This window comes from Arthrobacter sp. PvP023 (assembly GCF_017832975.1).
In the GTDB taxonomy this organism is placed as follows: Bacteria; Actinomycetota; Actinomycetes; order Actinomycetales; family Micrococcaceae; genus Arthrobacter.
In genome coordinates this window covers 1-229,508 of the sequence record NZ_JAFIBI010000001.1, presented here as the reverse complement: position 1 = coordinate 229,508, position 229,508 = coordinate 1, and the positions used below count along the sequence as shown (strand labels likewise).

Annotated in this window: 212 protein-coding genes and 1 tRNA gene (1 of these 213 running past the window's edge); 125 read left to right on the top strand and 88 right to left on the bottom strand. The window is 66.7% G+C overall.

Annotated elements, in window-relative coordinates; all coding sequences use genetic code 11:
- The 3 genes in view from JOE31_RS01060 to JOE31_RS01050 are tightly spaced (at most 56 nt apart) and all read left to right on the top strand, a layout consistent with a single transcriptional unit that may run on beyond the window.
- A protein-coding gene (locus tag JOE31_RS01060) for an FAD-dependent oxidoreductase (RefSeq protein WP_209748046.1) crosses the window boundary here: on the top strand, positions 1-398 show its final stretch. Its footprint begins 703 nt before the window's first position; 398 of the gene's 1,101 nt are visible here — the last part of the coding sequence; its start codon lies off the left edge, out of view; it ends in the stop codon at positions 396-398.
- 56 nt (positions 399-454) lie between these two features.
- Positions 455-1,006, top strand: a complete 552-nt coding sequence (locus JOE31_RS01055; protein ID WP_209741744.1) for a hypothetical protein — start codon at positions 455-457, stop codon at positions 1,004-1,006.
- An 18-nt stretch (positions 1,007-1,024) separates the two neighbouring features.
- The gene (locus tag JOE31_RS01050) at positions 1,025-1,678 is read left to right on the top strand and encodes a DedA family protein (protein ID WP_209741743.1); all 654 of its coding nucleotides are present in this window, start codon (positions 1,025-1,027) and stop codon (positions 1,676-1,678) included.
- Positions 1,679-1,688: 10 nt separating this feature from the next.
- On the opposite strand, the gene JOE31_RS01045 is transcribed toward JOE31_RS01050, so the two are convergent.
- Positions 1,689-2,666, bottom strand: a complete 978-nt coding sequence (locus tag JOE31_RS01045; RefSeq protein ID WP_209748044.1) for a LacI family DNA-binding transcriptional regulator — start codon at positions 2,664-2,666, stop codon at positions 1,689-1,691.
- A 252-nt stretch (positions 2,667-2,918) separates the two neighbouring features.
- Between JOE31_RS01045 and JOE31_RS01040 the strand changes: the two genes are divergently transcribed.
- Genes JOE31_RS01040 through JOE31_RS01030 form a run of 3 tightly spaced genes read left to right on the top strand, consistent with a single transcriptional unit; the run spans position 2,919 to position 6,343 of the window.
- Positions 2,919-3,950 (top strand): nucleoside hydrolase, encoded by a 1,032-nt coding sequence (locus tag JOE31_RS01040; RefSeq protein WP_209748042.1) that lies wholly within the window; start codon positions 2,919-2,921, stop codon positions 3,948-3,950.
- Positions 3,951-5,375 carry an MFS transporter gene (locus JOE31_RS01035; RefSeq protein WP_209741742.1) on the top strand — a complete coding sequence of 475 codons (1,425 nt, stop codon included), beginning with the start codon at positions 3,951-3,953 and terminating at the stop codon, positions 5,373-5,375. It abuts the gene before it with no gap.
- Complete coding sequence (locus JOE31_RS01030; RefSeq protein ID WP_209741741.1) at positions 5,372-6,343, top strand: ribokinase; 972 nt, start codon at positions 5,372-5,374, stop codon at positions 6,341-6,343. Before JOE31_RS01035 ends, JOE31_RS01030 begins: the two co-directional genes overlap by 4 nt.
- On the opposite strand, the gene JOE31_RS01025 is transcribed toward JOE31_RS01030, so the two are convergent.
- The 7 genes from JOE31_RS01025 to JOE31_RS00995 are packed head-to-tail and all read right to left on the bottom strand — an operon-like array spanning position 6,344 to position 13,631.
- Positions 6,344-7,456, bottom strand: coding sequence for a Gfo/Idh/MocA family protein (locus tag JOE31_RS01025; RefSeq protein WP_209741740.1), 1,113 nt, complete (start codon positions 7,454-7,456; stop codon positions 6,344-6,346).
- Entirely contained in the window at positions 7,441-8,142 is a 702-nt protein-coding gene (locus JOE31_RS01020; protein ID WP_209741739.1) for a ThuA domain-containing protein, read from the bottom strand. The genes JOE31_RS01025 and JOE31_RS01020 overlap by 16 nt, the downstream gene beginning before the upstream one ends.
- 57 nt (positions 8,143-8,199) lie before the next feature.
- On the bottom strand, positions 8,200-9,204 hold the full coding sequence (locus tag JOE31_RS01015) for a sugar phosphate isomerase/epimerase (protein ID WP_209741738.1): 1,005 nt from the start codon (positions 9,202-9,204) through the stop codon (positions 8,200-8,202).
- Positions 9,201-10,436, bottom strand: a complete 1,236-nt coding sequence (locus JOE31_RS01010; RefSeq protein WP_209741737.1) for a Gfo/Idh/MocA family protein — start codon at positions 10,434-10,436, stop codon at positions 9,201-9,203. The genes JOE31_RS01015 and JOE31_RS01010 overlap by 4 nt, the downstream gene beginning before the upstream one ends.
- Positions 10,437-10,463: 27 nt before the next feature.
- Positions 10,464-11,369, bottom strand: a complete 906-nt coding sequence (locus tag JOE31_RS01005; RefSeq protein WP_209741736.1) for a carbohydrate ABC transporter permease — start codon at positions 11,367-11,369, stop codon at positions 10,464-10,466.
- 1 nt (position 11,370) lies between these two features.
- Entirely contained in the window at positions 11,371-12,309 is a 939-nt protein-coding gene (locus JOE31_RS01000) for a carbohydrate ABC transporter permease (protein ID WP_209741735.1), read from the bottom strand.
- Positions 12,306-13,631 carry an extracellular solute-binding protein gene (locus JOE31_RS00995; RefSeq protein ID WP_209741734.1) on the bottom strand — a complete coding sequence of 442 codons (1,326 nt, stop codon included), beginning with the start codon at positions 13,629-13,631 and terminating at the stop codon, positions 12,306-12,308. The genes JOE31_RS01000 and JOE31_RS00995 overlap by 4 nt, the downstream gene beginning before the upstream one ends.
- Positions 13,632-13,863: 232 nt before the next feature.
- Here JOE31_RS00995 and JOE31_RS00990 point away from each other — a divergent pair, with 232 nt between their 5' ends.
- Positions 13,864-14,904: a LacI family DNA-binding transcriptional regulator gene (locus tag JOE31_RS00990; protein ID WP_209741733.1), complete on the top strand. Its 1,041-nt coding sequence runs from the start codon at positions 13,864-13,866 to the stop codon at positions 14,902-14,904.
- Positions 14,905-14,919: 15 nt separating this feature from the next.
- Here JOE31_RS00990 and JOE31_RS00985 read toward each other — a convergent pair whose 3' ends face one another.
- Entirely contained in the window at positions 14,920-15,630 is a 711-nt protein-coding gene (locus JOE31_RS00985) for a GntR family transcriptional regulator (RefSeq protein WP_209741732.1), read from the bottom strand.
- A gap of 106 nt (positions 15,631-15,736) precedes the next feature.
- Here JOE31_RS00985 and JOE31_RS00980 point away from each other — a divergent pair, with 106 nt between their 5' ends.
- From JOE31_RS00980 to JOE31_RS00960, 5 genes are all read left to right on the top strand, one after another.
- Positions 15,737-16,495, top strand: coding sequence for a LamB/YcsF family protein (locus JOE31_RS00980; RefSeq protein WP_209741731.1), 759 nt, complete (start codon positions 15,737-15,739; stop codon positions 16,493-16,495).
- Between the two features lie 106 nt (positions 16,496-16,601).
- Complete coding sequence (locus tag JOE31_RS00975; protein WP_209741730.1) at positions 16,602-17,933, top strand: MFS transporter; 1,332 nt, start codon at positions 16,602-16,604, stop codon at positions 17,931-17,933.
- A 67-nt stretch (positions 17,934-18,000) separates the two neighbouring features.
- Positions 18,001-19,731 carry a carboxyltransferase domain-containing protein gene (locus tag JOE31_RS00970; RefSeq protein WP_245198891.1) on the top strand — a complete coding sequence of 577 codons (1,731 nt, stop codon included), beginning with the start codon at positions 18,001-18,003 and terminating at the stop codon, positions 19,729-19,731.
- Between the two features lie 8 nt (positions 19,732-19,739).
- Positions 19,740-21,503: a biotin carboxylase N-terminal domain-containing protein gene (locus tag JOE31_RS00965; RefSeq protein WP_209748040.1), complete on the top strand. Its 1,764-nt coding sequence runs from the start codon at positions 19,740-19,742 to the stop codon at positions 21,501-21,503.
- A gap of 84 nt (positions 21,504-21,587) precedes the next feature.
- Positions 21,588-21,773 (top strand): hypothetical protein, encoded by a 186-nt coding sequence (locus tag JOE31_RS00960; RefSeq protein ID WP_245198886.1) that lies wholly within the window; start codon positions 21,588-21,590, stop codon positions 21,771-21,773.
- A 53-nt stretch (positions 21,774-21,826) separates the two neighbouring features.
- Here the strand turns inward: JOE31_RS00960 and JOE31_RS00955 are convergent, their stop codons facing one another.
- Together JOE31_RS00955 and JOE31_RS00950 are read right to left on the bottom strand one after the other, a co-directional pair.
- The gene (locus tag JOE31_RS00955; protein WP_209741729.1) at positions 21,827-22,330 is read right to left on the bottom strand and encodes a hypothetical protein; all 504 of its coding nucleotides are present in this window, start codon (positions 22,328-22,330) and stop codon (positions 21,827-21,829) included.
- 78 nt (positions 22,331-22,408) lie between these two features.
- Positions 22,409-22,774: a helix-turn-helix transcriptional regulator gene (locus JOE31_RS00950; RefSeq protein ID WP_209741728.1), complete on the bottom strand. Its 366-nt coding sequence runs from the start codon at positions 22,772-22,774 to the stop codon at positions 22,409-22,411.
- 332 nt (positions 22,775-23,106) lie between these two features.
- Here JOE31_RS00950 and JOE31_RS21405 point away from each other — a divergent pair, with 332 nt between their 5' ends.
- From JOE31_RS21405 to JOE31_RS00935, 3 genes are read left to right on the top strand one after another with little or no spacing between them, the layout of a single operon-like run.
- On the top strand, positions 23,107-23,421 hold the full coding sequence (locus JOE31_RS21405) for a DUF1508 domain-containing protein (protein ID WP_245198885.1): 315 nt from the start codon (positions 23,107-23,109) through the stop codon (positions 23,419-23,421).
- Positions 23,422-23,426: 5 nt separating this feature from the next.
- A complete protein-coding gene (locus JOE31_RS00940; protein WP_209741727.1) occupies positions 23,427-24,134 on the top strand; it encodes a PAS and ANTAR domain-containing protein in 708 nt (235 codons plus the stop codon).
- A gap of 13 nt (positions 24,135-24,147) precedes the next feature.
- The gene (locus JOE31_RS00935; RefSeq protein WP_245198882.1) at positions 24,148-24,762 is read left to right on the top strand and encodes a TetR/AcrR family transcriptional regulator; all 615 of its coding nucleotides are present in this window, start codon (positions 24,148-24,150) and stop codon (positions 24,760-24,762) included.
- Between the two features lie 4 nt (positions 24,763-24,766).
- On the opposite strand, the gene JOE31_RS00930 is transcribed toward JOE31_RS00935, so the two are convergent.
- From JOE31_RS00930 to JOE31_RS00915, 4 genes are all read right to left on the bottom strand, one after another.
- On the bottom strand, positions 24,767-25,822 hold the full coding sequence (locus tag JOE31_RS00930) for a bile acid:sodium symporter family protein (protein ID WP_209741726.1): 1,056 nt from the start codon (positions 25,820-25,822) through the stop codon (positions 24,767-24,769).
- Positions 25,823-25,937: 115 nt separating this feature from the next.
- On the bottom strand, positions 25,938-26,132 hold the full coding sequence (locus JOE31_RS00925; protein WP_011689974.1) for a YegP family protein: 195 nt from the start codon (positions 26,130-26,132) through the stop codon (positions 25,938-25,940).
- 108 nt (positions 26,133-26,240) lie between these two features.
- Complete coding sequence (locus JOE31_RS00920) at positions 26,241-27,743, bottom strand: SulP family inorganic anion transporter (RefSeq protein WP_209741725.1); 1,503 nt, start codon at positions 27,741-27,743, stop codon at positions 26,241-26,243.
- 6 nt (positions 27,744-27,749) lie between these two features.
- Positions 27,750-28,856, bottom strand: coding sequence for a GTP pyrophosphokinase family protein (locus JOE31_RS00915; protein WP_209741724.1), 1,107 nt, complete (start codon positions 28,854-28,856; stop codon positions 27,750-27,752).
- 255 nt (positions 28,857-29,111) lie between these two features.
- Between JOE31_RS00915 and JOE31_RS00910 the strand changes: the two genes are divergently transcribed.
- From JOE31_RS00910 to JOE31_RS00880, 7 genes are all read left to right on the top strand, one after another.
- Positions 29,112-29,906 (top strand): alpha/beta hydrolase, encoded by a 795-nt coding sequence (locus JOE31_RS00910; RefSeq protein ID WP_209741723.1) that lies wholly within the window; start codon positions 29,112-29,114, stop codon positions 29,904-29,906.
- 134 nt (positions 29,907-30,040) lie between these two features.
- Positions 30,041-31,393: a Na+/H+ antiporter NhaA gene (nhaA, locus tag JOE31_RS00905; RefSeq protein WP_209741722.1), complete on the top strand. Its 1,353-nt coding sequence runs from the start codon at positions 30,041-30,043 to the stop codon at positions 31,391-31,393.
- 108 nt (positions 31,394-31,501) lie between these two features.
- Complete coding sequence (locus JOE31_RS00900; protein ID WP_209741721.1) at positions 31,502-32,866, top strand: rhodanese-like domain-containing protein; 1,365 nt, start codon at positions 31,502-31,504, stop codon at positions 32,864-32,866.
- A 33-nt stretch (positions 32,867-32,899) separates the two neighbouring features.
- Positions 32,900-33,922 (top strand): carbohydrate kinase, encoded by a 1,023-nt coding sequence (locus JOE31_RS00895; protein WP_209741720.1) that lies wholly within the window; start codon positions 32,900-32,902, stop codon positions 33,920-33,922.
- 11 nt (positions 33,923-33,933) lie between these two features.
- The gene (locus JOE31_RS00890; protein ID WP_209741719.1) at positions 33,934-34,443 is read left to right on the top strand and encodes a YbhB/YbcL family Raf kinase inhibitor-like protein; all 510 of its coding nucleotides are present in this window, start codon (positions 33,934-33,936) and stop codon (positions 34,441-34,443) included.
- An 83-nt stretch (positions 34,444-34,526) separates the two neighbouring features.
- Entirely contained in the window at positions 34,527-35,345 is an 819-nt protein-coding gene (locus JOE31_RS00885; RefSeq protein ID WP_209741718.1) for an HAD family hydrolase, read from the top strand.
- A 13-nt stretch (positions 35,346-35,358) separates the two neighbouring features.
- Positions 35,359-36,141 (top strand): glycerophosphodiester phosphodiesterase, encoded by a 783-nt coding sequence (locus tag JOE31_RS00880; protein WP_209741717.1) that lies wholly within the window; start codon positions 35,359-35,361, stop codon positions 36,139-36,141.
- Here JOE31_RS00880 and JOE31_RS00875 read toward each other — a convergent pair.
- The 3 genes from JOE31_RS00875 to JOE31_RS00865 form a co-directional block, all read right to left on the bottom strand.
- Entirely contained in the window at positions 36,138-37,676 is a 1,539-nt protein-coding gene (locus JOE31_RS00875) for a bifunctional diguanylate cyclase/phosphodiesterase (protein ID WP_209741716.1), read from the bottom strand. The genes JOE31_RS00880 and JOE31_RS00875 overlap by 4 nt on opposite strands.
- Positions 37,666-38,004, bottom strand: coding sequence for an STAS/SEC14 domain-containing protein (locus JOE31_RS00870; protein ID WP_209741715.1), 339 nt, complete (start codon positions 38,002-38,004; stop codon positions 37,666-37,668). The genes JOE31_RS00875 and JOE31_RS00870 overlap by 11 nt, the downstream gene beginning before the upstream one ends.
- Before the next feature lie 127 nt (positions 38,005-38,131).
- On the bottom strand, positions 38,132-39,142 hold the full coding sequence (locus JOE31_RS00865; protein ID WP_245198873.1) for a hypothetical protein: 1,011 nt from the start codon (positions 39,140-39,142) through the stop codon (positions 38,132-38,134).
- A 163-nt stretch (positions 39,143-39,305) separates the two neighbouring features.
- Here JOE31_RS00865 and JOE31_RS00860 point away from each other — a divergent pair, with 163 nt between their 5' ends.
- The gene (locus tag JOE31_RS00860; RefSeq protein ID WP_209741713.1) at positions 39,306-39,461 is read left to right on the top strand and encodes a hypothetical protein; all 156 of its coding nucleotides are present in this window, start codon (positions 39,306-39,308) and stop codon (positions 39,459-39,461) included.
- 67 nt (positions 39,462-39,528) lie between these two features.
- On the opposite strand, the gene JOE31_RS00855 is transcribed toward JOE31_RS00860, so the two are convergent.
- A complete protein-coding gene (locus tag JOE31_RS00855) occupies positions 39,529-41,172 on the bottom strand; it encodes an ATP-binding protein (RefSeq protein ID WP_245198872.1) in 1,644 nt (547 codons plus the stop codon).
- A gap of 106 nt (positions 41,173-41,278) precedes the next feature.
- Here JOE31_RS00855 and JOE31_RS00850 point away from each other — a divergent pair, with 106 nt between their 5' ends.
- Together JOE31_RS00850 and JOE31_RS00845 are read left to right on the top strand one after the other, a co-directional pair.
- Positions 41,279-41,650, top strand: coding sequence for an STAS/SEC14 domain-containing protein (locus JOE31_RS00850; RefSeq protein WP_209741711.1), 372 nt, complete (start codon positions 41,279-41,281; stop codon positions 41,648-41,650).
- A 50-nt stretch (positions 41,651-41,700) separates the two neighbouring features.
- Positions 41,701-42,522: a methyltransferase domain-containing protein gene (locus tag JOE31_RS00845; protein WP_209741710.1), complete on the top strand. Its 822-nt coding sequence runs from the start codon at positions 41,701-41,703 to the stop codon at positions 42,520-42,522.
- 59 nt (positions 42,523-42,581) lie between these two features.
- On the opposite strand, the gene JOE31_RS00840 is transcribed toward JOE31_RS00845, so the two are convergent.
- Complete coding sequence (locus JOE31_RS00840) at positions 42,582-43,529, bottom strand: ADP/ATP-dependent (S)-NAD(P)H-hydrate dehydratase (protein ID WP_209741709.1); 948 nt, start codon at positions 43,527-43,529, stop codon at positions 42,582-42,584.
- Positions 43,513-44,301: a histidine phosphatase family protein gene (locus JOE31_RS00835; RefSeq protein WP_209741708.1), complete on the bottom strand. Its 789-nt coding sequence runs from the start codon at positions 44,299-44,301 to the stop codon at positions 43,513-43,515. The genes JOE31_RS00840 and JOE31_RS00835 overlap by 17 nt, the downstream gene beginning before the upstream one ends.
- 193 nt (positions 44,302-44,494) lie before the next feature.
- Between JOE31_RS00835 and JOE31_RS00830 the strand changes: the two genes are divergently transcribed.
- The 3 genes from JOE31_RS00830 to JOE31_RS00820 all read left to right on the top strand — a co-directional run bounded on the left by JOE31_RS00830 (position 44,495) and on the right by JOE31_RS00820 (position 46,803).
- The gene (locus tag JOE31_RS00830; protein WP_209741707.1) at positions 44,495-44,746 is read left to right on the top strand and encodes a DUF6480 family protein; all 252 of its coding nucleotides are present in this window, start codon (positions 44,495-44,497) and stop codon (positions 44,744-44,746) included.
- A gap of 34 nt (positions 44,747-44,780) precedes the next feature.
- Positions 44,781-45,575 (top strand): alpha/beta fold hydrolase, encoded by a 795-nt coding sequence (locus JOE31_RS00825; protein WP_209741706.1) that lies wholly within the window; start codon positions 44,781-44,783, stop codon positions 45,573-45,575.
- Between the two features lie 103 nt (positions 45,576-45,678).
- Positions 45,679-46,803, top strand: a complete 1,125-nt coding sequence (locus tag JOE31_RS00820) for a glycerate kinase (protein ID WP_209741705.1) — start codon at positions 45,679-45,681, stop codon at positions 46,801-46,803.
- A gap of 21 nt (positions 46,804-46,824) precedes the next feature.
- Here the strand turns inward: JOE31_RS00820 and JOE31_RS00815 are convergent, their stop codons facing one another.
- Together JOE31_RS00815 and JOE31_RS00810 are read right to left on the bottom strand one after the other, a co-directional pair.
- Complete coding sequence (locus JOE31_RS00815) at positions 46,825-47,487, bottom strand: DUF6766 family protein (protein ID WP_209741704.1); 663 nt, start codon at positions 47,485-47,487, stop codon at positions 46,825-46,827.
- Between the two features lie 57 nt (positions 47,488-47,544).
- Positions 47,545-48,036 carry a DUF6328 family protein gene (locus JOE31_RS00810; RefSeq protein WP_209741703.1) on the bottom strand — a complete coding sequence of 164 codons (492 nt, stop codon included), beginning with the start codon at positions 48,034-48,036 and terminating at the stop codon, positions 47,545-47,547.
- Positions 48,037-48,250: 214 nt separating this feature from the next.
- On the opposite strand from JOE31_RS00810, the gene JOE31_RS00805 reads away from it, so the two are divergent.
- The gene (locus JOE31_RS00805; RefSeq protein WP_209741702.1) at positions 48,251-49,147 is read left to right on the top strand and encodes an SDR family oxidoreductase; all 897 of its coding nucleotides are present in this window, start codon (positions 48,251-48,253) and stop codon (positions 49,145-49,147) included.
- A 49-nt stretch (positions 49,148-49,196) separates the two neighbouring features.
- Positions 49,197-49,733: a hypothetical protein gene (locus tag JOE31_RS00800; protein ID WP_209741701.1), complete on the top strand. Its 537-nt coding sequence runs from the start codon at positions 49,197-49,199 to the stop codon at positions 49,731-49,733.
- Positions 49,734-49,800: 67 nt separating this feature from the next.
- Here the strand turns inward: JOE31_RS00800 and JOE31_RS00795 are convergent, their stop codons facing one another.
- Positions 49,801-51,156 (bottom strand): uracil-xanthine permease family protein, encoded by a 1,356-nt coding sequence (locus JOE31_RS00795; protein WP_209741700.1) that lies wholly within the window; start codon positions 51,154-51,156, stop codon positions 49,801-49,803.
- 205 nt (positions 51,157-51,361) lie between these two features.
- Between JOE31_RS00795 and JOE31_RS00790 the strand changes: the two genes are divergently transcribed.
- Entirely contained in the window at positions 51,362-51,967 is a 606-nt protein-coding gene (locus tag JOE31_RS00790) for a malonic semialdehyde reductase (protein WP_209741699.1), read from the top strand.
- A 117-nt stretch (positions 51,968-52,084) separates the two neighbouring features.
- Complete coding sequence (locus JOE31_RS00785) at positions 52,085-52,624, top strand: 2'-5' RNA ligase family protein (RefSeq protein WP_209741698.1); 540 nt, start codon at positions 52,085-52,087, stop codon at positions 52,622-52,624.
- Here the strand turns inward: JOE31_RS00785 and pgm are convergent.
- The gene (gene pgm, locus JOE31_RS00780; protein WP_209741697.1) at positions 52,614-54,263 is read right to left on the bottom strand and encodes a phosphoglucomutase (alpha-D-glucose-1,6-bisphosphate-dependent); all 1,650 of its coding nucleotides are present in this window, start codon (positions 54,261-54,263) and stop codon (positions 52,614-52,616) included. The genes JOE31_RS00785 and pgm overlap by 11 nt on opposite strands.
- 264 nt (positions 54,264-54,527) lie before the next feature.
- Between pgm and JOE31_RS00775 the strand changes: the two genes are divergently transcribed.
- Positions 54,528-55,343, top strand: a complete 816-nt coding sequence (locus JOE31_RS00775; RefSeq protein WP_209741696.1) for a nuclease-related domain-containing protein — start codon at positions 54,528-54,530, stop codon at positions 55,341-55,343.
- 97 nt (positions 55,344-55,440) lie between these two features.
- Complete coding sequence (locus JOE31_RS00770) at positions 55,441-55,932, top strand: DUF4190 domain-containing protein (protein WP_209741695.1); 492 nt, start codon at positions 55,441-55,443, stop codon at positions 55,930-55,932.
- A gap of 128 nt (positions 55,933-56,060) precedes the next feature.
- Here JOE31_RS00770 and JOE31_RS00765 read toward each other — a convergent pair whose 3' ends face one another.
- The 4 genes from JOE31_RS00765 to JOE31_RS00750 form a co-directional block, all read right to left on the bottom strand.
- A complete protein-coding gene (locus JOE31_RS00765) occupies positions 56,061-58,265 on the bottom strand; it encodes a polysaccharide deacetylase family protein (RefSeq protein ID WP_209741694.1) in 2,205 nt (734 codons plus the stop codon).
- 482 nt (positions 58,266-58,747) lie between these two features.
- The gene (locus tag JOE31_RS00760; RefSeq protein WP_209741693.1) at positions 58,748-60,217 is read right to left on the bottom strand and encodes a peptide MFS transporter; all 1,470 of its coding nucleotides are present in this window, start codon (positions 60,215-60,217) and stop codon (positions 58,748-58,750) included.
- Between the two features lie 71 nt (positions 60,218-60,288).
- Positions 60,289-61,701, bottom strand: a complete 1,413-nt coding sequence (locus JOE31_RS00755; RefSeq protein WP_209741692.1) for an amidase — start codon at positions 61,699-61,701, stop codon at positions 60,289-60,291.
- The gene (locus JOE31_RS00750) at positions 61,694-62,434 is read right to left on the bottom strand and encodes a peptidase E (protein ID WP_209741691.1); all 741 of its coding nucleotides are present in this window, start codon (positions 62,432-62,434) and stop codon (positions 61,694-61,696) included. Before JOE31_RS00750 ends, JOE31_RS00755 begins: the two co-directional genes overlap by 8 nt.
- Positions 62,435-62,546: 112 nt before the next feature.
- Between JOE31_RS00750 and JOE31_RS00745 the strand changes: the two genes are divergently transcribed.
- The 3 genes from JOE31_RS00745 (at position 62,547) to JOE31_RS00735 (ending at position 64,243) form a co-directional block, all read left to right on the top strand.
- Positions 62,547-62,873: a rhodanese-like domain-containing protein gene (locus JOE31_RS00745; RefSeq protein ID WP_209741690.1), complete on the top strand. Its 327-nt coding sequence runs from the start codon at positions 62,547-62,549 to the stop codon at positions 62,871-62,873.
- Between the two features lie 84 nt (positions 62,874-62,957).
- Positions 62,958-63,941 carry a prephenate dehydratase gene (gene pheA / locus JOE31_RS00740; RefSeq protein WP_209741689.1) on the top strand — a complete coding sequence of 328 codons (984 nt, stop codon included), beginning with the start codon at positions 62,958-62,960 and terminating at the stop codon, positions 63,939-63,941.
- Between the two features lie 92 nt (positions 63,942-64,033).
- On the top strand, positions 64,034-64,243 hold the full coding sequence (locus JOE31_RS00735; protein ID WP_043429215.1) for a hypothetical protein: 210 nt from the start codon (positions 64,034-64,036) through the stop codon (positions 64,241-64,243).
- Between the two features lie 37 nt (positions 64,244-64,280).
- Here JOE31_RS00735 and JOE31_RS00730 read toward each other — a convergent pair whose 3' ends face one another.
- On the bottom strand, positions 64,281-65,375 hold the full coding sequence (locus JOE31_RS00730; protein WP_209741688.1) for a diacylglycerol kinase family protein: 1,095 nt from the start codon (positions 65,373-65,375) through the stop codon (positions 64,281-64,283).
- Positions 65,376-65,464: 89 nt separating this feature from the next.
- On the opposite strand from JOE31_RS00730, the gene serS reads away from it, so the two are divergent.
- The 3 genes from serS (at position 65,465) to JOE31_RS00715 (ending at position 68,995) form a co-directional block, all read left to right on the top strand.
- Positions 65,465-66,745 (top strand): serine--tRNA ligase, encoded by a 1,281-nt coding sequence (gene serS / locus JOE31_RS00725; RefSeq protein WP_209741687.1) that lies wholly within the window; start codon positions 65,465-65,467, stop codon positions 66,743-66,745.
- A gap of 175 nt (positions 66,746-66,920) precedes the next feature.
- Entirely contained in the window at positions 66,921-67,934 is a 1,014-nt protein-coding gene (locus tag JOE31_RS00720) for a hypothetical protein (protein ID WP_209741686.1), read from the top strand.
- 197 nt (positions 67,935-68,131) lie between these two features.
- Positions 68,132-68,995: an HAD family hydrolase gene (locus JOE31_RS00715; RefSeq protein ID WP_209741685.1), complete on the top strand. Its 864-nt coding sequence runs from the start codon at positions 68,132-68,134 to the stop codon at positions 68,993-68,995.
- Positions 68,996-69,036: 41 nt separating this feature from the next.
- On the opposite strand, the gene JOE31_RS00710 is transcribed toward JOE31_RS00715, so the two are convergent.
- From JOE31_RS00710 to JOE31_RS00695, 4 genes are all read right to left on the bottom strand, one after another.
- The gene (locus tag JOE31_RS00710; protein ID WP_209741684.1) at positions 69,037-69,636 is read right to left on the bottom strand and encodes a MarR family transcriptional regulator; all 600 of its coding nucleotides are present in this window, start codon (positions 69,634-69,636) and stop codon (positions 69,037-69,039) included.
- A gap of 117 nt (positions 69,637-69,753) precedes the next feature.
- Positions 69,754-70,326: a hypothetical protein gene (locus JOE31_RS00705; RefSeq protein WP_209741683.1), complete on the bottom strand. Its 573-nt coding sequence runs from the start codon at positions 70,324-70,326 to the stop codon at positions 69,754-69,756.
- On the bottom strand, positions 70,319-70,963 hold the full coding sequence (locus tag JOE31_RS00700; RefSeq protein WP_209741682.1) for an RDD family protein: 645 nt from the start codon (positions 70,961-70,963) through the stop codon (positions 70,319-70,321). The genes JOE31_RS00705 and JOE31_RS00700 overlap by 8 nt, the downstream gene beginning before the upstream one ends.
- Before the next feature lie 7 nt (positions 70,964-70,970).
- The gene (locus JOE31_RS00695) at positions 70,971-71,438 is read right to left on the bottom strand and encodes an RDD family protein (RefSeq protein WP_245199316.1); all 468 of its coding nucleotides are present in this window, start codon (positions 71,436-71,438) and stop codon (positions 70,971-70,973) included.
- Positions 71,439-71,618: 180 nt separating this feature from the next.
- Here JOE31_RS00695 and JOE31_RS00690 point away from each other — a divergent pair, with 180 nt between their 5' ends.
- A complete protein-coding gene (locus tag JOE31_RS00690) occupies positions 71,619-74,054 on the top strand; it encodes a phosphoketolase (protein ID WP_209741680.1) in 2,436 nt (811 codons plus the stop codon).
- A gap of 24 nt (positions 74,055-74,078) precedes the next feature.
- Here the strand turns inward: JOE31_RS00690 and JOE31_RS00685 are convergent, their stop codons facing one another.
- The 3 genes from JOE31_RS00685 to JOE31_RS00675 form a co-directional block, all read right to left on the bottom strand.
- A complete protein-coding gene (locus JOE31_RS00685; RefSeq protein ID WP_209741679.1) occupies positions 74,079-74,837 on the bottom strand; it encodes a DUF429 domain-containing protein in 759 nt (252 codons plus the stop codon).
- Between the two features lie 3 nt (positions 74,838-74,840).
- Positions 74,841-76,178 carry a carboxylesterase family protein gene (locus tag JOE31_RS00680; RefSeq protein WP_209741678.1) on the bottom strand — a complete coding sequence of 446 codons (1,338 nt, stop codon included), beginning with the start codon at positions 76,176-76,178 and terminating at the stop codon, positions 74,841-74,843.
- Between the two features lie 166 nt (positions 76,179-76,344).
- Positions 76,345-76,833: an inorganic diphosphatase gene (locus JOE31_RS00675; protein WP_209741677.1), complete on the bottom strand. Its 489-nt coding sequence runs from the start codon at positions 76,831-76,833 to the stop codon at positions 76,345-76,347.
- Positions 76,834-76,984: 151 nt separating this feature from the next.
- Between JOE31_RS00675 and dacB the strand changes: the two genes are divergently transcribed.
- The 15 genes from dacB to JOE31_RS00600 all read left to right on the top strand — a co-directional run bounded on the left by dacB (position 76,985) and on the right by JOE31_RS00600 (position 92,262).
- Entirely contained in the window at positions 76,985-78,457 is a 1,473-nt protein-coding gene (dacB, locus tag JOE31_RS00670) for a D-alanyl-D-alanine carboxypeptidase/D-alanyl-D-alanine-endopeptidase (protein WP_209741676.1), read from the top strand.
- A gap of 102 nt (positions 78,458-78,559) precedes the next feature.
- Entirely contained in the window at positions 78,560-79,678 is a 1,119-nt protein-coding gene (locus JOE31_RS00665) for a zinc-dependent metalloprotease (RefSeq protein WP_209741675.1), read from the top strand.
- 69 nt (positions 79,679-79,747) lie between these two features.
- On the top strand, positions 79,748-80,809 hold the full coding sequence (gene tilS / locus JOE31_RS00660) for a tRNA lysidine(34) synthetase TilS (protein ID WP_209741674.1): 1,062 nt from the start codon (positions 79,748-79,750) through the stop codon (positions 80,807-80,809).
- Positions 80,810-80,838: 29 nt separating this feature from the next.
- Positions 80,839-81,390: a hypoxanthine phosphoribosyltransferase gene (gene hpt, locus JOE31_RS00655; RefSeq protein ID WP_011690021.1), complete on the top strand. Its 552-nt coding sequence runs from the start codon at positions 80,839-80,841 to the stop codon at positions 81,388-81,390.
- 204 nt (positions 81,391-81,594) lie between these two features.
- Complete coding sequence (gene ftsH / locus JOE31_RS00650) at positions 81,595-83,664, top strand: ATP-dependent zinc metalloprotease FtsH (RefSeq protein WP_209741673.1); 2,070 nt, start codon at positions 81,595-81,597, stop codon at positions 83,662-83,664.
- A 9-nt stretch (positions 83,665-83,673) separates the two neighbouring features.
- The gene (gene folE / locus JOE31_RS00645; protein ID WP_209741672.1) at positions 83,674-84,318 is read left to right on the top strand and encodes a GTP cyclohydrolase I FolE; all 645 of its coding nucleotides are present in this window, start codon (positions 83,674-83,676) and stop codon (positions 84,316-84,318) included.
- Between the two features lie 11 nt (positions 84,319-84,329).
- Positions 84,330-85,265 carry a dihydropteroate synthase gene (gene folP, locus JOE31_RS00640; protein WP_209741671.1) on the top strand — a complete coding sequence of 312 codons (936 nt, stop codon included), beginning with the start codon at positions 84,330-84,332 and terminating at the stop codon, positions 85,263-85,265.
- A gap of 9 nt (positions 85,266-85,274) precedes the next feature.
- On the top strand, positions 85,275-85,634 hold the full coding sequence (folB, locus tag JOE31_RS00635) for a dihydroneopterin aldolase (RefSeq protein ID WP_209741670.1): 360 nt from the start codon (positions 85,275-85,277) through the stop codon (positions 85,632-85,634).
- On the top strand, positions 85,631-86,185 hold the full coding sequence (folK, locus tag JOE31_RS00630) for a 2-amino-4-hydroxy-6-hydroxymethyldihydropteridine diphosphokinase (protein ID WP_209741669.1): 555 nt from the start codon (positions 85,631-85,633) through the stop codon (positions 86,183-86,185). Before folB ends, folK begins: the two co-directional genes overlap by 4 nt.
- A gap of 3 nt (positions 86,186-86,188) precedes the next feature.
- Complete coding sequence (locus tag JOE31_RS00625) at positions 86,189-86,716, top strand: DUF3180 domain-containing protein (protein ID WP_209741668.1); 528 nt, start codon at positions 86,189-86,191, stop codon at positions 86,714-86,716.
- Positions 86,697-87,209, top strand: coding sequence for a PH domain-containing protein (locus tag JOE31_RS00620; protein WP_209741667.1), 513 nt, complete (start codon positions 86,697-86,699; stop codon positions 87,207-87,209). The genes JOE31_RS00625 and JOE31_RS00620 overlap by 20 nt, the downstream gene beginning before the upstream one ends.
- The gene (locus JOE31_RS00615) at positions 87,206-88,831 is read left to right on the top strand and encodes a PH domain-containing protein (protein ID WP_374100789.1); all 1,626 of its coding nucleotides are present in this window, start codon (positions 87,206-87,208) and stop codon (positions 88,829-88,831) included. Before JOE31_RS00620 ends, JOE31_RS00615 begins: the two co-directional genes overlap by 4 nt.
- The gene (locus JOE31_RS00610; protein ID WP_209741666.1) at positions 88,824-89,744 is read left to right on the top strand and encodes a Rossmann-like and DUF2520 domain-containing protein; all 921 of its coding nucleotides are present in this window, start codon (positions 88,824-88,826) and stop codon (positions 89,742-89,744) included. Before JOE31_RS00615 ends, JOE31_RS00610 begins: the two co-directional genes overlap by 8 nt.
- A 1-nt stretch (position 89,745) precedes the next feature.
- The gene (locus JOE31_RS00605; protein WP_209741665.1) at positions 89,746-90,675 is read left to right on the top strand and encodes a pantoate--beta-alanine ligase; all 930 of its coding nucleotides are present in this window, start codon (positions 89,746-89,748) and stop codon (positions 90,673-90,675) included.
- A 102-nt stretch (positions 90,676-90,777) separates the two neighbouring features.
- Complete coding sequence (locus JOE31_RS00600; protein ID WP_209741664.1) at positions 90,778-92,262, top strand: DHA2 family efflux MFS transporter permease subunit; 1,485 nt, start codon at positions 90,778-90,780, stop codon at positions 92,260-92,262.
- 14 nt (positions 92,263-92,276) lie between these two features.
- Here JOE31_RS00600 and JOE31_RS00595 read toward each other — a convergent pair whose 3' ends face one another.
- The 3 genes from JOE31_RS00595 to JOE31_RS00585 all read right to left on the bottom strand — a co-directional run bounded on the left by JOE31_RS00595 (position 92,277) and on the right by JOE31_RS00585 (position 94,968).
- A complete protein-coding gene (locus tag JOE31_RS00595) occupies positions 92,277-93,113 on the bottom strand; it encodes an alpha/beta fold hydrolase (protein ID WP_209741663.1) in 837 nt (278 codons plus the stop codon).
- 62 nt (positions 93,114-93,175) lie between these two features.
- Entirely contained in the window at positions 93,176-94,027 is an 852-nt protein-coding gene (locus JOE31_RS00590; RefSeq protein WP_245199311.1) for an alpha/beta fold hydrolase, read from the bottom strand.
- Positions 94,028-94,056: 29 nt separating this feature from the next.
- Complete coding sequence (locus tag JOE31_RS00585) at positions 94,057-94,968, bottom strand: alpha/beta fold hydrolase (protein WP_209741662.1); 912 nt, start codon at positions 94,966-94,968, stop codon at positions 94,057-94,059.
- Positions 94,969-95,138: 170 nt separating this feature from the next.
- Here JOE31_RS00585 and lysS point away from each other — a divergent pair, with 170 nt between their 5' ends.
- The 9 genes from lysS (at position 95,139) to dhaM (ending at position 106,099) form a co-directional block, all read left to right on the top strand.
- Positions 95,139-96,671, top strand: a complete 1,533-nt coding sequence (lysS, locus tag JOE31_RS00580) for a lysine--tRNA ligase (RefSeq protein ID WP_209741661.1) — start codon at positions 95,139-95,141, stop codon at positions 96,669-96,671.
- A gap of 2 nt (positions 96,672-96,673) precedes the next feature.
- Positions 96,674-96,886: a hypothetical protein gene (locus tag JOE31_RS00575; protein WP_209741660.1), complete on the top strand. Its 213-nt coding sequence runs from the start codon at positions 96,674-96,676 to the stop codon at positions 96,884-96,886.
- A gap of 136 nt (positions 96,887-97,022) precedes the next feature.
- Positions 97,023-97,349 (top strand): Lsr2 family protein, encoded by a 327-nt coding sequence (locus JOE31_RS00570; RefSeq protein WP_137320725.1) that lies wholly within the window; start codon positions 97,023-97,025, stop codon positions 97,347-97,349.
- Between the two features lie 372 nt (positions 97,350-97,721).
- The gene (locus JOE31_RS00565; RefSeq protein ID WP_011690039.1) at positions 97,722-100,214 is read left to right on the top strand and encodes an ATP-dependent Clp protease ATP-binding subunit; all 2,493 of its coding nucleotides are present in this window, start codon (positions 97,722-97,724) and stop codon (positions 100,212-100,214) included.
- Positions 100,215-100,648: 434 nt separating this feature from the next.
- On the top strand, positions 100,649-102,790 hold the full coding sequence (locus JOE31_RS00560) for a prolyl oligopeptidase family serine peptidase (RefSeq protein ID WP_209741659.1): 2,142 nt from the start codon (positions 100,649-100,651) through the stop codon (positions 102,788-102,790).
- A 26-nt stretch (positions 102,791-102,816) separates the two neighbouring features.
- Entirely contained in the window at positions 102,817-103,326 is a 510-nt protein-coding gene (locus JOE31_RS00555) for an amino-acid N-acetyltransferase (protein ID WP_011690041.1), read from the top strand.
- A gap of 465 nt (positions 103,327-103,791) precedes the next feature.
- Complete coding sequence (gene dhaK, locus JOE31_RS00550) at positions 103,792-104,793, top strand: dihydroxyacetone kinase subunit DhaK (RefSeq protein ID WP_011690043.1); 1,002 nt, start codon at positions 103,792-103,794, stop codon at positions 104,791-104,793.
- Between the two features lie 2 nt (positions 104,794-104,795).
- Positions 104,796-105,428, top strand: coding sequence for a dihydroxyacetone kinase subunit DhaL (dhaL, locus tag JOE31_RS00545; RefSeq protein WP_209741658.1), 633 nt, complete (start codon positions 104,796-104,798; stop codon positions 105,426-105,428).
- Positions 105,425-106,099 carry a dihydroxyacetone kinase phosphoryl donor subunit DhaM gene (gene dhaM / locus JOE31_RS00540; RefSeq protein WP_209741657.1) on the top strand — a complete coding sequence of 225 codons (675 nt, stop codon included), beginning with the start codon at positions 105,425-105,427 and terminating at the stop codon, positions 106,097-106,099. The genes dhaL and dhaM overlap by 4 nt, the downstream gene beginning before the upstream one ends.
- Positions 106,100-106,144: 45 nt before the next feature.
- On the opposite strand, the gene JOE31_RS00535 is transcribed toward dhaM, so the two are convergent.
- The 3 genes from JOE31_RS00535 to JOE31_RS00525 form a co-directional block, all read right to left on the bottom strand.
- Positions 106,145-106,642 (bottom strand): hypothetical protein, encoded by a 498-nt coding sequence (locus JOE31_RS00535; protein WP_209741656.1) that lies wholly within the window; start codon positions 106,640-106,642, stop codon positions 106,145-106,147.
- A gap of 69 nt (positions 106,643-106,711) precedes the next feature.
- The gene (locus JOE31_RS00530; protein ID WP_209741655.1) at positions 106,712-107,146 is read right to left on the bottom strand and encodes a DUF3592 domain-containing protein; all 435 of its coding nucleotides are present in this window, start codon (positions 107,144-107,146) and stop codon (positions 106,712-106,714) included.
- Positions 107,147-107,212: 66 nt separating this feature from the next.
- On the bottom strand, positions 107,213-108,031 hold the full coding sequence (locus tag JOE31_RS00525) for an A/G-specific adenine glycosylase (RefSeq protein ID WP_245198866.1): 819 nt from the start codon (positions 108,029-108,031) through the stop codon (positions 107,213-107,215).
- Positions 108,032-108,285: 254 nt separating this feature from the next.
- Here JOE31_RS00525 and JOE31_RS00520 point away from each other — a divergent pair, with 254 nt between their 5' ends.
- From JOE31_RS00520 to JOE31_RS00510, 3 genes are all read left to right on the top strand, one after another.
- Positions 108,286-108,966, top strand: coding sequence for a hypothetical protein (locus tag JOE31_RS00520; RefSeq protein ID WP_209741654.1), 681 nt, complete (start codon positions 108,286-108,288; stop codon positions 108,964-108,966).
- A 167-nt stretch (positions 108,967-109,133) separates the two neighbouring features.
- Positions 109,134-109,859, top strand: coding sequence for a FadR/GntR family transcriptional regulator (locus tag JOE31_RS00515; RefSeq protein ID WP_209741653.1), 726 nt, complete (start codon positions 109,134-109,136; stop codon positions 109,857-109,859).
- A gap of 77 nt (positions 109,860-109,936) precedes the next feature.
- On the top strand, positions 109,937-110,725 hold the full coding sequence (locus tag JOE31_RS00510) for a glucosamine-6-phosphate deaminase (protein WP_209741652.1): 789 nt from the start codon (positions 109,937-109,939) through the stop codon (positions 110,723-110,725).
- A 2-nt stretch (positions 110,726-110,727) separates the two neighbouring features.
- Here JOE31_RS00510 and JOE31_RS00505 read toward each other — a convergent pair whose 3' ends face one another.
- The 8 genes from JOE31_RS00505 to JOE31_RS00470 all read right to left on the bottom strand — a co-directional run bounded on the left by JOE31_RS00505 (position 110,728) and on the right by JOE31_RS00470 (position 120,276).
- Positions 110,728-111,990 (bottom strand): N-acetylglucosamine-6-phosphate deacetylase, encoded by a 1,263-nt coding sequence (locus tag JOE31_RS00505; protein ID WP_209741651.1) that lies wholly within the window; start codon positions 111,988-111,990, stop codon positions 110,728-110,730.
- A gap of 33 nt (positions 111,991-112,023) precedes the next feature.
- The gene (locus JOE31_RS00500; protein ID WP_209741650.1) at positions 112,024-112,710 is read right to left on the bottom strand and encodes an N-acetylmannosamine-6-phosphate 2-epimerase; all 687 of its coding nucleotides are present in this window, start codon (positions 112,708-112,710) and stop codon (positions 112,024-112,026) included.
- Entirely contained in the window at positions 112,707-113,681 is a 975-nt protein-coding gene (locus JOE31_RS00495; RefSeq protein WP_209741649.1) for an ROK family protein, read from the bottom strand. Before JOE31_RS00495 ends, JOE31_RS00500 begins: the two co-directional genes overlap by 4 nt.
- Positions 113,682-113,757: 76 nt before the next feature.
- Positions 113,758-114,675: a dihydrodipicolinate synthase family protein gene (locus tag JOE31_RS00490; RefSeq protein WP_209741648.1), complete on the bottom strand. Its 918-nt coding sequence runs from the start codon at positions 114,673-114,675 to the stop codon at positions 113,758-113,760.
- A gap of 37 nt (positions 114,676-114,712) precedes the next feature.
- Positions 114,713-115,519, bottom strand: a complete 807-nt coding sequence (locus JOE31_RS00485) for an ATP-binding cassette domain-containing protein (RefSeq protein ID WP_209741647.1) — start codon at positions 115,517-115,519, stop codon at positions 114,713-114,715.
- Positions 115,516-117,639, bottom strand: coding sequence for a dipeptide/oligopeptide/nickel ABC transporter permease/ATP-binding protein (locus JOE31_RS00480; RefSeq protein ID WP_209741646.1), 2,124 nt, complete (start codon positions 117,637-117,639; stop codon positions 115,516-115,518). The genes JOE31_RS00485 and JOE31_RS00480 overlap by 4 nt, the downstream gene beginning before the upstream one ends.
- 3 nt (positions 117,640-117,642) lie before the next feature.
- Positions 117,643-118,599 carry an ABC transporter permease gene (locus JOE31_RS00475; protein WP_280872496.1) on the bottom strand — a complete coding sequence of 319 codons (957 nt, stop codon included), beginning with the start codon at positions 118,597-118,599 and terminating at the stop codon, positions 117,643-117,645.
- 33 nt (positions 118,600-118,632) lie between these two features.
- Positions 118,633-120,276 carry an ABC transporter substrate-binding protein gene (locus JOE31_RS00470; RefSeq protein WP_209741645.1) on the bottom strand — a complete coding sequence of 548 codons (1,644 nt, stop codon included), beginning with the start codon at positions 120,274-120,276 and terminating at the stop codon, positions 118,633-118,635.
- A 141-nt stretch (positions 120,277-120,417) separates the two neighbouring features.
- Between JOE31_RS00470 and JOE31_RS00465 the strand changes: the two genes are divergently transcribed.
- Positions 120,418-122,199: an exo-alpha-sialidase gene (locus tag JOE31_RS00465; protein WP_209741644.1), complete on the top strand. Its 1,782-nt coding sequence runs from the start codon at positions 120,418-120,420 to the stop codon at positions 122,197-122,199.
- 30 nt (positions 122,200-122,229) lie between these two features.
- Here JOE31_RS00465 and disA read toward each other — a convergent pair whose 3' ends face one another.
- Entirely contained in the window at positions 122,230-123,306 is a 1,077-nt protein-coding gene (gene disA / locus JOE31_RS00460; RefSeq protein WP_209741643.1) for a DNA integrity scanning diadenylate cyclase DisA, read from the bottom strand.
- 359 nt (positions 123,307-123,665) lie between these two features.
- Between disA and JOE31_RS00455 the strand changes: the two genes are divergently transcribed.
- Together JOE31_RS00455 and JOE31_RS00450 are read left to right on the top strand one after the other, a co-directional pair.
- Complete coding sequence (locus JOE31_RS00455) at positions 123,666-125,279, top strand: peptide chain release factor 3 (protein ID WP_209741642.1); 1,614 nt, start codon at positions 123,666-123,668, stop codon at positions 125,277-125,279.
- A 78-nt stretch (positions 125,280-125,357) separates the two neighbouring features.
- Complete coding sequence (locus JOE31_RS00450) at positions 125,358-126,773, top strand: GAF domain-containing serine/threonine-protein kinase (RefSeq protein ID WP_209741641.1); 1,416 nt, start codon at positions 125,358-125,360, stop codon at positions 126,771-126,773.
- Positions 126,774-126,781: 8 nt separating this feature from the next.
- Here the strand turns inward: JOE31_RS00450 and JOE31_RS00445 are convergent, their stop codons facing one another.
- The gene (locus JOE31_RS00445; RefSeq protein ID WP_209741640.1) at positions 126,782-127,984 is read right to left on the bottom strand and encodes a CdaR family transcriptional regulator; all 1,203 of its coding nucleotides are present in this window, start codon (positions 127,982-127,984) and stop codon (positions 126,782-126,784) included.
- A gap of 99 nt (positions 127,985-128,083) precedes the next feature.
- Here JOE31_RS00445 and JOE31_RS00440 point away from each other — a divergent pair, with 99 nt between their 5' ends.
- Both JOE31_RS00440 and JOE31_RS00435 read left to right on the top strand, forming a co-directional pair.
- On the top strand, positions 128,084-129,205 hold the full coding sequence (locus JOE31_RS00440) for a ferredoxin reductase (protein ID WP_209741639.1): 1,122 nt from the start codon (positions 128,084-128,086) through the stop codon (positions 129,203-129,205).
- A gap of 13 nt (positions 129,206-129,218) precedes the next feature.
- Positions 129,219-130,394 (top strand): acyl-CoA desaturase, encoded by a 1,176-nt coding sequence (locus JOE31_RS00435; protein ID WP_209741638.1) that lies wholly within the window; start codon positions 129,219-129,221, stop codon positions 130,392-130,394.
- Positions 130,395-130,564: 170 nt separating this feature from the next.
- On the opposite strand, the gene JOE31_RS00430 is transcribed toward JOE31_RS00435, so the two are convergent.
- The 4 genes from JOE31_RS00430 to JOE31_RS00415 all read right to left on the bottom strand — a co-directional run bounded on the left by JOE31_RS00430 (position 130,565) and on the right by JOE31_RS00415 (position 135,384).
- Positions 130,565-131,206, bottom strand: a complete 642-nt coding sequence (locus tag JOE31_RS00430; RefSeq protein WP_209741637.1) for a class I SAM-dependent methyltransferase — start codon at positions 131,204-131,206, stop codon at positions 130,565-130,567.
- Between the two features lie 15 nt (positions 131,207-131,221).
- Positions 131,222-133,381 carry a heavy metal translocating P-type ATPase gene (locus tag JOE31_RS00425; protein WP_209741636.1) on the bottom strand — a complete coding sequence of 720 codons (2,160 nt, stop codon included), beginning with the start codon at positions 133,379-133,381 and terminating at the stop codon, positions 131,222-131,224.
- A gap of 87 nt (positions 133,382-133,468) precedes the next feature.
- Entirely contained in the window at positions 133,469-134,959 is a 1,491-nt protein-coding gene (locus tag JOE31_RS00420; RefSeq protein WP_209748029.1) for a multicopper oxidase family protein, read from the bottom strand.
- Between the two features lie 119 nt (positions 134,960-135,078).
- Positions 135,079-135,384, bottom strand: a complete 306-nt coding sequence (locus JOE31_RS00415; RefSeq protein WP_209741635.1) for an SHOCT domain-containing protein — start codon at positions 135,382-135,384, stop codon at positions 135,079-135,081.
- A 159-nt stretch (positions 135,385-135,543) separates the two neighbouring features.
- Between JOE31_RS00415 and JOE31_RS00410 the strand changes: the two genes are divergently transcribed.
- The gene (locus JOE31_RS00410) at positions 135,544-136,305 is read left to right on the top strand and encodes an SDR family NAD(P)-dependent oxidoreductase (RefSeq protein ID WP_209741634.1); all 762 of its coding nucleotides are present in this window, start codon (positions 135,544-135,546) and stop codon (positions 136,303-136,305) included.
- 3 nt (positions 136,306-136,308) lie between these two features.
- Here the strand turns inward: JOE31_RS00410 and radA are convergent, their stop codons facing one another.
- Positions 136,309-137,682 carry a DNA repair protein RadA gene (radA, locus tag JOE31_RS00405; RefSeq protein WP_209741633.1) on the bottom strand — a complete coding sequence of 458 codons (1,374 nt, stop codon included), beginning with the start codon at positions 137,680-137,682 and terminating at the stop codon, positions 136,309-136,311.
- 88 nt (positions 137,683-137,770) lie between these two features.
- Entirely contained in the window at positions 137,771-138,898 is a 1,128-nt protein-coding gene (locus JOE31_RS00400) for an aromatic acid exporter family protein (RefSeq protein WP_209741632.1), read from the bottom strand.
- Between the two features lie 234 nt (positions 138,899-139,132).
- Between JOE31_RS00400 and pstS the strand changes: the two genes are divergently transcribed.
- From pstS to pstB, 4 genes are all read left to right on the top strand, one after another.
- Positions 139,133-140,254, top strand: a complete 1,122-nt coding sequence (pstS, locus tag JOE31_RS00395) for a phosphate ABC transporter substrate-binding protein PstS (protein ID WP_209741631.1) — start codon at positions 139,133-139,135, stop codon at positions 140,252-140,254.
- A 194-nt stretch (positions 140,255-140,448) separates the two neighbouring features.
- Positions 140,449-141,381 carry a phosphate ABC transporter permease subunit PstC gene (gene pstC / locus JOE31_RS00390; RefSeq protein WP_209741630.1) on the top strand — a complete coding sequence of 311 codons (933 nt, stop codon included), beginning with the start codon at positions 140,449-140,451 and terminating at the stop codon, positions 141,379-141,381.
- A complete protein-coding gene (gene pstA / locus JOE31_RS00385) occupies positions 141,382-142,491 on the top strand; it encodes a phosphate ABC transporter permease PstA (protein WP_209741629.1) in 1,110 nt (369 codons plus the stop codon).
- Positions 142,492-142,537: 46 nt separating this feature from the next.
- The gene (pstB, locus tag JOE31_RS00380; protein ID WP_011690076.1) at positions 142,538-143,317 is read left to right on the top strand and encodes a phosphate ABC transporter ATP-binding protein PstB; all 780 of its coding nucleotides are present in this window, start codon (positions 142,538-142,540) and stop codon (positions 143,315-143,317) included.
- Between the two features lie 7 nt (positions 143,318-143,324).
- Here the strand turns inward: pstB and JOE31_RS00375 are convergent, their stop codons facing one another.
- From JOE31_RS00375 to JOE31_RS00365, 3 genes are all read right to left on the bottom strand, one after another.
- Positions 143,325-144,341 carry an inorganic phosphate transporter gene (locus JOE31_RS00375; protein ID WP_209741628.1) on the bottom strand — a complete coding sequence of 339 codons (1,017 nt, stop codon included), beginning with the start codon at positions 144,339-144,341 and terminating at the stop codon, positions 143,325-143,327.
- Between the two features lies 1 nt (position 144,342).
- Positions 144,343-144,960, bottom strand: a complete 618-nt coding sequence (locus tag JOE31_RS00370) for a DUF47 domain-containing protein (protein WP_209741627.1) — start codon at positions 144,958-144,960, stop codon at positions 144,343-144,345.
- 318 nt (positions 144,961-145,278) lie between these two features.
- Positions 145,279-145,938 carry a hypothetical protein gene (locus JOE31_RS00365; RefSeq protein ID WP_209741626.1) on the bottom strand — a complete coding sequence of 220 codons (660 nt, stop codon included), beginning with the start codon at positions 145,936-145,938 and terminating at the stop codon, positions 145,279-145,281.
- Positions 145,939-146,180: 242 nt separating this feature from the next.
- Between JOE31_RS00365 and JOE31_RS00360 the strand changes: the two genes are divergently transcribed.
- Both JOE31_RS00360 and arsA read left to right on the top strand, forming a co-directional pair.
- A tRNA-Lys gene (locus JOE31_RS00360) sits at positions 146,181-146,253 on the top strand.
- Positions 146,254-146,370: 117 nt separating this feature from the next.
- Entirely contained in the window at positions 146,371-148,134 is a 1,764-nt protein-coding gene (arsA, locus tag JOE31_RS00355; RefSeq protein ID WP_209741625.1) for an arsenical pump-driving ATPase, read from the top strand.
- Between the two features lie 53 nt (positions 148,135-148,187).
- Here the strand turns inward: arsA and JOE31_RS00350 are convergent, their stop codons facing one another.
- Positions 148,188-148,538 carry a metalloregulator ArsR/SmtB family transcription factor gene (locus JOE31_RS00350; protein ID WP_209741624.1) on the bottom strand — a complete coding sequence of 117 codons (351 nt, stop codon included), beginning with the start codon at positions 148,536-148,538 and terminating at the stop codon, positions 148,188-148,190.
- Positions 148,539-148,646: 108 nt separating this feature from the next.
- Here JOE31_RS00350 and arsB point away from each other — a divergent pair, with 108 nt between their 5' ends.
- The 6 genes from arsB to JOE31_RS00320 are packed head-to-tail and all read left to right on the top strand — an operon-like array spanning position 148,647 to position 154,328.
- On the top strand, positions 148,647-149,744 hold the full coding sequence (arsB, locus tag JOE31_RS00345; RefSeq protein WP_209741623.1) for an ACR3 family arsenite efflux transporter: 1,098 nt from the start codon (positions 148,647-148,649) through the stop codon (positions 149,742-149,744).
- Positions 149,745-149,767: 23 nt separating this feature from the next.
- Entirely contained in the window at positions 149,768-150,190 is a 423-nt protein-coding gene (locus JOE31_RS00340) for an arsenate reductase ArsC (protein WP_209741622.1), read from the top strand.
- Positions 150,191-150,226: 36 nt separating this feature from the next.
- Entirely contained in the window at positions 150,227-151,204 is a 978-nt protein-coding gene (gene trxB / locus JOE31_RS00335; protein ID WP_209748027.1) for a thioredoxin-disulfide reductase, read from the top strand.
- A 32-nt stretch (positions 151,205-151,236) separates the two neighbouring features.
- Positions 151,237-152,622, top strand: coding sequence for an NAD(P)-binding domain-containing protein (locus JOE31_RS00330; RefSeq protein ID WP_209741621.1), 1,386 nt, complete (start codon positions 151,237-151,239; stop codon positions 152,620-152,622).
- Positions 152,623-152,667: 45 nt separating this feature from the next.
- Positions 152,668-153,114 carry a low molecular weight phosphatase family protein gene (locus tag JOE31_RS00325; RefSeq protein WP_209741620.1) on the top strand — a complete coding sequence of 149 codons (447 nt, stop codon included), beginning with the start codon at positions 152,668-152,670 and terminating at the stop codon, positions 153,112-153,114.
- Entirely contained in the window at positions 153,111-154,328 is a 1,218-nt protein-coding gene (locus tag JOE31_RS00320) for an MFS transporter (protein WP_307864341.1), read from the top strand. Before JOE31_RS00325 ends, JOE31_RS00320 begins: the two co-directional genes overlap by 4 nt.
- Before the next feature lie 20 nt (positions 154,329-154,348).
- Here JOE31_RS00320 and JOE31_RS00315 read toward each other — a convergent pair whose 3' ends face one another.
- Positions 154,349-155,152 carry a dioxygenase gene (locus JOE31_RS00315; protein ID WP_209741619.1) on the bottom strand — a complete coding sequence of 268 codons (804 nt, stop codon included), beginning with the start codon at positions 155,150-155,152 and terminating at the stop codon, positions 154,349-154,351.
- Between the two features lie 60 nt (positions 155,153-155,212).
- On the opposite strand from JOE31_RS00315, the gene JOE31_RS00310 reads away from it, so the two are divergent.
- The 8 genes from JOE31_RS00310 (at position 155,213) to araA (ending at position 162,882) form a co-directional block, all read left to right on the top strand.
- Positions 155,213-155,788 carry a hypothetical protein gene (locus JOE31_RS00310; protein ID WP_209741618.1) on the top strand — a complete coding sequence of 192 codons (576 nt, stop codon included), beginning with the start codon at positions 155,213-155,215 and terminating at the stop codon, positions 155,786-155,788.
- A 20-nt stretch (positions 155,789-155,808) separates the two neighbouring features.
- The gene (locus tag JOE31_RS00305) at positions 155,809-155,964 is read left to right on the top strand and encodes a hypothetical protein (protein WP_209741617.1); all 156 of its coding nucleotides are present in this window, start codon (positions 155,809-155,811) and stop codon (positions 155,962-155,964) included.
- A 4-nt stretch (positions 155,965-155,968) separates the two neighbouring features.
- A complete protein-coding gene (locus tag JOE31_RS00300; RefSeq protein ID WP_209741616.1) occupies positions 155,969-156,994 on the top strand; it encodes a LacI family DNA-binding transcriptional regulator in 1,026 nt (341 codons plus the stop codon).
- 158 nt (positions 156,995-157,152) lie between these two features.
- Positions 157,153-157,986 (top strand): DUF4397 domain-containing protein, encoded by an 834-nt coding sequence (locus JOE31_RS00295; RefSeq protein ID WP_209741615.1) that lies wholly within the window; start codon positions 157,153-157,155, stop codon positions 157,984-157,986.
- A 117-nt stretch (positions 157,987-158,103) separates the two neighbouring features.
- On the top strand, positions 158,104-158,820 hold the full coding sequence (locus JOE31_RS00290) for a class F sortase (protein ID WP_209741614.1): 717 nt from the start codon (positions 158,104-158,106) through the stop codon (positions 158,818-158,820).
- 98 nt (positions 158,821-158,918) lie between these two features.
- Complete coding sequence (gene araB, locus JOE31_RS00285; protein ID WP_209741613.1) at positions 158,919-160,649, top strand: ribulokinase; 1,731 nt, start codon at positions 158,919-158,921, stop codon at positions 160,647-160,649.
- Positions 160,646-161,326 carry an L-ribulose-5-phosphate 4-epimerase gene (locus JOE31_RS00280; protein ID WP_209741612.1) on the top strand — a complete coding sequence of 227 codons (681 nt, stop codon included), beginning with the start codon at positions 160,646-160,648 and terminating at the stop codon, positions 161,324-161,326. The genes araB and JOE31_RS00280 overlap by 4 nt, the downstream gene beginning before the upstream one ends.
- Positions 161,327-161,361: 35 nt before the next feature.
- Entirely contained in the window at positions 161,362-162,882 is a 1,521-nt protein-coding gene (araA, locus tag JOE31_RS00275; RefSeq protein ID WP_209741611.1) for an L-arabinose isomerase, read from the top strand.
- Positions 162,883-162,907: 25 nt separating this feature from the next.
- On the opposite strand, the gene JOE31_RS00270 is transcribed toward araA, so the two are convergent.
- Entirely contained in the window at positions 162,908-164,011 is a 1,104-nt protein-coding gene (locus JOE31_RS00270) for a S1C family serine protease (RefSeq protein ID WP_209741610.1), read from the bottom strand.
- Between the two features lie 181 nt (positions 164,012-164,192).
- Here JOE31_RS00270 and JOE31_RS00265 point away from each other — a divergent pair, with 181 nt between their 5' ends.
- Positions 164,193-165,740: an alpha-N-arabinofuranosidase gene (locus JOE31_RS00265; protein ID WP_209741609.1), complete on the top strand. Its 1,548-nt coding sequence runs from the start codon at positions 164,193-164,195 to the stop codon at positions 165,738-165,740.
- Here the strand turns inward: JOE31_RS00265 and JOE31_RS00260 are convergent.
- Positions 165,737-166,729, bottom strand: a complete 993-nt coding sequence (locus tag JOE31_RS00260; RefSeq protein ID WP_209741608.1) for a family 43 glycosylhydrolase — start codon at positions 166,727-166,729, stop codon at positions 165,737-165,739. The genes JOE31_RS00265 and JOE31_RS00260 overlap by 4 nt on opposite strands.
- Before the next feature lie 149 nt (positions 166,730-166,878).
- Between JOE31_RS00260 and JOE31_RS00255 the strand changes: the two genes are divergently transcribed.
- On the top strand, positions 166,879-167,883 hold the full coding sequence (locus JOE31_RS00255; RefSeq protein ID WP_209741607.1) for a LacI family DNA-binding transcriptional regulator: 1,005 nt from the start codon (positions 166,879-166,881) through the stop codon (positions 167,881-167,883).
- Between the two features lie 106 nt (positions 167,884-167,989).
- Here the strand turns inward: JOE31_RS00255 and JOE31_RS00250 are convergent, their stop codons facing one another.
- The 4 genes from JOE31_RS00250 to JOE31_RS00235 all read right to left on the bottom strand — a co-directional run bounded on the left by JOE31_RS00250 (position 167,990) and on the right by JOE31_RS00235 (position 172,869).
- Positions 167,990-169,192 (bottom strand): fumarylacetoacetate hydrolase family protein, encoded by a 1,203-nt coding sequence (locus tag JOE31_RS00250; RefSeq protein WP_209741606.1) that lies wholly within the window; start codon positions 169,190-169,192, stop codon positions 167,990-167,992.
- The gene (locus tag JOE31_RS00245; protein WP_209741605.1) at positions 169,189-170,661 is read right to left on the bottom strand and encodes an aldehyde dehydrogenase (NADP(+)); all 1,473 of its coding nucleotides are present in this window, start codon (positions 170,659-170,661) and stop codon (positions 169,189-169,191) included. The genes JOE31_RS00250 and JOE31_RS00245 overlap by 4 nt, the downstream gene beginning before the upstream one ends.
- Positions 170,658-172,004 carry an L-fuconate dehydratase gene (locus JOE31_RS00240; RefSeq protein ID WP_209741604.1) on the bottom strand — a complete coding sequence of 449 codons (1,347 nt, stop codon included), beginning with the start codon at positions 172,002-172,004 and terminating at the stop codon, positions 170,658-170,660. Before JOE31_RS00240 ends, JOE31_RS00245 begins: the two co-directional genes overlap by 4 nt.
- A gap of 136 nt (positions 172,005-172,140) precedes the next feature.
- Positions 172,141-172,869: a GntR family transcriptional regulator gene (locus JOE31_RS00235; protein WP_209741603.1), complete on the bottom strand. Its 729-nt coding sequence runs from the start codon at positions 172,867-172,869 to the stop codon at positions 172,141-172,143.
- Between the two features lie 299 nt (positions 172,870-173,168).
- On the opposite strand from JOE31_RS00235, the gene JOE31_RS00230 reads away from it, so the two are divergent.
- Positions 173,169-174,455: an MFS transporter gene (locus tag JOE31_RS00230; RefSeq protein WP_245198863.1), complete on the top strand. Its 1,287-nt coding sequence runs from the start codon at positions 173,169-173,171 to the stop codon at positions 174,453-174,455.
- A 155-nt stretch (positions 174,456-174,610) separates the two neighbouring features.
- Here JOE31_RS00230 and JOE31_RS00225 read toward each other — a convergent pair whose 3' ends face one another.
- The gene (locus JOE31_RS00225) at positions 174,611-175,573 is read right to left on the bottom strand and encodes a 1-phosphofructokinase family hexose kinase (RefSeq protein WP_209741601.1); all 963 of its coding nucleotides are present in this window, start codon (positions 175,571-175,573) and stop codon (positions 174,611-174,613) included.
- A gap of 71 nt (positions 175,574-175,644) precedes the next feature.
- Here JOE31_RS00225 and JOE31_RS00220 point away from each other — a divergent pair, with 71 nt between their 5' ends.
- Positions 175,645-176,280, top strand: coding sequence for a DedA family protein (locus tag JOE31_RS00220; RefSeq protein ID WP_209741600.1), 636 nt, complete (start codon positions 175,645-175,647; stop codon positions 176,278-176,280).
- Positions 176,281-176,338: 58 nt separating this feature from the next.
- On the opposite strand, the gene JOE31_RS00215 is transcribed toward JOE31_RS00220, so the two are convergent.
- Entirely contained in the window at positions 176,339-177,763 is a 1,425-nt protein-coding gene (locus JOE31_RS00215) for an HNH endonuclease signature motif containing protein (protein WP_245198862.1), read from the bottom strand.
- Positions 177,764-178,045: 282 nt separating this feature from the next.
- On the opposite strand from JOE31_RS00215, the gene JOE31_RS00210 reads away from it, so the two are divergent.
- The 11 genes from JOE31_RS00210 to JOE31_RS00160 all read left to right on the top strand — a co-directional run bounded on the left by JOE31_RS00210 (position 178,046) and on the right by JOE31_RS00160 (position 186,819).
- Entirely contained in the window at positions 178,046-178,348 is a 303-nt protein-coding gene (locus JOE31_RS00210; protein WP_028270561.1) for a DUF4193 domain-containing protein, read from the top strand.
- 114 nt (positions 178,349-178,462) lie between these two features.
- Positions 178,463-178,765: an urease subunit gamma gene (locus tag JOE31_RS00205; protein ID WP_011690112.1), complete on the top strand. Its 303-nt coding sequence runs from the start codon at positions 178,463-178,465 to the stop codon at positions 178,763-178,765.
- 8 nt (positions 178,766-178,773) lie between these two features.
- Positions 178,774-179,118, top strand: a complete 345-nt coding sequence (locus JOE31_RS00200) for an urease subunit beta (protein WP_209741599.1) — start codon at positions 178,774-178,776, stop codon at positions 179,116-179,118.
- On the top strand, positions 179,115-180,860 hold the full coding sequence (gene ureC, locus JOE31_RS00195; RefSeq protein ID WP_209741598.1) for an urease subunit alpha: 1,746 nt from the start codon (positions 179,115-179,117) through the stop codon (positions 180,858-180,860). The genes JOE31_RS00200 and ureC overlap by 4 nt, the downstream gene beginning before the upstream one ends.
- Positions 180,861-180,884: 24 nt before the next feature.
- A complete protein-coding gene (ureE, locus tag JOE31_RS00190; protein WP_209741597.1) occupies positions 180,885-181,370 on the top strand; it encodes an urease accessory protein UreE in 486 nt (161 codons plus the stop codon).
- Complete coding sequence (locus JOE31_RS00185) at positions 181,351-182,031, top strand: urease accessory protein UreF (protein WP_209741596.1); 681 nt, start codon at positions 181,351-181,353, stop codon at positions 182,029-182,031. The genes ureE and JOE31_RS00185 overlap by 20 nt, the downstream gene beginning before the upstream one ends.
- A gap of 12 nt (positions 182,032-182,043) precedes the next feature.
- Positions 182,044-182,661 (top strand): urease accessory protein UreG, encoded by a 618-nt coding sequence (gene ureG, locus JOE31_RS00180; RefSeq protein WP_209741595.1) that lies wholly within the window; start codon positions 182,044-182,046, stop codon positions 182,659-182,661.
- Positions 182,658-183,530, top strand: coding sequence for an urease accessory protein UreD (locus tag JOE31_RS00175; protein ID WP_245198861.1), 873 nt, complete (start codon positions 182,658-182,660; stop codon positions 183,528-183,530). The genes ureG and JOE31_RS00175 overlap by 4 nt, the downstream gene beginning before the upstream one ends.
- Positions 183,530-184,582, top strand: a complete 1,053-nt coding sequence (locus JOE31_RS00170) for a HoxN/HupN/NixA family nickel/cobalt transporter (RefSeq protein ID WP_209741594.1) — start codon at positions 183,530-183,532, stop codon at positions 184,580-184,582. The genes JOE31_RS00175 and JOE31_RS00170 overlap by 1 nt, the downstream gene beginning before the upstream one ends.
- 67 nt (positions 184,583-184,649) lie before the next feature.
- Positions 184,650-185,234, top strand: a complete 585-nt coding sequence (locus tag JOE31_RS00165; protein ID WP_209741593.1) for an HhH-GPD-type base excision DNA repair protein — start codon at positions 184,650-184,652, stop codon at positions 185,232-185,234.
- Between the two features lie 76 nt (positions 185,235-185,310).
- The gene (locus tag JOE31_RS00160) at positions 185,311-186,819 is read left to right on the top strand and encodes an FAD-dependent oxidoreductase (protein ID WP_209741592.1); all 1,509 of its coding nucleotides are present in this window, start codon (positions 185,311-185,313) and stop codon (positions 186,817-186,819) included.
- Here the strand turns inward: JOE31_RS00160 and JOE31_RS00155 are convergent.
- The 5 genes from JOE31_RS00155 to JOE31_RS00135 all read right to left on the bottom strand — a co-directional run bounded on the left by JOE31_RS00155 (position 186,749) and on the right by JOE31_RS00135 (position 195,126).
- Positions 186,749-189,412 (bottom strand): non-ribosomal peptide synthetase, encoded by a 2,664-nt coding sequence (locus JOE31_RS00155; RefSeq protein ID WP_209741591.1) that lies wholly within the window; start codon positions 189,410-189,412, stop codon positions 186,749-186,751. The genes JOE31_RS00160 and JOE31_RS00155 overlap by 71 nt on opposite strands.
- A 179-nt stretch (positions 189,413-189,591) precedes the next feature.
- Positions 189,592-191,127 (bottom strand): family 43 glycosylhydrolase, encoded by a 1,536-nt coding sequence (locus tag JOE31_RS00150; protein ID WP_307864337.1) that lies wholly within the window; start codon positions 191,125-191,127, stop codon positions 189,592-189,594.
- 96 nt (positions 191,128-191,223) lie between these two features.
- Positions 191,224-192,870 carry a carboxylesterase/lipase family protein gene (locus tag JOE31_RS00145; RefSeq protein WP_209741590.1) on the bottom strand — a complete coding sequence of 549 codons (1,647 nt, stop codon included), beginning with the start codon at positions 192,868-192,870 and terminating at the stop codon, positions 191,224-191,226.
- Between the two features lie 8 nt (positions 192,871-192,878).
- Positions 192,879-193,733, bottom strand: coding sequence for an IclR family transcriptional regulator (locus JOE31_RS00140; protein ID WP_209741589.1), 855 nt, complete (start codon positions 193,731-193,733; stop codon positions 192,879-192,881).
- A 118-nt stretch (positions 193,734-193,851) separates the two neighbouring features.
- A complete protein-coding gene (locus JOE31_RS00135) occupies positions 193,852-195,126 on the bottom strand; it encodes a glycoside hydrolase family 1 protein (protein ID WP_209741588.1) in 1,275 nt (424 codons plus the stop codon).
- A gap of 290 nt (positions 195,127-195,416) precedes the next feature.
- Here JOE31_RS00135 and JOE31_RS00130 point away from each other — a divergent pair, with 290 nt between their 5' ends.
- From JOE31_RS00130 to JOE31_RS00070, 13 genes are all read left to right on the top strand, one after another.
- Entirely contained in the window at positions 195,417-196,970 is a 1,554-nt protein-coding gene (locus tag JOE31_RS00130) for an ABC transporter substrate-binding protein (RefSeq protein WP_209741587.1), read from the top strand.
- 76 nt (positions 196,971-197,046) lie between these two features.
- On the top strand, positions 197,047-198,000 hold the full coding sequence (locus tag JOE31_RS00125) for an ABC transporter permease (protein WP_209741586.1): 954 nt from the start codon (positions 197,047-197,049) through the stop codon (positions 197,998-198,000).
- Positions 197,997-200,045 (top strand): dipeptide/oligopeptide/nickel ABC transporter permease/ATP-binding protein, encoded by a 2,049-nt coding sequence (locus JOE31_RS00120; RefSeq protein ID WP_209741585.1) that lies wholly within the window; start codon positions 197,997-197,999, stop codon positions 200,043-200,045. The genes JOE31_RS00125 and JOE31_RS00120 overlap by 4 nt, the downstream gene beginning before the upstream one ends.
- On the top strand, positions 200,042-201,049 hold the full coding sequence (locus JOE31_RS00115; RefSeq protein ID WP_209741584.1) for an ABC transporter ATP-binding protein: 1,008 nt from the start codon (positions 200,042-200,044) through the stop codon (positions 201,047-201,049). The genes JOE31_RS00120 and JOE31_RS00115 overlap by 4 nt, the downstream gene beginning before the upstream one ends.
- A gap of 11 nt (positions 201,050-201,060) precedes the next feature.
- Positions 201,061-203,811 (top strand): alpha-L-rhamnosidase, encoded by a 2,751-nt coding sequence (locus tag JOE31_RS00110; protein WP_209741583.1) that lies wholly within the window; start codon positions 201,061-201,063, stop codon positions 203,809-203,811.
- On the top strand, positions 203,808-204,767 hold the full coding sequence (locus JOE31_RS00105) for an alpha/beta hydrolase (RefSeq protein ID WP_209741582.1): 960 nt from the start codon (positions 203,808-203,810) through the stop codon (positions 204,765-204,767). Before JOE31_RS00110 ends, JOE31_RS00105 begins: the two co-directional genes overlap by 4 nt.
- Before the next feature lie 48 nt (positions 204,768-204,815).
- Complete coding sequence (locus JOE31_RS00100; RefSeq protein WP_209741581.1) at positions 204,816-205,175, top strand: VOC family protein; 360 nt, start codon at positions 204,816-204,818, stop codon at positions 205,173-205,175.
- Positions 205,176-205,299: 124 nt separating this feature from the next.
- Positions 205,300-207,927, top strand: coding sequence for a glycoside hydrolase family 78 protein (locus tag JOE31_RS00095; RefSeq protein WP_209741580.1), 2,628 nt, complete (start codon positions 205,300-205,302; stop codon positions 207,925-207,927).
- Positions 207,924-208,913 (top strand): alpha/beta hydrolase fold domain-containing protein, encoded by a 990-nt coding sequence (locus JOE31_RS00090; RefSeq protein WP_209741579.1) that lies wholly within the window; start codon positions 207,924-207,926, stop codon positions 208,911-208,913. The genes JOE31_RS00095 and JOE31_RS00090 overlap by 4 nt, the downstream gene beginning before the upstream one ends.
- Positions 208,914-209,011: 98 nt before the next feature.
- On the top strand, positions 209,012-209,860 hold the full coding sequence (locus tag JOE31_RS00085) for an alpha/beta hydrolase (RefSeq protein WP_209741578.1): 849 nt from the start codon (positions 209,012-209,014) through the stop codon (positions 209,858-209,860).
- Positions 209,861-209,932: 72 nt separating this feature from the next.
- On the top strand, positions 209,933-210,862 hold the full coding sequence (locus tag JOE31_RS00080; protein ID WP_209741577.1) for a fumarylacetoacetate hydrolase family protein: 930 nt from the start codon (positions 209,933-209,935) through the stop codon (positions 210,860-210,862).
- On the top strand, positions 210,862-212,682 hold the full coding sequence (locus JOE31_RS00075; protein ID WP_209741576.1) for an FAD-dependent monooxygenase: 1,821 nt from the start codon (positions 210,862-210,864) through the stop codon (positions 212,680-212,682). The genes JOE31_RS00080 and JOE31_RS00075 overlap by 1 nt, the downstream gene beginning before the upstream one ends.
- Positions 212,660-213,904 carry a DUF3500 domain-containing protein gene (locus JOE31_RS00070; protein ID WP_209741575.1) on the top strand — a complete coding sequence of 415 codons (1,245 nt, stop codon included), beginning with the start codon at positions 212,660-212,662 and terminating at the stop codon, positions 213,902-213,904. Before JOE31_RS00075 ends, JOE31_RS00070 begins: the two co-directional genes overlap by 23 nt.
- Before the next feature lie 118 nt (positions 213,905-214,022).
- Here the strand turns inward: JOE31_RS00070 and JOE31_RS00065 are convergent, their stop codons facing one another.
- From JOE31_RS00065 to JOE31_RS21765, 4 genes are all read right to left on the bottom strand, one after another.
- A complete protein-coding gene (locus JOE31_RS00065) occupies positions 214,023-215,090 on the bottom strand; it encodes a quercetin 2,3-dioxygenase (RefSeq protein WP_209741574.1) in 1,068 nt (355 codons plus the stop codon).
- 126 nt (positions 215,091-215,216) lie between these two features.
- Positions 215,217-216,938 (bottom strand): HNH endonuclease signature motif containing protein, encoded by a 1,722-nt coding sequence (locus tag JOE31_RS00060; protein ID WP_209741573.1) that lies wholly within the window; start codon positions 216,936-216,938, stop codon positions 215,217-215,219.
- Positions 216,939-217,083: 145 nt separating this feature from the next.
- Positions 217,084-217,308: a cupin domain-containing protein gene (locus JOE31_RS21770; protein ID WP_307864461.1), complete on the bottom strand. Its 225-nt coding sequence runs from the start codon at positions 217,306-217,308 to the stop codon at positions 217,084-217,086.
- Complete coding sequence (locus tag JOE31_RS21765; RefSeq protein ID WP_307864476.1) at positions 217,305-217,487, bottom strand: hypothetical protein; 183 nt, start codon at positions 217,485-217,487, stop codon at positions 217,305-217,307. Before JOE31_RS21765 ends, JOE31_RS21770 begins: the two co-directional genes overlap by 4 nt.
- On the opposite strand from JOE31_RS21765, the gene JOE31_RS21665 reads away from it, so the two are divergent.
- A complete protein-coding gene (locus JOE31_RS21665; protein ID WP_209741572.1) occupies positions 217,411-218,040 on the top strand; it encodes a zinc-binding dehydrogenase in 630 nt (209 codons plus the stop codon). The two genes, JOE31_RS21765 and JOE31_RS21665, sit on opposite strands and share 77 nt — an antisense overlap.
- Positions 218,041-218,088: 48 nt before the next feature.
- Positions 218,089-219,132 (top strand): NAD(P)-dependent alcohol dehydrogenase, encoded by a 1,044-nt coding sequence (locus JOE31_RS00045; RefSeq protein ID WP_209741571.1) that lies wholly within the window; start codon positions 218,089-218,091, stop codon positions 219,130-219,132.
- 106 nt (positions 219,133-219,238) lie between these two features.
- On the opposite strand, the gene JOE31_RS00040 is transcribed toward JOE31_RS00045, so the two are convergent.
- Positions 219,239-222,028 (bottom strand): alpha-amylase family glycosyl hydrolase, encoded by a 2,790-nt coding sequence (locus JOE31_RS00040; RefSeq protein WP_245199291.1) that lies wholly within the window; start codon positions 222,026-222,028, stop codon positions 219,239-219,241.
- A 232-nt stretch (positions 222,029-222,260) separates the two neighbouring features.
- Between JOE31_RS00040 and JOE31_RS00035 the strand changes: the two genes are divergently transcribed.
- Complete coding sequence (locus tag JOE31_RS00035; RefSeq protein ID WP_245198854.1) at positions 222,261-223,202, top strand: putative protein N(5)-glutamine methyltransferase; 942 nt, start codon at positions 222,261-222,263, stop codon at positions 223,200-223,202.
- A gap of 74 nt (positions 223,203-223,276) precedes the next feature.
- Here JOE31_RS00035 and JOE31_RS00030 read toward each other — a convergent pair whose 3' ends face one another.
- The 6 genes from JOE31_RS00030 to JOE31_RS00005 form a co-directional block, all read right to left on the bottom strand.
- On the bottom strand, positions 223,277-224,335 hold the full coding sequence (locus tag JOE31_RS00030) for a glycosyltransferase family 4 protein (RefSeq protein WP_209741569.1): 1,059 nt from the start codon (positions 224,333-224,335) through the stop codon (positions 223,277-223,279).
- Positions 224,336-224,348: 13 nt separating this feature from the next.
- Complete coding sequence (locus JOE31_RS00025; protein ID WP_209741568.1) at positions 224,349-226,508, bottom strand: amylo-alpha-1,6-glucosidase; 2,160 nt, start codon at positions 226,506-226,508, stop codon at positions 224,349-224,351.
- A gap of 341 nt (positions 226,509-226,849) precedes the next feature.
- Positions 226,850-227,389, bottom strand: a complete 540-nt coding sequence (locus JOE31_RS00020; protein ID WP_209741567.1) for a hypothetical protein — start codon at positions 227,387-227,389, stop codon at positions 226,850-226,852.
- 105 nt (positions 227,390-227,494) lie between these two features.
- Positions 227,495-227,758, bottom strand: coding sequence for a GlsB/YeaQ/YmgE family stress response membrane protein (locus JOE31_RS00015; protein ID WP_011690132.1), 264 nt, complete (start codon positions 227,756-227,758; stop codon positions 227,495-227,497).
- 133 nt (positions 227,759-227,891) lie between these two features.
- The gene (locus JOE31_RS00010) at positions 227,892-228,722 is read right to left on the bottom strand and encodes an aldo/keto reductase (RefSeq protein ID WP_209741566.1); all 831 of its coding nucleotides are present in this window, start codon (positions 228,720-228,722) and stop codon (positions 227,892-227,894) included.
- Positions 228,723-228,830: 108 nt separating this feature from the next.
- Positions 228,831-229,508, bottom strand: a 678-nt coding sequence (locus JOE31_RS00005; protein WP_209741565.1) for an NAD-dependent epimerase/dehydratase family protein, incomplete at its 5' end; no start/stop codon positions are given.

Below are 229,508 nucleotides of genomic sequence, written 5' to 3'. Positions count from 1 at the left end.
ACAACCCGGACCCGGATGATCCCCGCGACGCGTACTGGTACAGCCCCGTCTACGGAATGCTCACCCCGGGCGAGGGCATCAAAGCCGGCTGGCACGGCGTGGGGCCGGTGACGGACCCGGACGCGCGCAGCTTCACCCCCGAACCTGTCCAGCTTCAGGCGCTGGTGCGCTACGTCCGGGAGTGGCTGCCGGGCGTGGATGCGGAGTCGGCGGTTCCCATCAGTTGCACGTACACCAGCACCGCCAACGAGGACTTCGTGCTGGACCGTTTCGGTCCAGTGGTGGTGGGGGCCGGCTTCTCCGGCCACGGTTTCAAGTTCACACCGGCCATTGGCCGGATACTTGCAGACCTCGCCGACGGCGGGGGCTCACCCGCCCGCTTCACAGCCCTGCGCTAGGGTCGGGCCGCCGGGTGGCAGGACGGATTTCGCCGGAGCGGGTAGCGTAGGGTGACATGCGCAACGGTCGACTGGTTCCCTGCATCCTCGCGGTGCTGTCCGTCGTCGCCTTCTTTTTGCTGGGTATCGCCGCACCGGCAAGTGCCGAACCCTGCCCGGACAAGCAGGTTCCGGCTGCCGCGGGCGGGTTCTGCGTTTCCGGCGGCCCGCCTTCCCCGGCGCCCGCATCGGCGCCGACCGCCCCGGCCGGGCCAGCCAGCCCCGGACCCGCGCAGGGCGGTTCCGGCCCCGCAGACACCCAGCCCGTAGTTCCCGGTTCGGCCGCGGAAAACCTGCCGTCGCAGGAAGGTGTGGCCGGCCAGGGGACAGCGACCGCCCCTTCAGCATCCGCCGGAACGCCGTCAGGTGCAGGCTTTGCCACGCCGGCTAAGGCGTCATCGCCGATGCCGTCCCGCTCAGCCCGGACATTGGCAGCCGCCCTGCCGGATTCCGGCAGGGCCGGGGCAGGGACCGTTCCACTTGCCGGATACCTGGTGGCCATCGGCGGCGGGATGCTCCTGCTCTCCGCCGCCTTCGGTTTCATGCGGTTCCGTCCCGCAGCCCGCTGACACTCAGGAAGGACAGTCATGACTACCGCAAACGCCGTTGACGAGCTCACGGGGATAGCCGGCTTGGCCGCCCGCGGCATCGATACGCTGGGGGAGTGGGGCGTGGGACTGTTCACCTTCGCCGAAACCATCATCCCGCCCATCCCGAGCGAGGTCATCCTGCCGCTGGCGGGCTTCCTCACCAAGCAGGGAAGCATGAGCCTGGCCCTCGTGTTCCTCACCAGCACGCTCGGCGCCTACGCCGGTGCGCTGCTGCTGTACTGGATTGGCGCGAAGCTTGGCCTGGAGCGTGCCATCCGCGGGCTGTCCCGGCTTCCGCTGATGGACCGCGAGGACTTCGAGAAAGCCGCCGACTGGTTCCAGCGCCACGGCAAATCGGCGGTGTTCTTCGGCCGGTTCCTGCCCGGGGTGCGCAGCCTGATTTCCCTGCCCGCCGGCGCGGAGAAAATGAACCTGGCCACGTTCAGCATCTTTACCATTGCCGGGAGCGGGCTCTGGAATGCCCTGTTGATCGGTCTCGGTGTGCTCCTCGGAGCGCAGTACCACCTCATCGAGGAGTACTCCAAATACCTCAATTACGCCGTCTACGCCGCGCTTGCAGCCCTGATTGCCTGGGTTTCGATCAGGGCGTACCGGCGGCAGCGCGAACGCGTGGACCAGAACCAGCGCTGAGGGAGTTTCGTCAGGCTGTGGAGCCGCGAACCACCAAGGAGCTTTCCAGTGTCACCTGGGGCTGCTCCAGCGGGCGGCCCTCCATGAGGGAGCGCAACTGCTCGCCGGCCTTGAGCCCGAGGGGCGTGGCCGGCAGGTGAACGCTTGTCAGGCCCGGATTGCTGGTCGCGGAGTACGGCAGGTCATCGAATCCCGCCACCGCCAGTTCTTCGGGGATCCGCACTCCCGCAACACGGGCTTCCTGCAGCACGCCGTAGGCCTGCGTATCGGTACCGCAGACGACGGCGGTAACCCCGTTCCGCTGCCACTGCGGCCATGCCCGGGCGAACGCCGCGGCCGCGGTCCCGACGTCGATGGTGGTGCTGATGATGCATTCGGGCGGCACTGAAATCCCGCGCTCCGCTGCTTCCTCGAGGAACGCGGTGCGCCGAACGTCGAAGGTGGCCGTGCCCGTCACGCTGTCCACGTAAGCCGCGCATTTGTGCCCCGCAGCGGCCAGGTGCGCCGCCAGCTCCCGGGCGCCGTGCGCCACGTCGAGGTTCACCGACGGGGCGTAGGCTTCCAGACCGGGAGCGTCGAGCAGCACCAGCGGGCCCGCAGCCGACAGTTCCTCCAGGAATTCGGCGTCCGGGGCGTCCACCAGCAGCCCTGCGGGCCGCAGCGCCGTCAGCTTCCGGACGTCATCGGCCTGCGGAAACTCTCCGGCCTCCGTGACGGACAGGAGCAGCTGGTAGTCGGCGCCCAGGGATTCGCGCACACCGGTGATCACCTTGGCGAAGAACGGGTTGGAGATGTCCGGCGCCACAAGGATGACGATCGAGCTCACGCCCTTGGCCAGGGAGCTGCCGATGCCGTCCACCACATAGCCCAGTTCGGAGATGGCGTCCCGCACCCGCGAAATGTTGTCCTCCGACACGCGGCCGCGGGTCTTGCCGTTGGCCACCAGGGAAACGGTGGCCGTGGAAACCCCCGCGCGGGCGGCAACCATGGCCGCCGTGACCCGCGGCGCGGCGGCCTTGGGTCCCGTGCCCGGTGAATGCTGTACGTGGTGCGCGGAATCCATACCCTCGATCGTAGTGGGCCAGGTGCATGCCTGCGCCGTTCCACGTGAGACTGCTTGCCGCGCAAGGCGTCAAGCGCTTAACGCAATTCACGTTAAGCGCTTGACGTAAGTACCGCGGAGCTGTCATGATCTCCCTGTTTGCTTTTGCACCCTGCCTCCGGGCGGGCCCCCAACGACGTGGAGATAGACGTGGACCCCAACCCCGTGACCCCTGCCCGCAAGAAGATCATCCTGGACTGCGACCCCGGGCATGACGACGCCGTGGCCATGCTGCTGGCGCACGGCAACCCCGATATCGAACTGCTTGCCGTCACCACGGTGGTGGGCAACCAGACCCTCGAGAAGGTCACCCGCAACGCCCTGTCCGTCGGCACGATCGCCGGCATCACGGGCGTCCCCTTCGCCGCCGGCTGCGGCCGCCCGCTGGTGCGCACCATCGAAACCGCGCCGGACATCCACGGCGAATCCGGCATGGACGGCCCCGCCCAGCCCGAGTCCGCCATCGAGTTGGACACGCGCCACGCCGTCGACCTCATCATTGACATTGTTATGGAGCACGAGCCCGGCACCGTGACCCTGGTCCCCACCGCCGGCCTCACCAACATCGCCATGGCGGCCCGCAAGGAACCGCGCATCGTTGAACGCGTCAAGGAAGTGGTCCTGATGGGCGGCGGCTACCACGTGGGCAACTGGAGCGCCGTGGCGGAATTCAACATCATCATCGATCCTGAAGCCGCGCACATCGTGTTCAACGAGGCATGGCCCGTAGTGATGGTGGGCCTGGACCTCACCCACCAGGCACTGGCCACCCCCGAAGTGGTGGAGAAGATCGCCGCCGTGGGAACCGGACCCGCCAGGTTCGTCATGGAACTGATGGAGTTCTTCACCAAGACCTACCAGGACGCCCAGGGCTTCGACCACCCGCCGGTCCACGACCCCTGCGCCGTGGCCTACGTGATCGATCCCAGCATTGTCACCACCCGCAAGGTTCCGGTGGACATCGAACTGCACGGCAGGCTGACCCTCGGGATGACCATTGCAGACTTCCGTGCCCCGGCCCCGGCAGACTGCAACACCTCCGTTGCCGTCGACCTGGACCACGAAAGGTTCTGGGACCTCGTCACCGACGCCCTCATCCGGATCGGCGAACCCGCGCTCGCGGCACCGGCCGCCGTCTCAGTCGGCGCGGCAACCGGAGGGGTCAAGTAAATGACCACCCTCACCGAAACCAAGACCGCCCGCGGCAACGTGACCGCCCTGATGGTGGCCCTGCTGGCCTCCTGCGTGGCGTTCCAGCTCAATGCCTCCATGCTCAGCCCGGCCCTGGTGACCATGGGGAAGGAACTCAACACCGACCAGGCCGTCATCGGCCTGTCCCAGACCTGGTTCTTCACTGCGGCCGCGCTGTTTTCCCTCTTCCTGCCGCGCCTGAGCGACATCATCGGACGGAAGAAGATCCTGATCGGCATGATGCTGCTCATGGCCGTCGGCTCGGTCATCGCCGCGCTCGCCCCGGACGTCACGTGGCTCTTCGTGGGCCGCATCATCCAGGGCGTCAGCGGCCCCACCGTGCCGCTGTGCCTGATCATGCTGCGCTCCGCCGTCAGCAATCCTCGCAAATACGGCACGCTCATGGGCCTCATCACGGCGGTCAACGGCGGCGTGGCCGGCGTTGACTCCTTCGTGGGCGGCTACTTTGCCGAGCACTTCGGCTTCCGCAGCATCTTCTGGCTGATGGTGGTCCTGGCACTGGTGGCTACAGCGCTGATCGCGCTCCTGGCCGGCGAAAGCAAGCCCGCGGCCGGCACCACCATGGACTGGCTCGGCGTCTTCTTCATTGTTGTGGCCGTCGGCGCGCTGCTGACCGCCCTCAACGAGGGCTCCAAGCTGGTGGGCGGCTTCTCGGCGGGCACCCTGATGCTGGCCGTAGGGCTGGTGGCCGTCGCCGCGCTCGCCTTTTACGCGTTCTGGACCGTGGAAAAGCGCTCCAAGCAGCCCATGGTGGAAACCGTCCACCTGCGCCAGCGCTCCACTTGGGCGCCCCTGCTGACCACCACGCTCACCATGACCGGAATCTTCGCCGTCATCAATGGCATCGTCCCCGCTTACGTACAGGCGGCGGCTCCGGGCTTCGGAGTGGGTCCCACGGAAATGTCGCTGATCATCCTGACCCCGTATGCCCTGCTTGGCTGGGTGGTGGGCCCGCTCAGCGGCAGGCTGGCGCCGGTCCTTGGCTACACCAGGGTGCTGCGCATCGGGCTGCTGGGCAGTATCGCCGCGCTGGCCCTGATCGCCTTCTTCGGCCTGGGGAGCCTGCCGATGATGATCGCCGGTACGGTCTTGCTGGGCATCATGTACGCCGGTACGGTCAACATCATGCTGAACGGACTCGGAGTGGTGCTCTCGCCCGCCGGAAACCCGGGCTTCCTGCCGGGCATGAACGCAGGTGCCTTCAACCTCGGCGCCGGACTCAGCTTCCTGGTGCTGCCCGCCGTGCTGGTGGCAACCTCGGCCCTCGGCGACGCCAAGGCGTCGTACCTGACCGTCGTGGTGGTCGGCCTGGTCATCACCGTTGCCGCCTTCGGTGCCTCGCTCCTGATCCCCAAGCCGGTTGAAGCCGAGGTGGCCGAATGAGCGCCGGACCCGAAACGCACGGCCGGATCGTCGTCGTCGGCTCCCTGAACGCGGACCTGACCATCTATTGCGAACGGCTTCCGCTGCCGGGTGAGACGGTCCACGGCACCGGATTCGCGGTGAATCCGGGAGGCAAGAGCGCCAACCAGGCCGTGGCGGCAAGCCTGCTGGGCGGGGTAGTCAGCCTCGTCGGCGCCGTGGGGGACGACTCCAACGGCGAGATGCTCCTCTCCTCCACCGCCGGCGCCGGCGTGGACATCTCGCACGTGCGCACCTCGGAGTCCGCCGCCACGGGAGTCGCCGTGATCGCGGTGGACGCGCACGGCGAGAACAACATCATCATTTCCGCCGGTGCCAACGGAACCCTCGCTCCCGCCGACGTTGCGGCGTCAGCGGACGCGTTCGACGGCGCTTCCGTGGTGTGTCTCTGCCTCGAGGTCAGCCTGGACACCGTTGAAGCCGCCGCCCGGACAGGGCACGACGCCGGCGCGACAGTCCTGCTGAACCTCTCGCCTTACGGCGAGATCCCACAGAGCCTGGCGGACCTGGCCGACGTGCTGCTGGTCAACGCGCACGAGGCGTCGCTGTTCCTGGGGTCGGGTGAGATGCCCGGCGCCGAAGCGGACGACGCCGCGTGGGACCAGGTCCGGGAGCGCTTCGCCGAGCGCGGGCTGCGGCGGGTCCTGGTCACGTTGGGGGCCAGCGGCTCGGTGGTCCTGGACTCGCTGGTTTCGGGGACGGACCGTGTCACCCGGATCGCACCGGTCAAGGTCCATGCCGTGGACACCACGGGCGCCGGCGATGCGTTCACCGGCGCCGTGGCCGCACGGCTCGCCGCCGGACAGCCGCTGGCCGAAGCCGCTGCCTTCGCCTCCGTGGCGGCGGCACTCGCCGCCACCCGGAAGGGAACGCAGGCCGCCTACGCCGGCGTCGCGGATGTGGAGCGGATGCGGGGCCGGATGGCTTAGCTAGGAGTTGATTTCTTGGGGCAGTGCGGCCAGATCCGCCAATGCGACGGCCGAGGGCCGCTCGGCTGTGCTGGCAATCCGCATCGGGGCTCCCGTGTGCGCGGCCGCGAGCACGGACTCCATTACTTCGAGCACGTGGAACGCCAGGGCCCCGCCGGCGCGGGGCTCGGCGCCCGCAGGTGTTGCCGCGATGTCCGCGATGCCGTAGCCGCGGCCCGAGTCGATGTATCCGGCGGATACAGGGAGCGTTTCCCAAGATTCGCCGCCGAGCCGGAAGATCTCCACGTCGCCGTCGAAGTGGTTGGGGTCAGGAACGGAGAGCGAACCCTTCTCCCCGTGGATTTCGATATTGGGGGACTTGCTTTGCACGGCGTCGAAGCTCATGACCAGGGTCGAAAGGGCCCCCGACGCGTGGACCAGGACACCGGTGACGTGGGTGTCGATGTTCACCGGAACTACCTGTCCGGCACGCTCGCCGGAGCCGATGGTGCGCTCAGTGCGGGTGTGGCTGGCGGCGCCGATTACCGAGACGACGGGACCCAGTAGCGTCACGAGAGCGCTGACATAGTAGGGGCCCATGTCCAGAAGCGGTCCGCCACCGGGTTGGTAGTAGAAGTCCGGATTCGGGTGCCAGCGCTCGTGGCCGGGGGTGACCATAGTAGCCGTGGCCGCGATCGGGGAACCGATCAGGCCGTCGTCGATGGCCTTCCTTGCCGTCTGGATGCCGGTACCCAGCACTGTGTCCGGGGCGCAGCCGACCACAACGCCGGCTTCGCGGGCGGCGGTTATAACCTCCCGGGCTTCCTCGGTGGTGGCAGCGAGCGGTTTCTCGCCGTAAACGCTCTTGCCGGCAGCGATGGCCTTGAGCGCAACGTCGGCGTGGGCGGCGGGGATAGTGAGGTTTAGGACGAGGTCGATATCGTGGGCCGCAATCAGCTCATCGACCGAGACGGCCCGGACGCCTTCGTAGCTGTCTGCGACCTCCTGTGCGCGGGCAGTGTCAAGGTCTGCAACAGCCACCAGACGCACCTGCTCCAGCCTGCGGAAGCTGGCCAGGTACTGGGCCACGATCTTGCCGCAGCCAATGATTCCTACGTTCAACGGCTTGCCCACAGCAAACCCCTTTCAATGATGGTGCGGACGTTCTTGTCCTGCAGGACTTCGATGCGGTGGCCCGGGGTGCAAACGAAGATTTTGCCGTTGCCCCACTGGCGGGTCCAGATGGCAGGCGAGATGACCTCCCGGTTCCACGGATCCCATTCCCGGACCTTCTGAGTGGTGGTGGCCAGGACGTCGATGTAGTCGTCGCTGAGAACCCAGTACTGCTCCGTGACGAGGTCAAAGTCAGCGATGCCCTGCGTGATGGGGTGCTCGGCGGCAGCTGGCAGCATGTCCACCGTGTAAGGGACGTAGTTGTCCGACTGCTCGCCGGTCCGCTCGTCAGCGTGCTTGCCCGGATGGCAGGCGAACTGGCCGCCAATCAGGTGAAGGTAGTCCGAGTTATTGCGGTACGAATCGGCGATGCCGCCGTGCCAGCCTGCAAGGCCGGTGCCGTTTTCGACGGCGGCGCGGAGCCCCTCAAATTCATCCTTCTCGATGGTGGACATCGTCATGCACTGCACGATCAGGTCAACGCCGGCCATGTATTCCGTATCAGCGTAGATCTTGGGTGATTCCTCCACCCGGACGTCGTAGCCGTTGTCCTTAAGGTAGGGGATGAACAGCTCGGTGGCCTCCACCGGCTGGTGTCCGTCCCAGCCGCCGCGAACCACCAGCGCTGTTTTGTTGTTGCTTGTCATGGTTTCCTTCATTTCGGGGCGTATCAGTGTGAGTCGGTATCTGTTCTGTACTGCAGGTCAGCGGGTCGCAAAGGCGGCATCAAACGCGGCAGCGGGTGGTCGTATGGCGGCCAGGTCACGGACCATGTCCAGCGCCTGGGGAGCGCCCACCAGCCGGTCCATACCGGCGTCCTCCCATTCGATGCTGGTAGGTCCTTCGTAGCCGATGGCGTTGAGTGCCCTGAAGATCGGCTCCCAGCTAACGTCGCCGTGCCCGGCGGTGACGAAGTCCCACCCGCGGCGGGGATCGGCCCACGGCAGGTGGGAGCCCAGCCGCCCGTTGCGGCCATTCAGTTGCCGGACGGATTCCTTCACGTGGACGTGGAAGATCTTGTCTGCGAAGTCCTGCAGGAACATGACCGGATCAAGGTCCTGCCAGATGAAATGGGAAGGATCGAAGTTCAGACCGAAGCCTTCCCTGTGTCCGATCGCGTCCAGTGTGCGCTTGGCGGTCCAGTAGTCGTAAGCAATCTCCGAAGGGTGGACTTCAAGGGCAAACCGGACCCCCTCTTCGTCGAACACGTCCATGATTGGATTCCAGCGGTCGGCAAAGTCCTGGTACCCCCGCTCGATCATGGCGTCCGAGGCCGGCGGGAACATTGCGACGCATTTCCAAATGGAGGAGCCCGTGAATCCCGTGACCGTCTTCACCCCAAGCCTGGCGGCGGCGCGGGCCGTCGTCTTCATCGCCTCGGCCGCCCGCTGCCGCACCCCTTCCGGCTCACCATCGCCCCACACCGCAGGAGCCAGGATGTCCCTGTGGCGCTCATCGATGGGATCATCGCACACGGCCTGACCGGTGAGGTGGTTGGCAATGGCATGGACGCTGAGGTGATGCTTGTCCAGGACATCCAGTTTGGCCTGCAAGTAGGCGTCATCCTCCACAACGCGCTGCGGGTCCAGGTGATCGCCCCAACAGGCGATCTCCAAGCCGTCAAAGCCCCACTCGCCAGCCAGCCGTGCCACTTCTTCGAAGGGCAGGTCAGCCCATTGTCCGGTGAAGAGCGTGATGGGTCGGGTCATGATGGCTCCTTGTCGACGTTCTGCCAACGGCTTGAATTGTCCGCGCTCGCCTCGACGGCGGCCAGCACCTTTTGCACCTGCAAGGCATCAGCGAACGACGGCGAGGGCTGCTCGCCTGCGCCGATGGCAGTAACAAGGTCCACCACTTGGTGGGTGAATCCGTGCTCGTAACCGAGGCCATGCCCGGTGGGCCACCAGTTGGCGGTGTACGGGTGGGAGGGTTCGGTGACCATGATCTTCCGAAATCCGGCGTCCGGCTCCAACGCGGATTCGTAGAACTGCAGGGAGTTCATGTCCTCGAAGTCGAAAGCGATGGATCCTTTGGTGCCGTTCAGCTCCAGGCGCATCGCGTTCTTGCGCCCCAGGGCAAAACGGGTGGCTTCGAAGATGCCGATGGGGCCGGCAGGGCTCCCGGGCACTGAGCCGGCGTCAGCGCCGTCGTCGTGCCTTGCCTCAAAACGTGCAGTGAACAGCGCGGCGTCGTCAACGGTTACTGGACCGCGGGGTCCATCGGAACCGCCGTGGCCGCCCAGCCCCACAAAGTCGCCGCCCACCGGGCGTTCCTTCACGAACGTCTCCAGCAGCGCGGAGACGCCGGTGATGTTGAGCCCGGTGATCCATTGGGCAGCGTCGATGCTGTGGGCGCCGATGTCTCCCAGGGATCCGGATCCGGACTTGGACTTATCCAGTCGCCATGTCAGCGGCGCGTCGGCGTCGCTGAGCCAGTCCTGCAGGTACTGGGCACGGACGTGCCTGATCTCCCCCAAGCGACCGTCATCCACCATCCGCTTGGCGAGGGCCAGCGCAGGGGTGCGGCGGTAGCTGAAGCCGCACATGGACAGCACACCGCGCTCAGCCGCAGCTTGTGCCACGGCGGTCATCTTTTCCGCTTCTTCCACGGAGTTGGCCAATGGCTTTTCGCACAGGACATGCTTGCCTGCTTCGAGCGCTGCGATAGCGATCTCGGCGTGCGTGTTGCCTGGGGTGCAGATGTCGATGAGGTCGATGTCGTCCCGCTCTATCAGGCGACGCCAATCGGTTTCCACTGAGTCCCAGCCGTACTTGCCGGCCGCCGCCCGGACGCTGACCTCATTCCGACCGGCCACGGCAGTGAGTTCCGGGGCAAGCGGAAGGTCGAAGAAGCGCGGTGCGGTGCGCCAGGCGTGGGAGTGGGCGGCACCCATGAAGGCATAGCCCACCATGCCCACGCGCAGGGGTTTGACTCTTGTCATCGGAGGTCCTTTCTTTGCGGATCCGGGCTACTTGCTGAAGCCGGCGGTGAGGCCGCTGAGCAGCTGGCGGCGGCCCACGACGTAGAGCACGAGGATTGGCAGGGTGCTGAGTACAACCGAGGCAAGCACGGCCGGGATGTTGACGCTGTATTCACCCTGGAAGGTCCACAGCGCCAAGGGAAGGACGCGCAGGCCAGGGCTCTGGGTGAGGACCAGCGGCAGCAGGAATCCGTTCCAGACGTGCAGGCCGTTATAGATGGCGACGGTCACGATCGCGGGACGGGTCAGTGGAAGAGCTAGCCGCCACATGGTCTGCCACTCACTGCACCCATCCAGCCGCATCGATTCAAACAGTTCGTTCGGAACGTCGCGGATGAAGTTGGACAGGATTAGCACGGTCAACGGGATGGCGAAGGCAATGGAGGGAAGCATGAGTGCCAGCAGGCTGTCGTACAGGTTGAGGCGGATGATCATCAGGTAGATCGGGATGATGGTTGCCTGCAGGGGGATTGCCAGTCCCATCAGGAACATGCCGTTGACCAGTTTGAGGAACCTGCCCTTGCCCCGGACGATTGCGAACGCGGCCATGAACGAGATCAGTACCGTCGGGATGACGGCACCCAGCGTGACGATGGTGCTGTTCATGAAGTACTTCGCGAAGTCGGCCTCAAGGACCATCTGGTAGTTTTCCAAGGTTGGCTCTGTGGGCAGGGCCAGCGGATTCTGGCCGAAGTAGCCTGCCTGCGTCTTCAGGCTGGTGATCACCACGTAGTAGACCGGAATGATGATGATGGCCAGCCAGATCCAGCCGCCCAGGCCTGCCGGGACGTTTAGCCGCCTCATCCGTGAACCCAGCCCCCGCTTGGGGGCGGCCGGGTTTGTCGGGGCGCCGGCGGAAGTTTCCTCCGCGCTGCTTTTCAGTACGGTGCTCACCCTACATACCTTCCAATTGGCTGCCTTGCTTGTCCTTGCCTCCAAGGCGCTGGAGGAACAAGGCAAGTGCAAGGCCGATGAGTACGAGAATGACGGCGATGACGCTTGCCGGTCCCATAAGGTTGGCCCGGAAGCCCCGCAGGTACATGTCCAGGGCCAGGATCCGCGTGGAGTTCCCCGGTCCGCCGCCGGTGAGGACGAAGATCAGGTCGAAGTAGGTCAGCGACCCCACGACCATCAGGGTGGACGAGGTGATGATGGTGTATTTCAACTGGGGGAGGGTGATGTGGAAGAACTGCTTGATTGTCCCCGCTCCGTCGATTTCGGCTGCTTCATACAGTGATTTGGGAATCTGCCGCACTCCGCCCTGGTAAATGAGCGTGTGGAACGGCACGAACTGCCAGGCAATCACGAAGATGACCAAACCCACGGCCAGGTGCGGGACCCCCAACCAGTCCTGGGCCAGGAACGGCAGTCCGAGGCCCGTGGCCAGGCCGAAGTTCGGGTCCAGCAGGGCTTTGAAGGCGATGGCGACTGCTGCGGACGAGAGCAGCAAAGGCAGGAAATAGAGCACCGCCAGGGCCGCCCGGTAGCGCTGGCTACCGGCGGTGAAGACACCCAGAAGAAGGCTGATGGGTGTCTGGACCAGCCATGAAGCGATCATGATCAGGAAGGTCAGTCCCAGGGCGTTGTACAGTCCGGGGTCCGCAAGCACTGAGAACCAGTTGCCCAGTCCCGCTGATCCGATGGCACCGATGCCGTCCCAACTGGCGAAGCTCAGGATGAGGACACCTGCCAGCGGCACCACGGCGAATGCCACGAAGAAGAACAAGGCGGGCGCTGTCAGCCAGGCGAGGGCTTTGTCACGCTGCCCACCTTTTGCGGTTGCAGTTCTGGCGGCCGCCTCAGTCTTAGGGGCGGTGGAGACGGTGTTACTCATTTTCCGAGGGTGGCATTCATGTTCTCGGCGAACTGCTGCGGCGTGATCGACTTGAGGAACAGCTGGTCGATGTTGTTCAGCAGGGCTTCGGCGGCAGTCGGGCTGAGTGCCTGGTCCCAGGACTGCTGGAAGTTCGGTGCGTTCTTGGCCAGGTCGTAGACGAAGTTCAGGAAGTCCTTGTCCGGCGAGGTGTCCAGCTTGTCTTCGATGCCGTTGACAATGGGAACGGATCCGGAATTGATGTAGGTGTCTATGACCGTGTCGGTCAGAATGCCGTCCTTGAGGAACTTCTTCGCCGTCTCCTTTTCCTTGTCGGTGGCCTTTGAGGAGATCGACATGTACGCGGCGGGGTTGCCCACGGCGTTCTTCGGATCGCCTTTACCGCCGGAAATGGTGGGGAACGGGATGAAGCCAAGCTTCCCGTCCTGGACGAAGTTCTGACCACCCTTCTTCATGGCGCCATAGGTCCAGGAGCCGTGAAGCATCATGGCGGCCTTACCTGTGAACAGCAGTGCCTGATCGGCATTGGAGTCCGCGGCGATGGAGGAAAAGCCTTTGATGAAGCCGTCAGCCGAGACGAGCTCCTGGATCTTGGTGCCGGTCTCAATCACGGCAGGGTCCATCCAGGCATTGGGTTTGCCTTCGAAAATGGCAGTGAATACTTCGGCACCGCCGATGCGGTCGAGCAGGTACTCAAGCCACATCATGGAAGTCCAGCGCGACTGTCCACCAAGGGAGAAGGGCGCCACGCCCATGTCGTTGAAGGTTTTGACGAGGGACATGACGTCGTCCCAGGTCTTTGGCGGCTGGGCGCCGGCTTTTTCGAACAGTTCCTTGTTGTAGAACAGGACGATCGGGGCGACGTACTGGTTGGGCACCGCGTAGATTTTCCCGTTGACGGTGGCGGCACCGAAGGCGGCCGGGAAGAACTTATTTTTCAAGTCCGGGTTCTCTCCGAACCAGCTGGTCAGGTCCTCCACCTGGTTAGCCTCGGCATATGTCTTCAGAGTGCCGCCGCCCCAGCCGTAGATGATGGTGGGAGCCTGCCCTGCGCCGATCGCGGTCTTGATCTTGGTTTTATATGCGTCGTTCTGGAAGTAGGTCGCCGCTATCTTGTTGTCCGGGTTCGCCGAACTGAAGGCGTCAACAGCCTTCTGCATGGTGGTCTGGTTCGGCTCACCTGAGAGGTACCACATGCTGGCGCCCCCTCCGCTGGAGGCGCCCGGCCCCGATGTGCCGCAGGCGCTGGTCACCGCGGCGGCGAAGGGTGCGAGGGCGGCAAGGGCGAGGAAAGAGCGCCGGGATGTCTGGGGTTGCTTCATTGCTTCTCCATCTGTAATCGCTTCTTCTGTGAGCATTCCAAGGCGGAGCCTCCGGAAAAGTCTCGAAATATTTCGCACTCGTGATTTAGGTCACGGTCTAAACTAATGCCGTGAAAGCGGGGCCGTCAATAGTGTCGGATGATATTTTCCGCGTCCGCTTGGGCCTCCTTGACCCTGGAGCGCAGTTTCTGCAGAATGGGATCGTCGCAACTATCGAAAGGTTTCGAAACCTATGGCAGTCACCACCCGTCCGGATAAGCCAACGCTCGCCACCGTGGCGCGGCAGACGGGAGTGTCGGCGCCCACGGTGTCGAAGGTGGTGAACGGCCGTGACGATGTTGCGCCGGAAACGCGCGCCCGCGTTCTGGCCGCACTGGAGCAGGCCGGCTACCAGTCCCCGCTGCAGCGCCGTTCCGCGGCGGAGGCCGGCACCGTCGTCGAGGTGGTCCTGGACGTCCTCGACTCGGCTTACACGGTTGAGGTCCTGAACGGGATACTGCGGTTCGCCGCCGGAGCCGATGTCGAAATCCTGGTAAGCCTCACCGGAACCACCCCCTCAACCCGGCTCAGCCCCGAGCGCCGGGCCCAGCGCATCATCGACGAGGGCAGGGCGGGAATGATCGTCGTGACGTCAGCGTTCAGCGAGGCGCAACTGCATGCGTTCCGGCGCCGGCAAATTCCCGTCGTCGTGATTGACCCCCTCAACCCGCCCTCGGCCGATGTGGTCAGCGTGGGAGCGACAAATTGGGCCGGAGGCAAGGCAGCCACGGAACACTTGCTGGAGCTCGGGCACAGGCGCATAGCCTACATCGGCGGCATCGAAGGGGCTGAATGCAACCAGGCACGCCTGCATGGCTACATGGCGGCTCTTATGGCCCAGGGTGTACCCGTCGACCCTCAGTACATTGTTTCCGGCGGCAAGTTCCGCAGGGACAGCGGAGTGGCCGGCCTCAAAGCCCTCCTCAAGCTCGAGCAGCGCCCCACCGCCGTCTTTGCCGGAAGCGACAGCATCGCATTGGGTGTTCTGAGTGAAGCTGGCCGGCATGGTCTCAGGATCCCCGACGACATCAGCCTTATTGGCTTCGACGGAACAAGCCAGGGCCAGGAAGCCGTCCCGGCGCTGACGTCCGTGGCCCAGCCGCTGGAGGAAATGGGGCGCGCAGCGCTGCGCTCCCTGCTGCGCCAAGCACGCGGCGAAGTCTTGGATTCCCACCGCGTCGAACTGGCCACGCAGGTGATTGTCCGCGACTCCACGGCCCCTCCCGCGGCCTGAAGCGGGCGGTCCGCCTTACTCCCCGTGGACCTCCGCCTGCTTCTCTTCCGAACGGTCCAGGTATGCCAGCAGCAGCTCGGCGGCCCGCTCGAATTCGCCGGCCTCCAGTGCCTCGCAGATTTCCTCGTTGTCCTTGAGGTAGCCGCTGTAGAAGTGCGCATCCATCGTGGCCTTGTGGAAGAACAGCCGCATCTCGGCCAGGACCTGGGACATGATGGTGTTCAGCCGGCGGCTGCCGGCCATGGCCACGATCGCGCCGTGGAAGTGCTGGTTCGCGGTGCCCAGCCCCTCGTCGTCGTTCGCTGCGGCCGCGAGCTTGCCTTCCTCCACTGCGGCCCGGACGGCGGCCACGGCTTCCGGGCTGCCCCCGCCGCGGATGGCGCTGACTTCGATGGTCCGGCGCACGGTGTAGACGTCGTGGATATCGCCGGCTTCCAGGCTCGCCACGAAAACTCCGCGGTTGGGGTGGCGGATCACCAGCCGTTCGCTCGCAAGCTCGGCAAAGGCTTCGCGCACAGTGTTGCGGGAGACCCCAAGGTCCTCGGCGATCGTGGACTCGGTCAGCCGTGCGCCCGGGAGCAGGACCCCTTCAGCCAGCTGCAGGCGCAGTTCATCGGCCACCCTGTCTGCGACCGACGGCACGGCGACGCGCAGCCGTGCTGCTGCCGTTGATGCGCTTGAGAGTGCTGCGGAGGTGCCCCGGGTTGCTGCTGCTGAAGTGGCCATACCCCAGAATTTACACGATCGTCACATCGTTGAATCGAAGGATTGTTGAACAATCGCTAAATTTGGTGCATCCTAGTAGGAGTAAATCAATGAGACGAGGATCACAATGGTGTATATGGATCTGAACAGCGACGTAGGCGAGTCCTTCGGCCGCTGGACCCTGGGCGACGACACGGCGATGTTCCAATCAGTGTCCAGCGCCAACGTGGCCTGCGGTTTCCACGCGGGCGATCCCACGGTCATCCGCCGCACCTGCCGCGAAGCGGTGCAGGCCGGCGTGATGATCGGTGCCCACGTGGGCTACCGCGACCTCTCCGGTTTCGGCCGCCGTTTCGTGGACATCGATCCCAGCGAACTGGCTGACGACATCGTCTACCAGATCGGCGCGCTGCAGGCGCTGGCCGCCACCGAAGGCGCCCGCGTCCGCTACGTCAAGCCGCACGGCGGCCTGTACAACGCGATCGTCTCCCACACCGCCCAGGCACGCGCCGTCGTGGACGCCGTCAAGTCGATCGACGCCTCACTGCCCATCCTCGGCCTTCCCGGCTCGGAGGTGCTGCGCCTCGCAGAAGCAGCCGGACTCCGCGCTGTTTCCGAAGCCTTCGCCGACCGCGCCTACAACCCCGACGGCACGCTCGTCTCCCGCTCGCTCCCCGGAGCCGTCCTGCATGATCCGGCCCAGGTGGCCGAACACGTCCTGCGGATGGCTGCCGACTCCGCCATCCGCACCGTGGACGGCTCCATCCTGAGAATCAATGCAGACAGCATCTGCGTCCATGGCGATTCCCCCGGGGCCGTTGCCATGGCCGTCGCAGTCAGGGCTGCGCTTTCCGACGCCGGCATCGCTATCAAAGCTTTTGCCTAATACCGCATTCGCCGCACCCCGTTACCGCTTCGCGGAGTAAAGAATTCCGCCAAGCAACCGCGCCCCAGCACGCAGGCAGCACCACCGCACCCTTGAAGGACAGATCATGACCACACACCACTCGGCCGCCCGCACCGGCCGGAAGATTCCGCCCGGCGCCCTGAAGGCCTATATCGCCAGCCTCACCGGCACCTCGCTGGAGTACTACGACTTCGCCATATACTCGGTGGCCTCGGCGCTGGTCTTCCCCAAGATCTTCTTCCCGGGCAATGACGAGTTCGTCGGACTCCTGCTCTCCTTCTCGGCTTTCGCCGTGGGCTACCTGGCGCGGCCCATCGGCGGGGTCATCTTCGGCCGCCTGGGTGACAAAATCGGCCGCAAGCACATCCTCGTGGTCACCCTGATGCTGATCGGCGTCGCCACTGTCCTCATCGGCCTGCTCCCCGACTACTCCGTGATCGGCGTGGCAGCCCCCACCATCCTGGTGCTCCTGCGCCTGGCCCAGGGCATCGGCGTCGGCGGCGAATGGGGCGGTGCCGTCCTGCTCTCCAGCGAATTCGGTGATGCGAACAAGCGCGGCTTCTGGTCCTCCGCGGCCCAGATCGGCCCACCCGCCGGCAACCTGATGGCCAATGGCGTCCTGGCCGTGCTCGCAGCCACGCTTAGCACGGAAGCCTTCCTCTCCTGGGGCTGGCGCGTAGCCTTCCTCGCCTCCGCCCTGCTGGTGGTCTTCGGCCTGATCATCCGCCTCAAGCTCGAGGAAACCCCTGTCTTCAAGGCCATCGCGGCCCACGGCGAACAGCCCAAGGCCCCCATCACCGAGGTGTTCACCAGGGAACCCCGCGCGCTTATTGCCGCCGCCCTGTCCCGGGTCTGCCCGGACGTCCTCTACGCCCTGTTCACCGTGTTCGTGGCCGTCTATGCCACGAAGGAACTCGGCCTGACCACCGGCAACGTCCTCACCGCCATCCTGATCGGCTCGGCGTTCCAGCTGTTCCTGATCCCGCTGGCCGGTGCCCTTACGGACCGCTTCAACCGCCGCCTCGTCTACGGCATCGCCGCGGTGGGCACCGCCCTCTACATCCCGCTGTTCTTCCTCATGATCGAGGGCAAGTCCGTGCTGATGCTCATCATCGGCGTGGTGATCGGACTGGCGTTCCACGCCTTTATGTACGGCCCGCAGGCCGCCTACATCACCGAGCAGTTCCCGGCCCGCCTGCGCTACGCCGGCAGCTCGCTGGCCTATACCCTGGCCGGCGTTATCGGCGGAGCCGTGGCACCCTTGATCTTCACCGCCCTCTACGCAGTCTCCGGAGACTGGTTCCTGATTGCGGCCTATCTCCTGGTGGCAGCAGCAGTTACCGTGGTGGGCCTGGCCCTCGGCCGGAACCCGCAGACCGCTGAAGAAGAGCGCCTCCTGGCGGACTCCCACGCCTAGCCGGTGCGGGAAACCTGACCGGCACGAAATCCCGTTCACGCCCCCGGCAACGATGAAAGCAGCAGCTATGGAAACCCTGACCGTCCACAAGGTCCTCTCGGTCCGGCCCGTCGGCACGCGTGCGGTGCTCGCGGAGCTCCCCGGAACGCAGGAGGTCCTCGCCCTCCAGACCCTGCTCCTGGAATCGCCGCTGCCGGGCCAGGTGGACGTGCTGGCGGCAGCGCAGACCGTCATGGTCCGCGCGGACTCGCCGGCGGCTGCCCGCCGCATGGGCGCGCTCCTGCTGGAGCTGGACCTCACCGCCCGGGCCAAACAGGACGGCGGCCTGGTGTTCATCGACACCGTGTACGACGGCGAGGACCTCGCCGAAGTGGGACGGCTCACCGGCCTGGGGGCGGAAGGCGTCATCAAAGCCCACACCGGCCAGGTCTGGACGGTGGCTTTCGCCGGGTTCGCACCCGGTTTCGGCTACATGGTGGGGGAGAACCAGACCCTCGAAGTGCCGCGCCGGAGCTCACCGCGCACTGCCGTGCCCGCCGGATCCGTGGCCCTGGCAGGCAACTATTCGGCGGTGTATCCGCGCAGGTCCCCGGGTGGCTGGCAGCTGATCGGCCGCACCGGCGCCCGCATGTGGGACCTCGACCGGGCCGAACCGGCCCTGGCCAGCCCGGGGCACCGGGTCCAGTTCCGCGCCGTCCGCGAAGTTGTGACCATGGCACCGGAGCCCGCAGCGTCCGAAGCCGCACCGGCCGCAGGAACGCCGGAGGAGCTGCCGGGCCAGGAAACACGTTCCGGGCTGCGGGTCGTTTCACCCGGGCTGCAAAGCCTCATCCAGGATCTTGGCCGGCACGGCCACTCCGCCCTGGGCGTCTCTGCCGCCGGCGCGCTGGACCGTGCTTCGCTACGCCGGGCCAACCGGCTGGTGGGCAACGGTTCGTCCGCCGCAGCCATCGAAAGCGTGGCCGGCGGTCTACGGGTCCAGGCCGTCGGGGACCAGGTCCTGGCCGTCGCCGGGGCGCCGTCGGCACTGACCATTGATTCGCCGCCGGACGCTGAACCGGACGCTGAATCCGGCGAGGGTTACGACGCCGGCAAGCCTGCCCGGCAGCGCATCGTCCCCATGGCCACCCCGTTTGCCCTGCTCGACGGCGAAATCCTTACCCTCGGTGCACCGGAGTCCGGTTTCCGCAGCTACCTGGCCGTCCGCGGCGGGGTGGACACCGCGCCGGTGCTGGGCAGCCGTTCCACCGACACGATGTCCGGCATCGGGCCTGCTCCGCTCGCCGCGGGCCAGCTGCTGGCATCCGGCGACGTCACCGAATCCGGCGTCGTGGGCAGCCCCGAACTCCAGCCGGACTTCCCCGGGGACGGCGTCACCGTCCTGGACATCGTGCTGGGACCGCGGGCCGACTGGTTCGACCAGGCCGCCATCGACTCCCTGTGCGGGCAGGACTGGGTGGTGAAGCCGCAGTCCAACCGGGTGGGCATGAGGCTGGACGGCACCCCGCTGCAACGCAGCCGGCAAGGCGAACTGCCCAGCGAAGGCACCGTGGCCGGGGCCATCCAGCTCCCGCCCGAGGGCCTTCCCGTGCTCTTCCTGGCAGACCACCCGATCACGGGCGGCTACCCGGTGATCGGCGTGGTGGTGGACCACCAACTGGACCTTGCCGCCCAGGTGCCGATCGGCGGCAGCATCCGCTTCCGCGTTGTTCCCGAACAGGCTTCCTCCGCACCGGCCGCCCCGGAGCAGGCTGCCTCTGTACAGACGTCCCCCGAACAGACTTCCCAAGAAAAGTGAGTAACTTGATGCGCAAGGTCCTGATTGCCAACCGTGGTGAGATCGCCGTCCGGATTGCCCGAGCCTGCGACGATGCACAGCTGGAATCCGTCGCCGTGTACGCGGATATCGACGCCGATGCCATGCACGTAGGCGCTGCCAGCGAGGCCTTCAGCCTTGACGGTAACTCCCCGGCGGATACCTACCTGAACATCCCCAAGCTGCTTGGGGTGGCTGCCAGGTCAGGTGCTGACGCCGTCCATCCCGGCTATGGCTTCCTGTCCGAGAACGCCGATTTCGCGCAGGCAGTGCTGGACGCCGGGCTGGCCTGGATCGGGCCCGCGCCGGAAGCCATCCGGCAGCTGGGCAACAAGATCACCGCCCGCGAAATCGCTGTCCGCGCCGGCGCCCCCCTCGTGGCCGGAAGCGACGGTCCCGTGGATTCGGCTGCGGAAGCCCGCGCCTTCGCCGAGCAGCACGGCCTGCCTATCGCCATCAAGGCGGCCTTCGGCGGCGGCGGCCGCGGGCTCAAGGTGGTCCGGAACATGGACGAGATCGAGGAATCCTTCGACTCCGCAGTACGCGAAGCCGTGGCAGCCTTCGGCCGCGGCGAATGCTTCGTGGAACGCTACCTGGACCGTCCGCGGCACGTCGAAGCGCAGGTCCTTGCCGATACCCACGGCAACGTCGTCGTCGTCGGGACCCGCGACTGCTCCCTGCAGCGCCGGCACCAGAAGCTCGTGGAGGAAGCACCCGCACCGTTCCTCAGCGACGATCAGCGGCGGCAGATTTACAGCGCCGCGAAGGCGGTCTGCCGGGAAGCCGGCTACTCCGGCGCCGGCACCGTGGAGTTCCTTGTTGCCGCGGATGGAACTGTCGCGTTCCTGGAAGTGAATACGCGGCTTCAGGTGGAGCACCCCATCACCGAGGAAACCACGGGGATCGACCTGGTCCAGGAGCAGTTCCGGATCGCTGACGGCGAAGCCCTGCGCATCACCGCGGACCCTGAGCCCCGCGGCCACTCCTTCGAGTTCCGACTCAACGCCGAGGACGTGGGGCGCGGCTTCCTGCCCTCGCCCGGAACCATCGCCGAGTTCCACGCCCCCACCGGCCCGGGCATCCGCCTGGACACCGGTGTCCGCTCCGGGTCCTTCGTCGCACCGCAGTTCGACTCGCTCCTTGCCAAGCTGATCGTCACGGGAGCGGACCGGCAGCAGGCCCTACGCCGGGCGCGCCGCGCGCTCGCCGAAATCGAGATCACCGGCGTGGCCACGGTGCTGCCGTTCCACCGCGCCGTGCTCGAATCGCCGGATTTCACCTCTGAGACCGGGCTGGGCATCCACACCCGCTGGATTGAAACGGACTTCGCGGACCGCATCCCGGCCGATCCGGGCTACAGCACAACCGCCCCCGACGGCGAACGCCGCACCATCACCGTCGAACTGGACGGCCGCCGCCTGGCAGTCGGGCTGCCCGCTGACCTGCTGGACGGCTGGGCACGCTCGGGCGGAGCCCTCCCCGCCGGCGTCTCGCTGGAGGGAACGTCCGACGGCGGTGCTGCCGCCGGTTTCGCCGCCGACCCCGGCGAGCTGCGCGCTGACATGGCCGGAACCGTCGTGAAGTGGCTCGTGGAGCCGGGCGCCGAAGTGTCGGCGGGGGACGCCGTCGTCGTTCTTGAAGCCATGAAGATGGAAACGCAGGTGACGGCGCACCGCGACGGAACGGTGACCGGCATCCGCACCGAGGCCGGCGGCGTGGTCAGTGCCGGGGCGGTGCTCGCGCTGATCGGCTAGGTGAATTCCGCGGCTCGCGCGAGGGCCCAAATGCCGTGGTGCGTAAAACTAAACACCAAGCCCTCCAGGAAACAGGTCGGAATCATGGATGAAACCATTGCGAACGAGACTGTCGTCAATCCGCTTATTGCTTGTATCAATGACCGTCACATCGAGGTTATGGACGAGCTGTTTCATGATGATGCGCTGATGCATTGGCCCCATTGCCAAAGAAACGGCCTATTGGAGCGAGGCATTCGAAGCGCCGGTATGGCGCGCCCAGTGGGTTGAAAAGGCGTAGGTCGCCCGCGATTTGAACACCTGCGGGCAGAATGCACCCGGTGTTAGAAGCGCTGGACGTTGACGCCCGCAGCCGCCAGCGCTGCGAGGAACCGTGCCTGGCGGTCCGCTGACCCAAGGCTCAGCAGATATCCCCGCCCGGCGTCGAGCTGGACGGCAGGCCCCGTATCCTGGATGATTCCCAGCCCAAAGGCGCCGAACCGCAGCCCGAATCCGTAACGCAGGCCGTGGACTGTTGTCGGGGCGGCACGCCGGATCGCCGCAATGGGAATCCTGCGGCGGTAGAACGGAAACCAGCGCAACCGCACTTCGTTTTCGAGGACTTGGATCCTGGAGAAGCCGAACGCCAGGAAAGTGATCAGGATGAGCGCGCATGAAATGGAAGTCCATGCCACGGGTTCCGACTGCAGCGCGTCGGTGAGGGCGATTGCCAGCAGGATTCCTACTAACAGTAAGGCGCTGCCGCCGACGATGGCCCGGGGCAGCCGGCCGTAGAACATCCGGCCGGAATCGAACAACAGACCGGCACGCTTGGGAACGGGGCTCACAGCTTCATCCTCACACGGATACCGAAGGGAATCTGCAGAAGACCCTAAGGTGCCGCCCCGTGTGAGTTGCCGGCGAGGCTAGCCGCCCACCGCTTCCTTCGCGGGTACGTCCACGGACTTCAGGGTCAGCCGGGTCGACTGCAGGACGGTGCCCAGCAGTGAGCGCGCCGAGAGGAGGAGGCTGCTCACCTCGGGGCAGGACAGTTCGTAAAACAGCCGGCCGTCCTGGCGCGAAGGGATGACCAGGCGCTGGCGGCGGAGCACGCCAAGGTGCTGGGAGAGGTTCGAAGGTTCCAGCCCGGTGTCGTCGCGCAGGCGGCTGACGGCCACGGGGCCGTCGGCCAGCATCTCCAGGACCTGGATCCGTACAGGGTGTCCCATGGACTTGAAAAGTTCGGCCTTTACATCACTCAGGACCAGACCTGCGGGCAACTCGTCCTTCATCGGGCTTCCCTTCCTCCGTCCACAGCCGGGCGATAACCATAACGCTTGTTCAACGAATACAGCTTATGCCAGACAGAAAAGTCTGTCTCGCCCGCACGGCCAGTTGGCGTGATGTGCATGTATATCGTAGCCCCGGCCGGTTTGGGATGATCGCTGGATTTAGTCCGTGGGCACCCCTTGCGCGGATGCGTTGAGTAGTTCAGAATTTCATGAATTCATCAATTCGAACCGGCTGTTCAGAAGCGGCCGGCTACCCATGGATGGATTCAGGCTGCTTCCGCTGACAACGGCGTCACCGGGAGTGGCGTGACCCCAGGTTCCGGGAGGGCTCAATGGCAGGAATGTTCGAACTATTCGCCGACTCAGACACTTCCTTCAGATTTCAACTGACAGCACCCGACGGCACGGTCATGGCGCTCTCGAGGCCGTTCCCCGACAAGAGGGCCGCAGTAGCCGGGATCGCCGCGGTGCGCGAGTACGCAGGCATGGGCTTTGTCACTGAAGTCCCGGCGCCGAAGCCGGGCCGGGTGTCCGCCGCAGCCCGCGCCGTTCGGGGGCGGGCGGCGGTCCGGAAAGGCCAGATTCTTCTCCGCTGGCGGCAATCGCTCAGGCGCCCGGCCGCCGTCGCCGATTTCCCTGCGTGGTGAGCCCCGTGACCGCGCGGAAGGTCCCGCAGGCGCACTCCAGTCTCCTTGCTGCCGGGGACTGCATCGCCGGGACGTTCCGGTATGACGCGGTGACCGGCAAGCTCGACTGGTCCGAGGAGCTCTTCCACATTCACGGATATCGCCGCGGCGAGATCGTGCCCACCTTGGACCTGCTGCTCTCGCACAAGCATCCCGACGACCGAAGCCGCGGCCTGGAGATCTTGACCCGAATCCGGAACGCCGGGGGAAGCTTCTTCAGCTACGACAGGCTCATTGACGCGCGCCTGCGCGAGCACAGGATCCTGACGACGGGCGAGGGCGTGCTTGACCAGGCGGGCAGGCTGAGCCACATTGACGCCTTCGTGATAGACCTCACCAAGATGCTGCAGCGCGAGACGGAGCAGTTCGCCAGGGCCGCCGTTACAGCGGCCAGCGCGAGCCGCAGCACCATAGAGCAGGCCAAAGGCATCCTGATGGGGGCCCTGCGCATCGGATCGGAGGAGGCGTTCAAGCTGCTCGTCGCCCACAGCCAGCACAGCAACATCAAGCTGGCCAGGACCGCAGCCGACCTCGTGGCCCTGGCCAACAACGCCAAGGACCCCGCACTGCTGGACCGTTTCGTGAAGGCACTCCACCGCGGACCTGCCGGACGCCGGCCCGGAACAATCGGCGTCCACGGACCTGAGGGGAGGCGTCAACAGCGCTCCATGTAAAATTCCTTCTACGATGACTGCCGACGACGCCAACCGTTCCACCCTGCTGCCCGCCCAGGCAATGGCGGGCCGCGATGACCCCGTGGACCGCATTCTTGCCACCGCTTATGAGCTGTTTTCCCGCCGCGGGATCCGCGATGTAGGGACCAACGAACTCATCAGCCGCTCCGGCGTGGCCAAGGCGACGTTCTACCGGCATTTCCCGTCCAAGGATGCCCTGGTCCTGGCCTTCCTGGCGCTCCGTGACCAGGTCTGGACCGTGGACCTCATCGTCTCCGAAGCCCGGCGCCGCGGCGCCACCCCCGAGGAGCGGCTGCTCGCCATCTTCGACGTGTTCGGCGACTGGTTCCACCGGGACGACTTCGAAGCGTGCACTTTCATCAATGTCCTGCTGGAAATGGGTCCCGACCATCCGCTGGGGAAGGCGAGCATCGGCTACCTCACCAGGATCCGCGGCCACATCCAGGCCTTGGCGGAGGAAGCCGGGCTGAATCGCACCGAAGAATTCGCCCGGTCCTGGCACATCCTGATGAAGGGCTCGATCATCTCGGCCACCGAAGGGGACTTCCTGGCATCAAAGCGGGCCCAGCAGATGGCCGGCTGGCTGATCGAGCACCACCGGAACTGAGCGCTTAGGCGTCCCGGGCGGCTGCGCCGTGAAAGAGGGCATCGCGGCCAGGGGCATCGCTCAGCGGGCGCCGGGCCAGCCATGCGGCCACGATCGCGCCCGAGATGTTGTGCCACAGCGAGAACACCGCGGAGGGCAGTGCGGCCAGCGGACTGAAGTGCGCGGTGGCCAAGGTGGCGGCCAGCCCGGAGTTCTGCATGCCGACTTCAAAGGCCAGCGCGCGGCGGGCCTTGTCATCCAGCCTGCCGAGCTTTCCGGCGAGGTATCCAAGGCCCAGGCCAAAGCCGTTGTGCAGCACCACGGCGAGGAACACGATGCCGCCTGCGGCCACAATCTTGCTGGCGCTGCCGGCCACGACGATCGCCACAATCAGGGAAATCACGACGGCGGAGGCCCACGGGAGTGCCGGAAGCACCTTCGCCACGAGCTTCTTGAGGAACAGCCGTGCCAGCAGGCCTGCAATTACCGGCAGGAGGACGGTCTTGACGATGTCCTGGACCATCGCTCCGGCGTCGATCTGCAGGAAGGATCCGGCCAGGAAGAGAACCAGCAGGGGAGTGACGATCGGGGCGATCAGTGTGGAGACGGAGGCGACGGCCACCGAGAGGGCAACGTCGCCCTTGGCCAGGAAGGCCATCACGTTGGAGGCGGTGCCGGACGGTGCGCAGCCCACCAGAATGAGGCCCACGGCCAGTTCGGGCGGGAGGTTGAGTGCCACGGCAATCAGCCATCCGGCACCCGGCATGATCACGTAGTGGGCCACGATGCCCAGCACCACGGCCCAGGGCCGCTTCACCACGGAGGCGAAGTCCGGCGGGGTGAGGGTCAGGCCCATGCAGAACATGATGACGCCCAGCAGGTACGGGACGCCTGGGGCCATCGGCTTGAAGGCGCCGGGCAGCAGGAAGCCGGCAACGCCGGCAGCGACCACCAGCAGCGGGAAGACCGTGACCGCGATTCGCGCGATTTTTGCCTCTGCGGCCAGTGCCGGATTCAGTCCGGCGGCATCAGCTTCAGTGCCGGCCTTGGGGTGTTCGTGGGATTTGGTTGCCTCAAGCATCCAATAATGCTCACACCCCGACCCTTGATCCGGCCAGTTCGTGAACAGACGTCTGACATTTATGTCGCAGGCGCACCGCCGGCTGTCCCGCTACCGGGCGGCCCATGGCGCGGAGCTACTGGGCCGGCGGGCCGCTGTAATCGGCGATGTGCGCAGTGGCCGCGTGCTCGCGAATCTCCGTGACGCCGGAAGCGGCCGCAGCGCTGTCGCGGTAGATTCCTGAGACGGCCAGGATGTTGCCTGCGCCGTTGACGAGCCGGATGCGGACGCCGCCTTGTTCCGCGGCGACGAGTTCGAATTTTCCTGCCATGCTGGACCTCCCCCAAGGTGGTGCGCCTGCCAGGTGGTCGCAGGCTGCTCCCTTACCAGCCTAGATGACAATACTTGTCACATAAACTACACAACGATTTGTGTCCGGTCAGTGCCCGGCGTTGAGCTTCCCGGCGAGCCGTTCACGCATCTGGGTGCTTGCGGAGTTCAGGCCGATCAGCTCCACTTCCCTGCCGTGCCGCCGATACTTCTCGGTGACGGCGTCCAGCACGGCGATGGTGGACGCGTCCCACAGGTGCGAGGCGTGCAGATCGATGATGACGCGGTCCACCGTGGGTGCGGCATCGCGGGCGTATTCGAACTGGGTGTAGAGGTCGTTGGAGGAGGCGAAGAAGAGCTCTCCGTCCACCGTGTACGTTGCCACGGTCTCGCCATTGAGCTCGATCTCGGTCCGTTCGACCGTGGCGAAATGGGCAACGCGCCGGGCGAACATGGCCATGGCCGCCAGGACTCCGACGCCCACCCCAATGGCGAGGTTGTGGGTGGCCACCACGGTGCCCACCGTAATCAGCATGACCGCTGTTTCGGACTTGGGCATCCGCTTGAGAGTCTTCGGGGCGATGGAGTGCCAGTCGAACGTGATGGCGGAGACGAAGATCATCACGGCCACGAGCGCTGCCATGGGGATCAGCCCCACAACATCGCCCAGCGTCACCACCAGGACCAGCAGGAAGACGCCGGCAAGGAACGTAGAGACCCTGCTCCGGGCACCGGACCCTTTGACGTTGATCATGGTTTGGCCGATCACGGCGCAGCCGCCCATGCCGCCCAGGAAGCCGGTGACGATGTTCGCCACGCCCTGGCCCCAGGACTCGCGGGTCTTGTTCGAGCGGGTGTCCGTGATGTCGTCAACAAGCTTGGCCGTCATCAGGGATTCCAGCAGGCCCACCAGCGCCATGGAGAGCGCGAAGGGGGCGAGGATCTGGAGGGTTTCCAGCGTTAGCGGCACGTTGGGAATGAAGAACGTGGGCAGGCTTTCCGGAAGCTGGCCTTTGTCCCGGACAGCGGGTACGTCGATCTTGGCGAACACCGCAAACAGCGTCAGGGCCACGATCGCCACGAGCGGGGAGGGTATCGCTGACGTGAGCCGCGGCAGGGCAATCACGATCACCAAGCCAACCGCCACCAGGGGATAGACGAGCCACGGCACGTTGATCAGCTCGGGCAGCTGCGCCATGAACACGAGGATGGCCAGTGCGTTGACGAACCCCACCATCACTGAGCGCGGAATGAAGCGCATGAGTTTGGTGACGCCCAGGAGTGCCAGGAGGATCTGAAAGACCCCGGCCAGGATCACCGCTGCGATCAGGTAGTCCAGGCCGTGGCTCCGCATCAGCGGGGCGATCACCAGGGCAACCGCACCGGTGGCCGCGGAGATCATGGCAGGCCGGCCGCCCACGAAGGAGATGGTCACCGCCATGGTGAAGGACGCGAACAGCCCGATCCGGGGATCAACGCCTGCAATGACGGAGAATGCAATCGCCTCGGGGATGAGGGCCAGCGCCACCACCAGTCCGGCGAGGGCTTCCGTCTTGAGCCGGCGCGGGGAACGGAGCGTAGCCCGGACGGACTGGAGTTGTTCGGGCTTCATGGTGTCCTAGAGCTTGGTCTGGCGGTAGCGCTCGATCTGTTTCAGCCGCCGCAGGAGGCTGTCGCGCCGGGGGTGCGGAACGGCGTCGGGCGCCTCCGCGGTGAGGTCAATGTGTTTGGTGCCGTACTGCCACAGCAGCAGGTCATCCAGCAGCCGGTCGGGCCCAGGGGAGTACCTGTGGTCCAGGGCCTTGCGGACTTCGGTGATCCGGTTGGCGCTGAGCAGCTCTGCGAGCTGCACGGTCTGGTTGAGGCCGTGGGCGGCCATGAGTTCGGCTGCCCAGCCCCAGTCATCATCCACTTTACGGTCAACGTGCGGAAGAAGTGTCCGCCAGACGTCGCGGATCCGGTTCGGGGTGAGCTGCGCACCGCCTTCGCCGTCCGTGTCCCAGTAGCCGCGGACTTCTTCGTAGCGTTCGTGCAGGTCCGCGAAGGCTGTTTCCACGGTTTCCAGCATGGCCGCCGTGGCCGTGAACTGGCGGTCAAAATGCGGGGTCCAGGCGCGGGGGTCCTCGGCCTTGAAACGGATGTCGTGCTCGATCTCGCTCCAGGCGTGGGCAAAGACGGTGCGGATCTGGCATTCGAAAAAGTAGCTGCCGTTGGGCTGGAGGTCCGGGTTGAACACCTTCTGGTAGTCCTTGACGGCTTCGTTCTGGATGGTCCGCAGGATCAGGTGGCGGCTGGAGTAGCCGTAGGTGCCGGACTCGATGGAGCCGATGTCCTTCTCGCGGTCGCCGCGGCAGTCAAAGAGCTGGCGCTGGCGTTTGATCAGGTTTGCCACCACCGCGTTCTCCGCCGGTAGCTTGGTGATGACCCGGACGCCCACCATGTCGTTCAGGGTCCGGAACGGATCGGGGAACTTCAGCACGGGCGGGCCGCCCGGTTCCAGTGGCTTCTCCGTGCGGGAAATCTTCTCCTTGAAGGACTCCACCGTTTTGGTGCGGCCGGTGACGAACAGGGGCGTCACCTCGGTGTCCTTGAGCATGCTGCGCAGCGTGAGCAGGACTTCCCGGGTGACCAGCTTCAGGGCAGGGCGGACCCGTTCGTAGAGCTCCACGTTTTCCTGCACGGATTCGCGCAGGCCTGCGTCCAGGCGGTCCCAGTTGGTAGCCATGGTTCCAGCTTACGGGCGGCCTGCGACAGCCGCGCGGGTGACACCTTCGCGGCTGTTCGGTCCGTGGCGCCGGCGCGCGGTGCACGACGCCGCCGTCGAACCCCCTGGCGCAAAGCTGTCCGGCACCCAAGGTAGGCTCGGCACATGGCTGATGTGCGGCGTCGGACCCTTCTTTCAACGGGGCTGGGCGCTGCCGCGGCGGTGACACTGGGGGCACTGTCCGCTTCCTGTTCGTCGGGCCCGAAGGAGGACGCAGTGAAGCGGCACAAGTACCAATACGGCGACGACCCCAGCCAATGGGGTGAACTCTTCCTGCCGGACGCCCCTGGAACCCGGGGCGTGGTGGTGGTCATCCACGGCGGGTACTGGCGCTCGCAGTACGGCGCCGAGTTGGGCGAACCGCTGGCCAGGGACCTCGCCATGCACGGGATGCCGGCCTGGAACCTGGAGTACCGGCGCGCCGGCAACGGCGGCGGCTGGCCGCACACCTTCGAGGACGTGCTGGCGGGCATCGACAAGCTCCGGGACGTTGCCGCGATGCACGGGCTGGGCCTCGAAAGAGTGGTGGCGCTGGGCCACTCGGCCGGCGGGCACCTTGCAGTCTGGGCGGCCGGCCGTTCCCGCCTGGGGCAGCTAGGCGCGCCGGACGCTGACCGCCAGTTGCAGCGGAAGAACGACGACGGCGCGGTGCACCTTACCGGGGTGGTCAGCCAGGCCGGGCTCCTGAACCTGGCCGACGCCGAAAAGCTGAACCTCAGCAACGGCGCGGTCAGCAACCTGCTGGGCGGTTCGTCAGCGAAGTACCCGAAACGGCACAAGTTTGTGGACCCCATGAGCGCGCTCCCGCTGGGTGTCCCCGTTTACGCGGTCCACGGGAGCGACGATGACGATGTGCCCGCAAGCCAGTCCCTGTCCTACGCCAGCGCGGCCAAGGCCGCGGGTGCGCCGGTTCAGCTGCTCAACGTGCCCGGCGACCACTTCTCGCTGATTGACCCCAAGACGCCGGCCTACCGGAAGTGCCGGGACCTAGTGCAGGAACTCCTCGGCTGACGCGGCGCTCGCCGGCGGCTTCGTTTCCGCCCGGCACGTTTAACCCGCGGCGGAGTCCGTCGCCTAGACTGGTCCAAGGTGCGCCGGGAAGTCTGGTCGGCATGATTTTGTCGACTCAACGTTTAGGACGCTTCATGAGCCACACACCTACGCCCGCCCCCGACGCCAAACCACGTACCGTCCTTGGCTACGGCAGCTACGCCGAATCGCTGCGCATCGGTGAGATCCTGCGCAAGGAAACTGTCGGCGGCGCCCTCTTGGTGGCCGCGGCTGTCATCGCCCTGATCTGGGCAAACTCGCCGGTCTCCGACAGCTATTTCGCCTTGCGGGACTACAAAATCGGCTATGAGCCCTGGCATCTGGAGCTGAGCCTGGGCGCCTGGGCGGCCGACGGACTGCTGGCCATCTTCTTCTTCCTGGTGGGCCTGGAGCTCAAGCGTGAGTTCGTGGCCGGCGACCTCCGCCAGCTCAACAAATCGATCGTGCCCGTGGCGGCTGCGGCCGGCGGCGTGATTGTTCCCGCGTTGATCTACGCCGCCGTGAACATCTACAGCCCGGAAACCCTACGTGGATGGGCCATCCCCACCGCAACGGACATTGCGTTCGCCGTCGCAGTGCTGGCCATCATCGGCTCGCACCTGCCCAGCGCCCTGCGCATTTTCCTGCTGACCCTGGCAGTGGTGGATGACCTCATTGCCATCAGCATCATCGCGTTCTTCTACTCCAGCGACATCCAGGCGGCCCCGCTGCTGCTCGCCCTCATCCCGCTTGCCCTGTACGCCTTCCTGGCCCAGAAGTACCGCCGCTTCTTCGGTGCCCATTTCATGGCTGCCTGGGCCATCCTGCTGCCGCTCGGCATCGTCACCTGGGCGCTGGTGCACGCCTCCGGCATCCACGCCACGGTGGCGGGCGTTCTGCTCGGGTTCGCCGTGCCGGTGCTCCGGTCCCAGGCCAGCGGGGGTCCCGAAGCGGGCCCCGGCCTCGCGGAGATCTTCGAACACCGCTTCCGTCCCATTTCCGCCGGCGTGGCGGTTCCCATCTTCGCTTTCTTCTCCGCCGGCGTGGCCGTAGGCGGCTGGGAAGGCCTGGGTTCCGCCCTGGCTGACCCCGTGGCCATCGGCATCATCATGGCGCTCGTCCTGGGCAAGCCGATCGGCATCATGGGCACCACGTGGATCCTCACCAAAGCCACCAGGGCGCGGCTGGACGGATCCTTCAAGTGGATCGATGTTTTTGGCGTCTCATTGCTGGCCGGAATCGGTTTCACCGTGTCCCTGCTGGTCGCGGAACTCAGCTTCGGCCACGGCAGCCTGCACGATGACCACGCCAAGGTAGGCATCCTGGCCGCATCGCTCCTTGCCGCCATCCTGGCCACCGTGGTGCTGCGGACCAGGAACCGCCAGTACCGCCGTGCGGAAGAGCTGGAGAAGGTGGACTCGGACCAGGACGGCATTCCGGACGTCTACGAACACGAGAACCAGGCCTGACGGCCCGCAACCCCTTGCTGTGCCATACCCCTCTGGGTATGGTCGAGTTAAGGGCAGACGCGGGGCCGAACCCGCCCGGCGCCGCCGTCACCTCCCGAGGAGGATGCCATGGACGTTGTTGTCATCGAAACCCCGCAGCTGGGGGACCGGAGCTACCTGGTCCACGACGGCACGGTGGGACTCGTCATCGACCCGCAGCGGGACACGGACCGGGTGGAGGCCGCCGCCCGCGAAGCGGGGGTGACCATCACCCACGTCGCCGAAACGCATGTGCACAACGACTACGTCACCGGCGGCCTGGAACTGGCCACATCCCATGGTGCGACGTACCTGGTCAACGCCGCGGACCCGGTCCAGTTCGAGCGCGAAGCCATCACCGACGGCCAGACCGTCCGCGTGGGCGCGCTGACCGTAAGGGCCGTGGCCACTCCGGGCCACACCCACACGCACCTGTCCTTCATCGTGGACGACGGCGACAAGCAGGCTGTCTTCTCCGGCGGCAGCCTGCTCTACGGCTCAGTCGGCCGGACGGATCTCGTGGCTGCGTCCGACACGGTCGGCCTGACCCATGACCAGTATGCTTCCGTGCGCCGTCTCGTGGCCGAGGCCCGGCATGACGCAGCGCTCTTCCCCACCCACGGCTTCGGGTCGTTCTGTTCGTCCGGGCCGGCCACCCGCTCCGGCTCCTCCACTGTCGGTGAGCAGCTCACCGCGAACCATGCCCTGACCGATCCGGACGAGGACCATTTCGTCCAGGAACTCATCGCCAACCTCTCCGCGTACCCGGCGTATTACGCGCACATGGGGGCCATGAACGCCAAGGGTCCGGGTCCCGCGGACCTCGCGGTCCCGGAATCGGTGGACCCGGCCGAGCTCACCCGCCGCCTGGAAGACGGGGAATGGGTGGTCGACCTCCGCCGCCGCGTGGCGTTTGCCAGCAACCACCTCAAGGGCAGTGTCAGCTTCGAATACGGCAGCGGCTCCAACTTCACCACCTACCTGGGCTGGGTCCTGCCCTGGGATGAGAAGCTTACCCTCGTCGGCTCGCGGGACGACGTCGAAAAAGCCATCCGCGATCTGTCCCGCATCGGCATCGATTCGCCGGATGCCGCCGTCGGGACCGAACCGCACGCACTGGCGCCGGACGCCGCGGTCGACTCCTACCCGCGCGTCGGCTGGGACGGCCTGCTGGCCGGCCGGGCAGGCGGTGACACGGTCCTCGATGTACGGCGGACGGACGAGTTTGCCGCCTCCCACGTGGCCGGCGCCGTTAACGTTCCCATCCACCAGCTCCTCACCCGAATGGACGAAGTGCCGGCAGGCAAGCTGTGGGTCCACTGCGGAACCGGCTACCGTGCCGGAGTGGCGGCCAGCCTGCTGCAGCGTGCAGGCAGGGACGTGGTCCACCTGGACGCGAGGTTCGATGATGCCGGTAAAGCCGGCGTCCCCATGGAGAAGGGCCCGTCGGCGTAATCAGGAGCGCCCGCACCCGTTCTCTGGCAGAGTATGACCATGCTCACAGTTATTGGCGAAGGCCTTGTTGACGTTGTCCAGCGATCCTCGGGAGTCGAGGCCCACGTGGGCGGCAGCCCGCTCAACGTGGCAGTGGGACTGGCGCGGCTGGACCATCCCGTGCAGTTCATCGGCAGGTTCGGGCGCGACGCCTACGGCGAGTCCGTGGCCGCCCACCTGAAATCCAGCTCGGTGATGGTCCCGCAGGGTCCGGATGCCCTGCCCACCAGCGTGGCCACCGCGTTGATAGACGACGACGGCGCCGCCAGCTACACGTTCGACCTCGCCTGGGAACTTCCCGGCCTCGCGGACCGGCTGCCGTTCATGCTGCAGGGCACCACCCTGGTGCACACCGGTTCCATTGCCACCATGCTGGCGCCGGGCGCGGCCGAGGTGCTTTCCGCCGTCGAGCACGCCCATCCGTCCGCCACCATCAGCTTCGACCCCAACTGCCGCCCCACCATCATCACCGACGTGGACTACGCCCGCAGGCAGGCGGAAAAGTTCGTCAGCCTCGCGGACGTCGTGAAGGCTTCCGACGAGGACCTGGAGTGGCTGTACCCCGGTGTGGACGCGCTGGATTCGGCCCGGCGCTGGCTCTCCCTGGGCGGTCCCGGGGGGCCCGCCCTGGTGGTGGTGACCCGCGGCGCGGCCGGCCCCTGGGGCATCACCGCCGCCGGCGAAGCCGAGTTCCCTGCGCCCAGGGTGGAGGTGGCGGACACTGTGGGTGCCGGGGATTCCTTTATGGCAGCACTGATTTCCGGCCTGGTGGACCGCGGACTGGACGGTGCGCAGAACCGGAAGGAGCTGCGTGAACTGCCGGCCGAGTCGCTCCGTGAGCTGCTGGCCCATGCGGCGTGGGCTGCGGCAGTCACCGTGTCCCGGCCCGGAGCCAACCCGCCCACCAGGGCGGAGCTCAACCACTTCGAGCTCGAAAGCCTGGAGCGCGAAGGCCTGGCGCGCGACACGGCGCTCGCCGGGGACGACCTGAGGAATGCCGACTCCGCCAGCAACTGAAAGGCCAGCAGATGTCCCGCCACGATTCCCCGAACCTGCACGTCACCAGCGAGTCCTTCCGGGACGGCCAGATCCTGCCGCCCGCCCAGCGCAGCGGCAAGATGCGCGCCGGCGGCAAGGATGAATCGCCGCAGTTGAGCTGGAGCGGTGCGCCGGCCGGAACCAAGGGCTATGCGGTCACGGTGTTTGATCCCGATGCCCCGGGCCGTGGCGGCTTCTGGCACTGGGCCGTGCTGGACCTCCCCGCGGGCGCTACGTCCTTGCCCGCCGGTGCGGGCGGCGAGGGCGGCCGGCTCCTTCCGGCCGGTGCGATGCAGTTGAAGAACGACGGCGGCTTCCACGGCTACCTGGGGGCCGCGCCGCCGCCCGGACACGGTCCGCACCGCTACATCGCCACCGTCTACGCCCTCGACGTGGAGCACCTGGGCCTGGAAGCCGGGTTCAGCCCGGCCAAGCTGGAAGCCAAGCTGGCCGGGCACGTGCTGGCCCGCGGAACGCTCACCGGCATCTTCGAGCGCTGAGCCCGCCGCCGCGCCCGCCGGGCGTCAGGCCCGGGCCTGGATCCTGGGCCGCCGCCACTGGCGGGCCAACGTAGACTGACAGTATGCGGCTGGTAGCAAGTGACATTGACGGAACGATCCTCGGGCATGACGGCAAAATCAGCCACCGGACCATCCGCGCCTTCCACGCGTGCCGTGACGCCGGCGTCGAACTGGTGTTCGTGACCGGACGTCCGCCCCGCTGGCTGCACCCCCTGGAGGACCAGTTGGGGCATGCGGGAACGGTGATCTGCTCGAACGGCGCAGTGGTGTGGGACCTCGAGGCGGGCCGCCTGGTGTCCGCACGTTCGCTTGCCCTGGACGCCGTGTTCGAAGCACGCCGCATCATCAAGCAGCTGCGGCCGTCCGCCCTGTTCGCCGCGGAAACCCTCACCGGCTTCCACCTGGAACCGGGCTTCATCGAAAACGACTCCAGCGAAATCCTGTCCGAGTTCACCCCCGCTCCGCTGGCCAGCACCCTCAGCGCGGACGACGCCGTGGTGAAGTTCCTGGCAATTGTCCGTGAAGGCACCGCAGACGACTTCCTCGCCGAAGTGTCACCCGCGGTGGCGCACCTCGCTTCGGCCACCCACTCGGCACCCACCGTGGCCATGCTGGAGCTCGCTTTGCCGGGCGTCAACAAAGCCGTGACGCTGGCCGAATACGCCGGCGCCCTGGGCATTGAGGCCGCTGATGTGGTGGCCTTCGGGGACATGCCCAACGACATCGAGATGCTGCGCTGGGCCGGCGACGGCTATGCAATGGCCAGCGGCCACCCCGAGGCCATCCGGGCAGCGGGGCAGCAGGCGCCCCATTTCGACGACGACGGCGTGGCCCAGATTCTCGAAGCCAAGCTTGCCGGACTTGGCGTGAAGCCCGTCTAGTCAGGCGCCTGGAATGACGGAGTCCCAGCCCTTCTTCGCCGCCGGAAGCGCCTCCGCGCGGATTGCCATGGCGCACCGCGGTTTTTCTCCGGACGGGCTGGAAAATTCGATGTCGGCGTTCCGCGCCGCCGTCGAACTCGGCTACCGGTACCTGGAAATGGATGTTCACACCACCGCCGACGGCGTGCTCCTGGTGTTTCACGACCCCTCGCTAGACCGCGTCACTGACGGGCAGGGCCGCATCGCCCGGCTCCCTGCCGGGATCGTTGCCCGGGCACGGATCGGCGGCGTGGAGCCCATCCCGCTCTTCGAGGAGATGGTCCGGGCCTTCCCCGACGTGCGGCTAAACCTTGATGTCAAGGATTGGAACTCGGTGCCCGGCCTTGCCGCCGCGATTGAGAGGTACGGCGTTCACGACCAGGTACTGATTGCGAGCTTCTCCGACCGCCGGCGCCGGGCCGTCGTCAAACGGTTGAGCCGGCCGGTCGCGGCGTCGGCCGGTATGGTTTCCAACGCCCTGTTCACAATGTTGGGCCCGGTGCTTCCGGCACCGGTCATCCGTCGGCTCCTGCGCGGCGTCCACGCGCTTCAGGTGCCGGTCAGCTACGGCGGCGTCCGGGTGGTGACGCCGGCCTTTGTCCGCCGCGCCCATCGGCACGGTCTCCAGGTCCATGTCTGGACCATCAACGACCCCGAGGAGATGCACCGGCTCCTGGACCTTGGTGTTGACGGCATCGTCACCGACCGGGCAGATCTCCTCAAACAGGTGCTCCAGGACCGGGGGCAGTGGGACTAGCTGTCGCGGCGTGACGCCCGCTGTGCGTCCAGCACTGCTGCAAACTCGTCCGCAGGGACCGGCCGGCCGAAGTAATATCCCTGCGCGCTGACACAGCCAATGCTGGCAAGATGCTGTGCCTGTTCCGCGTTTTCCACGCCTTCCCAGACCGCCTCGAGGCCGCACGCCCGGATCAGCTGGAGGATTGCCGCTATCAGCGCTGGCTGGGCCGGGTCCGTCCCTAGGTCCTTCAGGAGGGAGCGGTCCACTTTGACCTTGTCCACGGGGAGCTTGCGCAGGTAGCTGATGGAGGAGTAGCCCGTGCCGAAGTCGTCGATTTCCAGCCCCACACCCAGCTTCCGCAGGCTGTTCAGGGAGTACCGGTCCAGTTCATTGCCGCTGACGATGGCACCTTCCGTCAGCTCGAGGACCAGCAGTTCCGGGTTGAGCTCCGCCTCGCTGAGGGCATCCCGGACCTCTTCGATGAACTCCAGGCGCTGCAGGTCCGTGGGGGAGATGTTAATGCGCATGGAGAATTCGTCGCCCGCACGGCCCTCTGCCCGCCAGTCCCTCAACTGCCGTACGGCGGCGCGTAGGACCCACCCGCCCAGCTCGGAAATGAGTCCGGCGTCTTCCGCCAGCGGAATGAATTCGTCCGGCATCACCATCCCCCGGGACGGGTGCTTCCAGCGGACCAAGGCTTCCGCGCCTTCGATCCGCCCTGTTGCCAGGTCCACCACGGGCTGGTAAAAAAGCACCAGCTCCGAGCCGGAAATGGCCGTCCGCAGGTCCTCAATGAGCTGGCTGCGCAGCTGGCGGGCGTGCAGCATTGCCGGTTCGAACACCTTGAGCCGGTTGCGGCCCCCGGCCTTGGACGCGTACATGGCCACATCAGCCTCGATGAGCAGCTGTTCCGCGCTCTGGCCGTTTCCACCAATGCACAGCCCCATGCTGGCACCGCACTGGACGGCGTCGTTCTCGAGCTCCACCTGGCCGTCCAGGGAAGCGAGGATGCGGTTGCCGGCGCCCGCGGCGCGGGCCAGGGTGGTGGCGGGCATCAGAACGGCGAATTCGTCTCCGCCCAGGCGGGCCACTGTGTCTGTTTCGCGGACTGAGCCTTTGATGCGCTCCCCGACGGCGGCCAGGACCTGGTCGCCGGCAGCGTGGCCAAGGGTGTCGTTGATGCCCTTGAAAGCGTCAAGGTCCAGCAGGAGGAGTGCCGGCGGCAGGCCGCCCTGCCCTGCCTCCGCCAGTGCGTCGTTAATGGCGCTGACCAGGGCGGCACGGTTCGCCAGGCCCGTGAGCGAGTCTGTGAGTGCCATCTTCTGCATTTCGAGATGCGCCTCGTTGAGCAGCCGGGTGCGCAGTTCCACCCGCTGTTCCAGCTCCTGGTACATAATCTGCAGATCCTCGGCGAGGAGGTTGGTTCCCATGATGACGGCATCCAGTTCGTCCCTGGCGGGGGACACTTCAATCCTGGAGTGCAGCTCTCCTGCGGCGAGGCGGACGATTCCGTCCAGCAGCTTGCCCAGGCGCGGATCGCCGTCAGTGAACATGGGCGTGTTCCTTCAACCACTTGAGTGCATCAATTTCAGAGGTGAAGTAGCTCGCCGGCCCGGACTTGAAGTCACCGCCAAGGATGAAATGGGCCAGGATACGGTCCACGGGAGTCCGGCCCAGCAGCGCCCACGCGGCCACGGTGCTCACGTTGCTGAAGACGGCCCTCGCTGCCCGGCTTACAGACGCAACGTCCGTCACATCCATCAGTACGGCCAACGGGGAGCCCGACGGGGGCGCCTGGAGGCCGGCAGCCAGCAACTGTGCCGAGTGTTCGTCCAAGTGCTCGTCCCGGGGAAGCACGATCCGGACAATCTGCTCCTGCATCAATCCAAGCGGCTTAGACATCAATCCCCCGAACATATGAGAGGAGCCGTTTGGCCTCCCGCACCCCACCGAAACTCCGGTGAGGCCTTCCGACTAAAATACACCGTCCATCCGGGTCCGGAGAGCGTTAGCGTACATCAGCCGCAAACGCGCGGACCTGGGCGCTCCGTTCCGAGGCGGCGGCATTGTCGAACAGCTCGGCGGCATCCGCCAGCCGCTGCAGCGCCTCGTCGCGCTCACCGTTGGCAAGGAGTGATCTTCCCAGCAGGAAAGAGGCTTCTCCGGCCGTTTGGGTGGCCAAAATTCCGGCTTCGGTGCAGAGCGGCCTGAGCATGTTGATGGCGGTGGCCATGTCGCCGGTCAGGAAATTCCAGTGCGCGCGGGCGAAGGACATTTCGAGGAGGTCGCGATCGCTGCCGCCGACGACTTCAGTTGCGAGTTCAGCCCGTTCGATGCAGCGAAGCGTCGCGGGTCCGGTGAGTTCAGCCTCAAGCCGCATCACCGCTGACGCGCGGTTGAACCGGGCCCAGAGGTCCACGTCCTTCGACGGCGAAAGGCTCTCTGCGGCCATGTCGTGGTACCGCCCGCCGTCCGTGACCCTGCCGGTGAGGAACGCGACGTTTCCGATCACCCAATAGGCCTTGCCTGCGGTGTCCTCGTCCACAAGTTCCGTCAGCAGGCCCTCCAGAAGGAGGCACTGATCCCACGCCTCATCCAGTCGGCGGCTCTCGGCCAGGGCGGCGATGAGTGCGCGCTGTGCTTCCACATGGAGGTACACGTACTCGGCGTTGCCAGCCACAAGGTTGGCGGCTGTTGCGGCGGATGACACGGCGTCAGGGAGCCGGCCAAGTCCTTGCTGTGCCACAGCCAGCAACGTGTAGGCCCGGGCGGCCAGCAGGGCGTGATCCGCTGACATTGGGGATTCGGCGAGGGACTTGGCCACGTCCAAGCACTCGGAGATTGAGCCCTCGTCACGGAGGCACTCTGCCTTGAGGTAGATCATGTTCCACCAGCCGGAAAAATCCCCGGACTCCAAAGCCAGGGCGGCGGCGGCCGCGGCCTGCGCTTTCGCAGCGGCATAATCGCGGTTTTTGGCACTTTCGCGGGCCTGCAGCTCGGCAACTACGTAGGGAGTCAAATTCCGGGGATACGGCATTTGCCAATTATCCACCCTGACTGCCCTGGCCGCAGTCCGGTCCCGGCAATTACTTTCGTATTACGTGGCTTTTATGTTGATGATCTGACCGTATAATGACGCTCGTAATGCATGATCGAACCTAATTGATTGAAAGGACCAACGGATGAAGAAGATTGCCGCAACATTCTTGCTCACCGGCGTTCTGGCTGTCGCTGGATTTGCAGCACCCGCCAATGCCGCTCCTAAGTCGGACACAACTGTCAGCAGCTCCAGCAAGACGACGACCACCCAGTCCTCCATCGGTTGGTGGCCCAACTAGTTCGGCAAGAAAGACTGCCCCCGGATTTTATCTCCGGGGGCAGTTTCGTTTAAAGTCCGGCTACCCGTTACGGGCCGGAAACGGGCAGTTGAACAGTGATGGTGGTACCCGCGCCGAGCTCGGAGCTGACCGCCAAAAACCCCCGGTGCGACTTTACGATGTCGTGTGCAATGGCGAGTCCCAGGCCGCTGCCCGGCACGGCAGTGGATGTTGCGTTGGAGGCACGGAAAAACCGGGTAAAAAGATGCGGGATTTCTTCTTCCGGGATTCCTACCCCCGTGTCGCGGACATGAACATTTACGCCCGGCTCACCGTCCGTCATTGCCTCAAAGCGGCAACTGACAACAATCCTGCCTCCGCGTGGCGTGAATTTGATGGCATTTGAAACAAGGTTGGTAAACACCTGCTCCAGCTGGACTTCATCGGCAATTATCGCCGGGTCGCCGTCACACAGCTCCAAGGAGATGGAAACGTCTCCCAGTTCTGCCAGCGGACGCAGCGCAACCGTGACGATCTGCAGGGTGTGCCCCAGACTCACCGGGCCCAGGTGAAGGTTGGCGCCGTCGTAGTCCTGGCGGGAAACAGTGAGCATATCTTCGATCAGGCGGCGGAGCCGCTCGGAGTTCCTGACAATGATGTCCAGCATCCGGGTCACTTCCGCGGGCACCGGACCCCCCACACCGTCCTGGATCATGTCCAGGTAGGCGGAGATGGATGTCAGCGGGGTCCGGAGCTCATGGTTGACAGTGGCCAGGAAGTCGGTCTTCGCCTGGTCAAGCTGCCGCAGCTGCTTGACCACCTGCTGCTGGGCGCTCATCAAATGGCTTTGGATGAGCCCGTAGGCCACGTTGCCGGCAACGTGCTGGATCAGGGAGATTTCGGTGCGTGTCCAGACCCGCGGCTCGTCCAACTGCGCAATCCAGATGACGCCCAGCGATGACTTTCCCTCGCCCACGGGAACGAATGCGGACGCCCACGGGCCCATATCTTCAGACCAGGCCGCCAGGTCCTGGTCCTCAGGGGACCATTCGTGGACATGGTGGTCTTCCACCGCAAGTACTTCGGCCTCCGACCACAGCCGGTCCGCAACGCGGTGCGCGGAGGACTCCTGCAGCCCCAGCCCCTCCGGGACCGGGGCGAGGCCGGGGCGGTGCCACTCGGCGGCTATCCGGGGCACGCGGTCGTCGTCGAACGTGGTGAACAGTACGCGGTCGGCACCGAACGTCTCCCCGAATCCCGTCACCAGGCAATCCGAAATCAGGCGTGGATCGTGAGTGGCGCGGATGGCGGAGGACACCAAGCGAAGCTTTTCGCGCAACCGCTCAGCGCTTTGCCGGGCATCGGAGCGCTGTGCCGCACGGCTGATCAGGACGTCCGCCCGGTGGACCAGCTCGTCCGGCGCGGCCGGCTTTGCGATGTAGTCCGCCATGCCCAGCGTCCGCAGGCTGTCCGCTGCGGATTCGTCTGCGAGGTCGACGAGGAGCAGCAGCGGCGCGTCCACCGGCGCGTCCGCCGGCGGGACCCCAAAGGAATGGTCCGCGACGATGATGCTGGGCATGTGCCGTTCCAGGAGGCCGGTCAGGATTTCGTGGCTAGAGGCCGTGGAGACCTCGAACCCCGCGGCTGCCAGGACCCCGGCCGTGGCGGACCGGCGCCCGCTGTCCGGATCCGCCACGATGGCCGTGCGTGGTACGAGTGATTTCTCCGCCATCTGAATTACCACACTGCCCCCTTCGGTCCCCGGTTGAGTACATTGTAGGGTGACATCAGTGGCACGCATTCCGTGCCGGCGACACCTGGCGGGAGGAAGGGCGGATATGTCTGGAGACAGCGAGGTGGGCACGGAAGCGGAATTGACGCTTGGGACCGACGGATTACTCCGGCTGACGTGGCCGCGGGCTGCCGTGATCACGGCCGGGGACGCGGAGCGCGCCATGCTCAGGGTGAACCAACTCTGCGGCAACGACCGGCATCCCATGCTGGTGGACATGGCCACGACCGCCGACGTGTCCCGCGGCGCCCGCGCAGTTTTCGGCCGTCCGTGCCAGGCGTCCCGGATAGCCCTGCTGGGGTCCTCGCCGGTCGACAGGGTCCTGGCCAATTTCTTCCTGGGCATCAACTCGGTGCCGTGCCCCACCAAGTTCTTCACGTCTGAGCGGGACGCACTGACCTGGCTTGCCCTGACGTGACCCGTGGCGCTTTCTCCGGACGTCACCGCCGGTGCCCTTATATTGGGACCATGCTCGCCGCCCTGAAAAAGTATCTGCTGGTCCCCAAGCTGGTTCGCTTATCCGCAGGCGCACCGCGGGACCATCATGTTGCCTGGGACCGGTTCTGGTCCAATGTCAAAGCCACGGGAGCCACCGGCGACGTGCTCTGGGATTCCGGCAGCGACCACGAAATGCGCGGTTATGTGGACAGGCTGCGACAGCACCTGGACCCCGGGCTGCCGGTTGTGGACATCGGGTGCGGCAACGGCAGCTTCACCCGGCAGCTGGCCGGGCATTTCCCCCATGCTGTGGGGGTCGACGTTTCCGCGCATGCAGTCCGGCGTGCCCGGGCCGAGTCTGCCGGGCTGGCGAACGTTTCCTACGCCGTCGCTGACATGACCGCGTCCGGGGCGGGGAGCGGACTGCTGGAGGAGCTTGCCCTGCCGGGGGCGGGAGGCCCGGCAGGTGGCGGAGCGAATGTTTTCATCCGTGGCGTGCTGCACGTCCTGGGCGAACGTGACCGGATCGCGCTGGCCGAAAATGCCCGCGCCATCACGGGCGCGAACGGCCGCGTCTTCCTGGCCGAAACAGACTTCCGGGGAAACGCCATCGACTACGTCTCGCACCTCGGCGCAACGCTCCGGTCGATTCCTGCGCCGCTTGAAGGCGCCATTCGCGGGCTTCCGATGCCGGGACGATTCGGCCCGAAGGAGCGGAGCCTGGCGTTCCCGGCCAGCCGCTGGGAGCTGATCGAGGAGGGTCCCACGACGATCGAGACGATGCCGTTGTCCAACCCCGCGCGGTCCGACCTCATCCCCGGGTACTTTGCGGTGCTGGAGGCGCGGAACTAAGGGATGATGCTCCCTGATGGCCGGGTACAGCTAATTGTCCAGAGCCCGGTCGGGACGCCTCAGGTGCCAAGTTCCATCATCAGGGCGGGCAGCTCATCGGCAAGTTCCCGCGCCAGGTACCCGAGGCTTCCGAACCTGCTCGCCAGCCTGTCGCCCGCGGCGGCGTGGAGGTGGGTGCCCCAGCACGTTGCCTGGGCGTTCGATGTTCCGCGGGCGCGAAGGCCCGCGATGGCGCCGGCCAGGATGTCCCCGCTGCCGGACGTGCCCAGGCCGCCATAGCCGGTGGTGATTTCCCACAGCTGGACATCCCCGGTTCCGGGGGCGTCCCCCGGGCTCCCGTCCTTGTTCCCGCCCTGGCCCGCGTCCGGCGCCGCGATGACCCCCTGGCAACTCACCACGGCACCGTAACGCCCGGCAATTTCCGCAACGTCCCGGTGCAGGTCCCCGACCTCCCGCCCCAGCAGGATTCCGGCTTCGGTGGTATTCGGGGTCAGGATGAGCCGCCCGGACCACGGTCCGAGCTCGTCAACGAGCCCCGGAAGACACCCCAAAGCGTAGGCGTCGAGGACCACCGCCGGCTTGTTGGCGGGGCCGGAGTTCAGTTTCAGCAGTTCCCTCAGGAGGGACTCCGCTTCGTCCATGTCGTCCAGTCCCGGTCCCGCCAGGACGGCCGCGGCTTTCTCCAGTTCTTCGGCCAGGACCGATACCCCGGAACCTTCGACGGCGCCGTCGTCCGTTTCAGCGAGGCCCACCACCCCCGCTTCCGGCAGGGCCACCGCAACCTGCACCGCAGTGGAACCGGCAACTGCCAGGGTCAGCCGGCCTGCGCCGGCGCGCAGGACCGCCGTGCCCGCCAGAAGCGCCGCGCCGGGAGTCTTCCGGGCTCCGCCGATGACCAGCACGGATCCGCGGTCGTCCTTGCCCGATCCGCCGCCCGGAAGCGGCCAGTCGCGCAGCAGGGTGGGAGTGACCGGCTGCGCCGCCGGCTTGCTATGCGGGGTGGACATTGGCATCTCCCGCATGTTCGGTCACCGGCACGCCTTCGCTGACCAGGTGGTCGGCCATGTTGAAGCTCTCGAGGATCCACGGCCCGGATTCATCCGGCCGCACGAACCGGGTAAGGGAGGCGTTGAGAATGGTGGATGTCGCGGCAATATCGAGGAGTTCCGGTTCGGTGAGCCCTTCCAGGATGTAGCGGAACAGCAGGATCAGGGCGTCATGGCACACGAGCATAATCCGGCCGCCGCCCGGTTGCCGTTCAAGATCGGCAAGCAGGGAGCGGAGCCGAAGCACGACGTCGGCCCAGGACTCGCCGCCGGGCGGCCGGTAGTAGAACTTTCCCAGCCAGCGCCGACGCGCCGCTTCCTCCGGCAGCCGGGCTTCCACGCCCGCGGAGGTCAGCATGTCCAGGATGCCCAGTTCCCTGTCGCGGAGCCGTTCGTCGATGAGGACACCTGCGGGCCAGCCGCCGGTTTTCACGGCAAGCTCGGCCGTCTGCCGGGCGCGGACGTAGGGCGACGACCACACTCCGGCGGGCCGCTGCTCCTCCGGAAAGTCAGCGAACAGCCTGCCCAGGGCCAGGGCCTGGTCTCGTCCGGTAGCGGAAAGCTCCACATCGGCATCCCGGGCCGGAACGTCGATGACGTGGGCTCCGGCCTGTCTGGCCATCGTCGCGGCCACATTCCCTGCGCTCTCGCCGTGGCGCACCAGCACCAGCTCGGTCAGTCCCGTTCCCGCGGGACCTCTTCCTAAAGAATTCCGGTCATCGGATTGCGGCATTGCTACCCCCTTGGTCCGGGCCCGTTTCCCGGGCCGCGTTCGCGCCCTCGTTGGCTGCGTATAGCTCAGGAAGGCCCACGTTACTACTGCCCGTGAGTCCTTGTCGCGGTAATCACGGAAGGCTAGGCTGGCCACCCATCAGCCTGCACGTCTCCGCGATCCCCGGAGGCGGCACCCGACGAACGGACCAAACATGAGCACCTACCACCCGGAGAACGACCCCTCGAATCCGGACCGGCCCGGCAGCGCCGACGCGGCGTCGGGGCGGCCGGACACTGACACGACGGAAGAAAAAGACCGGGCATCCAAGGACCCGGCGGCCACCGCGAACCCCGACCCGCTGGATGGCAACATCACCGGCCTGGAGCCCGGCGGCGGTGTTCCGCCCGGGGAAACGCCACCCGCGGAAGACTCCATGAGCGGGGACCAGGGGCACGGGGAATAGCTGAATCCTGACCGCGGAGGTCTATTCTCGACGGATGAAGGGTGCCGTAACCACAGACGTCGAAGCCGGAGGCCTTCGCGGACGGATGTACGCTTCGCGTGCCACTTCAGGGCTCCGGCCGGGAGCTGCCGCGGAGGCCCCGACCTTTGTCCTCATCCACGGAATTGGCGTCTCCCACCGCTACCTGGTGCGGCTGCACCGGGTCCTGGCCGGGGTGGCGGACACTATTTCGATCGACCTTCCGGGCTTCGGCTCCACACCGCGCCCGGACCGCCAGCTCAGGGTGGCGGACCAGGCAGCCTTTATCCATGATGTGCTGGACCAGGCCGGGGTGGGGCTGCGGGTCCTGGTGGGCCACTCCATGGGGGCGCAGTTCGTCCTGGAAGCAGCCTTGCAGCGGCCGGAACAGGTGCCGCACGTGGTGCTGATGGGACCCGTGGTGGACGTCCGCCGCCGCACGCTGCCCCGCCAGATCATGGCGCTGACCAAGGACGCGCTCCTCCACGAAACCCCCGGTTCGAACGCCTTGGTGTTCAGCGACTACATGCGTTGCGGGCCGCTCTGGTACCTCAAACAGCTGCGGGTCATGATGAACTACCGGACCGAGGAGCGGATCCGCGGGCTGACCATGCCTGTGCTGATCCTTCGCGGAGCTTCCGACCCCATCGCAACCGGCGAGTGGTGCCGCATCCTTGCCCGCCGCGCACCGGCGGGGACGCTGGTGGAGGTGCCCGGCTGCGGTCACGTGGTCCAGCACACCGGCACGGCCCGGGTGGCCGACGCGATCACCGGCTTTACCGGCCTCCCCGGTGCCGGTGCGCCGGAGTAGACCTTGAACGGCCAGTAGGCAGGCCCTTCCCGGCGGCCTTGTAGCGGCGGCTTGGTTACACGGGAGGCAAGCGCTTTCCGATGGATGCTGGCAGGATAGACACATGCGCATTCTCATTGCTCCGGACAAGTTCAAAGGGTCACTCACCGCCGCCGAGGCGGCCAGTGCCATCGCCGAGGGGGCGCTGCGCGTCTACCCGGATGCGGTCGCTACGCAGTTTCCGGTGGCCGACGGCGGGGAAGGCACCCTGGAAGCTGCCGTCGCCGCCGGGTACGAGGAACGCCTGAACGCCGTCGTCGGCCCCATTCTTGCGCCCATCGGCGCCGCCTGGGCGCTGCGAAAGGATGCGTTCGGCGGTGCAACCGCAGTGATTGAGACCGCCCAGGCATCGGGGCTGGCGCACATGGAACCTACGCCCGCGAATGCGCTGCGCGCCCACAGCTACGGCTGCGGCCAGCTGATCGCTGCCGCACTGGACGCCGGAGCCTCCGAAATCGTGCTGGGGGTGGGCGGCTCTGCCATGACCGACGGCGGCAGCGGCGCATTGCGCGCCCTGGGCCTGAAACCGCTGGACGCGGCCGGAAACGTGGTTCCCCTGGGCGGCGGATCCCTCGCGGACGTTGTGGACGTGGATGTGTCCGGCCTGGACCCCCGGCTGGCGTCCGCGAAGTTCCGGATCGCAGTGGATGTCCAGAACCCGCTGTTCGGAAGCGACGGAGCGGCCCACGTCTTCGGCCCGCAGAAGGGGGCCGACGCGGACGCCGTGGAGTTGCTGGACGCCGGGCTCCGTAACTGGGCTTCCGTTCTGCGCCAGGCCACGGGACGCGACGTCAACGTTCCCGGAGCCGGCGCGGCCGGCGGGTTCCCGGCGTCGTTCCTTGCCTTCAGCGGAGCCACCCTCGAAGGCGGCTTCGCCCTGGTGGCGGGCCTGACCGGCCTTGCCGGCCAGCTGGCTGAGGCTGACCTGGTGATCACCGGTGAAGGGTCAATGGACTCGCAGTCGTTGACCGGCAAGGCCCCGATTGCCTTGGCGGATGCAGCACGTGAGCGGGGCATCCCGGTCATTGTGGTGGCCGGCCGCATCCTGGTCACCCCGGAGGACCTTGCGGAGCACGGCGTGGTGGCCGCGGCGCAGCTGCTGGACGTCGCAGCCAGCCCGGAAGACGCCGTCTCCAACGCCGCGAAGTACCTCACCTGGGCCACCAGCCAGGTCCTCGAAGGGGCGTGACGCGGCACCTCAGGATTGCAGCTAGGCCCCGGTCTCGTAGTGCGGTTCCGCCACAGGTTTGGACTCGGGGGAGCCCCGTTCGCGCAGGTAGACGGAAGCCCCGACCAGGACGGCAACGGCCAGGAATTCGCTCTGCCAGTTCTGAAATGACTCAAACCAGAACCGGCTCGTGGCAAGGTAGCCGAGGAGCGTCACGCCCGGCTGTCCATGGCTTTGCTGCTCCTGGCTGTATTCCTCGCTGCCCCCGACGGCATGGAGGGTGAAGGACGCGAGGAACAGCAGCAGGAACATGATCGACAGTGAGTGTTCGTACAACTTGAGCACCACACCTCCGCGGCGCACCGGCCATGGCGTGGCGGCCTTCACCGTTGCATCCCGCGGATCCTGGTCCTGCGGCGCGGTGCGGCCCATCGGCTTGGATTCCGAGGAGCCCTTCTGGAAGAGGAAGACCGTCAGGATGACATACATGCCCATCTGCAGGAATTCCGATTCCCAGTTCTCGAAGGTCGCTTCCAGGAATGCGCCGGTGGCGAGGTAGCCCGCAATTCCCACCGCCGGCTGTCCGTGCGCAAGCTGGTCTTCGCTGTAGTCGCTGGCCCCGCTGACGATCATGCCGCCGAAAAACAGTGCGAACAGTCCGATGTTGGCCAGCATCAGCCCGTGTTCCTTAACCCACTTCTTCATGGCGCCTCCCGGAGAGTTTGATTGAATTCTGGCGCAGGCCCGCCACGGTCATTCCGGCTAGACCTTCGATGCCCGTTTGAGGAGCCAGTTCGGCACGAGAACAAGCAGCAGGACCATGGCGGCGAGCAGCCCTCCGCCCGCGAGGAATCCGGCATCCCGCCCGGCGGTCACATCGAACACGAGTGACGCCGTTCCTGCGCTGAGGAGTGCGACGCCGGCCAGCGCCACTTTTGCTATCCGGTCCGCACTCGAAACGAGCGTCTTCTTGAGCTGCTTGCGGAAGAGCCTGCGGTGCACGCTGACCGGGAGGAGGATGACGGCGGTGGTCAGTGCGGCAAGGATCACGTTGGCCAGGTAGAGCCCCACCTGGTAGTCGTCCAGTGTCTTGAACCGCTCCTGGAAAGGAATGGTCAGGAGGAAACCGGCGAGGATCTGCACCCCTGTCTGCAGTACCCGGAGTTCCTGGATCAGCTCTCCCCAGTTGCGGTCCATCTGTTGATTGACGGATTCGTTCCTGCCGTCGCCAACCACCGCGTCGCGTTCTGACATGGGCTCACCTCCGGGCCTGGCACGCCGCCGCGCGCAACTAACTCTCAACCTAGGCTTGAAGCCTTCGTCAGGCAATACTCCGCCTGCAGGGCAATACTAAGTTTGCTGACTAATTTGTCCAAAACGGTGGACTTGCCTTGTTTGCTGGGATAGTTTCGAAGGGCCGGTCACGGACCGGAACCAGCACGAAACCGAGACGCTAGCGAGGTGGACTATGACGGACAACAAGCAGGACCACCAGCCGCGGGACCCCCGGACGGGTTACCACGAGGGGCCGTTCCCGGAGCAGGTCCAGGAGCAGCCCGGGCTCACTGCGCCCATGGAGCCGCAGCCGGACCACGGCGAGGAAAGCTACGAGGGAAGCAGTGCGCTCACCGGCAAGGCGGCGCTCATCACCGGCGGGGATTCCGGGATCGGCAGGGCCGTGGCCATTGCATTCGCCCGCGAAGGGGCCGACGTCGCCATTTCCTACCTTCCCGAAGAAGAAGCCGATGCCCAGGACACGGCGGCGTGGATCCGCAAGGCCGGGCAACGGGCCCTCCTGCTGCCGGGCGACGGCCGAAGTGAAGAGTTCAGCACCCGGATCGTAGCGGATACCCTGGCGGAGTTCGGCAGGCTGGACGTCGTGGTGTTGAACGCGGCCTACCAAAAGAACCGCGACAGCTTTGAGACGCTTCCCACCGAGGAATTCGACCGCGTCTTCAAGACGAACCTGTATTCCCTGCTCTGGACTGCCAGGGCGGCAGTGCCTCACCTCAAGGCGGGCGCATCCATCATCACCACCGCCTCCATCCAGGCCTTCAATCCGTCGCCGGGCCTCATCGACTACGCCATGACGAAAGGCGCCCAGGTTGCGTTCACCAAGGCCCTGGCCCAGGAGCTTGGCCCCAAGGGCATCCGGGTCAACGCCGTTGCACCCGGTCCCATCTGGACGCCGCTGATTCCCGCCACTGAATGGCCGGAAAAGCTGCCGACGTTCGGCCAGGACACTCCCTTGGGACGGGCTGGACAGCCCGCGGAGCTCGCCGCAGCCTACGTCCTGCTGGCCTCCGACCACGGCTCATATATCTCCGGGGCCGTACTTCCAGTGACCGGCGGCAAGGGCCTCTAGCGTTTGCCACACACTTTCCATTCAGGCCCGACTACCCAGGAGGAACGACATGACACAGGAGAACCAGGGCACGCCCATCGAGGAAGAAGGCGGCTACGGCACGCCCACAGTCGAGCAGGAAATGGGCGGTGCGGACACGAAGAAGTTCGCCCAGCCGCGTGAGGAAGAGGCCTTCGACGCGGCCGGCCTGAGCCAGGACAGCCCCGACGGCGAAACCTACCCCGCCGGGGCCCCTGACCTCAGCCAGTTCGGCGCCGAGGACCAGGACAGTGCAGGAGAACCCGGAGCGGGACGCTTCGGAGGAACGGAGGACCAGATGAACGCAGAGAACGAAAGCGCAGACCCCGGCTTTGAGCCGGAGAACACAGCGCCGGAGAACATAGGGCAGTCTGCCGAAGGCGACGCAGCGGTGCCGTCCGCGGAGGCCGAGATGGATGAGTCCAACACGGAGGATCCCGACGCCGGACGGCCGTTCTCCTCGGAACCGAACCAGGACGCGGCCGGGATTCCGGACGGCAGCGGCACTGACCTGCCGGACAGCAAGGCTCCCAAGGACCGGGACGACGATAGTTTCGACGCCGGGTAATTCGGTTCCGGATGAACTGCCCGTGCGGGCGGCTGCTGATGCGGCCGCCCGCATGCGTTTAAGGGAGTTAGGGGCGCTTTTTCGGCGTCCGCTTGGAGGCGGCGTTGATTGCGGCTTTGACTGCCGGGGGCAGCCCGGCCTGTTCGGTTTCCGGTTCCGCGACGCTGCCGCGGGCCTTCGCGATCGCCTTCATGCCGTGGTAGATCACCAGCGCGGCGGCGGAGCCCAGCGCGATGCCGGTGAACGTCAGTTCGCCGATGGTCCAGGTGTAGTTGGCGATGCCGATAATCAGGGCCACCGCTGCAGTGGTCAGGTTGACCGGGTTGGAGAAGTTGACTTTGTTCTGGACCCAGATCTTGACGCCCAGGATGCCGATCATGCCGTACAGCATGGTGGCGGCCCCGCCCAGCACGCCCGGGGGAACTGTAGCGATCAGTTCGCCGAATTTGGGGGAGAAGCTCAGGATGATCGCGAAGATGCCGGCCACCCAGTAGGCCGCCGTCGAATAGACCTTCGTGGCGGCCATGACGCCGATGTTTTCCGCGTAGGTGGTGGTTCCGGAGCCGCCGCCGAAGCCCGCCAGAACCGTGGCGGCGCCATCCGCCATCAGGGCGCGGCCGGAGACGCCGTCGAGGTTCTGGCCGGTCATGGCGGACACGGATTTCACGTGGCCGATGTTCTCGGCAACCAGCACCAGCACCACGGGCACAAAGAGGCCCACCACGCCAAGGTGGAATTCGGGAGTCTGGAAGTGCGGCAGCCCCACCCACGCGGCGGCGTCCATTTTGGCGTAGTCCACCTCGCCGCGGATCATGGCCACCACGTAGCCCACCACCACGCCCACCAGGATGCTGAGCCGCCCCAGGATGCCCTTGAACAGCACGCTGACCAGGATGATGGTGGCGAGGGTGATCGCCGCGGTGACGGGGGCGGCGTCGAAGTTGTTTTTCGCGGCCGGCGCCAGGTTCAACCCGATCAGGGCCACAATGGCACCGGTGACGATGGGTGGCATCAGGCGGTTGATCCAGCCGGCCCCGAATTTCTGGACCACGGCGCCGATGACGGCCAGCCCGGCGCCGGCGAGCACCACGCCGCCCAGTGCGCCCGGAATCCCGAACTGCTGCTGGGAGGCCATGATCGGGGCAATGAACGCAAAGCTTGATCCGAGGTAGCTGGGCACCTTGCCTTGCGTGATCACCAGGAAGAGCAGGGTTCCGATGCCGGAGAAGAACAGTGTGGTTGCAGGCGGCATGCCGGTGATGATGGGCACCAGGAACGTGGCGCCGAACATGGCCACCACATGCTGCATTCCCACCCCGATGGTGAGGGGCCAGGTGAGCCGTTCACCGGGGGCCACCACCTCACCGGGCCGGACCGACTTTCCGTTGCCGTGAAGCTTCCATTTGGTACCAAGCATGCTCATGGCCGGGAGCCTTTCAAAGAAATTTATGTCGGGAGCGGGGAAGGAATCTTCCGGAGCAACATTACCGCGCGGGCCGTGCGGTCCGCCGCTGTGGGAAACGTCACGCGCGGTCACGGGAAGAGGAATGATTCGCTTGAAGTTGCAACTATGGATAGCAGAACCGCCGGCCGCCTCCGGGTGCGCGGGCCCAGCGAAAGGCATGCAGATGACAATTGCCCATGAAGAAGCAGTGATCGACGCAGCGGCAGTGGACGCGATCTTCGCCGAAGCCCGTACGGCCAACGCCTTCACCGGCGAGGTCACGGACGAGCAGGCCCGCGCCATCTACGAGCTGACCAAGTTCGGCCCCACGGCTTTCAACTCCCAGCCGCTGCGCGTGACGTATGTTCGCTCCGACGAGGCCCGCGCGCAGTTGGTGGACACGCTGTCCAACGGCAACAAGGCCAAAACGGCGTCCGCCCCGCTTGTTGCCGTACTCAGCTACGACACCGCCTGGCAGGATCAGTGGGACAACTTCCTTCCCGGCTACAACGCGCCCAAGGCCATGTACGACGCCGCGCCGGAGCTCGCGGCAAGCACGGGAAACAACAACGCCCACCTGCAGGCCGGCTACTTCATCCTGGCCGTCCGGTCGCTCGGTTTCGCCGCCGGCCCGATGACGGGTGCTGATTTCTCCGCCATTGACGCGGCGTTCTTCCCCGCCGGGGACCAGAAGAGCTTCCTGGTGGTCAACATCGGCCAGCCCGGTCCCGACGCCTGGGGTGCCGCAAAGCCCAAGTTCGCTTACGAAGATGTGGTCCGCACCGTCTAGGTCCGCGCCAGCTCTCCGGAGCCACTTCCGATTCTAGTCAAAACCGCCCTCTGGCGACTGTGCCCGCCCTCCCGCGGGGGCGGCGCAGGCCGAACCGCCCCGTGGCACACTGGCCCTATGCGGAACCTGATTCTGGTGGCCTTCACCGAGCCCGTCTCTGACGGGCTCGTCTTTCCCCGCGACGACTGGCCCCTGCATATCACCCTGGTGAGGTTCGACGTCGATATGCGGTCCGGCGACGCCGTCACCGGAGTCGATGGGGGGAATGACGACGGCGGGCAGGGCGCCGGCCTCGCCGATCGGATTGCCGGACTTATCGACCAGCCCGTCCGGGCGGCCCTCGGTGCGCGGCTCACCATTGGCGAGGACGCCGGCTTCGGCCGGCAGGAATCCGTCCCGGTCAGCCTGGTCGAGCCCAGCCGGCCCTTGCAGGAACTTCACGAGTCACTGGTGGGAAGCGTTACGGAACTGCCGGGCCGGGTGCCCACGCCGCACCACATCCTGGACAGCTACCGTCCCCATGTGTCCCATCACGGTGACAAGCGTCCCCAACCGGGCGACGTCGTCGTACTTGACCGCGTGGCCCTGGTGGACATGGCGCCGGACGGAAACCATTCCGTCCGGCGCATCCTCCACCTGTGGGAACTTACGAAATAACCCCGTCAACAAGGGCCTTGGCTTCGGCCTGGACCTGCTTGAGGTGATCGGCGCCCTTGAATGACTCCGCGTAGATCTTGTAGACGTCCTCGGTGCCGGACGGGCGGGCGGCGAACCAGGCGTTCTCCGTGACCACCTTCAGGCCGCCGATGGACGCCCCGTTGCCGGGAGCCTCGGTGAGCTTGGCCGTGATCGTTTCGCCGGCGAGTTCGGTGGCGGTGACGTCGGACGGCGAGAGCTTGCCAAGCGCAGCCTTCTGCTCACGCGTGGCTGCGGCATCGATCCGGGCATAGACGGGGTCGCCGAACTGGTCCGTGAGGCCCTTGTAGAGCTGCGAGGGCGACTTGCCGGTTACCGCCGTGATTTCCGAAGCCAGCAGCGCCAGCAGGATGCCGTCCTTGTCGGTGGTCCAGACGCTGCCGTCCATCTTGTTGAACGAAGCGCCGGCGGATTCTTCGCCGCCGAACGCGCCCTCGCCGGACAACAGCCCGGGAACAAACCACTTGAAGCCCACCGGCACCTCGACGAGCTTGCGGCCCAGGCTTTCGGCCACGCGGTCGATGATCGACGACGAGACCAGGGTCTTGCCGATCACGGACTGCGGGTTCCAGCCGGTGCGGTGGCGGTAGAGGTAGTCGATGGCGACGGCGAGGTAGTGGTTCGGGTTCATCAGCCCCCCGTCCGGTGTGACGATGCCGTGGCGGTCGGCGTCGGCGTCGTTGCCGGTGGCGACGTCAAAATTTGCGCCGCTGGACATGCGGTTGATCAGCGAGGCCATTGCCGACGGGGAGGAGCAATCCATCCGGATCTTTTCGTCCCAGTCCAGGGTCATGAACGCCCACTGCGGGTCGACCGTGGGGTTCACCACCGTGAGGTTCAGGTGGTGGCGCTCGCCGATCTCGCCCCAGTAATCCACCGAGGCGCCGCCCATGGGGTCGGCGCCGATCCGGACGCCGGCCTCGCGGATGGCGTTGAGGTCCAGGACGGACGGGAGATCGTCCACGTAGCTGCTGAGGAAGTCGAACTTGCCGGTGGTCTCAGCCGCCAGGGCATCGGCCACCGGAATGCGCTTGACGCCGCGGAGCCCGTTTTCCAGGAGTTCGTTGGCGCGGTTGGCGATCCAGCCGGTGGCGTCGGTGTCTGCCGGTCCGCCGTGCGGCGGGTTGTACTTGAAGCCACCGTCACCGGGCGGGTTGTGGCTGGGAGTGACCACAATTCCGTCAGCCTGCGGGGCGCCGGCGGGGGCGTTCCGGTTGTGGGTGAGGATGGCGTGGCTCAGCGCCGGCGTGGGCGTGTAGCCGTGGCGGGCGTCGATCAGCACGTTCACGCCGTTGGCCGCCAGCACCTCAAGTGCGGAGTTCTGCGCCGGTTCGCTGAGGGCGTGCGTGTCCTTTGCCATGTACAGCGGTCCGGTGATGCCTTGGCCGGCGCGGTATTCCACGATCGCCTGGGTAATGGCCACGATGTGGGGTTCATTGAATGAAGCCTTCAGGCTGGATCCCCGGTGTCCGGAGGTGCCGAACGCAACGCGCTGGCCCGGATCGCTCAGATCGGGGGAAACATCGTAGTACGCATCCAGGAGCGCAGTGAGGTCAACAAGGTCTTGGGGTTGGGCAACTGTGCCCGCGCGGCTAGCCATGGCACCAGCATGCCAGACGACGGCGGGACGCAACACGCTTTGTCCGGAATCCGGCCCCTATGACGCCGAATTTCATCCGGCATTTACCAATTCATTCCTCTTTGCATTTATTTGGGGGCAGTAATTGGCTGCGAAAAAGCGAGTGGTGGCGGCAAAACTACCTATATACCGGCCGTCCCGCGGCTGCTACTTTTCTAAACAAATTACGACGGCGGGCCCTCCGCCGCCGTCAGCGTTGCGGCGAATCCAAGGGGAGGACATTCCATGGCAGCAGGCGACGGAGCGTCAGAACAGTCACGATTGGCTGCGGAACGGATCGCGCGGCTGAAGCGCCAGTTGGACCAAGCCGAACGTGCCGCCGAAACGTGGGGCGCCGGGGCGGAGGGGGAGCGCCGCACTGCCAGCCGGCTGGGCCGGCTGACCCCGGATGGCTGGTTCATGCTGCACGATGTCCACTGGCCCGGCCGGCCGCTGGCCAACCTCGACCACGTCCTGGTGGGGCCGGGCGGCGTTGTGGTGGTGGATGCCAAGAACTGGTCTGGCTCCGTTGAGGTCAGGGACGGCGTCCTCAGGCAGAACGGCTACTCGCGGAACCCTGCGGTGGACGGCGCCCTGGGGCAGGCGGCAGCCGTGGCCGCACTGCTCGGCGCGCCGCACCGGCGCCTGGTCCGCTCCATCATTTGCCTCACCGGCCACCCCGACTTTGCAGAGGTAACGGAATCCGGCGTCGAAGTGCTGGGCATCAACCGCGTGGTGGCACGGATTGCGGCCCTCCCTGCAGTGCTTGACCCGCAGACGGTGGTTGGCCTGTATTCGCACCTGGGACAGCAACTCACGCAGCCCCAGGCGCCTGCAGTGCCGGACGTCCGCGGGAACGCGGCCCGCAATCCCGTGCCTCGTCCATACCAGCGCGGGGCATATCCATCGCCGGTTCCGGCGCGCATCGGATACCGGTCCGCCGCGAGTCCCCCGCAACTCGGACACCAGGCCTCCACGGGCAAGCTGGCAGCCCTTTTGTGGAGCCTGCTGGTCCTGGGGATCGTGGCGTTCTCGCTCGCGGCGCCGCTCTGGAGCCGGTAGTCCCGGTTGGCCGGCATATCACGGGTGTATCACGGCAGCGCCCGCCCGGGCGACGCGTTGGTAGGCTGTTTATAGGCACCAAAAAAGGGATTTCCCAATGACTAACCAGCCTGCCCCCGGCGACGAGGGGACGCCCCAGGGCTACCAGCCACCGTCGTATATTCCGCCTCAGGGATCACAGCCCGTGCCGCCAATGGCCCCTTATGGCGAGCAGCCTGGATTTGGCCAGCAGGCCGGACCGTACGGCCAGCCGGGGTATGGGCAGCCGGAATACGGCCAGCAGCCCGGACCGTTTGGCAACGCCTACGGGCAGCCGTCCTATTACGGCATGCCGCCCGAGCCCAAGGGCCTGAGTATCGCCAGCCTGTGCTGCGGCATCGCGGTGTTCCTCGGGCTGGGTCTTTTCATCCTGCCGCAGATTGCCGCCGTGGTCCTGGGCCATCTGGCCTTGCTCCGGGAACCTGCCGGACGCGGACTCGCCATCGGAGGCCTGGTCCTCGGCTACATCGGCCTTGCGCTGACGGCGATTGTACTGACGTTTGCCGTGGCTGCGATCTTCGCGGCGGCCAACGCCGGGTACGGGTACTAGGCGGGTTCAGACACGCAATCAGGGAGTGTCCGGCGAAGATGCAGTCACCGTGGCACTCCCTGATTGACCATCGATTCGTAACAGACGCTGCTAGGAGTTTGGGCTCCCTTGCCGCGACCAGCTCATTCTCACCTGTAACTGATGGATGTGCCTGAAGTGGGCGACCATGTGATACGTCCGCCCTGGTAGTCCTGGGCAACCGACCCGCCGCCAATCGCGAACTCATTGGTGGTGGGGTAGCCGAGACGTCCGTTTTCCCAGCCCTGCGAGGCATAGGCGACACGGATGGCGCCTGCGTTCGTGCGGGCACCAGTTGTTGGAGACCAGTAGATGACGCCGCCCTGGAAGTTCTGGTAGACGCCGCCGTTCTTCAAGCCGGTGATCTCGTTGCTGGTTGGGTAACCAAGGAAGCCGTTCTCCCAATTGAAGGCCGCCCAAGTGGCCCTGATAGCTCCCTTGGTGATGCGGGCCCCGGTTGCCGGTGACCAGTGGATGACGCCGCCCTGGAAGTTCTGGTAGACGCCTCCATTCTTGAGTCCGCCGATTTCATTGCTGGTGGGGTAGCCCAGTCCGCCGTTTTCCCAGCCTTGCGCTGCCCATGCGGCGTCGATGGCGCCTTTGGTGATGCGGGCCCCGGTTGCCGGTGACCAGTGGATGACGCCGCCCTGGAAGTTCTGGTAGACGCCTCCGTCCTTGAGTCCGCCGATTTCATTGCTGGTGGGGTAGCCCAGTCCGCCGTTTTCCCAGCCTTGCGCTGCCCATGCGGCGTCGATGGCGCCTTTGGTGATGCGGGCTCCCGTTGCGGCAGACCAGTGAATGACGCCGCCCGGGTAGTTCTGGTAGCACCCGCCGGCTGCGAGTCCACAGGTTATTACGCCCAACGGCTGTCCCAAGCCCGGGGGGGCAGTGGCCGCCGCTGCTATGGCCGTGACCGCCTCAGCGGGCGCCGTAGCGGCGACATCCAGAAGCTCGAAGTCATCCGTTAGGAGCGTACCGGTGCCCAGAAGGTTCATGCCCATGCTGATCGCGGTTGCGCCGGCCGGGACAGGCGGTGTCAGATAGGTGGCCTGGGTCCACACGTTCGCGGGTGCGAAGTACGGGCTCCCGGCGCCCTGCCAATAACTCCACGTTCCCAAACCGGTCCGGTAGTACAGCTCAAACTGCGTGTTGCCTGTGGACTGATACCAGGCCTTGACCTGGTACTGATGCCCCGGAATCGCGCTTGGCGCGCATTCGCCGAGGTCCAGAGAGGGCAAAATCTTTCCATCACCGTCCGTCCAAGCAGTAATATCCAGTCTTCCGGCTACTGTGCCGGTATGCCCGGGGGTCGATGTGCTGAAAGTCCTGGTGTTAGTTCCCCAGCCGCCAGGGGCCCAGCATTGCGGGAGGCCGCCTGCCACCGGGCCGGGGGTCTCCAAGCCCGGGTTGTGAATCAGGTTCCCTGACGTCTGTGCCGGCGGGGCTGTCGGGCCACTGACGGCCGGCTTAAGTGCTCCGCCGATTACCTGGTCTACGGTCTTGACAGTGATGCGGCCGGCCGCTTGTTCATCCTTCAGGAAGGTGACGAAATCCGAGTAAATGGCGGTTGACACCGTGAGGGGATCGGTTGAGGTTCCTATGTGGTGGAACGTCAATTGGACCCATCCTCCGGCAGGCTGTGCCTTGAGGACTACGTCCTTGAGATTCTGGAGGGTCCAGGAGTTGTCCACCTGGTCCGGAGCCCGTGTTTCAAAGGGATCGGCAGGGGGGATGGCCTCCGCGAAACCGAAGCCTGCCGTCCCTACCACGTGGCTTTCCAGATCGCCCAGGCTGCGTGCGCTGTTAAAGCCGCAGTCTATGACAGCCTGCTTTGCGGCAGCGGAAATGGAGGCAAAGGGATAGGCGAAGCTTGTAACCCTGAATCCCTTGGTGGTCAGGTTCACTCTGTCATTGCAGATCTGACGCTTGACCTCATCCGCCCCGGCCAGGGCAAGGTCAGGGTGGGTAACGGTGTGGCCGCCTATTTCATTACCGGCAGTTTGGAGAGCCAAGGCCTGAGCGGTGGTCATGTATTCCGTGGCATCGAGATAGCCCGAAGGAGCGTAGAACGTCCCTTTCAACCCAGCCTGATTGAGGATCTGCGCCGCCGCGACTTGATCCGCATTCGCATCGTCAAAGGTGAGAGTGATGACCGGCGGGTCCGCTGCGTGGGCTGGAGCCGCAAAGAATGCGCCAGCCAGCACGCTTGCGGCGACTGCCACCACGCTGGCGGCGGCAGTCCAGCGCGTGAGCCATTTGTTTTCAGGGCCGGGGTCACGGCGTCGTTGGTAAGGCCGATGGTCTAGAAGTTTCATGTCTGCATCCCATAGCTAGGTTTAAGGCGACTAGCTATGCACAGGCTTCCCCCGCATCGCCGTTCCAAGGAACCCTCAGCCGCCTTGGTACTTTTCTGCATACTCACGGCTCGCTTGTTGAAAGCCGTGGACCGTTGCCAGCCCACTTCGGATACTATTCGGTAACACGCCGGGGGTCGTGAGTGTCCGCTACTGGACTGAAGAAGGCGAATTGCGAGTAGTGCAGGTAGTGCTACTCAGGACTACTTGGAAACCGTTAGGTACCGCGGATGCACGGCAGGGACACCTGGCCCGGCCGCGCCGAGGGTCCGGGCGTTGTGTCCCATCGGCAAGGTGCGGGCGGCGGATGGTTCCGTCCACCCGCACCACCCTCCTGGTGACGTCGCAACGCCGGCGTCGGACGCCTCGCCTGCGGCGGGACGGTAGACGCGGGGCTCACAACCGTCCCCTGCGCAGCCGGCTGGCGGGCGTTAGTCATCGGGTCAGCGCACGCCGGCCATGAGCTTCTTGATGACCGGCGAAGCGGCGGCGAGGCCGACGGCCAGCACCATGGCCGTGCCGCCGATGCCGATGAAGTACGGCAGTTCGTCCTGCGGGTTGTACAGCCCGGACAGGATGCCGGCCAGGGTGGTGCCGAGCGAAACGGACAGGAAGAACAGTGCCACCATCTGCGTGTGGAAGGCCTGCGGCGCCAGCTTGGTGGTAACGGACAGCCCGATGGGGGAGAGGAAGAGCTCCGCCAGGGTGAACAGGAACAGGATGCCCACCAGTGCCAGGAGGGGCGTCTTGCCGCTGCCGGCCAGCGGAATGAAGGCCAGGAAGGCCAGGCCCATCACGAACAGGCCGATGGAGAACTTCAGGGCCGAGCCGGGCTGCTTGTTGCCCAGCCGGGTCCATAGTGCTGCCATGACGCCGGCAAAAATGATGATGAACACGGGGTTGATGGACTGCACCCAGGCGGCCGGCATCTCCCAGCCGAAGAGGTTCCGGTCCAGCTTCTCCTCTGAGTACACGGCAATGAACGTGAACTGCTGCTGGAAAAGGGCCCAGAACGCTGCGGAGGCGATGTACAGCGGTATGAAGGCCACCACCCGCTTGCGCTCGATGCCTGTCACCTTCCTGCTGGAGAAGATCAGTCCGAAGTAGAGGACGGAAGCGCCGATGGCGGCGTACGCCATGGACATAGCCAGGTTTTCGGCGTTCACGGCGCCGGTGGCGAGGAGAACCGCCACCACGGCGGCGATGCCCAGGAAGATCAGCCCGTACCTGGTGCGTTGGGCCGCCGGGAGCGGGTTGGGCACGTGGTGCGCCGCTTCGGGGAGCTTCCCGCGTCCCATCGCGTAGATGCCCAGGCCAAGGGCCATGCCGACGGCGGCCGCGCCGAAGCCCCAGTGGAACCCCTGGCTTTCCTGCAGCCAGCCGGTAACCAGCGGGCCGATCAGCGCGCCGGCGTTGATGCCCATGTAGAAGATGGAGAAGCCTGCGTCGCGGCGTTCGTCCTTCTCCCCGTAGAGAGTGCCCACCAGCGCGGTGGCATTGGCTTTGAGGCCGCCCGAGCCGACGCCCACCAGCACCAGACCGGCGATGAGTCCGGGAATGCCCGGGACAAGCGCCAGGGCGATGTGGCCCGCCATGATCAGGACTGCCGAGCCGAACAGGACCCGTTCCGAACCGAAGAGCCGGTCAGCCAGCCACGCGCCCAGAATGGTGGAGAGATAGACTCCGCCGCCGTAGGCGCCCACCAGTCCGGCGGCCAGGCCCTGCTCAATTTCGAGGCCGCCCTGAGCGGCCGTGAAGTACATGTAGTAGAGGAGGATACCCTGCATCCCGTAGAAGGAGAAGCGTTCCCACATTTCTACCGAGAAGAGGCTGGCCAGCATCTTTGGGTGGCCAAAAAATGACGTATCGCCCGGCGTTGTAGCGGGGCGATCAGATAAATGAGTTGTGCTCATTTACTTAAGGGTGGCACCCGGCCGCGCGATTGTCACATTGCCGCTGGCAGGAAAGCAAGGAGGACGCGCCGTCAAAACCCGATCTGAGCCGCCACTTGCAGCAGGACCTTCTCGGATCCCGCCGGCCCCACCAGCTGGATGCCCATGGGCAGTCCGGCGCCCGGTGACCCGCCCGTCCAGTGCACGGGGATGCTGATGGCGGGCAGGCCGCACACGTTGACCATGCTGGACCACGGCGCGTACTCGCATTGCTTCCGGTAGTCGCCGTCGGCGTCGCCGGCCCATTCCGAGACGGGCCAGTAGCCGTCCCCGTGCGAGGCTCCCGTGAACCAGCCCACGGGACGGGGCGTCTGGGCCAGCGCCGGCATCAGCATGAGGTCCCACTGCGTGTACTGGGCCACGGTGTCCCGTTCAAACTGCCGCAGGAAGCCCAGGGCCTCGTTGAGTTTTGACGCGCTCCGCTGCTGGGCGCGGCGCCGGAACGTGCGTGTGAGCGGGGTCAGGAGGGCTTCGCGCTGCGGCGCAATCCGGGCGTTCCCGACGCCGGCGGTCCACGCCGTCGTGAATGCATCCGGGTAGCGGTTGTCATACCGGACGGCCGCTTCGGCGGTGGTGTGGCCGGCCGCTTCCAGCAGGCGGACGCCTTCGTTGAGCGCATCCATGGCTTCCGCGGCCGGCGTAAACGGAAAAATGGCCTGCCAGGGGCTGTCCAGGCTCACGCCGATCCGCAGCGGGCCCGGCGGCCGGGACACGGACGCAAAGTAGCCGCCGGCTTCGGGCGGGGCCACCAGGGCGTCCAGCATCAGGGCGGCATCCCCGGCTGACCGGGCCAGCGGGCCGGCCACCACCAGCCGGGCGGGATCGCCGGTGCTTTCACCGGCCGGGACGAGTCCGCGCCCCGGTTTCAGGCCCACAAGCCCGCAGGCTGCTGCCGGGATCCTGACGGAGCCGCCGCCGTCGGACCCCGGAGCGAACGGAACCAGGCCTGCGGCAACCGCGGCGGCGCTTCCGCCCGAGGACCCTCCGGAGCTGCGGCTCAGTGCGTGCGGATTGCGCGACGGCGGTGCGATCAGGTTTTCGCTGTAGGCGGTCAGACCGAACTCCGGAACCTGGGTCTTGCCCAGCGAGATGGCACCGGCACCCTTCAACACCGCCGCCAGTGCGCCGTCCACGGACGCAGGTTTGTGCTCCAGGGCCGCGCTGCCGTGGGTGGTCACCACACCGGCCACATCCGTCAGGTCCTTGAAGGCCACCGGCATGCCGTGGAGCAGCGGAAGCTGCCCGGCTGATCGGGCATAGCGTGCGTCCGCGTCCGCGGCGTCCGCCAGGGCCTGTTCCCCGGTCACCGTGATGAAGGCGCCGAGGCCTGGATTCCGGGCCTCGATCCGGGCGAGGAAATGCTCCGTTACCTCCCGGGCGGAGAGTTCTCCCGAGTGCAGGGCGTCGCGGAGTCCAACCGCTGAAAGTTCGTGGATGTCAGCCAAGGAAACGGGCCTCCAGCCGCTCTTCGGCGGCGGTCGCGGCGCCACCTTGGATATCCCGGGTGACGCGGTACGCTGCCTTGCCCCGCACTTCGGTGACCGCCTCCGCAAGGTCAGTGCCGAAGTAGACCAGCCCCGCGCCGTCGTCCGTGCAGTGGGTTTCGCCCAGCGTGCCGTCGGCCACCAGCCGGTGCACCAGCGGGCGGCGCTGGACCTCCGAGTCGTAGTGCACTCCGTTGGCATATGGCAGGAATCCCAGGGCGTTGGTCACCGGTCGCAGCTGCGGGCCGTACGAATCGGTGGTGCCGCCCTGGAACCAGCAGATGGACCCTGCCGAGACACCGGCGAGGACCACGCCTGCTTCCCACACGCGCCGCAGGATTTCGTCGAGGCCGTGCGCCCGCCAGACTGCCAGGAGGTTCACCACCGAACCGCCGTTGACCCACACCACGTCCTGTTCCAGGAGGTGCGCTTCCGGGTCGTCGATGCTGGGCATGGTGAAGAGATTGAGGTGGCTGAAATCGAAGCCGGCTATTTTGGCGGCCTGGTCCAGTTCCGCGTTGAAAGAGCGCTGGTCACCCGCCGCAGTGCCGATGTGCGTCACGCGCGGGGCGCGCCCGGCGACGCCGGAAAGTTCGACGGCGTGGTGCAGCAGGGCGTCAAACTCCAGCCGTGAGCGCCGGCCGGCCTTGTATCCGCCGGACGTGGCCAGGATGGTTGGCTGTTGGGCTGCCATCGACGATTCTCCTTTGCGGTCCATTGAAGCGTAACGTGCCCCGGATTCGGCGTGCCCGCCTCCCGCGGAGGCTACGCTGGAGGCAGACCTGCATTCTCCGGAGAGGACTTCCATGAGCGACTTCGAAACCGTGACCGTGACCGACGTTCCCGCCGACGCCAGAATCCTTGACGTGCGGGAGGACTACGAGTGGTCGGCCGGACACGCCGAAGGTGCCCTGCACATTCCACTGGACCAGCTGCCCGCCCGGCTCGGCGAGCTGGACCCTGACGAGGACGTGTACGTCATCTGCCGCACCGGCGGCCGTTCCTTCCGGGCGGCCAAGTGGCTCGTGGGCCAGGGCTATTCCGCTTACAACGTGGCCGGCGGAATGGACCAATGGCTCGAGTCGGGCCTGCCGCTGGTTTCGGACAACGGCCTCAAGCCCGTCATCCTCTAGCACGCGCCCTGGTACACGCGGCACCAGCATTTCCCCATGGGCCGCCCCACCGGGCGGCCTAGACATGATCACGAAGGACAGTCCATGCCCGCCCAACCCGTCACCTACACTTTCCTCGGCCCGGAGGGAACCTTCACCGAGGCTGCGCTGATGCAGGTGCCGGGTGCAAGCGAGGCAGTCCGCATCCCCTCATCCAACGTGAACACCGCGCTGGACAAGGTCCGTGACGGCTCCGCCGATGCCGCCATGGTGCCCATCGAAAATTCCGTGGAGGGCGGCGTGACGGCAACACTGGATGCCATCGCGTCCGGTGCGGAACTGCGGATTGTCCGGGAGGCGCTGGTGCCCATCAGCTTCGTCCTGGTTGCCCGCCCCGGCGTGGAAATCGCGGATATCCGCCGGGTCTCCACCCACGGCCATGCCTGGGCCCAGTGCCGGCTCTGGGTAGAAGCGAACATGCCTGATGTGGAATACATTCCGGCCTCCTCCACCGCAGCCGGGGCCATGGGGCTGCTGGACGCGGACGGCGTCCATTACGACGCCGCCATCTGCGCCCCGATCGTGGCGACAGAGCAGCCCGGACTGCACGTGCTGGCGGAGAACATCGGGGACAACCCGGGTGCGGTAACGAGGTTTGTCCTGGTCAGCCGGCCCGGCGCGCTGCCCCACCGCACCGGAGCGGACAAGACCACCGTGGTGGTTCCGCTGCCAGAGGACCGACCGGGTGCGCTGATGGAGATCCTGGACCAGTTCGCCACCCGCGGCGTGAACCTCAGCCGCATTGAATCACGGCCCACCGGGCAGTACCTTGGCCACTATTTCTTCAGCATCGACGCCGACGGCCACGTGGAGGACGCGCGTGTGGCCGACGCCTTGGCGGGATTACACCGGATCAGCCCCGCCACCCGCTTCCTGGGGTCCTACCCGCGGGCGGATGCGCAGAGCCCGGACGTGGCTCAGCACACCTCCGACGAAGCATTCCAGGCTGCACATGAATGGGTGGCAGGGATACTCAAAGGGGCATCGATCGAGCCTGTTCATGCCCCGCAAGGTTCGCCCACAGCTTAGGCAAATGCCCTTCCGGGTACTTCCCCGCCTGCACCGCAGTGCGTATGCTTGCCTGATCCATTGGGGAAGGCCTCTACCGGAAGGAGCGGGTCATGTCAGGATCCAGCAGCGACAACGACGGTCAGGGAATGATTGTCAATCCCAAGCCGACTGCCGATAACCAGGACTGGGACGGAGACGACGCGGACAGGGCGGATCGCCTGCGCTTCGAAGAGGAGCAAGCCATGATCCGTGAGCAGTCCGAAGCCCGTGCCGCGGCAAAGGCCGCAGCGGAGGCAGAAGAGAAGAAGGCCAGCGCCTAAGTCCCAGGTCTCCGCAGACGGCTTCCCTCCGGGGTGCCTACTGCGGAGCCGACGCTTCCCTTGCGGGCGTTTCGCCGCCCTTGCGTTCCGGAACCCGGACCAGCAGGGACCGCGGCTCCACCTGAACCGTAACGTCGGTCGCCTCGCCGCACGGGTCGCCGTCGACCTGGGTGGCCACCGGCTCGGCGCACTTGATGACGATCTTGCCGGAGCGGTAGTAGCTCATCACCGGCAGGTTCCCCTTGTGCTTGAACATGATCTTTGTGTACATCGCGATCCATCCGATGGCGCTGCGGGGGCTCATCACCACCACGTCCAGCATGCCGTCGTCGATCATTGCCTGCGGAATGAAGTCGATGCCGCCCGGAATGAGGCCGCAGTTGGCGAACAGCACACTGCGGATCTTCCGGGACTGTTCCGGCTGGTCGTCCAGGGCGATGGACACCTTCTTGCGCCGCCCGGGCAGATGCCGGACTCCGGCCTCCGTGTAGGCGAGCCAGCCCACCGCCTTTTTCAGCCCGTCGTTGGTGTCTCCGACGACTTCGGCATCCATGCCCATGCCGGCAATCACCAGGAATGCGTGCTCTGACGAGGCGCCCGTCCGGGAGTTCCTGATACCCATGCGGGCCGTGTCGATGTGCCGCTGGTGCCCAAAGAGCGCTGTCTGGATGCTGCCGTGGAGATCGTTCACATCCAGGTGGATGTTCCTGGCCAGCAGGTTTCCCGTGCCCAGCGGGACCAGGCCCATGGGCACGTTCGTGCGGGCGAGCTTCTCAGCCACCACGCGCACGGTGCCGTCCCCGCCGCCCACGAGGACGACGTCGGCCCCGCTTGCGACTGCCGCCTCGGCCTGCGCGTATCCGGGGTCCTCGGCCGTTGTCTCGAAAAAGAGGGGGGCTTCCCAGCCGGCGGACAGGCAGGCGCGCTGGATGAGTGCGCGGGCTTCCGACGATTTCGCCTTGACCGGGTTCATCACCACGGCCACCTTCTGCTGCACCATGCCCGGATGGTGCGTGTCCTCCTGGACGGCACTGCGCGTATGCAGTGCCTTCAGCCGCCGCACGCCCCACCAGCTGGAGACCGCGAAAGCCAGGGCCGCAGCAAGGATGAGGTAGAGCAGCCAATCGTTCATGGTGCTCCAACACTATCCCGCGCGGACGTCCGCACCGGCGTCCGTACGGCCCACCGCGTCATGGCGGGCGGATTCGATACTCTTGTCTGGTGATCGACGTAAAAGACCTCAGCGAAAATCCGGACAAGTTCCGTGCCAGCCAGCGCGCCCGCGGCGCCGACGAGTCCGTGGTGGACGCGATCGTCTCGGCGGACGCGGCAAGGCGTGCGGCTTTGATCCGCTTCGAAAACCTCCGCGCCGAGCAGAATGCGTTCGGCAAGAAGGTGGCGCAGGCCAAGGGCGATGAAAAGCAGGCCCTGCTGGCAGAGGTCAAAGTCCTGGCCGCATCGGTCAAGGCTGCTTCGGCTGAGGCGGACGTTGCCCAGGCCCGGCAGGAGGAACTGCTCCGCGGTATCCCCAACCTGATTGAAGACGGCGTTCCCGAAGGCGGCGAGGACGACTACATTGTGGTCAAGACCGTCGGCGAACCCCGCGAGTTCCCCGATTTCGAGCCGAAGGACCACCTGGAAATCGGCGAGCTGATCGGCGCCATTGACATGGAGCGCGGCGCCAAGGTGTCCGGTTCACGCTTCTACTTCCTCCGCGGCGTGGGCGCCCGGCTGGAGATGGCCCTCCTTCAGATGGCCATGGAACAGGCCATTGACGCGGGCTTCATCCCCATGATCACCCCCACGCTGGTCCGTCCGGAAACGATGCAGGGCACCGGATTCGACGTCAAGCACGACGCCGAGATCTACCGTCTCGCGGAAGACGACCTGTACCTGGTGGGCACCTCGGAGGTTGCCCTGGCCGGGTACCACGCGGACGAGATCCTGGACCTTTCTGCCGGCCCTATCCGCTATGCCGGCCAGAGCTCCTGCTACCGGCGCGAGGCGGGGTCGCACGGTAAGGACACCCGCGGCATCATCCGTGTCCACCAGTTCAACAAGGTGGAAATGTTCATCTACACCACGGTGGAAGAGGCCGCCGCCGAACATGAGCGCTTGCTTGCGTGGGAAGAGGAGATGCTGGCCAAGTGCGAGCTCCCGTACCGGGTGATCGATACCGCCGCCGGCGACCTCGGCAACTCGGCGGCCCGCAAGTTCGACTGCGAAGCCTGGGTGCCCACGCAGGGCGCCTACCGCGAACTGACCTCCACCTCCAACTGCACCACCTTCCAGGCGCGCCGCCTGAACATCCGTGAGCGCGTGCTGAACGAGGACGGCGCCCCCAAGGGGACCCGCGCCGTCGCCACCCTGAACGGCACGCTGGCCACCACCCGGTGGATCGTGGCCATCCTGGAACACCACCAGAATGAGGATGGCTCCGTGAACGTCCCGCGGGCACTCCAGAAGTACCTGGGTGGCCTGGAAGTACTGCCGGTGCTGTAGCCGGCGCCGCGTTTCCTAGGCTTGTCCGCATTTCCCGCCCTTCACGGGCATGATGCGCGTACAAGCCTAGGATTCGCCGGTTCGAGGCGGCATGACTCTTCCTCCACACCCCGCCGCTTCCACATAGCGCACCGGTTCCGGCGACACCTGCGGCCTGGTGCTTCAAGCTGTTGGCATGGAAATCCCGCCCGGCTTGATCGACTCCGCCGCCGTACTGCGCACACGGGCCGGCACCGATTCAATTCACCGCGAGTTCCGGGCTGGCAGGCTGGTGCGGATCCGCCGCGGGTTCTACGTGCGCACCACCGATTGGATCCGTGCCCGCCCTTCGCACCGCTTCGCGTGGTCGACGGCGGCGGTTGCCAGATCGGTCAAGGGCGCCGTGCTGTGCGGGGAGACAGCCGCCCTGGCCAGCGGCCTGCCTACGCTCAAGACCCCCGCCTGCGTCGAGCTCGCCACAACCCTGCCCGGGCGCAGCGGGACGAGGCGATCGCCGCTTCTGGTGCTGGGCGAGGAGAGCACGGCCAAGGAAGTCCGGGACAAACGCTCTTACCCGCTCCGGTATTGCCTCAAAGCAGTGGTGGAGCCGGTGCAACATGGTGAGTTTCTGTGCACAGGGCCGGTGCAGACTGCGGTGGATGTCATGGTGTCGGGCAGGCTGAGCAATGCATTGGTGGTTGCTGATGGCCTGGCCCGAAGAATGCACAACGAGGGCGTCCTGGCCGCTGACGCCAGGCTTCTGGACGTGCCCGGAATTGCAGACTGCATCGCCGCCCACCCGCACGCAGCTGCCCGGCGTCGTGCGGAACTGACTGCAGGACTCGCCAGCCCGTTGGCTGAGTCCGTCGGCGAGTCGTACAGCCGTGCGGCCTTTGAATATCTTGGCTTCGAGCAGCCGGCGCTTCAGCATGTCTTCAGCGACCATCATGGCTTCATCGGCAGGAGCGACTTCTGGTGGCCAAGGCAAGGTGTTGTGGGGGAGTTCGACGGCAAGAGCAAGTACGTGGATGCGGCCCTTCGTGGCGGTGTCACGGCGGAAGAAGCCGTGTACCTCGAGAAACTCCGCGAATACCGGATCCGCGGCCTGGGTTATGGCTTCGCGCGCTGGGGCTGGACGGATGTGGATAACCCTGAACTCTTGAGGCGCAAGCTCCTGGCAGCCGGGCTGCGTCCGCGGAACCCTCGCTAGTCTGCGCATCCGAACGCTCAGGGGCCGGTCCTGCAAATAAGCTTCGGAACGGCGCCTGGGGCGGGCGGTCGGGGCCGCGGGGTGACCAACCGGTAAACACCCACAGTGTGGACAAGCTGTGGGTGTTTACCACAAGTTCACAGTGGCTGTGGCGTGCGTCCTAGCGGGCGTACCGGGGCGTCTGCTGTACTAGGTGAATGACAACATTGACTGAAACCTCAGTCGCTGGCAACGACGACCAGCGAAACAACGGCAAGAACGACCCCGCACAGAAGCTCATGGTGGCACTGGATGTCGACGGCACCCTGGTCAACCATGACGGCCACATGTCGGCTCCCGTGCGTGATGCGGCCCAGGCGGTTGTGGCGGCCGGCCATGAAGTCCTGATCGCTACCGGCCGGTCCCTGAATGCCACCCTGCCCATCATCGAGCAGATCGGGATCGACACGGGCTACGCGGTGTGCTGCAACGGCGGCGTGACGCTCCGGCTCGATCCGGCCCACCCCGACGGCTACGAAGTCATCCGCAAGGCCACGTTCGATCCGGGCCCGGCGCTCCGTGCCCTCCGCAAGCGGCTGCCCATGGCCAAGTATGCGCTGGAGGACGAGCACGGCAACTTCCTTTCCACCGAGCGCTTCCAGGACGCAAGCTTCGGCGTCGAGGCAATCGGCGTGGACTTCCAGACCATGCTGGATGCCACCGCTGTCCGCGTTGTGGTGTTCAGTTCAGAGAACACATCCGAAGAATTCAACGAGGCGATCAAGCACATCGGCCTCTCCGGCGTCACGTACTCGGTTGGCTGGACCGCCTGGCTGGACATCGCCGCCGAAGGAGTGACCAAGGCCAGTGCCCTGGAGCACCTGCGCGGACACCTGAGCATCGAGTCCCACCTCACGGTGGCGATCGGTGACGGCCGCAACGACATCGAGATGCTTGCGTGGGCCGGCCGTGGCGTCGCCATGGGCCAGGCCCCCGACGAAGTGCTTGCCGCTGCAGACGAGGTCACCATGTCCGTCCACGACGACGGCGCTGCGCACGTTCTCCGCAGCCTGCTTTCCTAAGCGGCTGCTTCCAGGGCGCCGGGCCAAGGGGCTGCCGGGGCTCAGCGGACCTCGAGGATCAGCTGGAGCAGCCGTGCCGCGGCCGGGCGGGCCGCGTGTTCCTCGTTCCACTGGGCCCTTGCCACGGCCTTGCTGACGGCCTGGGTGGTAATGCCAAGCTCCTGGGCCACAGCCTTCTGCTGGCCCCGCACGCCGGGTGTCAGCAAATCGAGGACACGCCACTCTGCGGCGCTGCGGTCATGCACGATGTGGCCGAGGAGCTTCAGGACAGCCTCAGCTTCCGCGGCGAGATCGGCGAACGGACCGTCAACGGCAACGGGGACGCGTTCCTTGCCGTTCCGCAGACGGTCCACGGCGCGGCGGGCGTAGATCAGTCCGTGCCCGGTGGCGTCCTTGATCTGGTTGGGCAGCGGCTCATTCACCGGCCCAACACCGATCCCCACGAACCAGCTGCCGCAGCGAAGGGCGATCAGGGCCGCCTCCACCGCCTGGTGCGGGAACTCGACGATGCCCTGGACCTCGTCCTCAACTGACCGGTCGAAGTCAAGGCGCGCCGGTATGTGCCGCAGGTCCTTGAGCAACTGCGGCACCCGGTCGCCGTCGCGCCGGCTGTCCGTTTGGTTGATGGTCAGCGTGAACATTGTGGATCACAGACTACCCGGTGGCGGCCCGGGCGCAGCGGGAATGTGACAGGCGGACATCTCCGCGCTGCCGCCGCCCACCCTGGCGGCGGCGGTTCCTGACCATGCACCCATCATCTAGTCCAAAGACACCGCGGAACGGACGACGGCGGGCGGCAGCGCTTGGAATGCGGATGCGGCATCCGGGCCGCCAGCATTTCTCAGGCCCTCCTGGATCTTGCCCACCAGATGGTCAGGGCTGTTCCGTGTGGTGAAGGTGAAGAAACGGAGAGGCCTCCCGGCGTCCGTTCCTGCCGGAGCAACAACGGAACGAAGGGTTCCGGCGTCGATGTCCTCCCAGAAGATTGCCCTTGCGGCGTGCTTTTGGCTGTAGCGGTAGAGAAGGCCCCGGTCGAAAACGAGGATCCATCGGAAGCTCCAGAGGAGCGTTAGCGACCAGAGGACCAAGCCCGTGAGAATGCTCACCACAGCGTATAGCGGGAGGTTGGAGAATAGTCCGGGACCTCGGGAGGACGTCGGCTGGCCCGTGAACTCGGCTACGGCGGCGAAGACGAAGCCTGCGCCGATGAACCACGGCATGAGCTTCCACCTGACGTGCCATGACAGCTCCGTGTACTGCAACAGGCCCAGTTCTTGCCCATACTGTCGCTCCGCCCGGCGTGCCAGCCAGGTCCTTCCGGGTTCAGCCACGCCGGTTGCCGTTGCCGTAGAGGTTGGGCAGCCGATCGTGCTGTCCAGCGGCCGGCTGTTCAGCGGCAACAAGCTGGGGATCCCGGACCGGGTCCGCCCCGCGGGCAACGCCTGACCGGACGTCCACGGCAGTGAACTTCGCGTCAAAGGTGTCCCCGCTGCCGCCTCCGAGTGCGGAGGCGAACGCCATCAGCATGTAGGCGGGTGCGAATGACCAGCAGACGGCGCGCCAGCCGCCCAGCCAGGCTCCCGACGTCGTGCCGTCCGCGATTCTGACAGAACGCATCCCGGCGGCCGCGTCGCCCAGGCTGCCGGTAGTCCCCATGATCATGCCGTAGGCAAAAAGCACCAGTAACCAGACGGCTGCGAGGGCTGCGACGAACAGCCCGTCACTGGACAGCAACGCCAGTGAGACTGAGCCGAGTGCCAGATTCTGGACCAAGGAGTTCAGCACTGCCATCAGGATTCCTGAAACAGCCATCACAACGAGGGCATCCAGAGCCCGGCCCCAGAAGTGAGGCCAACCCGGCTTAGGCACGTAGGACGCCCCGGAGACGGTGTGCCGACGGACCGGGCGTCCGGTGGCGGGGTCGACCAATTCGGTGTTCCGGGCAAATTTTTCGTCAGTCGTGGCCATGACGGACTTAGTTGACGGGGGCCGGAACAGCGGGGAGCCGCTGGTCAAGCGTGATGTGGCGGGCCTGGGGGCCGTTCATCGTGGGGCTGGATCCCCCTGCGGCGGCGAGTAGCAGGAACAGGCCAACAACCGGAAAAAGCACCGTGCGGGAAAACATGACCCAGCCGGACCGCCAGATTCCTGGTTTTTCGCCTGAGGAGAATCGCACCACGCGTGTGCCCGCCGCCAAGGCGCCCAGGGATCTGCCGCCGGGGCAGAAGAACCCGTAGGGCCATGGCGTGACCAGCCAGGCGGCGATGGCAGCCGTCACGGCCGTGCCCGTTGTTCCTGCGTCGGAACCGGCCATTGCCCCGTAGGCACCAGCCGCCACAACGGCGATGAGGCCGAAATCCACGCCCCATGCCCCGAACTGCTGCCACGCGCTTGCCTTCACCGACGCACCGTTGCCCAGCCTGGTGCTTCTTTCATGGACCATCGCCACGTGGGTTCCCCTTATTCCAACGTCGAATCGAACAAACCGACCCTACACCGGGGTCTATTGCATCGCGATGGGCAGCACAACCCACCCCGCCCGTAGGTTGTGCCCGTGCCGTGAAGGTGTTGCGATGGGGGAGGACGCTGCCGACGGCGGCATTGACGGAAACGGAGGACTGCCATGGCCAACGCCCTCGGTGGGGACACAGTCAGTGACACCAAACCACGTGAAGCAAGGACTTCGGCAGGCGACAGCAGCGACCTGGGTCTCGTGGACCGCTGGTGGCGGGCGGCCAACTACCTGTCCGTGGGCCAGATCTACCTCCGCTCCAACCCGCTGCTGCGCGAACCGCTCCGCTCGGAGGACACCAAGTCCAGGCTCCTGGGCCACTGGGGCACCACCCCCGGGCTCAACTTTGTCTATGCCCACCTCAACCGGGTCATCAGGCGCGACCGGCAGGAGATGCTGTTCATCGCTGGTCCCGGCCACGGCGGCCCGGCCGTGGTGGCTAACGCGTGGCTGGAGGGGACCTACTCGGAGATCTACAGCAACGTGGGCAACGACGAACCGGGACTTGCTGAGCTGTTCCGGCAGTTCTCCTACCCGGGCGGGATCCCCAGCCACGCGGCGCCCGAGACTCCGGGCTCCATCAGCGAGGGCGGCGAGCTCGGATATTCGCTGGCGCACGCCTACGGGTCCGTCTTCGACAATCCGAAGCTGATTACCGCCGTCGTGATCGGTGACGGCGAGGCCGAAACCGGGCCGCTCGCGGCCAGCTGGCACTCGCACAACTTCCTGGACCCCGTGGCCGACGGCGCCGTGCTGCCCATCCTGCACCTGAACGGCTACAAGATCGCCAACCCCACGGTCCTGGCCCGGATGCCGGAAGCCCAGCTGGAACAACTGCTGCGCGGCTACGGCCACACGCCGCACTTCGTCACGGTGACGGACCCGGACGATGTCGAGGGGGCCCACCGTGACTTCGCCGCTGTCCTGGACACGTGCCTCGCCGAGATCCGCGCCATTCAGGCGGAGCGCCGCGCCGCCGGGGTCCCGTCGGCAGACGACGCCGGCGCCGCCCAATGGCCCATGATTGTGCTGCGTTCACCCAAAGGCTGGACCGGCCCCAAACAGGTGGACGGCAAGCAAGTGGAGGGCACCTGGCGGAGCCACCAGGTGCCGCTGTCCGAGGTCCGCACCAATCCGGAGCACCTGGCCCAGCTGGAGCAATGGCTCCAGTCCTACCGGCCCGGCGAGCTCTTTGACGAGAGCGGCCGGCTCCGGACCGACGTCGCGGAAAACGCTCCGGAAGGGGAGCTGCGAATGAGTGCCACGCCGTATGCCAACGGCGGCATCCTGCTGCGCGACCTCAAACTGCCGGACTACCGCAAGCACGCCGTCGAGGTGCCCCGGCCGGGAGTTGAGCGGGTCAGCGCCATGATCACCCTCGGCGGCTGGATGCGGGACGTCATTGCCCAAAACCCGGAGACTTTCCGGCTTTTCGGCCCTGACGAGACGGCGTCCAACCGCCTGCAGGACGTCTACGACGTCACGGACAAAGTGTGGCAGTACCGGATCGACGACGTCGACGAGCACCTTGCGCGCGCCGGCCGCGTGATGGAGGTGCTCAGCGAGCACCTGTGCCAGGGCTGGCTGGAAGGGTACCTGCTGACCGGCCGGCACGGAGTGTTCAGCTGCTACGAGGCCTTCATCCACATTGTCGACTCGATGTTCAACCAGCACGCCAAGTGGCTCAAGGTCCACCGGGAGCTTGCCTGGCGCCAGCCGGTCGCATCGCTGAACTACGTCCTGTCCTCGCACGTCTGGCAGCAGGACCACAACGGCTTCTCGCACCAGGATCCGGGCTTCATCGACCACGCAGTGAATAAGAAGGCGGAAGTGATCCGCGTCTACCTGCCGCCGGACGCCAACACGCTGCTGTCCGTTATGGAGCACTGCCTGGCTTCCCGGGATTACGTCAATATCGTGGTCAGCGGCAAGCAGCCCTCACCTACTTGGCTGGGACCGGCCGACGCCGCGCATCACTGCCAGCGGGGACTGGGCATCTGGGAGTTCGCCGGTTCGGAGGTGCCGGGGGAGGAACCGGACGTGGTCCTCGCCTGCGCCGGCGACGTTCCCACGGTGGAGACCGTCGCGGCTGCTGAACTGCTCAAGAAGGGTGCGCCGGGGCTGAAGATCCGGGTGGTCAACGTGGTGGACCTGATGCGCCTCCAGGATTCCAGCGAGCACCCCCACGGGCTGAGTTCACGCGATTTTGACGGCATATTCACTGCGGACAAGCCGGTCATCTTCGCCTACCACGGCTACCCGTCCCTGATCCACCGGCTGGCTTACCTGCGGACCAACCAGGAAGGCCTGCACGTCCGGGGATACAAGGAGGAGGGCACCACCACGACGGCGTTCGACATGGCCATGCTCAACGGGATCGACCGCTTCCAACTGGCCATCGACGCGATCGACCGGGTTCCCGGCCTGGCGGAGCGGCACTCGCTGCTGCGCCAGTCGTTGCAGGACAGCCGTATCCGTGCGCACAACCACACGCGCAGCCACGGCGAAGACCAGGCCGAGATCAGCGACTGGGCGCTCGGCGGGTAGCTCGGGACGCGTCGCCCGAACCGGTCACCCGGTCCCGGCCAAGGCTGCGAGCGGGCCTGACGGCACGTGGATCCAGCCTTCGCTGAGGGCGGCGGCAGCGTGATCTACGGGCGGCATGAAAGTCTGGCGGAGGCTGACCGCGCGGGCTGTGAGTGCGGCGATGACGGCGTCGAACATGTCGTCCGAGGCCGCGAGGGCATCACGGTATCCGGCCAGGTCCAGCCAGGGCGCGGCTTGGGCCAGGCTGTCCAGGATCAGTTCCAGCCGCTCTGCTTCCGGGGCGCCGCGTCCTTTATAGCCGCGGGCGTGGATTCCCCAGAGTTTCAGCGAGGCCGCCGGGTAGACCTCCGCCAGCCTGCCCGACCCGTCCCTGGCCTGCGGACCGTGGTCCCGGGCGATCTTGGCTTGGATGACCGCGCAGCGCATGGCGGGGTGGGCCAGCCGGTCAGCGGAGACGCTGAGGGGGATCAGCCCCGTGGCGCCGGTGACGAACCGGTCCGTGTCCCGGTAGGCCAGGATCCGGCGGCCCTCGATGCCGTCGTGGTCCAGCACCGGGTGGGCGTCGAAGTTCAGGTGACCGGCAATGAAGGGCAGGAAGGCGTCCGGCCAGCCGACGGGGCAGTCGATGCCCGTCATGTCGGTGCTGCTGAACAGCTCCACGATGTCTTCGTCAGTGACGTCCAGGGACAAGTGGACCAGCCGTGCACCGCCGTGCGTCCAGTCAAGGACTGCCGCCGCGGTCTTCCTGGTGGCCGCCGCGAGGTCCACGCCCAGTGTCTTCACGGGCTAAACCGAGCGGTAGCGGAGTGCGCCTGGAAGCTCCCCGCGATTCCCGAGGCCTTCCCCGGAAGCGAACCGGGCCCAGACGGCGCGGAGGGCGCGGCCCTGGGCGTTGATCTCGTCCCAGGAGGCGCCCGCGACAAGGCCGGCGGCCGCCCAGGTCTGCTCGTTGCCGAACAGCAGCGGCAGGTCGACAGTGTGGGCGGCCCCGAAGAAGTTACCGGGCGCGGCCCACGTAAGCACGTAGCTGTACGCTTTTCCTCCCGCCCGGGCGTGCCGCCGGGCGAACTTCCTGGCGGACCGGCCGTACACGGCTTCGGTCACGGCCCGGCTGATTGCGTTTACGACGGCGGTCCCGACGACCGGAACCCTGGCGAGACGGCTGGCGACGGGATTGCCAGGCAGGAACATGCGCGCCTCGTCGGCGGTGTGGCCGATCAGGACCTCGATCCCAGGGGCGGTCGCGTTCCATGCGGCTTCAATCTCGTGTTCCGGCGGCAGGGGCGCGTGTCCGTATTGCGTACCGAAGGGCATGGCCGCCTTCAGCCCGAACTTCCGGGCCACCTGCGAAACACGCCCTTCAATGGCCACCACGTCCATCGCAGGGGTGTCTTCGGTGACATGTTCCGCGGCGACACCCATCGCGGCGCTCATTTTTTCCCGGCCACGGGTGATGCCCAGGGGTGCGCTTTGGATGATGGCGCGCTGGAACAGCGACGGCGCTTCCGGAGTCGCCATCAGGTGGACGACGGCATCGCCGCCTGCTGACTGGCCGAAGGCGGTGACGCGTTCCGGATCACCGCCGAAGGCGCCGATGTTGCGCTGCACCCAGCGGAACGCCTCCAGCTGGTCCAGCAGGCCAAGGTTGGCAGGGCGTCCCGTGCCCGTTGCCAGGTATCCGAACAGACCGAGACGATACGTCACCGACACAACGATGACCCGGTTCTCGGCAACCAGCGCCTTGGGGTCGAAGATGGCCAGGTCCCCGGAGCCGGAGGTGTAGGACCCGCCATGGAGCCACACCATGACCGGGACGCGCTCGCCGTCTGCGAGGTCCGCCGGAATGGTGATCGAGAGCCGCTGGCAGTCCTCGCTGCCGGGAAGCTCACCGTAGCGGGTTCCCAGGATGTCATCCAGGAACGGCACCGGACCCTGCGGGCAGGCGGGCGAGAGCGAGGTGGCGGCAAGAACCTCGGTCCAGCCGGGTGCACTTGCCGGCGGCTGGAAACGGCCTGCCGTTGCATAGGGGATTCCCGTGGCGCGCACAACGTCGCCGTCCCGCCAGCCGGTGACCGGCCCGCAGGAAGGACTGAAGCACGGAGGACTAAAGGCAGGGGCGTTCATAGGGCAACGATTTCACGGATTTGTTCGGAGTTTTTGTCCAGATATCGGGTCTTTGTCGTTGCGGAAGTCCCGATATCTGGACAAAAACTCCGCAAACGACGACGGCGAGGCCGGGATCGCGTGAACCCGGCACCCGCCGTCGGACTGGCTGCCGTCGGACTGGCTGCTAGTGCGCTGCCGGAACGTAGCGCTTGATGGAGGCTTCCAGTTCGGCTTCTGCAGCGGCGCGGTCGCCCCAGCCTTCAGCCTTGACCCACTTGCCCGGTTCCAGGTCCTTGTAGCGGGTGAAGAAGTGCTCGATTTCCTTGATCAGGTATTCGCTGACGTCGCTGACCTCTTTGATGTGGTCAAAGCGGGCGTCTACAGGAACGCAAAGAACCTTGGCGTCCCCGCCGCCGTCGTCCGTCATGTTGAACACGCCGATGGGGCGGGCCTCAACGATGACGCCCGGGTGCAGATCGAAGTCCTGCAGGAGCACCAGTGCATCCAGCGGGTCGCCGTCTTCGCCGAGGGTGTTCTCGAAGAAGCCGTAGTGGGTGGGGTACTGCATGGAGGTGAACAGGACGCGGTCCAGGCGGACGCGGCCGGTCTCGTGATCGACTTCGTACTTGACGCGCGATCCCTTGGGGATCTCGATGGTCACGTCATGCTTCATGGAATGCTCCTCGACTTCAGGGGTGTTCGCGGCACACGGAGTTACCAGCAAAAGGAGTGTCGGTGCCGCCGACTACTATTGAGGATATAGCGATAGGCCCAGGTTTCATGAACTAGTGGGGACATTTCAGGACTAAAGGACCAGCAGCAGCATGAAACGCACGATGAGCCGCGCGGCCAGGCATCCCTGGTTTGAGATCATCAGGCGGCAACTGCCGCTGGCGCTGCTGACCATCCTGATCGTGGCGCTCGCAGTCCCGGCGGCCATGCTCGTAGCCCCCGCCTTGACGGGCCAGCGGCCCAACCCGGAAAGCACGGAGTCCGCGGTTCCCGCCTGGCAACAGGTCCCACGGGACCTTTCCCTTCCGCAGGGCATTTCACCCCTTAAGGACTCGGCTCCCGTCCCGTGGCCGGACACGCTCGCCGCGCAGCTTAATGCCACCCTGAAGACCGACGGCGGGGGGTCATTTACCGGGGTAGTGCAGGACGCCGCCACCGGCCAGGTGCTGTTTGACCGGGACGGCGCCGAGGGCAGGGTGCCTGCCTCCAACATGAAGCTCCTGACGGCCGCTGCCGCTCTCCGTGCCATCGGACCGGATCAGCGCTTCAGCACCACGGTGGTTGCCGGCGCCGAGGCGGGATCGGTTGTGCTGACCGGCGGCGGCGACGTCCTGCTTGGTGCCGGGGAGTCCTCCCGCGACGCCGTGATGGGCCACGCCGGACTGGCCACGCTTGCCGGGCTCACGGTTAAGTCGCTGCAGGAAGACGGTGTCAAGGGTCCGGTGCAAGTCCGGCTGGACGACTCCTTATTTACCGGCCCCGCCCTGAACCCGACGTGGAGCCCGGACGATGTGGCCGCAGGTGAGACGGCGCCGCTGTTCCCGCTGGCCCTCAACTCGGCCAGGTACGACCCCGCTGTCACCACCGGACCGCGCCCGCAGGACGCAGCCATGGCTGCAGCGGAGGCGTTCTCCGCCCAGCTCACAGCGGCAGGTGCCGCCGCCGGGTTGTCCGTCACTGCCGGCGTCGAGCGCGCCAAGGCCCCGGAAAGCGGAAGGGTGCTTGCCGAAGTCCAGTCCGCCACGCTCCGCCAGCAGGTGGACTTGATGCTGCAGACCTCGGACAACTACCTGGCGGAGGTGCTGGGCCGCCTGGCGGCCGTGGCCACCGGACAACCCGGCAGCAATGACGGCGCCACGGCCACCGTGTACCAGCAGGTGCAGGATCTGGGAATCCCCACGGACGGCCTCCGCGTGGCCGACGTCTCCGGCCTGTCACTGGGAAACCAGGTGTCGGCCGGCCAGCTGTCGGAGATTGTCAGGGCCATCACCTCCGGAACCGAACCCAGCCTGCGGGCTGCCATCGGCGGCTTCCCGGTGGCAGGCCTGACCGGAACCCTGGGCAGCAGGTACACCGACGCGTCCACGGAGGGCGGTGCGGGGCTGGTGCGGGCAAAGACCGGAACCCTGAACTCCGTGATCGCCCTCAGCGGTTACGTGGTGGACGCCGACGGACGCCTCCTGGTGTTCTCCTTTATAGGGAACGGCCTGGCGCCCGGCGCTGCGGGAAACAGGACGGCGCTGGACCGCACTGCATCAGCCTTGGCCTCCTGCGGCTGCCGCTAACCACCAGCCCCGGCCGCAGCGCCCGCCCGTCCGCCACCCGGCCGGTTCGCCGGTCAGCGAACTTAAGGCGCAACCGCGGGAGGCTGTGATCTGATGGACGCTATGGAGTCAACTGCAGGCGATTCATCAGTACAGGCCCAGGCGCTGATCAACTGGGAGCTCGCGGCGTCAACAGCTGCGCGGCTGGCTCCGGCCGGCCCTTCGCTGGGGTCCGCCGAAATCGGCAGCGCCGTGGAGAACCTGCGCCTGATGGCGGACATCTCCGTGCCGCACGTCCATGACATCACCGGGCTGGAAGCCGCGCGGGACCTCCGCGATTCCTCCGTGCTGGTGGTGGACCGCGCCTCCTGGGCCAAGGCCAACACCCAGAGCTTCGCCGTCATGCTGAAGCCCGCCATGGAAAAGATGCTGGAGGGCCGCCGCGGAACCATGACCCCCGGCGCGGCGTCCGTCAGCGGAGCCATCACGGGAAGCCAGCTGGGCGCCGTGCTCGCCTTCCTGTCCAGCAAGGTCCTGGGCCAGTACGATCCCTTCTCGGCGCTCGCCGAAGACTCAACGGCCCCCGCCGGCGGACGCCTTCTGCTGGTCGCGCCGAACATCGTCCAGGTTGAGCGCGAACTCAATGTTGCCCCCGAGGACTTCCGGCTATGGGTCTGCCTGCACGAACAGACGCACCGCGTGCAGTTCGCGGCCGCACCCTGGCTGCGCCACCACATGCTCAACGAAATCGACAACCTCAGCGAGCACCTGCTGGGCAACGTCGACACCCTCCTGGAGCGCGCGTCCGCTGCGGCCAAGTCGCTCAAGGACCGCACAGCCGCCGGAACTGCTCCCGGACGCGGCGCCATCCTGGACCTGCTGCAGGACCCCGAAGAAAAAGCCTCCCTGTCGCACCTGACAGCCGTGATGAGCCTGCTGGAGGGCCACGCCAACGTGGTGATGGACGCCGTCGACGCCAGCATCGTCCCGTCCGTCAAGACCATCCGGCAGCGCTTCAACGCCCGGGGCAAGGACCGGGGCGTCGTGGAGAAGTTCATCCGCAGCCTGCTGGGCCTCGACGCCAAGATGCGCCAGTACACGGACGGCGCCAAATTTGTCCGTGCCGTGGTGGACGTGGCCGGCATGGAAGGCTTCAATCGGGTGTGGGAATCCGCTGGGAACCTGCCCACGGAACCGGAGATCCATGACGCCAAGCTCTGGCTCGAGCGGATGGGGCTCTAGTTGTCGCACGCCCCAAGCGGACGACGGCGGCCCGGCCGGTTGTCGCCCGTCGTCGGTAAGGCGCGCAAAATGGTGCAGAACGCCCTGGCCGATGCCGGCTACCCCGAGCGGGTGCTCGTCGCCTGCAGCGGCGGCCCGGATTCCCTGGCCCTCGCGGCCGTCGCGTCCTACTTCAGCCGCCGCGGCCACGTGGACGGCCACCCCGTGTCGGTGGGCTCCGTCGTCGTTGACCACCAGCTGCAGCCCGGTTCCGCCGGCGTCGCCGCCCAAACCGCCGATGTCCTCCGGGACCTGGGGCTTTCCCCCGTTGACGTGCGGCGGGTTGACGTCGCGTCCACCGGGATCGGCCCCGAAGCCGCGGCCCGGGACGCCCGCCACGCGGCGCTCGAGGAAGCCGCCGCCCGGGCCGGTGCCGGTGCAATCCTCCTCGGCCACACCCTGGACGATCAGGCGGAACAGGTGCTGCTCGGCCTGGCGCGGGGCTCCGGAACACGCTCGTTGGCGGGAATGCGGCCCGTCCGGGGACTTCTGCTCCGGCCGTTCCTGGGCCTCCGCCGTGCCGACACACTGGAGATCTGCGCGGTCGAAGGACTGGACCCGTGGCACGACCCCAGCAACGCCGACCCGTCTTTTGCCCGGTCCCGGACGCGCGTGGAGGTCCTCCCCATGCTGGAGGAAAAGCTCGGTCCCGGCGTCGCGGAGTCCCTCGCCAGGACGGCCGCCATCCTGCAACTGGACGCCGACTACCTCGACGACGTGGCGAACAGCACTTACGAGCAACTGGCGGAGCAGTCCGGCGGCGGGATCAGCCTCCCCGAAGCCGCGCTGGGCAACCTGGCCCCCGCCATCCGGTTCCGGGTGATTGCCAAGGCAGCCGCCGCCGTCGGAGGCCAGCAGCCGAGCTACCAGCGGCTGCTGGCCGCGGAAGCGCTCCTGCGCCGGCAGGGTTCGGCCGGCCCCGTGGAACTCCCCGGCGGCGTGAGCGCCTACCGGCTGTCGCTGGCGCAAATCCTCGCTGGCGAAGGGCAGAATCCGGCGGGCCGGGCAGGAGATGCCGCCAACGGCGGTCCCCGCGAGGCCGCCCGCTGTGGGAAGCTAGTATTCCGGCCTCAAAAGCCGCCCCAAGAATAGTCGCACCCGCATCTACACAGGAGCCATTGGTGGATTCAAACGACGTCCAGGCAGACCTCAAGCACGTTCTCTACACCAAGGATCAGATCCAGCAGCGGATTACCGAGCTCGCTGCGCAGATCGACAAGGACTACGAGGGCCGGGAGCTCCTCATCGTCGGCGTATTGAAGGGCGCGGTCATGGTCATGGCAGACCTGGCGCGGGCACTTCACAGCCACGTTTCCATGGACTGGATGGCAGTTTCCTCCTACGGTTCCGGGACCCAGTCGTCCGGCGTTGTGCGCATCCTCAAGGACCTCGACACGGACCTCATGGGCAAGGACGTACTGATCGTCGAGGACATCATCGATTCCGGACTGACGCTGTCCTGGCTCAAGACCAACCTGGAATCCCGCGGCACCGCGTCCGTGGAAATCTGCACCGCCTTCCGCAAGCCCACGGCCGCCAAGGTTCAGATCGACGTCAAATACGTCGGCTACGACATCCCCAACGAATTCGTAGTGGGCTACGGCCTGGACTACGCCGAGAAGTACCGCAACCTGGACTTCGTGGGCACGCTCGCACCCCACGTCTACGAATAGTCGCCTTTCCCGGGATCCCTCCCGGCCGGCCGGACCCCCAGCGGGCCGCGGCCCTGCACCGCTACGCCTAGAGGGAACTTTTGCCCTGCACCGTGCGTGATTCACTCCGAACGGTGTATAGCTAGAAGCTGACGCAGCACCACACGCGCGCAGACCAGTCGCCGTGCAGCACTACCAGGAGGGACGGGGCCAGCCCCCGATCAGATGAAAGCTAAGAGTTTCTTCAAGGGCCCGGGCATCTGGATCGTTGTTGTGGTCGGAATGCTCCTGCTGGCCTTTGCCACGCTCGCCCCCGGAGGCGCAACCCGGATCGACACAAAACCGGGCCTCGAGCTCCTTGCGGACAAGGGCAAGGTGGAGCAGGCCAAGATCTTTGACGCGGAGAACCGCGTGGACCTTGTCCTCAAAGACAACCTGGTCATCGACGGTCAGGACAAGGGCAAGAACGTCCAGTTCTTCTTCGTCAATGCCCGCGCCGCGGACGTGGTCAAGGCCGTCACCGACGCCGACCCCTCGAGCGGTTACACCGACCAGCCCATCGAAAACAACTGGTTCTCCGGGCTGTTCTCCCTCCTGATTCCCGTGCTGCTGCTGGGCGTCCTCTTCTGGTTCCTGCTCTCCCGGATGCAGGGCGGCGGGTCCAAGATCATGCAGTTCGGCAAGTCCAAGGCCAAGCTGGTCAACAAGGACATGCCCCAGGTGACGTTCAGCGACGTCGCCGGCGCTGATGAGGCCGTGGAGGAACTCCAGGAAATCAAGGAGTTCCTCCAGGAACCGGCCAAGTTCCAGGCCGTGGGAGCCAAGATCCCGAAGGGCGTGCTGCTCTACGGCCCTCCGGGTACCGGTAAGACCCTGCTGGCCCGCGCCGTGGCTGGTGAAGCGGGAGTGCCGTTCTTCTCCATCTCGGGTTCCGACTTCGTTGAAATGTTCGTCGGCGTGGGTGCGTCCCGTGTCCGCGACCTCTTCGAGCAGGCCAAGGCCAGCTCACCCGCCATCATCTTCGTGGACGAGATCGACGCCGTCGGCCGTCACCGCGGCGCGGGCATCGGCGGCGGCAACGACGAACGCGAGCAGACCCTCAACCAGCTGCTGGTTGAAATGGACGGCTTCGATGTCAAGACCAACGTCATCCTGATCGCCGCCACCAACCGCCCCGACGTACTGGACCCGGCCCTGCTGCGCCCCGGCCGCTTCGACCGCCAGATCACCGTTGAAGCACCGGACCTGGTGGGCCGCGACCAGATCCTGCAGGTCCATGCCAAGGGCAAGCCGATGGCTCCCGGCGTCGACCTCAAGGCCGTTGCCAAGAAGACCCCCGGCTACACCGGTGCCGACCTCGCCAACGTCCTCAACGAAGCTGCCCTGCTGACGGCCCGCTCCAACGCGAACCTGATTGACGACCGCGCCCTGGACGAGGCCATCGACCGTGTCATGGCCGGCCCGCAGAAGCGCAGCCGCGTCATGAAGGAGCACGAGCGCAAGATCACGGCCTACCACGAAGGCGGACACGCCCTGGTGGCTGCCGCACTGCGGAACTCGGCCCCGGTCACCAAGATCACCATCCTGCCCCGCGGCCGCGCCCTGGGCTACACCATGGTGGTTCCGGAGAACGACAAGTACTCCGTGACCCGCAACGAACTGCTGGACCAGATGGCGTACGCCATGGGCGGCCGCGTTGCCGAGGAAATCGTCTTTCACGATCCGTCCACCGGCGCCTCCAACGACATCGAAAAGGCCACGTCGACGGCCCGCAAGATGGTCACGGAGTTCGGCATGAGCGAACGCGTCGGTGCAGTACGCCTCGGCCAGGGCGGCGGCGAGCCGTTCCTGGGCCGCGACGCCGGCCACGAGCGCAACTACTCCGACCAGATCGCCTACATCGTGGACGAGGAGGTGCGCCGGCTGATCGACCAGGCCCACGACGAGGCCTACGCGATCCTCACCGAGAACCGCGACATCCTCGACTCCCTGGCCCTGGAGCTCCTCGAACGGGAGACCCTCAACCAGGCCGAAATTGCGTACGTCTTCCGTGACATCCGCAAGCGTGACTTCCGTGAAGTGTGGCTCTCCAAGGAAAGCCGGCCGGTGCAGACCGCCGGCCCCGTGGAGTCCCGGCACGAGCGGGCCGAACGTGAAGCCCAGGAGGAAGCCAAGGAAGCCCGCCTGGAGGAGCCGCTGGATGCCCGGCCGCCGCACCCCCAGGGCGTGGCAGGACAGGAGACCTTCGGCGGCGGTGTTACGGACGTCAGCACCGACGGGCCGCAGCACGGCTAAGCTTCTTCTGTGACTCATTTCGACGACGACGACGTTTCCGCCAGCCCCGATCGTTCGGCTGCGGGCCACTCGCACCACGCCGGCCACACCAAGGTTGACCGGCCGCGGATCGAGGCGGCGGTCCGGGAAATCCTGCTGGCCATCGGGGAGGACCCGGACCGCGGCGGGCTCCTGGACACCCCCAAAAGGGTGGCCAAGGCCTACGCGGAGGTTTTCGCCGGCCTGCACCACGACCCCGCGGAAATCCTGTCCACCACCTTCGACCTGGACCATGAGGAACTGGTCCTGGTCAAGGACATCCCGTTCTACTCCACCTGCGAGCACCACCTGGTGCCGTTCCATGGCGTGGCGCACGTTGGCTACATTCCCTCCCACGACGGCAAGGTCACCGGGCTGAGCAAGCTCGCCAGGCTGGTGGACATGTTCGCCAAGCGACCCCAGGTGCAGGAACGGCTCACCACCCAGATCGTTGAAGCATTGGTAACGCACCTGAAGCCGCGCGGAGCGATCGTGGTGGTCGAATGCGAACACCTGTGCATGTCAATGCGAGGCATCCGTAAGCCCGGTGCCAAGACCGTCACCAGCGCCGTGCGCGGTCAACTGCATGACCCGGCCACCCGTGCCGAAGCCATGAGCCTCATACTCGGAAGGTAATAAAACAGACTATGGACTCCCTAGCTGCAGCCCCTGGAACCGGACCCGCAACAAGCCCCTTGCCCATCCTGCGTAAACCGCGGCCGGCAGCCAAGTTTGAAGATCTCCCCACGGACCGCACGCTGGTGATGGGCATCCTGAACGTCACCCCGGATTCCTTCAGCGACGGCGGGAAGCACCCGACGCCGGACACCGCCATCGCGGCCGGCCTTCGGATGTTCTACGCGGGTGCCGACATCATCGACGTCGGCGGTGAATCCACCCGCCCCGGCGCGGAGGAAGTCAGCCCCGAAGAAGAGCAGCGCCGTGTGCTGCCGGTGATCGAGGCCATGGTCAAGGCCGGCGCCCTGGTCAGTATCGACACCACCCACGCTTCAACGGCTGCCGCTGCCCTCAAGGCCGGCGCCACCATCATCAACGACGTTTCCGGGCTGACGATGGAGCCCGAGATGGCCGAACTGGCCGCCCGCACGGGCGCCCCGTACGTGCTGACCCACCGCCGTGGCGATGCCAAGACCATGAACTCGCTCACGGACTACGGCAACGTGGCGGAGGATGTAGCCGCTGAACTGGTGGGCGTGCGGGACAAACTGTATGCGGCCGGAGTGGCGCCGGAACAGATCATCGTGGACCCGGGCCTGGGCTTCTCCAAGAACGATGCCCAGAACTGGGAGCTCCTGCGGAACATGGGTCCGCTGGAGGCGCTGGGCCACAGGATCCTGGTGGGCGCCTCCCGCAAACGCTTCCTTGGTACCTTGCTGACCGTGGCGGGCAAGGCTGCCGCTCCCGGCGAACGGGACCACGCGACCGCCGCCATCACCGCCATCAGCGCCGCCCGCGGCGCATGGGCTGTGCGCGTGCACGACGTCGGACCCAGCCTTGACGCCGTCAAGGTTGCCGCACGGATGTCCGCCGGACCGCTCGGCCATTCCAGTCCCACCAACTAGGCAGCCACCATGGACACAATCACGCTGAGCGGTGTTACCGCCGTCGGCCATCACGGGGTGTTCGATTTTGAACGCCGCAACGGCCAGCCGTTCATCGTTGATGCCGTGCTGCACCTGGACTTCGCGAAGGCGGCAGCCTCGGACGACGTCCTGGACACCGCCCATTACGGCGAGGTGGCCGAACGCATCAAGCACTGGATCACCGGCGACCCGCTCAACCTGATCGAGGCCCTGGCCGTCCGCATCGCCGAAGACCTCCTGCAGGAATTCCCGCTGGCCGCCGTGGACATCACGGTGCACAAGCCCAAGGCCCCCATTGAGGTGGAGTTCGGCGACGTCTCCGTCAGCGTGCATCGGCGGCGGTCATGAACCCGCCGTATTCGAACAACCCGTACGTCCGTGCGGTGCTGGCCCTCGGCAGCAACCTGGGGGAGCGGAACGACACCCTCTCCAGCGCCGTCGCCGACCTCGTGGACCGGCCGGAAGTGCGGCTGACCGCGGTTTCCCCGGTGGTCCAGACCAAGGCCGTGGGCGGACCCGAGGGCCAGCCTGATTTCCTGAACATGGTGATCACGGTGGAAACCTCGCTGCCGCCGTCGGAGCTGCTGCGCCATTGCCAGGCTGTGGAAAACAAGCACCACCGGGTGCGCGAAGTCAGGTGGGGTCCGCGGACCCTGGACGTGGACATCATCGCCTACGGGGACATCGTGAGTTCGGATCCGGCGCTGACACTGCCGCATCCCCGCGCTGCGGAGCGGGCGTTTGTGCTCTACCCGTGGTCGCTCATCGACCCCTCGGCAGAGCTTAACGGCGTCCGGGTGGGCGAACTCGCCGCCAGGGCCGCCGACTTCCCGGACCTTGCCCCCTTCGACGGCTTCGGCGACTTCGACGGCCTTCCCACAGCAGGAGCAGTGGAGTAGGCCGTGAAACCAGTCAATCCGTTCCTCCTGATCGTCGTCGGGCTGATCCTGGCCCTTGCCGGCTGGTTCGCGGCCGTCATGACCACCCGCTACGGCCTGGCCACTCCGGTGCTGCCCCAGACCGGGCTGGTGACCATGGGAGTGATCGTGGCGCTCACGCTGGTCCTGGGGATCCGCGTCCTGCGCTGGCGGAACGGCAAGAAGAAGAAAATGCTGAATCCCATCCTGGCCGCCTGGACCCTGGTCCTCGCCCAGGCCTGTGCGTACACCGGAACGGTGCTGCTGGGCTGGCACGCCGGAATCTTCCTGGACCTGCTCAGGCTTTGGAACCTGCGCAGCGACCAGGGAATCACCTGGCTGGCCCTTTCCATGGCCGGCGGGGGACTGGCCATGATCATCGTGGGTCTTGTTGTGGAACGCTTCTGCCGGATCCCGCCCGAAGACGGCGACGCCGACGGGACTCCCGGAGTTCCGGGACGGGGCGCCCGCAAGCCCAAAGGGGAAGGCGAATATGCCTACCGAGGCGATTGATCCGCCGGGTATTTCCTGGCTCCGCGTTTCGCCCAAATACGTGACCGTCCGCCTCGTCGAATGGGCGTTCGGGAACCTCATCGCCGTGGCGCTGCTGTCGCTGCCGCTCGCGTTGAGGCTGGCGGGCTGGTGGGCGTGGGTCCCGCTCTGGCTGGCCGTCACCGTCCCGGCGGTCACTTTGCTGCTGGCCGTCTGGCGGCTGCTACTGATTCCACGCCAGGTGCGGGCCATCGGCTACGCCGAGCGCGACGACGACCTCCTGATCCGCAGCGGCATCTTCTTCCAGCGCACACTGGTGGTTCCCTACGGCCGGATGCAGTACGTGGACATCGGAGTGGGTCCCGTGGAACGCGGACTGGGCCTCTGCACGCTGAAGTTGCACACCGCCTCGGCCGGCACCAATGCTGAGATTCCCGGCCTGCCGGCCGACGAGGGGGCGCGGCTCCGCGAGCAGCTGTCCGCCCGGGGCGCTGCACGGCTGGCCGGGCTGTGACCCCTGACAGCGCGGTAACACCCGGCGGCGCCGGATCCGGGCCGGCGCCCGGTGCTCCCGGGCCAACCGGCAACCGTGCCGGGCAGATCACCGGAAAGCCCGACGGCGAGTGGCTGCGCGTACATCCCGCGTCACCGTTCATCCGGGGCTGGGTAGCGCTTGCCGCCATCGGATTCTTCTTCGGCCGCGACACCTTCGAACGCATGCTGCAGGGCCGCCCCCTCATGGACGAGATGTATTCCGGTCGGGTGCCGTTCCTTCTTGCCGGCGGCGGACTGGTCCTGGTGCTGGCCGTACTGGGGTTCATCACCACGTGGTACTTCACCCGGTACCAGGTGGCCGGAGGCTTCGTCCGGGTGAACACGGGCTTCCTGTTCAAGCAGCAGCGCCAGGCCCGGTTGGACCGGGTGCAGGCCATCGACATCGTGCAGCCGCTCCTGGCCAGGATCTTCGGCCTCGCCGAACTCAAGTTCGAGGTGGCCGACGCCGGCGAATCGGCCGTGCGACTCGCCTACCTTCGCATTGACGACGCCCGCCAGCTCCGGGCCACCATCCTGGCCCGGGCGGCCGGGCTGGAACCAGACCCTGCGCAACCCGAAGCAGCCCTGCCCGAGGCGCCGGAATACGCCGTCCTGTCCGTGCCGCCGTCGCGCCTTGTCGGTTCGCTGCTGCTCAGCGAGCAGAGTTTCTTCGTGGTCCTGGGCGCGGCGGCTTCCGTCGTGCTGTCCGCCGTCACTGAAAGCCGCGGCTTCTACTTCTACCTGATCCCCGCAGCACTGGGCCTGGCCGCCGCCTACTGGGGATCATTCAACAAGGGCTACAACTTCACCGCCGCCATTTCGCCGGACGGAATCCGGCTCCGCTACGGGCTGCTGGACACGCAGGCGCAGACCCTCCCACCCGGCAGGATCCAGGCCGTAAAAATCACGCAGCCGCCGCTGTGGCGGATCTTCGGTTGGTACCGGATGCAGGTGAACGTGGCCGGCTACGGCGGCCCGGGCAGCAACGGGGAAGGCGCGTCGCGCACCACGCTCCTCCCGGTGGGCGTCCTGGCGGACGTCATGAGGATGCTCGCGCTGGTGCTCCCCGACCCGGGAACGCCGGACCCGGCCCGTGTCTTTGCCACCGGCCTGACCGGGCTGGCTCCCGCAGTACCCCCGGCCGGGCCGCCTCCCTCCGGGGGAACGCCGGGCGAAGAGCCCGACGGCGGGTTCGTCACCAGCCCGCGCCGCGCGCGCCTGCTGGCACCGCTGGGCTGGCGCCGCAACGGTTTCACCGCCACGGACACGGCGCTGCTGATCCGTTCCGGCCGCCTGTGGCGCGAGCTGGTGGTGGTTCCGCACCAGCGCACGCAATCGATGGCCCTGCACCAGGGGCCGCTGGCGAGACGCTTCCGGGTGGCGGACCTCGTACTGCACACCACGGCCGGACCGGTGTCGCCGCGGGTCATCCAGGCCGGGCTGGACGAGGCCCGCGACCTGTTCGATGCCCAGGCCGCCCGTGCCCGGAAAGCCCGCAAACGCCAGACCAGCGAGCAATGGCTCGCCCAGGTGGCCCCACCTAGTGTGGTGGGGCCGGAAGTTCATCCCCAGAACCACCAGGAAGGCCCGCACCATGGCTAAGCCAGGACGCCTCGGCGTCGGAATCATTGGAGCCGGCAAGGTGGGCGCAGTCCTCGGTGCGGCGTTGCGCGCCGCCGAGCACGCCGTCGTCGGGGTTTCAGCGGTCTCGGACGCAAGCCGGGAGCGCGCCGAAACCCTGCTCCCGGGCGTGCCGGTGCTCGACGTGCAGGACATCGTGGAACGCTCCGAGCTGGTGCTGCTGGCCGTCCCCGACGACGCCCTCGGCGGGCTCGTGGAAGGCCTCGCCAAGCTCCGCGCCTGGCAGCCCGGACAGCTCGTGGCCCACACCTCGGGCCGCTTCGGCGTAGGCATCCTGCATCCGGTCCGGGCAGCCGGCGCCGTCCCGCTCGCGCTGCACCCCGCCATGACCTTCACCGGCATGAGCCTGGACCTCACCCGGCTGCTGGACTGCACGTTCGGGGTCACGGCGGACGCTGCGATGCTGCCGATTGCGCAGGCACTGGTGGTGGAGATGGGCGCCGAGCCGGTGGTGATTGCGGAAGGCGACCGCACCCAGTACCACGCGGCCCTGGCGCACGGGTCGAACCACCTGGTCACCCTCGTGGCGCAGGCCTCGCAGCTGCTGCGCGAAGTGGGCGTGGAATCGCCCGAGCGCATGCTGGGACCACTGCTGCGGGCAACGCTGGAGAACGCGCTTGCCTCCGGCGAATCGGCCCTGACCGGCCCGGTGGCCCGGGGCGATGTTGGCACGGTCGCCGCGCACGCGGAGGCCCTGCGGGAACACGATGCCGGTGCCGGCGGCGATATTCTGGAGGCCTACCTGGCCATGGCGCGGGCCACCGCGCACCGCGCCGGGAGCCGGGGACTGCTGAAACCGGACCAGCTGGATGCCATCCGGAAAGCCCTGGACGGTGTGGGCAACGACGGGCCGCAGGCCACTGGAGGAAACTGACTTGGCGATCAAACTCGTGACCACCGCGGCGCAGCTGCGGGCCGAAAGCGCGCGGCTGCTGACGGAGAAACAGGGCTCGTCGCAGGGCCTCATTCCCACCATGGGCGCACTGCACGAAGGCCACGCCAGGCTGGCGCGCACCGCCGTCGAACAAAACGACGTTGTGGTGGCCAGCATCTTCGTCAATCCCCTGCAGTTCGGCGAGGCCGTGGACCTGGACCGCTACCCCCGCACCCTCGAGGCGGACATGGAACTCCTGGACGCCGAGGGCGTGGACCTGGTGTTCGCACCTTCCGTGGAGGAGGTCTACCCGGGCGGCGAGCCGCTGGTCCGGGTGACGGCTGGCCGGCTGGCCGGGAAATGGGAAGGCGCATCCCGCCCCGGCCACTTCGACGGTGCCCTCACGGTGGTGGCCAAGCTGCTGCACTATGGCATCCCCGGGACCGGGCTCCCCGGCGGAGGCGCCTTCGTGACCGGCGCCGGTGCGGGCCTGCCGGCGTACCGCGCCTACTTCGGCCAGAAGGACGCCCAGCAGCTGACGCTGGTGCGGCGCATGGTGGCGGACCTGAACTTCCCCGTCGAGATCGTGTCTGTTCCCACGGTCCGCTCCGCCGACGGGCTGGCGTTGAGCAGCCGGAACAGGTTCCTGTCCGGGGAGGAACGCGAGGCTGCCCTGGTGCTGTCCCGGGCGCTGAGGCTCCTCGAGGAGCGCGCCAACGCCCACGAGCCGCTGGACCTGGAATCCGCCCAGGCCCTCGTGGAATCCCAGCCCCTGGTGGGACTGGACTACTTCGACGTGGTGGACCCGGAGACCCTTGAGCCCCTGGCCGAGAACTGCAAGGAAACGCCGTTCCGCGGCGAAGGCCTGGCCATCATTGCGGCGAAGGTGGGGCCGGTCCGGCTCATTGACAACGTGCCACTCAATTCCTGAGGTTTTTTCCAGTGACGGGAATTACCCCGGGGGATAGACTGTTGGAATCTGCAGCGACGATGCTCGCCGGAAATCACTTCACATCTCCCTAAGGGAATCCCCATGTCTACAGACGTCTCTTCCAACGCCCCCGGCGACCCCGTGGCCACTGTCGCTGTGAAGGCGCCGGCGGTAGGCCCGGTGAAGATGTCCCGCGAGTCGGTCACCATCATCGTCACCCTGCTCGTTGCCACCTTCGTGGTGATCCTCAACGAAACCATCATGAACGTCGCCCTCCAGCGGCTCATGGTGGACCTTGGTGTCGACGCCCCCACGGTGCAGTGGCTGTCCACCGGTTTTATGCTCACCATGGCCGTGGTCATCCCCACCACCGGATTCATCCTGCAGCGGTTGTCCACCCGGGCCGTTTTTATGCTTGCCATGGGACTGTTCTCGGGCGGCACGCTCCTTGCCGCGCTGGCTCCGGGATTCGAAGTCCTCCTCCTGGCCCGCATCGTCCAGGCCGGCGGTACAGCCATCATGCTCCCGCTCCTGATGACCACCATCCTGACGCTGGTCCCGATCGAGCGGCGCGGCGCCGTCATGGGCAACGTGAGCATCGCCATTTCGGTGGCACCGGCCATGGGCCCCACCGTGTCCGGGCTGATCCTTGAGCACTTCACATGGCGCTTTATGTTCGTGTTCGTCCTGCCCATCGCCCTGGCCGCCTTCGCCATCGGCGCCCGCTACCTCACGAACATCGGCGAAACCGAGAAGACCCGGCTGGACATCCTGTCCGTGCTGTTGACCGTTCCCGCCTTCGGGGGACTCGTGTACGGACTTAGCCAGATCGGCGGGGGCCATGGCGGACAAAGCGGTCCCGGCACCACTGCCGTGGCTGCGCTGGCCGTCGGCCTGGTGGCCATGACGGCGTTCGTCTTCCGCCAGCTGAAGCTGCAGAAGTCCGAAGGACCGCTGCTGGACCTGCGCGCGTTCAACTTCCGCATGTTCACCGTTTCCGTGCTGCTCCTGGTGGTGGCCATGATCGCGCTCTTCGGCGCCGTGATCCTGCTCCCGCTGTACCTGCAGGAAATCCGCGGCCTGAAATCCCTGGAGACCGGCCTGGCGCTCCTGCCCGGAGGCCTGGCCATGGGCCTGCTGGGCCCGTTCATCGGACGAGTCTTCGACAAGGTGGGCCCGCTTCCCCTGACCGTCACCGGCTCCGTCATGATGGTGCTGTCCCTCTGGCAGTTCTCCATGCTCAATGCGGAAACGGCCGTCTGGTGGATCGTGACGCTGCACGTGGTCCTCAGCCTGGGCCTGGCGCTCCTGTTCACGCCGGCGTTCACCACCGGACTCAACCCGCTGCCGCCGCACCTCTACTCGCACGGATCGGCCATCATGAGCACGCTCCAGCAGGTGGCCGGTGCCGCCGGAACCGCGCTCCTGGTCTCGATCTACGCGGTAGTGGCCGCCGGATCAGGCGTTGTCGCCGGCATGCACGCAGCGTTCCTCACGGCCGCGATCATAGCCGTGGCCGCCGTCGTACTTTCCGCCATGATGCGCAAGACCGCGGGCGCGGAACACTCGGTGCCTGCAGCCCACTAACACCCCAAGCGGGGTCAGCCGGCGAAGAACTCGCTGAGTTCGGTGATCAGCTTGTCCGGCGCGCGGTTGACGCCGTCGTGGCCGGCCCCGGGCAGGATGGTGTAGCTCGAACCGGACAGGACGTCGTGGATCTGGCCGCACGCTATCCCAAAGTAGGCCGGGCTCTTCTCGCCCACAATAATGAGGGTTTCCAGCGGCAATGCCAGGAACGGTTCGGCAGGCATGTCCGCAGCGATGATCGCCTTGATCTCCCGGACCCCGGTCGTCATCAATTCGCGCTGCTGCTTGCCCACCGGCGTCCCGGCGGTGAGCTTGTTGGCCAGGGTCAGCATGGAGAGGGGCATCCGTGAGGACAGGGCCCCGCCCGTCTCGAGTCCCCGGAGCAGCACGGCGAGGGCGCGGTCGTCGTCGCCGGCCGCGGTGGCGCGTTCGTATTCGGCGATCCAGTCGGCCTTGACGCTGTGGTTCACGGAGACGGCGGGATCGTAGACTGCCAGGCGTTCCACCGGGAGGGTCCGTGCGGCGTGGAGCGCTACTGCGCCGCCGAAGCTGTGGCCGAACACGTCCGTGCTGGCCGTGTGCCTCATCACGGTGTCCAGGTCCCGGATGTCAACATCCAGCGTGTAGTCGTTCGGCTGCGCGGACGATGCGCCCCGCCCGCGCCGGTTGAACGTGTGCACCGGGCGGCCCAGCGATGCGCTCAGCTTCTGGGCAAAGCGCGTGTAGTCCGCTGCGGTGACCATTGAGGCCTGAACGACGACGACGCCCGAGCCCGCCGAAGCCAGTTCGGCTCCCGTGGTGTAGAGCTCCAGCGTTCCGCCGTCGGGTGTTTTGATGTTCTCGCGCGTCATGTTCCGAGCCTACCCGGGGCGGCAGGAACCGCACAGCAGCAGGGGGCCGGCAGGAACGTGCGTCAGCCCTTGTAGTAGGAGGAGATGTCCTCGACCAGTTCCTTAACTGCCGCGGGAATGGAGGCGTGGACGCACTTGGGTGAGACCTGGAGGGCGCTCCCGGGAACGGCGCGGTGCAGCAGTTCGGCTGTCACCTTGTAGTACCGGGGACTTTTGGAGCCGACCATGAACCTGGTGTTCGGCGGGAGGACGGAAAAATCCCGGACGTGGTCGGCTTCATCAAACACCGCCTTGAGCTCGCCCACGCCGCTGGGCATGACCTCTTTGAAGAGCCGGTTCACCTTGGTCCGCGACACCAGCGCCATCAGCCCGGCGAGGACCGGCTCCGGAATCCTGGCCATGGCCGTGCCGGGCTGCATGCCTTTCTTGAGTTTGGCCAAGGCGTGCGGGACGTTTCCCTCGTTGACCGAGCGTTCAAAACTGTCCAGCCAGGACGTATCCACGCTGCCGTCGATGTTTACTGCAGCGTCATAGACCGCAAGCTTGTCCGGCTGGTGTGAGGTGCCGACGAACTCCTGCACCGCATTGAGCGCCACGGAGCCGCCCAGACTGTGCCCGAAAAGGTTGCGGGCGCCGGTGGCATCCATGATGGTCTTGACATCGGCGATCTCGGTGGCCATGGAGTAGTCCGCAGGCTGCGGCGTGGAATCGCCGCGGCCGCGCCGGTCGTAGACGTCCACCGCCCAGCCGTCGCCGAGGCCCTTGGATAGCGCCTCGGAAAACGGCCGGTAGATCAGTGCCGTGAGGAAGGCTCCGCCGATCACCACAACCCGGCGCTCGCCGGGGGCATCCACGGTTCCGTAACTGTACAAAGCCAGCCGCCCGCCGTCGTCCGTTGCGATGGCCCGCTGCATCACTGTTGCCTCACGTTCCCGGATTTCCTTCACTGGCCCATCCTAAAACGGCTGCCCTGCGGGAACCGGGCGGCGCGGATGCGCTGGACCCGCAGGCCGGCGTCGTTGGCCAGGAACCGCGCGGTGGTGAGGGCCAGGCGGTGCCCGGGGCGGAGCGGGCCCTCGTGCAGCTGCCCGGGAACCAGGGCGAAGTCGATGCTCGGGACTGCCTCCGCGAGCAGGCGGCCGGTCTCGGCGAAGTACGGCGGGCTCCAGCCTCCGCTGAGCATCAGGGTGGGTGTGGTGACGCCGGCGAAGTCCGCCAGCTCGGCGTCCGCGTCCAGTACGGCCCGCATTTCGACGACGGCGGTGGGCAGCAGCTGACGCATTTCGGCGCCAAGGCGGGTCCGGGCGGACAGGATGCTCAGCATCCGCAGGGCACCGAGCGGGAGTTTGGAAACCGGCCCGGCTGTTTCCAGGCCCTGGACCAGGTGCGCCCACGCGTGGTCCAGCTGTCCCGCCGCCATGGAGTGTTCAAGTTCCGGCCGCCACCGCCGGCTGAGGCTGCCGGACAGGGAAACCGCGGCGTCATAGGTCACGAGCCGGCGGATCGGCTCGGTCCGGGCCGCCTGCAGGGCCACGAAGCCGCCGTAGCTGTGGGCCACCACGCCCGTGGAGCCGGTTGCCCGCATGACGTCACGGAGGTCGCTGATCTCCGTCGCCACCGAATAGTCTCCAGGCTGGCCCGAAGAACCGCCGCGCCCTCGGCGGTTATAGGTATGCACCGGCCTCCCCAGCAGGCGTGCGATCTTCATCGCGAACGGCCGGTACAGCGCGTCGGTTACCAGCGTTCCGTGAATGACGACGACGCCGGGTTGCCCGGCGCTGTTCCCGCCGCTACCGAAAGAGTGCAGCTCAAGGTGGCCGTCGCCGTCGTCCGTGCCAATCGTCCGAGTTTCCACAGCCCCGAGTCTATTCCTCTCCCCGCAGCCTCCTTCCGCTAGGAGTTTTTGTCCAGATAAAGGGGGATAAGTGCCACTTTGGAGCCATTATCTGGACAAAAACTCCCGGGTGGGCCGGATCATGGGTGGCCGGAAAACATGCCGGGGAACTCCCGGTAAACTTAGGGATTGTGACTTCCCAAAACACCCCCACCCCGACCAATGCTGCCGAACCGGCGGACGCCAGCGAGCAGATGCGCATTCGCATGGAGAAGCGCGCCAAGCTTATTGAGCGCGGCGTCGAGGCCTATCCGGTGGGTGTTGAACGCACGCATTCCCTGAGCGAGATCCGGGAGAAGTACGCGCACCTTGAGGCCGACGAAACCACCGGAGACATTGTGGGCGTCACCGGCCGCATCGTATTCATCCGGAACACCGGCAAGCTCTGCTTCGCCACGCTCCAGGAAGGCGGCACGGACGGTAAGGGCACACGCCTGCAGGCCATGCTGAGCCTTGCCAACGTGGGCGAAGAGTCCCTGGCCGAATGGAAGGCCCTGGTTGACCTGGGCGACCACGTCTTCATCAAGGGTGAGGTCATTTCCTCCCGCCGCGGCGAGCTGTCCGTGATGGCCGATTCCTGGTCCATGGCGTCCAAGGCGCTGCGCCCGCTGCCGGTGCTGCACGCCGGCCTGAACGAGGAAACCCGCGTTCGCCAGCGCTATGTGGACCTGATGGTCCGTGATGAAGCCCGCGAAATGGTCTACACCCGCGCCGCGATCACCCGTTCCATCCGGGAAAGCCTGCACCGCCGCAACTACGTCGAGGTGGAAACCCCGATGCTCCAACTGGTCCACGGCGGTGCCCTGGCCCGGCCGTTCGAGACCCACATGAACGCCTTCGACCAGAAGATGACCCTGCGCATCGCCACCGAGCTGTACCTCAAGCGCGCCGTGGTGGGCGGCATCGACCGCGTGTACGACATGGGCCGGGTGTTCCGCAACGAGGGCGTGGATTCCACGCACAGCCCGGAATTCACCACGCTGGAATGCTACGAAGCCTGGGCCGACCAGTTCGTCATGGCGGACCGTATCAAGGAGATCATCCTCGACGCCGCTGACGCCGCCGGTGTGGGCCGCACCATCCAGACCGAAGCCGGGGAGATCAACCTCGACGGCGAATGGACCTGGCTGGCCGTCTACCCCGGACTCTCCGACGCCGTGGGACAGGAAATCACACCGGACACCACGGTGGAGGAACTGCGGGTTGTGGCGGCCAAGCACGACGTCAAGGTGGATCCGAAGTGGGATGCCGAAAAGCTGGCCGTTGAACTGTTCGGCGAAATCGTGGAACCCACCCTGCTGAACCCCACGTTCGTCTACGACTACCCGCCCTCCGCCCAGCCGCTGGCACGCCCGCACCGCGAGGACGGCCGGCTGATCGAGGCCTGGGACCTGATCATCGGCGGCATGGAACGCGGCACGGCCTTTTCGGAGCTGATCGACCCCGTGATCCAGCGGGAACGCCTCACCGAACAGTCAATGCATGCAGCGGCCGGAGACGTCGAGGCCATGCAGCTGGATGAGGATTTCCTCCGGGCGCTGGAGTACGGCGCCCCGCCCATGGGCGGCATCGGGCTGGGCATTGACCGCCTGGTGATGCTGTTCACCGGGGCCGGCATCCGCGAGACCATCCTTTTCCCGCTCCTGAAGCCCGAAGGACACTGACCGTGGAGTACGTCGCAGTCCTCCTGCCGTCCCTTGTGGTCGGTTTGCTGTTCTGGTTTGCCATGAAGTCCATCTTCAATGCGGACAAATCGGAGCGCCAGGCTGAAGCGCGCGCCCAGGCCGAAGCTGACGCCAGTGCCGCCGAATCCAAGCCCGGACCGAATGGTGCGCCAAATACGGGAACGAATGCCGGCAACGGCAACGGAACAAACTAATACTCCCTGCATATTCCTTCCCACCATTCACAGGAACCTTTTGCCGCTTTGACGCGTTGCCATAAACCGAGGGATACTTTTTACAGATACATCCTGCTTTTCTGAATACCCGTCCTTTCCAAAAGAGAGAATTTATATGGCACAGAAAGTAAAAATCATCCTTGTCGATGATCTGGATGGGGGAACCGCGGACGAAACTGTCCGATTTGGCCTTGACGGCGTCAGCTACGAAATTGACCTGTCGGCTGCCAATGCTGCAGAACTCCGCTCCTCACTGGAGCGGTTTGTTTCAAGCGCACGTAAGACGTCCACCGGCCGCGCCACCCGCACCAAGGTCTCAGGCGGCCGTAATCAGGACTCTGCACAGATTCGTCAGTGGGCCAGGGAGAATGGCTATGCGGTTAACAGCCGCGGCCGTATCCAGGCTGAAATTCAGGAAGCCTACCAGAAGGCAAATTCCTAGCACTGCCGCAGTTTTGCGTGGAAAAAGCAATGCCCCTGCCAATCGGCGGGGGCATTGCCATTTGAATAGGCCGCCCGGCAGTGCGGCGCAGCCAGGGTAAAACGGCGGCGGTTATTCCGCGGGTATTGCGGCGAGAAACTGGCCGGGGCACAAGTTCCGGGGCCGGCGCGGTGCAATTGGGGCCCGTCGATGGCAGGATTCCTGGCCCGCAACATAGCCAATACGCGCCGGGAGCGTGCGGGCCGGAACCTCCGACGGCAGGTGGCGTCAACCCCCGGAACCTGACCCGGGTTTCCCCTGTGGCGAACACGCTCCACAAGTGCGGGTCTGCCACGTAGCATCAAAGTACGTCGTAGCTAGGAGTGTGGCGAAATGTTTGAGCGATTTACGGACCGTGCCCGTCGCGTAGTTGTGCTTGCCCAAGAAGAGGCACGCATGCTGAACCACAATTACATCGGTACCGAACACATCCTCTTGGGTCTGATCCATGAGGGTGAGGGCGTTGCCGCCAAAGCTCTGGAGTCCTTGAGCATTTCGCTCGACGGCGTGCGCGAGCAGGTGCAGGAGATCATCGGCCAGGGCCAGCAGGCCCCGTCCGGCCATATCCCTTTCACCCCGCGCGCCAAGAAGGTGCTGGAGCTCTCGCTCCGCGAAGCCCTGCAGCTGGGCCATAACTACATCGGCACGGAGCATATCCTGCTGGGGCTCATCCGCGAGGGTGAAGGCGTGGCCGCCCAGGTGCTCGTGAAGCTCGGAGCGGACCTCAACCGCGTCCGCCAGCAGGTGATCCAGCTGCTCTCGGGTTACCAGGGCAAGGAGACCACCGGCGCAGGCGTCGGCGCCGGCCAGCCGGAGGGTACTCCCGCCGGTTCCGTGGTCCTGGACCAGTTCGGCCGCAACCTGACCCAGGCTGCGCGCGAGAACAAACTGGATCCGGTCATCGGACGCGAACAGGAAATGGAACGCGTCATGCAGGTCCTTTCCCGGCGCACCAAGAACAACCCCGTCCTCATCGGCGAGCCCGGCGTCGGCAAGACAGCCGTCGTCGAAGGACTCGCCCAGGCGATCGTCCGCGGGGACGTCCCGGAGACCATCAAGGACAAGCAGCTCTACACGCTGGACCTTGGGTCCCTGGTGGCAGGCTCCCGCTACCGCGGTGACTTCGAAGAGCGCCTGAAGAAGGTCCTCAAGGAGATCCGCACCCGCGGCGACATCATCCTGTTCATCGACGAAATCCACACCCTGGTGGGTGCGGGTGCCGCCGAAGGCGCCATCGATGCCGCATCCATCCTGAAGCCCATGCTGGCGCGCGGCGAGCTCCAGACCATCGGTGCCACCACGCTGGACGAATACCGCAAGCACATCGAAAAGGACGCAGCGCTCGAGCGCCGCTTCCAGCCGATCCAGGTCAAGGAACCCTCGGTGGCTCACGCGATCGAGATCCTCAAGGGCCTGCGTGACCGCTATGAGGCCCACCACCGGGTAACCATCACCGACGGCGCCCTCGCCTCCGCGGCCAACCTGTCCGAACGCTACATCTCGGACCGGTTCCTGCCGGACAAGGCGATTGACCTCATCGATGAAGCCGGTGCGCGCCTGCGCATCCGCCGGATGACCGCTCCGCCGGAGCTGAAGGCCATGGACGAGCGCATCGCCGAACTCAAGATGGAGAAGGAGTCCGCGATTGACGCGCAGGACTTCGAAGGCGCCGCCTCGCTGCGCGACAAGGAGCAGAAGCTCATTGCCGAGCGGGCCGAGAAGGAACGCCACTGGAAGACCGGCGGCATGGATGACATCTCCGAGGTTGATGAGGATCTCATCGCCGAGGTGCTGGCAAACTCCACCGGCATTCCGGTCTTCAAGCTGACCGAGGAGGAGTCCTCGCGCCTGCTGAAGATGGAAGACGAACTGCACAAGCGCGTCGTTGGCCAGAACGAGGCCATCAAGGCCCTGTCCCAGGCCATCCGGCGCACCCGTGCAGGCCTGAAGGACCCGAAGCGTCCGGGCGGCTCGTTTATCTTCGCCGGCCCCACCGGCGTCGGCAAGACCGAGCTCGCCAAGGCCCTCGCGGAGTTCCTGTTTGGTGAAGAGGACGCCCTCATCACCCTGGACATGTCCGAATACTCCGAGAAGCACACGGTGTCGCGCCTCTTCGGTGCGCCTCCGGGCTACGTCGGCTACGAAGAAGGTGGGCAGCTGACCGAGAAGGTTCGCCGCCGTCCGTTCTCCGTGGTGCTGTTCGATGAAGTGGAGAAGGCCCACGCGGACCTCTTCAACTCACTGCTGCAGATCCTGGAAGACGGCCGCCTGACCGACTCCCAGGGCCGCGTGGTGGACTTCAAGAACACCGTGATCATCATGACCACCAACCTCGGAACGCGGGACATCTCCAAGAGCGTTGCCACGGGCTTCCAGTCCGGCACGGACACGCAGACCGGGTACAACCGGATGCGCGCCCGGGTCACTGAAGAGCTCAAGCAGCACTTCCGCCCCGAGTTCCTGAACCGTGTTGACGACGTTGTGGTGTTCCCGCAGCTGACCCAGGACGAGATCATCGAGATCGTGGACCTGTTCGTGAGCCGCTTGGAGAAGCGCCTCAAGGACAAGGACATGGGCATCGAGCTCACCAAGGCTGCCAAGGTCCTGCTGGCAACCCGCGGCTACGATCCCGCAATGGGTGCACGGCCGCTGCGCCGCACCATCCAGCGCGAGATCGAGGACCAGCTGTCCGAGAAGATCCTCTTCGGAGAGATCCACGCGGGCGACATCGTAGTGGTGGATGTGGACGGCGAAGGCGACGACGCCAAGTTCACCTTCGAAGGAAACGCCAAGCCGCGCATCCCGGAAATCGCTCCGAGCGTCTAGTGCATCACCGCCAAGGCCCGTCTGCTCCGAAAGGAGTAGGCGGGCCTTTGCGCTGTCCTTGCGCCCGTCCCCGTGGCTGGGTCCGGCGCTCGTCAGTCGCCTCCAGCTCGGCACCGGCGACATTTGCCGCTTGCTGCTCCTTCGTCGCTTTGACGCAAGCTACACAAATGCCACCGATGCCTTCGCTTCGGTGATGGGCTGGGGCGGACCCGCGCAGGCGGTGGCGGTCAGGCATTTGTGTAGGCGCCGTCTAAGCGAGGAACGAGCGAGGCGCCGGCAAATGTCTCGGCCGACAGCGCCGGTGCCGAAGCACCCCGGCGGTCCGCGCACGCCTGCGCCGTCGCCTTCCGCTTTGGCGTGTGGGTTCTGAGAGCATGGTTTCACTAGTAGTGAACTTGCTGTGATCCGGCCCACAGTCGGTGTTGAATCTCTTCATGGCTTCTGAGGACTCAGCGATCCTGAGCGAACAACCGGCGACCCCTTTTCACGACATTGACCACTACCTCGCCATACCCCGGGTGAGCGGACTGGCGTTGAGCCCGGACGGGCAGCGCCTGGTGACCACCGTCTCCACGCTGAACGGCAAGGGCACGGAGTATGTCACTGCCCTGTGGGAGCTGGACCCCGCGGGGGAGAAGCACGCCCGCCGGATCACCCGGAGCGCCAAGGGCGAGGCCGGCGCGGCCTTTGCCGCCACGGGGGACCTCTACTTCACATCGGCCCGCCCCGATCCCGATAGCCCGGATGACGACCCCGTCAGCGCCCTCTGGCAGCTCCCGGCGGACGGCGGCGAAGCCCGCGTGGTCCTGTCGCGCACCGGCGGGATCAGCCACGTGATCACTGCACGGGACTCGGACGCCACCTTCGTCGCGGCGTCCGTGCTGGCAGGTTCCGCCGACGAGGAAGCGGATGAGGCTCGGCGGAAGAGCCGCAAGGACAACAAGGTGTCCGCCATCCTTCACAGCGGCTACCCGGTGCGGTACTGGGATGCCGACCTGGGGCCGGACCAGCCGCGTATCTTCGCCGTTGAGCCGGGGGAGGACAAGGATCCCGGCAAACCGGCGACGGTTGACGCGGCCGCACCGCTGAAGCTCCGGAACCTCACGCCGGAGGCAGCCGGCATGCTGCGCAACGCGGACTCGGTGGTCAGCCCCGACGGCAGGACGATCTACACCAGCTTCGACAAGCCACTCGCCAAAGCGGACTCACGCTCCGTCCTGGTGGCTATTGACGTGGCCACCGCAACACACAAGGTCCTGCTGGACAGGGAAGGCATGAGCTACTTCGCGGGACCGGTGAGCCCCGACAACCGTACGCTCGTGGTGCTGAGCGAATCCGACACCACTCCCCGCCAGGCTCCGCAGGTCAAGCTCCATCTCCTGGACGTCAGTGCGCCGGGGGAGCCGGAAGCAAACCTCAGGCCGCTGGCCCCTGAATGGGACCGCTGGGCCATCAAAGCCGCGTGGTTGCCGGACGCCTCTGCCCTCCTGGTAACGGCCGACGACGACGGCGCCTCCCCCGTCTTCCGCATCACTCCCGCCGGGGCCGGGGGAGGCGCCGTCGGAGCGGCCGGCGACGACGAAGTCACCCGCGTGACGCTCGACGCTGCGGCATATACCGACGTCGTGGTTTCACCGGACGGATTGAGCGCCTACGCTCTGCGGAGCTCGTACGAATTTCCGCCCGAGGCGGTACGGATCGACCTGGCGAGCGGACAGGTCACCAGGCTCCAGGCTCCCGCCGAGCGCCCCCGCATCCAGGGATCACTGGAGCGCATGGAGGCGACTGCCGCCGATGGCGCCCGGATTCCCGCCTACCTTGCCCTGCCGGAGGGTGCCTCTGCCCGGAACCAGGCGCCGCTGCTGCTCTGGATCCACGGCGGACCCCTGGGCTCCTGGAACGCGTGGACGTGGCGCTGGAACCCGTGGCTCTTGGTGGCCAAGGGTTATGCCGTCCTCCTGCCGGATCCCGCCCTGTCCACCGGGTACGGCCAGTCCTACATTCAGCGTGGCTGGGGAGAGTGGGGCCGGGCGCCATTTACGGACCTCATGAAAATCACGGACGCCGTGGTGGAACGCCCGGACATTGATGCGTCGCGGACGGCTGCCATGGGCGGCTCCTTCGGTGGATACATGGCCAACTGGGTGGCGGGGCAGACGGACCGCTTCAACGCGATCGTCACCCATGCCAGCCTGTGGGCCCTTGACCAGTTCGGCCCCACCACTGACGCCCCGCAGTACTGGCTGAAGGAAATGACGGCCGAGATGGCACTGGCGAATTCGCCCCACCTGCACGTCGAGAAGATCAGCACCCCCATGCTGGTGATCCACGGTGACAAGGACTACCGCGTGCCCATTGGCGAGGGGCTGCGGCTCTGGTACGAACTCCTGTCCAAATCGCAGCTGGCGGCCGACGGCAACGGCCGGACACCGCATCGCTTCCTCTACTACCCGGACGAGAACCACTGGATCCTGCAGCCGCAGCACGCCAAGGTCTGGTACGGGGTCGTCGAGCACTTCCTGGCGAAGAATGTGCTGGACCAGGACGCGCCTTTGCCCGCTGAACTGGGGCTCTAGGTACCCCCGGCTCGTAAGATGGGGCTGTGACTGAGACCTTCCGCATCCGCCCTGCCCGCACCAGCGATGTAGCTGCCATCAAGCGCCTCGTGGCCCCGCTGGCGGACAAGAGGATCCTCATGGCCAAGGAGACGGTGGCGTACTACGAAAGCCTGCAGGAGTTCAGGATCGCGGAGTCGGCCGACGGCGAGGTGATCGGCTGCGGCGCCCTGCACGTCATGTGGGAGGACCTGGCCGAGGTGCGAACCCTGGCGGCCTCCGATGCATGGCGCGGCAAGGGTGTGGGGCACGTCCTGGTGGAAAGCCTCCTGGAGGAAGCCAGGGCGCTGGGCGTTTCGCGTGTGTTCTGCCTGACCTTCGAAGTGGACTTCTTCAAGAAGCACGGCTTCGATGTGATGGCGGACCAGACGGCGGTGGACCCGGTGGTCTATTCCGAGTTGCTGCGCTCGCATGACGAAGGCGTGGCTGAGTTTCTGGACCTCGCGCGGGTCAAGCCCAACACCCTGGGCAATACGCGCATGATCAGGTTCCTGTAGGCCTTTCCCCGCCTTGCGGATTATGTCTGACTTCTGGCTCTTCCCATATATCGAATCGATGTATAAAATTAATCACGGTTGCCCGGTAGTACCCGAAACCCGAAACCACTTCAAAGGACAGAAATGCGCGAATACGCCATTTTTCCGGATTTTTCGGCGTTCCAGATGGATCTTCCTGCGGATCCGGCCCGGAACGATCCTCCGGGCCGGTGCCGTGAGGCGTCGGTATTCCATATCGGCGCCGCCGCGTGGCCGGATCTTCTCCCGGGCTCCTGGGGAAACCGCTGAGCCCGGCCGGGGGATCCAAGACAGGAAAGGAAAGGGACAGTCAATTGGGGGCTGTCCCTTTCGTTTTGCCCTTTTAGGCCGGGCATTCGCCGGACGATTCGACAGGGCGCTACCGTTGCCACGGCCGCGGTAGTAGGGTCAAGACAAAGCCGCCAGGTCACTCCAGGGAGCACTCCAATGAAGAAGCTGATCAACGATCCCCGCGCTGTAGTAGACGAGTCCGTGGAAGGCTTCGGCCTTGCGCATGCGGACATTGTGACCGTGAGCGCCGAGCCGAAATTCATTACCAGGAAGGACGCCCCCGTGGCCGGGAAAGTGGGCCTTGTCAGCGGCGGCGGCAGCGGCCACGAACCGCTTCACGGCGGGTTCGTCGGGCTGGGAATGCTCGACGCCGCGGTGCCGGGTGCGGTCTTCACTTCGCCCACGCCTGATCAGATCATTCCCGCGACGCTCGCCGTAAACTCGGGTGCCGGCGTCGTCCACATCGTCAAGAACTACACGGGCGACGTCCTGAATTTCGAAACGGCCGCCGAAATGGCGGAGGCCGAAGGCGTGCAAGTCCGCACCGTACTGGTGAACGACGACGTCGCCGTGGAGGACTCGCTGTACACGGCAGGTCGGCGCGGCGTGGGCGGTACCGTCCTGGTGGAGAAGATCGCCGGTGCGGCTGCCGAACGCGGGGATGACCTGGATGCTGTCGCCGCCATCGGGGACCGGGTCAACCAAAACGTCCGCAGCATGGGCGTCGCGCTGTCCGCCTGTACGGTCCCGCACGCAGGGGTGCCCAGCTTTGACCTGGAAGAGAACGAAATCGAAATCGGCATCGGGATCCACGGGGAGCCCGGACGGCACCGGATCCCGATGGAAAACGCCGACGGCATCACCGACCGCCTCCTGGAACCCATCCTGTCCGACCTGGGCATTGCCTCCGGCGAGAAGGTGCTCCTGTTCGTGAACGGCATGGGCGGGACGCCGCAAAGCGAGCTCTATATCGTCTACCGCCGTGCAGCACAGGTGCTCGCGGAGAAAGGCGTCACGGTGGAGCGCTCCCTGGTGGGCAACTACATCACCTCCCTGGAGATGCAGGGCTGCTCCATCACCGTGCTTCGGCTCGACGATGAACTGACCAGCCTCTGGGACGCCCCGGTCCACACCGCCGCGCTGCGCTGGGGCATCTGACCGTGGGGCTGGACGTTGACTGGGCCGTAAGGTGGCTGACCCTTTCTGCGCAGGCGATGGCGGACCACCGGGTGGAACTGATTGAGCTGGACCGCGCCATCGGGGATTCCGACCATGGCGAAAACATGGACCGCGGCTTCAAGGCGGTGATGGAGAAACTCGCCGAAGCGCCGCCCGCCACCCCGGGAGCTGCCTTGAAACTCACGGCCATGGCACTGATGTCCAAAGTGGGCGGAGCGGCCGGGCCCCTCTACGGCACGGCTTTCCTGCGTGCCTCCACCTCGTTGGGCGATACGGAGGACATCGATCCCGCCGCGCTCGCTGCTGCCATCCAGGCCGCCCGCGACGGCGTTGTGGCCCGGGGGAAGGCCGAATCCGGCGATAAAACGATGGTGGACGCCTGGACGCCCGCCGTCGACGCCGCGGCAGCGCAGGCCGCTGCGGGGGACGGGGATGTCCTCAAGGTCCTTCTGGCGGCCGCGGAAGCCGCCGAGGCGGGTGCCGTTGCCACTGATCCGCTCATCGCCCGCAAAGGACGGGCCAGCTATCTGGGCGAACGCAGCGCCGGCCACCGGGACCCCGGCGCAGTTTCCACCGCACTCATCTTGCGCGCCGCGGCCGGTGCGGCCGGATGACGGTCAGCCTCGTGGTGGTGTCCCATAGCGAAAAGATCGCCGACGGCGCGGCGGAGCTGGCCGCCCAAATGGCACCCGACGTCGTGATCCTCCCGGCGGGCGGTACCGACGACGGCAGGATCGGCACCAGCCTTGAAAAGGTCATGGCCGCCCTGGACCAGGCGGCCGGCGAAGACGGCATCGTGGTGCTCACGGACCTCGGGTCCGCCGTGATGACGGCCGAATCGGCGGTGGAGTTCCTGCCGGATCCGGACACTGTCCTGTTGGCCGATGCTCCGCTGGTCGAGGGGCTGGTGGCTGCAGCGGTCGCGGCGCAGTCGGGAGCGGACGCCACGGGAGTGAAGCAGGCCGCCGAAGCGGTCCGCCGCGCACCTGCGGCGGAGGCGCCTGCCGAGGCGGAGACGCTGGGACCCCCCGAAGCCACGGGCGATTTCGAGCTGGTCAACCAGGCCGGCATGCATGCCCGGCCCGCAGCGAAGATCGCCGGGGGACTGGCAGGCCTGGATGCTGAGGTGACGGTCAACGGTATGGATGGCGCTTCCATGACCGGTCTGATGACCCTGGGCGCAGGCAAGGGATCCATCCTCCACGTCGAGGCCTGGGGTCCGGACGCGGCCAGGGCCGTGAAGTACGTCGGCGGCCTGGTGGAAACGGGGTTCGGGGAGCCCTGAGGGCACCGGCGGCGGGAGGTCCGGCCGCGCCGGACGGTCCCGCCGTCAGCCGGCCTGCCGGAGCCCGTCGGCACCCAGCAGCACGGTGGCTGTGATGAACTTCCCGCAGTGCTCTCCGTACGGGTACTCCGCCCTGGGCATGAAGCTCAGCGTCCGCTCAGGCAACGGAATGCCCGCCGTCGAGGTGCCGGTGGCTGTGGCGTCAATGCGCGATTCGGTCAGGACATCCATCATCAGCATGCCCCTGAGGGTGCCGTCCGGCGAGGACGTTGCGGAACACGTGCCGTCCGGCCCCGCCGAGGGCTCGCAGCCCTGGTCCACAGCAGTGCTGCCGGGCATCAGTTCGAGGTCCGCTTCCCGGCATGTGCCGTCCTGGCAGGCCTTCAGGTGGATGGCCTTGACCGTGGCTGCATAGCTGGCCGCCACAGTCAGCGCCACCACCGGCGCCTGCGCGATTGCCGGGCACGGCACTGCCTCGGGCAGGCACGCGGACGGGATCAGCGACGTCGTGACAGCTACCAAAAATACGCCCAAGCTGCGCATGCTTCAGCGTAGATCCGTCCGGGCTGCGCCGCCAGAGGCTACCGGGCGGATGGGCGGCAACGCCGGACGCTAGCTGACCGGAAAGACGCCGATGAACAGGAAAGAGGCCACGGCGAAGACGGCAAAGAAGGCGATCATGCAGCCCATGCCGGCCTTCTCCTTGGATGCCTGGTGGATGGACTGGGTCGGATCCGCCGGGTTGTAGGCCACGTCCACGGTTGAACCGGGCGCCGGCTCGGTGCGGAACGGGACATCCGACTCCCCGAAGTACAGGGTTCCGTGCGGGTCGGCGAAGCGGTAGGTGGGGCGGTAGAGGCGGTGGCGCGACCCGGAGGAGCCAACGGCGCTGGACCATCCGGCTTTGCTGCCGGTCACGGTCGCCTGGACTCTTGGCCACTGTTCGGCGAGCTTCTCCAGGCGTTTGCCCCTACGCACCGCCACGGTGATCGACACGGCGGCCGCGACGACGAACACGGCCCAGACGATGTACAGCACGGTTTTCACGGTTCTCCCTTTCGCGTCAGCAAGCAGTATGCCACTGCCTGCTCCGCTTCACATTCCGGACGGCCTTCAGGCGGGCAGCCTCAGGCCGGCCGGGTGGAGTTCCGCCAGGCCGTCGCTGACCAGCCCGGCCAGGGCGCGCTCCAACTGCTCGGGCGCGGAATTCAGCCGGTGCAGCGCTGCCAGCGGGATGCCGATGCCTTCGGCTTCGAAGCCAAGATCGGCGGCGGGCTGATGGAAAATTTCCGGAGCCACCGGCGCGTCCGCCAGCCGGAGGACGGCCATCACGGCTCCCCGGACCTGCCGGTCGGTGCCGTGCCAGGACTGGCCCTTCGGGGTGTACGACGGCGGCGGCTCGCCGGCCGCCAGCCACGCGCACGCCCCCCGCACCGGGCACTCACCGCACTTCGGCGCCCTCGCCGTGCAGACCAGTGCCCCCAGCTCCATGACCGACGCGTTCCAGCGGACGGAGAGTCCGACGTCGGCCGGCAGCAGTTCGGCGGCCAGCCGCATTTCGGCTGCTGTCAGCGACTGCGAGGGCAGCGCAGTGCCGGAAAAGAGCCGTGCGTGGACGCGGCGGATGTTGGTGTCCACCACGGTTTCGCGGCGGCCGAAGGCGAAGGCGGCGACGGCGGCCGCCGTGTAGCTGCCCACCCCGGGGAGTTCCAGCAGTTCGTCGTACGTTCCCGGCACGCCGCCGTCGTGCTTTTCCACGATGGCGACGGCGGCCGCATGCAGGCGCAGGGCCCGCCGCGGATAGCCAAGCCTGCCCCAGTGCCGGACAGCCTCGCCGGAGGCCTCGGCCGCCAGGTGCGCCGGAGACGGCCAGCGGCGGAGCCAGTCTTCCCAGACGGGCAGGACCCGGACAACGGGTGTCTGCTGGAGCATGATCTCGCTGACCAGGACACCCCAGGCGGAGCACTCGGGGTCACGCCACGGCAGGTCCCTGGCGTTGGTCCCGAACCAGGCGTCAAGGGCGTCATGGAGGGCGGCAAGCGGCGGTAACGCGGGGCGACTCGCCGGGGGCAGGGCAGTGGGTGCGGCTAAGGCTTCGATGCAAATACTGTAGTGGATACTGGCCAGCGGTCCGCCTCCCGGCGTGGTGGTGCCCTAATGCGCCCGGCGTTCTCTAGCCTAGAAGGATGGTCAGGCAAGGCACTTCAGGAAAGAACGGTCCGAAACCGAAGGGCACCCCCGGCCGGCAGGCGGGACGGCCTCCGCTGAAGGCCGTCTACCGCCGTCGCAGGCTGTTCGTTGGCCTGGTGTTGCTTCTCGTTGCCTCGGTGGCGCTGGGAGGCTTCGCAGCCGTGTCCGGGGCCATGCGATCCTCCGAGCATGCTTCTTCCACTGACCGGAACGGATCTGACGGGCAGGGGGCCAAGCCTGAAGCCACGCCCTCCGCGTCCGCCACGCCCAGCACTCCGGCGACGCCCACGTGTGACCAGACCCTGGTCACAGTCTCTGCTTCCACCGATAAGGCTGCCTACGCAGCGGGTGAAAACCCCCTGCTCAGCTTGAAAGTCACCAACGGCGGAAAAGTGGCGTGCGAGGTGAATCTGGGCACGTCGCAGATGGAGTACACCGTCACCAGCGGCTCCGACCGCATTTTCTCTTCGGTTGACTGCCAGGTTGAGAGCGGGGACCTCGTAAAGACCATCGCTCCGGGCCAAAGCGAGACAGCCAACTTCCCGTGGCAGCGCAACCGCAGCGTTCCCGGCTGCGGCGCAGTATCCGCGAAGCCCGGCGCCGGCGGGGCGTATTACATGTTCGTCGCGCGGCTGGGTACCAAGTCCAGCTCCAAGGCCGTCTTCCAGTTGCTTTAGGCGCCACTTTTCAGTCCGCACCCCTGCCCACTCCGACGACGCACTCCGGACGTCGGGGCGGACGCAAACTTTTGTCACTAAATAGGACAAGGGACGTCCCATCTCCGATAGAATGAAGTCAGTCCTGCTTCAGCGGCAGGTCGGACTCCGAGGAGACAGCCGTGACAATGGCCCCGCAAGAAGTGTCATCCGCCCGCTTCAGCGCGCAGCTGCGATCGCACGCCCTGCAGACGCGGATCATGGAGCTCATCCTGGAGCAGGGACTCGATGTGGGCGACGCTCTCCCGACTGAAGGCGAGCTGTCCGCGATCCTGGGTGTGGGACGCAATACCATCAGGGAGTCGCTGAAGGTGCTGCAGGCGCTCGGCGTCATCGAGATCCGCCACGGCTTCGGCACGTTCGTCGCTCCCAATAACTTCCACGCCCTGGCGGACGGACTTGCCTTCCGGGGGAAGCTTTCCCTGCGCCACCGGGGCGATGAGGCGATGGAACTCGTCGACGTGCGCCAGGCCCTGGAATCCGGCCTGATCGGTTCGGCCATGGACCTGATGACCGCTGCGCAGCGGGACGATCTCCGCAGCGCCCTGGCTGCAATGGAGGACGCGGCAGCCAAGGGGGAACCCTTGTTTATCCACGACGCCGAATTCCACCGCCGGCTATTTGCTCCGCTCCGCAACGATCTCCTGATGAACCTGATGGACGTTTTTTGGAAGGTTTACCGTCAAATTCACCTGGAACTGGGCCCCGGACCTGTGGACCTGGGCAAACAGGTTCGGGAGCACGCCGACATCTACCACGCCGTGGCGGCGGGCGACAAGGCGCTGGCCTCCGAACGCCTGCAGCGCCACTTCGACGGCATCCGCGGAAAACTCAGGACAGTCGCAGCCCGCTAGGCCTGCCAGCCGGCGTCACAACCACCATTAGAACCCGCCTCCCAGGCCGGACCCAGCAAGGAAAAGAGCCCTTAAGCATGGAATTCTTCACAGTTCAGGACGCCGCGGCCGCCGGAGCAGTTGGCGCGGGATTCCTGGCCGCCGTGATCCGAAGCAATCCTGACGCCGTGCTGGGAGTGGCCACGGGCGGATCGCCGTTGCCGGTCTACCGCTCCCTTGCCGGATACGGACTGGAGATGTCACGCATCCGGTGCTTCGCCCTGGATGAGTACGTCGGCCTGCCGGCGGGCCACCCGGAAAGCTATGCCGAAGTTGTCCGCCGCGAAGTCACCGGGAGGCTCGGGCTTGACCCGGCCAACGTGTTCGTCCCGGACGGAAGCGCAGCGGAACCCGAGCGCGCCGCCAGCGACTACGAAGCGGCCATCGCGGCCTGCGGCGGGATCGACATCCAGCTGCTGGGCATCGGCCACAACGGCCACCTGGCCTTCAACGAGCCCGGGTCCGCACTCGATTCCCGCACCAGGGTAGAAGTCCTTGCAGAACGAACCCGCCAGGCGAATGCACGCTACTTCGACTCGCCACGGGACGTGCCGGAGCGGTGCATCACGCAGGGCCTCGGCACAATTCTTGAGGCACGGCAGCTCCTGCTGGTTGTGCATGGAGCGGATAAGGCGCAAATCCTGCACCGGGCATTGACCGGACCCGTATCGGCCGACTGCCCGGCCTCCGTCCTCCAGCACCATCCGCACGTGACGGTGATCGCGGACGAAGGTGCGGCTGCCCTGATGGGACGCGTAAGGACGCCCGGGACCGTAGTTCCGGTGGCTGTCGGGGCCGGCGCTGCAGGAGCGGGCGCTACCGGCTAGGGTCAGGCTGCGGCGGGACCGAGCAGTGTCCCGGCCCGCAGCACCGTGAGCAGACCGAATTCCGCGTCCACAGCGAGGAGGTCGGCACGCATGCCGGGCCGAACGCTGCCGATTTCATGGTCCATTCCCAGGATTCCGGCCGGCACGCAGCTCGCGGAAGCGGCGGCGTCGGCAGCCGATACCCCGGCGGCGACGGTCCGGCGCACCACATCAAGCATGGTCGCCGTGCCGCCGGCAAGCGCTCCATTGCTTTGCAGGGTGGCGACGGCGTCCCGGACCGAAACCGACGCCGGGCCCAGGGCGTAGTCCCCGTCCGGGAGGCCGGTTGCGGCCATCGAGTCGGTGACCAGCACAACGTTTTCCGCTCCCACAAGTTCGAACACCATGTGCACTGTCTCAGGCGACAGGTGGACGCCGTCGGCGATGAGTTCGACGGCGGCGGTTCCGGCGCGCGCCAAGCGCAGGCAGGCCGATGCCGGTCCCGGATTCCGGTGGTGGAGCGGCGGCATGCCGTTGAAGAGATGCGTCACGGTGGGCCGCGTGCCGGCCCAGGAGCCTGGAGCGGCCGCCAGGGCTTCCGCAGCGTGTTCGAGGGAGGAAGCCGCGGTGCTTGGGTCCGCATCGGTGTGGCCAAGTGACGGTGTGACACCATGCTGCGCTAGCAGGCTAACCAGGTCCTTGGCACCGGGCAGTTCCGGGGCGTAGGTCATGCTTTTCAGCGAACCGCCGGCTACCTCCAGCATTTCGGCCGTCAGGGCCAGGTCGGGGTGCCGAAGCCAGTCGGGATTCTGCGCACCGCACCGGGCCGTGGACAGGAACGGGCCCTCCGAATGGATGCCCGCGATGAGGCCCTCGCCGGTGAGCACGCGAAGGGACCTGATCCCTGTGAGAAGGTCGTCACGGGAGGCCGTGACAAGACTGGCAAGAAGCGTGGTGGTGCCGTGGCGGTGCAGGAAGTCCACTGCCGTGCGGCAAGCGTCCTCGTCACCGCCGGGGAAGTCTCCGCCCGCCGCCCCGTGACAGTGCAAGTCCACCAGACCCGGCAGAATGAAGCCCCCGGCGGGCACCTCCAGTTCCACCGCCCCGGGGTAGTCCGCGGCGTCAAAGGAGCTCCGGGGGCCGGCGAACGTAATCCGGCTACCAACGACGGCCACTATGTGGTCCGGCAGGGCGCGCCCGTCGGAGAGCACCGTTCCTGCCAGGACGAAGGTCCGGCTTTCGGTCGGCTGGCGGGGAGTTGAAGGGGACAGGTCTGCCGGGGTCACGTGTGCCGCTTTCAGTGCAGGGGTGGTTCAGGATCAGGAACGCAGGGCGTCGGAGAACCAGCCGGTGATGGTGGCCGGATGGGTGATGGCGGTTCCGACGACGACGGCGAAAGCGCCGGCCTCGAGCGCCTGGCGGGCCTGGGCAGGTGTGTGGATCCGTCCTTCCGCGATCAGCGGCCTGCCGAGCTCCGCGGAGGCGATCTGCTCCAGCAGGGCAAGGTCGGGGCCCGTCGTCTTCGGGCGCTCGCCCGTGTAACCGGCCAGGGTGGTGCCCACCAGGTCGGCCCCTGCGTCCACGGCGGCGGCGGCGTCGTCCAGGGAACCGCAGTCGGCCATCACCAGCGCGTGGGATTCGCCACGGATGCCGGCGATCGTCTGCGCGAGGGAGAGCCCGTCCGGGCGCTCGCGGCGCGTGCCGTCCAGGGCCACCACATGGGCGCCGGCGTTCGCCACGGCCAGCGCGTGGCGAAGCGTGGGGGTGATGAACACGCCGTCGTGGCCGTCCTTCCAGAGCCCGATGACGGGAACTTCGACGGCGGCGCGGGTGAACTGGACATCCGCCAGCCCCTGGACCCGGACCGCGGCAGCCCCGCCTGCCACCGCTGATGCGGCAACCTGGCCGGTGGTGCGGGGGTCCCGCATGGGCTCCCCGGGGTAGGCCTGGCAGGAGACGACCAGCTGTGAACGGAGGGCAGCAAGGCCCTGTGGCGTGAGGATCAAAGTGTCTCCCGGAGGTCGTCGACGGAGCTGGGCGGGGTGAGGACAAGGCTGGCAGCGCCGATCACGGCAGCAGTGTTGCCCAGGGCGGCCGGGCGGACCGGCAGCCCCGCGAGCGGGGCCAGCAGTTCAGCCCGGAGGGCGGCTTCCATCGGCTTCCACCATAGTTCGCCGGCGTCGGCCAGGCCGCCGGAAACGACCACGAGTTCAGGATCCAGGACATTGGCAAGGCCGCCCACCGCCTGCCCGGCAGCGCCGGCGGCGTCCCTGACCGCCGTGGTGGCGGCAGCATCGCCGTCGTGCGCCAAAGCGAAAACCGCACGGGTGTCCGGGACGTCGGGGGACCCGCCGAGGCGCACATAGGCCTCGCGGATCGCCGGCCCGGACGCGATCGCTTCAACATGGCCGGCCCTTCCGCAGACGCACGGCAGGGCCCGGCCGCGGCTGTACGCGAAAGGGGACGCAAGGTGGCCCACATGGCCGGCCACGTAGCGGTGACCCAGGACCGGACTGCCGGCCAGGACGAAGCTGCCGCCGACCCCTGTGCCGAAGGCCACCAGCAACGAACTGGCGGTTTCGGCTGCCGCCCCGGTCCAGGACTCGCCAAGCGCGTGCGCGTGGACATCGTTAACGGCACGAACCGACTCCGGGGTGAGGCCAAGCCGGCCGGCGAGCCCCGCCGCCAGCTCAGTCCCGGCCCAGCCCAGGATGGCATCCGTTGCTGACACCACCACACCGCGCCCGGCATCAATCACACCGGCCGAACCAACGCCCGCTCCGACAATCCCAAGGCTATTGGCCGTGGCCCGGGACATGAGCCCGGAAACCAGCGCCGCCGTCGCGTTGAGGATTGCCTCGCCGCCGTCGCGGTTCAGCGTCGGAATGGTCTCCGAAAACAGCACCTCCCCGACCTCCGAAACAACCCCGGCAGCAGTCTTGGTGCCGCCCAGGTCAACGCCGATTGCGTACTGCATTTCTTTCCTCACATACGTTCCGGTGTTGAGCATGGTCGAAACCGGGACCCCGGCAGGCTCGATCACGGGGCCGAACTTAGACCAGGCCGTTGCGCTCGAGAACGGTGCGGATCGTGGCGGCTTCGTCGTCGTTCAGGGACAGCATGGGCTGGCTCATGGTGTTGGATTCAATGACGCCCATGAGCTGCAGGGCGGTCTTGAAGGCGCCCAGGCCTGCGGCTCCGCCGGAGACCCGGCCGTTGGGGGCGTAGACGATTTCGAAGACGTCGGCCAGGCGGTCCTGTTCGCGGGCGGCGCCGGCCCAGTCGCCGGCCCGGGCGGCGTCGAAGAGTCGTCGGTAGCCGGCGGGGTCAACGTTGCCGAGGCCCGGGACAACGCCCTGGGCGCCGCCGAGGAGGGCGCCGTCAACTACGACTTCGTGGCCGGTGAAGATGTCGAAGTCCGGGATGTCCTTGGCGGCAAGGAGCAGTTGGCGGAACGAGACGTCGTCGCCGGAGGAGTCCTTGACGCCGGCGATCACTCCGTCGCGGCCCAGGCGGACCAGCAGGTCCGTGGGCAGCTTGAAGTGGGTGCGGACCGGGACGTCGTAGGCGAAGATCGGCTTCTCGATGGCGGCGTGGATGCTGCGGAAGTGGGTTTCGGTCTCCGCCGTGTTGCCGATGGCGTAGTACATGGACGTGACCACTATCGCGTCGGCGCCAAGGTCAACTACCTTGCGTGCTTCTTCGATGACTCGGTTGGTGGTCTGCTCGTTGGCGCCCACGATTAGCGGGACGGCTCCGGCGTTGGCGTCGGCGATGGTGGAGACCACCAGCTCACGCTCCGCGTTGGTCAGGTAGGGGACTTCGCCGGAGGATCCGAGGACGAAAAGTCCGGACACACCGCCGTCGATCAGGTGCTTGGTGACGTTCTTCAGCGACGCAGTGTCGATGCTGCCGTCGGTGTGGCGGGGGGTGATGACCGGGGGGATGACGCCCTGGAACTGAGTGGACACAGAATTCTCCGTTGTTTGTAGCTTGTGAAGGGAAAAACTAGATGTGGAGCAGGCTTGGCGCGGCGCCCAGCAGCTTCTTGGTGTAGTCGTTGATGGGGTGGTCGAAGACCTGGCTGGCTGTGCCTTGTTCGACGATCTTGCCGAAGTACATGACGCAGATGCGGTCGGAGACGTAGCGGACGGTCTGGATGTCGTGCGAGATGAACACCATGCCGAGGTTCAGGCGGGTCTTCAGGTCGGACAGCAGGTTCAGCACCTGCGCGCGGACGGAGACGTCGAGGGCCGAGGTCGGCTCGTCCGCCACGATGATGTCCGGATCCAGTGCCAGGGCGCGGGCGATCGCCACACGCTGGCGCTGGCCGCCGGACACCTGGGACGGCGTGACTTCTGCGGCTGACTGCGGCAGGCCTACCAGCGCCAGGAGTTCCTTGACCGTGGCAGCGCGGGTGGCCGCGGTGCCTATGCCGTGGATCTGCAGGGGGTCGGTCAGGATGTCCTGGATGGTCATGCGCGGGTTCAAGGCGGTTGCCGGGTCCTGGAAGACCACGGAGACGGAGCGGCCGAATTCCTTGCGCATGGCTGCGTTGCGCTTGATGGCGGGCTTGCCGTGGAAGAGGACCTGGCCCGACGTCGGCTGCTGGAGACCCACGAGTACCGAAGCAAGCGTTGATTTGCCGCAGCCGGACTCACCCACGATGCCGACGGTTTCACCCCGGCTGATGGTGAAGTCCACGCCGTCGACTGCCTTGACGATGTTCGGGCGGAACAGCCCCCCGGTCCGCGCATGGTGGTAGACCTTCAGGTCCTTGAGTTCGATGACCGGCTTGCCGGTTGATTCACTCATTTCGCGTCCTCCTTCAGGTGGCTCGCCCAGTAGTGGTCAGCGTCGTCGCCCTGGGCCGACCGAACGGCTGTGAGCACCAGTCGCTGGTTGGGGTCGGCGTCGGGGCGCAGTGAGCGCGCCGCGAAGCGGTCGCCCGGGGCGAAGTCGCGCGGGGACGGCACGGTGCCGGGGATCTGGTGCAGGCGGACGGCGTCGGCCTCAATGGACAGGACGGCGCCGAGCAATCCCCGGGTGTACTCGTGCTTCGGGTTTTGCAGGAGCTCGGAGGCCTGGGCGGATTCCACCACCTGGCCGGCGTACATGACCGTGATGCGGTGGGCCAGGGATGCCACCAGTGCGAGGTCGTGACTGACAAAAACCATGGCGAAGCCGAGCTGGTCGCGCAGTTCGTTGAGCAGGTCCACAACCTGCTTCTGGACGGTGACGTCCAGGGCGGTGGTGGGCTCGTCGGCAACAACGATCTTCGGTGAACGGGAGAGTGCCATGGCGATCAGCACGCGCTGGCGCTGGCCGCCGGAGAGCTCGTGCGGGTAGCTGGCCAGCGTGCGGACGGGATCCAGCTTGACCATCTCAAGCCATTCAGTGGGGGTCTTGCGTCCCCCGCGGCGGGTCAGCTGCTCCATCTGGTCCTTGATTTTCATGGACGGATTCAGGGAGCTGAGGGCGTCCTGGTAGACCATGGCGATCTGTTCGCCGCGCAGGCCCTCATAGGCCTTGGGGCTGCTGTGCCTGGTATCGGCGTCGAGGAGTTCCTTGCCGTCGAACATGATGGATCCGGTGATCTGCGCCGTCTTGGGCAGGAGCCCCATGACGGCCAGCGAGGTGATCGACTTGCCGCAGCCGGACTCACCAACGAGGCCCATGGTTTCTCCTTCGCGGACCGTGAAGGAGACGTTGTCCACGATCGCGGTGTCGCCGAAGCGGCCCGGGAAGCGGATGGACAAGTTCTTGACCTCCAGGACGTTGCGGGCGCCGGCCGGGACCTGGGGAAGACGGTCGGTGCGTTTGGCTTCAATGGCTGCCAGCAGTTCCAGTTCCCTGTCGAGCAGGACGTGCGGGCTGGCGGCGGCCACCTTGACATCAGTCAGCAGGGCTGACTTGTTGTAGTGCTCCTCGGTGAGGGCGTCGCGGGAAGCCGCCCGGACGCCGTCGAGCTCGTGTTCTTCCACCACGGACGGCTGGGCGACGGACGTGGCAACTTCAGTGCCTACAGCGGCGCCGGCAACCGATGAAGCAGTTCCGTCGTCGTCCTTTACCACGGGAGCCCTGCGCAGCTTCGGGTTCACCATCGCGTCGGTGAGGCCTTCGGCCAGGATGTTCAGGGCCAGGACGGTCAGCAGGATGGTGAGGCCGGCGAAGGTGGTGGCCCACCAGCCGCCCGAGAGGACGAGGTTGCGGCCGTAGGAGATGACGTTGCCCCAGGACGGGGCGGGATCCTGCACGCCGGCACCGAGGAAGGACAGCGAGGCCTCGAGGATGATGGCATCCGCCACCATAACCGTGGCGAACACGAGGACGGGGGCCGCGGTGTTCCGGACGATGTGCTTGAGCAGGATGTAGAACCGGCCTGCGCCGATCACCCGCTCGGCGCGGACGTAGTCCTCGCCGTACTGCGACAGCACGTTGGCGCGCACCACGCGGGCCAGCTGCGGGGTGTAGATGACCGCAATCGCCACGATGATGGTGGGTACCGAGTTGCCGAAGGCCGCCAGCAGGACCGCGGCCAGGGCTATGCCGGGGAACGCCATGAGGATGTCCATCAGGCGCATGATCAGTTCATTGACGGCCTTGCTGGACGTGGCCGCCAGGGATCCCAGCAGGGCGCCCGCCGCTACGGCCAGCGCCACGGCGCCGAGGCCGATCAGCAGCGAGGACTGCGAGCCGTACAGCAGGCGGGAGAAGATGTCCCGGCCCAGCCGGTCGGTGCCGAAAAGGTGTTCACCTCCGGGTGCGGTGGCGGGGATGAAGGTTTCGAGCGGGTCGTGCGGGGCGAGCACCGGAGCCAGGATGGCGGCGGCGATGATGGCCACCAGGAACACGAGCGCAAAGCGGGAGCTCCACGGCAGGGCCTTGAAGCGGATCCCGGGGGCACTGAGCCGTTCAGCGAGTTTGCTTCGCATGGGTCAGACCGTCCTGATTCGGGGGTTGATGAGCAGGTAGAGAAGGTCGACGGCGATGTTCACCAGGACAAAGGTGACCGAGATGGTCAGCACTACCCCCTGCACCAGGTTGACGTCGAGGTTGGTGATGCCGTTGAGGATCAGCTGGCCCATGCCGGGGAGGGCAAAGATCATTTCAATCACGACGGCGCCGCCCAGCAGGTAGCCGATCCTGAGCCCCAGCACGGTCACCGGTGTGACCAGGGCGTTCCGCAGCACGTTCCGGGACACCACTTCGCGGTAGGGCACGCCGTTGCCGATGGCTGTGCGGACGTAGTCCCGGTCCAGTTCCTCCACCATCGAGGTGCGGACCACGCGGATGAGGGACGCCGAGACCGGGATGCCGAGGGCGAGGGCCGGGAGGGCCATCGAGTTGAGCCAGCCGCCAAAGCCGGATTCCGGCGTCGCGATGCCGCCCGAGGGGAACATCGGGCTGGAACCGAGGGCGAACCACTGGATCAGCAGGATGCCAAGCCAGAACGACGGCGTGGCGACCGCCGCGATTGAGAACACCCGCACCAGCTGGTCCTGCCACTTGTCCCGGTAAAGAGCCCCGACGATTCCGAAGGCCAACGACAGCACGACGGCGATGAGCACGCCAAACAGCGTCAACTGAAGGGTCAGGGGGAAGGCCGAACCGATCATGGTGGCCACCGACTTCGCCGGGGGAGTGGTGACTCCCAGGTCAAAGCGGAGCAGCTTGGCGAGGAAGCCCAGGTACTGCAGGAACAACGGGTCGTTCAGGCCGTTGTCCTGCCGGTACTGTTCCTTGGCTTCCTCGCTGGCGCCCTCACCGAGGGCGCTGCTGGCCTGGTCGCCGGGTGCGGCCTGCAGGACCAGGAACACCAGCAAGGTGATGCCCAGAATCATCAGGGGCAGTGCTGCGAGCCTTCGGCCGAGCAGACGCAATATCGTGACCAATGTATTCTCCGGTTGATCTGGGGTGGCTTTGGCCTAGGCCGTGCGGCCGACGCCGACGAACGAGACGCCGGTGGTGGGCAGCGGCTTGAAGCCACTGAGTTTGGTGGAATCCCACGCGCTGGGGAGCTGGCGGTGGAAGATCGGGTACAGGGGCACTTCCTCGGAAACCAGGTCGACGATTTCGCCGGTCAGCTTCTTGGCCTCGTCCCCGGCGGACTGCCCGGCTTTGGCCATCAGATCCACGAGCTGCGCGCGTTCCGGGGTGGCAGCCCAGTTGGCGCGGCCCTTCATCCAGGTGTCCCCGGCGTAGAACCAGCTCAGCAGCAGGTCGGCGTCGTTTCCGAAGACCGAGGGGTCGCCCGGAGCCGCAACCACGCTGTAGTCGCCCTTGCCCACCCGGTCCGCGTACAAGGCGCCGGACTGCAGGTTCTTGAGTGTGACCTTCACTCCTGGGATCTTGTTCCAGGACTCGAGCATCAGCGGGGCGACATCCTTGACCCAGGCGGTGTCAGTGGTCAGCAGTTCGAACTCCAGGCTGGTGACGCTGGCTTCCTTGAGCAGGTCCGCGGCTTTGGCGGCGTCGTAGGAGTAGACGTTCTTCGCTTTGACGTAGTCCGGGTGGCCTTCCTGGAAGTAGGAGCTGGCTGCCTTGGCGTTGCCGAACAGGGCCTTCTTGATGATGGAGTCCTTGTCCAGGCCATAGTGCAGGGCCTGGCGGACGCGCTTGTCGCTGAACGGGCCCTTGGTGCAGTTGAACATCAGGAACAGCATGCCGAAGGACTGGACGGATTCCACGGTGGCCTTGGCCTTGAGGCCGTCCACGTCCAGGTAGGGGACGTCCTCGATTGCCTGCACGCGGCCGGACTGCATGGCGGTGACGCGCGCTGCGGCGTCGGAGAGCAGCAGCCAGGTCATGCCCTTTGCCAGGGCGGGCATGGGGCCGTTGTAGTCAGGGTTGGCTTCGAAGACGATCTTGTCGTCCTTGACTGCCGAGATGAGTTTGTACGGTCCGGTGCCCACCGGCTTGGCGTCGAAAGCCTTGAGTTGTTCCGAGCCCAGCGGGAAGTTGGCCAGGGCCTTGGGGACAACCTTGACCACGGAGATCCGCGGGCCGAACCCGGGGAAGGCGTACTTGAGGGTGAACTCGACCGTGGCCGCATCAACGGCCTTGACTTCCTTGATGAAGGGGATGAACTGCGAGAACAGGGACTTGTTTGCCGGATCCATCACACGGGTGAACGAGAAGACGACGTCGTCTGCCGTGACCGGGGTGCCGTCGTGGAACTTGGCGCCCTGGCGAAGGGACACCCGGTAGGTGGTGGGGCTGACCATCTTCGGGTCCTCGGCGGCGAGTGCGTTGTACGGCTCGCGGGTGGCCGGGTGCAGTTCCACCAGGCCTTCGTAGACGTGCAGGTTGGCGGCAAGGGGCGTGGCGCCTGAGGAGGACAACGGATCGAACCCGGTGGACAGGGCGTAGGAGATGCCGGCCTCGATGATGAGGTCCTTGTTGACGGGTGCCGTGTTTCCGGAGGCGCCTGCCGTGGTGGCTGCAGGCCCGCCGCAGGCAGCCAGGGAGCTGGCGAAAGCAGCCGCGACCCCCGCTGCTCCGGTCAATTTAAGGAAACTCCGGCGGCTGGCGGAATTGACCAGCTGACGGTTCTTGATCGTCTTATCCATGAGGTGCCTCACCGTTCAGATTAGTTATCGGATGTAGGACGTCCGATGCTCGTAGGAAAAACTGTAAGGGTGGTCACATGCTTCCGTCAAGTGTGAGCCGGCTCGCTTTGGCGTGCGGTTCCGGGCATTTACTCTGGAGATATGACATCCCACCTCTTTTCTTCAGCCGATGGCATTCAGTTGGCGCGCCCCGACGTTGAGCACGTGCTGGCGGAGCGCGGCAGGGGCGGCTACCGGCAGTACAGGATTCCAGCGATGGCTGTGACTGCCCGCGGCACCCTGCTCGCCGCATACGACGGACGACCCAACCTTGATGATCTTCCCAGCCCGATTGATCTTCTGCTACGGCGCAGTGGTGACAGCGGGCGCTCCTGGCAGGCTCAGCAAGTGGTGCGCACCGGCGTCGGGCTTGAGGGGTACGGGGATCCAAGCCTGCTGGTGGACGCCGGGACGGGCCGGATCTTTATGTTCCACGCGGCAGGCACCCGCGCCGGTTTCTTCGAAGCCGCCGAAGGTGCGGGGAACGACGACGACGTCCAGCACTGCGACGTCAGCTACTCCGACGACGACGGGCTGACCTGGCGGCACCGGCGGCTCACGGCCCAGCTCAAGCTCGCAGCCGGCCGCGACCGCGGAATTACCGGAATCTTCGCGGCGGCGGGGCAGGGCATCCAAATCCATGCCGGACCGTTCGCCGGGAGACTCGTCCAGCAGTACGTGGTGCTGGTGCAGGGGGAGATTTTGGCGGCGTCCGCCTACAGCGACGACCACGGCGAAACCTGGTCGCTGGGGGAGCTCATCGGCCCTTCGGCGGCCGGCGGGCAGGCGGGCGCGCCGACAGGAGGCGGGGTGGCGCCCAACGAGAACAAGGTTGTCTGCCTCAGCGACGGCAGGCTCCTGCTGCACAGCCGCGCCACTCCCCGCCGGCTATCAGCGATCTCCCGCGACGGCGGGCACAGCTGGGGTCCGCTGACCGCCGTTGCGGACCTCCCCGATCCCGGCGACAACGGCTCCGTGGCCCGTTTTGACGGGCTGCCGCTTCCCCCGGGCCATGCCACCGCGGAAACGGACGCATGGTTGCTTGCAACCAACAACCACGACACCGCGTTGCGCCGCAACACCGTGCTCAGCCTCTCCCGGGACAATGGAGCAAGTTGGCCGGCGAAGCTCGCCATTTGCCCGGGCAGCTCGGCGTATTCAACGGCGGCCAGGCTGCCCGACGGGAACATCGGAGTCCTCTACGAGCGCCAGGGCTACCGCGAAATTGTGTTCTGCTCCATTCCGGCAGCCCAGCTCACGGATGCCGCCGCGCCCCGTCAGGGCACCCGCCGTGCCACCCGTGAGGACTCCGGTGAGCCAGCCGGGCAGCCTGCCGGACCGGCCTCCGGCCAGCCTGCCGGACCCGCAGCAGGGATGGTGTTCGACATGGAACTCCGCTCTGTCACGCCCGGCCGTCCGGAGGTCTGGCAAAACGCCGGCGAATTCCACGTGATGGCCGCCGATGCGGGCGAGTGGGACGTCCACACATGGAAGGAGATCGGCCAAGGATACTCGGCTGAATCAGCCCAGGTGATCGGAACGCGCGAGGCGCAGGACCTGAACTACGGGCCGGTCATCCCCGGCTACAAGGCGGGGGACATCCTTGCCTTCACCGGACGGGCGCGCAACAGTGGCCGGGAGGTGCTGGCCGGCGTGCGGCTGACGGGTCCGGGGGCGGAAGAGTTCGGTCCGGCAGACCTGCAGCCCGGCGAGGAATCGCTGTATTTCACCCCTGTCTGCACGGTGACGGCGCGGGACGTGGAACGCGGCTCGCTCGACGTCAGGTACGGGGTGGAGTGGACGGCGGGCGGCGTGAACCGGCGGCTTGAGCGCCGGTTCACGTTCAACATGGCCGACGGCAGCGTGCGCGTTGGTCCGGTGTAAGGCAAGCCGCGAGCCGGCGCGTGGCGGTGTCTAGAGGAACCGGTCCAGCAGGCTCGCCTCGGCCATCCGGCTCAGTCCTTCCCGAACCGTGCGGGCGCGCTGGTCGCCGATGCCGTCCACGGTCATGAGGTCATCGATGGTGGCCGCCATCAGGTACTGGAGGCCGCCGAAGTGGTCAACGAGCCTGTCCGCCACGGCCTTGGGCACCGCCTTCAGGCCGGAGAGGAGCCGGTATCCGCGCGGCTGCACCACGGCGTCGAGGGTCTCCACGCCGCCCGCGAAGCCGATAATGCCGGCAATCCTGCTCAGGTCGATCAGCTCGGTGGGGCCGAGGCCCAGCAGGGCACTGACGGCGCCCTCGATGTCCTCCGGCGACGCGTTGGGTCCGGCGTAATCGCGGATGATCACATCGCTGCCGGGTCCCCGGCCTACCGTGAGTTCATCCAGCTGCAGCGAAAGCAGCCGTCCGTCCTCGCCGAGCTCCAAGACGTACTGGGAGATTTCCTCGGAGATCCGGCGCACCATTTCCTGGCGCTGCAACGTCACCGCGACGTCCCGGACTGTCACCATGGCTTCGATTTCCAGCGCGGAAAGGGAGCTGGTGACCTGGTCCAGGCGGGAGCGGTAGCGTTCCAGGGTGGCCAGCGCCTGGTTGGCGCGGGCAAGGACCTTCTCGGAGCCTTCCAGGACGTGCCGCAGGCCGTTCACGTAGAGGGCGATGATCTGCATGGACTGGCTGACTGAGATCACGGGGACGCCGGTCTGGATGGCGACGCGCTCGGCCGTCCGGTGCCTGGTTCCGGATTCCTGGGTTTCGATGCTCGAATCCGGAACCAGCTGCACAGCGGCCCGGAGGATGTTGCCGGCGTCCTTGTCGCAGATGATGGCGCCGTCCATTTTGGCGAGTTCGCGAAGCCTGGTGGGGGAGAAGTCGATCCCGATATCGAATCCGCCGGAACAGATGGATTCAATGGTGCGGTCCGAGCCCAGAACGATCAATGCGCCGGTGCGCCCGCGGAGGATGCGTTCCAGGCCATCGCGCAGAGCGGTGCCTGGAGCCACTCTGCCCAGAGTCGCCTTAAGCGAATCTTCAGGGCTCCGAGCCATAGGTTTTCCCTTCAAAGGTGCAAGCCGCTGCCTGCAAGTACGCCGGTTTTACGATTCCGCCGGCAGGATCAAAAGTACTCATTTCCCCACTGGCTCCATACTAGGGGCAAAGAAGCGCATTAACCGCACGGACAAGCCTCAAAGTGGCTCGTTTGGACTGCGCTGGCGATGCCCCGGAAGACCCCTGACGACGACGGCGGGAGGCGGCGGTTGGGGCGCCCACCGGCGGCTCCTGCCGCCCTGCGATAAACTGGAAACCTTGGCTGCACAGTTCACGCCTGCCGGCCCCCGCGTTAAAGTCGCGTTCGCCCCACGTTCGCATCCCTTACCAGCCCCCATGTCGCAGCGAAAGTAGCACCGTGTCTCAAGAAGTCCTTAGCCCCGCCCGAGTCCAGGAGATTCACAAGCAGGCGGCCCGGCGTCGGACTTTCGCGGTCATTTCCCACCCTGACGCCGGCAAGTCAACGCTCACTGAGGCGCTGGCCCTGCACGCGAAGGTGATCGGCACCGCCGGCGCGTCCAGCGGCAAGGCCAACCGCAAGGAAACGGTCTCGGACTGGATGCAGATGGAAAAGGACCGCGGCATCTCCATCAGTTCCGCAGCCCTGCAGTTCGCCTACCGGGACACCGTGATCAACCTCCTGGACACCCCCGGCCACGCCGACTTCTCCGAGGACACCTACCGCGTCCTGGCCGCCGTTGACTGCGCAGTCATGCTGGTTGACGCGGCCAAAGGCCTGGAAACGCAGACCATGAAGCTCTTCGAGGTCTGCAAGCAGCGCAACCTGCCCATCATCACGGTGATCAACAAGTGGGACCGCCCCGGCCTGGATGCGCTGGCCCTCATGGACGAAATCACCGACCGTACGGGGCTCCAGCCCATGCCGCTGACCTGGGCCGTGGGTATCTCGGGCGACTTCCGCGGCGTGTGGGACCTCCGCAACGACCGCTTCGCCCGGTTCCAGCGCAACAATGCCGGCGCCAACATCGCGCTCACTGAGTACTTCACCCCCGAGGAAGCCGCCGTCAACCAGGGCGACGACTGGTCCAATGCCGTGGACGAAGCCGGGCTGGTCATCGAATCCAACCTGGAGTTCGACGTCGACGCCTTCCACGCAGGCAAGGCCACTCCCATCCTCTTCAGCTCCGCGGCCCTTAACTTCGGCGTCAAGGAAATCCTGGACGCCCTGGTGGATTTCGCGCCGCCGGCCGCGCCCCGTCCCGACGTCGACGGCGAACCCCGTGCGGTGGATGCGCCGTTCGCGGGCTTCGTCTTCAAGGTCCAGGCCGGCATGAACAAGGCCCACCGCGACCACGTCGCCTTTATCCGCGTTTGCTCCGGCGTGTTCGAGCGCGGCATGGTGGTCACCCAGACCCGCACCGGAAAGTCGTTCGCCACCAAGTACGCCCAGCAGGTGTTCGGCCGTGAGCGCGAGGTCATTGACGAAGCCTTCCCCGGCGACGTCGTCGGCCTGGTCAACGCTTCGTCCCTCCGGGTGGGGGACAGCCTGTTCCTGGACGAACCCGTGGAGTTCCCCGCGATCCCGCTGTTCGCACCGGAGCACTTCCAGGTTGCACGCTCCAAGGACCCCAGCCGCTTCAAGCAGTTCCGCCGCGGCATCGAGCAGCTTGAGCACGAGGGCGTTATCCAGGTGCTCCGCTCCGACATCCGAGGCGACCAGGCGCCGGTGCTCGCCGCCGTCGGCCCCATGCAGTTCGAAGTGGTGGAGGACCGCATGGCGCATGACTTCAGCGCGCCGATGCGCCTGGAGCGGCTCCCGTACTCGATGGCAAGGATTTCGACGGCGGACGCCATGCCCGCGCTCGCCAACGTGCCGGGCGCCGAGGTGCTGCTGCGCTCCGACGGCGAATACCTGGCCCTCTTCAACGACATTTGGGCGCTGCGCCGGATCGAGAAGAACCACCCGGACCTGACCCTGGTGCCGATCGGCACACACAACCCCGCCAAATAGCGGGCCCTCCGTCAGTTCCGCGACCGTCGCCGGGATATCATAAGCATACTTATCAAATAAACAGCTGAGAGGCCGATCATGGCTGCAAGCATGGAACCCGGCTACCTCCTCAGCGGCCGATACCGGATTGAGGCCCTGATTGGCCGCGGGAGCCAGTCCGGCGTCTACCGGGCCTTCGATGAACTCCTGCAGCGCGAAGTCGCGGTCAAACTCTTCCGCGACGACCCCGGGAACCTGGACCACACGCGCCGCCAGGGCGAGGAAGTCCGCATCCTGGCAGGAATGAGCCACCACGCGCTGGTCACCTTGCTGGATGCGGGGGCGGACCTCAGCGATCCCCGGCACCGCCGCACGTACCTGGTCATGGAACTGGTGCGCGGCCCGGACCTGCGCGCACGCGCGGCCCAGGGCCCCATCAACGCCGCGCATCTGGCGCTGATCGGCCACGACCTTGCGGACGGACTCGCGTACATCCACCACCACGGCATCGTCCACCGCGACGTCAAGCCCGCCAACATCCTCCTGGTGGACTACAACAACGATAACCGCCGGCCACGCGCCAAGCTGAGCGATTTCGGCGTGGCCATGATCCTCGGGGACGGGCAGCGCACCGGCCCCGGGGAAAGCTCCGGCACCCCGCAGTACCTCAGCCCGGAACAGGCCGCCAGCGAGCGGGTGGGGCCGCCCAGCGATGTGTACTCCCTGGGACTGGTCCTGCTCGAGGGACTGACCGGCGATCCCGTGTACCCCGGTGCGCCGATCGCCTCAGCCATGGCGCGGCTCTTGCGGGATCCGCACATCCCCGATGTCGTGGCACCCAAATGGGCTGCCCTGCTCAGTTCCATGCTGTCCCGTGAGCCTTCGGCCCGGCCAAGTGCCCGGGACGTTTCCCTTGCCCTCCGGCAGGAAGTCATCAGCGCCGCCGGGCGCCACCGGAGCATCAGTCCGGCTCCGTCCGGGGTGCCGGCGGAAGCACCGCCGTCGTACGATTCCGCCGCGAACGAAGAGGCGCGGATGCGCGCCGTCGAACGCTACCGGATCCTGGACACGCCCCCGGACGGCACGTTCGACCGGATCGTAGGCCTCGCGGCGCGGATGTTCTCCGTGCCCGTGGCCATCGTCAGCGTGGTGGACCACGACCGGATCTGGTTCAAAGCCCATCACGGGACCGAGGTGGGCGAGATCGGGCGGGACCCCGGGCTATGTGCTTCCGCCATCCTGCAGGACGAGGTCTGGGTGGTCCCGGACGCCGTCACGGACCCGCGCACCCTGGCGAACCCGCTCGTCGCGGGCGAGTTCGGACTGCAGTTCTATGCCGGAGTGCCGCTGCGCACCCCCGACGGCTACAACCTCGGGACGATCTGCATCCTGGACCGCCAGCCGCGGGAGTTCACTGCCGAGGATTCCCGCGCGCTGGAGGACCTGGCCGCCATCGTGATGAACGACCTCGAGCTGCGGCTGCAAAGCCGCGGCGCAATGGCGGCCGGCAGATGAGCGGCCGCCTAGCGCCGCCCCGCATGCAGGGCCAGTTCCAGCTCGAACCGGGCCCGCGGGTCTTCCAGCGCATCGCCGAAGAGTTCCCGCAGCTGGGCCGCCCGGTAACCCACTGTCTGCGGATGGATGCCGAGCTCGGCCGCCACCGGAGCCCGCTGGCCCCAGTGCCGCAGCCAGGAGAGGAGGGTCTCCGCGAGCCTTTCGCGCTGCGCCGGACGCAGGCCCTCCAGCGGCGCAAGCCTGCGCTCCGCCAGTTCCGCGATGGCCGAGGGCTCGGAGCCGAGCACGATCTGGGCCAGGTGGTCATCCGCCCAGATGGGCGGATCCTCGGGGTCTTCCCGCGGCGGCAGCACCGAGGCCGCCAGCACGGCGAGCCGCAGCGAATCGGGCACCTTCTCCCAGCTGCCGGCCGGCCCCACGGAAGCGGACCTGCCCTTCAATACCTTCTCCAGCGCCCCCCGGGCGGCCTCGGACTTCCGGGACGGGACAAGCGCCACGGCATCCGTTTCGCGCTCAACCACCAGTGTGCCCGGCCCCAGCTGCAGCCGCAGCCCTGCGGACCGGTCCAGCGGAAGCGTGACCACCACCATCCTCGCCGGCAGCGACCAGTCGGCCATGGAGGCCGCCTGCCGCAGGGCGGCCTCGTCCGCCTGGCCCATCAGCAGCAGCTCCAGCAGTTCGGTCCTGCGCCGGTCCACGGCCCCGGCCCGCTCGGACTGTTCAAAGGCGTAGGCCTCGGCGCTCACGGCGGACAGTTCGTCGATGTACGCCAGGATCGATTCGCCCAGGTCCACCACGACGCTCTGGCCCAGGTCCTTTTCCATCGAGATGCGCGACATCTCCCGGAACGTCACGCGGGCACCCATGCGGTAGGCGCTCAGCAGCGCGTCCATGCTCCGGCCCTGGCGGAATTCGCCGCTGCCAAGACCCGCCACGAGCTGCCGGCTTTCCTCGGACAGGGCGGGGAGCCTGGTGCCGGGAAGCTGCAGGAACCGCTCCAGTGCCGCAGCCACCCCGCGCCGCAAACCGCGCCCGAAGCGGCCCTCAATAGGCCTGGCATAGGCAGGAACCAGTTGCGGGACGGCGTCGATGATGGCCTCCACAATGCCGGGCATCTTGGGGCGCAGCAGGTCGCTGACCTCCCGGGGCAGTGCGAGCCACGGCGGATCGTAGGCGGGGGCGGCGGGACTCTTCGAGGCCGGAGGGTTCATGAGAGACTTCCATAAGTTGTTTCGGGGGAACAGTTTAGAACGTTCGATCGTATGCCTTGGGAGAAGAAATATGCCTCGATCCAACATAAGGTTAATAACATGATCCGGCTCCGTAAGCTGGCGCGCGCCGCATCTGTACTGACCACCCCGCTAGCTCCAGAAGATATTCTGTCGCTCTTCAATCCTGTGTTCTCTGCCCGCCAGTTGCGCGGCATAGTCACCAGGGTGGTCGCCGAGACGGCCGATTCCGCCACCATTTTCTTCCGCCCAGGCCGCGGCTGGAAGGCCCACCAGGCCGGCCAGTGGGCCCGCATCGGCGTCGAACTCGACGGCGTGCGGCACTGGCGTTCCTATTCCCTGAGCGCCCCCGCCGGCCAGGATCCAGCCATTACCGTGACCGACGTAGGCGCCGTTTCCGGCGTCCTGGTCCGCAACACCCGCCCCGGTGACGTGCTGTTCCTGGCTCCGCCGCAGGGCGACTTCGTCCTCCCGGAGCACCCGCGGCCCCTGCTGATGCTCACCGCGGGGAGCGGCATCACCCCGGTCATGTCGATGATCCGCACGCTCGTCCCGCACCGCCCGGACTCCGACGTTGTGCTGATCCATTCAGCCCGGACCCCGGAAGACAGCATCTTCCGGGAAGAACTGTCGGAGCTTGCAGACCAGTTCCCCAACTTCAAGGTGACCCACTGGTTTACCGGCGAACGCGGCCGGGTGGACTTCTCATCTGCCGCGGTGCTGGACGAACTCTGCCCGGACTGGCGCCACCGCGCAGCCTATGCGTGCGGCCCCGAAGGCTTCCTTGATGACGCCGAGGCGCTGTGGTCCGCAGAGGCCGCCGCTGCGGCGGAAGGTTCCGCGGCGGGCGGCGAATCCCACCAGCCGGAGGGGCCGTTTGCGGCCGACCCCATCAACCTCATCATCGAACGCTTCACCACCAGCCTGGCCGCCGGTGCAGGGCACGACGGCGGGCTGGTCACCTTTGAAGCCTCCGACCGCGAGGTGGAGGCGGACGGAAGCACGCCGCTGCTTGACGTCGGCGAAGACGCCGGCGTGCTGATGCCCAGCGGCTGCCGGATGGGCATCTGCCATAGCTGCCTCACCCCCCTGCGGGCAGGGCATGTCCGCGACCTCCGCACCGGTGAAGTCCACGGCGAGCCGGGCCAACTAATCCAGACGTGTGTATCGGCAGCCGCCGGACCCGTTAACCTCGACATTTGAGGAGCACCACCGCATGGCAATAGTTATCAACCACGAAGCCGAGACCACGGAAGACGCCGTTGTGCCCGCGAAGACGCGGCGAGGCGCGCTGGCCACATCCGGCAGCCCACTTGTCCGTCCGCCGGCCGCAGCACACCTCTCCGACGAGCAAGTGGCCGAGCTGGGCCGCGAACTTGATGCCATCAAGGACGACATTCTGGCGAAGCGCGGAGCCTCCGACGCCGCGTACATCCGCCGCATGATCAAGATCCAGCGCGGGCTGGAGATCTCCGGCCGCGCGACGCTCCTGGTGAGCCGGAACAAGGCTGCCTGGATCACCGGCACCACCCTGCTCAGCCTGGCCAAGATCCTGGAAAACATGGAGATCGGGCACAATGTGCTGCACGGCCAGTGGGACTGGATGCGGGACCCGGACATCCACTCCACCACCTGGGAGTGGGACTTTGTCACCCCGGCACGCGCCTGGCAGCACACCCACAATGACCTGCACCACCGCTGGACCAACGTGGTGGGCAAGGACAACGACGTCGGATACAACCTGCTGCGGATGGACCCCCAGCAGGAGTGGAAGCCGTTCAACCTCGGCAACCCGCTCTACAACGCCATCCTGGCCCCGGTCTTCGAGTGGGGCATCGCGATCTACGACCTTGAGCTCCAGGACTACAAGGAAGGCAACAAGTCCAAGGAAGCGCTGGTCAAGGACCTCAAGGCCCTCGGCGTCAAGGCCCTTAAGCAGTTCACCAAGGATTACGCCGCAACCCCGGCCGTCGCCATGCTGACCGGCTCCGGCAAGCAGGCGCTCTACGGCACGCTGACCGCCAATGCGGTGCGTAACGTCTGGGCCCACGCTGTGATCTTCTGCGGTCACTTCCCCGACGGGACCGACACTTTCACCGAGGAAATGGTGGAGGGGGAGACCCGCGGGGACTGGTACGTGCGTCAGATGATCGGCTCCGCCAACATCTCCGGTTCCAAGTTCATGCACCTCATGACCGGAAACCTTTCGCACCAGATCGAGCACCACCTCTTCCCGGACATTCCGTCCAACCGCTACGCCGAGGTGGCGCCCAAGGTGCAGGAGATCTGCAAGCGCTACGGCCTGCCGTACACCACTGGCCCGATCTGGAAGCAGGTCGGCTCCACGTGGGCCAAGGTCTTCAAGCTGGCGCTCCCGCCCAAAAAGGCCTAACCACCGGCTCCCGGTTTGAATGGAAGGGCGCCTGCTTTTGCGGCAGGCGCCCTTTGTCATGTCCGGCCCCCGGAGAGTTTTTGTCCAGATAATGGGGCGAAAACGTCGGTTTGCACCCATTATCTGGACAAAAACTCGTCCCTCGGCAGGGAGGGGGGAGGCGGCGGCGCTCATGCCGGTGACTTTTCCGCTGTCCCGAGAATGTGGGCTACCCGCGGATTGCCGGGGAGGGCGGAAAACCCGAAGCGCTCCAGGGTCTGCAGCGTGAGGCCCGCTGCGGCGATCCCGGCGGCGGTGTCGCGGTTTGGGTGGCATCCGCCGGCCAGCCGGCTCCACAGCGGGGTGAACAGGTCCTCGGCAGCTGCCAGCACGCGGTGCGCGGAGCGGACATGTTCGTAGAACAGCAGGAGGCCGCCGGGCCGGAGAACCCGCAGCATTTCCGTCAGGACGGCGGTCTGGTCCGCCACGCTGCACAGGACCAGGCTGGAGACCACCACGTCCACGGATCCGTCCGCCGCGGGCAGAGATTCCGCTGTGCCGTCCTGGACCGTGATGGGAACCGGTGCCCGGTTTGCCTCCGCCAGCGCCAGCGTCCGGAGCGTCGGGTCCGGTTCGAGTGCCAGCACGCTGGTCACGGCGGAAGGGTAGAAGGGGAAGGTGGCACCGTAGCCCGCCCCGATTTCGACGACGGTGCCGTGCGCTGCTTCGACGAGTCGCCGCCGGTGGTCCGCTGCCCCGCGCGCGTCCATGCGCGGACCCACGCGGGCGAAGTATTGTCCGAACGATGATTTCCGGTGGTTGGCTTCAGGCATCGGTGGCTCCCTGGGTCAGCGCGCCTGCGCCGGGTTGAGCTTCAGCCGGCGCAGCAGCTGCGCGTTGAGGGCCACCACGATGGTGGAGGCGGACATCAGCACGGCACCTGCGGCGGGGGACAGGACGATCCCTGCGAAGGCCAGCACACCGGCGGCCAACGGCACCGCAATGATGTTGTAGCCCGTGGCCCAAACGAGGTTCTGCCACATCTTCCGGTAGCTCGCCCGGGAAAGGTCCACCATGGACAGCACGGCCCGTGGATCGTTGCCGGCCAGGACTACGCCGGCGGACTCCACTGCCACATCGGTCCCGCCGCCGATCGCGATGCCCACTTCCGCCCGGGCCAGGGCGGGGGAGTCGTTGACGCCGTCGCCCACCATGGCCACCCGGAGTCCGCGGCCCTGGAGTTCGGCGACTTTCTTGTCCTTGTCTGCCGGAAGCACTTCAGCGAAGACCTCGTCGATCTTGAGGTCGGCGGCGACGGCGCTGGCCACCTGGCGGGCATCGCCGGTGATCATGGCCACCTTGATCCCGCGGTTCTGCAGGGCCGCGACAGCCTGGCGGGATTCCGGTCGCACGGCGTCCTCAAGGCTGACGGCGCCAAGGACCCGCCCGCCGTCGTCCACTACATGGAGGACGGCGGCGCCCCGCTCCATCCAGGCTGCCGTGACGGCTGCGAGCGTCTCCGGCTCGTTTGCTCCCAGTTCGCGGAGCAGGGCGGGACCGCCCACGTACACAGTCCTGCCATCGATGCCGGCACGGACGCCGCGGCCGGTCATGGAGCTGAAGTCCGTGGCTTTCGGAACGGTGAGCCCGCGACCGCGGGCGGCCGCGACGACTGCGCGGGCCACCGGGTGCTCGCTGTCCGATTCCACGGCGGCGGCCAGAGCCAGGAGCCCGTCCCGGTCCATCCCCTCAACTGCGGCCACGTCCTTGAGTTCGGGCTCGCCCTTGGTCAGGGTTCCGGTTTTGTCGAAAAGCACGACGTCGACGGTCCGCATGCGCTCCAGTGCCATCCGGTTCTTGATCAGCACGCCGGCCCGGGCTGCGCGCTCGGTGGAAATGGCGATCACCAGCGGGATGGCAAGCCCCAGCGCGTGGGGGCAGGCAATGACCAGCACCGTCACGGTGCGTGTCACGGCGTCGGAAATGCTGCCCAGCAGCGTCCAGGCGACGAACGTGATGACGCCGGCGCCAGCGGCGAAGTAGAAGAGGAACGCCGCTGCCCGGTCCGCGAGGGCCTGGGCCTTGGAGGACGACGCCTGAGCCTCGGCAACAAGCCGCTGGATTCCGGCCAGGGCCGTGTCCTCGCCGATGGCGGTGACCTGTACCCTGACAGAATTGTCCGTCGCGATCGTTCCGGCCACCACCGGATCTCCCGGCGAACGCAGGACGGTCCTGGATTCGCCCGTGATCATGGATTCGTCGAACTCCGCCTGCCCGTCGCTGACGGTGCCGTCAGCCGGCATCCGCCCGCCCGAGCGGACCAGGATGAGATCGCCGGAGCGGAGTTCGGAAACTGCGACGGTTTCGGAGCCGGCGTCCGTGATGCGTTCCGCCTCGTCGGGAAGCAGTGCCGCCAGCGCATCCAGCGCCCCCTGGGCCGAGCCAAGCGCCCTCATCTCGATCCAATGGCCCAGCAGCATGATGGCGACGAGAAGCGCCAGCTCCCACCAGAAGTCCAGATCGAATCCGCCGATCCCCAGGCTGGTGGCCCAGGACGCAGCGAAGGCCACTGTGATGGCCATGCCGATCAGAAGCATCATGCCGGGTTTCCGGGACTTGAGCTCGTTGAGCCCGCCGCGGAGGAACGGCTGGCCTCCGTACAGGTAGATCACGGTGCCCAGGAGCGGCGGGATCCAGAGGGAACCGGGGAAGGACGGCGGCATGTAGCCCAGGAGGTGCCCGAACATCGGGCTGAAGAAGACCACAGGCACGGCCAAGGCAAGCGTCAGCCAGAACCTGTTCTTGAACATCGCCACGCTGTGGCCGGCATGCTGGCCCTGGCTGTGGACCATGTGTTCGTCGTCAACGGGTCCGTGGCCTGCCGGATGCGTACCCTGCCCAGGCATCTGATGGGTGCCGTGCTCCGGATGCCCGGAGTGGCCGGCGTGCGGACGGCCCTGATCTGATTGCCCAGTGTGCAGTTGGCCTGCACCGTGGCGGGGTTCCATGGTGTGCTCCTTTGAGACTTTCACCCGTAGTGGTCGCGGCTTAACGTCAACATACCCCCAGGGGGTATAGATGGCAAGGGTTTCCCGCTAGCGGACTTCGATCACGCCCATCATGCCGAGGTCCTCATGGTCCAGGATGTGGCAGTGGTAGACGGCCCGGCCGGCGAAGTCCTTGAAAGCCACGCGGACCTTCACCCGGCCCTGAGCCGGAACATTGACTACGTCCCGCCACTCCGGCGGATCCAGTGCGCGACCGCCCTCCTCAATGACCTGCATCGGCCAGACGTGCAGGTGGAACGGGTGGTCCATGGGGCTGGGGTTGGTCAGGGTCCATTCCTCCACGCTCCCTGCCGCCACCGTGGTGTCCGTCCTCGCCGCGCTGAACTCCCGGCCGTTGATGGTGAAGCCCATCATGGCCCCGCCCATTCCCATGCCTGCGCCAGAGGAAAGCGTGAGCTGCCGGTGCGCTGCCACGGCGGCCGTCCGCAGGTCGTCCGGGTCCCTGCCTGCCGGCAAGGGCGGCAGCGGCGACAGGGGTGCTGGAGAGGCGGCGGTGCTTCCGGCCACGCGCAACGTCGCCAGCGCCGCGCCGGCCGCGTCCGGTTGGCCCGTCCGCCGTGGACCGGGTCCTTGGCCCATCATGCCGGCCATGCTGCCGCGGTCGTAGTACGCGGCCCGCAGGATGGAGTTTCCGGCCGCCGTGGTGACCAGCACGTCTGCCCGGTTACCCGGGGCCAGCAAGAGTTCCTCCACCGGCGACGGCGTGCGGAACCGGCCCGAGTCCATCCCCAGCAATTGGAGCTGCTGGCCGTCAAGCCGCAGCGCGAGATAGCGGGCCACGCAGGCGTTGATGAGGCGCCACCGCTCCCGCTGACCCGGCATGGCGGTGAACTCGGGGTTGCTCTGGCCATTGACCAGGATGAGTTCGCCTTCCCTGCCCAGCATCCGCTCCATCTGGGAAACGCGGACAACGTTCCCGCCGCCGTCCAGTGTGGTGTCGGAAATGACCAGGACGCGTTCGGTGCTGACCGGGACAGGATCCGGGTCCTCCACGATGATCGCGCCAAAGAGGCCTGCGAAGATCTGGTCGGCCACCATGCCGTGGTGGTGCGGGTGGTACCAGTACACACCCGGAGGGTGGTCAGCCGGGAGCCGGTACTCATAGTCATGGACGGCGCCGGGATTCACCACCACGAACACGTTGTCCCCGGAGCCCTCGGGGGAGACGTGCAGCCCGTGGACATGCAGGTTGGTTGGCTGGTCCAGGCTGTTGGCCAGACGGACGTTGAGTACATCACCCGGCAGCAAGCGAAGAGTGGGACCCGGAATTCCGCCGTTATAGCCCAGCGCCTGGGCCTGCCGCCCGGCGAGCGGAAACTGGCCTGCCCCGGCTTCGAGCCGGACCTCCAGCCGCCCGCCGGTGCTACGAAGCTCGGACGGCTGGGACAGGTCGGCTCCGGTGACCGGGGCCGACCGGGATGAGGACCGGGAAGCCAGCGTCCACCACAGCCCCGCTCCGCCAGCCACCGTTCCGGCCGCGCCGAGTCCGCCCAGGAGCAACGCGCTGCGCCGGCTTATGGGACGGCTGGCGGGACGGCTGCCAACCAATGGCTCGCGGCTGGGTTTCGTGCCGGGCGGGCTGGCGGCGTGTTGCGGACCTGGTTGCGGACCCGCGGGAGGCGTGTTGGCGGGAGGCACTAGTGCTCCTCGCCGAGTATCCTGGCCTGTTCGCGGTACTCGTCAGCGGTCAGTTCCCCTTTCGCGAACCGTTCGTCGAGGATCTGCCGCGCCCGGCTGCGTCCTAGTCCGGGACCGCCGGCTCCGGGCCACGGACCGCCCGGCCCCGGAGTCCCTGGCGGGTTGAACCCGCCTCCCGTGAACCCGCCGCGGCCGCCACCGGAGAACAACCGCACGGCAACAAGCACCAGCAGGGCTACGCCCACCAGCATCAGCACTCCCCACAGCCACATCCAGCCCATGTCCGGACCGTAACCCCACATCATGGCTGCTCCCTTCGCGGCCTCTACTTCCTACGACAACAGTGCGCCCGGTTCACGGACTCCACTAGGGTCGTAAGTCGCTTGTGGAGGACTGTCCGCAGGGCGGAGCCTGTAACCATAGCCGAGCCCCTGCCCGGGGCCATCTACGCTGAGGAGCAGGCCATGCCGCCAGCCGCGTACCCCTCCCGCTTCGCGGGGCAAACCGTGATCGTGACCGGAGCGGGCTCCGGGATCGGACTGGCCACCGCCACCCGCCTGGCACATGAGGGCGCGAGGGTCATCGCCACGGACGTTCTGGAGCAGCGGCTGGCGGACCTTGCCGCCGGACTGCGCGGGTTCGACGTCGTCACGGTCACCGGAGACGTGGCCGAGGCGGAGACCACCGCCGCGATTGTGGCTGCCGCCGACGGCCGGGTGGACGGGCTGGCCAACGTCGCAGGGATAATGGACGCCTTCCTGCCGCCGGCCGAGGTGGACGATGCCACCTGGGACAGGGTGTTCAGCGTCAACCTGACAGGCCCCATGCGCCTCACCCGGGCGGTCCTGCCGCTGATGCTGGCGGCCGGAACGGGCACCATCGTGAACGTGGCGTCCGAGGCGTCGCTGCGGGCGTCCGCTTCCGGCGTGGCCTACACGTCGTCCAAGCACGCGCTGGTGGGCTTCACCAAGAGCGTGGCGTTCTTTTATGGACCCCAGGGGATCCGGGCGAACGCGGTGGCACCGGGGGCTGTTGCCACCAACATCGAGGCGCCCTGGAAGTCGGACTTCGCGGCAGGGCGGATCGGCCCCATCCTGCAGGCCACCGTAGGTTCGGTGGCGCAGCCCGCCCAGCTCGCCGCAGCCATAACCTGGCTGCTCAGCGAGGACTCGGCCAACGTCAACGGAGCGATTCTGCCCAGCGACGGGGGCTGGTCCACCATCTGACGCTCAGCTGATGAGCAGGCTCAGGGCTTCGGCCAGATGCCCCACTTCCCGAACGGAGAAACCGGCGGGAACCGGTCCGGGGCCGTTGGGGCTCGCCGGCACCACGGCGTGGGTAAAGCCCAGCCGGTGGGCTTCCTGGATGCGCTGGTTGATGCCTGGAACGGGACGGACTTCACCGGCCAGTCCCACCTCGCCAAAGGCAATCAGCCGGATGGGCAGCGGCTTTTTTGCCTTGGCCGAAGCCACGGCCAGCGCCACGGCAAGGTCGGTTGCCGGCTCGCTGAGCTTCACGCCGCCCACCGTTGCCACATAGGAATCATCCTTGTGCAGCAGGCAGCCGGCGCGCTGCTGGAGCACGGCAAGCAGCATGGCCACCCGGGAGCTGTCCAGGCCGCTGGTGGCACGGCGGGGCTGCGAACTGGCGCTCTCGGCCAGGAGCGACTGCACCTCCGCCAGCAGCGGCCGGCGGCCTTCCAAAGTCACGGTGATGCACGTGCCGGACACAGGCTCCTTGGTCCGGGAGACGAACAGGCCGCTGGGATCGGCAAGGCCTACGATGCCGTCCTCGTTGAGGTCGAAGCAGCCGACGTCGTCCGTGGGTCCGTACCGGTTTTTCACGGCCCGCAGCAGCCGGAGCCGCGAGTGGCGCTCGCCCTCGAACTGGCAGACCACGTCCACCAGGTGCTCCAGGAGGCGGGGCCCGGCGATGGAGCCGTCCTTGGTCACGTGCCCCACCAGGAGCGTGGTCATGTTGCGGCGCTTGGCCGCGGCGATCAGGGAGGCGGCCACCTCGCGCACCTGGGAGACGCCGCCGGCGCTGCCCTCGACGTCGGCACTGCTGAGGGTCTGGACGGAGTCCACCACCAGCAGCCGCGGTTCCAGCTTCTCCACTTGCCCGAGCGCCTGGCCAAGATCCGTTTCGGCCGAAAGGTAGAGGGACTCTGCAACAGCGTCGATCCGGTCCGCCCGCAGTTTGACCTGCGCAGCGGATTCCTCACCCGTGATGTAGAGGACGTCCTGCGCCGTGCGGGCGAACTTGGCGGCAACATCCAGGAGCAGCGTGGACTTGCCCACCCCGGGCTCGCCGGCCAGCAGGATCACTGCGCCCGGAACCAGCCCGCCGCCGAGCACGCGGTCCAGTTCATCCACGCCCGTCGGGAGGAACGCCGCCGTGGTGGCATCGACGTCGGCGATCCGGCGGGCGGGCTCCACAACGGTGGTGGCCGCCGTCGTACGCGCAACGGCGGCGCCGGTTTCCTCCACGGTGCCCCACGCCTGGCACTCGCCACAGCGCCCCACCCATTTGACGGTGGTCCAGCCGCATTCGGCGCATTTGTAGGCCGGGGCTTTGGATGCCCGGGAAGTCTTGGTTGCCATTGCTCCACACTATCCGGGGGCAGTGACATCCCGGCGCCAGCTCGTCGGGGTCCCGGCTTCGACGAGTTCAACCAGCGGGATCCTGCTACTACAGCGGCGGGAGAATGTCCCTGGCCTCCCGGGAGTCCATTCCGCTGGCTTCGAGCAGGTCCACCATCAGCGGGCGGAACAGCATGACCACCGTTTCGCCCTCGAGGCGCTGGACTTCCAGCAGCTTCGGGTGCAGGCGCAGTGCGATCCCGCTCAGGTCCTGCCGGGCCGTCCGGAGATGGGCCCGCCGAGCACCGTCGTGCGTTTCGGCAAGGCCCAGGGACAGCTCGTCGATGGCGGCGGCGGTTTCCTGCAGCACCTCGGCGATGTTTTCGGTGGCTTCGTCGGACAACGCGGCATGGTTGATGGCGCTGGTCAGCCTGCGCGCAAAAACGCGGCTGTTACGGAGCGCCAGGTCGATGAAGTCCAGCGACTGCTCGAGCCGGTCCAGCTCATCGCGGTGCCTGCGGTACGCCGGTGCGAGCGTGGCCACCTCACCGGACGCGCGCAGGGTATGGCGCATTGCGTCCACCAGGGGCTGGCAGTTCCGGCCGCGGATCAGGGCATGCCATGCCTGGGTGGAGTCGCTCTTGATGAGGGCCTGCGCGCATTCGCGCAGCACCTCGGCGAGCTCGTGCAGCAGTTTCCGGACGTCCTTGCGCGGTTCCCGCCGGGGATCCTTGGGGATGAGGATGGTGACCAGCAGCGCGAACAGTCCGCCCACTATCGCATCGATGCTGCGGGTGAACGGGCCTCCGGCGGGCGCCGGCAGCAGCACCACCAGGAGCGACTGCAGCCCCAGTTGGGTGGTGAAGATGTTGCCGCTGTCCAGGAAACGCGCCAGCAGGATGGAGGTGAGGAGCACGACGGCGGCCACCCAGATGTCGCCGCCCAGCCAGTGCAGGAGCAGGTCGCCCACCGCAATGCCGATGGTGCAGCCAAGGCCCACCTCAACCACCCGGCGCAGCCGGGGCTCCCGCGAGAAGCCCAAGGCGATCAGCGACGACGTCGCCGCGAACAGGGGACCCGAATGCCCCAGTACGTACTCGGCGAAGGCATAAGCCCCCACGGCGCAGCCGGTCATCTGGACGGCGGGGATCAGCGAGTTGCGGCTCCGGACCAGGCCGGTACGGATGCGGCCGCGCAGGAAACGCCCGCTTGCTGAAAGTCCTGCTGGGATGGCCATGCGTTCCAGTCTATTCACTGGCGTTGCACTACGACCGGAGATGTGATGTGCGCAATGGTGACGCTGCACATGTAAGCCGATGTCCCGCCGTCGTTAACCCTCCGTTCACCTTGGTCCCCACATCCCGTTACCTGCGGCCCCTAACTTCAATGAAGGTACAAAAAGTACGCAACTTCTTATGTTCGGACGTCTCCGGTCCGCTACGCATCAGAAATCCCTGGAAGGGGTACATCAGTGAAGGCACTCCGCTTCGGCCGCCACGCGGCTATCGCTGTCATCGCAGCCGGCGCACTCGCGCTCACCGCCTGCGGTTCCGACAACGCCACGGGCACCGGCCAGTCCGGCGCCCCGTCCGCCACGGGGGCGAACGTCACCGGCACGCTGACCGGCATCGGTTCCTCCGCCCAGGGCGCGGCCATGGACGTATGGAAGACCAACTTCGCGTCCGCCAACCAGGGCGCCTCCGTGCAGTACTCCCCGGATGGCTCCGGCGCTGGACGCAAGGCCATCATCGACGGTTCGGCCCAGTTTGCCGGTTCCGACGCCTACCTCAAGGACGAGGAGCTCGCCAGCTCCAAGGAAAAGTGCGGCCCCGAGGGTGCCATCAACATTCCGGTGTACATCTCCCCGATCGCCATCGCCTTCAACATCCCGGATGTCAAGGAACTGAAGCTGGACGCCGCCACCGTGGCCAAGATCTTCCGCGGCGAAATCGCCAACTGGAACGATCCCGCCATCGCGGCAATGAACCCGGACGCCAAGCTGCCGGACCTCAAGGTCACGCCGGTCAACCGTTCCGATGACTCCGGCACCACCAGCAACTTCACCGACTACCTGGCCGCCGCAGCTCCGGAGGTCTGGACCGACAAGGCTGCCGGCGTCTGGCCCGCATCCCTGAAGGGCGAGAACGCCAAGGGCACCTCCGGCGTGGTCAAGACCGTCACCGACACCCCGGGCGCCGTAACCTACGCCGATGACTCGGCCGTCAGCGGCAAGCTTGGCATCGCCCAGGTCAAGGTCGGCGATACCTTCACCAAGATCTCCGCCGAGGCTGCAGCCAAGGCCGTGGACGCCGGCAAGCCGGTGGAAGGCCGTTCCGCCAACGACCTGTCCATCAAGCTGGACCGCAAGACCACCATCGAAGGTGCCTACCCGGTTGTCCTGGTCTCCTTCCACGTGGTGTGCTCCACCTACGACAAGAAGGAAACCGTTGACCTGGTCAAGGCCTTCGAAAACTACGTAGTGTCCGATGCCGGCCAGCAGGCCGCCGCTGACGCCGCGAAGTCCGCTCCCCTCTCCAAGTCCCTCCAGGAGAAGGCTGCCAAGGCCATCGAATCCATCAAGGTCAAGTCCTAGGGGATTCACTGCACAGCAAGGCATAGTGGAAACACGAGCCTGAGCCAGGTTCCCTGTCCCGTGCGGGTCGGTCACAGACCGTCGCGCGGGGCAGGGAACCTAGGTGTTTGTCCGAAGTACAGCCAGTTTCACCGCTGCTTGCCGGCTCAGCCCGGACCAGGCAGTCGGTTCTATTCGAACCCAGAGGATCGTTTGTGACCACCACCTCCCTGACACAGTCCCGGGGCGCAGGCCGCGCCGGAGACAAGGTCTTTTCCGGAGCCGCCCTGGCCGCAGGATGCCTGATCCTTGCCGTGCTCTTCGGCGTGGCCCTGTTCCTGGTAGTCCAGGCGATCCCGGCCCTCGTGGCTTCGCCGGACAAGATCCAAGGCGGCGAAGGCTTCTTCGCCTACATCTGGCCGATCGTCATCGGCACCGTTATCGCGGCCGTTATTGCCCTGGTCATCGCCACCCCCGTGGCCATCGGAGTTGCGCTCTTCATCTCGCACTTCGCCCCGCGCGGCCTCGCCTCCGGCCTGGGCTACGTGATCGACCTCCTGGCCGCCATTCCGTCGGTGGTCTACGGCGCCTGGGGCGCCGCGTTCCTGGCCAAGGAGATCTCCCCGGCCTACGACTGGCTAGCCAACAACATGGGCTGGCTGCCCATCTTCCAGGGCCCCGCGTCCGCCACCGGCAAGACCATCCTCACCGCCGGCATCGTGCTGGCCGTGATGGTCCTTCCCATCATCACCTCGTTGAGCCGCGAAATCTTCCTGCAGACCCCCAAGCTGCACGAGGAAGCCGCCCTGGCCCTGGGTGCCACCCGCTGGGAAATGATCAAAATGGCCGTTCTTCCGTTTGGCCGCCCGGGCATCGTCAGCGCCGTGATGCTGGGCCTGGGCCGGGCACTCGGCGAAACCATGGCCGTAGCACTGGTGCTGTCCTCCGGCGCCCTCACCGCCAGCCTGATCCAGTCCGGCAACCAGACCATCGCCGCCGAAATCGCGCTGAACTTCCCGGAGGCCAGCGGCTTGAAGGTGAGCACGCTGATCGCAGCAGGCCTGGTCCTGTTCGTCATCACGCTCGGCGTCAACATGATTGCCCGCTGGATCATCAGCCGGCACAAAGAATTCTCGGGAGCCAACTAAATGACCTCCACCCTCACCCCGGTCCGCAAGCGCTCCGCGCTCACCAAGGGCCAGCTGCCCAAGTTCGCGCCTTTCGTTGTACTGGCCCTTGCCCTGGTGGTCGGCGCCGCCATCCTGGCCGTGATCGGCTTCAACGCGTTCGGTTGGGGCATCGTCTCAGCCATCCTGTTCACGGCCGGCCTGGTGGGTTGGAGCGCCGCCGTCGAAGGAGGACGCAGGGCCAAGGACAAGCTGGCCACCTGCCTGGTGGTCGGTTCCTTCCTGGTGGCCCTGCTGCCGCTGATCTCGGTGATCTGGACCGTCCTGGTCAACGGGCTCCCCGGCCTCCTGGATCCGGGCTTCCTCACCACCTCCATGAACGGTGTCACCGGCGCCTTCGACAACAAGAGCACGGAGGAGGGTGCGCCCGTCGTGGGCGGCATCTACCACGCGCTCCTGGGCACCATCCAGATCACCCTGCTGGCCACGGTCATCTCGGTTCCGGTGGGCCTGCTGACCGCGGTCTACCTTGTGGAGTACGGCGAGGACCGCCCGCTGGCCCGCGCCATCACGTTCTTCGTGGACGTCATGACGGGCATCCCCTCGATCGTCGCCGGCCTCTTCGCCGCCGCGTTCTTCTTCGCCGTGGTGGGTCCCGGCACCAAAACGGGGGCTGTGGCCGCCGTCGCGCTTTCCGTCCTGATGATCCCGGTGGTGGTGCGTTCCAGCGAGGAAATGCTCAAGATCGTCCCCAACGAACTCCGCGAAGCGGCGTACGCCCTGGGCGTCCGCAAATGGCGCACCATCCTCAAGGTGGTCATTCCGACGGCGATCTCCGGCATCGCGTCCGGCGTCACCCTGGCCATTGCCCGCGTGATCGGCGAAACCGCCCCGATCCTGGTGACCGCAGGCTTTGCCACCAACATCAACACCAACGTGTTCAGCGGCTGGATGGCCTCCCTGCCCACGTTCATCTACACCCAGATCCTGAACCCCACCTCGCCGTCCAACCCGGATCCGTCCTCGCAGCGGGCATGGGGTGCCGCGCTGGTGCTCATCATCCTGGTGATGCTGCTGAACCTCGGCGCACGGCTCATCGCCAGGATCTTCGCACCCAAGACCGGCCGCTAGCTCCGCCGGTAAAATTCAATTCGTATCCAGCAAGTGAAGGAATACCATGTCTAAGCGCATCGACGTCAAGGATTTGAACGTCTACTACGGCAAGTTCCTGGCCGTTGAGGACGTCAACATCAACATCGAAGCCAAGTCCGTCACGGCATTCATCGGCCCGTCCGGCTGTGGCAAGTCCACGTTCCTGCGGACGCTGAACCGCATGCACGAAGTGATTCCGGGCGCCCGGGTTGAAGGCGAAGTTCTGCTGGACGGTGACAACCTCTACGGACCCGGCGTGGACCCCGTGACCGTCCGCTCGCAGATCGGCATGGTGTTCCAGCGGCCCAACCCGTTCCCCACCATGTCCATCCGGGACAACGTCCTGGCCGGGGTGAAGCTGAACAACCAGAAGATCTCCAAGGGCGAGGCCGACGCCCTCGTGGAGCGCTCCCTGCAGGGCGCCAACCTGTGGAACGAGGTGAAGGACCGCCTGGCCAAGCCGGGGTCCGGCCTTTCCGGCGGCCAGCAGCAGCGCCTGTGCATTGCGCGCGCCATTGCCGTGGAACCGCAGGTCATCCTGATGGACGAGCCCTGCTCCGCGCTTGATCCCATTTCCACGCTGGCCATTGAGGACCTCATCAACGACCTCAAGGACCAGTACACGGTGGTCATCGTTACGCACAACATGCAGCAGGCCGCGCGCGTCTCGGACCGGACCGCGTTCTTCAACATCGCCGGAACCGGCAAGCCGGGCAAGTTGATCGAAGTGGGAGACACCCACACCATCTTCAGCAACCCCACCCAGAAGGCCACGGAAGACTACGTCTCCGGCCGCTTCGGATAAGCGAAACCTAGAGGTTTGTGAGGGGCGAGAGCGAGAGCTCCAGCACGAAGGCGGCAGCCGCCGTCAGCACGGGCGTGAGTACCCAGAACGCCAGGATCCGGAGCACCAGCCTGCGGTTGGTTACCGGGAAGCCCTGGTTGCTGCCGGCACCCAGCACGGCCGCCGTCACCGTGTGCGTGGTGGAAATGGGCCACTGCAGCCCGATGGCGCCGAGCAGCAGGATGACCGAGCTGTAGAGCTGGGCCACGAAGCCCCGGAGCGGATCGATCCGGGTGAGCTTGTAGCCGATGGTGTAGGAAATGCGCCAGCCTCCGGCCAGGGTTCCGGCCGCCAGCATCGCCGCGGTAAGCAGCGGCACCCAGCCGGGGATGCCGGCGCCGTCGGACAGGCCGGCGGCGAGGAGCGCCAGGAGCAACACGGCGCTGGTCCGCTGTCCGTCCTGGAGGCCGTGGCCGAAGGCCACCGCCCCGGCGGCGATGGCCTGGGTCCTGCGAGAGCGGCTGTTCACTACGCTGGGCGGGGTGTAGCGCGCCGCCCAGGTGGCCGGCCACACCAGCAGGTACGCGCCCACAAATGCGATGACAGGGGACAGCAGGAGGGGCAGCACCACCTGGAAAAGCAGGGAATTGTTCACTCCGCCCACCGCGTTGCCGCCCACCAGCACGCTGGCCAGGCCCGCGCCGGCCAGCCCGCCCACCAGTGCGTGGGTGGACGAGGAGGGAATGCCGCGCCACCAGGTGTAAATGCCCCAGGCTACGGCGCTGAGCAGGCCGGCCGCGAGGATGGTCAGACCGTTTTCACCCGGAGGCAGCGAGATCCAGGTTCTGCTCACCTGCAGCGCCAGGAGCCCGCTCAGCCCGGCTCCGACGAAGTTGAAGAGGGCGGCCAGCAGGACGGCCACCGTGGGGGTCAGGGCCCGGGTCCGCACGGCCAGGGCCACGGACGTTGACGCATCCCTGAATCCGTTCAGGAAGGCGAACGCGGCGGCAAACAGCACCACCACCACGAAGAAGAACAGGGTCACGTCAGGATTCCTTGACGATGATGCTGCCTACCTGGGTGGCGATGCGCCGCATGTCCTTGGTGACTTCCACCAGCTGGTTGGCAATATCCCGGTTCCGGGCGTATTGGGCCCATTTCATGTCCTTGATCATGTCCGCAACCCACACCCGGTGGGTCCGTTCCGCCCGCTTGGCCAGGCGGAGGATCTCGATCCAGTAGTCCTCCAGATCGTCCAGGTTGTTCAGCTGCCGCATGGCGTCCACGGTGAGTTCGGCCTGCCGGCTGATGATCTCGAGCTGGTCCGCGGCGCGCTTGGGAAGGCGTTCGAGCTTGTACAGGGCCACCAGTTCCGCTGCGGCGTCCAGCTTCTCCATGGCCTCGTTGAGGTAGCGGGAGAGGGCGTACATGTCCTCGCGGGGGAGCGGATTCACGAAGCTGGTGCGCATGTGGGTCAGCAGCGCGAAGTGCAGCTCCGCGGATTTGGCCTCGTGATCGTGCATGTCTTCAACCAGGCGGTTGTGCTCGGTGGCCGGGACGCCGAGGATTTCGGCCAGCGTCGCGGTGGCGAGGACGATCTGGCGGGCCATCTGCGAGAGCAGGTGCAGCCCTGCGGGCTCCTGCGGAAACAGGCGGAGCTTCACCTTCGGGTTCCGGCGAAGGCAGGGAGCGGCAGGGAATGTGGCCCACGGGCCATGTGACTTGACGTTGACCCGCACATGGGGATTACTTTACCGGCAGATCCACGCGGGCATAAAAGTGGTGCCGAACCGGATACGCCTCTCGGCGGTAGGCCGCTCTAGGCGGCTAAATGTTGAAGCCCGGGGGTTTCGCGGTTCGGCACCGGTTTCAGTTTTCTACTTTGGCTGAACCAAGTCAACATTGACAGCCGGGCCCCTCCGTGCGTAACAGTGGCGGACTCGTTGAGCAGGCCGCGCCGCACGGATGCCTCGCGGCTCGCCTCAGTCCAGTTCGCCGAGCCGCCAGGCGTTTGCCGCGTGCTCCAGGTCCTCGGCGGTCTTCACCAGGAGGTGGGAATTGCGGGTCAGTTTGCTGGCGTGGCTCTCGTTGCTGTGCTCGGCGCCGTCGGCCAGGGTGGCCTGTCCCAGCGCAACCACGCGGCAGAACGCGGCAGAGCGTTCCAGCGCGACGTCGAACTCGCCGTCGAACGCTCCGGAAAGGATGGCGTCCGCCATCGTCTTCATTTCGTCCGCTCCCGGCGGCTCGGCAGCGCCGGCCACCACATTGGAAACCTGCGCGGTGTCCTTGCCGGCCTTGAAGTACACGGAGATCCGCTCGGGGTCCTGGATGGTGGCGGCCCGCAGCGCGTAGAGCCGCCAGAGTGCGCCGGGCAGTGACCTGGCCGGGCTTTCCGCCCACATTTCTGCGATGGCTTCCAGACCCTGCTCGTCCGCAAGCTTGACGAGGCGCTTGGTCACCTTGGGGTCGTCGCTGTCGCGGCCGTGGCGCACCAGCGCCTGGGCGGCAAGGTGCGCCGCCTCGGAGACCCGGGCAGGGTCTGCGCCGCCTGCGAACGGCTCAAAGTCGATGGGCGCAAAAGGCTTGGGCTTGTGGTGCCGGTTTGCACCGCCGTAGGGCTTGGATCCAGCTTGCTCGCTCATGCCCCCACGCTACTCCTGTGCTGTTCTGTTATCGAGCTTGCCGCCGGGCTGCTTAAGGAGTATTGGGGGAAGCGCTGGCGGCCATTGTTGATGTTTGGGCGTCACCGTTAACGCACGACGGCGCCGCGCGCCGTTGTGTCAAAGCTGCCCCCGGCGTGGGGTACAGTATTTAACGTCCAGAAATGGACTGGGCTGATAGTTCGTTGAGGTGCGCATCCGCGCATATTTACGGCAGTCAGCTGGGGCCTTTAGCTCAGTTGGTAGAGCATCGGACTTTTAATCCGTGGGTCGTGGGTTCGATCCCCACAGGGCCCACTCTTTTAGCGAAGAGTGGAAAACCTCCGGCTTCCTGGTGACAGGAGGCCGGAGGTTTTTTGTTGCCCGGAACTGCCTGCCCTTATGTGCATCGACCATTGTCGATATGCTGTGCGGGTGAAGTTTCTCCAGAACGCACCCCGCTTCCTGTTTTTCACCGGGAAGGGCGGCGTGGGCAAGACCTCCGTGGCGTGTGCAACAGCGCTCACCCTAGCCAGGGCCGGCCGGAAGGTCCTGCTGGTCAGCACCGACCCCGCGTCCAATGTGGGACAGGTCTTCGGCGTGACCATCGGGAACACCGTCACTGCCATCCAGGACGTACCAGGTCTCTCTGCGCTGGAAATTGACCCCGAACAGGCCGTCGAAGCCTACCGGGAACGGATCATCGCGCCCGTCCGCGGACTCCTGCCCGAGACTGAATTGGCCGGCATTGCGGAGAGCCTCTCCGGTTCCTGCACCACGGAGATCGCCTCGTTCGATGAATTTACGAACCTGCTCGCCGACGACAGCTCCTACGGGGAGTATGACCACATCGTCTTCGACACCGCCCCGACGGGCCACACGATCCGGCTGTTACAGCTGCCCGGCTCGTGGACCGATTTCCTGGCAGCCGGCAAGGGGGACCCGTCCTGCCTGGGCCCCTTGTCGGGGCTCGAGAAGCACAAGCAGGTGTATGCCAAGGCAGTCCAGGCACTCACGGACCCGGCCAGGACCCGGCTTGTGCTGGTCAGCCGTGCGCAGACATCATCGCTGGGCGAGGTCGAGCGGACCTATCTGGAGCTCAACCGGATCGGGATCGGCAGCGGTTACGTCGTTGTCAACGGCGTCCTGCCCGAAGCGGCAGGGGAGGAGGACCTGGCGCAGGCCCTGCGCGCACGGGAGGCTGCGGCCATCGCAGCCATCCCCGACGCGGTCGCCGGCCTGCCCCGGGATGTCCTGGACCTGAAACCGGGGAATATGGTCGGCATTGCGGCGATTGAGTCCCTGTTCACGCCCACTTCCGGCGCCCACATTGCTGATGACGCCGCGCCGGGCCCCGAGATTGAGGACGCCCCCCTGGCTGCCCTGGTCGACGAAGTGGAGCTCGGCGGGCACGGCCTCGTGATGTGCATGGGCAAGGGCGGGGTCGGGAAGACCACCGTCGCGGCCGCCATTGCGGTCGCCCTGGCCAAGCGCGGGCATGCGGTCCACCTCACCACCACCGATCCCGCAGCCCACCTCACCGAGACACTCCATGGCTCCATCCCGGGCCTGAAGGTCTCCCGCATCGATCCGGAAGCGGCCATCCAGGAATATCGAAGCCATGTGATGGAGACCAAGGGCCGGAGCCTGGACGATGACGGGCGCGCGGCCCTCGCTGAGGACCTGATGTCCCCGTGCGCGGACGAGGTGGCTGTGTTCCGGCAGTTCTCCAGGGTGGTGCAGGAATCCCGCCGGCACTTCGTAGTGATCGACACGGCGCCGACCGGCCACACCCTGCTGCTCCTGGACGCCACCGGCTCGTACCACCGGGAGATCGCGCGACAGGTCGGCGACACGATGGGGTTCGTGACTCCGCTCATGCGGCTCCAGGACCCGGCCCGGACGAAGGTAGTCCTCGTTACCTTGGCCGAAACAACGCCGGTGCTGGAAGCCGAAGAGTTGAAGAGCGACCTGGAACGAGCCGGAATTCATCCATGGGCCTGGGTCATCAACAACTCGATCGCCGCCGCGCACCCCCGGACGCCGTTCCTGCGGGCCCGTGCCGCGAGCGAAATCGAACAGATCATGAAGGTGCGCACCCTGACGGACCGGGTGGCGCTCATTCCGTTGCTGGCCGAAGAACCCGTCGGCGAGGAGAAGTTGTCGGCCTTGACCGCCCTAAGCTGCCTGCCTGCCTGAGGTGGGGCCCCACCCGGCTTCCACGGACTACTTTTCCGCCGCCGGACTGTGGATCACAGGGACGTCAGGAGGCCTGCCGTCTGTTCCATGGCGCCGGGAACGAGGGAGTAGTAGGCCCATGTGCCGCGCTTCTCCCGGTGCAGCAGGCCGGCGTCGACCAGGATCTTAAGGTGATGCGACACGGTGGGCTGCCCTAGGTCCAGCGGCTCGGTGAGATCGCAGACGCAGGCCTCCCCGGACCCGCCGCTCTTGACGATGGATAGCAGCCGCAATCTGTTGGGATCGGAGAGGGCCTTGAACACGAGGGCCTTGCGCCGGGCATCCTCAGCACTGAGGACAGGCCGGCCGGACGGTGCACAGCAGCCCTCGTCGAGGGCCGGCTCAACAGTTTGCAGAGAATTCATGGGTCTATTATGCACACAGATTGACATTCATCGATATAGTTGGGAATACTTCATATCGACAACCATCAATCTTTTCGCAGAGCGACACAAACGCAGCACAGGAGTCCCGTGAGCACCCAGACCGTTTCTTCGCCCACCCGTGAAGGCGAGGCTGCCGTCGTTGGCAAACTTTCCACCCTGGACCGCTTCCTGCCGGTGTGGATCATCGCAGCCATGGTCCTGGGCCTGCTCCTGGGCAGCTTCATCCCCGGCCTGAACACCGCACTCGAGGCAGTCAAGGTGGGCGAAGTTTCGCTGCCGATCGCCATCGGGCTGCTGGTGATGATGTATCCGGTGCTGGCGAAAGTCCGCTACGACCAGGCACACCGCGTGGTCGGGGACCGGAAGCTCATGATCACCTCCCTGGTGCTGAACTGGGTCCTCGCCCCGGCGTTCATGTTTGCCCTGGCCTGGATCTTCATTCCGGATCTGCCCGAGTACCGGACCGGACTGATCATCGTGGGTCTGGCCCGCTGCATCGCCATGGTGATGATCTGGAACGACCTCGCCTGCGGGGACCGCGAAGCCGCCGCCGTGCTGGTTGCCATCAATTCCGTCTTCCAGGTCATCGCGTTCGGCGCTCTTGGCTGGTTCTACCTGCAGCTGCTGCCGGGCTGGCTGGGCCTGCCCACCACCAGTGCGGACTTCTCCTTCTGGGCCATCACCGCTTCCGTCCTGGTCTTCCTGGGGATCCCGCTGCTGGCCGGCTTCCTTACCCGCACGATCGGAGAAAAGGCCAAGGGCCGGCACTGGTACGAAGGAACGTTCCTGCCGAAGCTCGGACCGTGGGCGCTATACGGCCTGCTGTTCACCATCACGCTGCTGTTCGCCCTGCAGGGCGGGACCATCACTTCCCGCCCGCTCGACGTCGTCCGGATCGCCCTGCCCCTGCTGGTCTACTTCCTGGTGGTCTTCGGCGCTGGCATGCTGATCGGAATGTGGCTCGACCTGGGCTACGCCAAAACCACCACCCTGGCGTTCACCGCCGCCGGCAACAACTTCGAGCTCGCCATCGCCGTGGCGATCGGCACCTTCGGGGTGACCTCCGGGCAGGCCCTGGCCGGCGTCGTCGGACCCTTGATTGAAGTCCCGGTCCTTGTTGCACTGGTCTATGCGGCCCTCTGGGCCCGCAAGCGCTACTTCACCTCGAGCCCCCTTTCCGTCTGATCCAGAAATCCCAGGAGAAACCGATGAGCACCGAAACCGCCAAGAAGCCCTCCGTCCTGTTCGTCTGCGTCCACAATGCCGGCCGCTCCCAGATGGCCGCCGCGTTCCTCACCACCCTGTCCAAGGGCGCCATCGAGGTCCGCTCCGCAGGTTCCCAGCCTGCCGACAAGGTCAACCCGGCCGCCGTCGAGGCAATGGCCGAACTCGGCATCGACATGTCCGCCGAAATCCCCAAGGTCCTCACCACCGAGGCCGTCAAGGAATCAGATGTCGTGATCACTATGGGCTGCGGTGACACCTGCCCGATCTTCCCCGGCAAGCGCTATGAAGACTGGGAACTCGAAGACCCGGCCGGCCAGGGCGTGGATGCCGTCCGCCCCATTCGGGACGACATCAAGGCCCGCATCGAGGACCTCATCGCCTCCCTTGCCCCCGCCGCCAAGTAACCGCCCGAACCTAGGAGACCTTCCATGAGCACCGAAGTGAGCACCGAACAGCTGATCATCATCGGATCCGGCCCCGCCGGCTACACTGCGGCGATTTACGCCGCCCGCGCAGGCCTGAAGCCCCTGGTCCTGGCCGGCTCGGTAACGGCCGGCGGCGCCCTGATGAACACCACCGAAGTTGAGAACTTCCCGGGCTTCCCCGCCGGCATCCAGGGCCCCGAACTGATGGACGGACTCCAGGAACAGGCGCAGCGGTTCGGCGCGCAGGTGGTGTTCGACGACGTCACTGAAGTGACGCTGACCGGGCACCTCAAGCGCGTGGTCACGGGCGGCGGTGACATCCACGAGGCGCCTGCCGTCATCCTCGCGACGGGTTCCGCCTACAAAGAACTCGGCCTGCCCGAGGAGAAGAAGCTCAGCGGCCACGGTGTCTCCTGGTGCGCCACCTGCGATGGCTTCTTCTTCCGTGACCAGGACATCGTTGTCGTCGGCGGCGGGGACTCCGCCATGGAGGAAGCCACCTTCCTGACCCGCTTCGCACGGACCGTCACCGTGGTGGTCCGCAAGGGCGAACTCCGCGCCTCCCGCATCATGGCGCAGCGCGCCAAGGACAACCCGAAGATCAGTTTCGCCTGGCACTCCGCCGTCACCGCCATCCACGGCGACCCCAAGGTCACCGGCATTACGCTGACCGACACCCGGACCGGTGAAACCCGTGAACATGCCGCTACGGGCATATTCGTGGCGATCGGACACGTGCCCCGCACCGAACTCGTCGAGGGCCAGGTCGACCTGGATGCCGAGGGCTACATCAAGGTGGACTCGCCCACCACCGTCACCAACCTGACCGGCGTCTTCGCCTGCGGGGACGCTGTGGACCACCGTTACCGCCAGGCCATCACCGCTGCAGGCACCGGGTGCGCCGCCGCCCTCGACGCCGAGCGCTACCTCGCCGCCCTGGATGATGCGGACAGCATCGCGACCGCCCTGGTCGAGGAACCCACCCACGCCTGAATTGGCCCCCGCCGGATGAAACAGAGGACACCATGGATGTAACAACAATCCTTCCCGTAGCTGTCATCGGAGCCGGGCCCATCGGCCTCGCCGCGGCAGCGCACCTGATCGAACGAGGTTTGGAGCCGCTGATCCTTGAGGCCGGCGCGGCCCCTGCCTCCGCCATCGAGCAGTGGCGCCACATCCGGCTTTTCTCGCCATGGCAGTACAACACTGACGCTGCAGCCGCCCGCCTGCTCGCCGGGACCGGGTGGGAATCACCGGAGCCGACGGCGCTGCCCACCGGCGGTGAATTCATCGATCACTACCTCACCCCCTTGGCCGCACTTCCCGCCATCGCGTCCCGCTTGCACACGGGCGCCCGTGTGGTGGCTGTGACCCGGCACGGCATGGACAAAACCCACAGCCGCAACCGGAACACCACACCCTTCGTGGTCCGGGTGGAACACGCCGACGGCGAAGTCCGCGACTACCGGGCTGCCGCCGTCATCGACGCCTCCGGCACTTGGTCCACCCGCAACCCGCTCGGCACCTCCGGCCTGCCGGCCCTCGGCGAGGCTGATGCGGCCGCCCGCATCTCCTCCCCGCTGCCTGACGTGCTGGGCCGTGACCGTGCAGCCTTTGCCGGGCGCACCGCCGTCGTCGTCGGGGCCGGCCACTCGGCCGCCAACACCCTGATCAATCTCTCCGAGCTCGCGGCCCAGGTGCCCGGGACGAAGATCGTGTGGGCCATCCGCGGCACCTCCGCTGCCAAGGTCTACGGCGGCGGTGACGCTGACGGCCTTGCTGCCCGCGGCCAGCTCGGCAGCCGGCTCCGCGGCCTCGTCGAGTCCGGTGCCGTGGAACTTCACGCCGGCTTCGGGATCGCATCCCTGACGGCTGCCGAGGGCGCCGTCACCCTGACCTCAACCGACGGCCGCACCCTCGAAGCCGACGTCGTGGTTCCGGCCACCGGCTTCCGCCCGGACCTGGGCATCCTCCGTGAACTCCGGCTGGAACTCGACCCCGGTGTGGAAGCCCCGCGTGAGCTCGGCCCGCTGATCGACCCCGAATTCCACTCCTGCGGCACGGTCGAACCCCACGGTGCCAGGATGCTGGCCCACCCGGAAGCCGACTTCTACATCGTGGGCATGAAGTCCTACGGCCGTGCCCCGACCTTCCTGCTCGCCACCGGCTACGAGCAGGTACGCTCCGTCACCGCAGCCTTGGCAGGGGACCGGAAGGCTGCCGACACCGTCCAGCTCGAGCTGCCCGAAACCGGTGTCTGCTCCTCCGATATCGGCACCAGCTGCGACATCCCCGCGGTCCAGCCTGCAGGTTTTGTGGCCGAGACCTCCGGCGGCTGCTGCGGAACGCCCGAGCCGGTCCTCGTCGGATTCCCCACGGGCCTGGCCCACGGCCGCTCCGCCGACAGCTGACCTCCTTCCGAAGCTTTCACCAACCGACCACACTGGAGTACCGACATGACCGACCACCCTGAACACCGCCCGGACCGGCAGGACAAAAAGCCCGGCGTCCTGTTCGTATGCAGTAAGAATGGCGGGAAGTCCCAGCTCGCCGCCGGACTGATGAACCAGCTCGCCGCCGGTACCGTCACGGTGCACTCCGCCGGGACGAAACCCGGCAAGTCGCTGAACCCCCAGTCCGTGGACGCGCTGGCAGAGCTCGGCATCGACATCACGGGGGAACACCCCAAACCCGTCACCGACGACGTGCTGGACGCCGTCGACGTCGTCATCGTCCTGGGCAACGAGGCGAAAGTCGAAGCCCACGCGGGCAAGCGGCTTGAGGTCTGGGATACGGACGAGCCCTCCGAGCGCGGCATCGAAGGCATGGAACGCATGCGCCTGGTCCGGGATGACATCAGGGCCCGCGTCCGGAAGCTGTATGCGGAGCTCACCGGTAAGTGACCGTGCCGGCGCCCGCTCCCGCCCGGATCCTCGTCGCGGAGGGTGCACCGCGCGGCGGACTCGCCGCGATGTGCGTCACCCAGACCACCGCGTGGGGCGCGCTGTACTACGCCTTGATCGCGGCAGTCCCGCGCATCAGCCAGGACACTGGCTGGGGCCCGACCGCCGTGACGGGCGCGTTTTCGGCCGGCCTGCTGGTTTCCGCGGTGGCCGGGATCTCCGTCGGCAGGATCCTCGACAGGACCGGGCCCCGCAGGCTGATGATCGGCGGATCCCTCATCGGAGTGCTGGCCCTGGCCATGGTGTCGGTGGCACCGAACCTGCCCGTATTCTTTGTGGCCTGGCTGCTCGCCGGCGCCGCGCAGGCCGCCGTGCTGTACCAGCCGGCCTTCACGGTGATCAGCCGCTGGTACGGGCCCGCGCGCATGCGGCCGCTGACGGTGCTGACCCTCGTCGCCGGGTTCGCATCCACCATTTTCGCGCCCTTCACCGCGGCCCTGAGCTCCGCGTTCGGCTGGAGAGGCGCCTTCATCATCCTCGCCGGGATCCTGGGGATCATCACCGTGCCGCTCCATGCCCGCTACCTGAACCGGGACTGGGCACCGGCCGTTGTCACGCCACCTGCGGCTGAGCGACGGGACGCAGTGCGCACCATCAGGCGCAGTGATGAATTCCTCGGCTTGCAGGTCCTCATGCTCCTGTTGTGCCTCGGTCTTTATACCGTGACGCTGAATGTCATCCCCCTGCTGATCGAAAAGGGAGCCGACTACACCACGGCCGCGTTCGGGCTCGGCCTCGTGGGCGCCGGACAGGTCGGCGGACGTCTGCTGTTCGGCACCATCCCGCCCGGCGCGCGGCTGCCGGTCATCACCGGTACCGCCACCGGCGCCGTCCTGCTCCTCGCCGTCATGCCCGGGCCGGTCCCCGCGCTGATGGCCGCCGGCATGCTCGCGGGTGCGGTCAGAGGGTGCCAGACCCTGCTGCAGGCCACTGTCATCGCTGACCGGTGGGGAACACAAAATCTTGGCACCTTGCAGGGACTGTTCGCCGCGCCGCTCACAGCTGTCACCGCCATCGCCCCGGCCGCCGGACCTGCACTGGCAGCCTGGCTCGGAAGTTACACAAACATGGCCTACGCCGCGGCCGCCGCCACGGGGACCGCAGCCGTCATCGCCGTCGTCGCCTCACGACGCCCGCGGACGATCTCTTCCTAAACCCGCCCCGCTAGCGCCCGCTATTTCCCGGTCAGCGTCCAGGAGCGCTTGGAGAGCCCGAACCAGAAGCCGTCGATAGCCGTTTTGGCGTTTAGGTCGCCGGACCCGTAGGCGGCACCGAGGGCCACATAAAGCGGTGCCCAGTGCTCGCTGCGCGGATGCGCCTCCAACGCTGCCGGTGCCTTGTGCAGGAAATCCAGGATCGAATCGACATCGCCGGCCGCCATGGTTTCCTGGGCCCAGTGGTCGAATTCGCTCGAAGCGGCCGGCGGCGCGGTGTCCGGGCCGCCGGCCGGGTTGAACCAGCGCAGGTTGTGCGTGGTGAAGCCGGAACCGACGATAAGCGTGCCGCGGTCCCGCAGCGGGGCCAGCGTCTCGCCTAGATTGAACAGGCCTTGCGGATCCAGGGTGGGCATGGACATCTGGAGCACCGGGATATCAGCTTCCGGATACATTTCCACGAGCGGCACGTAGGCGCCGTGGTCCAGGCCGCGTTCCTCGTCGCGTTCCACGTGGTGGCCATGGGTGGAAACGAGCTTCTCCACCTCATTGGCGAGTTCCACCGCCCGGGGGGCGTCGTAGCTGACGTCGTAGTACTTCTGCGGGAAGCCCCAGAAGTCGTAGACGAGTCCGGGGTTCCGTGTGGTGGCGCTGAGGGTCACCGGGGCGTTTTCCCAATGTGCGGACACCATCAGGATGTCCTTCGGCTTGCCGAAGGCGCCGGACCAGGCGCTGAGCTCACTGGTCCAGCGCGCGTCGTCGGCCAGGGGAGGCGCGCCGTGGCTCAGGAAGAGAACGGGCGGGCGGTCAAGTGTCTGCGTCATATCTCCATTCTAGGAGCTTTTACTTGAATCTTCAACCATTAGTCCGGGCCGGATCGGGAAGTGGCCGGCGAGGCCGTCGACGCCCGGAGTAATTGTTGGGCGCCAGGTTTCGCCATCGTCACCGAGCAGGCCTGGCTGTCCTTCGCAAAGACGGCTTCAGGTACCGGCCTCGCGGCGTCGATGCCGCACACGGGGTCCGTGTCGCTTGACTACCCCGTTGCCCTCACCGCCGCGGGCAGGGCGCACGGCGATGCCGCCGCTGACGCCGCCAGCGCCCTGGCGTCCGCGATGGCAACCGAGGAGGGAAAGAAGGCGCTCGCCGACAGCGGCCTCAGGCCCGTGGGCGGCAGCCGCACCCCGGAGCAGGCGGGCGTGGGCAGTGTCGCGGCCCTGAAGCCTGCCTCACCGGAATCCGTGGAGCGGGCGCTGAAGGGCTGGTCCCTCCAGGCCATCCCCTTCAGGTCGCTGGTGGTCATGGACGCCTCCGGCTCGATGAACTTCCAGGCTGGCAAACAGACCCGCATGCAGCTCACGCAACAGGCAGCCATAGCGGGCAGCAAGCTGTTCCCCGACACCGCCGCTTTGGGGATGTGGGCGTTCCCATTGGACTGGGAGGCGGCAGCCAGGACTACGTAGAGCTCGATCCCATCAGGAAGATGGACCAGGTTGTTGGCGGGGTCACGCAGCGGGACCGCCTGGTTGCGGATATTTCCGGGCTGGACAAGAGGACCGGCGGCGCCAGCTATGTTGCGAGGAATCCGGCGGACATCCCGACCGTTTTCGCGGATGCGCTGCAGGCTCGCGCACAATAGCTTCATGGCCAACAGCAGCGAGCGGCGCCTTCCGCGACTTGAAGATGTAGCGGAACGCGCCGGCGTCTCGCACCAAACGGTATCCCGCGTCATCAACAACCACCCCAACGTGAGCAAGGTAACCAGGGAGCGCGTTGAGGCGGCCATTGCCGAGCTGGGATACCGGCGGAACACCGCGGCGCGCAGCCTGGTGACGCGGCGTTCGCATACCATCGGCGTCCTGGCCAGCGAGTTGTCCCAGTACGGACCCGCCAACACGCTGCTCGGCGTGGAGCAGGCTGCCCGCGATGCCGGCTACTTCGTGAGCATCGCGGCCATCCGCGAGGTCAGCGCGGAATCGATCGCCGATGCCGCGCGCCATTTTATGGACCAGGGTGTGGACGGCATTGTGGCCCTGGTGCCGCACGCCGGAACCCTGCAGGCGTTGGAGCAGCTGAACCTGGACGTGCCCGTGGTGGTGGTGGGCTCCAGCGGTGAGGGCCGGTTCAGCGGCGCCATGGTGGACCAGAAGATGGGTGCGCGGCTGGCCGTCGCGCATTTGATCGAGCAGGGCCACCAGCGAATCGGACACATATCCGGACCGCAGGACTGGATCGACGGGTCGGAGCGGACCGAAGGCTGGCGTGAGGCGCTGGCGCAGGCGGGACTGGCTGACGACCTTCTCGTCGAGGGGGACTGGAGCGCGGGCAGCGGCTATGGCATCGGCCAGAAGCTCGCCATCGAGCGGACCGCCACCGCGGTATTCGTGGGCAACGACCAGATGGCGCTGGGGGTCTTGCGCGCCTTCAGTGAAGCGGGCGTGCGGGTGCCCCAGGACGTCTCAGTGGTGGGTTTCGACGACCAGCCGGAAGCCGGCTATTTCACCCCGCCGCTCACCACTGTCCGCCAGGACTTCGAGGAGCTTGGCCGCCGCTGCATGGATATGATGCTGGCGCTGCTGGAAGACGGCGCGGCGGCCGGAACAACCGTGGTGGAACCTCGGATAGTGGTGCGTGCAAGCACGGCCCGACCGGACGCCAGTCCCCGCTGACGGCGCCCTTCCCGGCAATATGCCGGGCGCTGCCTCCCGGCCCCCGCGAGATCCTTTTCAAGAAATTTATATGCATGTGCATCCAGATTTGATGCTGCGCCGGTAGTTAGGGGTGTAAGCACAATTGCCCGCCAGCCGGGCCGATGAAGGAGAAGGACATGCGCACAAGCATTTTCACAGCCGGCGCCGGAGCAGCCGCAATCGCGGCAGCAATCGCTCTCGCCGGCCCGGCCCAGGCGGCCGACGGAGACGCCCGGCTTTCGGTGCTGCACGGGGTTCCCGGGCTCACCGTGGATGTCTGGGTCAACGGCGACCGCACCCTTGACGATTTCGCTCCCGGAACCCTTGCCGGGCCGCTCTCGCTGCCGGCCGGAGCCTACGAACTCGCCATCACTGCCTCGGACGCCGCCGATGCGTCGGCTCCTGTCATCGGTCCAGTCACCGTGACGCTCGCCGCGAGCGGAAACTACACCGCAGTAGCCAACCTCGACGCGGCGGGCAAGCCGACGGCGAACTTCTTTACCAATGACGTCTCGCAGATCGCGGCAGGCAAGGGCAAGCTGACCGTCCGGCACGCAGCTGCGGCGCCTGCCGTGGATGTCCTTGCCGGCGGAACAGCCGTTGTTTCCAACCTGGCCAACCCCAGCGAGCAGACTCTCAGCCTGGACCCCGCCACCATCTCCGCAGCAGTGGCGGCGACCGGAACCACCACGCCGGTGATCGGCCCTGCTGACGTCACTGTGGCCGAAGGCACGCACACCATTGTCTACGCCTGGGGAAGCCTGGCGGACAGCAATCTCCAGCTGGCCGTGCAGACCATCGAGGGGCTGCATTCGGCGCCGGGCTCGGTCCCGGGAGCCCGTGACGGCTCGTCCGGGACCTCAGCGGCAGGACCGGCCGTCGTGACGGTCGGGTTCGGTGCCGCAGCCCTTGCGCTGCTCCTCGGGGGCGTGGGTGTAGCCCGCACCATTGCCGCCCGGCGGGCAGGCTAGCAAGGCGGTACGGCAGCAGGAGGCCCGGCCGCCCGACGCGCGTCGGACGGCCGGGCCGCAGTCCTCATCAACCAACGTTGCAAGCCCTGACGGTGCTTGCCTCGGGGAAGGCCGGTCATGAAGCCAGGCACCGCGACGGCAGGGGCGTCCCGCCGTCGTTATTCCTTTCCGCCCAAGGCTGCCGCCGTGGCCGCAGCGGCGCTCCTGCTCGCGGCGTGCGCTCCCTCCGTGCCCGTCCCGCAGCCCTCGGCGGCAGTGACGAGCGAAGGTGCCTTGCCGGCCGCGACTCCGTCCCCGCCTGCCGCGGCACCTGGCGCCTCGCAGCATCCTGGTCAGAATAAGGAATCCATTCCGCAGCGGCCGGCCAGCCTGCCGGCAGCTGCTGAGGCGGCGCCGGCCCCGATATCACTCTCTGTGGCCGGAACGTCCATCAACATGGCAGTGGTGCCGGTAGGGGTCTCATCCGACAGGGCCATGGAGATCCCTGAGGCCTTCGACCAGGCCGGGTGGTACAGGTTCGGGCCGGCCCCCGGAGCGGCTGCCGGGACAGCGGTGATCGCAGGGCACATTGACACAACCTCCGAGCGGGCGCCCTTTTCGCAATTAAAGACACTGGCACCGGGGACTGCGGTCCAGGTGGGACGCCTGGGCGCGCCCGCGCTGAACTACCGGGTGGTCAGTGTGGAGCTGATGGCCAAAGATAGCTTCGATGGTGATTCACTTTTCCGCCGTTCCGGTCCGCATGAACTCAAAGTGGTCACCTGCGGGGGCAGGTGGCTGCAGGAGCGAATGGACTACAGCGACAATGTGATTGTCACCGCCGTCCTTGAGTGAGCGGTGCTCCTTCGGAACTCCTTTCTCTGTTGACTTTCTGTTTGTTAGCGCTAACAATTAAGGCAACCGCAGAGCGGCGGAGACTATGGGAGGAATTGATGGACGTCACAGCAGACGGTTCAGACAACTACGTGATCGGCGTCGACTACGGCACGCTGTCCGGGCGGGCCGTGGTGGTCCGGGTCCGGGACGGCAAGGAACTGGGCAGCGGCGTGTTCGAATATCCCCACGCCGTGGTCACCGACTCCCTTCCGGCGGACCTGGCGGGCGACGGCGCCGAACGGCTTCCCGGGGAATGGGCCCTGCAGGTGCCGGATGACTACCGCGAGGTGTTGCGCCGGGCGGTGCCCGCTGCCATTGCCGACGCAGGGATCGCCCCGGCCGCCGTGGTGGGCATCGCCACCGACTTCACCGCCTGCACCATGGTCCCGGTCAGGGCCGATGGCACACCGTTGAATGAACTTTCCGGCTTCGCGAACCGGCCGCACGCCTATGTGAAACTGTGGCGCCACCATGCCGCCCAGCCGCAGGCGGACCGGATCAACGCCTTGGCCGCCGACCGAGGAGAAAGCTGGCTGCCGCGCTACGGCGGGCTCATTTCCTCCGAATGGGAGTTCGCCAAGGGGCTCCAGTTGCTGGAGGAGGACCCGGGAGCGTACGCCGCAATGCACCACTGGGTGGAGGCCGCCGACTGGATCGTGTGGCAGCTCTGCGGCAACTACGTCCGCAATGCCTGCACCGCCGGGTACAAGGGCATTTACCAGGACGGCAGATACCCGTCCGAGGAATTCCTGGCCGCCCTGAATCCGGACTTCAAGGATTTTGTCAGCACCAAGCTCGAACACCCCATCGGGCGGCTGGGCGACGCCGCAGGCAGGCTGACGGCCGAGGCCGCGGCCTGGACCGGGCTGCCGGAAGGCATCGCCGTCGCGGTGGGCAATGTGGACGCCCACGTCACGGCCCCCGCCGCGAAGGCCGTGGAGCCCGGTCAGCTGGTGGCCATTATGGGCACCTCCACCTGCCACGTCATGAACGGCGCCGAGCTGCGGGAAGTCCCTGGCATGTGCGGCGTGGTGGACGGTGGCATCGTTGACGGACTGTGGGGCTACGAAGCGGGCCAGAGCGGGGTAGGCGACATCTTCGGCTGGTTCACCAACAACGGCGTCCCGCCCGAATACCACCAGGCTGCCGCCGGGCAGGGGCTGGGCATCCACGAATACCTTACGGACCTCGCCTCCCGCCAGGCCATCGGCGAACACGGGCTGATAGCCCTGGACTGGCACTCCGGCAACCGCTCCGTGCTGGTGGACCATGAACTGTCCGGCGTGGTGGTGGGCCAGACCCTCGCCACCCGCCCCGAAGACAGCTACCGGGCCTTGCTGGAAGCCACGGCCTTCGGCACACGCACCATCGTGGACGCCTTCCGCGACGCGGGAGTTCCGGTCAAAGAATTCATCGTGGCCGGCGGCCTGCTGAAGAACAGGCTGCTCATGCAGATCTATGCCGACGTCACAGGCCTGCCGCTGTCCACCATCGGTTCCGCCCAGGGGCCTGCGTTGGGCTCCGCCATCCACGCCGCCGTCGCGGCGGGTGAATACCCGGACGTCCGCGCCGCTTCGGCTGCCATGGGCTCAGAGCCCGGCGGGATTTATCTTCCCATTCCGGAAAATGTTGCGGCCTACGAAAAGCTCTTCCAGGAGTACCGCACGCTGCACGACTATTTTGGCCGCGGCACCAACAGCGTAATGCACCGGCTCAAAGCCATCCAGCGTGCGGCCAGGCCGTCGTTGGCGGCCATTGACCATGCCACAGAGCCGGTGTCCGCATGAGCCACCTCCTCGAAACCATCGCGCAGGTCCGCCGCGAGGTCTGCGACCTTCACGCCGAGCTCACCCGCTACGAACTGGTGGTGTGGACGGCCGGCAACGTCTCCGCCCGGGTTCCCGGCCACGACCTGATGATCATCAAGCCGTCCGGAGTCTCCTATGCGGACCTCACCCCCGGGAGCATGGTTGTCACCGACCTCTACGGCACCCCGGCGGACGGGGAGTGGGGCAATCCGCCGTTCTCGCCGTCGTCGGACACTGCCGCGCATGCATACGTCTACAGGCATATGCCGGAAGTGGGCGGCGTGGTGCACACGCACTCCACCTACGCCACAGCGTGGGCGGCCCGCGGCGAAGCTATCCCGTGCGTGCTCACCATGATGAGCGACGAGTTCGGCGGCAGCATCCCGGTGGGCCCCTTCGCGCTGATCGGCGACGACTCGATCGGCCAGGGGATTGTGGAAACCTTGCGGAACTCCACATCCCCCGCGGTCCTGATGCAGAACCACGGCCCGTTCACCATCGGCAAGGACGCCAGATCCGCGGTGAAGGCCGCCGTGATGTGCGAGGAAGTGGCGCGCACCGTCCACATCTCCCGCCAGCTGGGCGAACCGCTGCCCATCGACCAGGACAGCATCGAATCCCTCTATGCCCGCTACCAGAACGTCTACGGCCAGTAGCGCCGCAGCGCGCCCGTTTCTTCAGGAGAACCCCCATGAGCAACGCAAACAACACGTCCCTCCAGCAGTACGAGGTCTGGTTCCTCACCGGCAGCCAGCACCTGTATGGCGAGGACGTCCTCAAGCAGGTCGCAGCGCAGTCGCAGGAGATTGCCGCCGCGCTGAACGATTCCTCCGATGTCCCGGTCAAGGTGGTCTGGAAGCCCGTCCTCACTGATTCGGAAGCCATCCGCCGCACCGCGCTGGAAGCGAACTCCGACGATTCCGTCATCGGCGTGACCGCCTGGATGCACACGTTCAGCCCGGCCAAGATGTGGATCCAGGGCCTGGACCTGCTGCGCAAACCGCTGCTGCACCTGCACACCCAGGCCAACGTCGAGCTGCCCTGGGCGGACATCGATTTCGACTTCATGAACCTCAACCAGGCCGCCCACGGCGACCGCGAGTTCGGCTACATCCAGTCCCGGCTGGGCATCCCCCGCAAGACCGTGGTGGGCCACGTGTCCAACCCGGAGGTCACCCGCCAGGTGGGCGTCTGGCAGCGGGCGTCCGCGGGTTGGGCCGCCGTCCGCACCCTGAAACTGACCCGTTTCGGCGACAACATGCGCAACGTGGCCGTCACCGAAGGTGACAAGACCGAGGCCGAGCTCCGCTTCGGCGTCTCGGTGAACACCTGGTCCGTGAACGAGCTCGCCGACGCCGTGCACGGCGCTGCGGAGTCCGACGTCGACGCGCTCGTTGCGGAGTACGAGCGCCTCTACGACGTGGTCCCCGAGTTGCAGGCCGGGGGAGCGCGGCACGAATCGCTGCGCTACAGCGCCCGGATCGAACTCGGCCTGCGGAGTTTCCTTGAGGCCAACGGCTCGGCCGCGTTCACCACCTCCTTTGAGGACGTGGGCGAACTGCGCCAGTTACCCGGCATGGCCGTGCAGCGGCTGATGGCGGACGGCTACGGCTTCGGCGCCGAGGGCGACTGGAAGACCGCCATCCTGGTGCGCGCCGCCAAAGTGATGGGCGCAGGACTGCCCGGCGGAGCTTCGCTCATGGAGGACTACACCTACCACCTTGCCCCCGGCCAGGAGAAAATCCTGGGTGCGCACATGCTGGAGGTCTGCCCGTCGCTGACCGCCACCAGGCCGCGAGTCGAGATCCACCCGCTGGGCATCGGCGGCAAGGAAGATCCCGTCCGCATGGTATTCGACACCGACGCCGGCCCCGGAGTAGTGGTGGCGCTGTCCGACATGCGCGACCGTTTCCGCCTCGTGGCGAATGCCGTCGACGTGGTGGACCTGGACGAGCCGCTGCCCAACCTGCCGGTGGCCCGGGCCCTGTGGTCTCCCAAACCGGACTTCGCCACCTCCGCAGCGGCCTGGCTCACCGCCGGCGCGGCGCACCACACGGTGCTGTCCACCGCCGTGGGCATGGACGTGTTCGAGGACTTCGCCGAGATTGCGAAGACCGAACTGCTGACCATCGACGAAGGCACCACCATCAGGCAGTTCAAGAAGGAACTGAACTGGAACGCGGCCTACTACAAGCTGGCCGGCGGGCTGTAGGAGCTACTCCGCTGTCCGCTCAGCCCTACGAGGCGGGGCGGGCAGCGAGGGTGACTTTGGCTTCCTTGGATTCCGTACCCCGGCGGTAGCCGACGTTAACGGTCTGGTCCGGGTTCTTGCCGCGGAGTTCGGCGAGCAGGTCTTCGGGTGAGGCCAGTTCCTTGCCGTCCAAGGAGACAAGGACGTCCCCGGGCCGGATGCCCGCACGGTCCGCGGGTCCGCCGTCCACCACCGAGAGCACCAGGGCACCGCGGGTGTTTTCGAGTCCCAGCATGTCTGCGATCTGTGAGGTGATCGCATCCGGGCGGAGGCCGATGAAGGCGTGGTCCGCGGTCCCGTCCTCGCGCAACTGCTCGGCTACCCGGACGGCGGTCGCCGCGGGGATCGCGAAGCCCAGCGCCACCGCCCCGGACTGCGGCGGGATGTACGCCTCACTGATGCCGATCACCTCGCCCCGGGCATTCACCACGGCGCCGCCGGAGTTCCCGGGGCTGATGGCCGCATCGGTCTGGATCAGGTCCACCAGCGACTGGCTGCTGGCCGCCGAGCCCGGGATCTCGCGGTGCAAGCCGGAGATGATCCCCGCCGTCGCCGTGTTTTCGAAACCCAGCGGCGAGCCGATCACGATTGCCAGTTCGCCCACCCGGGGGAGTTCGGACTGGAACTTCGCGGCAGGAAGCCCCGTGCGCTTCGCCTCCACGAGGGCCAGGTCCGAAATGGCATCCGTGGCCTTGACGGTGCCCGCAACCCGCTGGCCGTCAGCAAAGGCGATCTCCACGTCGGTGTTGCCCCGCACCACATGCTCGTTGGTGAGGATCAGTCCCTCCGCCGTGAAGACCACGCCGCTGCCCAGCCCGCCGTTGGTGAGCACCGTGACAACGGACGGCTGGACGGTCTCCACGATGGACGGGATGTCCGCGGCTGCCTGCGGCGTGCCCGGCTGGGTGGCAAGGGCTGTCCCGGAGGAGCCTTGAGTTGTGGATCCTGCAGCTGAGGAGGAGGAAGGGGCCGGGCGCTGGTCTGCCCCCGTGCATCCGGCCATGCCGGAGCCAAGGATTGCCAACACGGTCAGGGTTACACCGGCCCGGACGCCAGCCCGGACACGGGTTCCGGCTCGCGATGAGATCATCGGACTCCCTTTCGCTGGCCTGGTTTTTAGAGGCGTCGGCCTCACAGATCTTTGCCCTTAAAGGTAGGCCGCCGGTCCATGAGGGCCATAGGTCCGGAAGTCCCCTCTTGACGTCCGGATGATGAACGCTAACAATGGTTTTCTATAACGTTGTAGAAGATGAGAAAACGAGGATGTTTACGTGAGAACTAGCGAATCTGCCGCAGGCAAGATAACTGCCAAGATCACCCTGGACCCGGCCTTCACCGTGGGGCCGGTCCGGCGCCGCACCTTCGGCGCGTTTGTGGAGCACCTGGGCCGCTGCGTCTACACCGGCATCTTCGAGCCGGGGCACCCCAAGGCTGACGGGGACGGCTTCCGGACCGACGTCCTGGAACTCACCCGCGAGCTGGGCGTGTCCACGGTGCGCTATCCGGGCGGGAACTTCGTCTCCGGCTACCGCTGGGAGGACGGCGTGGGGCCGATGGAGCAGCGGCCGGCCCGGCTGGACCTGGCCTGGCACTCCACCGACCCCAACCATGTGGGCGTGGACGAGTTTGCCAAATGGTCCGCCAAGGCCGGCGTCGAGCCGATGATGGCCGTGAACCTGGGTACCCGCGGGACCCAGGAAGCCCTGGACCTGCTCGAATACTGCAATATCGACGGCGGCACCGCCTTCTCCGACCAGCGCCGGGCCAACGGGGCCGAAAACGGCTACGGCATCAAAATGTGGTGCCTGGGCAACGAGATGGACGGCTTCTGGCAGATCGGCCACAAGAACGCCACCGAATACGGCCGGCTCGCCGCCGACACCGCCCGCGCCATGCGGATGGTGGAGCCCGACCTGGAGCTCGTGGCCTGTGGCAGTTCCGCTCCGAGCATGCCCACGTTCGGCGAGTGGGAGCGGGTGGTCCTCACCGAAACCTACGAACTCGTGGACTTGATCTCGGCGCACCAGTACTTCGAGGACTTCGGCGACCTGCAGGAGCACCTCTCGTCCGGGCATCGGATGGAGGCGTTCATCAAGGACATCGTGGCGCATATCGACCATGTGAAGTCGGTCAAGAAGTCCACCAAACAGGTGAACATCTCCTTCGACGAGTGGAACGTCTGGCACATGAGCCGCGACGAATCGAAGTCGCCCGCCGGCAAGGACTGGCCGGTGGCGCCCGTGCTCCTTGAGGACCGGTACACCGTGGCGGATGCCGTGGTTGTCGGTGATCTCCTCATCACGCTGCTCCGCAACACCGACCGCGTCCACTCCGCCAGCCTGGCGCAGCTGGTCAATGTGATTGCCCCGATCATGACGGAACCCGGCGGCCGCGCCTGGAAGCAGACCACCTTCCATCCGTTCGCCCTGACGTCGGAGCACGCCAGGGGCACGGTGCTGCAGCTCGCCGTCGAGTCCCCGCTGCTCAGCGGCGGCAAGACCGCGGACTTCGCCGCGCTGTCCGCCGTGGCGACCTTCGACGCCGCGTCGGGTGAAGCCGTGGTGTTTGCCGTGAACCGTTCGGCCGCGGACTCGCTCACGTTGAGCGCCGCCGTCGCCGGGCTGGGCAACGCGAAGGTCATCGAGGCGGTCACCTATGCCAACAAGGACCCGTACTGGCAGGCCACGGCGGATGACTCCACCTCGGTGCTGCCCGGCGAAAACGTCAGCGTAAAGCTCGACGGCGGCCGGCTCACCGCCGAGCTCCCCGCCGTCTCCTGGAGCATGATCCGCCTGGCCGTCGACGGGGCGGCCAGCTAGTCCTCGAGCAACGCCGGGTCAAGGTGGACGGGGGCGTCCAGGTCGCGTGTGCAGACCAGGACGTCCCCTTCCACATGCAGCCGTGCCGCGTGGATGCTGGTGCGCTGCTCCCGGACAGCCCGGGCCGGATCCGCCAGGCCGTTGGCCATCTCGGTGTCCTGCCATTCCGGATGCGTGAAGTAGAAGATGTAGGCGTGGCCGCCCTGGGTGACCACATCCGCGTGCCGCCCGTAGGTGGCGTCGTCCGCGCCGGCGCCGGGTGCATCCAGGATGAGGCCGTTGCCGGCTTCCTGCCGGGTCCAGGCCAGGCCATCGGCCGAGCGGTGCACGGCCTGGCCGCGCCACTCGTCCACCACCATCCAGTACCAGCCGCCAAGCCGGAACACGTTGGGACCTTCGTGGGCGGGCAACCCGATCACCTGGCCTTCGGCGCGCCAATGGCCTCTTGAACCTGTTTCTTCCCACACCGCCGACCAGGTGGTGGAGCCGTCCACCTCGTCCTTGAACCAGAGCCGCGGGCGGCCGTCCGCCACCACCGCAAACGCTGCGTCGATGACGTTCTCGGAGCCGACGTCCACCCGGCTTTCGAACTCCCATTGCTCCAGGTCGGGGCTGGTGAAGTGCACAAGCCGACGCCTCGTCTGCTCGGCCCAGGTGCCCGGAGCGCCCGCGCCCCAGGTCAGGAACATGTGATACTCGCCGTCATGCCACACGACTTCGGGGGCCCAGTGCGTGTTAAGCCCGGGGGAGTCTTCCGGATCGAGGCCCTCCACCACGCCGCGGTACTGCCAGGACGCTCCGGCGTCGGCGGAGACGGCGATTCCGATCCGGGTGCCGGTGATCCAGTCCACGCCGCCTGTGGTGAGGGTGGCGCGGCGGGCCGTGTAGAACATCCACCACTCGCCGGTGCCGCGGCGGTGGATGACAGTGGGATCGGCGGCGCCGTCGAACACCGGGCAGCGGAAGAGGGGGGACGTGGCAGGCGGCATGGCTGTTCCTTCGGGACTCGCGGGCGGAGGGCCGGTTCGGATGCTGCGGCCGGGCTCATTCTATAACGTTGTATAAGGCGTGGACAGGGCAAAAACCGTGCCGGTCTGCAACGATGTAGCTGAAGATGTTGCCGGGAAGGGAATCACCTGTGGCTGTGACCATGAATGACGTTGCGCGCGCCGCCGGCGTCTCGTTGAAGACCGTGTCCAATGTGCTCAACGACTACGAGTTCATCCGGCCGGCCACCAGGCAGAAGGTGCTGGATGCCATCGCGGAACTGGGCTACGAAGCCAACCTGACGGCGCGAAGCCTGCGCTCCGGGAAAACCCGCATGCTGGGGCTGGTGCTGTCCGACCTCTCCATCCCGTATTACGCGGAACTCGCGTCCCGGCTGATGACCGTTGCGGCCGGCCGCGGCTACCGCGTCCTGGTGGAGCAGTCCGGGGCCACCGCCGCGCACGAGCTGAGCGCGCTCCAGGGCCCGTTCCGCCAGCTCACGGACGGACTGCTGTTCACCCCGCTGACCCTCGATGCCGAGACCATCGCCGCGCACCGGGGCGCCAAGCCGGTCGTCATGCTGGGAGAGCACATCGCGGATCCCCGGTTCGATCTCGTGACCATGAAGAACGCCGAAGCCGCGGCGGCAATCACCGGCCATCTCCTTGCAGGGGGCCGGCGCCGCATCGCCGTACTGGGTGCTGCGGCAGGAGACACGGCGGACAGTCCGGGCCTGCGCCTGAACGGCTACCGGCAGGCATTGGATGCTGCGGGAGTGGAATTCGATCCCGCACTGGTGGTGCAGTGCGACTGGCGCCGCGATGCCGGCGCCTCCGCCGTCGGCGGCCTGCTCAACAGCGGCATCGGGTTCGACGCCGTCTTCGGCCTGAATGACACCGTGGCGCTGGGTGCCCTGCACGAGCTCTTGATTCGCGGAATCAAAGTACCGGACGACGTTGCGGTGGCAGGCTTCGACGACATCGACGAGGCCCGTTTCGCGTCACCGTCCCTCACCACGGTGTCGCCCGGCATGGCGGAAATCGCCGAGCGATCCATCAAGTTGCTGATCGACAGGATCGAAGGCGCGGAGCCGGCCGAGGAAGGCCTTCGGGTCGAGGCCGGCTTCGAGTTGAAGGTCCGGGACTCGGCGCCCTAGGGCCAGCCCCGACCGGACCGCCGGCGCGTAACGTACGGCTAATTAGCGTACTGTTCTTCATCGCCGCCGGGCACCAGGCCCGGCGGCTTCATCGAAGAAGGCCTCTTCAGCTGACGCTTGCAGAGCCCACAGCTGAAGCGGACCGCTCCACCCCGGCGAGGTAGGCGAACTGCTGACGCAGCCCGAAGCGCCAGGGCGGCAGTTCCTCGGCTGCACCCACTGTGTTGACCAGGGCTCCAAGATGGCTGCTGCGGATGGTGACCACGTCCCCCATCTTGTGGGTGAAGCCCTGCCCGGGTTCGTCCCGGTCCTGCGTGGGCGCGAACAGTGTGCCCGTGAAGAGCGCGAACCCGTCCGGGTACTGGTGGTGCCTGCCGAAGGTCGCGGCCACCAGCTCCTCGAATGGACGGCTGATCCGGGCCACCGTGTTCCGGCCTTCGAGCTGGTACCCGTCCGTACCCTCCACCCGGAGCAGTATCTCTTCCTGCCGCAGGGTCTCGAGGGTGAACCCGCCGTCGAACAGCCGGATCAGCGGCCCCAAGGCGCTGGAGGCGTTGTTGTCCTTGGCCTTGCCCAACAGCAGGGCACTCCGCCCTTCAACGTCGCGGAGGTTCACGTCATTGCCGAGTGTCGCACCCACCACCTTGCCCGCGGAGGTGGCGATCAGCACGAGCTCCGGCTCCGGGTTGTTCCAGGAAGAGAACGCAGGAATTCCGACACCGGCACCAAGGCCGACGGAGGACAGCACGGGTGCCTTGGTGAAGACCTCGGGGTCGGGGCCGATGCCCACCTCGAGGTACTGCGACCACAGCCCTTCGGCGATCAGTATCCGCTTGGCTTCGGCGGCCTCGGGGGAGCCCGGCCGGACCTCGCCGATGCTGCCGCCCAGCGCCTTGCCCACAAGTTCACGCATCTCGGTGGCCCGGCCTGCATCCCCGCCGCAGCGCTCCTCGATGACGCGCTCGATCATGCTGTCCACGAACGTCACCCCGCAGGCCTTGATGACCTGGAGGTCAACGGGCGCCAGCAGGTGCGGACGCGTTGTGTCCTGCGCCAGCGAGGCGCTGACGACGTCCGCCGTCTTCCACCGAGCCTCAGTCATGGCTGCACGGACCTCCGCCGCGGGCTCCGGGCGTTCCATCAGCTCCGACACCGTGCCGGCGAGATGCTGCAGGTCGAACACATCGCCGCCCCGCACCCCCACGACCCGCGGACCGGAGGTTTCCACATCCCAGAGACGGCCGATGAGGAGCGCGTCCTCCGCATCCTCCGGAAGGACTGCGGCGACCTGCGCCGGCAGCGCCGTCACCGCTGACCGTCCGGCCGTGCGGACGGCCGCCGCCAGGCGCCGTCGACCCTTTGCGGGACGTTCCAGGGGTTCGCATCCTGCAGCGGCTCCGGTAGCCGCTGCTCCGGAAAAGACTGGAAGGCCACCGGCCGCAGGAACCGCCGGATGGCGGCCGTCCCCACGGAGGTGGTGCCCGACGTCGTGGCCGGGTATGGCCCGCCGTGGTGCTGGGCGTAACTGACGGTCACCCCCGTTGGCCAGCCGTTCCAGAGCAGGCGCCCGCTGATGTCCGCGAGCCTGCCGGCAAGTTCGGCGACGTCGTCCTCCGGTTCGGCCTGCAGTGTGGTGGTCAGCTGGCCTTCCAGGAGCCCGGCAAGGGCGGCGAGTTCGGAGTCGTCGCTGTACTCCACCACCAGGCTGGCCGGCCCGAACATTTCCTGGCGGAGGATGCCGGGGTCCCGGCGGACGGCGTCGGCCGTGGTCAGCAACACCGTGGGTGCCGGCGCCTCAGCGAAATCGCCGTCCACCAGCACCTGCACGCCTGCCGTGTCCCGCAGCCCGGCAACTGCCTGCCGGAACCCTTCGTGCAGCCGTTCGCTGAGCAGCTGCGCCGGAGCGAAGTCCGCGAGGGCGTCCCGAAGGCTGTCCCGGACCTCGTCAGTGTGCCCGGCGGGGATGAAGAGCACGCCCGGCTTGGTGCAGAACTGACCCATTCCCTGCGTGAAGGAGCCGGCGTAGCCGCCCAGGATCTCCTCGCGGCGTGCGGACCAGGCGTTGCCGGTGACGAAAACGGCATTGATGCCGCCCAGTTCCCCAAAGAACGGGATCGGTTCGGGCCGTGCAGCTGCACGGTCGAACAAAGCCCGGCCGCCCGCCGTCGAACCCGTGAACCCGATGGCCTTCACCAGCGGGTGGTCAACCAGTGCCTCCGCAGCCTGGCGGCCAGTGACCAGGGAGAAGAGGCCCGACGGCGCCCCGGCGCCCTCGAGCGCCGCGGTCACCGTTTCGGCGGTACGGACCGCAAGTTCCCGGTGTCCGTCGTGCGCCTTGTGGACGACGGCGCAGCCGGCCGCCAGGGCCGACGCGGAGTCACCGCCCATCACACTGAAGGCGAAGGGGAAGTTGGACGCCCCGAAGACGCCCACCACGCCGAGCGGCACGTTGTAGCGGCGGAGGTCGGGCCGCGGTCCAATGCCCCAGGCGGCATCGTCATGGTCGATCGTCGCGTCGAAGTGCTCGCCGCGGCGGATCTCGTCGGCGAAGAGCCTGAGCTGGAAGACAGTGCGCTTCAGCTCGCCCTGGAGCCGGGGTTCGGCGAGATGGGTCTCCGCGGCCGCGATCTCCACGAGTGCCGCGGCGTCTCCTTCCAGGCCTGCGGCTACCGCTTCAAGCCAGGACGCCCGCGTTCCGGGACCTGCCAGGCGGGCTTTCTCGAAGGCTGCGTGGGCGGCCTCGACGGATGCGTTCAGCTGGCCGGCGGTGGTGTTCATCGGCCGGCTCCGGCAGGTGCAAGGCTCGCGCCGGTGACGGCGGCACGGTTGCCCACTTCAAGCCACCCCGGGCCGGAGGGGAATTCCCAGCGCGTCCGGGAAGCGCTGAGCATCTCGGCCCCGGTGCCCGGGCGTTCCGGGGCGGCATAGCGTCCCCCAACGATCCGCACCGGTTCGGCGAAGTGTTCGTGCAGGTGGTCCACGTATTCGATCATGCGGCCGTCCTGGCGTCCGGTGATGGCGGCGTAGTCGAAGAAGGAGAAGTGCTGGACCAGTTCGCACAGGCCAACGCCGCCGGCATGCGGGCAAACCGGGACGCCGAACTTGGCGGCGAGTAGCAGGTTGGCGATGTTCTCGTTGACGCCGCCCACCCGGGTGGAATCCAGCTGCAGGACGTCGATGGCCCCTGCCTGCAGCAGCTGCTTGAACACAATGCGGCTGGCTACGGCCTCGCCGGTGGCGACGCGGACCGGGGCTACTCCCTTCCGGATGTCCGCATGGCCCAGGATGTCGTCGGTGCTGGTGGGCTCTTCGATCCAGTAGGGATTGAACTCGGCCAGCTGGTTGACCCATTCAATCGCCTCGGACACTTCCCAGCGCTGGTTGGCGTCGATGGCGATAGGCAGGTTGCCCACCGCCTGCCGGGCGAGGGCCATGCGGCGGCGGTCGTCAGCGATGTCGCCGCCCACCTTGAGCTTGATCATGGAGAAGCCGGCGGCGGCGGCCTCCTTGCTGAGCCGGACGAGCTTCTCGTCGCTGTAGCCCAGCCACCCCGGCGACGTGGTGTAGGCGGGGTAGCCATCCGCCCTGAGGGAGGCGATCCGTGCGGACTTGCCGTCCTGGCCCGCCCGGAGGATGTCCAGCGCCTGCTGCGGGTTCAGGGCGTCGCGGATGTGGGTGAAGTCCACGACGTCCACGATCTCTTCCGGGGACATTTCGCTCAGGAGCAGCCAGAGCGGCTTGTTTTCGCGGCGGGCGCGGATGTCCCAGAGCGCGCTGACCAGCGCGCCGGCCGCCATCTGGGTGACGCCCTTTTCCGGGCCGAGCCACCGGAGCTGCGAGTCGTGGATGAGTCGCTTGGAGGCGCTGCCGAGGTCGTAGATCAGTTCGTCAATGTCCCGGCCCCGAAGCAGCTCAGCGTACGAGTTGATGGCCGCCGTGAGGATTTCGCTGCCGCGGCCGCAGCTGAACACAAAGCCGTGGCCCTCATCGCCCGCATCGGTGCGGATGACGACATAGGCGGCGGAGTAGTCGGGGTCAACATTGACCGCGTCGGACCCATCGAGCTCCAGGGACGTGGGAAAGCGGACGTCCTGGGTGGTGATGGAAGTGATGGAAGGCATGGATCTCTTCTCTCGGATTGATCTGAAGGGGTGGGATGATTTCCTATATGAATTTCCGTAATCATATAGGAACTGTGATCCAGATCAAGTGCCGATGGCAAAAAAGAACCCCGGCCGAGGGGCCGGGGCTCTGGAGCTAATCCACGATGTGCCGCCTGGGCGGGCCGCCGTCCTCGAGCGGTGCGAGGTCTGCCTGGCCTTCGAAGGCCTGGGCGAAGCGGGCAAACGAGTTCCGGATGTGCTCCGCCATGGCCGCTTCGGCCTGTTCGGGCTGGCACGCCTTGATGGCCTCGCGGACGGCCGAGTGTTCCGCGACGGTGATGGCGCCGTCGACGTCGGCCGGGTAGAGGCGGAAGGTGTGCAGGTGGCAGTGCGTCTGGGCGAAGGCGTGGCGGACTACGGTGTTGCCGGCGGCGGCCAGGATCGTGTCGTGGAAGCGGGTGTCATGGGCCACCAGATCCTGCCGCAGATCACCTGCGGACGTCATGGCGCTGCGGAACGCCGTAATTTCCTTCTCGAGTGCGGCGGAGGGATTGGCCAGCCGGTCGACGGCTGCCGAACGTGCCGCCCAAGGCTCCACCAGCAGCCGGAACTCGAAGAGGGAGCGGAGTTCGGCCAGGTCCAGCAGCGGCGTGGTGCTGTAGCCCCGGCCGGGGTTGTAGACCACCAGGTTGTCGCCTTCGAGCCGCTGCAGCACTTCGCGCACCGGCGTCTGCGATACGCCCAGGCTGCGCGACACGGCATCGATGTTGATCCGGGTGCCGGGTGCGATTTCGCCTTCGAGGATGGAGGCGCGCATGGACGAATACACATCGCTGACGGCTGCTTTGCCGCGGGAGATGTCGGAAGACTGACGTGGGGGCACGCGCTGACCTCTTAGTGCTGGTTGGGTGTGTTGTCGGGGTGGGAGTCGCTGGGGGAATCATATTCCACCGGGCCATCAGTCGCTCCGGCGGAGAGCTGTTTCGGGTGATTTTCGAGGGGGCTTGATCCGGATCACATTTTCTATATGATTAACCAGATTCCTATATGATTTTGGCATCGATATCTTCGGTGTCTTCCCCCGGCGCCACAGGCGCCCGAAGCCATGTTCACGTCGAAGGAGACCACATGACTGCGCTCGGAAGTAAAGTTGCCAGTACGTCATCCCCAAAAAATCCCCGCATGATGACCCGGAAGCGTTGGGTCATCATCTGGCTTGCCTTCATCGGGCTGAGCATCAACTACCTGGACCGCTCCAGCCTCAGTGTTGCCCTCCCCTTCATGGGCAAGGACTTCGAACTGACCGCCACCCAGCAGGGCCTGATCTTTGCGGCCTTCTTCTGGGCCTACGACTTCTGCCAGCTGGCGGCCGGTTGGTACGTGGATAAAGTCGGACCCCGCAGGTCGTTCTCCTTGGCGGCGCTCTGGTGGTCCGTCTTCACCATGGTGACCGCCGCGGCGACGAACTTCTGGTCCCTGTTCGCGGCCCGCTTCCTCCTGGGTGTCGGCGAAAGCCCCGCGCCCAGCACTGCCGCCAAGGTGGTGGCCACCTGGTTCCCCGTCCGTGAGCGGGCTTTTGCCACGAGCATCTGGGACTCGGGTTCCCGCGTGGGGGCCGTGATAGCGCTTCCCATCGTTACCCTGATCGTGGCGCTGACCTCGTGGCACGCAGTGTTCATCATCATCGGCATTGCCGGCGTGATCTGGGCAGCCGTCTGGTGGAAGGTGTACCGCAGCCCCCAGGAGCACCCCGGCGCCAACGCCGCCGAAGTGGCGTACATCGAAGAAGGCGGCGCCCGCGGCGAAGGCAGCGACGACGCCAACGCCGCCAAGCTCCCGTGGCGCTCGCTCTTCAAGTACCGCACCATCCTCAGCATGATGTTCGGCTTCTTCTGCCTGAACAGCGCCATCTACTTCTTCATCACCTTCTTCCCGAGCTACCTCGTGAAGGAACGCGGATTCGACCTGCTCAAGCTGGGCTTCTTCGGTGCCATCCCCGGAATCTGCGCGGTGCTGTGCGGCTGGCTGGGCGGATACCTGGCGGACCGCGCAGTCCGGGCCGGGGCATCCGTCACCAAGGTCCGCAAAACCGCCATCGCGGGCGGCCTCGCAGGCGGCTCCGTCATCATGTTCGCCGCCCTCGTGCCGGAAGCCTGGATGGCCCTGGCCCTGCTTTCCGTCGCTTACTCAAGCCTCACCGTCGCCGCGACCGGCATTTGGTCGCTGCCCGCGGACGTTGCCCCAAGCTCCAAGCACGTCGGATCCATCGGCGGACTGCAGAACTTCGCCTCCAACCTGGCCGGAATCTTCACCCCGATCCTGATCGGCGTGCTGGTGGACCAGACCGGTTCCTTCGTGGCCCCGCTGGCGGTCATCGGAGCCATCTCGCTCGTGGGTGCCGCCAACTACCTCTTTGTCATGGGCAAGATTGAGCCCCTGAAGGTCAAAGAGCCCGTAGCCGTGGTGTAACCGCCGGCAACAGTCGTCAACCGCGTGGCGGCGGCAACCCGGAGGGGTTGCCGCCGCCCCTTTGCCTTTGGCCAGGGACCTTTTCCGATGCAGACCACCTACACGTGGACAGGTTCCGGCTGCGGTGCCAGGGCGCGCAGGACGCCCGCGGCCGGTCAGGTCGCTGTGTTGGCGAGTTCAGCCTCCAGGCGTTCCACGTCGGCCCGGTGGCACAGTTCGGTGGCAGGCGTCATGACCGTGGCGCTTCCGGCGGCCACTGCGGCCCGGAAAGCCGCTTCAAGCGGGCGCCCTTGGGCGAGCCGGAGCACAAAAGCGGCGAGGAAATTGTCCCCGGCCCCTACCGTACTGACCACCGGCACGTTCGGCACGGTGAGCCGGATGAGGCCGGATTTCGACGCGAGCAGGGCTCCGGACCCGCCGAGGGTCAGGGCGACGTGTTCCGCTGCCCCGTCAGCCACGAGGGCGGATGCGGCGTCCACCTGGCTCTGCTCACTGTCGAGGGCGGCGCCGAAATGCGCCCCCAGTTCGCGCAGGCTCGGCTTGACCATGAACACTCCCGCGGTCAGCGCCTGGGTGAGTGCCGGCCCGGAGGCGTCAACGACGCAGTGGGCACCGGACTGACGCGCCAAGCGGGCAACCCGCGCATAGAAGTCGTCCGGGACTCCCGGCGGAAGGCTGCCGCTGGCCACCACATAGCCGCCCGCCGGCATGGACGCGGCAACAATGTCCAGGCAGGACTGCCACTCCGGTTCCCTAAGTTCCGGGCCCTGGAGCACGAACCGGAACTGTTTGCCGGTGGACGTCTCATCAACGGTGAAGTCCTGGCGGGTGCTCCCGTGGATGGGGACCGCCAGCGTCGGGATGCGCTCCGCTTCGATCAGCCGCCGATAGGCTTCCCCCGTGGGCCCGCCTGCCGTATATACCGCGAGGGTTTGTCCGCCCAGTCGCTGGATTACCCTCGCCACGTTGATGCCGCCGCCGCCCGGGTCGAGGCGGCTCGCGCCGCACCTGAGCTTATGGCCGCTGCTGACCTGTTCGGTTGAGGTGCTGATGTCCAAGGCCGGATTCACCGTCAGGGTGAGAATCGGCTTACTGCCCAACTGCTGCGAGGCGTCCATGGCCCCAGCATAGGAGACGCGGGGACCTGAAGCGCTGACGGCAGCCCGTCCCTACTGCCACACTGTTGCTGATGCAGGCATTCTTCGACGGACTCCTCAACGCCAGCCCGGTACTGGTGGCCTGTGTTGTGTTCGCGCTCGTTTTCGCCGAGGACGCCCTCTTCATCGGCTTCGTCATTCCCGGCGAAACCGCGGCGGTGGTGGGAGGTGTGATCGCCGGCAAAGGCAGCATCCCGCTTGCGGTGATGATTGCCGTGGTGGTCTCCGCAGCGATCCTCGGCGACACGGTGGGGTATGAAATCGGCAAGCACCTGGGCCCCCGGCTGATGTCGCTCAAGACCTATGACCGGAAGCGACCCCAACTGGAGAAGGCCCAGGAGTTCCTGAAGCGGCGGGGCGGACCGGCCATCTTCCTTGGCCGGTTCACCGCCTTCTTCCGCGCAGTGATGCCGGCACTGGCCGGGTTGAGCGGCATGCCCTACCGGCGCTTCGCGCTGTGGAACATCACCGGCGGCGTGCTGTGGGGGAGCCTGTTCGTGACCCTCGGATACCTTGCCGGGAACCTGTACGACGAGGTGGCACACACCGCCGGAAGTGCTGCCGCCATCGTTGTTGCCGCAGTGGCAGTCGGCGTGCTGGTCACATGGCGGATCCGCCGGCACAGGCAGGCGACGGATGCAGACAGCAGCGCGCATCCACAACCGTGACCCGCAGGGCGTTGACTACTCGCCACGGATGGCCGGGCAGCAGAGGCAAGGGTGGATCCTAGGCCGCGAGGAATAGTGCCCAGTCAGGGAAGGGGTCCACCGGTAATGGTGGCCCGGCCTCTCCGTGGTCGGGGGCATCGGTTAGTACGTCGGGCCAGTGTGGTGGTTCCCAGTCCTGTTGTTCGCTGGGGTAGGAGCGTCCTGCGGGTGAGATCCAGCCCGGTGGCCGGTCGCGGGTGGCGCCGACCGGCCGCCACGCTGTGGTGTGTTTGAGCCGGTGGTGCTTCCGGCATGGCTGGCCCAGGTTGGTGATGCCGGTGCCGCCGCCGTCGGACCAGGCCAGCAGGTGGTCCGCTTCGTTGTCCAGGGAGTGGTTGGTGCAGCCGGGAAAAGGGCACCGGCCGTCCCGAAGCCGTAACCATTGACGCATCGCCTTCGGGACCCGGTAGCTGCTGCGTCCGACCTCCAGCGGCGCCCCGCTGCGCGGGTCGGTCAGCACACGCAGGAACGATCCGGCGCCATCGGCGACAAGCCGGCGGGCCATGGACGGCGGAACGGGACCGTACCCGTCCAGTGTGGCCGGTTCCGTCCCGGCGCCCAGGAGCGATAACACCGGCACGGTCACCAACACCTGCGCCTTCGGCGACGGAACACCCTCGGTGACGCCGGCGATGAGCCAGTCCGCGGCGACGTCCGCGCGGAGCTGGGTCAGGGTCCGGGATTCGGCCGGCCCCTGCAGGGCCCGGGCCGCTTCCGTGGCACGGGCCCACACACCCGCTGCCACGTCCGCACTCACGTAGGCCGAGAGCCACGCCATGCCGTCCCGGTCCGGGGCATAGTCCAGCCGACGGTCCTCCATGCCCTTGCGGTGGCGCGCTTCGATACTTACCGGGTGGTGCCGCTCACGCCAGCTGCGCGCTTTGGCCCGGAATCTGCCCGGCACCAGCTCCCCGGCCGGGCAGCCACGCGCAGCAAAAGGAGCTTCGGGGTCCAGGAAATGCCCCTCCAGGGCAGCGGCCGCGACCGGGTCCAGACCGGATGTTTCATCACACATCACCCGCGCGTGCTGCCACGAAATGCCCCCAGACCGCAGCGCCGACAGGGTCAGGGGCAACCGGGTGGTCAGGGCGGCCGCCTCCGCCAGGAACGCCGCGGCCGATCGTTCGCTGACAGTCAGGGCACAGGCCACTTCTGCTGTCACCGCCATGTCCCGGGCCGTGCGCTCCTGCGGGGAAACGGCCGGGGCCGCCAAGGCCGCGGCAGCGGCCGCGTATCCGGCGGCGAAGTGCACTTTCACCGCGGCCAGCATGGCTTCCATGCTGCCCGCCTCAGCCATGCCGTCCAGGCACGCGTCCGCTTCGTCCCGAAGAGGGTCAGCTTCAGTCGGGGCCGCGCTTCCGGCCACGCGACCGGCGAACGCAGCCAAGGCAGCAAGGGAGGCCGCCATGCCCTCCAACGTCTCCGCAACTGCTTTGCCGTCCATACCCACAGCATGCCAGCAGGCACCGACAAAAAACCCCGCTTCAAAGCCACCCCGCTTCAAAGCCACCCGCTTCAAAACCGCAGGCAGACGAGGCACGTTCGCAGGGCATAACGGTCCCTGGCGAGCTGAGCGCGCAGCGCGCGCCACCTGATTTCGTGCCGGAGCGTGCCGAACATTACACCACTTCGACTTAGTTCGTTGTGGTGTATCGGGAATAAGGGTGCGATGGTGTAGGTTGCATTCCCGTCAGGGCAAGAACATCAGAAAAGAGAAACACCCAAAGTGGCAACCGATTACGACGAAGTACGATCCGACGTCAAGGAATCCCAGGAGAACTCCCTGGAGGCGCTCCAGTCCGCCAACGCACCCGACGCGCGAAGCGTTGTCCGGGAACTGGACGAGACAGACGCACTGGACGACGGCATGGTCCCCGGCGGCGAGTTCGTGGCCGAGGAACTGGTGGTCCAGGTCATCCCACAGGCGCAGGATGAATTCACCTGCTACTCCTGCTTCCTGGTCCGGCACCGGTCCCAGATCGCCCGCGAAAAGAACGGTCACGCCTATTGCGTTGATTGCGAAGGCTAAGGGCCGCCACGCCGTCTCCCGCTGTCCCTGAACCGGGAGACGGGCCCCGGAAATCTCACGGAAACGTGACCGGCCTACTGTGGTTACACAAGCAGTACGTTGAAGGGATTTTCGATGCACCTGATGCCCCGTGAGCAGGAAAAGCTCATGATTGTGGTCGCCGCAGACCTTGCCCGGCGCCGCCAGGCCCGCGGCCTGAAGCTGAACTTCCCTGAATCCGTGGCAATCATCAGCTACGAGCTGATCGAGGGCGCCCGGGATGGCCGGACCGTCGCCGACCTCATGAGTTACGGCACCACGCTGCTGACCCGGGACGACGTGATGGAGGGCGTGCCGGAAATGATCCACGACGTTCAGATCGAAGCCACGTTCCCGGACGGCACCAAGCTCGTCACTGTCCACGATCCGATCCGGTAGGGCAGGCCATGATTCCAGGCGAGTATGTTCTCGGATCCACGCCCGTGGTGATCAATGCCGGACGCGACGCGATCGACGTCGTCGTTGTTAACACCGGTGACCGGCCCGTTCAGGTGGGCTCGCACTACCACTTCGCTGAAGCGAACGCCGCCCTTGAGTTTGACCGCGCCGCTGCCTACGGCCGCCGGCTGGACATTCCGGCGGGCACTGCGGCCCGGTTTGAACCGGGGGACAGCAAGACCGTCCGGCTGATCGAGCTGGCGGGCAGCCGCGAGGTGTACGGCCTTAGCAACGCGGTCAACGGCACGCTGGCCCCGGCTGATCCCAAAGCAGCGAAGGCGGTAGCCAAATGAGCTTCGACCTGACCCGCAGGCAGTACGCGGACCTCTACGGCCCGACGACGGGCGACTCCATCCGCCTCGCGGACACCGAACTGTTCCTTGAGATCGAAAAGGACCTCACCGTCTACGGCGAGGAAGTGGTGTTCGGCGGGGGCAAGGTGATCCGCGACGGCATGGGCCAGAACGGCCAGGTGACCCGGGAAGAAGATGTTCCGGACACCGTCATCACCAACGCCGTCATCCTGGACTACACCGGCATCTACAAGGCGGACGTGGCGATCAGGGACGGCCACATCCTCAAGATCGGCAAGGCCGGCAACCCGCAGATCGCCGACGGCGTGGACATCGTGATCGGCGCCAGTACCGAAATCATCGCCGGGGAACGGAAGATCCTCACCGCTGGCGGCGTGGACACGCACATCCACTTCATCTCCCCGGACCAGGTGCCCACCGCGCTCACCAGCGGCGTGACCACCATGGTGGGCGGGGGAACCGGGCCGGCGGAAGGCACTAAGGCCACCACCGTCACGCCCGGAAAATGGCACATCCAGCGGATGCTGCAGGCCACCGAGGGAATGCCCATCAACATCGGGCTGTTCGGCAAGGGCCACGCCTCGGCCGTCGAACCGCTGGCCGAGCAGATCCGGGCCGGCGCCATCGGACTCAAGGTCCATGAGGACTGGGGTTCCACCACGTCCTCGATCGACAACTCCCTGAAAGTGGCGGACGAATACGACGTCCAGGTAGCCATCCACACCGACACCCTCAATGAATGCGGCTTCGTGGAGGACACCATCCGGGCCATCGCCGGCCGGGTCATCCACACCTTCCACACCGAGGGCGCCGGCGGCGGCCACGCCCCGGACATCATCAAGATCGCCGGGCTGCCCAACGTACTGCCCGCGTCCACCAACCCCACGCTGCCTTACACGCGCAACACCATCGAAGAGCACCTGGACATGCTCATGGTGTGCCACCACCTCAACCCGGACATCCCGGAAGACGTGGCGTTCGCCGATTCCCGGATCCGCGCCGAGACCATCGCCGCCGAGGACGTGCTGCAGGACCTGGGGGTCTTCGCCATCACGTCCTCCGACTCCCAGGCCATGGGCCGGGTGGGCGAGGTGATCACCCGCACCTGGCAGGTGGCGGACAAAATGAAGAAGCAGCGCGGCGTGCTGAAGGACCCGGCCGGCGGCGCGCACGGCGCTCCCAACGGCTCCGGTTCGGACAGCGACAACTTCCGGATCAAGCGCTACGTGGCGAAGTACACCATCAACGCCGCCATCGCTCAGGGCATGGCCGAATCCATCGGCTCGGTGGAGGAAGGCAAGTTCGCGGACCTGGTGCTCTGGGACCCCGCGTTCTTCGGGGTGAAGCCGGAACTGGTGCTCAAAGGCGGCCAGATCGCCTACGCACTCATGGGCGATGCCAACGCCTCGATCCCCACCCCGCAGCCGCGGACCATGCGCCCGATGTTCGCCGCATTCGGCAAGGCGGTGCAGCAGTCCTCTATTACGTTCCTGTCCCAGGCCGCGATAGAGGCCGGTGTGCCGGAGGAACTGGGGCTCCAAAAGAACATCCGCCCTGTGTCCGGGATCCGCACGCTATCCAAGGCCGACCTCAAGTTCAACGACGCCACGCCGGACATCCAGGTGGACCCGGAAACGTACAAGGTGACGGTGGACGGCGAGGACGTCACGTGTGAACCGGCGGACGTTCTGCCCATGGCCCAGCGCTACTTCCTCTTCTAAGATCCCGACCCCCGGAGCCCCCACGTGATCATCGAGAAAATCCTCGGCAACCTGCACGAGCTCCCTGCCTCGGAGGCCGGAGCCCTCGCCGCCCTGCACCAGGAAAAAGTGGTGCTGCCCAGCGCCCAGCTGGTGAAGCGGATCCAGCGCGTCACCACGGACCACGGCAAGGAACTCGGCATCCGGCTGCCCGCCGGTTCCGGGGACCTGCGCGACGGCGACATCCTGCACGTGGCCGAAACCAACATGATCGTGGTGTCCGTGCTGCCCACCGACGTCCTGGTGGTGGCGCCTCGGACCATCCACGAAATGGGCGTGGTGGCGCACTCGCTCGGCAACCGGCACCTGCAGGCGCAGTTCTTCGATTCGTCCTCGGAGTACGGCGCCGAGGTGATGGTGTGCGCCTACGACCACACCGTGGAGGATTACCTCAAACATGTCGGTGTGCCCTACGACCGCCAGGAACGCGTGATGCCCGTCCCCTTCCGCCATGCCGAACACAGCCACTAGCTACCAGCTCGCGCTGCAGCAGCTGACCGACTCCGCGTTGCCCACCGGGGCGTTTGCGCACTCGCTCGGCTTCGAGACCTACATTGAGCGCGGCCTGGTCCACGATGAGGCGTCCTTCGGGGTGTGGCTGTCCGCGTTCGTGGGGCAGCAGCTCACGTACTCCGATGGCCTGGCAATCCGTTTCCTCTATGACGGCGGTTCCGTTGCGGAACTGGACGCACTGCTCACGGCGCAGCTCCTGCCGCGGCAGCTGCGGGAGGCGAGCATCAAGATGGGGACGCGGCTGCTGGAGATCGGCTCCGAAATTTTCCCTTCCCCGGAGCTGGCCCAGTACCGGGCGCTGGTGGGTGCCGGCCGGGCCGCCGGCCATCAGCCGCTGGCGTTCGCCGTCGTCGCCCGTTCCCTTGGGGTGCCGCTCGCAGAAGCGCTCGCCGCGTACCTTTTCGCCGCGGTCACCTCGCTGACGCAGAACGCCGTCCGCGCCATTCCGCTGGGGCAGAACGCCGGCCAGCGGCTGCTGCGGAAAGCGGCCGACGACGTCGCTGCCGCCGTCGAACGGATCGGCCGCCTTGCGCCGGACGACTTCGGGGCCGTCAGCCCCGGACTGGAAATTTCGCAGATGCGGCACGAGCGTCAGCGTGCCCGCATGTTCATGAGCTAGCAGGAGGACACTATGTCTGAACCCATCAAAATCGGCATCGGCGGACCGGTCGGTGCCGGCAAGACCCAGCTCGTGGAGCGTCTCACCCGGCATATGAGCCGCGAAATCTCCATGGCCGCCATCACCAACGACATCTACACCATCGAGGACGCCAAGATCCTGGCCGCCAACGGCATCCTGCCCGAGGACCGGATCATCGGCGTCGAAACCGGTGGCTGCCCGCACACCGCGATCCGCGAGGACACGTCCATGAACACGGCGGCGATCGAGGAGCTCAAGAAGCGCCACCCGGACCTGCAGGTCATTTTCGTTGAATCCGGCGGCGACAACCTCTCCGCCACGTTCAGCCCCGAGTTGGTGGACTTCTCGATTTACATCATCGACGTGGCGCAGGGCGAGAAGATCCCGCGCAAGGCCGGCCAGGGCATGATCAAGTCGGACCTCTTCATCATCAACAAAACCGACCTCGCCCCGCACGTCGGCGCGGACCTCTCGGTTATGGAGCGCGATTCGAAGGAATTCCGGGGAGAGAAGCCGTTCTGCTTCACCAACCTGAAGACAGACGAAGGCCTCGACGCAGTCATCGAATGGGTGCGGCGCGACGTCCTGATGCTCGACCTGGCGCAATGAGCACGACGGCGGCCGTTCCTGCCGCGGTTTGCGCACCGATGGGGGAGCTCGAGCTGCGCATCGAGCATCGCGGGGCCAGCTCCGTGGCCGCGCATCAGTACCATCGGGGCGCCTTGCGGATCCTACGGCCGCACTACTTGGATGACTCCGGGCAGGTTTGTTATGTCCTCGTGAATCCGGGCGGCGCCTACCTTGGGGCCGATCGCTACGTCATTGACGTGGAGGTCGGGGACGGGGCGAAGCTCCTGCTGACCACCCAGTCCGCCACGAAAATCTACCGGACTCCCGGGTCCTTTGCCGAACAGCGGATGAGCCTGCGGCTGGGGGAGGGGGCGCAGTTGGAGCTGGCCCCGGACCAGCTGATCGCGTACCGGGAGGCCAGCTACCGGCAGAACACCCGCATCACCGTGCGGCCGTCGTCGAGCCTGGTCATGGCTGAAGTGGTCACGCCGGGGTGGTCGCCGGACGGGGCCTCGTTCCGGTACGAGGAACTGCGGCTCCGCACCGAGATCCACGTGGAGGTGGACAGCGGCACCGAACTGCTGGCGCTGGACAACTTGCTGATCCGGCCGCCCCTCGGCGATGTCACCGGCATGGGCTTCATGGAGGGCTACAGCCACCTGGGTTCGCTGGTAGTGGTGGACGGCCGGGTGGACCAGGCACTGGCCGACGAGCTCCACGCGCTGACTGCCGGGCACGATGCCTGCACCGGGGTGTCACTGACTGCATCCGTCGGCGGAACCACCGGCCTGGTGCTGCGGTCGCTCTCCAACTCGACGGAGGAACTCAACCGTTTGCTGGGCGCCTGCTCCGCCGCGCTGCGGGAGCGCTGGTACGGGCAGGCTCCCCTGAACCTGAGGAAATACTGATGGCCACGCTGACCGGGTTCGCCGCGATGTACCGGGAGCGGGAGCAGCTGCCGCTCCGGACCCGGCTGCTCTTCGCCTTTGGTGCGGTGGCCGCGCTGCATCTTGCCGCCGTCGTACTGTTGCTTGTCAGTTCGGCGGGTGCCGTGCAACCGCTGGGGCTGGGGCTGGTGCTCACCGCGTACCTGGCGGGCATCAAACACAGTTACGACTGGGACCACCTCGCTGCGATCGACAATTCGACGCGGAAGTTCGTGGCCCAGCACAAGGACCCGGTGAGCGTCGGGTTCGCGTTCAGCCTGGGCCACAGTTCGGTGGTGATCCTCACCGGAGTCCTGGTGGTGGGCGGCGCCGCCATGGTGGGCCAGTTCATGGAGGACGGCACCACCGGAAACCTGGTCCTGGGCCTGATCGGCAGCGGCGTCTCCGGGCTGTTCCTGCTCGCCATTGGCCTGTTCAACGGCTCGGCGTTCCTGCAGGCAGCGCAGGCCTACCGGAACGTGCAGGGCGGCGGCGAGCTGCGGGAGGGGGACCTTGAAGCGAAGGGATTCGTGGCACGCCTGCTGGCCAAACCGCTGTCCAGGGTCCAGCGGCCGCGCAACATCTACGTGATCGGCTTCCTGTTCGGGCTGGGTTTCGATACCGCCACCACCATCGGGCTTTTGGTGATGACGACGGCGGCATCCCTCGCCGGAGTCTCTCCGCTGGCACTGCTGGCGCTGCCGCTGGCGTTCACTGCGGCCATGACCTTGTGCGACACGGTCAACGGTGTCGCCATGATGCGGATGTACCGGTCAGCGATCCACAATCCGCAGCGCAAACTCGGGTTCAACGCCCTGATCACCGGGATCTCTGCCGTGTCCGCACTGTTCATTTCAGCCATCACCCTGGGCGGCTTCTTCAATGCGGCCTTTGGCCTGGAGGATCCCCTCACCAGCTGGCTGGGCGCCGTGGACCTGGGCGAGGCCGGACTGCTGCTGGTGGCCGTCCTGCTGGCGGTGTGGGGCGCTGCGGTGTGGCGCGGGCGGTTGAAAGGCGCTTCAACGGCCGCGTAGCTTGCCCGCCGGGCGGCCCGCGACGCACCCCATGACGCATGCCGGAGCGGGTGGCAGGATAGGACGCATGGAACTGCACATCACAGGGGACCCCGCGGCGGACAAACTACTCAGCGATGACGCGTTCGCGCTGCTCACCGGAATGCTGCTTGACCAGCAGGTGACCATGGAGTCGGCGTTTGCCGGACCTGAAAAGATCCGGACGCGGATCGGTTCCATGGACCCTGCGGCGATCGCCGGGTACGACCCGCAGGAATTCGTCGAGATGTTCAAGGAGCGTCCGGCCGTGCACCGCTTCCCCGGCTCCATGGCTGGCCGCGTCCAGGCGCTCGCGGAGACCGTTCACCAGGATTGGAACGGGGATGCCACAGCCATCTGGACGCAGGGTGACCCCGACGGGCCGGAGGTGTTGCGCCGGTTGAAGGCCCTGCCCGGATTCGGCGAGCAAAAGGCGAAGATCTTCCTTGCGCTGCTGGGGAAGCAGTGCGGACTCACTGCTGATGGCTGGCGCGAAGCGGCCGGACACTACGGCCAGGAAGACGCCTACCTGTCTGTGGCGGACATTGTGGATCCGGAGTCGCTGGTCAAAGTGCGCGCCAGCAAGCAGGCAGCCAAGGCCGCTGCCAAGGCCGCGAAGACCGCCGGGGACTGACCTTCGCCTATTGACCGCCCGGCGTCGGGACACGTACTAGTTGGGGAAGCCAACTACGTGGAAGGCGGGACCATCAGTGACTGAGCAGCTTGCAGGCAGGCGTGGTTCACTGTGGGCGGCCACCGGCAGGCCGACGCAGTACGCCGGCCTCAGCGAGGCCATCGACGTTGATGTGGCCGTGATCGGTGGCGGGATAGCCGGGCTGACCGCGGCACTGGCCCTCAAACGGGCCGGGCAAGCTGTGGCAGTACTGGAAGCGGCCCGGGTGGGCACCGGAGTCACCGGGAACACTACCGGCAAGGTCACGTCCCTGCACCGGCTGGCCTACACGGAACTTGCCGGACGGCACGGACCCGAGGCAGCACGCATCTACGGACAGGCCAACGAAGCCGCGATTGAGCATGTGGCAGTCACGGTGGCGAACGAAGGAATCGACTGCGGCTTCCGGTGGGTATCCAACTACACCTACGCCGAATCGGAGCGCACGCTCGCCCTGGTCCGGGAGGAGGCAGCGCTCGCCGGGAGGTTCGGGCTTCCGGCATCGTTCACTACCGAGGTGCCGCTGCCGTTCCGGGTCAACGGTGCAGTCCGCTTCGATAACCAGGCGCAGCTCCACGCGCTCAGGTACGTGCAGGGACTGGCCCGCGCGGTGGACGGGGATGGCAGCTTTGTCTTCGAGGACTCGCCCGCCACCGGGTTCCGGGACGGGTCGCCGGCCGTCGTCGACACGGAGCGGGGCGCGGTCCGCGCGAAGGAAATCATCGTGGCCACGAATATGCCGTTCGGGGACAAAGGAATCTTTGCTGAGCGGTGCTACCTGCACCGCTCGTATATCGTTGCCGCCCGCAGCGACGCCGCCCCTTTGGATTCCACCCTCCTCAGCGTGGACGAGCCAATGCGATCCATCCTGACGATCGACGTCGACGGCGTCAGCTACGTCCTTGCCGGCGGTGAAGGACACCCCGCCTCGGAGCAGGTTGACTCCGCGGAGCGGTACCGGCGGCTCAGCGGATTTGCCCGGGACCGCCTGGGTGCCGGGGACATCGCCTTCCGCTGGTCCACGCAGGACGCCATGCCTGCGGACGGGCTGCCCTACGTCGGCCGCCTGTCCCCGGAGTTGCGGCACGTCCACGTGATCACGGGTCTGCGCAAATGGGGGCTGACCAACGGAACGGCCGCGGGCCTGATCCTTCGGGACACGCTGTGCGGCACGCGCAACCCGTGGGCGGCGGTATTCGACAGCACCCGGGCTGTCCGCGCACGAGGCGCCACGCCGGCCGCTGCCGGGGATGTCGCGCCGCCTTCCCCCGAGCCGGGCGCCACCGTTCCCATTCGGTCGGACCTCGTCCGGGGTTCAGGAAGGGTGGTGGACGTGGACGGAGCAAAGACCGCCGTTTACGTCAGCCTCGCCGGAAAGGTCAGCGCGGTCTCGGCCGTCTGCACGCACCTGGGCTGCACCGTGGAGTTCAACCCCGCGGACGTCACCTGGGACTGCCCGTGCCACGGCTCCCGGTTCAGCACCGACGGTACCGTGATCCAGGGCCCCGCCACCCGGAACCTTGGTTCCGGTCAGGCGCCCGCCTAGGACAATCATCCTGGGGTCCCTTCTCGAGCCGGGTCTTCTTCCACCGGCGCAACGCCGCCATCACGCGCATTGAAAGCGCCCAGTACGCCACTCCGGCGGCAAGCGAAGCGACCACCGCCAAAGCAGGGCTAACGCCGACCAGCAGCGGGTAAACCAGCCAATGTGTGAGGTAGGCGTACAGCGAGGAGGCAGCCAGCAGGCCCATGAAGCGGTGCAGGCGGGCGGGGACGGGGATGCTGGGGAGCCAGATGAGCAGGAGGACGCCGGCAACGAGTGTCGCCTCACGGTTCGGGTTGTCAAAGAAGCCCGGGACCGTGAGGACCGTGATTGCGGTGACGGCGAGTCGCTGGAGGAGGCCGTGCGAACGTGCCGATGCCCAGCCGAGTGCGAACAGCCACAGTACCGGCCCGGTGTTGGGCACGTCGGGGTCCACCAGTTCAAAGCGTTCCAGCAGCCCGACCCCGGTCAGCAGCAGGGGGAAAGTCCACGGGAAGCGCCGCTCCGCGCGGTCCGCCCAAGGAACGGCCAGCAAGGCGGCTGCCGCGGAAAGGATGTACACCAACACCTCCACGAACCAGAAGTGCCACTGTGTGGTCACCTCTTCCGGACCGATGATGGCGTTGAGGAGCAGGACGTTGGCGAGGCTGTACCGGTCGGTGAGCAGGTAGGCCGCGCCAATGAAGACGACGCTGGGGACAACAACCCTGCCGAGGCTGCGCAGCTGGCGGCGAAGGCGGGGCAGCCGTTCTCCGGCGAGCTGGAAGCGGGCAAAGTTGAACCCGGCGACGGCCATCAGCACATGCGCGGTGCCCTGCCAGCTGAAAAGGCCAACGTGGGTGCTGACGATGAACACGATCGCGAGGGCCCTCAGGACAATGCCGGTTTCCAGCGGGGCAAAGAACCGCCCACGCCTTTGCCGCGGGGGCTTACCGGGGTTCATGAGTTCGGGGTTCGTGAGTTCGCGGACCGTGCGGACATGCCAGTCCGGCGGGAGGTCGCCGAGGGCTTTTTCCAGCCGCACGGAGACGGCCACGTAGGACAGCGAGTCACCGCCGAGGGTGACGAACGTGCTGTCGTCCGCGACGTCGTCGAGTTCCAGCTGTTCCGCGAAGATCCTCCGGACGTCCGCCGGTCCCTCGTCCGGCGCGGACGCGGACGCGTTCTCTGCGGGTGCAGGGGCGGCCCGCTCGGCGGCGAGCTCCAGGATGGCGGGATAGTCCACCTTTCCGCTCCCAAGCCGGGGCAGGTTCTCCACGGCGTGCACGTCGACGGACCCTCGGGGCAGGCCCAGGCTTTGCGCGAGGACCTTGCCCAGCAGCCGTTCATCGTGGTCGCCTTCCACGGCGGCCACCAGGCCGTCGTCGGATCCCGCGCAGGCCCCGGAGACGCCGAGCCCGGCAAGGATCCGCTCCACCTGCCCGAGATCCACCCGCAGCCCGACCACCTTGACGAACCGGCTCCGCCGTCCCACGATCTCGTAGATGCCGGTGGGATGCTGCCGTGCCAGGTCGCCGGTCCGAAGTTCGGTGACTGTCCGGCCCGCTGAGAGGTCCTCCGGGCTTTCTGCGTAGCCGAGCATCACGTTCGGGCCGGTGTACACGAGCTCGCCGTCGTCCAGGCCCGGAACCGGGTCTATCCGGAACGCGCCGCCCGGTACGGGGATGCCGATGGTTTCCGGAGTGGTTTCTGCCAGTTCCGGAGGTAGGTACGCCATTCGGGCCGTTGCTTCAGTGGCGCCGTACATCACAAACAGGTCCCAGCCCCGCCGCCGGCCCAGCCGCGAGAACTCCCGCACGTGCTCTGGGGCGAGCCTCCCGCCGGCCTGCGTCACATACCGCAGGTGCGGCAAATCCATCCCGGTGAAACCGACGCGGTCCAAAAGCTCAAAGGTGTAGGGGACTGCTGCAAAGGATGTCGCACCGCGGGCGGCAAAAAGGTCCCAGAAGCACGGGTCGACGACGGACAGATCCGTGAGCACCAGCGCGGCACCGCGTGCCAGGTGGCTGTTGATGACGGAAAGCCCGTAGCAGTAGGACATTGGCAGGGTGGTAGCTGCACGGTCCTCCGAACGGATGCCCAGGTATTCGGCGATGGACTCCGCGTTCGATTGCAGATTGGCGTGCGAGAGGCGCACGAGTTTTGGCGAGCCGGTGGATCCCGAGGTGCTCAGGAGCAGGGCGAGGTCGGGATGGAGTTCGTGCGATGTGCTGGGCCGCACTTCTTCGACGGCCGGGCGGCCGGCACCGTCTCCGGACCGGAGGACTACGTCGGCTCTGTAGGCAGCTGCGATGGAGTCAACGGAGCCCGGTTTGTCCGCGGGAACCAGGATGAGCGGGTGGCCGGAGGAAAGGGCTGCCAGGTAGGCAACCAGCGAATCCAGGTCGTTCTGAGCGGCCAGCAACGCGAGGCGCCGCACGGGACCCAAGCGGGCCGCCGCCGCATCGACGCGCTCGGCGAGTTCGCGGTAGGAGAGGGACCCCGCGCCCGTCAGGACGGCAGGACGGTCACCGTGCCGGGCGAGGTTGGCAGCGAAGGAGGCCAGGCCACGGTCCGGCCCTGCTTCAGGGCTCGCAAGGGGGTGGGCAGGAATCATGGTGGTCCTCAAGTTCGTGCTTAGGCTGGCCTAACCACGAAACAATACCGATGATTTCCGGAATTAAGAAAACTTTCTGTGTCCTATTTCTCCAGCCGATTTTCTAACCCGGGGGGGCATCGACGTCGACCCGCCCGGTAGGACGCGGCCGGCCCGCGGCGACGCTTGAGGCCGGCCCCTTACGGGGCGGCGTCGTAGTCGAACCGCTCGACGACGGCGCTCCCGCTGGGGACGGAGACTCCGACAACGCGTCCGGTGAAACCGCCCGCCACTTCGGTGGACAGGTATCTTCCGTCCAGCCGTGCCAGCGTCACCGCACGGCCGTCCTGCAGCAAGCGGAGGGACACCTCGTCCGGGCCGGTATTCTTGCCCGGCTGTCCGGCAAAGGGCGCGTCCGCGCACGCGATCTCCAACTGGACGTTGCCCGCTGACGCCGCACCGGACACATCCCGAGGCGCCGTTCCTAGGACCTGGTGCAGCGGCCCGATCTGCGCAACGGCCCGGACCTCGTCTTCGGAGGCTTCGACCGCGTACCAGTGGGAGTCGTCGATCCTGAGGACGAGCCGGACGGACGCGCCCTCCGAAAGGCGGAACGTTGCACGGGCGGTCCACGCAAGGTCCCTCACCCTGGTGGCGAGGACGGGGGCCTTTCCGGGTTCTCCTCCGCTGATGAGGAGTCCGGCGGCAGCCGGGGCCGTGAAGGACGCGGGGTCGTTGCCGGGGGAGATCCAGCGGATGTGCAGCCGGTCCGGGGCAAAGTCGTCGGAGAAGGACGTGGCACCGGCAGGTACCTGGTACCGGTGCTCGTCGAAGTGCGGCCAGCCTCGGTCCCAGGTGATGCCGGCGATGAAGGTTTCGCGCCCCAGGACGTGATAGCCGGGAACCACGCCGCGGGGACGGACGCCCAGATAGGCCGCCGCCCAGTCGCCGTCGGCCGTTTCGACAAGGTCGGCGTGGCCCGCATTCTGTACCGGGGCAGCGGTGCTGCGGTGGCTGAAGACGGGGTTGTCCGGGTGCGGTTCGAAGGGACCGGCCGGCGTCTTGCTCCGGCTGACGGACACGGCATGGCCCCGTTCCGTGCCGCCCTCGGCCAGGACCAGGTACCACCAGCCGTCGCGCTGATAAAGGTGCGGGCCCTCAGGGAAGGCGAGGCCCGTTCCCTGCCACACCTTCCGGGGCGGTTCCAGCAGCTGACCGGCCAGGGGGTCCAGCCGCGCCTGGACGATCCCCGACTCGTTCTCGCCGGGCCCGAAGCCCACCCAGGTGAGGTAGCAGTCGCCGTCGTCGTCCCACGCAATGTCCGGGTCGATGCCCAACGTTCCGCGAATCTGGACCGGGTCACTCCACGGGCCCGCCGCGTCTTCAGCGTGCATCAGCAAGTGGCCGCCGCCGAAATCGCTCATGTTTGTGGTCACGAACCAGAACCTGTTGTTGTGGTGCCGGAGGGTGGATCCGAAGATGCCTCCTGACGGGCGGCGGTCGCCTGCTGCGAACTGGCTCCGCCTGGTGAGGATGTTGCCGATCTGCTTCCAGGTGACAAGGTCACGGCTGTGGAAGACGGGCGCCCCGGGGAAGTATTCGAAGCTCGACGTTGCCAGGAAATAGTCATCGCCAACGCGGCAGATGGTGGGATCCGGGTAGAAGCCCGGGATGACCGGTGTGGTGGCGGCCGGAGATGTGGCTGGCCGGGCCAGCTCAAGTGCACTGTCAATCACCAAGGTTCCGTCCGTTGCAAAGTGTTCACCGCCCGTCCTTGCCGGGCGGGAAGTCCCTACGCTACGTCGTTGGTTTCCGCTGCCGAACCGGGCTTGTCAATGGTTGGAAAGGCTATTTTTGGCTGGTTGGAAGGGCGTCCCGTGACTGGCCCAGAACCCCCGGAGCCTGCCCCGGGGATCGGACTCGACCCTTGGCTCGGCGTCGAGGATCATCGTGGGCCGGCCCCCGCGGTGCTCCGGGGCTCCGGTGTGCTCGCGGTATTCGGGCTCCCGATATTCGGGCCAGGGCGGCAGCCCGGCCGCCACGGGTGCACCGGACCCGGCAAAGGCCGCCCAGGCCGCGCTCATCCACTCGGCCAGGTCCGCCGGCGCCTTCCCGCGGGTCAGGTACGCCGCTTCGGCCGAGTCCAGTTGCCGGAACACGAACGGAATCTCCAGTGCGTGGCATGAGCCGAGCTTGCCGCCCATGGCCGGGCTCTTCCACGTGAACAGGTAGCTGAAGTTCCTCCCCGTCGAACCGCTGCGGGCGTCGAGAAGCCTGGTGGTCGGCTGCCGGTATTGGGCATCTGACAGGTAAGCCTCCAGGAGTTGCTTCCCGGTGGGCGCGGTGCCAAGGGTCTCGGCGAGTGCTTCCTCGTAGCGGACCCGCTCCTTCGCTGGGTCGGCGCCGCGTTCCGCCTTCATCAGTCCCGCCATCATCAGTTCCACCCGGTCAGCGAGGTCGGGCGGATCCGACGGCGACGCGGGCCTGAGTTCCACGGTAAAGGAACCCTCGTTCAAGTTGGTGCCGGCCAAGAGGTCTACCCCCGCGTTGAGCCCTTTTCGGATTGCGGCCAGCGGCGGCTCAGGAATTGCCGGCGTGCCGGTGGCGGGCTGGAACGGAAGGGCAACGCCAAAGGTGCTGCCGGCCGCCGCCTTACCCAACGCCTCCTGCGCTGCCAGTAACCGTTCCACCGGCAGGGCCAGCAGTTCTGCGGCGCGCGAGGCGTCCAGGCCGCAGTATCCCAGGAATTCCTCCGTGATTCTTCGCGACTCTTCGGGGGTCCGGACCCGCTCGGCCGTGCCGCTTTGCATGATGGCGCGCCGGAACAGTCCTTCCGAGGCCGGCATGCCCAACAGGGTGCCTACGGCCGCGGCCCCAGCGGATTCGCCGAAAAGCGTCACGTTGGTTGCATCGCCCCCAAACGCGGCAATGTTGCGGCGTACCCAGCGCAGTGCCTCCAGGATGTCCAGCAGGGCAGAGCTGGACGAGTCCGCGTACTCCGGACCGAGGAGTTCGGGAAGGTGCAGGAAGCCCAGCGCTCCCAGCCGGTAATTGACGGAGACCACCACCAGGTCCAGCGCTGCAGCCAGCCTGCCGCCGTCGTGCAGTCCGCCGTTGTTGGATCCGGTGAGGTACGCACCGCCGTGGACCCACACCATCACCGGCCGGGCGGCGCCGTCCGCGCCGGGGGTCCACACGTTGAGGTTGAGGCAGCTGTCCTCGTCCCACCGTTCCGCGAAACCGTCCGACGGCGGCAGGAACGGGTCCGGGATCTGCGGCGCCATGGTGCCCGGAACCGTGCAGTCCCGGGTCCCGTCCCAGGGACGTACCGGCACGGGCGGCAGGAAGCGCCGCAGCCGGGCGGGTGATTCCGCGTAGGGGATCCCCAAGAAGCGGTTCAGGCTTCGGCCGCCCACCCTGCCGTCCACCGCAAGGACCGTGCCGCGGACTAGGCCGTCGGGAGTGGTTGCGAGGCTCATGGCAGGGGTCACGCCTGCGCCAGGTGCCGCACCCCGGCACTGACCTCGGCCTTGAACCCGAGGTTTCGGGAGACCGCCCTGGCTGTGGCCTGGACCGCGGGAGCCAGCACGTTCGGGGGAGTGGCGCCGTCGGGAACCACGATCGAAAGTGCGGCGGCGACGGCGCCCTGGGCGTCGAAAATCGGCGACGCCACGGACACGGTCCTGGAAGGCGCTGACCTTCTGATCATCGCCACGCCCGTGCGTCGCACATCGGACAGGGTGCGCCTGAGCTGCCCTTCCGGCATGGCGTCCACGCCGGCCTCCACGTCGGCTGGCTGCCGGATCACGGCGTCCTGGAATGCCGTGTCCGCGCCGGCCAGGAGCACCAAGCCTACTGCCGTGGACCGCAGCGGCGCTCGGCCGCCCACCCGGTAGGCCACCTCGGTGGCCTCTTTGGAGGACAGCCGCTCGATGAGCACGGCCTCGTTCCCGTCGCGCACGGCCAGCAGGACGTGGTGGCGGGTCACTTCGAAGAGGTCCTCCAGGTAGGGCAGGGCGATTTCCCGCACGCCGTGGCCGCGGGGCGACAAAGACGCGACTTCCCAGAGCCGTACGCCCACCACGTACCGCCCGTCGTCGAGCCGTTCCAGCGCACCCCATGCCACCAGCCGCGCGATCAGCCTCAGTGCCGTTGGCGCGGGCATGTCCGCGTACCTGGCCATCTCGGACAGCGTCAGGGCACGGCGCCGGTCGGTAAACACGGCCAGGAGGCTCAGTGCACGGTCGATGACGGGTTCGCCCTGTTTGGGTCTCTTGCCGCGGACAGCGGCGGGCGTGGCGGATCCGGTGCTGTCCGGGTCCGTTTCCGGGACTGCTGTCATCTCAAACCGCTCCTTCATCGCCACCGGTGACGTCCACCACCATAGTGTTCCACCCAATGAAACTCCTAGCCGGAAGTCCGGGGCTGTGAACTCCCGGGTGGACGCCGCCAGTGCCGGTTCAGACGGACTCAGCCACTTGGTTCCGGGGCTCTGCCGCCTTGGTCCGGGCAAGGCTGCCAAGGAACCTGGCGCTCTCCTTTGGCGTCCGTTCCTGCGTGGCCCGGTCCACTGCGATCAGGCCGAACTTCGGACCGTAACCAAAGATCCACTCGAAGTTGTCGAAGGCGGTCCAGGCGATGTAGCCGCGGACGTCGATGCCGTCGGCCAGGCAGGCGGCCACACCGTCCACCGCAGTGCGGAGGTAGGCCACGCGCTGCGAGTCGTCGTCCGTCGACAGTCCGTTCTCCGTGACGATCACCGGGATGCCGGCGACGCGGGCCGCCTCCCGGATCGTCGCTTCGAGGGCCTCGGGGTAGATTTCCTCACCCATCTGGTTCGTCGCTGACCCCTCAGGGGCCGGCGCCACTCCGTCCGGCCCGAAGACCGTCCGGCCGTACGTCTGGATTCCCACGAAGTCGTCTCCGCGGGAGGCCAGGAGGAAACGTTCGTTGACCTCTCTGCGGATCCTGTCCGCACGGTCCTGGCCGCCTTCGGCTGCCTGGATGTCTGTATTGGCCAGGGTCCACCCGACCGGGAGCTCCGGCCGGATGGCCTTGATGGCGGCCGTGCCCTCGCGGTGTGCCGCGAGCTTGATGTTGAAGCCGGGCTCGGACACCGTGAATTGGAAGGGAGCCACACGGCTTGCATCGATGCCCAGCCGGTCTGCTGCTGCCGCCCACAGCGGCACATCAGCCCTGTGCTCGGGCGCTTCGCCGCCCAGGCCGAGCTCCTTGAGCAGCCACGGAAGGTTGGGTTCGTTGAGTGTGCAGGCAACCCCGATGAGGTCGCCGAGGTGCCGCATGGCCCGGTCACAGTAGCGGGCGAACCGCCCGGGGGTCTGCGGGTCCTCCCAGCCGCCGGCTGCCAGTAGCCAGCGGGGTGAGGTGAAGTGATGGAAAGTGACAACCGGGGTGAGTCCGTGCTCATGGCAGGTCTCCAGCACGCGGCGGTAATGGTTGAGTTCCGCCACCGAGAAAGAGCCTTCTTCGGGTTCGATGCGCGCCCACTCCAGCGAGAAGCGGTAGCTGGTAAATCCCAGGCCTGCGATGAGGGCAATGTCCTCGCGGAACCGGTGATAGTGGTCTACGGCGTCGCCGGACGGTTCGGCAAAAATCGTTCCGGGGAGCCTCTCCAGGAACCAGCAGTCACTGTTGACGTTGTTTCCTTCGACCTGGTGGGCTGCCGTGGCGACGCCCCACAGGAAGTCGTGCGGGAAAGGGAAAGAGTCGGTCATCAGGTTCCTCTCGATGTGAGCGCCAAGCGACTGTGCATGGGCTGACTGTCCATCCTCGAGGGTCAACGCCGGGTTTGGGACCGGCACTTTCATTGGTTGAAATACTCCTCCGCACGCGGCTTGCTGCCAGTCGCTCGAGCCGTGACCGCCACCACATAAGTATTTCAACCAATGAAATCCTCGTGTTTCCAGCAAACAGCCGCCACTGATGCTTGAGGGGAGCCGGCCACCCGCCTGGCCCCCATAACTGTTTTCCTCCGTTGTCACATCAGAATGCAAAGGCGCACTACATGAAACTTCTGAACTCCACCGCACGTGGGAGCTCCGCCGTTCTGGCCGGAGCGCTTCTCCTGGGATCGTTGACCGCCTGCGGCGGCTCCAGCCAGGCGACTGCCAAGGCGGACACCAGCACCCTGACTCTCGCCATCGATAGCGACTCTGCTTCGTTCGGCTTTGACCCGCTCCGTGTTTCAGCGGCCCAGCGGCAGTTCTTCGAGGGCCTGTACGACAGCCTGATGACCCTCCAGCCGGACGGTTCGGCAGGCCCGGGCCTGGCGAAGGAGTTCAGCTACAACGCAGACAAGACGGTCCTGACGCTGACGCTGAAGGACGGGGTGATGTTCACCGACGGTTCAAAGCTCGACGCTGATCTGGTCAAGGCCAACCTGGACCGCCGCTCCGATCCCGCACTCAGCGCCTACTCCGCCGTAGCCAAGGGCGGCGCCCAGGAAATCACCTCCGTTGACGTGGTCAGCCCCACCCAGGTGGCCCTGACCTTCGCCAAGCCGCAGCCCGGATTCGAAAAGAACCTGGCCTCCACCACGGGCATGATCGTGGGCAAGGCCGGCGTGGCGGATACGGCAAGCCTGGCCGCGACCCCGGACGGCTCCGGCCCCTACACTCTTGACCCCTCCACGGTGAAGGGCAACAAATACGTGCTGGTCAAGAACGACAAGAGCCTGGACGCTTCGAACTACCCCTTCAGCAAGGTCGTCTTCAGCGTTGTCCAGGATCCCCAGGCGCGTGCCAACGCCCTGGTCTCCGGGCAGGCGGACGTGGCTATGCTCACCTCCTCCACGGTGGACTTCGCGAAGTCCAAGGGTCTTGGCGTGTCCCAGATCGGCGGCACGGTCAACACCATGATTTCCTTCGACAAAACCGGCAAGACAGCCCCCGCCTTCGCCAGCGAAAAGGTCCGCCAGGCCATCCAGCACGCCATCAACCGCAAGGCCCTCGTGGACGCGCTCCACAAGGGTGACATCCCCGCCTGGAACGCCCTGCCCAAGGACTCCGCCGGCTTCACCGACGAGCTGGAAACCACGTTCGCCTACGACCCCGAGAAGGCCAAGGCACTGCTGGCTGAGGCCGGCTACGCCAACGGCTTCGAATTCACCATCATCGCCAGTGCGCAGACGCAGACGGACCTGCAGGCCGTCCAGAAGGACCTTGCCGCCGTCGGAATCACCATGAACGTCAAGATGGCCGCCTCCACGGACGAGGCCTTTGCCGCGGTCGCCACCACACCCCTGGGCTACGCGCCGCTGAACTGGGACAACCCGGTGGGCGTGATGTACGGCGTGGTCCTGAACGGTTTCACCAATGTGCAGAAGGCCACCGATGATCAGCTGAGCGCGGCCACAGGCGAGGCTGCCGCAGCAAAGGACGATGCCGCCAGCAAGACGGCGCTGACCAAGCTGAACACCCGGCTGGTGGAGTCCGGCTGGATGATCCCGCTCTACGAAGCCCTCACCAACCAGGGCTACAACACCAAGAAAATCAAGCAGGTGGAGTTCGCCGGCACCAACGCGTACCCGCTGCTCTCGTCCTACGCACCGGCCAGCTAATACCCAGAGCCGTCAATCACCGGCTCTGCCGGGCTGTCCTCCGCGCAACGGAGGGCAGCCCGGCCGGTCCTGACCGATGGAGGTCACCATGGCACTATTCATCACCAAACGCCTGCTCATGGCGTTGACCACCGTGCTGGTGGTAGCGGTGCTGGCATTCCTGCTGGTACATGCAATGCCCGGCAGCCCCGGCGCAGTATCCCTCGGAGCCGGTGCCTCCCAGGAAGCCATCGACGAGGTCAACGCGCGCCTCGGCTGGAACGACCCGCTCCTGACACAGTTCTTCCGCTGGCTGGGCGACGCGGTCCAGGGCGACCTGGGAATCTCCCTCATCGACGGCCGTTCCGTCAGCGCCGCCCTGCTCAGCAGGCTGCCTGTCACCGCGTCGCTGGCAGCCGGCGCCACTGTGCTCAGCGCCGTCCTCGGCATCGCCCTCGGCGTCACCGCAGCAGTACGCGGAGGCACGGTGGACCGCATCGTCGGCGGACTCTGCGGGCTGGCCGTGGCACTACCGGCCTTCTGGATCGGCATCATCTTCGTCTATCTACTCGCGGTCCAGTCCTCGGTCTTTCCGGCCACCGGCTACGTGCCGTTCGAAGTGTCCCCGCAGGACTGGGCCATGTCCCTGGCCTTGCCGGTCATCACCTTGGCCGTCGGCGGTGCGGCTTTCATCGCCCGGCAGACCAGGGCCTCCATGCTGGACGCCCTGCAGCAGGAACACATCCGGACCCTGCGGGCCACAGCCACACCGACCTGGAAAATCCTTTATATCCACGCCCTGCGCTACGCCAGCCTGCCGATTGTGGCCGGCATCGCACTGCAGTTCATGGGCCTCTTCGGCGGATCAGTTGTCGCCGAACAGCTCTTTGCCATGCCAGGCCTGGGCCAGGCAGCCCAGAGTTCCGTCAGTACCCACGATGCCCCAGCTGTCCAGGGCGTGGTGGTGATTGCCACCGTCGTGGTAGTTGCGGTGAACCTGGCGCTCGAACTCGCCACCAAGTTCCTCGACCCGAAGTTGCGTGCCGCATGATCCCCAACGTTGCACCCGCCCCCGCCGACAGCACCGCAACGTCCGCGGCTGTGCCCGCGTCCGGACCAAGGGCTGCCTTCAGCAAGGTCGCCGCCCACCGGCTCTTTTCCTCCCCGGGCGGCGTCGCCGGCATGATCTGGCTGGCCGCCCTGGTGGTTGCCTCCCTGACCGCCCCCTGGTGGCTGCCGTTCAAGACGGAGGACCAGGACTTCACCGCCGTCCTCTCCGGCCCCACCGCCGCCCACTGGCTGGGCGCGGACGAACTGGGCCGGGACATCCTCAGCCGCATCTTCGCCTCCGCCGCCGGCACCCTGGGCACGTCCTTCATCACGGTACTGGTAGGGATCGGGCTTGGCACCATCCTGGCCCTGGCCGCGGCCGCCTCCGTCCGGGCTGAGGGCACTATCAGCCGGAGCACGGAAATCATGATGTCCCTGCCGTCCACGGTCATCATCCTCGCCGTCATCGGTGCCGTGGGCACCAACATCCCTTTCATCATGGCTGTCCTTGGCGTCTTCATATCCGCCGGCGTTTACCGCGTGATCTTGGGCCAGGCCAAGTCGCTGCAGTCCCAGCTCTACGTGGACGCGGCCAAGGTTGACGGCGTCAGCACACTGGGCATCAGCCTCCGGCACGTCCTGCCCGGGCTCACCAACACCATCGTGGTGCAGTCCGCCCTGATCTTCGCGGTAGGCATGCTCATTCAAGCTGGTCTCGCGTTCATCGGGTTCGGCCCGCCCATCCCGCAGCCGAGCTGGGGCGGGATGATCCAGAGCGCCTCCCAGCACGTCTACGACGCTCCCTGGCTGATGGTTCCCACCGGTGCCGTTCTGGCGCTCACGGTGCTTGCGGCCAACGCCATCGGCAACGCCCTGGGGAAGGCGCCCAACGCCGCGGCATCGCATCTTCCATCAGCCGCCGCCCGCCGCCAGCGCGCCCGCGCCGTTACCGCCGTCGGAGCGGCTCCGGTGGCCGCCCCCGGCACTGACGCCGCACCCGCGAAAGGCCAGCTGAGCGTCCGCGGACTCTCTGTAGGGGTCGACGGCGGCACTCCGCTGGTCACGGACGTCTCGTTCGACGTCGAGCAGGGAACCGTGCTGGGGCTCGTGGGCGAGTCCGGCTGTGGCAAGACCATGACCGCGCTGTCCCTGCTGGGCCTCCTCCCCTCCGGAGTGGTTGCCACCGGCGGGCAGATTCTCTGGAACGGCAAGAACCTGGCCGCCGCCACGGAACGGGACATGGAAAGCATTCGTGGCCGGGACATCGCCCTGATCTCCCAGGAACCCATGCGGGCCCTGGACCCCATGTTCACCGTGGGCTACCAGCTCACCGCCGCCATCCGGCGGCTCCGTAAGGTGGGTAAGGCAGATGCCCGACAAGAGGCCCTTAGCCTGCTTGAAAAGGTGGGCATTGTGGATGCCGAACGCATTCTCAAGACCTACCCGCACCAGATCAGCGGCGGCATGGCCCAGCGCGTGGCCATCGCCCTGGCCCTCTCGGGCAGGCCGAGGCTGCTGGTGGCCGATGAACCCACCACCGCGCTGGATGTTACGGTCCAGGCTGAAATCCTGTCCCTGCTCCGCTCACTGGTGAAGGACACCGGTATGTCGGTGGTGATCGTGACGCACGATCTCGGCGTCGTGGCGGATATCTGCGACAACGTCGCTGTCATGTATGCAGGGCAGGTGGTGGAAAACGGACGGACCGCCAGCATCCTGGACAACCCCCGCCACCCCTACACGCTGGCCCTCCTGGCCGCAGACCCGCACGCCAATTCCGCGGCGGACATGCCAGAACGGCTGGCCACCATCAGCGGACAGGTCCCGCAGCCCAAGGACTGGCCCGCCGGCTGCCGCTTTGCGGCCCGCTGCCAGTTCGCCGGGTCCGCCTGCGCCGCCCCGGTGCCGCTGCTGGCCTCCGGCTCCGAGATGGGACTGGTCCGCTGCGTCAAAGCCGACGAACTGGCCGTGGAAGGCCTGGAATGGCTTGCCACCGAAGTGCCCACGCACCGAGTACTGAAAATCGTTGAAAGGGACCTGGCATGAGCATCGAGACGGCCGAACGGCAGGACACAGCGGCAGTTGCGCCGGAGCAGCCCATGCTGGAAGTCAAGGACCTGGTGGTCCGCTATGGCCGCGGGCGAAAGGCTGCAGCCGTGCCGGCAGCAGTGGACGGGGTGAGTTTCAGCATCCTCCCCGGCGAGACCGTGGGCCTGGTCGGGGAGTCCGGTTCAGGAAAGTCCACCATCGGCAAGGCGATCCTGGGCCTCCAGAAGAGTGCCGGCGGCACCATCACCTACCAGGGCGAGGACATCACCCACGCCGGTGCCGCAAAGCGCCGGGCCCTCGGCGGTCAACTGAGGGCTGTCTTCCAGGACCCCAATTCCTCGCTGAACCCACGCCAGACCGTGGGTGCTTCGCTGGCAGAACCGCTCCGCCTCCGCGGAGTTACCGCCGCGGAGGCGCGGGAGAAGGCCGAAGCCATGCTGGAACGCGTGGGCCTGCCCCGCGAAGCCGTGGACCGCTATCCCAGCCAGTTCTCCGGCGGCCAGCGCCAGCGCATCGCGGTGGCGCGCGCCCTGATTTGCGACCCCAAACTCGTGGTGTGCGACGAAGCGGTCAGCGCCCTGGATCTTTCCACCCAGGCGCAGGTGCTGAACCTGCTGGCCGACCTTCGGGACGAACGCGGGCTGAGCTATCTTTTCATCGCCCACGACATATCGGTGGTACAGTTCCTCGCCCAGCGGGTGGTGGTCCTCTACCGCGGCCAGGTTATGGAAAGCGGACCGGCAGCCGCCGTGACGGAGGCACCCAAGCACCCGTTCACGCAGGCCCTCGTCGCTGCCTCACCCGTGCCGAGGCCCGCGGAACAGGCCCAACGGCGGGCCGTGCGCGAAGCCCTTGGCGTGCGCACTGCCGCCGCGGTCGCGGTATCGCCGGGCGGCTGTCCCTTCAGCCAGCGCTGTCCGCTGGCAACGGACCTGTGCACCTCCGAACGGCCCGCGCTGCGCAAGGCGGGCGCATCCGACGTCGCCTGCCATTACGCCTGAGGGAGCCGGCCTTGGCTGACCACCGCGCATCCCCGGGTCCCACCCGCCTGCGGACCAATCACCTGGCAGAGGCCTTCGGCATTACTGACACGGCGCCGCGGTTCAGCTGGACGCCGCCGCCCGGCACCCTCCGGCAGGCCGCCTACCAGCTCAGCACGAGCAACGGCTGGGACTCCGGGCACGTGGACTCGGACGTGCACGGCTTTGTGTCCTATGGCGGGCCGAACCTTAAGTCCCGCGACCGCTTCGAGTGGAAGGTCCGGACCTGGAACGTGGCACCGGACGGCACCGAGGCGCTGTCCGGCTGGTCCGAGCCCATGTCCGTGGAGCTGGGCCTGCTGCACCCCGGCGACTGGAGCGCCCGGTGGATCGGCCCCGATGAACCGGTTGTCCCTGCCCCGGGGCAACGCCCGGGCTATGCCCTGCACCGCGACTTCACCGTGGGCGCCGTGCCGGATGCCGCGCGCGCCTATGCGACGGCGCACGGGATCTACGAGCTGTTCATCAACGGGCAGCGGGTGGGGGACCAGCAGCTCACCCCCGGCTCCACGAGCTACCACAGCACCCTGCAGGTGCAGGCCTACGACGTCGCCCCGCTGCTCCGGCCCGGCTCCAACACCGTGCGCGCCGTCCTTACTGACGGATGGTTCCGCGGTTCCTTTGGGTTCACGCGCGACGCCGACATGTACGGCACGCGGACGGCGTTCCTGGCGCAGCTGGAAATTGAGTCCGCGGGAGCCCGGGCAGTCATCGGTACCGATGAGACGTGGCTTGTTTCCGCGACGGAGATCATCGCAGCGGACCTGATGGAAGGCCAGCGAGTGGACCTCCGCCGCAGCGACCGGAAGGCGGCTGATGGCCAGAAGGCGGTGCACGCGGTCCTTCGCGAGGGGAGCTTCGAGACCCTGGCCTTCGCCACCCTGACCGGGCCGGTGGCGCCGCCCACACGGATCGTGGAAGAGCTCGCCCCGGTGTCCATCACCCGGCAGCCGGGCGGCCACCAGGTTGTGGACCTGGGACAGAACATCAACGGCTGGGTGCGGCTCAATCGTCTCGGCGCGGCCGGCACCGAGGTGACGCTGGTGTACGGGGAAGCACTCGACGCCGGCGGCGAGGTCACCCGGGACCACCTCCGCCCCATCGACTTCAAGAACCCCGGCCAGTTCCTCGACGCCGGGCAGGTGGATTCGGTGGTCTCCGCGGGCGTGCCCGGCGAAGTGTTCGAACCCCGCCACACCGCCCACGGCTTCCAGTACGTGTCCGTCCGGGGCCTGGCTGAAACCCTGGAACCCGGGGACATCACCGGCTGCATGGTCCAGACCGACCTGGAGCGCCTGGGGACCTTCAGCTGCAGCGACGGCCGGCTCAACAAGCTGCACGGGATTGTGGACTGGAGCTTCCGCGGCAACGCCTGCGAGGTCCCCACGGACTGCCCGCAGCGCGAGAAGGCGGGCTGGACCGGCGACTGGCAGCTGTTTGTGCCCGCTGCCGCCTACCTTTACGACGTGGCAGGCTTTTCACGGAAGTGGCTCAACGATGTCCGCGCCGACCAGTGGGAGAACGGCGTGATCGTCAACATCTCGCCGTCGCCCGGGCCCGAGGTGACCGGTGCCGAGTTCATGGCCTTCACGAACGGGTCCGCAGGATGGGGCGACGCGATCGTCATGGTGCCCTGGGAGATCCACCTCGCCACCGGTGACACGGTGATCCTGGAAGAGAACTGGGACGCAATGAACCGCTGGCTCGGCTTCGTCCGCAGCTCCGCTGAGGGGAACCGGCACCCGGCCAGGGCGGCGCTTCACCCCGCCCCCGAGGAACACGAGCGGTACCTCTGGGACACCGGCTTCCATTTCGGGGAATGGATGGAACCGGGTGGCCCGGCCCCGGACCTTTTTGCCTCCCGGTCCCTGGACAACGGCATTGTGGCCACCGCGTTCTACCGGCACTCCTCCGCCATCATGGCCAAGGTTGCCGCCGTCCTGGGCCGCGACGCGGAAGCCCGCGAACTGGGGGAGCTGTCCGAGAACGTCCGCCGGGCCTGGCAACAGGAATACCTGCTGGCCGGCGGAACAGTGTCAGAACAAACAGTGTCCGACCAAACGGTGCGCGGAGGCACTCAGGCCAACTGCGTGCGGGCGCTCGCCTTCGACCTGGTGCCGGACACTGCCCGCCCCGCCGTCACAGACCAGCTCGCCAGACTGGTCAGGGAAACGGGCACCCACCTGGGCACCGGCTTCCTGGCCACGCCGTACCTGCTGCCGGCGCTCGCGGACAACGGACAGCTGAACCTGGCATACGAGCTGCTCATGCAGGACTCCGCTCCGTCCTGGCTGGTGATGGTGGACCGCGGCGCCACCACCATCTGGGAGGACTGGGATGGAATCGGCCCGGACGGCAGCACCCAGGGTTCACTGAACCACTACAGCAAGGGTGCCGTGGTCTCGTTCCTGCACCGTTATACCGCCGGACTGCGCCAGGCACCCGGGAGTGCAGGCTGGGAGCGGGTCATCATCGAGCCACGGCCGGGCGCCGGCCTGACCTCCGCCAGCACCTCGCACCGGGGCCCGCAGGGCCTTATCGACGTGGACTGGAGCATCAACGACGGCGTGCTGGCGCTCACGGCGACCATACCGTCCGGTACCACAGCGGACATCCGCATGCCCGGTGAGCCGGCCGCCGCCGTCGGGCCCGGAACCCATACCTTCGCCGCTTCGACGCGCAGCGCAGATACCTCACCGGATCTCCTAAGGAGCACATCATGACCCAGGAAACAGAAACCACAGCGGCGCCGGCAAGGATGCCCGCACCGCCTCCGTTCCCGGCCTTCCACGCCCCGGGAACGCCCGAGGAAGTATCTGCAAATTCCCTGGTGCACCGCGAACTCAGCTACGCGATCGCCGTCGGCTTCCGGCGTTTGGCCATGGACATCTGGCTGCCGCGCACGGCCCCCGGCCCCGTCCCGGTGGTGGTGTGGATCCATGGCGGAGCCTTCCAGCTCGGTGACCGCCGCGAACTGCCGCCCACCTTTGCCCGGGATTCGGTCTTCCGGCTGCTGAATGAGGCCGGGATCGCGTGCGCCACCGTGGACTACCGCCATGCCCTGGAAGCGCCCTTCCCGGCGCAGCTGCACGACCTGAAAGCCGCCGTCCGGTACCTCCGGGAACATGCTGATGCCCTGGGCATCGACCCGGACCGCGTCGGCACCTGGGGCGAGTCCGCCGGCGGACACCTCGCTGCCTTGCTGGGTGTCACGGGGACGCGTGAGGACCTCGAGGGCGGGCTGGGCGTGCAGGGGCATTCCAGTGCCGTCAGCGCCGTCGTCGATTTCTACGGTGTGTCCTCATTGCCGGACATGCCGCCGATGGACATGCCCTCCGGCCCGATGTCCGGTGCCCTCGTGGCTGCGCTGCCGCCGGGCATGACCATGGAACCGGGTCCCATGCTGGTGGGCGGAACTGCCGATCCCGCCCTCCTGGCGGCGGCCAGCCCGCTGGGCCACGTCACTGCCGACGCACCGCCGTTCCTGCTGATCCACGGCGACAGCGACGGCCTGGTCCCGCTGTCCCAGAGCGAACTGCTGGCCGCGGCGCTGACGGACGCCGGTGTCCGCAACGAACTCGTCACCATCCGGGGCGGCGACCACTGCTTCTTCTTTGCCGAAGACCAGCTGGACGGAATCCTCAGCATGGCAGTGGACTATTTCGTCCGCGAGCTTTAGGCCCGCGGGATTGAAGACAGGGCTGACGGCGGGCGGTAGCATGCCGATATGGCTATCGCACGCTACCCAGGTTTAGTTATTGACTGCCCCGACGCCCGTGCCCTGGCGGACTTTTACGCTGCCCTGCTTGGCTGGAACGTGAAGGATGACGGCGATTGGGCCGAGATCCGACCCGACGACGGCAGCAACTGCATTTCCTTCCAGCAGGTCGAGGAGTACCGGGCGCCGGAATGGCCGGGCCAGGCCGTTCCCCAGCAGATGCACCTCGACCTGATGGTGCAGGACCTGGACGAAGGCGAAAAGGAGGCCGTCAAGCTCGGGGCCACCAAGGCGGAGACGCAGCCCGGCACCACGTTCCGTGTTTTCCTGGATCCTGCCGGCCACCCTTTCTGTCTTTGCGTGGACTAGGCGGATTCGAGGGCTCCAGGGACACGGTTTCCAGTCAATGAAACTCCGCTAGCGGGCCCAGGGCCGTTCCCGGGACGCTGGGGGAAGCCTGAAAACTTCCCCTTCGTAACGAATCGAGCCGACGTTGACTCAACCATCCCGCCTCTCCGCCCTCCGCTTCGAGCACCATGAGGAGCCTTTCGGCATCGGTGAAAGCCGGCCGCGGCTGTCCTGGCAGGTCAGCACCGAAACACCGGACTGGGTGCAGGCCGCCTACGAGCTGGAGCTCGGCCCCGACGAAGGCAGCTTGGCGAGCTATGGCCGGACCGAATCCGCCGGACAGCTCCTCCAGCCGTGGCCGGCACCGCCGCTGCAGAGCCGCCAGCGCGTCGCCGCACGGGTGCGCGTGTGGGGCAACGACGACGGCGGTCCCTCCGAATGGGGCCCCGTCACCCACGTCGAAGCCGGGCTCCTGAACCCCACGGACTGGCAGGCGGCGATGATCCGGCCGGCCCGGGACGAAGCGAGCGAGGACACGGAACCCGCCTCCCGGCTGAGCCGGACGTTCGACGTCACCGGCCCGGTGGCTTCCGCACGCCTCTACGCCAGCGCCCACGGGGTTTACGTCGCCTCGATCAACGGCCGGCGCGTGGGCAGCGACCGCCTGGCGCCGGGCTGGACCAGCTACCACCACCGCCTCCGCTACCAGACCCACGACGTCACGGACTACCTGCGGCCCGGCACCAATGTCATCGGACTCGAACTCGCCGACGGCTGGTGGCGCGGCTATCTGGGGTTCCAGGACAAGCGCAACACCTACGGTGACCGCACCGCGGCGATCGCCCAACTGGAATTTGCCGACGACGGCGGCCGGATCACGGTCATCGGAACCGACAGCTCCTGGCTGGCAGGCAGGAGCCCGGTGCTCGGGGCCGATCTCTACAACGGCGAAACGTATGACGCCCGGCTGGAGGACGGCGGCTGGGCAGGGTCTGAGGATGCCGCCCTGGACCCCGCCGTCGTGGAGGACTTCGATGCGTCGGTGCTGGTGGCCCCGGACGGTCCTCCGGTGCGGGCCACCGAGGAGCTGCCCGTGCGCGCCGTGCTGGGCACACCGTCCGGGAAGACCATCCTGGACTTCGGCCAGGACCTGGTGGGCCACGTACGCCTCCGGGTCAGCGGAGAAGCCGGCACGGAGCTGGTCCTGCGCCACGCCGAAGTCCTGGAACACGGAGAACTGGGCACCAGGCCCCTGCGGGTCGCCAAGCAGACCGACCGGTACATACTGCGCGGGGGTCGCGAGGAAGTCTGGGAGCCCGAGTTCACCATCCACGGCTTCCGTTATGTGGAGGTGTCCGGCTGGCCAGGTGCCCTGGACCCGGGGGCGTTCACGGCCGTCGTCGTTCACTCAGACCTGGTGCGGACCGGTTCCTTCGAATGTTCCGACCCCATGCTGAACCAGCTCCATTCCAACGTGGTGTGGGGCATGCGCGGAAACTTCGTTGATGTGCCAACGGACTGCCCGCAGCGCAACGAGCGGCTCGGCTGGACGGGCGACTTCCAGATTTTCGCAGCAACGGCGTCCTTCCTCTACCGGATCCCAGGCTTCACAGCGTCCTGGCTGAAGGACCTGGCCGCCGAGCAAGGTACCGACGGACCTCCGCCGCTGGTTGTCCCCGAAGTAACGTTCGACAAGCCGCCGTTTCCTGTCCGCCCGGTGATGGCCGCGTGGGGTGACGCGGCCGTGCTGGTTCCCTGGGTGCTGTACCAGCGCACCGGCGACCTGGAGTTCCTGCGACGGCAGCTGCCGGGAATGATCGCATGGCTGGAGGCTGCTGCCGGGGCCGCCGGACCGGAGCTGTGGTTCGAACAGGGCTTCCAGTTCGGTGATTGGCTGGATCCGGCGGCGCCCCCGAACGAACCAGGCGCTGCCCGGACGCCGTGGCAGCTGGTGGCCCAGGCCTACCTGGCGTACTCGGCCCGCGTGGCCGGCGAGGCCGCGGAGCTGCTGGGGGAGGACTCCGCCGCCCTGGCTGAGCTTTCGCAGCGGGCTGCTGCGGTGTTCCGCGAGCGATACATTGCCGACGGCGGCGAGCTGCTCCCGCCCACCCAGACGGCCTACGCCGTGGCGTTGAGCTTCGGACTGCTGGAAGGCGGGGAGGAAGCCGTGGCTGCCGCCGGCCTGGCTGCGGCAGTGGAGGCCGATGGCTACCGCATCGCCACCGGCTTCGTGGGGACACCGCTGGTGTGCGACGCGCTGACCGACCACGGCTACACGGCGGCGGCCTACAGCCTGCTGCTCCAGACGGAATGCCCGTCCTGGCTCTACCCCGTGACCATGGGTGCCACCACTATCTGGGAACGCTGGGATTCCATGCTTCCGGACGGCAGCATCAACGAAGGCGAGATGACGTCCTTCAACCACTACGCCCTGGGTGCGGTGGCCGACTGGATGCACCGCAGCCTCGCGGGACTGGCACCGGCTGAACCGGGCTACCGGAAGCTCCTGGTCCGTCCCCGGCCCGGCGGCGGACTGGACTGGGCACAGGCCCGGCACGAGACGCCCTACGGGATTGCCGCGGTCCGCTGGGACCTGGCCGGCCCGGAGTTCACCCTGCAGGTGACGGTGCCGGCCGGCTGCACAGCCATTGTGGTGCTGCCCGACGCTGAGGGGAGCGCCCACGAGGTAGGCTCCGGAACGCATTCGTTCAGCTGCGTCGCGGCGCAGCCCCACGGCGCTGGCAGGGCTCCCGAGCTCGCGGCACGCCCATGAGCCTGGATCCGGAGCTGGCCGGCCTCATGCACCACGTGGCCGGCGCCGGCTCCTTTGCCGAGCTCCTTGGAGATCCCTCGGGCCAGCAGCGGCTGGAGGCCTTCAGCGCCGGCACGGCCCCGTATCAGGCGCCCGACGTCGCGGTCCGGACCGTGGACGTACCTGGCCCCAACGGCCCGGTGCCGGTCCGCATTTACGGCGGTCCGTCCGACGGAGGCGCTGCAGCAGACGGCGTTTCTGACGGCGGCCTTCCCGCCCTCGTGTGGTTGCACGGCGGCGGTTTCGCCGGGGGCGGGCTGGACATGCGGGAAGCCGACCAGCTGGCGCGGGAAGTGGCCGCCAGGAGCGGCGGAATCGTGCTGTCCGTGGACTACCGGCTCGCCCGCGACGGCGTGCATTTTCCGGTGCCGCATGAGGATGTCCTGGCGGCCTGGCTGTGGGCAGTGGAGCACGCCGAGGAGCTGGGAGCTGAGCCCCGCACACTGTGCCTGGGCGGAGCCAGCGCCGGCGGCAACCTGGCAGTCGGCGCCGCCCTGTACCTCAAGGATTCGGGCCACCAGTTGCCTGCAAAGCTGGTGCTGGCCTACCCTTTCCTGCACGCGGAACTGCCCGAATCAGGGGAACCGGAAGCTGCCCGCATGGCCGGACTTCCACCGATCCTCCGCTTCACGGCCGACGATTGCCGCGCCATGGTGGAGAACTACATCGGAGGCCCCCTCCTGATGGCATCCTCCTACGCCATGCCCGGGCATGCGGATCCGGCCGGACTGCCGCCGGCCGCCGTCCTGGTGTCCGAATACGACGACTTGCGCCAGTCCGCCGAGCTGTTCATTGGCGGTCTCCGGGCCGCAGGGATCCCCGTGGAGCACAGGCTGGAGCCCGGCGCCACGCACGGGTATCTGAACCACTCGGCCGGACTGGGAATCGTCCGGCGCGGCCTGCAGTTCCTGGCGGACGAAGTGGGTTCCGCGAAGCCGTTCCAATGATTGAAAATTCCCGTTTCCAGCGGGCATTCCGTCCAGCAGGCTTAGGGGAGACGCCGGATCGATCCTGATACCGGCCATGGCAACGGATGGAGTCGTTGATGACTGCAGGACAAGTCCTGAAGGGGATCGAGTTTTCGCGTCCCGGCGGGTTGCCGTTGCTGCTGGACCTTTACCTGCCAGCGGAGGGAACCTCCCACGGCCCGATGCCGGCCGTTGTGCATTTCCATGGCGGCGGCTGGCGGGTGGGTGAGCGTTCATCCCTCGGCCCGGTCACGGACGGGTTTTCGCTGACTCCCTTTGAGCGTGTCGCGGCGGCCGGATTCGTCGTGGTGTCGGCGGACTACCGCCTGTCCTCGCAGGCCGTGTTTCCCGCCCAGCTGGAAGACGCCACGGCGGCAGTGTCCTGGCTGCGGGCCAACGCGGCGGAGTTCCACGTCGACCCCGGCAGGATCTATGCGTGGGGTGATTCCGCCGGCGGCCACCTTGCCTGCCTGGTGGGCCTGGGCGCGGACGGTTCCGGTGCCCCGGCCGGAGCGGTTGCCGCCGTCGCCGCCTGGTACCCGCCCACCGATTTGGTCCGGATGGGAGCGCAGGCCCTGCCCGACGCCGTCGCAACGGCAGACGACCCCGGTTCCCGGGAGGCACTCCTCATCGGGGCGCAGCCGGCTGATGCCCCGGACAAGGCAGCAGCCGCGAGCCCGCTGAGCTACGTCGGCGGAAACGCCCCGCCGTTTTTCCTGGCCCACGGCACCGCTGACCGGTTCGTTCCGCCGGCGCAGTCCACCTCGTTTGCCGCGGCGCTGGGAGCTGCCGGGGCCGACGTCGAACTTCACCTCATTGACGGCGCCGACCACATGTGGCTGCTGCCGGACAAGAGCCCGGCAGCGGCAGAGAAGGTCCTGGACGCCACCATCGATTTTTTCCGCAGGCAAGCCCAGGCTTCCTGACGTTGCACGTCCTGACTTGAACCCAGCCTGACCGGCATTCCTTGTGCCCGGGCTAGACCTGAAAGGCTCCACATGCAGTACATCGGCATCAACCACCGCGGGGAATCCTGGGCAGCGGCCCTGGCGGATTCCCGCGTCTTCCCCCTGGCGCCCGTGGGCGAGTTCTGGGCGGACGCCGCCGGCTGGCAGGACAAGTCCGTCTCGCTGACGGCCGGCACCTTGCAGCCCGGCGCCTCACCTTCCGCCGTCTCACAGTCCGACTCCTCATTGTCCGCCGTCTCACAGTCCGAGGACGGTTGGCTTGAGCGCGGCAGCGTCACCGAGGTGCCCCTGGTGCCCGCATCGGCCCGGGTCATTTGCGTGGGCCTCAACTACAAGGCCCACGCCGCGGAGGGCAGCTACAAGGACCAGGACCTTCCCCCGTACCCCACGCTGTTCGGGCGCTGGACGGCCTCGCTGTCGGTCGGGAACGTGACGGTCCCGGTGCCCGCCGGTGAGGATGGCCTGGACTGGGAAGGCGAAGTGGCAGCGTACATCGGCCGGCGGGTGGAATCAGCTGATGAGGCCGAAGCGGGCGACTCGGTCTTTGGCTACTCCACTTTTAACGACATCACCTCCCGCCGGGCCCAGAAGCTCACCTCCCAGTGGACCCTGGGCAAGAACGGCGACTTCAGCGGTCCGCTGGGGCCGCTCGTCAGCCGTGATGAGGTGGGCGACCTCCGGGACGGCCTGCAGGTCCGCACCCGGGTAAACGGCACCGAGGTCCAGAACGGCAACACGCGGGACATGATCTTCCCGGTGCCGGAAATCATTTCGCTGATCAGCCAGACGTTCACCCTCCACCCCGGGGATGTGATCGCCACCGGAACCCCGGAGGGCGTGGGCTACGCCCGGACCCCGCAGTGGCTGCTCCAGCCCGGCGACACCGTCGAGGTCGAAATCGACCGCCTGGGAACTCTGACGACCCCTGTCGGCGACATCTCACTCCGTGGCCGTGCCTGATGGCCACGTTGAATTCCGCCTCCCCTGAGGAGCTGCCGGAGGAGGTTCAGGTACTGATCTCCGGCGGCGGCCCCAGCGGACTCTTCCTCTCGCTGGACCTGGCCTCCCGCGGCATTCCCAGTGTGGTGATCGAGCCGCGGACGTCCGTGGATCCGGCCCGGCCCCGCGCTAAGACCACCAACGCCCGGACCATGACGCACCTGCGCCGGCTCGGCCTGGCGGACGCACTTCGCGCCGCGGCACCGCTGCCCGTGGACTACGCCCAGGACGTGACCTTCTGCACCGGCCTCACGGGCACCGCCGCCCATGAACTGCGGACCTTCAAGCACGCCTTCCAGCTGGTGCCCGGCCGCTATGGCCCCCAGCCCGAATGCGGCCAGCAGGTTCCGCAGCCCGTCCTGGAGGAAGTCTTCCGCGCGGCGGTGTCCGAGGCTCCGCTGGTCACCCTACTGACCGGGTGGCACGTTGAAGACGTTGCTGTTCACCCCGAAACTGCTCTTGCCGAATCCCCAGTGCCCGGAACCGCCGTCGTGCGCGAATCCCCAGTGCCCGGAACCGCCGTCGTGGTGGCGGACGGCGCGGGCCGTACCCGCACCATCGCTGCCGACTTCGTGATCGGTGCCGACGGCGGGTCCTCCGCCGTGCGCCGCAGCCTGGGACTCCGCCTCGAGGGCGGCTCCGCCGCACTGTCCAACATCAGCATCATGTTCCGCTCCAAGGACCTGGGTTCCGCGATCACCCTGCCACCGGCCGTCCAGTACTGGGTGGTGGGCGGGGAAACCGCCGGAATGGTGGGCCGGATGGATCTCGCCGATACCTGGTGGGCCATCATCCAGGGCGTGGACGCCGAAGCCGCGGGCGCACTGGAAGTCGATGCCGCCGTCGCCATGGTCCATGAACTGGTGGGCGCAGAGGTGGACGTCGACGTGGTGGCCACGGACCCTTGGACTGCCCGCATGCTCCTGGCCCCCGCCTACGGCCGCGACAGCGTGTTCCTGGTGGGCGATGCGGCGCACCTGAATCCTCCGTGGGGCGGCCACGGCTTCAACACGTGCATCGGCGACGCCGCGAACCTGGCGTGGAAAATCGCGGCCAGCCTCACAGGCTGGGGCGGCCCGGAACTCCTGGCCAGCTACGGGCTGGAACGCCGTCCGGTGGCGGCCCGAACCATCCGGGACGCCGCAAACAACGGCGAGGCCCTCGCCTACCATTTCGCTGATCCGGCACTGCGCCGCGCCGGCGACGACGGTCTCCGGGCACGGCAGGCGGCCTACCAGGCGCTCGCCGTGAAGCAGAGCGAGTTCGATTCGCTGGGGCTGGTGCTCGGCTACAGCTACGGGGATTCGCCCCTGGTGGTGCCGGACGGCTCGCCGGTTCCTGTTGAGGACCCCGTCCGGTACGTCGTCTCGGCCAGTCCGGGCGCGCTGCTTCCGCATGCCTGGCTGGACGACTCTACGTCCGTTTACAGCCTCCTCGGCCAAGGCTTCACCCTCCTGGCCGACGCCGCCGTACTGGGCGGAGTGCCTGGAGTCCAGGTCTTCGCGCCGGTCCTCGAAGCCGCGGAGCGGCGGGGAATCCCGGTGACCGTCACCGCCGTCGGGCCTTCCGGCGACGGGACGCCGATGGCGGACCTGTGGGGAGCCGACGCGGTGCTGGTCCGCCCCGACCAGCACGTGGCCTGGCGCGGCAGCGTGCCGGAAGCTGCGGCCGCAGCGCTGTCCGTGGCCGCCGGCTGGGGCAGCGCACCCGGACATTCTTCGCAGCTCAACCCGACGCAGCATAACGAAAGGGACTCCCGTGTCAGCGCCGTCATTCCGTGATTTCCTCTTCGCTCCGGACCATCCGCGGGTGGCCGAAATCCGCGGCCTCACTGCCCGGGACTATGCAGATGCCGCCAGGACGGATTCCTTTGCCGGGCCCATGATCAGAGGCTGGGAGGTGCTCTACCCGGAACCGTTCAAGGGCGTAACGAACGACGGCGTCATCCGCCCCGGGCTGTACCCGCTGGCACCCGCGCGGGCGGGCGAGGAAGCCCCTACGGCCGCGATGGTGGCCGCCGGGCGGAAAATGCTCGAGATGGCCACCCCGGAGCAGGCATCCCGGTTGAGCTACTCCGTGGACGCCCACGAATGGCAAAGCTGGGCCAACCCCGAGTTCATGCAGCATGACACCGGGCTGCGCCTTGACGAGCTGGATTCTCCCCTCCGCGATGCGGCCCTGGCGGTGGTGGAAGCGAGCCTGAGCCCGGCCGGTTTCGAGCTCGCCAGGAACCTCATGCGGATCAACGGATTCCTGGGTGAACTGGTGGAGCTGCCGCAGCTGATGAATGAGTTCAGCTATAACTTCGCCCTTTTCGGCGAGCCGTCCGAGGATGAACCGTGGGGCTGGCAGCTGTTCGGCCACCACGTGGCGCTCAACTGTTTGGTCACGGGCACGCAGATGGTCATCTCACCCGTGTTCCTCGGAGCTGAACCGGATGGCATCGACGCCGGTCCGCACCGGGGCGTGAAAGTCTTCAAGGAACGCATCGCACTGGCCCGGAAACTCATGGGTGCCCTGCCCGAGGGACTCCGCCACGAAGCAACCATCTATGCCGCAATGGTGGACCCGGCCATGCCGGAGGGACGGATCCACCCCGGGGACGAACGGCACCTGGGCGGCTGCTTCCAGGACAACCGGGTGATTCCTTACGAGGGCATTGCGGTCAGCTCATTGCCGCCCCAGGCGCTAGCCGTGCTGGATGACGTGGTGGAGGATTTCATCGCCTATCTACCGGACGGACCCAGGGCCGCGCGGCGCAGGGAGATCCAGGAGCACTACGGCGAGAGCTGGTTCAGCTGGATCGGCGGCCGGGAGGGGCAGGAGGCCTTCTACTTCCGGCTGCAGAGCCCGGTGGTGTTGATGGAACTGGACCACCACACGGGCGTCTTCCTCAGCAACGATGAGCCTGCGCCATTCCACATGCACACCGTCCTGCGCACGCCCAACGGCAACGACTACGGCCGCGAACTGGTGCGGCAATTCCCGTCGGCTGCTCATTAACCGCCCTTCCGGGCACCGATGAGGGCAACTATTGGAGCAATCGGCGGTCCGTGGACCTCAAAGACAATGGCCCGGACTTCCTTTCGGAGATCCGGGCCACTGTTGTTGTTGGTGCTTGTCAGATATCCAGTGCCGCGCGACGCTGCGGCGGGGGACCGACCACGGTGAGGTCCATCTCGGCCTGGGCGCGGCCGAAGCCTTCCATGTCCATGTACGGGGCACCGCCTTCGGTGTACATGTAGTCCTCGGTGGGCTTATTGAAGTACTCAAAGAAACCGTTGAAGACCGACGGGGTCAGGAAGCCCACCATCTGGGTGTTGTGCGCATCGAACGCGAACGAGTGAATAGTGCCGGCCGGGGCGTGCAGGAAGTCGCCCTTGGTGAGCAGGACTTCGCGGCCGTTGGCGTAAAGCCACATCCGCCCCTCGGTGCACAGGAAGTTCTCAGTGTGCTGTTCGTGGAAATGCAGCGGGATATACGGGGATTTGGCTCCCTTGGTGTGCACCGCGAAGTAGTTTGAACCGGTGTTCGCCGGCCGGGAGAGGTACGTGAACATCGTCTGGTAGCTCACCAGGCGTTCACCCTCGCCGGCACTGAGGAAGTACGGACTCTGCGTGGCAGGAAGGCCGGCGTCCTGCTGGAACGTGGGCGCCACGCGCTCCACGTCCGGGAAGGTGATGCCGAATTCCGCGCCAACCTCGGCTTGCTCCTGGGCGCTGCGCTTGTGTCCCGCATGCACGGGCGGGACGTGCGAATCGATGGGGGTGCCGACGCGTTCGTAGTACGCCTCGGCGCCACCAGGGGTCATCCAGTTCAGGAAGCGCGTGTAGTGGCTCGCCATGCGGTAGGCGTGCGGCGTTCCGGGCGGGATCACCACCGAATCACCCGGGGTGAGGATGCGGCTCTCACCAGGCAGCCAGACGTGCAGGATGCCGTCGAAAACGTACAGGGTCTTGTGCTCCACCTTGTGGCTCACGAAGGGGGATTCGGCTCCCATGCCTCCGGAGATATAGGCGGCGCTAAAGATGCCTCCGGTGTCCGCAGCGCGGGCGATGACGGTGATCAGCTGTCCGTTGATCTCGTATCGGGCGCCCTCCCCGGAGGCCATGTAGTAGGGGACAGCCTCGCCGGGCAGCGCGTTCGCCACCGGGAGTTGCGTGTTCATTTCCTCAACGCTGAGGGACATTGGTTCCTTCTTTCCAGTCCGGAGCTTCGCCGTGGCGTGGTCACCAGCATGCCCTCCAATCCGCAGCCAAGGCGTCAGAGTTTTCAATGAGTGAAACACATTTCAGCGGACCGGCATGGTGCAGCATCACTCGGGCCTGAAGTAGTTGTTTCGTTGTGGTTTTTGGCGTGGGTCGATATGGGGTGGCGGGATGAACCACGGGATCCCGGTTTTGACCTGGATGTGCCACTGTTCCTTGTGGATCAGGTGGTGGTGATGGGAGCAAAGCAGCGTGCCGTTCTCGGTGCTGGTGGTTCCGCCGTGTGACCAGTAAGTGATGTGGTGGGCTTCGCACCAGGGGGCGGGGATGGTGCAGCCCGGGAACGCGCAGCCTTGGTCGCGGGCGGTGAGGGCTTTGCGGATGTGGGGCGGGAAGATCCGGGTGGTCCTGCCGATGTCCAGGACGCGGCCCTGGCTGCCGAGGAGGACGGGGATGATGTCGGCGTCGCAGGCGATCTTGCGGACCGTGGCGGCTGTGACGGGCCCGGTGAACGTCAACGAGCCCGTACCGGGGATGGTCCCTGTGCCCGTGGTGCCGGTTGCGCTGCCATTGCCGGGCGTGCCCGCGCCCGTGGTGCCGGTTGGCCTGTCGCTGTTGTGGTCGAGCCGGTCGAGGCGGTCCAGGAGGTCGCGGTAGTCAATGGTGACCATGACCTGGGGACGCAGACCGCCGGCAGCGGGGAGGTTTCCGGTGGCGAGTGTGGTCTTGGCGGCGCCGACGAGGCCGTCCAGGAGCTGCTGGGGCCGGGTCCGCCGGTCCAGATCCTGTTCGCCTGGTTGGGTGCGGGGGTTGGTGGCGGTGTTCATCACAGTCAGGAGGGGTTCGTATTGGTCCGGGGTGGCGAAGAATTCCACGTGGTGCAGTCCGCGGCGGGGTTTCCGGATGAAGACGCCCTGCCGGTGCCGGAGCTCCTCCTCGGAGGGTTCGCTGCCGTCCTGGTCGGCCGCCTCAACCAGGTGGCGGGCGACGCGGGCGACGAAATCGGTGTCCTGTTCGGCCGCGGTGCGGGTCAGGGTGTGTTCCATCCGGGCCATGGTGCCCGCAGGGGCGTGATGCCGGACCCGGTCCAGGGCGACGGTGATGATCGTCGCGGAACGGGAACCCACTGAACCGGACGCCACGGCCGCGGCGAGCACGGGACGTTCCGGAGGCTGGGGGTGGCCGGTGATCCCGGCCCGGGGCAGCACGGCCTCGGCCAGGGCGAGCCGGCGGCGGGCTTCGCCGGCACCGATCCGCAGTCTCATACGCAGGAACTCGGTAGTGTTCCGGCACCCGTCATCGGCCGGACCCGGATCATTGGACCTTGGCGGTTCTGGGCTTGGCACGGGACCCGCGGCGGCCTCTGTGCCCCCATCGCTGTCCCCCGGGCCGCAAGCCGGAGTCCTGGTCGCCCAGCCGATCGGCCCATGCACAGCCGTCTCGCTGCCCCACCCGGTGGTCCAGCCAACCCCAGCACCCGAGCGCGCAGCAGCACTGGCCTCGCGCCGCGACCGGTCCACCGCCCCGGCAGCCACAACCTGAAGGTATTCCAGCGTCCGGGCGGCTTCCTCGACGCTGGCGGCGAAGTCAGCCGCCTCCCGGAAACCCAACACCGCAGCGTCCGCAGCCGCCGTCGAACTAATGGCCCCCAGCAGCTCAAGGCACCGGGACAGCTCACCGGAACCACCGCCGTCGAACGCTGTGGCCGCCGGCTGAGGGGATACGGCGGGAACACTCCGCAAACCGCGGACAGGCGCGGATGAAGCAGCTGCGGGCAGCTTGGCCCACCGCAACGCCCCACTTGCTGCAAGTTCCCCCATAACTTCCATGGGATAACTCTGCCGCGGGGGTGTGACAATTTAGCTTTGCCGGCCTGACAAGGTAACCCGGCCCCGCCCCGCGAACAGTTCAGATACGAAACAGTTCAGATACGGATCAGTTCGGCTAAGGGCAGTCCAGCCAGGAACACACCAGTTATTTGGCTCGGTATTCCTTGTCGGTGACGTGCTCACCCCAGGTCGCTTCCGGGCCCTCCTGGCCTTCACCCAAGGCTTCCCACATGGCCAGGTGGCTCATGAAATGTCCAGGTGCAGCGCCATGCCAGTGCCATTCACCCGGAGGCGTGTAGATGGTGTCGCCCGGACGGATCTCGATGACCTCGCCGCCGCGGGACTGGACCAGGCCGAGGCCCTCGGTCACGTGCAGGGTTTGGCCGTTCGCAGGGAGTGCCACGCAGTGTGCGCGCCAGGAGCGAAACGGACCATGTTCACGCGCAGCTGGGAGGGGGCCTCGCCCTTGGCGATGACGTCGAACCAGACGTCGCCGCTGAACATCTCCGCAGGTCCCTTGTTGCTTGGCGCTTTCGGCTGGATCTCCAACTGTTCTCCTCTGTTGACGGCGGCGTGCCGCGCGGACTGCATTCCCGCTTCAACACTAGGAGCCTTCCGCGGCTGTTGGGAGGCCCTGCCAGTACCTGTACCAACAGGACCTTCCCCGCGCGTAGAGGACGCGGTTTGCTGGATAGGCAGCGAAAACGTCCTAAGGAGGACCACCATGGCAACAGAGACCCCTTCGCCGGCCCAGCAGTTCACCGGCGACGAGGGGACCCACGCGGTGCTGGAGTGTGTCGGGACACAGGACGCCATTGACGCCGCGATCGGCGCCGTGCGCGACGGCGGTGCCATTGGTAGGGTGGGAGCTGCCCAGTACACCGATGTGCCCATGAATTTCGACACCGTGATGCGCAATATCACCCTTACCGGCGGAGTGGCCCCGGCCCGGGCCTACATCGAAGAACTCATGCCGGACATCCTCTCGGGAACAATTCAGCCCGGCCAGGTGTTTGACCAGACTGTAGCCCTCGACGATGTCGCTGCCGGCTACTGCGCCATGGCCGACCGCACAGCGCTCAAAGTGCTGATCCGCCCATAAGACTTCCACCCAACCAAGTGAATCCCTCACCCAACATTGGAGAAACCATTGCTTACCGCTAACGCTTACGCCGCCCCGTCCGCTGACGGAGACCTGGTTCCCACCACCATCGAACGCCGCGACGTCGGACCCCACGATGTGCTGATCGACATCCAGTTCGCCGGCATCTGCCACTCGGATATCCACACCGTCCGCGGCGACTGGGGACCCCAGCAATACCCGCTGGCTCCGGGACACGAAATCGCCGGAATCGTCACCGAAGTTGGCTCCGAAGTCACCAAGCACGCCGTTGGCGACCGCGTCGGCGTCGGCTGCATGGTGAATTCCTGCCGCGAGTGCGTCAACTGCCAGAAGGGCGAGGAACAGTACTGCCTCAAGGGCAACATCGGCACCTACGGCGCCGTTGACCGCGACGGCACCATTACCCAGGGCGGCTACTCCACACACGTCGTGGTGACCGAAGACTTCGTCGTGCGGATCCCCGAGGGCATCGAGCTCGACGTCGCCGCGCCGCTGCTTTGCGCCGGCATCACCACCTACTCGCCGCTGCACCACTGGGGTGCAGGCCCCGGCAAGAAGGTTGCCGTCGTCGGGCTGGGCGGCCTGGGCCACATGGCCGTCAAGATCGCCCACGCCATGGGCGCCGAGGTTACGGTGCTGTCCCAGTCGCTCAAGAAGCAGGAGGACGGCCTGAAACTGGGCGCGGACCACTACTACGCCACGAGCGATGAGAACACCTTTAGCGACCTGGCCGGCAGCTTCGACCTGATCATCAACACCGTCAGCGCGTCGATCGACATCAGCTCCTACCTGCAGCTGCTGACCCTCGACGGCGCCTTGGTGAACGTCGGCGCACCGGCCGAGCCGCTCCCCGTGAACGCGTTCGCGCTTATCGCCGGCCGCCGCTCCTTCGCCGGCTCGATGATCGGCGGCATCCGCGAGACCCAGGAAATGCTCGACTTCTGCGCCGAGCACCACCTGGGCGCCGAAATCGAGGTCATCCCGGCCGAGAAGATCAACGAGGCCTACGAGCGCGTCCTCGCCTCCGACGTCCGGTACCGCTTCGTGATCGACACCGCGACGCTCAACTAGCGCAGAGCACGGTAGCGACCCGAAAGCTGTTGCAACCAAAAGCAGCGCCGTCCCCACGAGAGGGCGGCGCTGCTTTTGCGTTTACTGTTTCACCAGCCGAAAGCCGCTATCCGGCCGTCATCACATGCGTGAAGTGGTCGTACCGGATGGTTAGCGGGCCGCCGTCGTGCGCCAGGCTGATGTTGGCACCATTCGGCGAACCGCCGGCACCGTAGCTCTCGGCCCAGGACCGGTTCAGGGCGGCCTTGAACTCATAGTTGCCGGCCGGAAGGTCGGGCACTGACAGTTTCCACACCAGGTCGGCGGGGTCCAGCCGGAGCTGGGCCTGGTCGCAGGCGGGCATCCAGTCTTCCGGGCATCCTTGTTCCAGGTTCATGCTCCCCGCAGCGGCCACGGCGCCCGGCTGCTGTGAGGCGTAGACCGGGCTCAGCACATGCGTGGTGTGGTCGTAGCGGAACGTCACGGCCCCGCCCGGGTGCTCCAGCACGATGTTGCCGCCGTTAAACGCGCCCCCGACGCCGTAGTTCTCGTCCCAGCCGCCGTTCAGCGCGGCCTTGAACTCATACGTGCCCGCCGGCAGTTCCGGCACGGTCAGGCGCCAGACCTTGTCCGCCGGGTCCAGCGTCATAAAAGCCTTTGCGCACGTAGGCTGCCAGTCGTCCGGGCAGCCCATCTCGGAGTTCAGGCTGCCCGCCACGGTCACGGAGTCCGGCTGCGGGATCTCGCCGGCCACCACGGTCCGGATGTCGCTGACCACGTTCGCCGCGCCCGGGACGGACATGGTTGCCCGGTAGCGGACCTGAGTGCCGTCGGCGAGCCCCAGCGCAGTGAGGTCATCGAAGACCGTGTACGCCGGAGAGGAACTGTCCGAACCGATCGGAGCCCACTCGCCGCCGCCCACGCTGCGTTCGAAGCTGACCGTGTAGTCAGCCTTCTCCGGGCTGGCCGTGGCGCTGACTTCCACCTTGCCGTCCACGCTGCTGCCCTCTGCCGGTTTCTGCATGGCGAGGACCGGGGAGGGGACCGTGCCCGTGCGGGCCGCGCTGACCGAGGTGTGTCCGCCGTTGTCCAGGACCACGGCGCGGTATTCCACGGCGGTGCCCGGGTTCAGTCCGGTGACGTCGTGGAACACCTGGTACGGGGCGGTGTCGTCCGTGCCGATCGGTTCCCATTGCCCGCCGGTTGTGCGCGCCTGGAAGGTGACCTCGTAGAACGAGGAACCGTCGACGTCGGCCGCCACCCGGATCCTGCCGTTGTCGCCGTCCGCCGTGGCAGGGTCCTGGAGGCCGACGGCGGGAGCCGCCTTGGAGCGGGGGATCCGCCCCGACGATTCGTAGACCACAGCGGAAAGCGGCGGGACGGTAACGGTGAGCTTGCCGTCGTCGGCCGTTTTGACCTCGGCGGCGGCGCCGCCGGAATCGCCTGTGTCGCCGTAGATCCGGGTGTAGTTGCGCTTTGCGATGTAGGTGGGCACCGCGGCGGTCTGCGCGGTCCCGCTGTTGTTGACTGCCACCACGTACTCGCGCTGGTACTTCGCGTCAGTGCGGGAGAACGCGTAGATTCCCTGGCCCTCCGCGGCGTACCGGTTCTGGTGGGCGCCGTTGCGCAGTGCCGGGTGCTCAGCGGTCAGCGCTGCGAGTTCGCTGATCTTGCTGTACAGCGGGTGGCCGGTGTTGAAGTTGTCCGTGGCATGGGTGGCATCGGTGCCCAGCAGGTCGTCGTCCAGGTATTCCGGCACCTTGCTGGCGAAGAGCGTCTGGCGTGCATCCTGGTCCCCGCCGGGGCCGGTGAAGCCCTGCTCGTCGCCGTAGTACACCACCGGGTTGCCGCGCGAGAAGTACATCAGTTCGTGGGCCAGTTGGTCCCGGGAAACGCGTTCGGCGTCGTCCGCACCGGGGTTGTCCGCGGCAATGAAGCTGCCGATCCGGCCCATGTCGTGGTTGCCCAGGAACGTGGGGAGTTCGTAGACGTTGGAGTCGGCATCGGTGTACCAGTCGTCCCCGGCGAAGAACGTCTCCAGCTGGCTGGCGGACTGGCTGCGGGAGGCAAAGTTCCGGGCGGCATCCTGGAACGGGAAGTCCAGTACAGCCTGCATCTTGTTGCGGGTGGTGAACTGCGAGGTGAAGCTCTTGGAGGTGTCAAAGACCTCACCGAACATAAAGAACTCGTCCTTGCCCTGTTCCTTGGCATATTCCAGGACCTTGGGCCCGAACTGCTGCCAGAATTCGTCATTGACGTGCTTCATGGTGTCGATCCGGAAACCGTCCACGCCGAAGTCACCGATCCACTTTTGATAGACGTCGATCATGCCGTTGATCACGGTGGGGTTCTCGGTGAAGAGGTCGTCCAGGCCGAAGAAGTCGCCGTAGAAGGAGTCCTCCCCCTGGAAGGTGGTGTCGCCGCGGTTGTGGTAAAGCGTGGGGTCGTTAAGCCAGGACGGAACCTTGAGGTCCTTTTCGGCGTTATCCAGGACCGGCGTATAGGGGAACGAAGTGGCCGGATCCAGCGTGGGGAAGGTGTCCGTTCCGGCGTAGTCGCGGTCGTCGAACACCTCGCCTGCAGCAGTCTTGTACGGCTCTGTGTCCTTGGAGACGTACGGCTGGCGGGCGCCTTCCTCGTAGCCGATCACGTCTGCTGTGTGGTTGGTGATGATGTCGAAGTAGACCTTCATCCCGCGCGAGTGGGCCTCGTCGATCAGCGCCTTCAGTTCGGCGTTGGTGCCCAGGTGCGGGTCGATCTGGGTGAAGTCCGTGACCCAGTAGCCGTGGTAGCCGGCCGATTTGTCCTCCGGCTGGACCGCTTTGTTCTTGAAGCTGGGCGTCAGCCAGATGGACGTGGTGCCCAGGCCCTGGATGTAGTCGATCTTGTCCAGCAGGCCCTTGAAGCGGTCAGCCATTACGAAGTAGAAGTTCTCATCCGTCACCGGGGCGCGGCTGGTTGCAGGGTGGATTCTTGGGGTTCGAACTGCGGAAAAACACGATAAGGAAACCTTCCGGAAAGCGACGTTGCTGCTGTGAAGGACGACGCGGGAGACCGGCTTCTGAGAGCCAAGTCACAACTGTAAGCGCTTGCACCGACTTTTTCCAGCAAATCCCAAGGTTGCTTGGTATCTGTCCGGATTCGGTAGCATGAAACCCACTGACCTGGAGCTGAGGGAGCTGCCGTTGCCGCCAGAACGCCCAATGCCGCCCGGCCGGACCGTGCCTGCGGACAGCCCGGGAGACCGCGGCCCGGACGAGCCGGTCCAACGTCTCCGGGCCGCGGGTTGCGTCTTCGCCGAGGAGGAAGCACGCCTGCTCAGCGGCGCGGCTGCCTCCGCTGCGGAGCTGGAATCCATGATCGAGCGGCGCGTCGCAGGCCTGCCGCTTGAGCACATCCTCGGCTGGGCCGAATTCTGCGGACTCCGCATCGGTGTTACGGCAGGAGTGTTTGTACCGCGCCGCCGCACCGGGTTCCTCGTCAGGCAGGCGGAGCTGCTGCTCCGCGCCATGCACGACGGCGGTACTCACGACGGCGGGATTCACGACGGCGGTACTCACGACGTCGGGCGGGGCGCCGCCGGCGGGCTCCTTGTCGTGGACCTCTGCTGCGGTTCCGGCGCCGTCGGGACAGCACTGGCGGCACGCGTGGGCGGAATCGAACTGCATGCCTCGGACCTGGACCCGGCTGCGGTGCTATGTGCCAAGGGAAACATCGAGCCGGCTGGCGGGCGCGTCCATGAAGGTGACCTCTTCGAAGCCCTGCCGGCGCGGCTGCGCGGCGGCATCGCGGTCCTGGTAGCCAACGCCCCCTATGTTCCAACGGCCGCGATCGGGACCATGCCTCCGGAAGCCCGCACGCATGAGCCGCTGATGTCGCTGGACGGCGGTCCGGACGGGCTGGACATCCAGCGGAGGGTCATCGCCGAGGCGCCGGCCTGGCTTGCCCCGGGCGGCCATGTGCTGATCGAGACAAGCCGGAGGCAGGCGCGGCGGACCATCGGGCTCATGCGGAGCGCGGGACTCGCCACCCGGCTGGCGAGCGACCCGGAGCTGGATGCCACGGTGGCGATCGGCCTGAGGCGGGACTGAGGGGTCTTTGCGCTCCGCAGTGCGCGTCAGAATCCGGGCACATCGGAATCTGTGACACGTCAGATTCGGCCTCCTCAGAATCCGGCGGCGGCGGCGGCCTGTTTCGACGCGCGGGGTGACCCTTCCAGGAGCTCCGAATAGAACCGGATGTAGTCCCGGACCATCCGTTGGGAACTGAAGCGCTGCTCGGCCGACCGCCGGCAGTCACTGCGGCGGAGCCAGCTGCAACCCTGCAGTGCCTCGGCGAGGCCCTGGAGGCTGTCCGCCAGGAATCCTGTTTCGCCGTCGCTGATGATTTCAGGAGCCGAGCCCCGGCGTGTGGCCACCACCGGGGTTCCGGCGGCCAGGGCCTCGATCATCACCATTCCGAACGGTTCCGGCCACTGGATCGGGTTCAGCAATGCAACGGATTCGCCGAGCAGCCTGTACTTGTCCGCCGTGCCCAGCTCGCCGAGGTATTCAACGTCCGGGCCCAGCAGGGGTTCGATCACGTCGTTGAAGTAGTCGAGTTCGAACGGTTCGCGCATCTTCGCGCCGATCCGCAACGGGATTCCCGCCCGTCGCGCCACCATGATGGCCTGCAGGAGGCCCTTGTTCGGGTGCATCCGTCCCAGGAAGCACGCTCCGCCCGTGTGCGAGGGGCTGTACCGGACGCCCCGTACGTCGATGCCGTGGTGGATGACCGCGCCCACCTTCACGCCGCGGGCAGTGGAAGCCTGGTGGTGCGAGATGGCCACGAGGGCTGTCTCCCGTTGCATGGCACGGTAGATCAGGGTTAGTTCGTCGTCGAAAGGTCCGTGCAAGGTGGTGGCGCGGGGAACACCGGGCACGCTCCGCTGGCACAGCGGACCGAGCAGCGTGTGGTCGTGGATGATGTCCACGTCCTCCATGGCGTCGTAGGCGCGGAGCACATGCAGGATCTCCTGCCGTCCCGAGTCCATGCTGACCTCCGAGGAGTCCGAAAGCCCCGGAACCCTCGGCACAGGACAGGTGCTGTCGCTCGAGGCGGCGAGCACAACATCGTGCCCAGCCTCCGCGAGCCCCGCAGCCAGGGTGTGAACCACCGATTCCGTTCCGCCATAGCTTGGCGGGGGAACGGGTATCCATGGTGGTGCCAGGATGCCAATACGCATTGCGCCTCCTACATCAGCCGGCCTTCCGGCCGGGGTCGTGGTGGACCCGGATGAGGTCCGCCAGGGGTTCCTGCGTCCCCAGATGCAGTTCAATGGACGGCGGCAGCCCCGTCACGTGCACGGCGTTGCCGGACACCTCGATGGTCAGGCGGGAACCGGCCAGCGGCACTTGTTCCTTCTTCAGATAGCCGAATCCGTCAGGGAAGGCCGGGCTCACCCAGAGCCGGCCGGTGGGAGCGGAAGGATCCAGGCGCAGCAGGACACGGATGAGGTGGATGGGAGTGGCCGAGGCCCAGGCCTGTGGAGAACACGACGACGGATACGCCACCGGGGGCCTGCCCGGTTCGCGCGGGAAACCGCAGAAGAGCTCCGGCAGCCGACCACCGAACGCTTCCGCGGCGTCGAAGACGGCCATGGCCACCCGCTGCGCTTCTTCAATGAAGCCGTACCGCATCAGGCCGGCGGCAATCAGGGCGTTGTCGTGCGGCCACACAGAGCCGTTGTGGTAGCTCACGGGGTTGTACGCGCCCATGCTTGACGCCAGGGTGCGGACGCCCCAGCCGGAGAACATGTCCGGTTCCATCAGGCGCTGCGCCACGAGGGGCGCCTTGTCATCGTCCACGATTCCTGACCACAGGCAGTGCCCCATGTTGGAGGCACAGGAGTCCACGGGCCGCTTGTCCTTGTCCAGGGCCACCGCGAAGTAGCCGCGTTGCGGCAGCCAGAACCTGCGGTTGAACTCATCCTTCAGTGCGGCCGCCCGGTCGCCCCAACTGCGGGCAAGGGCGGCGTCGCCGGCATCCAGGGCGAGCAGTGCGCGGGCCACGAATGCGCTGTAGGCGTATCCCTGCACTTCGCACAGGGCGATGGGCGGTTCGGCGAGGGTGCCGTCCGCAAAATTGATCCCGTCGTAGGAGTCCTTCCAGCCCTGGTTGAGCAGGCCATGCCGGGTGGCGCGTTCATATTCCACGAAGCCGTCCCCGTCGCGGTCCCCGTAGTGTGTAATCCATTCCAGCGCGCGGTCCGCGTGGGGGAGGAGCTCCTGCACTGCCCGTGGCTCCAGTCCCCAGCGGCTGACTTCACCCAGGAGCGTGACGAACAGCGGCGTGGCATCCGCCGTTCCGTAGTAGGTCTTTTCTCCGCCCAGCGACAAGGCGGCGCCGGAGCCGAGGCGCACTTCGTGGAGGATCCGTCCCGGCTGTTCCTCAGTGATCTTGTTGATTTTTTGGCCCTGGTATTCGGCGAGCGTCTGCAGGGTCCCCAACGCGATGGCGGGATCCACGGGAAGCGCCATGAGGGAGGTCAGCAGGGCGTCGCGGCCGAACAGCGCCATGAACCAGGGGGCGCCGGCGGCAATCACGGTGCGGTCCGGATGGGCGGGGTCTGCGATCCGCAGCGAGCCCAAGTCCCGCTGGCTCTGGCGCAGGATCTTTTCGAGCATGGGATTGTCCATGCTGATGACCGGCGCTGCAGAGCGCCAGGTCCGGTGACGCCGGGCCGGAACCGATTCGTTCTGCGGTGTACTGACAGAGAACCTGCCCGCCGGTTCGCTGCCGTCGGAGCTGGGCGTCACCACGATGGTGGCCGTCCACGATCCCTTCGCGGGGATGGTCACCTTGAACATCACTCCGTGGCGGTTCACGTCCGCTCCCGGGGCGCGGATGGTCACGCCGAGCAGCCGCCCGTTGTGCCGACCGCTGATGATCAGCCGGTCACCCTCCGGCCGGTGGGAGGGGCGGAGCTGACGGGTCTTCCGGCCGGCTTTGACCTCGAACAGGTCAGCGAAGTCGGCCTCCACCGCCAGTTTGATGCTGCAGGGCGCCGGGCTGCTGGAGTAGTTGCGCAGGGTCAGAGTCTCGCGGACGCCGTCCCCCACCTGCCGGTCCCGCTCAATCACCATGGGACGATCGGCCGCCCCGTCGGGCTGGGGCGCCCGGCCCGTGAAGACGGCCCGGTACGGCTCGGGGTTCACTGCCAGGAGGCCCTCCACCACGTGGTTGTTCACCAGCAGGTTCCAGCGGGAAAGGATCCTCGTGTCCTGGTAGAAGACGCCGTGGGCCAGGCCGGGATCCAGGTCACCGTTGCCGGCGGAAATGAAGAATGATGATCCCTCAACGATGGTCACGGCATTGGGGCCGATCGATCCGGACGTGTCCAGGTTCCATCCGTTCATGAACGCCGCCGGGCAAGGGGCCGCGCCGCAGGTGCCGGGGGAACGGGGGCCAGGCGTCGAGAACTCATGAAATCACTCCGGACCGGGGATTCAATGGCTGACTGCTTAGCCACCCACATTCTAAAATTCCGCACAGCGCCCGACAAGGTCCTTTGGACCCTTGCCAGGGACCTTTGGGAAAGATGCTTGCCGACGGACCCTCGCGACGGACCCTCGCGAGGCGAGGCGAGGCGAGGCAGGGCGAGGCGCGGGAACGCGGGAATGCGGGAATGCGGGCAGACATGGGCCGACCCGCCCGGAACCAACGGTCCGGACGGGTCGGCACAGCTGTCAGCGGGTTTTTAGGTCCGCTCAGGATTCGTGTTGGTGGCGGCGCCGGCGGGCGTCGCGCCTCCCTCATCGGACCAGTCCTGGCCGGTTGAGTCGTTGAGCGCAGGATCGCTGGTGGTGTCGGGGATACCGCTGGCGGTGGAGCTGTCCGCGCTGCCGCTGGTGCTGCTGCTGTCCGCAGTCCCCAGGTTGACGGTCTCCGGATGCGTGCTGTGCGACGGGACATAGTCACCGGCGGGCAGTTCGCCTTCGGCAGCGGGAACGCCGGATGTAGCCGGGGTGTCCTTCGCGTTGTCGCTTGGCTTGTCCCGGTGCACAGCGGAACTGATGACCGTGCCGGCGCGGCGGGCGGCTTCCGTTAGCTGGTCAGAAACCTCGGGAGCCTTTTCCTTGACCGCCTCGGTTGCCGCAGCCACTTTGTCCTGAACGGGCTTGCTGTCCCAGAGTGCCGCAGCCCTCGCCTTGATTTTTTCGTACGCGGCGCGGCCGGACCTGGACCCCAGGACGAAGCCCGCTGCCATTCCGGTGCCAAAAAGAAGTTTTGATTTCATGATGTACTCCTGCTCCGTGAGAACGTTCCGTACGTGGACGGGGGCCTGAATGAAAAAACGGCCCCAGGAAAAATCCCGGGGCCGTTTCTCAGGCCGGACTCCGCTTTAGCGGGCCGTGCGCTTGGTGATCATGCCGTAAACCAGCAGGACGATGATCGCGCCGCCAATGGCCAGGAGCCATGTGGACAGCGAGAAGAACTCGTTGATGCCAACACCGAAGAGCAGGCTGCCAATCCAGCCGCCGAGGAATGCTCCTACGACGCCCAGGAGCAGGGTGATGAAAATGCCACCGCCCTGACGGCCCGGGAGGATTGCCTTAGCGATTGCTCCAGCGATAAGGCCCAGAATCAGAAATGCGAAAAAACCCATTTTATCGTTCCTTCTTCTTTCATTGAGGAGGTGCCCGGATCCCGGGCACGCTACATCCTTCTACCTAATACTAATCATGCTTAGTATTAATCTGCCAGTCGGCGGACCCGTGAATTCCTTGGAGCGCCGATTTTCAGTGGCCCTGAACGTCGGAATTAACCCCGGACCCGTCACCTCCGTCCAGCGTCGCAATGGCGGATGTGTCGTCTGCGTCCAACGCAAAACCGAAGATGTCCAGATTCTCTTTCATGCGCTGTGGATTGGCCGATTTGGGGATGGCGACAAGGCCCTGCTCAACATGCCAGCGGAGCACGATTTGGCCGGGCGTCTTGCCATGCTTTTGGGCGATCCTTCCCAGTACCGGCGCGTTCAGGAGGTCGCTGCCCGCACCCAGCGGACTGTACGACTCGGTGACGATTCCATGGCGCCGGTTGTAGGCAATATCAACTATCCGGGTGATGGCCGGACTGACCTGGATCTGGTTGACGGCCGGTACAACATCGCAGGCAGACATGAGTCGCTCCAGGTGCGCCGGCTTGAAGTTGGACACGCCGATAGACCGCACTTTTCCGTCCGCCTGCAACCGCTCGAAAGTTTTCCACGTAGAGATGAATTCATCCCGCCGGGGGAGCGGCCAATGGATCAAAAGCAGGTCCACGTAGTCCAGTTCGAGGCGTTTGAGCGATCCGTCCAGGCCGGCCACGGCCCTGTCCTGCCCCTGGAATTCGCCGTCGAGTTTGGTGGTGATGAACAGTTCCGATCGGTCGAGGCCGCTGGAACGGATGCCGTTTCCCACACCTTTTTCGTTGCCGTATTTCACTGCCGTGTCGACGTGCCGGTACCCGGCTTCCACAGCTTCGACGATGGCGGCAGCCACCTGGTGATCGTCCAGCGGCCAGGTCCCCAGCCCGATCTGGGGAATCCAGTGTCCGTCATTGAGCTCAATCACTGGTGAGAGTGCCATTTGGAAAGTCTTTCCTATCGGAGTCGGTTTGCACAGATGTCAAAAGGCACGGTATTCCAACGATTTTGCGGCCAGGGCCGTGAAATCGAACAGGTGGCCAACGCCGTCCTACCGCCGGCGGGACCAGTCGACCAGCCGGTCGCTGAGTTCCATGAAACCGTCGTCGACCTGCTGCAACTCAGGGTGGGTATCATGCCACCGGACGATTTCACGGGCGCCGTCCGCGAACGGGACGGAGGCCTGGAATGAGGGCACGAGGGACTTGATCTTGGAGTTGTCGAACACCACGGAGTGTGCCCTGTCTCCGAGCAGCCACGGGCCGCGTTCGGAGTCGTGGGCCGCGATGGTTTCAGAAGCCACATGCACCAGTTCCGGCTCGGCGACGCCTGCCGCCCGGGCAAACAGCCGGTACACCTGATCCCACGGGAGGAACTCATCCGAGGTGATGGTGTAGCTTTCACCCACCGCCTGCGGCCGGCCCAGCAGGCCCACGAAGGCCTGGGCGAAGTCCCTGCTGTGCGTCAGCGTCCACAGCGAGGTACCGTCGCCGTGGACCAGCACCGGCAGGCCCGCCCGCATCCGGTGGATGTCCGTCCAGCCGCCCAACAGGGCGATCTTGGTGCGGTCGTAAGTGTGCGAGGGGCGGACCACCGTGACCGGGAAGCCGTCGTCGCGGTACGTCCGCATCAGCAGTTCCTCGCAGGCGATTTTGTCCCGTGAATACTGCCAGAAGGGGTTGCGCAGCGGCGTCGACTCAAGGATCGGCAGCCGGGCGGGCGGTTTCTG

Coding starts and splice junctions, on each gene's coding strand:
- JOE31_RS00830 (WP_209741707.1), top strand. CDS start 44,495: ATGAGCACCTACCACCCGGAGAACGACCCCTCGAATCCGGACCGGCCC.
- JOE31_RS00610 (WP_209741666.1), top strand. CDS start 88,824: ATGGCTAAGCCAGGACGCCTCGGCGTCGGAATCATTGGAGCCGGCAAG.
- JOE31_RS01035 (WP_209741742.1), top strand. CDS start 3,951: ATGACCACCCTCACCGAAACCAAGACCGCCCGCGGCAACGTGACCGCC.
- JOE31_RS00600 (WP_209741664.1), top strand. CDS start 90,778: ATGTCTACAGACGTCTCTTCCAACGCCCCCGGCGACCCCGTGGCCACT.
- JOE31_RS00130 (WP_209741587.1), top strand. CDS start 195,417: ATGAAACTTCTGAACTCCACCGCACGTGGGAGCTCCGCCGTTCTGGCC.
- JOE31_RS00855 (WP_245198872.1), bottom strand. CDS start 41,172: ATGGCGGAGAAATCACTCGTACCACGCACGGCCATCGTGGCGGATCCG.
- pstA (WP_209741629.1), top strand. CDS start 141,382: ATGACCTCCACCCTCACCCCGGTCCGCAAGCGCTCCGCGCTCACCAAG.
- JOE31_RS00800 (WP_209741701.1), top strand. CDS start 49,197: ATGACACAGGAGAACCAGGGCACGCCCATCGAGGAAGAAGGCGGCTAC.
- JOE31_RS00990 (WP_209741733.1), top strand. CDS start 13,864: ATGGCAGTCACCACCCGTCCGGATAAGCCAACGCTCGCCACCGTGGCG.
- JOE31_RS00225 (WP_209741601.1), bottom strand. CDS start 175,573: ATGGACGCCTCGCAGCAGTTGGGCAGTAAGCCGATTCTCACCCTGACG.
- araB (WP_209741613.1), top strand. CDS start 158,919: ATGGACGTCACAGCAGACGGTTCAGACAACTACGTGATCGGCGTCGAC.
- JOE31_RS00080 (WP_209741577.1), top strand. CDS start 209,933: ATGCAGTACATCGGCATCAACCACCGCGGGGAATCCTGGGCAGCGGCC.
- JOE31_RS00765 (WP_209741694.1), bottom strand. CDS start 58,265: ATGAAACTTCTAGACCATCGGCCTTACCAACGACGCCGTGACCCCGGC.
- JOE31_RS00710 (WP_209741684.1), bottom strand. CDS start 69,636: ATGTTCACGCTGACCATCAACCAAACGGACAGCCGGCGCGACGGCGAC.
- JOE31_RS00115 (WP_209741584.1), top strand. CDS start 200,042: ATGAGCATCGAGACGGCCGAACGGCAGGACACAGCGGCAGTTGCGCCG.
- JOE31_RS00895 (WP_209741720.1), top strand. CDS start 32,900: ATGACCATGCTCACAGTTATTGGCGAAGGCCTTGTTGACGTTGTCCAG.
- ureC (WP_209741598.1), top strand. CDS start 179,115: ATGAGCTTCGACCTGACCCGCAGGCAGTACGCGGACCTCTACGGCCCG.
- JOE31_RS00260 (WP_209741608.1), bottom strand. CDS start 166,729: ATGCCGCCTGCCACGTCCCCCCTCTTCCGCTGCCCGGTGTTCGACGGC.
- JOE31_RS00445 (WP_209741640.1), bottom strand. CDS start 127,984: ATGAACCCTCCGGCCTCGAAGAGTCCCGCCGCCCCCGCCTACGATCCG.
- JOE31_RS00120 (WP_209741585.1), top strand. CDS start 197,997: ATGATCCCCAACGTTGCACCCGCCCCCGCCGACAGCACCGCAACGTCC.
- JOE31_RS00820 (WP_209741705.1), top strand. CDS start 45,679: ATGCGCATTCTCATTGCTCCGGACAAGTTCAAAGGGTCACTCACCGCC.
- JOE31_RS00415 (WP_209741635.1), bottom strand. CDS start 135,384: ATGATGTGGGGTTACGGTCCGGACATGGGCTGGATGTGGCTGTGGGGA.
- tilS (WP_209741674.1), top strand. CDS start 79,748: ATGGTGCAGAACGCCCTGGCCGATGCCGGCTACCCCGAGCGGGTGCTC.
- JOE31_RS00690 (WP_209741680.1), top strand. CDS start 71,619: ATGGCCAACGCCCTCGGTGGGGACACAGTCAGTGACACCAAACCACGT.
- JOE31_RS00975 (WP_209741730.1), top strand. CDS start 16,602: ATGACCACACACCACTCGGCCGCCCGCACCGGCCGGAAGATTCCGCCC.
- JOE31_RS00100 (WP_209741581.1), top strand. CDS start 204,816: ATGGCTATCGCACGCTACCCAGGTTTAGTTATTGACTGCCCCGACGCC.
- JOE31_RS00900 (WP_209741721.1), top strand. CDS start 31,502: ATGGACGTTGTTGTCATCGAAACCCCGCAGCTGGGGGACCGGAGCTAC.
- JOE31_RS01045 (WP_209748044.1), bottom strand. CDS start 2,666: ATGGTTGCCGCCCGCGCGGGGGTTTCCACGGCCACCGTTTCCCTGGTG.
- JOE31_RS00305 (WP_209741617.1), top strand. CDS start 155,809: ATGGACCAGGTTGTTGGCGGGGTCACGCAGCGGGACCGCCTGGTTGCG.
- JOE31_RS00165 (WP_209741593.1), top strand. CDS start 184,650: ATGGAACTGCACATCACAGGGGACCCCGCGGCGGACAAACTACTCAGC.
- JOE31_RS00795 (WP_209741700.1), bottom strand. CDS start 51,156: ATGAGCATGCTTGGTACCAAATGGAAGCTTCACGGCAACGGAAAGTCG.
- pstB (WP_011690076.1), top strand. CDS start 142,538: ATGTCTAAGCGCATCGACGTCAAGGATTTGAACGTCTACTACGGCAAG.
- JOE31_RS00010 (WP_209741566.1), bottom strand. CDS start 228,722: ATGGCACTCTCACCAGTGATTGAGCTCAATGACGGACACTGGATTCCC.
- JOE31_RS00145 (WP_209741590.1), bottom strand. CDS start 192,870: ATGAGCCTCGCAACCACTCCCGACGGCCTAGTCCGCGGCACGGTCCTT.
- JOE31_RS00365 (WP_209741626.1), bottom strand. CDS start 145,938: ATGAGCGAGCAAGCTGGATCCAAGCCCTACGGCGGTGCAAACCGGCAC.
- JOE31_RS00835 (WP_209741708.1), bottom strand. CDS start 44,301: ATGCCGCAATCCGATGACCGGAATTCTTTAGGAAGAGGTCCCGCGGGA.
- dacB (WP_209741676.1), top strand. CDS start 76,985: ATGAAACGCACGATGAGCCGCGCGGCCAGGCATCCCTGGTTTGAGATC.
- JOE31_RS00750 (WP_209741691.1), bottom strand. CDS start 62,434: ATGGCAGCCCAACAGCCAACCATCCTGGCCACGTCCGGCGGATACAAG.
- JOE31_RS00245 (WP_209741605.1), bottom strand. CDS start 170,661: ATGAACACCACCGCCGGCCAGCTGAACGCATCCGTCGAGGCCGCCCAC.
- JOE31_RS00845 (WP_209741710.1), top strand. CDS start 41,701: ATGCTCGCCGCCCTGAAAAAGTATCTGCTGGTCCCCAAGCTGGTTCGC.
- JOE31_RS00935 (WP_245198882.1), top strand. CDS start 24,148: ATGACTGCCGACGACGCCAACCGTTCCACCCTGCTGCCCGCCCAGGCA.
- JOE31_RS00785 (WP_209741698.1), top strand. CDS start 52,085: ATGCGGAACCTGATTCTGGTGGCCTTCACCGAGCCCGTCTCTGACGGG.
- JOE31_RS00290 (WP_209741614.1), top strand. CDS start 158,104: ATGAAGCCAGGCACCGCGACGGCAGGGGCGTCCCGCCGTCGTTATTCC.
- JOE31_RS00465 (WP_209741644.1), top strand. CDS start 120,418: ATGACATCCCACCTCTTTTCTTCAGCCGATGGCATTCAGTTGGCGCGC.
- JOE31_RS00065 (WP_209741574.1), bottom strand. CDS start 215,090: ATGTCCCTCAGCGTTGAGGAAATGAACACGCAACTCCCGGTGGCGAAC.
- JOE31_RS00925 (WP_011689974.1), bottom strand. CDS start 26,132: ATGGCAGGAAAATTCGAACTCGTCGCCGCGGAACAAGGCGGCGTCCGC.
- JOE31_RS00280 (WP_209741612.1), top strand. CDS start 160,646: ATGAGCCACCTCCTCGAAACCATCGCGCAGGTCCGCCGCGAGGTCTGC.
- JOE31_RS00435 (WP_209741638.1), top strand. CDS start 129,219: ATGGCAATAGTTATCAACCACGAAGCCGAGACCACGGAAGACGCCGTT.
- JOE31_RS00950 (WP_209741728.1), bottom strand. CDS start 22,774: ATGAAGGACGAGTTGCCCGCAGGTCTGGTCCTGAGTGATGTAAAGGCC.
- JOE31_RS00960 (WP_245198886.1), top strand. CDS start 21,588: ATGGATGAAACCATTGCGAACGAGACTGTCGTCAATCCGCTTATTGCT.
- JOE31_RS00560 (WP_209741659.1), top strand. CDS start 100,649: ATGGCTTCTGAGGACTCAGCGATCCTGAGCGAACAACCGGCGACCCCT.
- JOE31_RS00620 (WP_209741667.1), top strand. CDS start 86,697: ATGCCTACCGAGGCGATTGATCCGCCGGGTATTTCCTGGCTCCGCGTT.
- JOE31_RS00665 (WP_209741675.1), top strand. CDS start 78,560: ATGGAGTCAACTGCAGGCGATTCATCAGTACAGGCCCAGGCGCTGATC.
- JOE31_RS00850 (WP_209741711.1), top strand. CDS start 41,279: ATGTCTGGAGACAGCGAGGTGGGCACGGAAGCGGAATTGACGCTTGGG.
- JOE31_RS00230 (WP_245198863.1), top strand. CDS start 173,169: ATGATGACCCGGAAGCGTTGGGTCATCATCTGGCTTGCCTTCATCGGG.
- JOE31_RS00570 (WP_137320725.1), top strand. CDS start 97,023: ATGGCACAGAAAGTAAAAATCATCCTTGTCGATGATCTGGATGGGGGA.
- JOE31_RS00485 (WP_209741647.1), bottom strand. CDS start 115,519: ATGAGTGAATCAACCGGCAAGCCGGTCATCGAACTCAAGGACCTGAAG.
- JOE31_RS00825 (WP_209741706.1), top strand. CDS start 44,781: ATGAAGGGTGCCGTAACCACAGACGTCGAAGCCGGAGGCCTTCGCGGA.
- folK (WP_209741669.1), top strand. CDS start 85,631: ATGAACCCGCCGTATTCGAACAACCCGTACGTCCGTGCGGTGCTGGCC.
- ftsH (WP_209741673.1), top strand. CDS start 81,595: ATGAAAGCTAAGAGTTTCTTCAAGGGCCCGGGCATCTGGATCGTTGTT.
- JOE31_RS00315 (WP_209741619.1), bottom strand. CDS start 155,152: ATGACGCAGACACTTGACCGCCCGCCCGTTCTCTTCCTGAGCCACGGC.
- JOE31_RS00985 (WP_209741732.1), bottom strand. CDS start 15,630: ATGGCCACTTCAGCAGCAGCAACCCGGGGCACCTCCGCAGCACTCTCA.
- pheA (WP_209741689.1), top strand. CDS start 62,958: ATGCCCGCCCAACCCGTCACCTACACTTTCCTCGGCCCGGAGGGAACC.
- JOE31_RS00920 (WP_209741725.1), bottom strand. CDS start 27,743: ATGAAGCCCGAACAACTCCAGTCCGTCCGGGCTACGCTCCGTTCCCCG.
- JOE31_RS00040 (WP_245199291.1), bottom strand. CDS start 222,028: ATGGCTGACCGCTTCAAGGGCCTGCTGGACAAGATCGACTACATCCAG.
- JOE31_RS00330 (WP_209741621.1), top strand. CDS start 151,237: ATGGATGTAACAACAATCCTTCCCGTAGCTGTCATCGGAGCCGGGCCC.
- folB (WP_209741670.1), top strand. CDS start 85,275: ATGGACACAATCACGCTGAGCGGTGTTACCGCCGTCGGCCATCACGGG.
- JOE31_RS00440 (WP_209741639.1), top strand. CDS start 128,084: ATGATCCGGCTCCGTAAGCTGGCGCGCGCCGCATCTGTACTGACCACC.
- JOE31_RS00880 (WP_209741717.1), top strand. CDS start 35,359: ATGACGGAGTCCCAGCCCTTCTTCGCCGCCGGAAGCGCCTCCGCGCGG.
- JOE31_RS00350 (WP_209741624.1), bottom strand. CDS start 148,538: ATGAATTCTCTGCAAACTGTTGAGCCGGCCCTCGACGAGGGCTGCTGT.
- JOE31_RS00810 (WP_209741703.1), bottom strand. CDS start 48,036: ATGTCAGAACGCGACGCGGTGGTTGGCGACGGCAGGAACGAATCCGTC.
- JOE31_RS01000 (WP_209741735.1), bottom strand. CDS start 12,309: ATGAGTAACACCGTCTCCACCGCCCCTAAGACTGAGGCGGCCGCCAGA.
- JOE31_RS00680 (WP_209741678.1), bottom strand. CDS start 76,178: ATGAACGCCCCTGCCTTTAGTCCTCCGTGCTTCAGTCCTTCCTGCGGG.
- JOE31_RS00815 (WP_209741704.1), bottom strand. CDS start 47,487: ATGAAGAAGTGGGTTAAGGAACACGGGCTGATGCTGGCCAACATCGGA.
- JOE31_RS00885 (WP_209741718.1), top strand. CDS start 34,527: ATGCGGCTGGTAGCAAGTGACATTGACGGAACGATCCTCGGGCATGAC.
- ureG (WP_209741595.1), top strand. CDS start 182,044: ATGTCTGAACCCATCAAAATCGGCATCGGCGGACCGGTCGGTGCCGGC.
- JOE31_RS00170 (WP_209741594.1), top strand. CDS start 183,530: ATGGCCACGCTGACCGGGTTCGCCGCGATGTACCGGGAGCGGGAGCAG.
- JOE31_RS00425 (WP_209741636.1), bottom strand. CDS start 133,381: ATGGAACCCCGCCACGGTGCAGGCCAACTGCACACTGGGCAATCAGAT.
- JOE31_RS00155 (WP_209741591.1), bottom strand. CDS start 189,412: ATGATTCCTGCCCACCCCCTTGCGAGCCCTGAAGCAGGGCCGGACCGT.
- pgm (WP_209741697.1), bottom strand. CDS start 54,263: ATGGCTAGCCGCGCGGGCACAGTTGCCCAACCCCAAGACCTTGTTGAC.
- JOE31_RS00340 (WP_209741622.1), top strand. CDS start 149,768: ATGAGCACCGAAACCGCCAAGAAGCCCTCCGTCCTGTTCGTCTGCGTC.
- JOE31_RS00140 (WP_209741589.1), bottom strand. CDS start 193,733: ATGACAGCAGTCCCGGAAACGGACCCGGACAGCACCGGATCCGCCACG.
- JOE31_RS01010 (WP_209741737.1), bottom strand. CDS start 10,436: ATGACAAGAGTCAAACCCCTGCGCGTGGGCATGGTGGGCTATGCCTTC.
- JOE31_RS00205 (WP_011690112.1), top strand. CDS start 178,463: ATGCACCTGATGCCCCGTGAGCAGGAAAAGCTCATGATTGTGGTCGCC.
- JOE31_RS00695 (WP_245199316.1), bottom strand. CDS start 71,438: ATGGTCCATGAAAGAAGCACCAGGCTGGGCAACGGTGCGTCGGTGAAG.
- JOE31_RS00770 (WP_209741695.1), top strand. CDS start 55,441: ATGACTAACCAGCCTGCCCCCGGCGACGAGGGGACGCCCCAGGGCTAC.
- JOE31_RS00325 (WP_209741620.1), top strand. CDS start 152,668: ATGACCGACCACCCTGAACACCGCCCGGACCGGCAGGACAAAAAGCCC.
- JOE31_RS00930 (WP_209741726.1), bottom strand. CDS start 25,822: ATGCTTGAGGCAACCAAATCCCACGAACACCCCAAGGCCGGCACTGAA.
- JOE31_RS00970 (WP_245198891.1), top strand. CDS start 18,001: ATGGAAACCCTGACCGTCCACAAGGTCCTCTCGGTCCGGCCCGTCGGC.
- JOE31_RS00470 (WP_209741645.1), bottom strand. CDS start 120,276: ATGGATAAGACGATCAAGAACCGTCAGCTGGTCAATTCCGCCAGCCGC.
- JOE31_RS00590 (WP_245199311.1), bottom strand. CDS start 94,027: ATGCAGCGGGCCATCGCAACGGACGACGGCGGGCGGCTGGCTTTGTAC.
- JOE31_RS21405 (WP_245198885.1), top strand. CDS start 23,107: ATGGCAGGAATGTTCGAACTATTCGCCGACTCAGACACTTCCTTCAGA.
- JOE31_RS00715 (WP_209741685.1), top strand. CDS start 68,132: ATGACAACATTGACTGAAACCTCAGTCGCTGGCAACGACGACCAGCGA.
- JOE31_RS00675 (WP_209741677.1), bottom strand. CDS start 76,833: ATGAAGCATGACGTGACCATCGAGATCCCCAAGGGATCGCGCGTCAAG.
- JOE31_RS00400 (WP_209741632.1), bottom strand. CDS start 138,898: ATGGCCATCCCAGCAGGACTTTCAGCAAGCGGGCGTTTCCTGCGCGGC.
- JOE31_RS00295 (WP_209741615.1), top strand. CDS start 157,153: ATGCGCACAAGCATTTTCACAGCCGGCGCCGGAGCAGCCGCAATCGCG.
- JOE31_RS00135 (WP_209741588.1), bottom strand. CDS start 195,126: ATGACCGACTCTTTCCCTTTCCCGCACGACTTCCTGTGGGGCGTCGCC.
- JOE31_RS00480 (WP_209741646.1), bottom strand. CDS start 117,639: ATGCGAAGCAAACTCGCTGAACGGCTCAGTGCCCCCGGGATCCGCTTC.
- JOE31_RS00515 (WP_209741653.1), top strand. CDS start 109,134: ATGGCCCCGCAAGAAGTGTCATCCGCCCGCTTCAGCGCGCAGCTGCGA.
- dhaM (WP_209741657.1), top strand. CDS start 105,425: ATGACGGTCAGCCTCGTGGTGGTGTCCCATAGCGAAAAGATCGCCGAC.
- JOE31_RS00020 (WP_209741567.1), bottom strand. CDS start 227,389: ATGAAATCAAAACTTCTTTTTGGCACCGGAATGGCAGCGGGCTTCGTC.
- disA (WP_209741643.1), bottom strand. CDS start 123,306: ATGGCTCGGAGCCCTGAAGATTCGCTTAAGGCGACTCTGGGCAGAGTG.
- JOE31_RS00745 (WP_209741690.1), top strand. CDS start 62,547: ATGAGCGACTTCGAAACCGTGACCGTGACCGACGTTCCCGCCGACGCC.
- JOE31_RS00890 (WP_209741719.1), top strand. CDS start 33,934: ATGTCCCGCCACGATTCCCCGAACCTGCACGTCACCAGCGAGTCCTTC.
- JOE31_RS00270 (WP_209741610.1), bottom strand. CDS start 164,011: ATGATCTCATCGCGAGCCGGAACCCGTGTCCGGGCTGGCGTCCGGGCC.
- JOE31_RS00730 (WP_209741688.1), bottom strand. CDS start 65,375: ATGAACGATTGGCTGCTCTACCTCATCCTTGCTGCGGCCCTGGCTTTC.
- JOE31_RS00870 (WP_209741715.1), bottom strand. CDS start 38,004: ATGCAGGAGCAGATTGTCCGGATCGTGCTTCCCCGGGACGAGCACTTG.
- JOE31_RS01050 (WP_209741743.1), top strand. CDS start 1,025: ATGACTACCGCAAACGCCGTTGACGAGCTCACGGGGATAGCCGGCTTG.
- JOE31_RS01020 (WP_209741739.1), bottom strand. CDS start 8,142: ATGACAAGCAACAACAAAACAGCGCTGGTGGTTCGCGGCGGCTGGGAC.
- JOE31_RS00525 (WP_245198866.1), bottom strand. CDS start 108,031: ATGCTCCAGCAGACACCCGTTGTCCGGGTCCTGCCCGTCTGGGAAGAC.
- JOE31_RS00085 (WP_209741578.1), top strand. CDS start 209,012: ATGACTGCAGGACAAGTCCTGAAGGGGATCGAGTTTTCGCGTCCCGGC.
- JOE31_RS00220 (WP_209741600.1), top strand. CDS start 175,645: ATGCAGGCATTCTTCGACGGACTCCTCAACGCCAGCCCGGTACTGGTG.
- JOE31_RS00090 (WP_209741579.1), top strand. CDS start 207,924: ATGAGCCTGGATCCGGAGCTGGCCGGCCTCATGCACCACGTGGCCGGC.
- JOE31_RS00535 (WP_209741656.1), bottom strand. CDS start 106,642: ATGCGCAGCTTGGGCGTATTTTTGGTAGCTGTCACGACGTCGCTGATC.
- JOE31_RS21665 (WP_209741572.1), top strand. CDS start 217,411: ATGACGTCGAACCAGACGTCGCCGCTGAACATCTCCGCAGGTCCCTTG.
- JOE31_RS00215 (WP_245198862.1), bottom strand. CDS start 177,763: ATGGACGGCAAAGCAGTTGCGGAGACGTTGGAGGGCATGGCGGCCTCC.
- nhaA (WP_209741722.1), top strand. CDS start 30,041: ATGAGCCACACACCTACGCCCGCCCCCGACGCCAAACCACGTACCGTC.
- JOE31_RS00075 (WP_209741576.1), top strand. CDS start 210,862: ATGGCCACGTTGAATTCCGCCTCCCCTGAGGAGCTGCCGGAGGAGGTT.
- JOE31_RS00760 (WP_209741693.1), bottom strand. CDS start 60,217: ATGAGCACAACTCATTTATCTGATCGCCCCGCTACAACGCCGGGCGAT.
- JOE31_RS00060 (WP_209741573.1), bottom strand. CDS start 216,938: ATGGAAGTTATGGGGGAACTTGCAGCAAGTGGGGCGTTGCGGTGGGCC.
- JOE31_RS00240 (WP_209741604.1), bottom strand. CDS start 172,004: ATGCCTTCCATCACTTCCATCACCACCCAGGACGTCCGCTTTCCCACG.
- JOE31_RS00840 (WP_209741709.1), bottom strand. CDS start 43,529: ATGTCCACCCCGCATAGCAAGCCGGCGGCGCAGCCGGTCACTCCCACC.
- JOE31_RS00105 (WP_209741582.1), top strand. CDS start 203,808: ATGACCCAGGAAACAGAAACCACAGCGGCGCCGGCAAGGATGCCCGCA.
- radA (WP_209741633.1), bottom strand. CDS start 137,682: ATGGCAACCAAGACTTCCCGGGCATCCAAAGCCCCGGCCTACAAATGC.
- JOE31_RS00200 (WP_209741599.1), top strand. CDS start 178,774: ATGATTCCAGGCGAGTATGTTCTCGGATCCACGCCCGTGGTGATCAAT.
- JOE31_RS01030 (WP_209741741.1), top strand. CDS start 5,372: ATGAGCGCCGGACCCGAAACGCACGGCCGGATCGTCGTCGTCGGCTCC.
- JOE31_RS00015 (WP_011690132.1), bottom strand. CDS start 227,758: ATGGGTTTTTTCGCATTTCTGATTCTGGGCCTTATCGCTGGAGCAATC.
- dhaK (WP_011690043.1), top strand. CDS start 103,792: ATGAAGAAGCTGATCAACGATCCCCGCGCTGTAGTAGACGAGTCCGTG.
- JOE31_RS00035 (WP_245198854.1), top strand. CDS start 222,261: ATGAAACCCACTGACCTGGAGCTGAGGGAGCTGCCGTTGCCGCCAGAA.
- araA (WP_209741611.1), top strand. CDS start 161,362: ATGAGCAACGCAAACAACACGTCCCTCCAGCAGTACGAGGTCTGGTTC.
- JOE31_RS00520 (WP_209741654.1), top strand. CDS start 108,286: ATGGTCAGGCAAGGCACTTCAGGAAAGAACGGTCCGAAACCGAAGGGC.
- JOE31_RS00805 (WP_209741702.1), top strand. CDS start 48,251: ATGACGGACAACAAGCAGGACCACCAGCCGCGGGACCCCCGGACGGGT.
- JOE31_RS00410 (WP_209741634.1), top strand. CDS start 135,544: ATGCCGCCAGCCGCGTACCCCTCCCGCTTCGCGGGGCAAACCGTGATC.
- JOE31_RS00790 (WP_209741699.1), top strand. CDS start 51,362: ATGACAATTGCCCATGAAGAAGCAGTGATCGACGCAGCGGCAGTGGAC.
- JOE31_RS00510 (WP_209741652.1), top strand. CDS start 109,937: ATGGAATTCTTCACAGTTCAGGACGCCGCGGCCGCCGGAGCAGTTGGC.
- JOE31_RS00860 (WP_209741713.1), top strand. CDS start 39,306: ATGAAGAAGATTGCCGCAACATTCTTGCTCACCGGCGTTCTGGCTGTC.
- JOE31_RS00175 (WP_245198861.1), top strand. CDS start 182,658: ATGAGCACGACGGCGGCCGTTCCTGCCGCGGTTTGCGCACCGATGGGG.
- JOE31_RS00450 (WP_209741641.1), top strand. CDS start 125,358: ATGGCTGCAAGCATGGAACCCGGCTACCTCCTCAGCGGCCGATACCGG.
- folP (WP_209741671.1), top strand. CDS start 84,330: ATGGACTCCCTAGCTGCAGCCCCTGGAACCGGACCCGCAACAAGCCCC.
- JOE31_RS00125 (WP_209741586.1), top strand. CDS start 197,047: ATGGAGGTCACCATGGCACTATTCATCACCAAACGCCTGCTCATGGCG.
- JOE31_RS00430 (WP_209741637.1), bottom strand. CDS start 131,206: ATGCCTGAAGCCAACCACCGGAAATCATCGTTCGGACAATACTTCGCC.
- JOE31_RS00875 (WP_209741716.1), bottom strand. CDS start 37,676: ATGTTCACTGACGGCGATCCGCGCCTGGGCAAGCTGCTGGACGGAATC.
- JOE31_RS00565 (WP_011690039.1), top strand. CDS start 97,722: ATGTTTGAGCGATTTACGGACCGTGCCCGTCGCGTAGTTGTGCTTGCC.
- JOE31_RS00495 (WP_209741649.1), bottom strand. CDS start 113,681: ATGCAGTACGCAATCGGCGTTGACCTGGGCGGCACCAAGACTGCTGCC.
- JOE31_RS00595 (WP_209741663.1), bottom strand. CDS start 93,113: ATGACGCGCGAGAACATCAAAACACCCGACGGCGGAACGCTGGAGCTC.
- JOE31_RS01055 (WP_209741744.1), top strand. CDS start 455: ATGCGCAACGGTCGACTGGTTCCCTGCATCCTCGCGGTGCTGTCCGTC.
- JOE31_RS00025 (WP_209741568.1), bottom strand. CDS start 226,508: ATGAACGGATGGAACCTGGACACGTCCGGATCGATCGGCCCCAATGCC.
- JOE31_RS00700 (WP_209741682.1), bottom strand. CDS start 70,963: ATGGCCACGACTGACGAAAAATTTGCCCGGAACACCGAATTGGTCGAC.
- JOE31_RS00915 (WP_209741724.1), bottom strand. CDS start 28,856: ATGGCTACCAACTGGGACCGCCTGGACGCAGGCCTGCGCGAATCCGTG.
- JOE31_RS00300 (WP_209741616.1), top strand. CDS start 155,969: ATGGCCAACAGCAGCGAGCGGCGCCTTCCGCGACTTGAAGATGTAGCG.
- JOE31_RS00735 (WP_043429215.1), top strand. CDS start 64,034: ATGTCAGGATCCAGCAGCGACAACGACGGTCAGGGAATGATTGTCAAT.
- JOE31_RS00965 (WP_209748040.1), top strand. CDS start 19,740: ATGCGCAAGGTCCTGATTGCCAACCGTGGTGAGATCGCCGTCCGGATT.
- JOE31_RS00995 (WP_209741734.1), bottom strand. CDS start 13,631: ATGAAGCAACCCCAGACATCCCGGCGCTCTTTCCTCGCCCTTGCCGCC.
- JOE31_RS00775 (WP_209741696.1), top strand. CDS start 54,528: ATGGCAGCAGGCGACGGAGCGTCAGAACAGTCACGATTGGCTGCGGAA.
- JOE31_RS00030 (WP_209741569.1), bottom strand. CDS start 224,335: ATGCGTATTGGCATCCTGGCACCACCATGGATACCCGTTCCCCCGCCA.
- JOE31_RS00980 (WP_209741731.1), top strand. CDS start 15,737: ATGGTGTATATGGATCTGAACAGCGACGTAGGCGAGTCCTTCGGCCGC.
- JOE31_RS00185 (WP_209741596.1), top strand. CDS start 181,351: ATGCCGAACACAGCCACTAGCTACCAGCTCGCGCTGCAGCAGCTGACC.
- JOE31_RS00720 (WP_209741686.1), top strand. CDS start 66,921: ATGGAAATCCCGCCCGGCTTGATCGACTCCGCCGCCGTACTGCGCACA.
- JOE31_RS01015 (WP_209741738.1), bottom strand. CDS start 9,204: ATGACCCGACCCATCACGCTCTTCACCGGACAATGGGCTGACCTGCCC.